The 230,686-nt window shown below is 29.5% G+C and carries 218 protein-coding genes, 6 tRNA genes and 2 pseudogenes (2 of these 226 running past the window's edge); 118 read left to right on the plus strand and 108 right to left on the minus strand.

Features of this window, described 5'->3' with window-relative positions; all coding sequences use genetic code 11:
* Positions 1–919 carry the 3' portion of an adenosylhomocysteinase gene (locus tag OTK55_RS00335; RefSeq protein ID WP_274869882.1) on the plus strand. The gene continues 335 nt to the left of window position 1, outside the view, so the window shows 919 of its 1,254 coding nt (coding positions 336–1,254); its start codon lies off the left edge, out of view; its stop codon occupies positions 917–919.
* 121 nt (positions 920–1,040) lie between these two features.
* Here the strand turns inward: OTK55_RS00335 and fen are convergent, their stop codons facing one another.
* From fen to OTK55_RS00355, 4 genes are all read right to left on the minus strand, one after another.
* Complete coding sequence (gene fen, locus OTK55_RS00340) at positions 1,041–2,027, minus strand: flap endonuclease-1 (RefSeq protein WP_274869883.1); 987 nt, start codon at positions 2,025–2,027, stop codon at positions 1,041–1,043.
* Positions 2,028–2,047: 20 nt separating this feature from the next.
* Positions 2,048–3,058: a glycosyltransferase family 2 protein gene (locus tag OTK55_RS00345; RefSeq protein WP_274869885.1), complete on the minus strand. Its 1,011-nt coding sequence runs from the start codon at positions 3,056–3,058 to the stop codon at positions 2,048–2,050.
* A 5-nt stretch (positions 3,059–3,063) separates the two neighbouring features.
* Entirely contained in the window at positions 3,064–4,038 is a 975-nt protein-coding gene (galE, locus tag OTK55_RS00350) for a UDP-glucose 4-epimerase GalE (protein WP_274869886.1), read from the minus strand.
* 82 nt (positions 4,039–4,120) lie between these two features.
* The gene (locus OTK55_RS00355; RefSeq protein ID WP_274869887.1) at positions 4,121–4,591 is read right to left on the minus strand and encodes a hypothetical protein; all 471 of its coding nucleotides are present in this window, start codon (positions 4,589–4,591) and stop codon (positions 4,121–4,123) included.
* 254 nt (positions 4,592–4,845) lie between these two features.
* On the opposite strand from OTK55_RS00355, the gene OTK55_RS00360 reads away from it, so the two are divergent.
* From OTK55_RS00360 to OTK55_RS00375, 4 genes are read left to right on the plus strand one after another with little or no spacing between them, the layout of a single operon-like run.
* Positions 4,846–6,009: a DNA double-strand break repair nuclease NurA gene (locus tag OTK55_RS00360; RefSeq protein ID WP_274869888.1), complete on the plus strand. Its 1,164-nt coding sequence runs from the start codon at positions 4,846–4,848 to the stop codon at positions 6,007–6,009.
* A gap of 25 nt (positions 6,010–6,034) precedes the next feature.
* On the plus strand, positions 6,035–7,549 hold the full coding sequence (locus OTK55_RS00365; protein ID WP_274869889.1) for a helicase HerA domain-containing protein: 1,515 nt from the start codon (positions 6,035–6,037) through the stop codon (positions 7,547–7,549).
* Positions 7,550–7,551: 2 nt separating this feature from the next.
* Complete coding sequence (locus OTK55_RS00370; protein ID WP_274869890.1) at positions 7,552–8,724, plus strand: metallophosphoesterase family protein; 1,173 nt, start codon at positions 7,552–7,554, stop codon at positions 8,722–8,724.
* A gap of 9 nt (positions 8,725–8,733) precedes the next feature.
* The gene (locus OTK55_RS00375) at positions 8,734–11,445 is read left to right on the plus strand and encodes an AAA family ATPase (RefSeq protein ID WP_274869891.1); all 2,712 of its coding nucleotides are present in this window, start codon (positions 8,734–8,736) and stop codon (positions 11,443–11,445) included.
* Between the two features lie 247 nt (positions 11,446–11,692).
* Here OTK55_RS00375 and serB read toward each other — a convergent pair whose 3' ends face one another.
* Together serB and OTK55_RS00385 are read right to left on the minus strand one after the other, a co-directional pair.
* Positions 11,693–13,327 carry a phosphoserine phosphatase SerB gene (serB, locus tag OTK55_RS00380; protein ID WP_274869892.1) on the minus strand — a complete coding sequence of 545 codons (1,635 nt, stop codon included), beginning with the start codon at positions 13,325–13,327 and terminating at the stop codon, positions 11,693–11,695.
* Positions 13,328–13,582: 255 nt separating this feature from the next.
* The gene (locus tag OTK55_RS00385) at positions 13,583–14,134 is read right to left on the minus strand and encodes a TATA-box-binding protein (protein ID WP_274869894.1); all 552 of its coding nucleotides are present in this window, start codon (positions 14,132–14,134) and stop codon (positions 13,583–13,585) included.
* Between the two features lie 311 nt (positions 14,135–14,445).
* Between OTK55_RS00385 and cyaB the strand changes: the two genes are divergently transcribed.
* The 3 genes from cyaB (at position 14,446) to hacA (ending at position 17,564) form a co-directional block, all read left to right on the plus strand.
* Positions 14,446–14,988: a class IV adenylate cyclase gene (gene cyaB / locus OTK55_RS00390; protein WP_274869895.1), complete on the plus strand. Its 543-nt coding sequence runs from the start codon at positions 14,446–14,448 to the stop codon at positions 14,986–14,988.
* 150 nt (positions 14,989–15,138) lie between these two features.
* Positions 15,139–16,308, plus strand: a complete 1,170-nt coding sequence (locus OTK55_RS00395; protein ID WP_274869896.1) for a homocitrate synthase family protein — start codon at positions 15,139–15,141, stop codon at positions 16,306–16,308.
* An 8-nt stretch (positions 16,309–16,316) separates the two neighbouring features.
* Positions 16,317–17,564: a homoaconitase large subunit gene (hacA, locus tag OTK55_RS00400; protein WP_274869897.1), complete on the plus strand. Its 1,248-nt coding sequence runs from the start codon at positions 16,317–16,319 to the stop codon at positions 17,562–17,564.
* 127 nt (positions 17,565–17,691) lie between these two features.
* Here hacA and galU read toward each other — a convergent pair whose 3' ends face one another.
* Positions 17,692–18,546 (minus strand): UTP--glucose-1-phosphate uridylyltransferase GalU, encoded by an 855-nt coding sequence (gene galU, locus OTK55_RS00405; protein WP_274869898.1) that lies wholly within the window; start codon positions 18,544–18,546, stop codon positions 17,692–17,694.
* Between the two features lie 11 nt (positions 18,547–18,557).
* Positions 18,558–19,625, minus strand: coding sequence for a glucose-1-phosphate thymidylyltransferase (locus OTK55_RS00410; RefSeq protein ID WP_274869899.1), 1,068 nt, complete (start codon positions 19,623–19,625; stop codon positions 18,558–18,560).
* Between the two features lie 252 nt (positions 19,626–19,877).
* Here OTK55_RS00410 and OTK55_RS00415 point away from each other — a divergent pair, with 252 nt between their 5' ends.
* Entirely contained in the window at positions 19,878–22,400 is a 2,523-nt protein-coding gene (locus OTK55_RS00415) for an Ig-like domain repeat protein (protein ID WP_274869900.1), read from the plus strand.
* A gap of 167 nt (positions 22,401–22,567) precedes the next feature.
* On the opposite strand, the gene OTK55_RS00420 is transcribed toward OTK55_RS00415, so the two are convergent.
* A complete protein-coding gene (locus tag OTK55_RS00420; protein ID WP_274869902.1) occupies positions 22,568–25,642 on the minus strand; it encodes an autotransporter outer membrane beta-barrel domain-containing protein in 3,075 nt (1,024 codons plus the stop codon).
* Here OTK55_RS00420 and OTK55_RS00425 point away from each other — a divergent pair.
* From OTK55_RS00425 to OTK55_RS00455, 7 genes are all read left to right on the plus strand, one after another.
* On the plus strand, positions 25,623–25,838 hold the full coding sequence (locus OTK55_RS00425) for a hypothetical protein (protein WP_274869903.1): 216 nt from the start codon (positions 25,623–25,625) through the stop codon (positions 25,836–25,838). The genes OTK55_RS00420 and OTK55_RS00425 overlap by 20 nt on opposite strands.
* A 584-nt stretch (positions 25,839–26,422) precedes the next feature.
* Positions 26,423–27,124 (plus strand): DUF2162 domain-containing protein, encoded by a 702-nt coding sequence (locus OTK55_RS00430; RefSeq protein WP_274869904.1) that lies wholly within the window; start codon positions 26,423–26,425, stop codon positions 27,122–27,124.
* A gap of 28 nt (positions 27,125–27,152) precedes the next feature.
* Complete coding sequence (locus OTK55_RS00435; protein ID WP_274869905.1) at positions 27,153–27,797, plus strand: MotA/TolQ/ExbB proton channel family protein; 645 nt, start codon at positions 27,153–27,155, stop codon at positions 27,795–27,797.
* Entirely contained in the window at positions 27,797–28,147 is a 351-nt protein-coding gene (locus OTK55_RS00440; RefSeq protein ID WP_274869907.1) for a DUF2149 domain-containing protein, read from the plus strand. The genes OTK55_RS00435 and OTK55_RS00440 overlap by 1 nt, the downstream gene beginning before the upstream one ends.
* Positions 28,148–28,420: 273 nt before the next feature.
* On the plus strand, positions 28,421–33,991 hold the full coding sequence (locus tag OTK55_RS00445) for a beta strand repeat-containing protein (protein WP_274869908.1): 5,571 nt from the start codon (positions 28,421–28,423) through the stop codon (positions 33,989–33,991).
* 309 nt (positions 33,992–34,300) lie between these two features.
* On the plus strand, positions 34,301–36,853 hold the full coding sequence (locus OTK55_RS00450; RefSeq protein ID WP_274869909.1) for a beta strand repeat-containing protein: 2,553 nt from the start codon (positions 34,301–34,303) through the stop codon (positions 36,851–36,853).
* A 237-nt stretch (positions 36,854–37,090) separates the two neighbouring features.
* Positions 37,091–42,598, plus strand: a complete 5,508-nt coding sequence (locus tag OTK55_RS00455) for a cobaltochelatase subunit CobN (RefSeq protein ID WP_274869911.1) — start codon at positions 37,091–37,093, stop codon at positions 42,596–42,598.
* 165 nt (positions 42,599–42,763) lie between these two features.
* On the opposite strand, the gene rfbB is transcribed toward OTK55_RS00455, so the two are convergent.
* Positions 42,764–43,705 (minus strand): dTDP-glucose 4,6-dehydratase, encoded by a 942-nt coding sequence (gene rfbB, locus OTK55_RS00460; protein ID WP_274871723.1) that lies wholly within the window; start codon positions 43,703–43,705, stop codon positions 42,764–42,766.
* 170 nt (positions 43,706–43,875) lie between these two features.
* Here rfbB and rfbD point away from each other — a divergent pair, with 170 nt between their 5' ends.
* Entirely contained in the window at positions 43,876–44,736 is an 861-nt protein-coding gene (rfbD, locus tag OTK55_RS00465) for a dTDP-4-dehydrorhamnose reductase (RefSeq protein ID WP_274869912.1), read from the plus strand.
* A 155-nt stretch (positions 44,737–44,891) separates the two neighbouring features.
* Positions 44,892–44,975: transfer RNA gene (locus tag OTK55_RS00470), tRNA-Leu, on the plus strand.
* A gap of 52 nt (positions 44,976–45,027) precedes the next feature.
* Here the strand turns inward: OTK55_RS00470 and OTK55_RS00475 are convergent.
* Positions 45,028–45,438, minus strand: coding sequence for a DUF371 domain-containing protein (locus tag OTK55_RS00475; RefSeq protein ID WP_274869913.1), 411 nt, complete (start codon positions 45,436–45,438; stop codon positions 45,028–45,030).
* Between the two features lie 101 nt (positions 45,439–45,539).
* Between OTK55_RS00475 and OTK55_RS00480 the strand changes: the two genes are divergently transcribed.
* Complete coding sequence (locus OTK55_RS00480) at positions 45,540–45,983, plus strand: GIY-YIG nuclease family protein (RefSeq protein WP_274869914.1); 444 nt, start codon at positions 45,540–45,542, stop codon at positions 45,981–45,983.
* On the opposite strand, the gene cfbC is transcribed toward OTK55_RS00480, so the two are convergent.
* From cfbC to purF, 3 genes are read right to left on the minus strand one after another with little or no spacing between them, the layout of a single operon-like run.
* Entirely contained in the window at positions 45,976–46,767 is a 792-nt protein-coding gene (gene cfbC / locus OTK55_RS00485; protein WP_274869915.1) for a Ni-sirohydrochlorin a,c-diamide reductive cyclase ATP-dependent reductase subunit, read from the minus strand. The genes OTK55_RS00480 and cfbC overlap by 8 nt on opposite strands.
* A 1-nt stretch (position 46,768) precedes the next feature.
* A complete protein-coding gene (locus OTK55_RS00490; protein ID WP_274869916.1) occupies positions 46,769–47,983 on the minus strand; it encodes a peptidase U32 family protein in 1,215 nt (404 codons plus the stop codon).
* 55 nt (positions 47,984–48,038) lie between these two features.
* Positions 48,039–49,436, minus strand: a complete 1,398-nt coding sequence (gene purF / locus OTK55_RS00495) for an amidophosphoribosyltransferase (RefSeq protein ID WP_274869918.1) — start codon at positions 49,434–49,436, stop codon at positions 48,039–48,041.
* A 185-nt stretch (positions 49,437–49,621) separates the two neighbouring features.
* On the opposite strand from purF, the gene OTK55_RS00500 reads away from it, so the two are divergent.
* The gene (locus tag OTK55_RS00500) at positions 49,622–50,491 is read left to right on the plus strand and encodes a damage-control phosphatase ARMT1 family protein (protein ID WP_274869919.1); all 870 of its coding nucleotides are present in this window, start codon (positions 49,622–49,624) and stop codon (positions 50,489–50,491) included.
* Here OTK55_RS00500 and OTK55_RS00505 read toward each other — a convergent pair.
* Positions 50,488–51,252, minus strand: coding sequence for a TrmB family transcriptional regulator (locus OTK55_RS00505; protein ID WP_274869920.1), 765 nt, complete (start codon positions 51,250–51,252; stop codon positions 50,488–50,490). The two genes, OTK55_RS00500 and OTK55_RS00505, sit on opposite strands and share 4 nt — an antisense overlap.
* A gap of 123 nt (positions 51,253–51,375) precedes the next feature.
* Here OTK55_RS00505 and hcp point away from each other — a divergent pair, with 123 nt between their 5' ends.
* Positions 51,376–52,674: a hydroxylamine reductase gene (gene hcp, locus OTK55_RS00510; protein ID WP_274869921.1), complete on the plus strand. Its 1,299-nt coding sequence runs from the start codon at positions 51,376–51,378 to the stop codon at positions 52,672–52,674.
* A gap of 156 nt (positions 52,675–52,830) precedes the next feature.
* Here hcp and OTK55_RS00515 read toward each other — a convergent pair whose 3' ends face one another.
* The 8 genes from OTK55_RS00515 to OTK55_RS00550 form a co-directional block, all read right to left on the minus strand.
* Positions 52,831–53,790 carry a hypothetical protein gene (locus OTK55_RS00515; RefSeq protein ID WP_274869922.1) on the minus strand — a complete coding sequence of 320 codons (960 nt, stop codon included), beginning with the start codon at positions 53,788–53,790 and terminating at the stop codon, positions 52,831–52,833.
* 269 nt (positions 53,791–54,059) lie between these two features.
* Positions 54,060–56,144, minus strand: a complete 2,085-nt coding sequence (locus OTK55_RS00520; RefSeq protein ID WP_274869923.1) for a beta strand repeat-containing protein — start codon at positions 56,142–56,144, stop codon at positions 54,060–54,062.
* 508 nt (positions 56,145–56,652) lie between these two features.
* Complete coding sequence (locus OTK55_RS00525) at positions 56,653–57,759, minus strand: archaeosine biosynthesis radical SAM protein RaSEA (protein WP_274869925.1); 1,107 nt, start codon at positions 57,757–57,759, stop codon at positions 56,653–56,655.
* 22 nt (positions 57,760–57,781) lie between these two features.
* Positions 57,782–58,750, minus strand: a complete 969-nt coding sequence (locus OTK55_RS00530; protein ID WP_274869927.1) for a 5,10-methylenetetrahydromethanopterin reductase — start codon at positions 58,748–58,750, stop codon at positions 57,782–57,784.
* A gap of 422 nt (positions 58,751–59,172) precedes the next feature.
* Complete coding sequence (locus OTK55_RS00535) at positions 59,173–59,526, minus strand: dehydroquinate synthase/iron-containing alcohol dehydrogenase family protein (RefSeq protein WP_326520461.1); 354 nt, start codon at positions 59,524–59,526, stop codon at positions 59,173–59,175.
* A complete protein-coding gene (locus tag OTK55_RS08635; protein WP_274869929.1) occupies positions 59,490–59,702 on the minus strand; it encodes an iron-containing alcohol dehydrogenase in 213 nt (70 codons plus the stop codon). The genes OTK55_RS00535 and OTK55_RS08635 overlap by 37 nt, the downstream gene beginning before the upstream one ends.
* A gap of 1 nt (position 59,703) precedes the next feature.
* Positions 59,704–60,366, minus strand: a complete 663-nt coding sequence (locus tag OTK55_RS00545; RefSeq protein WP_274869931.1) for an iron-containing alcohol dehydrogenase — start codon at positions 60,364–60,366, stop codon at positions 59,704–59,706.
* Between the two features lie 223 nt (positions 60,367–60,589).
* Entirely contained in the window at positions 60,590–63,481 is a 2,892-nt protein-coding gene (locus OTK55_RS00550) for a pseudomurein-binding repeat-containing protein (protein ID WP_274869932.1), read from the minus strand.
* 385 nt (positions 63,482–63,866) lie between these two features.
* Between OTK55_RS00550 and OTK55_RS00555 the strand changes: the two genes are divergently transcribed.
* Together OTK55_RS00555 and OTK55_RS00560 are read left to right on the plus strand one after the other, a co-directional pair.
* A tRNA-Gln gene (locus OTK55_RS00555) sits at positions 63,867–63,938 on the plus strand.
* 113 nt (positions 63,939–64,051) lie between these two features.
* Complete coding sequence (locus tag OTK55_RS00560; protein WP_274869934.1) at positions 64,052–64,207, plus strand: hypothetical protein; 156 nt, start codon at positions 64,052–64,054, stop codon at positions 64,205–64,207.
* 43 nt (positions 64,208–64,250) lie between these two features.
* Here the strand turns inward: OTK55_RS00560 and OTK55_RS00565 are convergent, their stop codons facing one another.
* From OTK55_RS00565 to OTK55_RS00615, 11 genes are all read right to left on the minus strand, one after another.
* Complete coding sequence (locus OTK55_RS00565) at positions 64,251–65,177, minus strand: ATP-grasp domain-containing protein (protein ID WP_274869936.1); 927 nt, start codon at positions 65,175–65,177, stop codon at positions 64,251–64,253.
* Positions 65,178–65,503: 326 nt separating this feature from the next.
* A complete protein-coding gene (locus OTK55_RS00570; RefSeq protein WP_274869938.1) occupies positions 65,504–66,148 on the minus strand; it encodes a V-type ATP synthase subunit D in 645 nt (214 codons plus the stop codon).
* Positions 66,149–66,202: 54 nt separating this feature from the next.
* Entirely contained in the window at positions 66,203–67,612 is a 1,410-nt protein-coding gene (locus OTK55_RS00575) for an ATP synthase subunit B (RefSeq protein ID WP_274869940.1), read from the minus strand.
* Positions 67,609–69,366: an ATP synthase subunit A gene (locus tag OTK55_RS00580; RefSeq protein WP_274869942.1), complete on the minus strand. Its 1,758-nt coding sequence runs from the start codon at positions 69,364–69,366 to the stop codon at positions 67,609–67,611. Before OTK55_RS00580 ends, OTK55_RS00575 begins: the two co-directional genes overlap by 4 nt.
* On the minus strand, positions 69,363–69,683 hold the full coding sequence (locus OTK55_RS00585) for a V-type ATP synthase subunit F (protein ID WP_274869943.1): 321 nt from the start codon (positions 69,681–69,683) through the stop codon (positions 69,363–69,365). The genes OTK55_RS00580 and OTK55_RS00585 overlap by 4 nt, the downstream gene beginning before the upstream one ends.
* A complete protein-coding gene (locus tag OTK55_RS00590) occupies positions 69,680–70,834 on the minus strand; it encodes a V-type ATP synthase subunit C (RefSeq protein WP_274869944.1) in 1,155 nt (384 codons plus the stop codon). Before OTK55_RS00590 ends, OTK55_RS00585 begins: the two co-directional genes overlap by 4 nt.
* A 15-nt stretch (positions 70,835–70,849) precedes the next feature.
* Complete coding sequence (locus tag OTK55_RS00595; RefSeq protein ID WP_274869945.1) at positions 70,850–71,473, minus strand: V-type proton ATPase subunit E; 624 nt, start codon at positions 71,471–71,473, stop codon at positions 70,850–70,852.
* A 54-nt stretch (positions 71,474–71,527) separates the two neighbouring features.
* Positions 71,528–72,016 (minus strand): V-type ATP synthase subunit K, encoded by a 489-nt coding sequence (locus OTK55_RS00600; protein WP_274869946.1) that lies wholly within the window; start codon positions 72,014–72,016, stop codon positions 71,528–71,530.
* A 74-nt stretch (positions 72,017–72,090) separates the two neighbouring features.
* Positions 72,091–74,088: a V-type ATP synthase subunit I gene (locus tag OTK55_RS00605; protein WP_274869947.1), complete on the minus strand. Its 1,998-nt coding sequence runs from the start codon at positions 74,086–74,088 to the stop codon at positions 72,091–72,093.
* A 10-nt stretch (positions 74,089–74,098) separates the two neighbouring features.
* A complete protein-coding gene (locus OTK55_RS00610) occupies positions 74,099–74,413 on the minus strand; it encodes a V-type ATP synthase subunit H (protein WP_274869948.1) in 315 nt (104 codons plus the stop codon).
* A 416-nt stretch (positions 74,414–74,829) separates the two neighbouring features.
* Complete coding sequence (locus tag OTK55_RS00615) at positions 74,830–76,134, minus strand: TiaS agmantine-binding domain-containing protein (RefSeq protein WP_407652406.1); 1,305 nt, start codon at positions 76,132–76,134, stop codon at positions 74,830–74,832.
* A 72-nt stretch (positions 76,135–76,206) separates the two neighbouring features.
* Here OTK55_RS00615 and OTK55_RS00620 point away from each other — a divergent pair, with 72 nt between their 5' ends.
* Positions 76,207–77,265, plus strand: a complete 1,059-nt coding sequence (locus tag OTK55_RS00620) for a transcriptional regulator (protein WP_274869949.1) — start codon at positions 76,207–76,209, stop codon at positions 77,263–77,265.
* On the opposite strand, the gene OTK55_RS00625 is transcribed toward OTK55_RS00620, so the two are convergent.
* Positions 77,260–77,997 (minus strand): aldo-keto reductase family protein, encoded by a 738-nt coding sequence (locus OTK55_RS00625; RefSeq protein ID WP_274869950.1) that lies wholly within the window; start codon positions 77,995–77,997, stop codon positions 77,260–77,262. The two genes, OTK55_RS00620 and OTK55_RS00625, sit on opposite strands and share 6 nt — an antisense overlap.
* Positions 77,998–78,237: 240 nt before the next feature.
* Here OTK55_RS00625 and serA point away from each other — a divergent pair, with 240 nt between their 5' ends.
* Positions 78,238–79,812: a phosphoglycerate dehydrogenase gene (serA, locus tag OTK55_RS00630; protein WP_274869951.1), complete on the plus strand. Its 1,575-nt coding sequence runs from the start codon at positions 78,238–78,240 to the stop codon at positions 79,810–79,812.
* A 392-nt stretch (positions 79,813–80,204) separates the two neighbouring features.
* On the opposite strand, the gene OTK55_RS00635 is transcribed toward serA, so the two are convergent.
* The 4 genes from OTK55_RS00635 to OTK55_RS00650 form a co-directional block, all read right to left on the minus strand.
* Positions 80,205–81,122 carry a Mov34/MPN/PAD-1 family protein gene (locus OTK55_RS00635; RefSeq protein WP_274869952.1) on the minus strand — a complete coding sequence of 306 codons (918 nt, stop codon included), beginning with the start codon at positions 81,120–81,122 and terminating at the stop codon, positions 80,205–80,207.
* 53 nt (positions 81,123–81,175) lie between these two features.
* Positions 81,176–81,889, minus strand: coding sequence for a tRNA(His) guanylyltransferase Thg1 family protein (locus tag OTK55_RS00640; protein ID WP_274869953.1), 714 nt, complete (start codon positions 81,887–81,889; stop codon positions 81,176–81,178).
* A 93-nt stretch (positions 81,890–81,982) separates the two neighbouring features.
* The gene (locus tag OTK55_RS00645) at positions 81,983–82,753 is read right to left on the minus strand and encodes an aspartate dehydrogenase (RefSeq protein WP_274869954.1); all 771 of its coding nucleotides are present in this window, start codon (positions 82,751–82,753) and stop codon (positions 81,983–81,985) included.
* 14 nt (positions 82,754–82,767) lie between these two features.
* A complete protein-coding gene (locus OTK55_RS00650) occupies positions 82,768–83,154 on the minus strand; it encodes a PRC-barrel domain-containing protein (RefSeq protein ID WP_274869955.1) in 387 nt (128 codons plus the stop codon).
* A 303-nt stretch (positions 83,155–83,457) separates the two neighbouring features.
* Between OTK55_RS00650 and OTK55_RS00655 the strand changes: the two genes are divergently transcribed.
* Positions 83,458–84,183: a tRNA-binding protein gene (locus OTK55_RS00655; RefSeq protein WP_274869956.1), complete on the plus strand. Its 726-nt coding sequence runs from the start codon at positions 83,458–83,460 to the stop codon at positions 84,181–84,183.
* An 11-nt stretch (positions 84,184–84,194) separates the two neighbouring features.
* On the opposite strand, the gene OTK55_RS00660 is transcribed toward OTK55_RS00655, so the two are convergent.
* The 3 genes from OTK55_RS00660 to OTK55_RS00670 all read right to left on the minus strand — a co-directional run bounded on the left by OTK55_RS00660 (position 84,195) and on the right by OTK55_RS00670 (position 86,405).
* On the minus strand, positions 84,195–84,389 hold the full coding sequence (locus tag OTK55_RS00660; protein ID WP_274869957.1) for a class III signal peptide-containing protein: 195 nt from the start codon (positions 84,387–84,389) through the stop codon (positions 84,195–84,197).
* Positions 84,389–85,318, minus strand: a complete 930-nt coding sequence (locus OTK55_RS00665; RefSeq protein ID WP_274869958.1) for a type II secretion system F family protein — start codon at positions 85,316–85,318, stop codon at positions 84,389–84,391. Before OTK55_RS00665 ends, OTK55_RS00660 begins: the two co-directional genes overlap by 1 nt.
* Before the next feature lie 85 nt (positions 85,319–85,403).
* The gene (locus tag OTK55_RS00670; protein WP_274869959.1) at positions 85,404–86,405 is read right to left on the minus strand and encodes a M24 family metallopeptidase; all 1,002 of its coding nucleotides are present in this window, start codon (positions 86,403–86,405) and stop codon (positions 85,404–85,406) included.
* A gap of 155 nt (positions 86,406–86,560) precedes the next feature.
* Here OTK55_RS00670 and OTK55_RS00675 point away from each other — a divergent pair, with 155 nt between their 5' ends.
* From OTK55_RS00675 to OTK55_RS00705, 7 genes are all read left to right on the plus strand, one after another.
* Positions 86,561–87,193, plus strand: coding sequence for a zinc metalloprotease (locus tag OTK55_RS00675; protein WP_274869960.1), 633 nt, complete (start codon positions 86,561–86,563; stop codon positions 87,191–87,193).
* Between the two features lie 149 nt (positions 87,194–87,342).
* Complete coding sequence (locus OTK55_RS00680; protein ID WP_274869961.1) at positions 87,343–88,533, plus strand: YcaO-related McrA-glycine thioamidation protein; 1,191 nt, start codon at positions 87,343–87,345, stop codon at positions 88,531–88,533.
* Between the two features lie 13 nt (positions 88,534–88,546).
* Positions 88,547–88,885 (plus strand): peptidyl-tRNA hydrolase Pth2, encoded by a 339-nt coding sequence (gene pth2, locus OTK55_RS00685; protein WP_274869962.1) that lies wholly within the window; start codon positions 88,547–88,549, stop codon positions 88,883–88,885.
* A 13-nt stretch (positions 88,886–88,898) separates the two neighbouring features.
* Complete coding sequence (locus OTK55_RS00690; RefSeq protein WP_274869963.1) at positions 88,899–89,558, plus strand: amino acid kinase family protein; 660 nt, start codon at positions 88,899–88,901, stop codon at positions 89,556–89,558.
* Positions 89,559–89,723, plus strand: coding sequence for a zinc finger domain-containing protein (locus OTK55_RS00695; RefSeq protein ID WP_069592406.1), 165 nt, complete (start codon positions 89,559–89,561; stop codon positions 89,721–89,723).
* A 35-nt stretch (positions 89,724–89,758) separates the two neighbouring features.
* Positions 89,759–90,025 (plus strand): elongation factor 1-beta, encoded by a 267-nt coding sequence (locus OTK55_RS00700; RefSeq protein WP_274869964.1) that lies wholly within the window; start codon positions 89,759–89,761, stop codon positions 90,023–90,025.
* Between the two features lie 151 nt (positions 90,026–90,176).
* On the plus strand, positions 90,177–91,418 hold the full coding sequence (locus tag OTK55_RS00705) for a tripartite tricarboxylate transporter permease (protein WP_274869967.1): 1,242 nt from the start codon (positions 90,177–90,179) through the stop codon (positions 91,416–91,418).
* Here the strand turns inward: OTK55_RS00705 and OTK55_RS00710 are convergent.
* The gene (locus OTK55_RS00710) at positions 91,415–92,350 is read right to left on the minus strand and encodes a 50S ribosomal protein L11 methyltransferase (RefSeq protein ID WP_274869968.1); all 936 of its coding nucleotides are present in this window, start codon (positions 92,348–92,350) and stop codon (positions 91,415–91,417) included. The genes OTK55_RS00705 and OTK55_RS00710 overlap by 4 nt on opposite strands.
* 86 nt (positions 92,351–92,436) lie before the next feature.
* Between OTK55_RS00710 and OTK55_RS00715 the strand changes: the two genes are divergently transcribed.
* From OTK55_RS00715 to OTK55_RS00730, 4 genes are all read left to right on the plus strand, one after another.
* A complete protein-coding gene (locus tag OTK55_RS00715) occupies positions 92,437–93,777 on the plus strand; it encodes a CpaF family protein (RefSeq protein ID WP_274869969.1) in 1,341 nt (446 codons plus the stop codon).
* A 36-nt stretch (positions 93,778–93,813) separates the two neighbouring features.
* On the plus strand, positions 93,814–94,668 hold the full coding sequence (locus OTK55_RS00720) for a type II secretion system F family protein (protein WP_274869970.1): 855 nt from the start codon (positions 93,814–93,816) through the stop codon (positions 94,666–94,668).
* A gap of 71 nt (positions 94,669–94,739) precedes the next feature.
* The gene (locus OTK55_RS00725) at positions 94,740–95,624 is read left to right on the plus strand and encodes a 3'-5' exoribonuclease YhaM family protein (RefSeq protein ID WP_274869972.1); all 885 of its coding nucleotides are present in this window, start codon (positions 94,740–94,742) and stop codon (positions 95,622–95,624) included.
* Positions 95,625–95,805: 181 nt separating this feature from the next.
* A complete protein-coding gene (locus tag OTK55_RS00730; protein ID WP_274869974.1) occupies positions 95,806–96,909 on the plus strand; it encodes an inositol-3-phosphate synthase in 1,104 nt (367 codons plus the stop codon).
* A gap of 181 nt (positions 96,910–97,090) precedes the next feature.
* Here OTK55_RS00730 and OTK55_RS00735 read toward each other — a convergent pair whose 3' ends face one another.
* The 3 genes from OTK55_RS00735 to OTK55_RS00745 are packed head-to-tail and all read right to left on the minus strand — an operon-like array spanning position 97,091 to position 98,970.
* Complete coding sequence (locus OTK55_RS00735; protein WP_274869975.1) at positions 97,091–97,618, minus strand: tRNA (cytidine(56)-2'-O)-methyltransferase; 528 nt, start codon at positions 97,616–97,618, stop codon at positions 97,091–97,093.
* A 33-nt stretch (positions 97,619–97,651) separates the two neighbouring features.
* The gene (gene cobS / locus OTK55_RS00740; RefSeq protein WP_274869976.1) at positions 97,652–98,446 is read right to left on the minus strand and encodes an adenosylcobinamide-GDP ribazoletransferase; all 795 of its coding nucleotides are present in this window, start codon (positions 98,444–98,446) and stop codon (positions 97,652–97,654) included.
* Entirely contained in the window at positions 98,446–98,970 is a 525-nt protein-coding gene (locus OTK55_RS00745) for a hypothetical protein (protein WP_274869978.1), read from the minus strand. The genes cobS and OTK55_RS00745 overlap by 1 nt, the downstream gene beginning before the upstream one ends.
* Before the next feature lie 210 nt (positions 98,971–99,180).
* On the opposite strand from OTK55_RS00745, the gene larC reads away from it, so the two are divergent.
* From larC to OTK55_RS00760, 3 genes are read left to right on the plus strand one after another with little or no spacing between them, the layout of a single operon-like run.
* Entirely contained in the window at positions 99,181–100,401 is a 1,221-nt protein-coding gene (gene larC / locus OTK55_RS00750) for a nickel pincer cofactor biosynthesis protein LarC (protein WP_274869979.1), read from the plus strand.
* 2 nt (positions 100,402–100,403) lie between these two features.
* Positions 100,404–101,084, plus strand: a complete 681-nt coding sequence (gene queC, locus OTK55_RS00755) for a 7-cyano-7-deazaguanine synthase QueC (RefSeq protein WP_274869980.1) — start codon at positions 100,404–100,406, stop codon at positions 101,082–101,084.
* Between the two features lie 9 nt (positions 101,085–101,093).
* Positions 101,094–101,654 (plus strand): DUF2284 domain-containing protein, encoded by a 561-nt coding sequence (locus OTK55_RS00760; protein WP_274869981.1) that lies wholly within the window; start codon positions 101,094–101,096, stop codon positions 101,652–101,654.
* Positions 101,655–101,720: 66 nt separating this feature from the next.
* Here the strand turns inward: OTK55_RS00760 and OTK55_RS00765 are convergent, their stop codons facing one another.
* The 4 genes from OTK55_RS00765 to OTK55_RS00780 all read right to left on the minus strand — a co-directional run bounded on the left by OTK55_RS00765 (position 101,721) and on the right by OTK55_RS00780 (position 104,842).
* Entirely contained in the window at positions 101,721–102,053 is a 333-nt protein-coding gene (locus OTK55_RS00765; protein WP_274869982.1) for a putative quinol monooxygenase, read from the minus strand.
* A 177-nt stretch (positions 102,054–102,230) separates the two neighbouring features.
* Positions 102,231–103,937, minus strand: coding sequence for a sodium-extruding oxaloacetate decarboxylase subunit alpha (gene oadA / locus OTK55_RS00770; RefSeq protein ID WP_274869983.1), 1,707 nt, complete (start codon positions 103,935–103,937; stop codon positions 102,231–102,233).
* 272 nt (positions 103,938–104,209) lie between these two features.
* Complete coding sequence (locus tag OTK55_RS00775) at positions 104,210–104,395, minus strand: 50S ribosomal protein L37e (RefSeq protein WP_274869985.1); 186 nt, start codon at positions 104,393–104,395, stop codon at positions 104,210–104,212.
* Positions 104,396–104,596: 201 nt separating this feature from the next.
* Positions 104,597–104,842 carry an LSm family protein gene (locus tag OTK55_RS00780; protein WP_274869987.1) on the minus strand — a complete coding sequence of 82 codons (246 nt, stop codon included), beginning with the start codon at positions 104,840–104,842 and terminating at the stop codon, positions 104,597–104,599.
* A gap of 288 nt (positions 104,843–105,130) precedes the next feature.
* On the opposite strand from OTK55_RS00780, the gene OTK55_RS00785 reads away from it, so the two are divergent.
* Together OTK55_RS00785 and arfB are read left to right on the plus strand one after the other, a co-directional pair.
* A complete protein-coding gene (locus OTK55_RS00785; RefSeq protein WP_274869989.1) occupies positions 105,131–105,610 on the plus strand; it encodes an RNA-binding protein in 480 nt (159 codons plus the stop codon).
* 12 nt (positions 105,611–105,622) lie between these two features.
* Positions 105,623–106,324 (plus strand): 2-amino-5-formylamino-6-ribosylaminopyrimidin-4(3H)-one 5'-monophosphate deformylase, encoded by a 702-nt coding sequence (arfB, locus tag OTK55_RS00790; RefSeq protein ID WP_274869991.1) that lies wholly within the window; start codon positions 105,623–105,625, stop codon positions 106,322–106,324.
* On the opposite strand, the gene OTK55_RS00795 is transcribed toward arfB, so the two are convergent.
* Positions 106,325–108,829 (minus strand): DUF5814 domain-containing protein, encoded by a 2,505-nt coding sequence (locus OTK55_RS00795; protein ID WP_274869992.1) that lies wholly within the window; start codon positions 108,827–108,829, stop codon positions 106,325–106,327.
* A gap of 193 nt (positions 108,830–109,022) precedes the next feature.
* Here OTK55_RS00795 and OTK55_RS00800 point away from each other — a divergent pair, with 193 nt between their 5' ends.
* The 7 genes from OTK55_RS00800 to OTK55_RS00830 all read left to right on the plus strand — a co-directional run bounded on the left by OTK55_RS00800 (position 109,023) and on the right by OTK55_RS00830 (position 114,428).
* On the plus strand, positions 109,023–109,649 hold the full coding sequence (locus OTK55_RS00800; protein ID WP_274869993.1) for a cobalt-precorrin-8 methylmutase: 627 nt from the start codon (positions 109,023–109,025) through the stop codon (positions 109,647–109,649).
* Positions 109,650–109,662: 13 nt separating this feature from the next.
* Positions 109,663–110,928, plus strand: coding sequence for a glutamate-1-semialdehyde 2,1-aminomutase (gene hemL, locus OTK55_RS00805; protein WP_274869994.1), 1,266 nt, complete (start codon positions 109,663–109,665; stop codon positions 110,926–110,928).
* A gap of 116 nt (positions 110,929–111,044) precedes the next feature.
* Complete coding sequence (mtxX, locus tag OTK55_RS00810; RefSeq protein WP_274869995.1) at positions 111,045–111,743, plus strand: methanogenesis marker protein Mmp4/MtxX; 699 nt, start codon at positions 111,045–111,047, stop codon at positions 111,741–111,743.
* Positions 111,744–111,807: 64 nt separating this feature from the next.
* A complete protein-coding gene (gene uppS, locus OTK55_RS00815) occupies positions 111,808–112,575 on the plus strand; it encodes a polyprenyl diphosphate synthase (RefSeq protein ID WP_274869996.1) in 768 nt (255 codons plus the stop codon).
* Between the two features lie 25 nt (positions 112,576–112,600).
* Entirely contained in the window at positions 112,601–113,359 is a 759-nt protein-coding gene (locus tag OTK55_RS00820; protein WP_274869997.1) for a TatD family hydrolase, read from the plus strand.
* Between the two features lie 26 nt (positions 113,360–113,385).
* Positions 113,386–113,775, plus strand: coding sequence for a hypothetical protein (locus tag OTK55_RS00825; RefSeq protein ID WP_274869999.1), 390 nt, complete (start codon positions 113,386–113,388; stop codon positions 113,773–113,775).
* 5 nt (positions 113,776–113,780) lie between these two features.
* The gene (locus OTK55_RS00830) at positions 113,781–114,428 is read left to right on the plus strand and encodes a 2,5-diamino-6-(ribosylamino)-4(3H)-pyrimidinone 5'-phosphate reductase (protein ID WP_274870001.1); all 648 of its coding nucleotides are present in this window, start codon (positions 113,781–113,783) and stop codon (positions 114,426–114,428) included.
* A gap of 28 nt (positions 114,429–114,456) precedes the next feature.
* Here the strand turns inward: OTK55_RS00830 and OTK55_RS00835 are convergent, their stop codons facing one another.
* Positions 114,457–115,125 carry a histidinol phosphate phosphatase domain-containing protein gene (locus OTK55_RS00835; RefSeq protein WP_274870002.1) on the minus strand — a complete coding sequence of 223 codons (669 nt, stop codon included), beginning with the start codon at positions 115,123–115,125 and terminating at the stop codon, positions 114,457–114,459.
* Between the two features lie 98 nt (positions 115,126–115,223).
* On the opposite strand from OTK55_RS00835, the gene OTK55_RS00840 reads away from it, so the two are divergent.
* A complete protein-coding gene (locus tag OTK55_RS00840; protein WP_274870003.1) occupies positions 115,224–116,117 on the plus strand; it encodes a pantoate kinase in 894 nt (297 codons plus the stop codon).
* 31 nt (positions 116,118–116,148) lie between these two features.
* Here the strand turns inward: OTK55_RS00840 and OTK55_RS00845 are convergent, their stop codons facing one another.
* The 8 genes from OTK55_RS00845 to purC form a co-directional block, all read right to left on the minus strand.
* Positions 116,149–116,940 carry a DUF7839 domain-containing protein gene (locus OTK55_RS00845; RefSeq protein ID WP_274870004.1) on the minus strand — a complete coding sequence of 264 codons (792 nt, stop codon included), beginning with the start codon at positions 116,938–116,940 and terminating at the stop codon, positions 116,149–116,151.
* 185 nt (positions 116,941–117,125) lie between these two features.
* A complete protein-coding gene (recJ, locus tag OTK55_RS00850; RefSeq protein ID WP_274870005.1) occupies positions 117,126–118,547 on the minus strand; it encodes a single-stranded-DNA-specific exonuclease RecJ in 1,422 nt (473 codons plus the stop codon).
* 54 nt (positions 118,548–118,601) lie between these two features.
* The gene (locus tag OTK55_RS00855) at positions 118,602–118,886 is read right to left on the minus strand and encodes a signal recognition particle subunit SRP19/SEC65 family protein (RefSeq protein WP_274870006.1); all 285 of its coding nucleotides are present in this window, start codon (positions 118,884–118,886) and stop codon (positions 118,602–118,604) included.
* Between the two features lie 12 nt (positions 118,887–118,898).
* On the minus strand, positions 118,899–119,681 hold the full coding sequence (locus OTK55_RS00860) for a uroporphyrinogen-III synthase (RefSeq protein WP_274870008.1): 783 nt from the start codon (positions 119,679–119,681) through the stop codon (positions 118,899–118,901).
* On the minus strand, positions 119,681–120,406 hold the full coding sequence (gene cobA / locus OTK55_RS00865) for a uroporphyrinogen-III C-methyltransferase (RefSeq protein ID WP_274870010.1): 726 nt from the start codon (positions 120,404–120,406) through the stop codon (positions 119,681–119,683). The genes OTK55_RS00860 and cobA overlap by 1 nt, the downstream gene beginning before the upstream one ends.
* Positions 120,407–120,564: 158 nt before the next feature.
* Positions 120,565–121,230 carry a phosphoribosylformylglycinamidine synthase subunit PurQ gene (gene purQ, locus OTK55_RS00870; protein WP_274870011.1) on the minus strand — a complete coding sequence of 222 codons (666 nt, stop codon included), beginning with the start codon at positions 121,228–121,230 and terminating at the stop codon, positions 120,565–120,567.
* A 2-nt stretch (positions 121,231–121,232) separates the two neighbouring features.
* Positions 121,233–121,481, minus strand: a complete 249-nt coding sequence (gene purS / locus OTK55_RS00875) for a phosphoribosylformylglycinamidine synthase subunit PurS (RefSeq protein ID WP_274870013.1) — start codon at positions 121,479–121,481, stop codon at positions 121,233–121,235.
* A gap of 40 nt (positions 121,482–121,521) precedes the next feature.
* A complete protein-coding gene (gene purC, locus OTK55_RS00880) occupies positions 121,522–122,274 on the minus strand; it encodes a phosphoribosylaminoimidazolesuccinocarboxamide synthase (RefSeq protein ID WP_274870014.1) in 753 nt (250 codons plus the stop codon).
* A 190-nt stretch (positions 122,275–122,464) separates the two neighbouring features.
* Here purC and glmS point away from each other — a divergent pair, with 190 nt between their 5' ends.
* From glmS to OTK55_RS00895, 3 genes and pseudogenes are all read left to right on the plus strand, one after another.
* The gene (glmS, locus tag OTK55_RS00885) at positions 122,465–124,237 is read left to right on the plus strand and encodes a glutamine--fructose-6-phosphate transaminase (isomerizing) (RefSeq protein WP_274870015.1); all 1,773 of its coding nucleotides are present in this window, start codon (positions 122,465–122,467) and stop codon (positions 124,235–124,237) included.
* Between the two features lie 33 nt (positions 124,238–124,270).
* Positions 124,271–124,720 (plus strand): hypothetical protein, encoded by a 450-nt coding sequence (locus tag OTK55_RS00890; protein ID WP_274870017.1) that lies wholly within the window; start codon positions 124,271–124,273, stop codon positions 124,718–124,720.
* Between the two features lie 105 nt (positions 124,721–124,825).
* Positions 124,826–125,230 (plus strand): annotated as a pseudogene (locus OTK55_RS00895) (acyl-CoA thioesterase); the annotation flags it as partial.
* Between the two features lie 99 nt (positions 125,231–125,329).
* On the opposite strand, the gene OTK55_RS00900 reads toward OTK55_RS00895, so the two are convergent.
* The 4 genes from OTK55_RS00900 to rimI form a co-directional block, all read right to left on the minus strand.
* Complete coding sequence (locus OTK55_RS00900) at positions 125,330–126,472, minus strand: amidohydrolase family protein (RefSeq protein WP_274870019.1); 1,143 nt, start codon at positions 126,470–126,472, stop codon at positions 125,330–125,332.
* 94 nt (positions 126,473–126,566) lie between these two features.
* Positions 126,567–129,752, minus strand: coding sequence for a carbamoyl-phosphate synthase large subunit (gene carB, locus OTK55_RS00905; protein WP_274870020.1), 3,186 nt, complete (start codon positions 129,750–129,752; stop codon positions 126,567–126,569).
* A gap of 44 nt (positions 129,753–129,796) precedes the next feature.
* Positions 129,797–130,879: a glutamine-hydrolyzing carbamoyl-phosphate synthase small subunit gene (gene carA, locus OTK55_RS00910; protein WP_274870021.1), complete on the minus strand. Its 1,083-nt coding sequence runs from the start codon at positions 130,877–130,879 to the stop codon at positions 129,797–129,799.
* 422 nt (positions 130,880–131,301) lie between these two features.
* A complete protein-coding gene (rimI, locus tag OTK55_RS00915) occupies positions 131,302–131,739 on the minus strand; it encodes a ribosomal protein S18-alanine N-acetyltransferase (RefSeq protein WP_274870022.1) in 438 nt (145 codons plus the stop codon).
* Positions 131,740–131,816: 77 nt separating this feature from the next.
* Here rimI and OTK55_RS00920 point away from each other — a divergent pair, with 77 nt between their 5' ends.
* The 3 genes from OTK55_RS00920 to cobK all read left to right on the plus strand — a co-directional run bounded on the left by OTK55_RS00920 (position 131,817) and on the right by cobK (position 135,687).
* A complete protein-coding gene (locus OTK55_RS00920) occupies positions 131,817–132,221 on the plus strand; it encodes a UPF0146 family protein (RefSeq protein WP_274870023.1) in 405 nt (134 codons plus the stop codon).
* A gap of 12 nt (positions 132,222–132,233) precedes the next feature.
* Positions 132,234–134,750, plus strand: a complete 2,517-nt coding sequence (locus OTK55_RS00925; protein ID WP_274870024.1) for a calcium-translocating P-type ATPase, PMCA-type — start codon at positions 132,234–132,236, stop codon at positions 134,748–134,750.
* A 166-nt stretch (positions 134,751–134,916) separates the two neighbouring features.
* The gene (gene cobK, locus OTK55_RS00930; protein WP_274870025.1) at positions 134,917–135,687 is read left to right on the plus strand and encodes a precorrin-6A reductase; all 771 of its coding nucleotides are present in this window, start codon (positions 134,917–134,919) and stop codon (positions 135,685–135,687) included.
* Positions 135,688–135,870: 183 nt separating this feature from the next.
* Here the strand turns inward: cobK and OTK55_RS00935 are convergent, their stop codons facing one another.
* Positions 135,871–137,097, minus strand: a complete 1,227-nt coding sequence (locus tag OTK55_RS00935; protein WP_274870026.1) for a proteasome-activating nucleotidase — start codon at positions 137,095–137,097, stop codon at positions 135,871–135,873.
* A 316-nt stretch (positions 137,098–137,413) separates the two neighbouring features.
* On the opposite strand from OTK55_RS00935, the gene OTK55_RS00940 reads away from it, so the two are divergent.
* The gene (locus tag OTK55_RS00940; RefSeq protein WP_274870027.1) at positions 137,414–137,911 is read left to right on the plus strand and encodes a multiprotein bridging factor aMBF1; all 498 of its coding nucleotides are present in this window, start codon (positions 137,414–137,416) and stop codon (positions 137,909–137,911) included.
* Between the two features lie 45 nt (positions 137,912–137,956).
* On the opposite strand, the gene OTK55_RS00945 is transcribed toward OTK55_RS00940, so the two are convergent.
* The 11 genes from OTK55_RS00945 to nikR all read right to left on the minus strand — a co-directional run bounded on the left by OTK55_RS00945 (position 137,957) and on the right by nikR (position 149,275).
* Positions 137,957–138,328, minus strand: a complete 372-nt coding sequence (locus OTK55_RS00945; protein WP_274870029.1) for a DUF356 domain-containing protein — start codon at positions 138,326–138,328, stop codon at positions 137,957–137,959.
* Positions 138,329–138,412: 84 nt separating this feature from the next.
* On the minus strand, positions 138,413–139,627 hold the full coding sequence (locus OTK55_RS00950) for a hypothetical protein (RefSeq protein WP_274871727.1): 1,215 nt from the start codon (positions 139,625–139,627) through the stop codon (positions 138,413–138,415).
* A gap of 62 nt (positions 139,628–139,689) precedes the next feature.
* The gene (locus OTK55_RS00955) at positions 139,690–140,205 is read right to left on the minus strand and encodes a hypothetical protein (RefSeq protein ID WP_274870030.1); all 516 of its coding nucleotides are present in this window, start codon (positions 140,203–140,205) and stop codon (positions 139,690–139,692) included.
* 232 nt (positions 140,206–140,437) lie between these two features.
* Positions 140,438–141,979, minus strand: coding sequence for a Mur ligase family protein (locus OTK55_RS00960; RefSeq protein ID WP_274870031.1), 1,542 nt, complete (start codon positions 141,977–141,979; stop codon positions 140,438–140,440).
* A complete protein-coding gene (locus OTK55_RS00965; RefSeq protein ID WP_274870033.1) occupies positions 141,966–143,402 on the minus strand; it encodes a Mur ligase family protein in 1,437 nt (478 codons plus the stop codon). The genes OTK55_RS00960 and OTK55_RS00965 overlap by 14 nt, the downstream gene beginning before the upstream one ends.
* Before the next feature lie 170 nt (positions 143,403–143,572).
* Positions 143,573–145,039: a Mur ligase family protein gene (locus tag OTK55_RS00970; RefSeq protein WP_274870035.1), complete on the minus strand. Its 1,467-nt coding sequence runs from the start codon at positions 145,037–145,039 to the stop codon at positions 143,573–143,575.
* A gap of 20 nt (positions 145,040–145,059) precedes the next feature.
* Positions 145,060–146,142, minus strand: coding sequence for a glycosyltransferase family 4 protein (locus tag OTK55_RS00975; protein ID WP_274870036.1), 1,083 nt, complete (start codon positions 146,140–146,142; stop codon positions 145,060–145,062).
* A gap of 135 nt (positions 146,143–146,277) precedes the next feature.
* Entirely contained in the window at positions 146,278–147,432 is a 1,155-nt protein-coding gene (locus OTK55_RS00980) for an ATP-grasp domain-containing protein (protein ID WP_274870038.1), read from the minus strand.
* 13 nt (positions 147,433–147,445) lie between these two features.
* The gene (hycI, locus tag OTK55_RS00985) at positions 147,446–147,949 is read right to left on the minus strand and encodes a hydrogenase maturation peptidase HycI (RefSeq protein ID WP_326520462.1); all 504 of its coding nucleotides are present in this window, start codon (positions 147,947–147,949) and stop codon (positions 147,446–147,448) included.
* Positions 147,915–148,676 carry a 50S ribosomal protein L11 methyltransferase gene (locus OTK55_RS00990; RefSeq protein WP_274870040.1) on the minus strand — a complete coding sequence of 254 codons (762 nt, stop codon included), beginning with the start codon at positions 148,674–148,676 and terminating at the stop codon, positions 147,915–147,917. The genes hycI and OTK55_RS00990 overlap by 35 nt, the downstream gene beginning before the upstream one ends.
* A gap of 173 nt (positions 148,677–148,849) precedes the next feature.
* The gene (gene nikR / locus OTK55_RS00995) at positions 148,850–149,275 is read right to left on the minus strand and encodes a nickel-responsive transcriptional regulator NikR (RefSeq protein WP_274870042.1); all 426 of its coding nucleotides are present in this window, start codon (positions 149,273–149,275) and stop codon (positions 148,850–148,852) included.
* A 246-nt stretch (positions 149,276–149,521) separates the two neighbouring features.
* Between nikR and OTK55_RS01000 the strand changes: the two genes are divergently transcribed.
* The 7 genes from OTK55_RS01000 (at position 149,522) to OTK55_RS01030 (ending at position 153,572) form a co-directional block, all read left to right on the plus strand.
* Positions 149,522–149,920: a CBS domain-containing protein gene (locus tag OTK55_RS01000; protein WP_274870044.1), complete on the plus strand. Its 399-nt coding sequence runs from the start codon at positions 149,522–149,524 to the stop codon at positions 149,918–149,920.
* A 144-nt stretch (positions 149,921–150,064) separates the two neighbouring features.
* Positions 150,065–150,138 (plus strand) — tRNA-Gly (locus OTK55_RS01005).
* A 9-nt stretch (positions 150,139–150,147) separates the two neighbouring features.
* Positions 150,148–150,221, plus strand: a tRNA-Gly gene (locus OTK55_RS01010).
* Between the two features lie 59 nt (positions 150,222–150,280).
* Positions 150,281–150,354 (plus strand) — tRNA-Gly (locus OTK55_RS01015).
* Between the two features lie 109 nt (positions 150,355–150,463).
* Positions 150,464–151,240: a potassium channel family protein gene (locus OTK55_RS01020; RefSeq protein WP_274870045.1), complete on the plus strand. Its 777-nt coding sequence runs from the start codon at positions 150,464–150,466 to the stop codon at positions 151,238–151,240.
* A 30-nt stretch (positions 151,241–151,270) separates the two neighbouring features.
* Positions 151,271–152,392 (plus strand): VWA domain-containing protein, encoded by a 1,122-nt coding sequence (locus OTK55_RS01025; protein ID WP_274870046.1) that lies wholly within the window; start codon positions 151,271–151,273, stop codon positions 152,390–152,392.
* Positions 152,393–152,450: 58 nt separating this feature from the next.
* Positions 152,451–153,572 (plus strand): VWA domain-containing protein, encoded by a 1,122-nt coding sequence (locus OTK55_RS01030; protein ID WP_274870047.1) that lies wholly within the window; start codon positions 152,451–152,453, stop codon positions 153,570–153,572.
* Between the two features lie 46 nt (positions 153,573–153,618).
* Here the strand turns inward: OTK55_RS01030 and cobQ are convergent, their stop codons facing one another.
* Complete coding sequence (gene cobQ, locus OTK55_RS01035; RefSeq protein WP_274870049.1) at positions 153,619–155,130, minus strand: cobyric acid synthase CobQ; 1,512 nt, start codon at positions 155,128–155,130, stop codon at positions 153,619–153,621.
* A gap of 404 nt (positions 155,131–155,534) precedes the next feature.
* On the opposite strand from cobQ, the gene lonB reads away from it, so the two are divergent.
* Positions 155,535–157,544 (plus strand): ATP-dependent protease LonB, encoded by a 2,010-nt coding sequence (lonB, locus tag OTK55_RS01040; RefSeq protein WP_407652432.1) that lies wholly within the window; start codon positions 155,535–155,537, stop codon positions 157,542–157,544.
* Positions 157,545–157,859: 315 nt separating this feature from the next.
* Complete coding sequence (locus OTK55_RS01045; RefSeq protein ID WP_274870050.1) at positions 157,860–159,578, plus strand: DEAD/DEAH box helicase; 1,719 nt, start codon at positions 157,860–157,862, stop codon at positions 159,576–159,578.
* A 50-nt stretch (positions 159,579–159,628) separates the two neighbouring features.
* Here the strand turns inward: OTK55_RS01045 and OTK55_RS01050 are convergent, their stop codons facing one another.
* Positions 159,629–160,504, minus strand: a complete 876-nt coding sequence (locus OTK55_RS01050) for a ribose-phosphate diphosphokinase (protein ID WP_274870052.1) — start codon at positions 160,502–160,504, stop codon at positions 159,629–159,631.
* Positions 160,505–160,969: 465 nt separating this feature from the next.
* On the opposite strand from OTK55_RS01050, the gene hypA reads away from it, so the two are divergent.
* The 3 genes from hypA (at position 160,970) to OTK55_RS01065 (ending at position 163,147) form a co-directional block, all read left to right on the plus strand.
* Positions 160,970–161,353: a hydrogenase maturation nickel metallochaperone HypA gene (gene hypA, locus OTK55_RS01055; RefSeq protein ID WP_274870054.1), complete on the plus strand. Its 384-nt coding sequence runs from the start codon at positions 160,970–160,972 to the stop codon at positions 161,351–161,353.
* Positions 161,346–162,014, plus strand: a complete 669-nt coding sequence (gene hypB / locus OTK55_RS01060) for a hydrogenase nickel incorporation protein HypB (protein ID WP_274870055.1) — start codon at positions 161,346–161,348, stop codon at positions 162,012–162,014. Before hypA ends, hypB begins: the two co-directional genes overlap by 8 nt.
* 95 nt (positions 162,015–162,109) lie before the next feature.
* A complete protein-coding gene (locus OTK55_RS01065; RefSeq protein ID WP_274870056.1) occupies positions 162,110–163,147 on the plus strand; it encodes a DUF354 domain-containing protein in 1,038 nt (345 codons plus the stop codon).
* A 21-nt stretch (positions 163,148–163,168) separates the two neighbouring features.
* On the opposite strand, the gene OTK55_RS01070 is transcribed toward OTK55_RS01065, so the two are convergent.
* Positions 163,169–163,242 (minus strand) — tRNA-Ala (locus tag OTK55_RS01070).
* Between the two features lie 90 nt (positions 163,243–163,332).
* Between OTK55_RS01070 and OTK55_RS01075 the strand changes: the two genes are divergently transcribed.
* From OTK55_RS01075 to OTK55_RS01110, 8 genes are all read left to right on the plus strand, one after another.
* Positions 163,333–163,845: a nitroreductase family protein gene (locus OTK55_RS01075; protein WP_274870057.1), complete on the plus strand. Its 513-nt coding sequence runs from the start codon at positions 163,333–163,335 to the stop codon at positions 163,843–163,845.
* A gap of 212 nt (positions 163,846–164,057) precedes the next feature.
* Entirely contained in the window at positions 164,058–165,140 is a 1,083-nt protein-coding gene (locus OTK55_RS01080; protein WP_274870058.1) for a hypothetical protein, read from the plus strand.
* A gap of 71 nt (positions 165,141–165,211) precedes the next feature.
* On the plus strand, positions 165,212–166,003 hold the full coding sequence (locus OTK55_RS01085; protein WP_274870059.1) for a nitroreductase family protein: 792 nt from the start codon (positions 165,212–165,214) through the stop codon (positions 166,001–166,003).
* A 107-nt stretch (positions 166,004–166,110) separates the two neighbouring features.
* Complete coding sequence (locus tag OTK55_RS01090; protein ID WP_274870061.1) at positions 166,111–167,085, plus strand: methionine synthase; 975 nt, start codon at positions 166,111–166,113, stop codon at positions 167,083–167,085.
* Between the two features lie 4 nt (positions 167,086–167,089).
* Positions 167,090–167,719, plus strand: a complete 630-nt coding sequence (locus OTK55_RS01095; RefSeq protein WP_274870062.1) for a thymidylate synthase — start codon at positions 167,090–167,092, stop codon at positions 167,717–167,719.
* A 129-nt stretch (positions 167,720–167,848) separates the two neighbouring features.
* On the plus strand, positions 167,849–168,832 hold the full coding sequence (gene mch / locus OTK55_RS01100; RefSeq protein WP_274870063.1) for a methenyltetrahydromethanopterin cyclohydrolase: 984 nt from the start codon (positions 167,849–167,851) through the stop codon (positions 168,830–168,832).
* A 25-nt stretch (positions 168,833–168,857) separates the two neighbouring features.
* Positions 168,858–169,322 (plus strand): riboflavin synthase, encoded by a 465-nt coding sequence (gene ribC / locus OTK55_RS01105; protein WP_274870064.1) that lies wholly within the window; start codon positions 168,858–168,860, stop codon positions 169,320–169,322.
* A 417-nt stretch (positions 169,323–169,739) separates the two neighbouring features.
* A complete protein-coding gene (locus OTK55_RS01110; RefSeq protein ID WP_274870066.1) occupies positions 169,740–170,084 on the plus strand; it encodes a hypothetical protein in 345 nt (114 codons plus the stop codon).
* 40 nt (positions 170,085–170,124) lie between these two features.
* Here OTK55_RS01110 and OTK55_RS01115 read toward each other — a convergent pair whose 3' ends face one another.
* Positions 170,125–170,442: a transcription factor S gene (locus tag OTK55_RS01115; protein ID WP_274870068.1), complete on the minus strand. Its 318-nt coding sequence runs from the start codon at positions 170,440–170,442 to the stop codon at positions 170,125–170,127.
* A 360-nt stretch (positions 170,443–170,802) separates the two neighbouring features.
* Between OTK55_RS01115 and OTK55_RS01120 the strand changes: the two genes are divergently transcribed.
* From OTK55_RS01120 to OTK55_RS01205, 18 genes and pseudogenes are all read left to right on the plus strand, one after another.
* Entirely contained in the window at positions 170,803–171,348 is a 546-nt protein-coding gene (locus tag OTK55_RS01120) for a 50S ribosomal protein L15e (protein WP_274870069.1), read from the plus strand.
* The gene (locus OTK55_RS01125; protein WP_274870070.1) at positions 171,349–171,777 is read left to right on the plus strand and encodes an RNA-binding domain-containing protein; all 429 of its coding nucleotides are present in this window, start codon (positions 171,349–171,351) and stop codon (positions 171,775–171,777) included. It begins immediately after the preceding gene.
* Positions 171,778–171,824: 47 nt separating this feature from the next.
* Entirely contained in the window at positions 171,825–172,520 is a 696-nt protein-coding gene (gene rnp3 / locus OTK55_RS01130) for a ribonuclease P protein component 3 (RefSeq protein ID WP_274870072.1), read from the plus strand.
* A 26-nt stretch (positions 172,521–172,546) separates the two neighbouring features.
* On the plus strand, positions 172,547–172,912 hold the full coding sequence (locus OTK55_RS01135) for an Rpp14/Pop5 family protein (RefSeq protein WP_274870074.1): 366 nt from the start codon (positions 172,547–172,549) through the stop codon (positions 172,910–172,912).
* Between the two features lie 155 nt (positions 172,913–173,067).
* A complete protein-coding gene (gene purB, locus OTK55_RS01140; protein ID WP_274870075.1) occupies positions 173,068–174,423 on the plus strand; it encodes an adenylosuccinate lyase in 1,356 nt (451 codons plus the stop codon).
* 256 nt (positions 174,424–174,679) lie between these two features.
* A pseudogene (gene psmA / locus OTK55_RS01145) lies at positions 174,680–175,432 on the plus strand (archaeal proteasome endopeptidase complex subunit alpha); the annotation flags it as partial.
* A gap of 369 nt (positions 175,433–175,801) precedes the next feature.
* Complete coding sequence (locus tag OTK55_RS01150; protein ID WP_274870078.1) at positions 175,802–176,497, plus strand: ribosome assembly factor SBDS; 696 nt, start codon at positions 175,802–175,804, stop codon at positions 176,495–176,497.
* Between the two features lie 25 nt (positions 176,498–176,522).
* Positions 176,523–177,188 (plus strand): exosome complex protein Rrp4, encoded by a 666-nt coding sequence (locus OTK55_RS01155; RefSeq protein WP_274870080.1) that lies wholly within the window; start codon positions 176,523–176,525, stop codon positions 177,186–177,188.
* 13 nt (positions 177,189–177,201) lie between these two features.
* Entirely contained in the window at positions 177,202–177,927 is a 726-nt protein-coding gene (gene rrp41 / locus OTK55_RS01160; RefSeq protein ID WP_274870081.1) for an exosome complex exonuclease Rrp41, read from the plus strand.
* Complete coding sequence (gene rrp42 / locus OTK55_RS01165) at positions 177,899–178,702, plus strand: exosome complex protein Rrp42 (RefSeq protein ID WP_274870083.1); 804 nt, start codon at positions 177,899–177,901, stop codon at positions 178,700–178,702. Before rrp41 ends, rrp42 begins: the two co-directional genes overlap by 29 nt.
* 304 nt (positions 178,703–179,006) lie before the next feature.
* The gene (gene rpl37A / locus OTK55_RS01170) at positions 179,007–179,276 is read left to right on the plus strand and encodes a 50S ribosomal protein L37Ae (RefSeq protein ID WP_274870085.1); all 270 of its coding nucleotides are present in this window, start codon (positions 179,007–179,009) and stop codon (positions 179,274–179,276) included.
* Positions 179,277–179,278: 2 nt separating this feature from the next.
* The gene (locus OTK55_RS01175) at positions 179,279–179,410 is read left to right on the plus strand and encodes a DNA-directed RNA polymerase subunit P (protein WP_274870086.1); all 132 of its coding nucleotides are present in this window, start codon (positions 179,279–179,281) and stop codon (positions 179,408–179,410) included.
* 145 nt (positions 179,411–179,555) lie between these two features.
* Complete coding sequence (locus OTK55_RS01180) at positions 179,556–180,080, plus strand: hypothetical protein (RefSeq protein ID WP_274870087.1); 525 nt, start codon at positions 179,556–179,558, stop codon at positions 180,078–180,080.
* Between the two features lie 25 nt (positions 180,081–180,105).
* Positions 180,106–180,366 (plus strand): KEOPS complex subunit Pcc1, encoded by a 261-nt coding sequence (locus OTK55_RS01185; RefSeq protein ID WP_274870088.1) that lies wholly within the window; start codon positions 180,106–180,108, stop codon positions 180,364–180,366.
* A 106-nt stretch (positions 180,367–180,472) separates the two neighbouring features.
* A complete protein-coding gene (locus tag OTK55_RS01190) occupies positions 180,473–180,817 on the plus strand; it encodes a prefoldin subunit beta (RefSeq protein ID WP_274870090.1) in 345 nt (114 codons plus the stop codon).
* A gap of 162 nt (positions 180,818–180,979) precedes the next feature.
* A complete protein-coding gene (locus OTK55_RS01195) occupies positions 180,980–181,252 on the plus strand; it encodes a DUF3194 domain-containing protein (protein ID WP_274870091.1) in 273 nt (90 codons plus the stop codon).
* 12 nt (positions 181,253–181,264) lie between these two features.
* On the plus strand, positions 181,265–181,948 hold the full coding sequence (locus OTK55_RS01200; protein ID WP_274870092.1) for a HisA/HisF-related TIM barrel protein: 684 nt from the start codon (positions 181,265–181,267) through the stop codon (positions 181,946–181,948).
* Between the two features lie 16 nt (positions 181,949–181,964).
* Positions 181,965–182,864, plus strand: coding sequence for a PfkB family carbohydrate kinase (locus OTK55_RS01205; RefSeq protein ID WP_274870093.1), 900 nt, complete (start codon positions 181,965–181,967; stop codon positions 182,862–182,864).
* On the opposite strand, the gene OTK55_RS01210 is transcribed toward OTK55_RS01205, so the two are convergent.
* The 12 genes from OTK55_RS01210 to ftsZ form a co-directional block, all read right to left on the minus strand.
* The gene (locus tag OTK55_RS01210) at positions 182,856–183,032 is read right to left on the minus strand and encodes a hypothetical protein (protein ID WP_274870095.1); all 177 of its coding nucleotides are present in this window, start codon (positions 183,030–183,032) and stop codon (positions 182,856–182,858) included. The genes OTK55_RS01205 and OTK55_RS01210 overlap by 9 nt on opposite strands.
* Before the next feature lie 95 nt (positions 183,033–183,127).
* Positions 183,128–183,808 carry a TIGR02253 family HAD-type hydrolase gene (locus OTK55_RS01215; protein ID WP_274870096.1) on the minus strand — a complete coding sequence of 227 codons (681 nt, stop codon included), beginning with the start codon at positions 183,806–183,808 and terminating at the stop codon, positions 183,128–183,130.
* A gap of 75 nt (positions 183,809–183,883) precedes the next feature.
* Positions 183,884–185,131, minus strand: coding sequence for a methanogenesis marker 16 metalloprotein (locus OTK55_RS01220; protein ID WP_274870097.1), 1,248 nt, complete (start codon positions 185,129–185,131; stop codon positions 183,884–183,886).
* A gap of 229 nt (positions 185,132–185,360) precedes the next feature.
* Positions 185,361–188,072, minus strand: coding sequence for an alanine--tRNA ligase (gene alaS, locus OTK55_RS01225; RefSeq protein ID WP_274870099.1), 2,712 nt, complete (start codon positions 188,070–188,072; stop codon positions 185,361–185,363).
* 250 nt (positions 188,073–188,322) lie between these two features.
* A complete protein-coding gene (gene rpl12p / locus OTK55_RS01230; protein ID WP_274870101.1) occupies positions 188,323–188,631 on the minus strand; it encodes a 50S ribosomal protein P1 in 309 nt (102 codons plus the stop codon).
* 139 nt (positions 188,632–188,770) lie between these two features.
* Positions 188,771–189,772: a 50S ribosomal protein L10 gene (locus OTK55_RS01235; protein WP_274870102.1), complete on the minus strand. Its 1,002-nt coding sequence runs from the start codon at positions 189,770–189,772 to the stop codon at positions 188,771–188,773.
* On the minus strand, positions 189,773–190,411 hold the full coding sequence (locus OTK55_RS01240; protein WP_274870103.1) for a 50S ribosomal protein L1: 639 nt from the start codon (positions 190,409–190,411) through the stop codon (positions 189,773–189,775).
* A gap of 164 nt (positions 190,412–190,575) precedes the next feature.
* Positions 190,576–191,058 carry a 50S ribosomal protein L11 gene (locus tag OTK55_RS01245; RefSeq protein ID WP_274870104.1) on the minus strand — a complete coding sequence of 161 codons (483 nt, stop codon included), beginning with the start codon at positions 191,056–191,058 and terminating at the stop codon, positions 190,576–190,578.
* Positions 191,058–191,501 (minus strand): transcription elongation factor Spt5, encoded by a 444-nt coding sequence (locus OTK55_RS01250; protein WP_274870105.1) that lies wholly within the window; start codon positions 191,499–191,501, stop codon positions 191,058–191,060. Before OTK55_RS01250 ends, OTK55_RS01245 begins: the two co-directional genes overlap by 1 nt.
* A 124-nt stretch (positions 191,502–191,625) precedes the next feature.
* On the minus strand, positions 191,626–191,811 hold the full coding sequence (locus OTK55_RS01255; RefSeq protein WP_274870106.1) for a protein translocase SEC61 complex subunit gamma: 186 nt from the start codon (positions 191,809–191,811) through the stop codon (positions 191,626–191,628).
* Positions 191,812–192,099: 288 nt separating this feature from the next.
* On the minus strand, positions 192,100–192,426 hold the full coding sequence (locus OTK55_RS01260) for a TIGR04076 family protein (RefSeq protein WP_274870108.1): 327 nt from the start codon (positions 192,424–192,426) through the stop codon (positions 192,100–192,102).
* Positions 192,427–192,566: 140 nt separating this feature from the next.
* Positions 192,567–193,718, minus strand: a complete 1,152-nt coding sequence (gene ftsZ, locus OTK55_RS01265) for a cell division protein FtsZ (protein ID WP_274870109.1) — start codon at positions 193,716–193,718, stop codon at positions 192,567–192,569.
* Between the two features lie 485 nt (positions 193,719–194,203).
* Here ftsZ and comA point away from each other — a divergent pair, with 485 nt between their 5' ends.
* The 6 genes from comA (at position 194,204) to larE (ending at position 198,949) form a co-directional block, all read left to right on the plus strand.
* Entirely contained in the window at positions 194,204–194,968 is a 765-nt protein-coding gene (gene comA / locus OTK55_RS01270; RefSeq protein WP_274870110.1) for a phosphosulfolactate synthase, read from the plus strand.
* Positions 194,969–195,045: 77 nt separating this feature from the next.
* Positions 195,046–195,879 (plus strand): coenzyme F420-0:L-glutamate ligase, encoded by an 834-nt coding sequence (locus tag OTK55_RS01275; protein ID WP_274870111.1) that lies wholly within the window; start codon positions 195,046–195,048, stop codon positions 195,877–195,879.
* A 278-nt stretch (positions 195,880–196,157) separates the two neighbouring features.
* Positions 196,158–196,697 (plus strand): transcription factor E, encoded by a 540-nt coding sequence (gene tfe / locus OTK55_RS01280; RefSeq protein WP_274870112.1) that lies wholly within the window; start codon positions 196,158–196,160, stop codon positions 196,695–196,697.
* An 80-nt stretch (positions 196,698–196,777) separates the two neighbouring features.
* Positions 196,778–197,275, plus strand: a complete 498-nt coding sequence (locus tag OTK55_RS01285; protein WP_274870113.1) for a TIGR00295 family protein — start codon at positions 196,778–196,780, stop codon at positions 197,273–197,275.
* 2 nt (positions 197,276–197,277) lie between these two features.
* Positions 197,278–197,931, plus strand: a complete 654-nt coding sequence (locus tag OTK55_RS01290; protein ID WP_274870115.1) for a TfuA-related McrA-glycine thioamidation protein — start codon at positions 197,278–197,280, stop codon at positions 197,929–197,931.
* A 1-nt stretch (position 197,932) separates the two neighbouring features.
* Positions 197,933–198,949 carry an ATP-dependent sacrificial sulfur transferase LarE gene (gene larE, locus OTK55_RS01295; RefSeq protein WP_274870116.1) on the plus strand — a complete coding sequence of 339 codons (1,017 nt, stop codon included), beginning with the start codon at positions 197,933–197,935 and terminating at the stop codon, positions 198,947–198,949.
* 111 nt (positions 198,950–199,060) lie between these two features.
* On the opposite strand, the gene OTK55_RS01300 is transcribed toward larE, so the two are convergent.
* From OTK55_RS01300 to hypE, 4 genes are all read right to left on the minus strand, one after another.
* Positions 199,061–199,897, minus strand: a complete 837-nt coding sequence (locus tag OTK55_RS01300; protein ID WP_274870117.1) for a CBS domain-containing protein — start codon at positions 199,895–199,897, stop codon at positions 199,061–199,063.
* A gap of 179 nt (positions 199,898–200,076) precedes the next feature.
* Positions 200,077–201,354, minus strand: coding sequence for a serine--tRNA ligase (serS, locus tag OTK55_RS01305; protein ID WP_274870118.1), 1,278 nt, complete (start codon positions 201,352–201,354; stop codon positions 200,077–200,079).
* Between the two features lie 50 nt (positions 201,355–201,404).
* Positions 201,405–201,821 (minus strand): RDD family protein, encoded by a 417-nt coding sequence (locus tag OTK55_RS01310; RefSeq protein ID WP_274870119.1) that lies wholly within the window; start codon positions 201,819–201,821, stop codon positions 201,405–201,407.
* Between the two features lie 8 nt (positions 201,822–201,829).
* The gene (hypE, locus tag OTK55_RS01315; protein WP_274870120.1) at positions 201,830–202,858 is read right to left on the minus strand and encodes a hydrogenase expression/formation protein HypE; all 1,029 of its coding nucleotides are present in this window, start codon (positions 202,856–202,858) and stop codon (positions 201,830–201,832) included.
* Between the two features lie 493 nt (positions 202,859–203,351).
* Here hypE and OTK55_RS01320 point away from each other — a divergent pair, with 493 nt between their 5' ends.
* A complete protein-coding gene (locus tag OTK55_RS01320; protein WP_274870121.1) occupies positions 203,352–203,732 on the plus strand; it encodes a 30S ribosomal protein S8e in 381 nt (126 codons plus the stop codon).
* Positions 203,729–204,379, plus strand: coding sequence for a DNA polymerase domain-containing protein (locus tag OTK55_RS01325; protein ID WP_274870123.1), 651 nt, complete (start codon positions 203,729–203,731; stop codon positions 204,377–204,379). Before OTK55_RS01320 ends, OTK55_RS01325 begins: the two co-directional genes overlap by 4 nt.
* Before the next feature lie 67 nt (positions 204,380–204,446).
* On the opposite strand, the gene OTK55_RS01330 is transcribed toward OTK55_RS01325, so the two are convergent.
* The 4 genes from OTK55_RS01330 to hypD all read right to left on the minus strand — a co-directional run bounded on the left by OTK55_RS01330 (position 204,447) and on the right by hypD (position 209,907).
* Positions 204,447–206,108, minus strand: coding sequence for an ABC1 kinase family protein (locus OTK55_RS01330; protein ID WP_274870125.1), 1,662 nt, complete (start codon positions 206,106–206,108; stop codon positions 204,447–204,449).
* A 97-nt stretch (positions 206,109–206,205) separates the two neighbouring features.
* Positions 206,206–207,249, minus strand: a complete 1,044-nt coding sequence (locus OTK55_RS01335) for a zinc ribbon domain-containing protein (protein WP_274870126.1) — start codon at positions 207,247–207,249, stop codon at positions 206,206–206,208.
* A 283-nt stretch (positions 207,250–207,532) separates the two neighbouring features.
* Positions 207,533–208,843, minus strand: coding sequence for a TldD/PmbA family protein (locus OTK55_RS01340; RefSeq protein ID WP_274870127.1), 1,311 nt, complete (start codon positions 208,841–208,843; stop codon positions 207,533–207,535).
* Between the two features lie 14 nt (positions 208,844–208,857).
* Positions 208,858–209,907: a hydrogenase formation protein HypD gene (gene hypD / locus OTK55_RS01345; RefSeq protein WP_274870128.1), complete on the minus strand. Its 1,050-nt coding sequence runs from the start codon at positions 209,905–209,907 to the stop codon at positions 208,858–208,860.
* A 228-nt stretch (positions 209,908–210,135) separates the two neighbouring features.
* Between hypD and OTK55_RS01350 the strand changes: the two genes are divergently transcribed.
* The 3 genes from OTK55_RS01350 to OTK55_RS01360 all read left to right on the plus strand — a co-directional run bounded on the left by OTK55_RS01350 (position 210,136) and on the right by OTK55_RS01360 (position 213,599).
* Positions 210,136–211,362: a Mur ligase family protein gene (locus OTK55_RS01350; RefSeq protein ID WP_274870129.1), complete on the plus strand. Its 1,227-nt coding sequence runs from the start codon at positions 210,136–210,138 to the stop codon at positions 211,360–211,362.
* Between the two features lie 236 nt (positions 211,363–211,598).
* Positions 211,599–212,825: a hypothetical protein gene (locus OTK55_RS01355; protein ID WP_274870130.1), complete on the plus strand. Its 1,227-nt coding sequence runs from the start codon at positions 211,599–211,601 to the stop codon at positions 212,823–212,825.
* A 111-nt stretch (positions 212,826–212,936) separates the two neighbouring features.
* On the plus strand, positions 212,937–213,599 hold the full coding sequence (locus tag OTK55_RS01360) for a nucleotidyltransferase family protein (protein WP_274870132.1): 663 nt from the start codon (positions 212,937–212,939) through the stop codon (positions 213,597–213,599).
* A 21-nt stretch (positions 213,600–213,620) separates the two neighbouring features.
* Here the strand turns inward: OTK55_RS01360 and OTK55_RS01365 are convergent, their stop codons facing one another.
* The 4 genes from OTK55_RS01365 to OTK55_RS01380 form a co-directional block, all read right to left on the minus strand.
* Complete coding sequence (locus tag OTK55_RS01365; protein WP_274870134.1) at positions 213,621–214,238, minus strand: DUF169 domain-containing protein; 618 nt, start codon at positions 214,236–214,238, stop codon at positions 213,621–213,623.
* Positions 214,239–214,435: 197 nt separating this feature from the next.
* Positions 214,436–215,167, minus strand: coding sequence for a phosphoglycerol geranylgeranyltransferase (locus OTK55_RS01370; protein WP_274870136.1), 732 nt, complete (start codon positions 215,165–215,167; stop codon positions 214,436–214,438).
* Positions 215,168–215,368: 201 nt separating this feature from the next.
* Positions 215,369–215,515, minus strand: a complete 147-nt coding sequence (locus tag OTK55_RS01375; RefSeq protein ID WP_274870138.1) for a 50S ribosomal protein L40e — start codon at positions 215,513–215,515, stop codon at positions 215,369–215,371.
* A 2-nt stretch (positions 215,516–215,517) separates the two neighbouring features.
* Complete coding sequence (locus OTK55_RS01380; RefSeq protein WP_274870140.1) at positions 215,518–216,033, minus strand: DUF367 family protein; 516 nt, start codon at positions 216,031–216,033, stop codon at positions 215,518–215,520.
* Between the two features lie 362 nt (positions 216,034–216,395).
* Between OTK55_RS01380 and OTK55_RS01385 the strand changes: the two genes are divergently transcribed.
* The 9 genes from OTK55_RS01385 to glmU all read left to right on the plus strand — a co-directional run bounded on the left by OTK55_RS01385 (position 216,396) and on the right by glmU (position 226,393).
* Entirely contained in the window at positions 216,396–217,064 is a 669-nt protein-coding gene (locus tag OTK55_RS01385) for a DUF116 domain-containing protein (RefSeq protein ID WP_274870141.1), read from the plus strand.
* Positions 217,065–217,223: 159 nt separating this feature from the next.
* Positions 217,224–217,571, plus strand: a complete 348-nt coding sequence (locus OTK55_RS01390) for a NifB/NifX family molybdenum-iron cluster-binding protein (protein WP_274870142.1) — start codon at positions 217,224–217,226, stop codon at positions 217,569–217,571.
* Positions 217,572–217,984: 413 nt separating this feature from the next.
* Positions 217,985–218,851 carry a hypothetical protein gene (locus OTK55_RS01395; protein WP_274870143.1) on the plus strand — a complete coding sequence of 289 codons (867 nt, stop codon included), beginning with the start codon at positions 217,985–217,987 and terminating at the stop codon, positions 218,849–218,851.
* Positions 218,852–219,351: 500 nt separating this feature from the next.
* Positions 219,352–220,401 (plus strand): acyltransferase, encoded by a 1,050-nt coding sequence (locus tag OTK55_RS01400; RefSeq protein WP_274870144.1) that lies wholly within the window; start codon positions 219,352–219,354, stop codon positions 220,399–220,401.
* 446 nt (positions 220,402–220,847) lie between these two features.
* Positions 220,848–221,420: a 30S ribosomal protein S3ae gene (locus OTK55_RS01405; RefSeq protein ID WP_274870145.1), complete on the plus strand. Its 573-nt coding sequence runs from the start codon at positions 220,848–220,850 to the stop codon at positions 221,418–221,420.
* 119 nt (positions 221,421–221,539) lie between these two features.
* A complete protein-coding gene (locus OTK55_RS01410) occupies positions 221,540–222,214 on the plus strand; it encodes a TIGR00297 family protein (protein WP_274870146.1) in 675 nt (224 codons plus the stop codon).
* 5 nt (positions 222,215–222,219) lie between these two features.
* Positions 222,220–223,449, plus strand: coding sequence for a 2,3-bisphosphoglycerate-independent phosphoglycerate mutase (locus OTK55_RS01415; protein ID WP_274870148.1), 1,230 nt, complete (start codon positions 222,220–222,222; stop codon positions 223,447–223,449).
* A gap of 154 nt (positions 223,450–223,603) precedes the next feature.
* Positions 223,604–224,962 carry a phosphoglucosamine mutase gene (gene glmM / locus OTK55_RS01420; RefSeq protein WP_274870149.1) on the plus strand — a complete coding sequence of 453 codons (1,359 nt, stop codon included), beginning with the start codon at positions 223,604–223,606 and terminating at the stop codon, positions 224,960–224,962.
* A 129-nt stretch (positions 224,963–225,091) separates the two neighbouring features.
* Positions 225,092–226,393: a bifunctional sugar-1-phosphate nucleotidylyltransferase/acetyltransferase gene (glmU, locus tag OTK55_RS01425; RefSeq protein WP_274870150.1), complete on the plus strand. Its 1,302-nt coding sequence runs from the start codon at positions 225,092–225,094 to the stop codon at positions 226,391–226,393.
* A gap of 55 nt (positions 226,394–226,448) precedes the next feature.
* Here glmU and OTK55_RS01430 read toward each other — a convergent pair whose 3' ends face one another.
* From OTK55_RS01430 to OTK55_RS01445, 4 genes are read right to left on the minus strand one after another with little or no spacing between them, the layout of a single operon-like run.
* Positions 226,449–227,048 (minus strand): hypothetical protein, encoded by a 600-nt coding sequence (locus OTK55_RS01430; protein ID WP_274870152.1) that lies wholly within the window; start codon positions 227,046–227,048, stop codon positions 226,449–226,451.
* Between the two features lie 6 nt (positions 227,049–227,054).
* The gene (locus OTK55_RS01435; RefSeq protein ID WP_274870154.1) at positions 227,055–227,648 is read right to left on the minus strand and encodes a hypothetical protein; all 594 of its coding nucleotides are present in this window, start codon (positions 227,646–227,648) and stop codon (positions 227,055–227,057) included.
* Positions 227,632–227,913, minus strand: a complete 282-nt coding sequence (locus OTK55_RS01440; protein ID WP_274870156.1) for a hypothetical protein — start codon at positions 227,911–227,913, stop codon at positions 227,632–227,634. The genes OTK55_RS01435 and OTK55_RS01440 overlap by 17 nt, the downstream gene beginning before the upstream one ends.
* Entirely contained in the window at positions 227,897–228,247 is a 351-nt protein-coding gene (locus tag OTK55_RS01445; RefSeq protein ID WP_274870158.1) for a hypothetical protein, read from the minus strand. Before OTK55_RS01445 ends, OTK55_RS01440 begins: the two co-directional genes overlap by 17 nt.
* A 317-nt stretch (positions 228,248–228,564) precedes the next feature.
* On the opposite strand from OTK55_RS01445, the gene frhA reads away from it, so the two are divergent.
* From frhA to frhG, 3 genes are all read left to right on the plus strand, one after another.
* The gene (gene frhA, locus OTK55_RS01450; protein ID WP_274870159.1) at positions 228,565–229,785 is read left to right on the plus strand and encodes a coenzyme F420 hydrogenase subunit alpha; all 1,221 of its coding nucleotides are present in this window, start codon (positions 228,565–228,567) and stop codon (positions 229,783–229,785) included.
* 14 nt (positions 229,786–229,799) lie between these two features.
* Positions 229,800–230,270 carry a coenzyme F420-reducing hydrogenase, FrhD protein gene (gene frhD / locus OTK55_RS01455; RefSeq protein ID WP_274870160.1) on the plus strand — a complete coding sequence of 157 codons (471 nt, stop codon included), beginning with the start codon at positions 229,800–229,802 and terminating at the stop codon, positions 230,268–230,270.
* A gap of 79 nt (positions 230,271–230,349) precedes the next feature.
* Positions 230,350–230,686, plus strand: the start of a protein-coding gene (frhG, locus tag OTK55_RS01460) for a coenzyme F420 hydrogenase subunit gamma (protein WP_274871730.1). It continues 419 nt past the right edge of the window; 337 of the gene's 756 nt are visible here — the first part of the coding sequence; the start codon lies at positions 230,350–230,352; the stop codon falls past the right edge of the window.

Genomic DNA, 230,686 nt, shown 5'->3' on the forward strand with positions numbered 1-230,686 from the left:
TGTATTAGACTACGAACCAGACATAGTAATTGATGATGGAGCAGATCTAATATTTATGATTCATAAAGAAAGACCAGAACTACTTAAAAAACTCCGAGGAGGATGTGAAGAAACAACAACAGGTATTCATAGATTAAAAGCAATGCACAAAGACAAAGCACTTAAAATACCAGTAATGGCTGTAAATGATTCATACATGAAATATCTATTTGATAACAGATATGGTACTGGACAATCCACTTTTGACTCAATAATGGGTTCAACAAACTCTGTAATCGCAGGACAAACTGTAGTAGTCTGTGGGTACGGATGGTGTGGAAGAGGTATTGCTATGAGAGCAGATGGTCTTGGAGCAAATGTCATTGTAACAGAAGTAGATCCAATAAGAGCACTAGAAGCAAAAATGGATGGTTACCGAGTAATGACTGTACAAAAAGCATTAGAAGAAGCAGATATTGCAATAACAGCAACAGGTAACAAAGATATTATCTCTGGAGATGACTTTAAACATGTTAAAGATGGATGTATGTTAGCAAACTCTGGACACTTCAATGTAGAAATTAATGAAAATGATTTATTAGCACAAGCTGTTAGTCATGAATCCTTAAAACCAGATATTGAAAGTTATGAAATGCCTGACGGACGTAGTATTTATTTATTAGCTGGTGGAAGACTTGTAAACCTAGCAGGACAATATGGACAAGGACATCCTGCTGAAATTATGGATTTAAGTTTTGCAATGCAAGCATTATCAGCAAAAAGATTACTTAATGAAGACATGGAACCTGGAGTATACAAAACTAGAGATGAAACTGATATAGAAATTGCTAAACTTAAACTTAAAACTATGGGTGTTGAAATAGACCAACTAAGTGATGATCAGAAAGTTTACATGAACAGTTGGGATGTAGGAACATAAATCTACCTAATATATAGAACACTTAATCTCCCAAAAAATCTTTTTTTTTAAATCCTATTTTTTAAATTAATACAAATAATTATAATGAAAAAAAGTAGTTTAGTTAGAAAATATATCCTTTCTAGAACCAACTTTCTAAGCTTGTTTGTGCTGTTTTTAGTTGTAGTTTTTGTATTGCATTGTTTGTTCTATGTTCATCAAAATCATGTTCCCCACATAGATAATCCAGTAATTTTTCTTTTTTAGGTCTTCTGAACTTTAGATCATAATCTGTTACTACATCAGGGTTTAAGAATATTTCACGTATTTCATTAGGGTCTACTTCCATTGTTTCATCTAATGCTTCTAATGATTTTTCTAATGTTCCATATTTATGAATTAGTTTGATTCCTTTTTTTGCTCCTATTCCATATACTCCCTTGTTGAAGTCTGTTCCTACTAACATTGCTACGTCGACTAGTTGTTCTCTTGTTAAATCTAAGTCTTTTAATGTTTTTTCTAATGATATTATTTCCAGATTCTTAGATTGACTTCTTGATAATTTGAAGTTTTTTAACATTCTTGTTGCTCCAAATTGTAGACAATCATAATCTTGTGATACTACTGCCCATGCATCCCCTTTTGACACCATGTATGATGCTTGTGCTTCTCCTTCTGTTTTTGATTGTACGTATGGTACTCCCATTAATTTTAGTAATTTCTTTGATGATTCTATTATTTCATGGTTTAGTTCTGCAGTTCTTGCAGCATATTTTCTTGCTTTTTCATTATCGCCTGATTGTTTTGCTTCTAGGTATTTCTGTTTTGATTCTTTTTTGATACTGATTCTTTTTTCCTGTGTTTTCTTTTTGAGTTCCGGTGCTTTTCCATCAAAAACGTATACTGGTTTTATTTCTTTTTCTATTAATGAGGATGTTTGGAACATTATTCCATTTAGGTGTGATGTTATATTTCCATTCATATCTTTTAGTGGTGTTCCATCTCCTTGTCTCATACCTGATAAAAATTTATAAATTACATTTGATGCATCAACTGTTAATATTTTTCCTTTGAGGTCGTTCATTTCTATTGGTTCTGGATCTGTGATATCTTTAAATTTTACTCCCATACTTTCATCCCATATTATCTTTAATCATATAATATTTGTTTTGGTTTTTTATTGTCAAATTTAGATGTTAAACCATCATAATATGCATTTGTAAAGAATTTTATTCTTCTGTATTTATGGTCATCAAAAACAATGATTCCTATTAGGGTCATTATATAGTTTTTTATTATTGTTGTATATAGTGATAGTTTATTTGTTGAATATTTTCGTCCTATCCATATTAAATTTCTTTGCATATAGTAGTTTATCCATAATTTATCGTAGGGCCTGCGGTTTGCTGTAACGCCTAGTACTGTTTTTTTGTATGTTCCTTGCACACTTCCTTCTGCATGTTTAATTATGCTTTTATTTATTAGTTTAATCTTTCCAGTTGTTCTTAACCGAATACAGTATTCTAGGTCATCTGTATGTATGAAGAATTCTTTTTTGGGATAACCTATTTTTTTTATTGCATCTTTCTTAACTAATAATCCTACAAATGATGCCATGTCTATGTCTTTTACCGGTACTTTTGTATCCTCTGAAGTTATATGTTCCTGTATAGGCAGTCCCTGATTGAAATTAAAATATCCTCTGTGATGATATAGGATATTATTATTCAAATCTACTTTTAAGCTTGCTAATGCAACAGTATCCTCTAAGTCATAGTAAGGTTCTAAATTTTCTAGGCATGCTGGTGTTGGAAATGCATCATCATCCATTATCCATACCCAGTCATAATTATCCTCATATGCTTGTTTTACTCCGTAGTAGAATCCTCCTGCTCCCCCAATATTTTCAGGTAGATGAATGTATTTGATGGTTATTTGTTCATATTCCGTTGATGATGTCCATATATTATTTTCTAGTTGCGGTGTTGTTTTTAGATAGTTATGTTTTATTAATAGTTCAGGAGTGTTATCTGTTGAATTATTATCTACTATGTATATTGCCTGTGGTTTTAGTGTTTGATTTACTAGTGATTCTATGCATTTTATGAGCAAATCCTTTCTATTATATGTTACTACTACTGTACATACAGTGTTTTCCATTTTCTTTATTCCTTATTTAGTTTTTGATGCCAATTCCATGCTGTTTCTACTATTTGATCTATGTCCGTGTATTGAGGATTCCATCCTAATACTTCTTTTGCCTTTTTTGAGCTTCCTATTAATATTGCAGGATCCCCTTCTCTTCTTTCTGATGCAGTTACTTTGAAATCTTTTCCTGTTACTCTTTTTACTGATTCTATTACTTCTCTTACTGAGAATCCCTGGCCGTTTCCTAGGTTAAATTGGTTGCTTTTGTTGTTTTGTTCTAAGTATTTTAGTGATAGTATATGAGCATCTGCCAGGTCAGTTACATGTATGTAATCTCTTATACATGTTCCATCAGGTGTATCATAATCTGTTCCAAAGATTTTTATATCTTCTCTTTTTCCCATCGCTGCATCCAGTATTAATGGTATTAAATGTGTTTCTGGATTATGCCATTCTCCTATTTCACCAGATTTATCTGCTCCAGATGCATTGAAGTATCTTAATATTACTGATTTTAATCCATATGCTTTATCATAATCTTTTAATATTCTTTCTACCATTAGTTTTGTCCATCCATATGGATTTATTGGATTTTGTGGATGGTCTTCCACTAGTGGTATTTTTTGTGGTACTCCGTAAGTAGCACATGTTGATGAGAAGATAAATTTCTTAACATCATGTTTTAACATGACATGTATTAAGTTCATTGTGTTTAATACATTGTTATGATAGTATTTCTCGGGATTTCTCACTGATTCCCCCACATCTATAAATGATGAGAAATGCATTACAGCTGTAATATCATATTTATTAAATACCTCATCTACATCATCAATATTATTTAAATCACAATTACAAAATGTACCCCATTTAATTGATTCTTCATGTCCATAACTTAGGTTATCTAAGATTACTGTCTCATATCCTTCTTCGTTTAAAGCTTTATTTACATGTGAACCTATGTAACCGGCTCCACCAACAATTAATATCAAAATATCACCAAGAAAAAAATTTTAATTAATCAAATAAATATTATAAAAAAATTATAAAGAATATTCTACGCATAAATTAAGCTTAAATAGTGTAATACTCACCATCAGCTCTTTTCACACGTTTTAATAATTGTTTATTTTCCAGAGCTACTGTAATATTATATGTTCTCTTAGTTGACAATCCTAATTCACCATACAGCAATGCTCCCTCTAAAATATATCTAGGTGCATATCCATCATATTGAGAAATGACATCCTGAATAATAACATAAGCTTCCTCTTCAGTTTTATTCAGCATATAAGTCTTCAAAGCAGATTTATCTTCAACAATTTTAACTTCAACGTCAAGGTCATTATATGTGACCATCTTAGTATCCTGGTCAACAAATATAAAATTCTTCTTTTGAAGTGAATTTAATAAATCAACAACTTTGGTTTCAGATAAATCTAAAACATCCCTAATAGTATCATATGAAAGGCTTTCAGGATATTTATCAAGATTATTTTTAATAAACATCAATATACGATTCTCTTGTTTAGTAATAATTTGCAATTAATACACCTAACTATATTATAAATAGTAATTACTTATTAGTTATCTAATTTATAATTAATAATTTTATTCAAAAAAGAAAAAAAATAATCTTCAATAAAATAAACTAGTCTCCCTCTTTACTATAATAAAAAATATAAATCAATAAAATAAACAAAATACGAAATAAAATAATTAAATATATATCTTAAAAAAATGAGAAATAGAATCATGATAAATTATAAATATAAAAAGGAATAGGGGGTAATAGAAACATGTTAGAGCCATTATATGAGAAAACAATACAAAAAAAGAAATCAATCAAGAAATACTTTGATAATATTCAAGATAATATTGACATAGAAAAAGTAAAAAAATCATACCACGAACAGGAATTTACCAAAGAAAATCAGGATAAAATATTTGCCGCTATAGACGGAAGTTTTAATAAAACAAAATTCATGGCATGCTTCATATATGCTATAGAAAGTCAAACCATAATCTCAATACCTGATGAAGGAATAAAGAAAGAATCGCCATCAGGAGATATCGACATGGTTTCCACAATCAGAAGCAGAACAATAGATAGCATCCTATCCCAGCACATGAACATTCTCGAGCTAAAAAGTACAATAGACACCCTACAGAAATATCCTGAAATAGATTATATGTTAATGGATGGATCTATACGTGGAACACTAATGAATTACTCCACTAACTTTGAGTTACCCTCTCTTGTAACAAGATATCTCAACTCAAAAATTAAAGAAATCGTGCCAATATTAGAAAAAGGTAGTTTTCCAATAGAAGTAACGACAAATACATTAACAGAGGAAATATTATATGAAGTACGGCTATCATTAGAAAAGAATAATCCTGAAATAGATATAAATGAAATACGCTCTGAAGTACTACGATACTTTGAAGGACTAGAACAATTAACATGTATAAACTATCTTTTAGAACATTACAAAGAAAAAATAATATGTATCTCTAAAACAAGCAGTACAAAGGACTTTTTTAATGAAAACATACCTGATGCAGCAGTACTTGAATACACATGTGAAAATCCGGGATACACTTATTTAGATCATAAAGAAGACAACAGACTAGTACGATATGATTCAGAAAATGAAATTATACGAAGAACAAACTATCCAATATATCCTGAACTAAGTGACAATACATTTACAATATTCTTCACACGTTTAGATAAACGAGCAAATGTTTTAAAAATAGAAATACCTAATAAAATAGATAAGAATGATACAGAGAAAATAGAAGAAATATTGAATGATTTACACAGTACATGTATAAATGGATATCCCTACATTCTTAAAAAGGCACATGATGAAGTAATAATTAAAAATACTGACATGAACAATATCATAAATAAACTAGAAGTATTTGAAAAAACAGGACGAGACATGCTAAAATAATATATTAATATAAAAAAGTGATAATATGGTAGAAACAATAGGAAGATGCTTAGGCGAAACAAGTCCAATGAAGGTAGACTTTGTATCTAAGAAAACACCAACAGTAGGCGAATATGTATACCTAAAATATAACAATCAAATAGTACTGGGAATGATTGACTCATTATTTAGGGGAAGTACAACTCTGAGTAATGATATATTAAATCCTGAGACAATAGAAAAAATATTAAAAATAGAAGGAAACATTGACCACTACGTTAGAGGTTCAGTAACAATACTTGGTGACAAAGATAAATTACAGATTCCTAAAACACCGGCACCACCAGGTACAGAAGTAATAAAAGCAGATGTTGAACTACTAAAAGAGGTATTTGGAAGATCAAATGGTATAAGAATAGGTTCCATATTAACAGAACCAGAAGTCCCTGTAATGTTAGATGTTAATAAAATGGTATCACGTCATCTTGCAATACTTGCTATGACTGGTTCAGGAAAATCAAATACAACATCCATAATCATAGACCAATTACTAGCAATAGGTGGTACAATGGTTGTATTTGATATGCACTCTGAATATGGAAATGCAAAATTCCCTAATGGAGAAATAAAAGAAATAGCACCACAATTAAATCCAAGAGACCTTGACTTCAATGAATTCAAAGAACTAGCAGTTATAAACGATAATGCAGTAAATCAAGAACGTTATCTAAGAGATGCATATGAATATGCTGATGATTTAACAACTGAGGGAGAATCAACTAATTTCATTGAAACTATGGAAAGTAAGTTAAATAGTATAGAATTAGAACTTGAAAATGAAGGTACTCAAAGTGAAAAAAACACTGTTAAACAAGTACTGTACAAATTAAATGACCTTAAACGAAAATACAAAAAAATACTAAATTCAACAGATGTAGCAGATATTGTAAGCATATTAGAACCCGGAAAAGCTAACATCATAAGATTAGGTTCCATTGATGAAAGAGCTACAGACATAATAGTAAAACACGTGCTAAGCAAAATACTATACAGAAGAAAAAATGCAATAAATAATCCTAACGCAGAAACACTAGATTTCCCCGTATTCTGTATAATAGAAGAAGCACACATGCTAGCATCATCAAGGAGAGGCACCAGATCCAAATCAGTTATTGGAAAAATAGCAAGAGAAGGACGTAAATTCGGAGTAGGATTGTGTTTAGTAAGCCAAAGTCCTAAATCACTAGACAGTGAAATATTATCACAAGTCAACAATATGATAATCCTAAGACTCATAGAACCAGGTGACCAAAGACACGTACAAGAAAGCAGTGAAAGCCTAAGCGAAGACCTCCTAAACCAACTGCCAGCACTAAATATTGGAGAAGCAGTAGTACTAGGACAAATGACCAAACTACCAACCATGGTTAAAGTAGATGAATTCAAAGGTAAAACTGTCGGTAACGACCTAAATATTACAGATCTTTGGATGAAAAGTAAAAGAGAAAGAGAAGAAAGTATTAAAAAAGGAATAAATGACATAGACGAATTAGGAATATAAACATGACAACAAAAATTGCACATTTAGCAGATACACATCTAGGCTACAGACAATATGGCCTACTAGAAAGAGAGGAAGATTTCTATGATGCATTCAATAAAATAATAGATGATATTATAGAAAAAGATGTAGACTACGTAATTCATGCAGGTGACCTATTCGAAACACCAAAACCACCTATAAAAGCATTACTTGTAGCACAGGAAGGATTTGAAAAATTAAGAGCACATAACATACAAGTATATGTAATAGCAGGAAACCATGACATCATGCAAAGACGTAAAACATCCCTCCCCCAAGAATTATATAAAAATGAAAATTTTCATATATTAACAAGCAAAGCAAATAACTACATACTAGACAATAACATCTTTCTTGGAGGATTACCATATATTTCTAAAAATAATGAAAACGCTGTGAAAGAACTACTAAAAGAAATAACCGAGAAATCAAGAAATTATCCCTGGAAGATACTTATGCTACATGGATCAGTACGTAAATACTTCGATTTTGAACCAGAATTCGAATTAGATACTATACCCGAAGGATATGATTACTACGCTATGGGTCATCTACACAAGAGAATAGATGATAAATTCAAAGAAGGAACACTAGTATATCCGGGGTCAACAGAAATACGAACCAAAGATGAACTAGATAATTATCATAAAAAAGGTAAGGGTTATACATTAATAACAATTGATGACACAATGAAACATGAATTTATCAACATGGAACTGGAACGAAAATTTATCGTGAGAAATATTCAATATCCTAAGCTAGATGAAGAGCTAGAAAGTATACAAAAAGAAATAACAACCATATTAGAAAAAACAACAAAAAAACCTGTGGTAGACCTTAAAATCTATCATGGAAACTTTGATAGGTCAGACGTAGTGGATAAAATATACGCTGCATTAGAGGATATAACATTAACAATAAGAATTAGCTATGAATCCCTGGAAAATAGTGTTAAATTAAATGAAAATATTGAAGATAATTTATTAACACCAGAAAATGCTATAAAAGATAGATTAACAGAAGAATTTAACAATGAAGCAATATCAACATTAGGACTTGAACTATATAAAAACTTATCAACACAAAATATTGAAAAAGCACAGGATATTGCAGAAGAATACTATGAAAAAAACTATCATGAAAATAACAATTAGGAGAATATTATGATAATAAACAATATACGATTAGAAAACTTCAGATCCCACAAAAATACTGAAATAGATTTTAATCAAGGAATTTCATTAATACTCGGAGAAAATGGTGCAGGAAAATCAAGTATTCTCGAAGCTATTAGCTACACATTATTCAAAGATACAAATAGTAAAATAGATGATTTAATACGTAAACCTCAAGATGATAATGACGTAATAGACAAAATGCTAGTTACTATAGAATTTAGACACAATGGTATAAACTACCAAATTAAACGAGGAAAAAGAAAAAGCTCATCTATTGCTGAACTCAGATACGAAGAAAATAATAAATTCGTATTGAAATGTAAGGGAGATCGTAACGTAACAAAAGACATAGAAAACATTCTAGAAATGGATTCTAAATCATTCTTAAATGCAATATACATAAGACAAGGTGAAATAACAGATTTAATAGAAAAAACAGCATCTGAAAGAAAAGAATTTATCACCAAACTATTAAACATTGATGCACTAGAAAAAGCATGGGATGAAATAAAAAAAATAATAAGCATATATGAGGAACAAAAAAACATTAACGAAGGGAAATTATCAAGATATGATGAAATAACAAAATATAGGGAAGAATTAGCACTAAATATCAAAGAAAACCAAGCACAAATTGCAAAAAATAAAAATCAAAAAGAAATACTAGGAAAAAAATTAGAGGAACTTGAAATTCAAGTTAAAGAAATAGAAGATACTAAAAATAAATACGAAAAATTAAACAACAATCTAACTGAAAAAACTAATTCAATCACTCAATTAAATCGAATTAAAGATAATTATGAACAAGATTTAGAAAATATAATAGAATCCGAAAAAGAAATACAAAAATTGGAAAAAGAAATAAAACCATTACCTCAATTAAAAGAGTTAAAAGATCTAAAACAAGACATAGTTTCCTATGAAAAAGATTTAGAACAAATCAGACAAAATATAACAAAAATAAAAGAAAATCAACAGACAATCCAGAACACCCAAGAAGATTACAACAAATACCACCAATTAGAAGAAGAAAAAGAAACAATCACTAACCAATTAGAAGAATTAAGAAACAAAGATAATGAAAACACTACTATAACAAGTAAAATAGAAAGTAAAGAGGAAGAGAAAGCAAGATTAACGAATGAAATAGGCAATACATCAAATTATGCATATTCCTTATTTAATGAACGTTCAACTGATCCTGAGGAAATACAAGAAAAAACTAGAAATGAAAAAACAAAAACAGATAATTCAATAGATATCATCGACAGAAGCATTACTAAAAATAAGGAACAATTAAGTTCATTCCAAACATCCCTTAGAAATACGAGAAAATCACTTGAAGAACTAGAAAAAACAGAGGATAAATGTCCTATCTGTCAGTCAGATATACCTCATGAAAAACACATGGAACTATCACAAAAATATAATGATGACATAGTATCATATGAACTAAGAATTGAAGAACTGGAAGAAGCAAATAAAAATCAGGAAGAGAAATTATTAGAATTAAAAGAATATGAAAAACAATTAGATAAAATCAACATTCCCTTATTAAAAGACCAATACGAAAACTTCAAAAAGATAGATAAAGAGATAAAAGAATTAAAAACACAGATACCATTCATTGAAAAAATAAAAAATGAATTAACAATAAAAAATAGGGAATTGGAAGAAACTAAATCACAAATTAACTCTTTAAAAGAAGATTATGAAAAACATCAATTTGCACTTAATCTAGTTAACAAATTACCATCTTTAGATGAAGAAACAAGAAAACAAGAAGAAATTGAGAGTCAACATAAAAATTTAATAAATAAATCACGCCAAATCATGACAATGGTACATGCAGGTGATGATTTAAATAGAAGAATCCAATATTTAGAAAAACAAGAAAACATGTGTAATCAATTAAGGGGTAAAGTTCAGGACAAAGACAATAAGATTAAACAAAAAGAAGAAATCACCAAGCAAATTAATAATGAAAACTATAACCTTAATAATATTAAACAGGAATTATCAGATTTATCATTCAGTCAAGAAAAATATGATTTAATAAATAACAAATATAGATCATGTGATGAAAATATCAAAGAATATACTCAAATAATAATACAGGAATCAACATCATTAACAAAAGACCAAGAACAAGAAAAAAAATACTCTGAAGAACTAGAAGAATTAGATAAAATAAAAAAAGAACAAGAATATCTTACAGATTATATAAAACTATTAAATGAAATACGGGACACATACAGTAAAGATGGAGTTCAAAGAGATTTAAGAAGTGCTGTAAGACCTCAAATTGAAAAGAATACCATGGACATCTTCGCAGAATTTGGATTTAACTACTCTGAAATAAACTTGGATGAAGATTATAATATGACCGTGAAAACTAAAAATGAAATATTAGACTTAAATATGCTTAGTGGTGGAGAAAAAATCGTAATGGCATTAGCCTTAAGATTAGGTATTGCAAAGGTCATATCACAAAATAAAACAGAACTATTAATACTTGACGAACCTACAATACATCTTGATGCTGAAAGAAGAAGCGATTTAATTGAAATTATCCGTAGTATTAACATTGTACCCCAAATGCTAGTTGTTACTCATGATGATGAAATGGAAGCATTATCTAATAACATTATCAAAATTAGCAAAATAGATGGAATATCTAATTGTGAAATAAATTAAAAATATATTATTTACTATTTTTTTATCTTTTTTTTGATTATTTAAAGTGGTTTTATAAAATTAGTTGATTTTTAAAATAAACCTTAAAAAAAATTTTTATTTAGGGTTATTATGTTATTCATAAAAAAAATTAATTAATTAGTATAATATTACACCAATGAATCCCTTATTCAATGGTAACCCCTTTACATATTACACTAATATCTTATACTTTAATCTACTAAAAAAGGAGATTAAGAGAAACAATTTACATTATATTGTATTTTTGAAGTAATAAGAATTCATCAGTGGTTAATTTTTTACCGTCTTTGAATTTTTGGAATATTTCTTCTGCTTCTTCTTTTTCTCTTAGATTGTTCTCTGATTTATCCTCAGATTTTCTTCCTCTGGATTTGGATTTTGCTTGATCCATGTATTTGTTTACTTTTCTGATTTCATTGAGTTTTGCTTTTACTTCTTCGTGTTTAGCTGTTGCTGCATTTCTTGAGTTTATGAAGTCTTGGTGTTTACCATCAGCTTTCTCTCTAATTCCATCAATTTTGTTAAAGTATTCAATCATTTCTTCGTGAACTGCTTGTGCTTTATCAGATAATTCTACTACTTGTTGGTGGTAATGTTCTGATTTTTCTTTTAAGTCAGCTGCAGTTTTCTCGTCTTCTTCATCACTTTGGATTTGTTTGAGTTCTTTTGTTAGGTCAGATACTCTTTTTACGAGTTCGTTTTCTTTTCTGATATCTAATACTTTTGTTTGTATTGTTTTATCAATTTTGTTTATTTCTGCTTGGATGTTTGCTTTTTCTTTTTTGCTTGAATTCCATCCTATTTTTTTGAGCTCTTCATTGCATTGGTTTCTTAGAACTTTGTTTTCATGTACTTGTTTGTTTATTTCGTCTCTGGTATTTCTTTTATCTAATGCTATTTTTAGAGTGTCTTTGAGTTCTTGGTTTAGTTCATCTCTTTCTTTTCTGTATTCTTTTGTTTGTTCATTCATGTGATCTCTTGTGTTTTTGAGTTCAGTGAGTTCTGATTCTAGTGTTCTTTTACATTGTAATAATTGTTGGAAGTTTAGTTTTGAGTAGTCGATTGTTTCTTTTTCTTCAGCTGCCTCTTCTGTTTCATCAGATTCTGTTTCATTAACTTCGTCTGATTCTTCTACTTCTTCCTTGTTTTCTTCTGTTGTTTTGTTTTCTTCAGTAGTAAGCTCTTCTGGTTGTTCTGTTGTTTCCTCTACTACTTCTTCTTTAGTAATTTTTTCTTCATCTGCCATTATATCCAGTACCTTCCTTAGGTCTTTTTCGTTAATTAAATAATCAGCGTTTTCTTTTAAGATTGGTTTTGCATTGAAGGCTATTCCCACCTTCACATTTTTTATCATTTCAAGATCGTTTGCACCATCACCTATGGCTACACATTCATCTAGTGTGATGTTTAAATCGTCTACTAGTTGTCTTAAAACATCAATTTTATTTTGTGTTATTAGTGGTCCTGAAACTTCTCCATTAAGTTTTCCATCCTCGACTCCGAGTGTATTATAAAATGCATAATCAGCATTGATTTTTTCTTTTATTTTTAGAGCTATTACATCAAAGCTTCCTGTGATAATTGCTATTTTATATCCCTGTTTTTTTAGTTCTGTTGCAGTTTCTACAGCACCTTTGTTTAGGGGTACTTTTTCCATTACCTCATCAATCTCATCAATGCTTATACCTTTTAGTTTTTTTACTCTTTCCCTTATGGATGTTTCAAAAGGAATTTTTCCTTGCATTGCTTGTAGTGTTATGTCACTTATTTCGTCTTCAATACCTTTTAGTTTTGCTATTTCATCTATTGTCTCTGTATCTATTAAGACATTATCTAGATCAAATACTACCAATTTAATCAAAAAATCACCGATTTTTAATATAAATTAAATAAGAATGATTACATTAAAGGGCATAAAATTATTAATATCCTTATTTTTCTTAGAATTTAATTTAAAATTATATTCATAGTTATTTATATTTATTCTAATAATTTTATTTTTCCCTTTTTTTATCAGCCTCATTTTCTTCTGTTATTTATTATGGAGTTTATTTTGGTGGTTATTTATTTTAGAAGATAAGTAAATTATCTTTTAAATTTAGATTTTTCTCAGAATCTATTCTTCTATTAGGTATAATTCTGTTAAACGTTCTTTGGTTTTTTGTACACCTAATAATGCTTGGTCTGCTGTTTTTGCACCAGTGCATACAACTTTTCCAGAACCAAATAATAATAATACTACTTTAGGATCAGAAAGACGATATACTAAACCAGGGAATTGTTCTGGTTCATATTCAGTATTTTCTAAATCTAAAGCTACTGCTTCTAGGTTTAATACTTTTCCTAGGTTTGCTGATGCTACAATATTCTGGATTTTTATTTCAAAATCTTCAGGTATTTCTGTATCTAATTCTCTTATTTTATCTACAGTTATGTGGATTGCTTTTTTTGAGTCTTCTATACATTTTGCACCAGTGCAAACTAGTTTACCAGATCCAAAGATTAAAGCAGCAGTTTTAGGATTCTTAAGTTTGAATACCAATCCAGGGAATTGTTCTAAATTGTATTCAACATTCTCTAAAGCTGGTGCAATTCTAGGTAATTCTAATGATTTCCCTAATGTTGCTGATGCTACAATGTTTTCTACTTTAATTTCTACATCTGCCATTATTTCTCCTCCATTTTTAGTATATATTTTAGTATTATTCTATATTAAAGAAGGATTACTCTTTTATAAATAGTTAAAATTAAAAGTTATATAATATTTATAAAAATTATTTCTTAGAAATTATTAATTCTATTAATAAGGGGTTTAAGAAACTATATAATCACTCTTTTTTTCTATTTTATCATGTTTAAAAAAAATAATACTAAAATCACATATTATGTATTTATATATGTACTTTTTTACTTTATAAATATAACTATTAAAAAGTATAATAAATAATTTTATAGAATAAATATATTATTAGTGATAAGATGATAGAAGTTGAGATGAAAGCTAAAATTAATGATAAAGTAAAAACTCTAGAAAAAATTAAAGAAATAGGCGGAACTTATTCTCATACCGAAAAACAGCATGATATCTATTTTAATGCTCCAGACAAGAATTTTAAAGAAACTGATGAAGCCCTACGTATTAGAGAAATTCCAGAAGATGATGATTTTAAACGTATATTAACATATAAAGGTCCTAAAATTGATCCTAAAAGTAAAACAAGAAAAGAGATAGAAGTTGAAATAGCTGATACAGATAATATGGTGGATATTCTTGTTAATTTAGGATATAAGCCTGCAGCAATTGTTAATAAAGTACGTAGAATATTTATTTATAATGAGTATACTGTTACATTAGATAAACTAGATAAATTAGGATATTATATGGAGATTGAATATGTAGCTAAAGAGGGTAGTGATATAGAAGAGATTAGAAATAATATATATAACGTCTTTGAAAAGTTAGGAATAACGTCAGGCTTTGAAAGAACTTCCTATCTTGGCTTACTCGAACAATTAGAATAAATACTATTAATAGAAAAAACAAATATAAAACATATAACTTGGTTAAATAAAATATTAATTAATTTTTTTTGATAGGAATATAACAATTATTATTTTTTTTACAATCACTCCAAAAAAAATCTAAATTGCATAAGAGGAGGCAATTATTACATGGATAGATTTGTAAGTATATATAATGATAAAGTGGAGTACGATTTACCCGACAATATAAATATATATGATACAACACTTAGAGATGGAGAACAAACACCAGGCGTTTTCTTCTCAATTGATGAAAAAATAGAAATAGCACATAAACTAGATGAATTGGGAATACCTCAAATTGAAGCTGGTTTTCCAAGAGTATCTGAAAATGAAAAAGAAGCAGTTAAGAGAATAGCAAACGAGGGACTTGATGCAAGCATTATTTGTCTAACAAGAACAAAAAAGGAAGATATAAATGCTGCATTAGATGCGGATGTAGATGGAATAATAACATTCATGGGATTATCTGATTTACATTTAAAAGTTAAGATGAAAAAATCCCGGGAAGAAGTTAATCAGATATGTATGAATGCTGTAGATTATGCAAAAGATCATGGATTATATGTAGCTTTCTCTGCTGAAGATGCAACAAGAACAGAATTACCTAAATTAATAGACATATATAAACAAGCAGAAGAACACCATGCAGATAGAATACATATTGCAGACACGACAGGTTCTATAAATCCATTTGCAATGCGATATCTAGTAAAAAATATTAGAGAAGCAATCGATATTGAGATAGCATTACACTGTCATAATGACTTTGGAATGGCCGTAGCAAACTCCATTGCCGGATTAATGGAAGGTGCAACATCAATATCCACCACAGTAAATGGTATAGGTGAAAGAGCAGGTAATGCATCTCTTGAAGAACTAATAATGAACTTAAAACTTTTATACAACAAGGATTTAGGATTTAATACAGAAGTAATTCATGAACTATCACAGCTTGTATCTAAATATAGTGAAATACCTATACCTGACAGTAAGGCTATTGTAGGAAATAATGTATTTAGACATGAATCTGGAATACATGTTGATGCAATCCTACAGGATCCACTTAGCTATGAACCATACCTTCCAGAAATGATAGGAACTAAAAGACAAATTGTTTTAGGAAAACACTCTGGTAAAGCAGCAGTAGCTGAGAAACTTAATACTTTGAATATTGAAGTAGATAACGGAAAATTATTAGAAATAGTAAACCTTGTAAAACAGGAACGAGAAAAAGGTGAAGATATAACTAATGATAAATTTGATGAAATATTATTAAAAGCAAATATTCAAAGATGAGGATTAATATGAACATAACCGAAAAGATATTAGCACAACATTCAGGAAACGATGAAGTTACTCCTGGAGATACAATAAATTGTAACATTGATGTAGCAATGAGTCATGATGGTACTAGTCCACCAACAATCAAGGTATTTGAAAAAATAGCTGATAAAGTATGGGATCCTGAGAAGATAGTACTTGTATTTGACCATAATGTACCAGCAAACACCATAGGATCTGCTGAATTCCAGGAAGTAGTACGAGAATTTGGTAAAAAACAGGGCATACCTAACATGTATATACAAGGTGAAGGTATATGTCACCAGGTACTTCCAGAAATGGGACATGTAAAACCTTCTACAGTAATGGTGGGTGCTGACTCACACACATGTACATATGGTGCCTTTGGAGCTTTTTCCACAGGACTTGGAGCAACAGACCTAGCAATGGTATATGCAACAGGAAAAACCTGGTTTAAAGTACCAGAATCCTATAAAATAAATGTAAATGGTACATTACAAGAAAACGTGTACTCAAAGGATTTAATACTAAGAATAATAAAAGAAATTGGTTCTTATGGTGCTACATATAAAAGTCTAGAATTCCATGGAGATACCATAGATAATATGTCAGTTGATGGAAGATTAACAATGACAAACATGGTAATAGAATGTGGTGCTAAAAATGGAATCATGATACCTAACAAGCAAACAAAGGAATACCTTGCTCAAAGGGGTATAACCGATTATAAAATCACAACCCCCGATAAAGACGCACAATATGAAAAAGAGTATGACTTTGAAGTGGATGATTTACAACCACAAATTGCATGTCCGCATAATGTTGATAATGTAGAAGATATAGACAAAGTAGAAGGTACTCATATTGATCAAGCAGTACTAGGTTCATGTACCAATGGCCGATATGAAGACCTTGCACAGGCAGCTGACGTTCTTAAAGGACATAAAGTTCACGGAGACGTACAACTACTAGTATTCCCAGCATCACGTAAAATATATCAACAAGCCATTGAAACAGGTATTATTCAAACACTTCTAGAATCAAATGCAATAATATGTAACCCTGGATGTGGACCATGTCTTGGTGCTCACATGGGTGTAATGTATGATGACATGACCTGTATATCTACCACTAACAGGAACTTCCTTGGTAGAATGGGTAGTGCTAAATCATATGTATATCTATCAAATCCAGCAGTAGTTGCAGCTTCATCAATTACTGGTGAAATCACAGACCCTAAAAACTTATAAATAGTTTTTTTATTACTTTTTTTAAAATTTTTTTTATTGAAAATTAGTTCTTAATATTATATTAAATCATTAGTAAACTCCTTAAAAAAGAGAAAATGAATGGAAGTTTATTGATGTATTTTTAATCTTATTGATATTCCTTGATTTTTTGTTTCATATGATTAATGATATCTTCACGTACATCATCATGAGTTAATGCCATGTCAATGGAACTTTTTAGCCATTCAATAGTGTTACCAATATCATATATTGTTCCCTCGAATGTTGTAGCGTATACATTCTCCTGATTATTAATTGCATCAGTTAACTGTATTTCTCCACCAACACCAGCATCAATTTCATCTAATTGATCAAATATATCTGGAGTTAATATGTATCTACCAGTTATACCAAGATTTGAAGGTGCATCTTCAAGTTTTGGTTTTTCCACCAGATTATCTACCTTATAAATATTATTCTCTATACAACTTCCATCTACAATACCGTATCTTTCAATTTTATGTTCAGGTAGTTCTTCAATTGCTATTGTAGATCCACCATATTTATTATATACGTTTAACAATTGTTTAATACAAGGTGTTTGTGAGTATGTAATTGTATCTCCAAGAAGTACTGCGAATGGTTCATCACCTATATGTTTTTTTGCACATGAAACAGCGTCCCCTAAACCTTTTTGTCTTTTTTGTCTTACATAATATATATCTGCCATGTCTGTAATTGATTGTACTTCTTCTAGGTATTGATATTTTCCTTTTTCATTTAAATGATATTCTAATTCAAAAGACCTGTCAAAGTGGTCTTCTATTGAACGTTTACCTTTACCTGTAATTATTAGTATATCATCTATACCTGAATTTACTGCTTCTTCTACCACGTACTGTATTGTTGGTTTATTAAATACAGGTAACATTTCTTTTGGTTGTGCTTTTGTAGCTGGTAAAAATCTTGTACCTAAACCTGCTGCTGGTATTACTGCTTTCATATTTTCTTTCCTCATAAATTAATTATTGAATTTTCACCTATTACAAAACTACGTCCTTTTGGATAGGTTGTTTTATCTGAAATTATTTTTGAATTTTGTCCTAGAAGACTTTCAGTTATTCTCTTATCTGATTGTATTATTGAGTTTCCAATAATGATTGATGAATCTATCTCTGATTCTATTAGTTTTGTATTATCACCTATAGATGTATATGGGCCAACATAACCTTTTATTTCACAGTTTTTTCCTATGATTGCAGGTCCTTTTATTACAGAACCAGATTTTATTATTGTATCTTCACCAATGATTACTCTTCCTTTGATTTTTACATCATCTTCTATTGTTCCTTTGATATCTGTTTGTATTGATTCTAGAATTAACTGGTTAGCATCAAGTACATCTTCTGGTTTTCCTGTGTCTTTCCACCATCCTTCAACTACGAAGGAATCAACATCATAGCCTTCATCGATTAGTTTCTGGATAGCGTCAGTAATTTCTAACTCATTTCTCCAAGAAGGTTTAATTTTATCTATAGCATCAAATATCTCGTTTTTGAATAAGTATATTCCGACTAATGCTAAGTTACTCTTCGGATGCTCTGGTTTTTCAACTAAATTAATTATTTCACCATTATCATTTAGTTCTGCTACACCAAATTGTCTTGGATCAGGAACTTCCTGTAATAATAATCTTGATGCAAATTTTGATTCATCAAATCCTTTTACAAATTCCTCAATTCCTGATTTTAGTATATTATCACCTAGATACATGACAAAAGAATCCCCATCAACAAAGTCTTTAGCTGTTGCTGCTGCATGAGCTAGTCCTTTTGGTTCTCCCTGCATGATATATGTGATTTTTACTCCAAATTTAGACCCATCACCTAAGGCATCTTTTATTTTATTAGGCATGTTGGTTCCTAGGATTATTCCAATATCAGTTATTCCAGCATCTCTTAAATCTTCTATTGCATAATAAATTACTGGCTTATTTGCTATTGGAATTAATTGTTTTGGACCTGTATGTGTTAATGGTCTTAGTCTAGTTCCATGTCCACCAGATAAAATAACTCCCTTCATTTCTAATATCTCCTAATATTCTTAAAAAAATTCTTTTGAGAATTTATTTAGTTATATAAGATATATTTTAATTCAATATTATTATATCTTTTAAAATCTCCATTTTAAGAGAATAATTTTTAATTTCTATATAAATAAGTTAACTATTTAAATATTTTTATATAAAATAAAATAAACTATAATAATTCTTATATTATAAATTATATTATCAATAAAACAAAAGGAGGTAAAAATATCAAAACAAGAAAAACATTGTTATTCTTAATTCTATTAACAACTGTTTTATTATCCATAACATCAATATCTGCAGAGAATACTAATGATACTAATACACTACAAGATAATAATCATCATATACAACCAGTCACACAGCAAAGTAATACTACACAAATTCAAAACACGAAATATGTCCAAAATAATACTAAAAACCTGAAAAAAGAAGAAAGTAACGATATTTATATTGATTCATCATCCACTAATCAAGTTGAAGATGGTACAATTGATAATCCATATAAAACAATAACAGAAACAATAATAACAAATAACAGTAAATTACATGTTAACACGGGCACATATTATTTAAAATCAATGAATATCACAAAAAACACAACAATAATTGGTCAAAATAGAAATAGTACTATATTCATAGCAAATGATACTAGTAGTATATTCACCATATCAGATAATAATCAATTAACCCTTATTAATATAACACTGAAAGATTATGAATCCAGCACTCAGGCAGCAATCACTAATAATGGAAATTTAACTGTTAGAGATTCATGTTTCCTAAATAATACTGGTTTAGAAAGAACATCTAAAGGCGGAAGCATATATAATACTGGCATATTATATGTAGAAAACACGGACTTTTCAAGTAATACCGCTTCATGGGGAGCTTCAATATACAATAATCGTGGAAGAACTACAATTAGAAACTCAAATTTCACGAAAGATAATACGTATAATGTTGGAGGATCTGTGTATAGCATACGTGGAAATCTCTTAATACTAAATTCAAATTTCAAAAACAATTCAGCTGTAAGTGGTGGAGCAGTTTATAATGCATTTGGAAATGTGACAATTAACAACACGTTATTCTTAAAAAACCAGGCTGCATCCTTTTATGGTGGTGCCTTATATAGTACAGGTATTGTAAGAATAACAAACAGCCAATTCCTATATAATCATGGTACATATAATGGTGGAGCAATCACGAACACTAATAATTTCACTGCAATAAATTGTACATTTGAATCAAATAGTGCTGGAGAAAGTGGTGGAGCTATAGAAAATATTGCATGGACTGCTACTGAAAATGGAAATTTAACCTTGATTAACTGTAATTTTACAGAAAATAGTGCAACTGTTAATGGTGGAGCAATAGCTAATCTTAACACAACACCTGTTGAAGGAAATTATGGTACTATCACTGCTAGAAACTCAGTGTTTAGATTAAATACTGCTGGAGAAAAAGGTGGAGCTATATGGAATGAACAATATATTAATTTAGAATACAATGCATTTATAGGTAATGAAGCTGAAACTAATAACACAATATATAGTAATAGTTCATTAATTAAATCAATAGAAAATAATTGGTGGGGTAACAATAATCCAAAATGGGATAAAATAGGAGTAATCCCTGATCATTGGGTTGTTATGACATTTACTAATACCACACCACTAATTGAAAAATTAGATACAACATTATTAGTAACAATTAATTCATTAAATAACGGTGATAAATTAAGTTCAAACATTCCTATAAGAGAAGTTGTATATATTGCTAATAACACAGTTTTTACAGAGAATTTTCAGAATATTAATAATCAAACAATAAATACATGTAAACCAGAATATGAGAATATTAGTGTATTAATTGATGATCAATTATTAACATTGACGCCATTGGAAGCTAATATAACATATATTCTATTAGATAATAATCAGACAATACAGTTTAATATAAATCTACCTAACAATATTAATGGTAAAGCTTCTATTAAAATTAATGGTAAAACCATAATTAATAAAGTAAAAGTAGTTAATGGTAAAGCATCAGTAAAATATGCTATACCTACATCATGGGGCAATAAAAATTATACTGCAACAATTGTATTAAATACAATTAATGATAAGAAATTATCCAAGAATATTACAATAACTATTCCTAAACGTAGTGTAACAGCTAAAATTACCATAAAAAATACCACTGCTATTAGAACAGGAGACACAATTCAAATGATAGCTGATGTAACCTGTGGAAATAAAAAGGTAACTAACGGAAAAGTTTCCTTTAAAATTAATGGTAAAACTATTGCATCTAATGTTAGAATAGTTAATGGTAAAGCTATAATAAATTATACTATTCCTCAAAATTTCAATCCTAAACAATATAATGTCAGCATTGTTTATGGTGGAGATAATAACAAATATTCATGTAATAACAAGACTATTATGACAATTTCAAAACAAAATGCACATGTAACTCCTAACAGTACATTGTATTTAATGAGTGATAGTGGTGTCAGCATCACTATGGGTGTTCTTGATTCACATAATAACTATGTTTCACAGGGAAAAATATGTTATAAGATTAATGGTAAAACTATAAAAACTAATATTACTTTAACTGATGGTGTATTTACATTTGAATATGTAACACCTGCTGTAAAAAGTGGTCAGACATTAAAACAAACATTAACAATTAGAATGGGAGCAAATAAAAAATATAATGCGATGACTATTCGTATTCCTATTGTAATTAGTTAGGTATTGTTAAAGTAGTTAATAAAAAACCTTTCTTTTTTTATTCTTTTTTAAAAAAAATATTTCTATTTTTAATTAAAATAAGTTATCTCTTTTTGTGAAAAATAAGTATTTTAGGATATATGTCTTAATAAAAAAAAGTATTAGAATATAATATTATTTTTTATATTCTAATGTGAAAATTTGGTAGTCGCAAATTTAGATGGTTTGGTAACTCCTCTTAATTCTTTACTCCATGTAGGTTTCTTTGATCCCCAGTAATTATTTTGAATACTGTTTCTAGAACCTGATATAGCTGTAATACTATTACCTACACCAGTAGCATTATTTGATATGAAGTTTGTTCTTGAAATGGTTATTTTATTCATGTTTGCTATTGCTCCACCACCAATATATTTACCTGTTACTTTATTTGATGTGAAGTCACAGTTTGTTATAGTGGCATTAGAGCTTGTGTATATTGCTCCACCAATAGATGTATTTTTTGAAGTCACTGTGTTTTTATTGAATTTACATTTAAGTACTGTTAAGTTACCAGTTTCAAAGTATATAGCTCCACCGAAGGATGTTTTTTGTGTTGCGGTAAGTGTATTTGAATTAAATATACAATTTACAAATTTTGAATATGCATAGTATTCTTCTATAGCACCACCTATAACTGATTTAGATTTTGCTAGGTTAGATGTGAAGTTTGTATTATATATATCAGATGCTGCATATTGTATGTACATTGCACCTGCACCTGCAACTGTGTTTCCATATGCCTTGTTTGATTGGAACTTAGTTTTGTTGATATATAAACCAGCACCTAAACTATTTATTGCTCCACCTATTCCAATATTAGTACCACTCACATAATTATTTAGGAATGTAGATGATGTAATTACAATATCACCATAGGCAGCTTTTATTGCTCCACCTAATACCATTTTACCAGTGGCTCTATTGTTGTTAAAGGATGCTGAATTAATTACTAAATCTCCATCCTGCATATATATAGCTCCACCACCAGTTGAATTAGTACCTTTAGCTGTATTGCCTGTGAACCATGCTCTATTAATATTTGTTGTGTTGTTTATTAAACGTAAAGCTCCACCTTCACCATTACTATTTGATACTGCATTATTTGTAAATGTTACACCAGTCAGGTTTAGAATACCTAATGAATATATTGCTCCACCAGAATATGCTCCAGTAGCTGTGTTATTTATAAACTTTACACCTGTAATATTTAATTTACCATATGAGACTATTGCACCAGCACTTCTATTTGCTGATGATTTACCATTCTTAATAGTTAAACTTTTTATTGTAATATGTGTATTGTTTGTAGTTACTGTAAATATAGGACCCTTGCCATTACCTGTTATAAATGTCTTAGTTCCACTTCCAATAATCTTAATAGTTTTATTTAAGTATATATTGGAAGCTGAATAGGTACCATTAGTTAAGATAACAGAACCATATGTGCTTACATGTCCTACTGCATAGGATACTGTTCTGAATGGATGATATTTATCACCTATGTTAGAGTCACTGCCCTTAGGACTGACAAATACCGTGCTTAAACTTGAAACAGTAAGGTTATTTATTGTGTAAGCTGATGAGTAGTATTGGTTAGCCTGAAGTTTTGCTAGATATTTTAATGTTAAACCGTTGTACTTATTTGGTGGCCTGTAGGATATACTGGCTACACCCTTTTTAACTGTTGCTTTACCAATAGTAGTACCGTTTAATGTAAATGTTACAGTACCATTCTCTGCATGATGATTTGTTTCATCAAGTATTGTTACTGTAATTTTAGCAGTTTTACCTATAGTTACATATACTGCATCGGAGACCATTCTAGCATTTAATCTTGTTACATTCATATAATTCAAATTATAACTGGAATAATATGCATTACTTCCAAGGTATGTTGCATTAAGTCTGTATGCTCCTTGTTTCATGATTCCAACATAGTATGTTAAGTTTGCTGCACCATTTTTAACAGCTACTTTTCCAACATCTTTTCCATTTAATGTAAATCGTACATATCCACCATTTACATTTAATTGATTTTTATCTTTTACACTAGCAGAAAGAACTACCTTTTTACCAATTTTTGCATCAACGTATCTTGCAGTTGTTACTGTACCAATCTTATTGATGGTTAATTTACCATTATTCTGAGAGTCAGCATATTTCCAGTATCCCTGATAAATACAGGTTATATTATATATTTTTGCACTGTTTACTTTAGGTACATATGTATATAATGCATGTCCTATAGACACATTTTTTCTAACTGTGGTAACTCCATTGATTTTGAATAATACAACTCCTTTTAATACATTATTACCATTTTCATCAATGACTGTTGCTGTTATTGTTACTGTATCATTTATTTTAGCGGATATCTTTGGAACTTCTACTCTTGTAGATAATTGTGTTAATTTTAATGTAGCATTAGTTCTTGTTGAATTAACAGTACTTGTTTCTCGAAGTACTGCCTGAACACTATATTCTTGATCATCAAATTGATATGGTATTACATAATGATATACGGCATATCCTGTTTCGTTAGTTGTGATATTACCAATCGTGTTTTGATTAATTTTATATACAACTAATGCATTACTTACTGGTCTTCCTAGTTCATCAATTACCCTTGAAGTGAATGTTGTATTAGAACCTGCTTTAGAAGTTATATTTTCTGTAGTTAAATTAGCATTTAACTTGAGAATGGTTAATCTTGATCTTACTGTACTATTTGAATACTTATAGTTACCAGCATATATCACTTGTAACCTATACACTCCTGGCAGTCTTGTAGCATTGGCGTTAAAATTATATATTGCTGTTCCATTTACTATTTCTACAGTGGCAAGTTTTGTTTTATTTAATCTAAATTCAACTACACCTTTAACATCTGGTGCCATGTGTGCTACTATTTGTGTTTGTGATAAGTATTTTACTGTTATATTATCTACAGTTATCTGTGGGTCTACATTAGTTTCTTCACTTGTTAATGCAATGAGTGTACTTACATTTACTGGTTTATATTTAGAATCACCAGAATAAGATAATGTTAAATTATATGTTGGATCATTATAATATTCAGGTACCTCGTAAGTGTAAGTTAGTAATGTTGAGTTAATTGTTATATTATTAGATATTATTTCATTATTTATCTTAAATACAACTGTTCCTGTAGCATCTGATGGAACTATAGCTACAAATGTAGTGTTAGTACCAGGTTCCATAGGATTATCACTTAAACGAATGTCTGGGTCAATTCTTGTTTCATTTGATGAATCATTTGTTTTAATAGATTTACTCTCTAAATTACTTGCATTTCTAGAATCATATATACTTGATTTACTTTTAAGAATGTCTTTACTAGTATTCTGCTTGTTTGATACATGTGCTATCTTGTTATCATTTGAAGTGATGTTATAATTATTATTAACTTCACTAATTCCAATATTTGAATTTATATTATTATCATTTGAAGATTCGATATTTGTAGTATTAGTACTACTTGAATCAGCTGCAGATATTGCAGTTATAGATATTAATATGAATAATATTGTTAGGGAAGTTAAAATAATATGACTTCTCTTAATAGAAATACTTTAACCTCCTTTTTAGTTATATAGAAGAATATTAAAACATTTAATGAAACTCAAGTAAGTTCTGATAATTATTCTTCATATTACATAATATAATTTAAGAATTATATATTTATATTCATTTTATATTGATTAATTTAAAAATATAAAAATTAAAAGCAGAACTAAGAAAATAGTAAATTAATATCCCGTATTTTTAAAATTAAAATATATTTGAATCGATTATTCAATAATACACGAATAAATAAAATTTATATTAATTTCATTAAAATAATAAGAATAATATTAATATTAAAAAACAAATAAATATAACTTTATGAAAATTAAAAAAAATACTATCATAAAATGAATATATTCTATGATATATTTTACATCTTTTTTTATTAACAATGAAAAAGGAGGGAAATATAAATGCTAGAACAATTCTGGCAATATGGAATATTAGCAGCAGTTCTAATATTTGGTTTGAAAATAGGATTAGCTCTAGGATTTTCAGGTATTAAAAAAAGAAATGTATACTTAATATTAGTTGGGTACTTCGTAGGACTTGTAGTACTATCATACATAGTACAACCATACACCAAAGAACTATATAATTTTGTATATAATTATACCAGTTACATCTTCGCAGTAATTGCAGCAGTAATTCTTATAACTGGATTTAAAACTGTATATGACTGGAAAGTAACAGGTAAAGACGTTGGAAGCAGTACATGTATGGCAGTAGTTGCGCCATGTCCATGTTGTTTTGGTGCAATATTAACTTCAATATTACTAGTATCTCCAATGGCTGGTGTATCATCAGTATCTCTAGGATTATTGTCCTCAGTTGCATTAGTAGCTGTGATGGGAATAACCTATGCATTGTCAACTAAAATTGTGAAAAAAATTAATAAACCATATCCTATTGTATTAGGAAATTTCATGATTTTTATTGGTTTATACTTCTGTCTATGCTTATTAATACTACCTAATATTTCATCATTAACATCAGGATCAGCAGTACAAATTCAATCATTAACTGATATAGGTTATATGCTAATTGCAGTGATTGGATTAGTAATACTCGGCATTATATATACTAAAAGAAAAAGCGATTTAATAGAATTCTAATAATAACTAAGAAAATAGGAGGAATTACATGGCCAGTACTATACCTGGAGGAGATATTCTAACAGGAATATTGAATGTTGTCGCACAAAGTCTGTTACTTCCAGTATTAGTCTTACTTATAATATTTATAATATTTGCAATAATAGAATTAGGAGCTATAATTGCAGAATATACTGGACGTAAGAAAATAACTGCAGAAGAAAGAAGTAATATAATTAAAGACATAGCAAAGTGTAATACACAAGAAGAGATATGCGACACTATTAATAAAACAAGACTAATCAAAAAAGATAAAAAAATGTTATGTGAAATAGCATCTCTTGATAAAGAACAATATAATAAAGAAACCCGAGAAGTGTTAGCAAGAAATCTTATTGAAGACCAAGAATTCAAAATAATGAAAACATTAGAAAAAGATGAAATAGTTGCTAAAGTAGGTTCAGGTTGTGGATTACTAGGTACTATTATACCTATGGGTCCAGGACTAGCAGCTCTAGGTGCTGGAGATATGATGACATTAACAACTAACTTAACAACAGCATTTAACACAACTACTGCAGGATTAGCTGCAGGTACATTATGTTTCGTTATTGCAAGAATTCGTAGAAGATGGTACGAAGAGGATTTAACAGCATTATATGATATCGGAGAAGCTATTCTTGAGGTGATGTAATGTCATTAAGAAGAGGAAAACTACGCTCTGGTGAAGATTTAGATCCTATGTCATCAGCAGTAAACATGACTGATATCATGTTAGTATTAGCAGTGGGTTTTCTAATATTTGCTGTGATGTCTACAGGAGCTCAAAATATGAACCAAGCAATGTCTCAACAACAGTCCATGCAACAGCAACAACAATCAATGCAACAACAGCAGGCTCAAACTACAGAATTAGATAATAATCAAACACAACAATTAAATGAAACACCTGAAAATGTAACTAAATCTGGTTCAGGATACCAGGAAATGGGAAAAGTTTATCAAGATCCTAGTACTGGTAAAATGGTTATGGTGAGTTCATAAAAAGTAGGATAAATCCTATCACCACCTTTTTTTATTTTATGAGAACTAATTTTTATACTTTAGAATCATATACTATTTTTTTTAAATTGCCTATCCTACTTTTTAATCATAATTATTTATTTTAATTAATTTTGACTATTATATTATATTAAATTTAATTTTAATATTTATATAGAAAAATTAATTAATTCGTTTAAAAGAAATATAATATTATCATAAATAATCATTAATTTTATATTTATGACAATTATGAATAAAAAAAACGGTGAAAAAATGAAAACTATGAGTAAATTCTTGTTAGTTACACTGATTTTATTTATGGTTAGCTTAGGCTGTGTATCGGCGGCAGATGTTTCAGACAATGGAACAAGTCATACAATTCAAAAAGATACAAGTCAAAGCACAGATATACAAAGTATTAGTAATATTAATAACACTATTAGTAATACTCATAATATTAAAACAACCGTAAATAAAAAAGAGAATATAAAAACAAGTAATAATAAAACAACGAAAAAATCAACTAATAAAACGTTGAAAAAATCATCTTATACAATAACTAGCGATAATTACAACTTATACTTCAAATACAACAAAACACAAAACAAAACAAAAAGTACAAACTTAGTGCAGGCCGGTGACACAATAGACTTACAAGGTACATTCACAAACATGAATTTCAGTATAGATAAATCAAACATTACACTTACCAGTACAAACAAAAATGCTAAATTATACAACTGTACCGTAAACGTTGAAGGTTTAAACTCAACAGGTGCAGTAATCAAGAATTTAACAATTACTAACAACAACTACTATGGTAGTGGAATCTATGTTAACAAAACAAAGAACATTACAATCACAAATAACCATATACACGTATGGGGTCCATTTGCATTTGCATTAGCGGCAGATCAAATGAATAATAGTCGTGTTTATGACAATTACTTCCAGACATCATGTCGTGAAGATATGAATCGTACCCATACAGCAGCAGCATTTGGATTATGTTACTACAATAACATTGACAATAACACAGTTGTAAGTGACCAAGCAAACGGTATATATTTCAGTGTATATGGATCAGGACTATTCCAAGGAGGTTACTGTGATTATAATAACGTAACTGGAAACTATGTTACAGGTGGAGACACCTCTTGGAGTTATACTATTCAGATAATGGGTACTGAGAACACAATACGTAACAACTATGTGAAAGAAGGATATAGGGGAATATCTACTCAAGATTTCACAAATAATTACATTATAGGAAATGAAGTAAATGCTACAGCAGAAGGTATCTATGCATGTGAAGGAGCTATAGTTTCTAATAACATAGTTCATGTAAACACAACAACAGTAGGTATCACTATTGGTGGTGAAGGAGTAATCCTTAATAATAATACCATAACTTCAAATAGTGGATCATGTATTAGAATTATGGCAGGTAAAGCTATAATAACAAATAATAATCTATGGTCTACATCAGGAAACGGAATATACGCTAAAGGTGCATACAAAAATATCACAATTAGTAATAATAATATTACTAGTGGAAAAATAGGCATAGTATTCAAAAAACAATCAAGTAGTAAAAAAATAAATTATGTAAATGTTACAAACAACAGAATTCAATCATATGATGAATATGCTATAGACTTCTCAGAAGCAGGTGCAAGAAATGAAGAAGATGCACATGTATATGTAGCAGAGTCAAATGTATTAAATTGTACATCTGGACAAGGATTAGACTTAGCATACCTACCTCCATCATCAGGTACATCTGAAAACTTACCAGATTCAAATAAAACATATATAATTACAGAAGACAACTATTACACATACTTTACCGATGAATATACTGTTAATACCAACAAAGTATTAAAGAATGATACACTCATCCTACAAGGTACATTCACAAACAAAAACTTTACATTCCCAATAAAAGTACATGTAATAGGACAAAATTGTACAATATATAATGGTACAGTAACATTCACAGGCGATGCTCACGCATCCTCAATAACTAACGTAACAATTATTAACAACAGATATAATTCACCAATTATCAATGTACATGCTATTGAAGTAGTAGAAGTAAATAACTGTAATATCACAAACATTAACATCAATAACTATGATAAATGGGAAAGCTTTGGAATATTTTTATATTCATCAAGTGGTAACACTGTAACAAATAACACAATATTCACATCTGGTGATTACGTAAACTACGCAATATTTGTATATGCATCAGATCTTAACAATATAACAAATAATATAGTAAGACTAAACCAAAGTAATATACCTATAGAATATGATTCTGAAATCATGTTTGATGATAGAATCGGCGCTGTTCAAGAGGTATTACATAATTATGGAATTATTTTATTATATTCCTCATACAACACAATTAACAAAAACGATGTAAATGTAACATCACAATTTGATAAGTACCAATTCCCGGTGGACACTTGTAAAAACAGTGTTGTAGGTATAGATGTTTATTATGATAGTAATTATAACTTTATAACAAACAATAAAATAACAGTAAATAGTTATGGACCATATGAATATGGTATGGGAGTCTTAGGAGCACCATGGGGAAGTTCAATTAGTTCATTAAATGCAACTAATAACACATTTAGAAATAATAATGTAGCAGTTAATGGTGGATACTTTGCTACTGGATTTATAGCAGGATTAAATAGTGTTAACACAATAGTAGAAAACAATACATTCAACGTAAATGCATTACATAACTCCACAGTCCGAGGAGATTATGCTTATGGATTAACATTAGAACATTGTCTTAACACAACATTCATAAATAACAAAATGAATGCAAGTGCAGCATCATTATACACTATTGAATTATTTGATACTGACAATAACAAAATAATCAATAATACATTCTATGGAGAAGCAACAAATCCATACGGAGTTGCTGGATATGAATCATCATTTAATAGAATTATCGGTAATAATATTACTATGAGAGGTGCTGATTATGGAAATACATCCAGTGCATTACACAGTGATGCGATTCCTTTCGGTAAAAATGGAATAATGTTTATGACAAGAAGTTTCAGTAACACAGTAATTAATAACACAATAGATAATAATGCAAGTCCATATGCAGTGAACTTAACCTCAGATACTGTTAATAACACAATAACTGAAAATTCAATAAGGTCATCACAATATATTGGAGATAATGCAGTATTAAATGATCATAAATCAAACAAAATATCTCATAATTTCCTATACTTCACAAATATCACAGTAACACATGTAAAAGGCACAGTAGGCCATCCAGTTACTTTCACAGCAAACGTTAATTCAACAACTGATGATTTAAAAAATTTAACAGTTGTATTTAGAATAGGTACTACTATAATAGGTTCATCAAATGTAACAAATGGTGTAGCAACTATTAGATTTAATGATACAAATCTATTAAAACCTACAATATACACAATAATTGCATCAGTATCAGGAACAAATTTCCAAAATGCAACTAATACAAATTCATTAAATTTAAACAAGACTAAAACAAGCAGTATAGTTAATGTAAATAATGTAACAGGATTACCTGGATCAACAGTTACAATCAATGCAGAAATAAAAGATAATTATGACGCTCAATTAACTGGAAATGCTACATTTATATTAGATGGAAAAACATTAGGAACTACTAATGTAACTTTAGGAAAAGCATCATACACATATAGAATACCAGCAAATGCAGAAAGTAAGGCATATAATATAACCGTTGTATACAGCGGAAATGATGATTACTTTGCATCTAATGGTACTGCTAAATTATATGTTCAAACTAAAACTGTAGCAACTGTAAGCAGTGTAACTGGAATAATTGGTAATCAGGTAACAATTACATCTAGATTTACTGCAAATGGAAAAGCAATAACTTCTGGAACTGTTACAATATATGTTAACAATTCACTAGTCGGAACTGCAAAAGTATCCAATGGAATAGCAACATATAAATACACAATACCATCAACATTAGTTGCAGGAAAATATCCGTTAAATGTAACATTTGATGGAACTAATCTCTTAACAAAATCCACAGCACATAATAACATCACAGTAAACAAGGCAGCAAGTACAATAAGTTATACAGCAACCCATGTCAGAGTTGGCGAACCAACAACATTAAACATAATAATATCCGATAAAGCAAAAACATTCAATGGAAATAGCGGTAGAGTAACTTTAATGATAAATGGTAAAGACCTAAAATATACAAATGGAACAGTAATCAGTGCAACTGTAAACAAAAATGGAACAGCAAGATTCAAATTTACAGCTCCAAGCACATTACTAGGAAAAAACAATATAACAATAAAATATTATGGTAATAACCAGCTAAATAGCAGTACCTCCACATACAAAAATGGTCTTGTAATCTATACCGGACAAGTATATTATGTAGCAACTAATGGTACAAGCAAAAATGATGGAAGAACACCAGAAACACCATGGAACTACACATACGCATTTGACACGATAAAAAATAGCAAATACAACAATTCAACACTTTACATCTTAAACGGAGTATACAAAATTAATAAAACTGTTACATTTAACACCAATGTAAATCTTAAAATAATAGGCTACGACAATGTAGTATTTGATGGAAACAATAAGAAAATTAGCAGCTTTAACATACAAAATGGATTAATATCCCTAGAAGATATAACATTCACAGGATTTAAAAACACACCTATCATAAACAGAGCACCAAACACAACAATAAATGGAAACACATTCATAAACAATAAAGGAAGTAATGGTGGAGCAATAAGCAACTATAATGCAAACAATGCTTTAATAACAGACAATGTATTCCAAAACAACACAGCTTCATATGGAGGAGCAATATACAACAGAGGAAACAACACAATAATAACAAATAACCAATTCACTAAAAACAATGCAACTATTTCCTCAGGAGCAATATACAACCTAGGAGTAAACACCAAAGTAACAAACAACCAATTCACAAATAACACAGCTAAAACTCTTGGTGGAGCAATAAATAACTGGGATACTAAAAACACAGTAATAACAGGTAATAAATTCAACGGTAACAAAGCTAACTATGGTGGATCAATATACTACAGAGGATCAACATTAAAACTCAATAAAAACAACATGACAAATAACACTGCACTAGTAAGTGGTGGAGCAGTATTTGTAATAGGTCAAAATAATAATATAACAAACAACAATTTCACACAAAACAAAGCAAAAACTGGAGCAGTAATAAATAATTTAGGAACAAACATAAACATAAAATCAAACATTATGCAATATAACACTGCAACTTCATTAGGTGGAGCAATCAGTAACTGGAATGCAAAATATATAATAATAACAGGTAACAGAATACACCACAACCAAGCACAATATGGTGCAATATATCTTAGAGGAACAAATATAACAGTACAATCCAATAACATATACAACAATAAAGCAACATCAAGTGGAGGAGCAATCTACAACATAGGAACCAACAATACTATAACCGAAAACACTATCAAGAATAACGATGCAAAAAGTTATGGTGGAGCAATAAACAACTATAACGCAGTAAACACGAAAATAACCAATAACAATCTAACAAGTAACAATGCAAGCTATGGTGGTGCAATATACACCCGTGCAACAAACACTACAATCACAGGTAACAAAATAACAAGTAATACTGCAAACAGTGGAGGAGCAATCTTCGACATGAAACATGCTACAACAACAATAAATCATAACACAATAAAAAATAATCCAACAAAGAATGGACATGAAGAAGTATACTAGGAAAAAATAAAAGAGTGGAAGTGTTAACTATAAAAAAATTAAATATACACTTTCACCCTAATTTTTTTTATGAAATTACCAGTCCTTTTTTTCCTAATTTTCAAAAAATACTAATTTTTCACATTATTACTCCCAAAAAATCTATTAAAGTTTATTATTAGCTCTAATTCTAATTTTATAATGAAAAATTATATTATTCATAAAGTTTATATAATCAACCATATAATCAATTAATATTAAACTTAATTAAAATTATATTGTTTAATTTTTAAAGTATGATTATATAATTAAAAATAGAAGGGGTGAATAATGAATAATAAGAAAGTGTTTTTACTAATAGCAACATTAATCCTATTATTTATAGGAATAAGTGCAGTATCAGCAGCTAACAGTACAGACCAATCCGTAACAACAACTGCCCAAGATACTAATACTATTACTACCAGCACGCAGGACATACAAACAATTGAAAATAATAACGTTGATTATGCAGTAAAATCCCAACCAACTACCTCTAAGAAAATAAATACAACTTCTGCTATAAAACATGATTCAAAAAAATCATTGAAAACAGCAGAAAATATCACAGTAACCGACGGAAATTATAACCGTTATTTCAGTGGAGACTCAGGTACAAAAAATACAATAACAGCAAATAGTACTATTATACTAACAGGTTCATTTTACAACAAAACATTCTATCTTGATAAACAAGGATTAGTTCTTACAGGTTCTGATGCAACAATTAACAATGGTCAAGTATTCCTTACTGAGGATGCAATAAATTCAACAGTAACTAATTTAAAAATTGTTACAACAGGTTATCAGGATGCTATTCATAATGAAGCAATTGGCGCTAAAATTACCCATAACACCATAAACATAACTAACAATGATGACAACGGCGATTCAGACGTTGATTATGTGACACAAGGAATATATAATAACGTTGACAATGTAACTATTTCAAACAATAATGTGACTGTAAGAGGTCATGCAATGGATATTGATTGGGTAAATGGTGATCGTGCAGGCTTAGCTAATACATTCGGTATCTTTAATTGGGGAGGTAATAATGTTCTAATAGAGAATAATATTGCTGACGTTGGAAAAGCTGACGAATGTGATGGAACATATTACGGTACTATAGATGGTATTGAAATCAAAAACGGTGATAATATAACCATCAATAATAACACAGTAACCATAAGTGGAGCAAGATTTGTATATGCAATAAATGCATTAGATACTATAAGTAACATCAACATCACCAATAACAAACTACACATGACTGGTGACAGATACGTTGATGGAGTACAAATTGGTAATTATGCTACAAATTGTACAATCACAGGAAACAATGTTACAGGACATTGTTATAATACAACCATTTACACAGCAGATAATGAAGCTTTAGCATTTGGTATAATCACATCTACCATGGGTGGTGTAGGTCCAACAATAAATATGAACGTAAGCGATAATAATATTAAATTAAATGCTCCAATCGTATACAGTATGGAAATATATCAAACACAAAACTCTACTATAAGTAATAATAATATTACTGGTGTCGGTAATTATACGATGGGTATTGAACTTGCACACTCTACCAATGCTACAATCACAGGCAACTACGTGAACACTACAGGAAACAGTAATATACCAATTAATGAAATTGTTGAAGAAGTAAGACCTGGAAATACTGGAATTCAAATTCAACAAAACTCAGATAATGCAAAAATCATTAATAACACAGTCTACACAATAGATGTGGGTAATAATTCCAAAGCAGTGTCAATTAATGGAACTAATAATGTAGCTATACTAAATAATACATTATTATCCAATGATGTTACTGGTGATGAAGCTGTAACGATTACAGGAAATTTAACCAATATTACTATATCAGACAATATTAAACCAGTACTCAAAAACGATGCTATAATAAATGTAGTCGTTCCTACAAATCCACAAACAAATACTAATATAACACTTGTAGCAACAGCAACTGATGCTAAAACATCAGTCCCACTGAATGGTACAGTAGTCTTTAAGTTTAATGGTGTAACTTTAAAAGATAATAATAGTAATCCTATAAAAATTAAAATGACTAATGGTGTAGCTACTTTAAATTACACATTAAGTGGTTTTGGTGGTAAAACATATAGGGTAACAGCAGTATATGGTAACGATTCATATAATAGAATAGAATATACTACTAATATGACTATACAAAAAGTTAATGTTTCTTTCATACAAAAAGAAATAACAGCATATGCTGGTCAAAATATATTACTTAATGAAACTATTCTTGACCAAAACGGTAACCAGTTAAAAGGTACTACAAAAGCAGCTGTGAAAGTAAATGGAAAAACTATTGCTCATATGAATATTGTTAATGGTCTTCTACTTACAAATATTACTTTACCATCAGGATTACGTGCAGGTGATAATAATTTCACTATAGTACTAGGAGATAATAATAGATATTATAGTATGACTACTACATCTAAATTAGTTATTCTTAAAGAGGACCCAGTTATTTCTATTGAAAAGTTAACTGCTAAATCTGGAGAATTCATAACTCTTGTAGCACATATCACTACAAGTGTAACAAAATTGCCAGTTGCTAATGGAAAATATGTATTTAAAGTTAATGGTGGAACTATAAGTAATGTTGATCCAGAAACAATGACAGAAACTACTGTTCAGTCAATTACTAATGGAACTGCTATGCTAAGTACATATGTAAATATCTTCTGGGATGATGGTCTATATAATGTAACAGTTGTATACTCTGGTAATAATCACGTTAATTCCGGTAAATATACTGCACCAGTCTTAACAATAAAAACCTAAAACGTTTTTTAACTTTTTTATTTTTTTTTTCTTTAAATTACTCATTTTATAATTAAATTCAAAATATTTAAACTTTAATAGAAAAATTAAGACTAATTTACTTGAATTTTTATTAATAATACATAAATATATTAAATAAACTGAACTAAAATAGTATTAGTGTATTCTTATTCATTTATACTTGAATAGTTAAGATAAATAAAAATTGTTGAATACACTAAAAAGGAGTTATATGTGATGAAAAATAAGATCTTTTCATTATGTATGATACTTTTTGTACTCTTAATTTGTACTACAGTAACTGCAAGTAATCCAGAAGATGTTAATAGTACAACAGCAACACCAACAATGAATGAGATAACTACAATTAATACAGAATCAACAATATCTGAACTAACAAGTGAAACACATGTTAATGAAGTATCATTAACAACAACAAAAACCAATAAGAAAATAGATACTACTACAACATCGAAGAAAAAATCAACAGATACAACAAGTAAAACAACGAAAAAAGATACAGCAACTATAACATCAAAAGAGGAACATGCAATATCAGAAATAAAAACTGTAGCCTCTGAGAAATCATCGTTTAAAACAGGCCCAAAATATATCAAACAAGCAAAAACTTATAGTTTGAATGGAAAAGTTACCTGTGTATATAATAAAACCTCAATGACTTACGTCGGAGAGGAAAAAGACGCTATTGGAGTAGGAGGAGCAGTTATTACTGTATACAATGAAAATACAAGTAAAATAGTTACAAAAACGAAATCCGATTCATCTGGTAATTATGTAATAACAGGATTAACTCCAAATTACTACATAGTCAAATTCGAATATGGAACATATAAAACAGGTGAAGAAGAAGTTCACATCATAAATACTACTGAAAGTTTAAATTATACTTTCATACCCGATATAGCAATTATATCATACTCAGGAAGCTCGAGCGATGGACAATATAATAAATTCGAAGCCTTGAGAAAACTATCAGATAGAGTATATTTCCTTGAAGGTTATAATTTAAATAGTTCATATGATGTATCTGCTGAATGGATGTTAAGCCATACTAACTTTATACTAGTAGATATGTATGCTTTAGGAGAAGGATTCGGAGTAAATACGAACCTCATCAAAGAATCACCAGCATCACAAAATAATAAGGTTGCATATACCTTTGGTATATATGGTTCATTAGTTAACCAGTTAGGCTGGGGATTCCTAGGTAACAGTCCATACTCCATTGAAAACACATATATTGGTTCATACTGGCAAGCAGAACCTATTAAAGATGAAACTGTCATTAAAACCAATATGAAAAACATGTTAAACTATATATTCTACCTACTAGGAGAAAGTAAAGTAAATCCAACCCTAAATGGAAATACCCCCATATTAGCTGGACCACAATGGGGTATTTATTATCCTGGATACAAAATGTCTATACCAATTCCAACCAGTAAACAAATAAATCAATGGATACAAATGGACCATGGATATAATGATGATGGATCCGGAAGTTTAAACTGGATGACAAACTACTACAATCCATGGATTCTAGAACATCAAAATCCAGTAGACATATTACACAACTTTGAACAATGGTACAATAAACACGTTAAATACAAAGGACCTTTCATTGCAATTATAAGCTACTACCAAACAACACCAGAAGTAGAAGCTCTAATAAAAGAATATGAAAGAAATGGTAGAGCAGCATTTTGTCTATATCAATATGCAACAACAAGTCCAACCATGACAGAATTACTAGACATTGCAGTAACCAATAAAAGCGGTTTATCCCGTGGAATTAGTGCTGCTAGTTCCTTATATTCATGGTCCACATCATATTCACAAATGTCAACAAACATAACTGTAGAAACTTATAAACACACAAACATAACCATTCTAAATGCTTTAAGTGGTATTAGTAAATATAGTTATGAAAGTGAATATGGACCACAATCTGAATGGACATATAAAGTAACAGTTCCTCAGTTTGAAGGAGTTATTGGTGCACTGCCAATTTCTTACGTTGAAGATAATGGAACAACTGTAATTATCAAGGAAGGTGTGAAAAAGCACGTTCAACTAGTACTTAAATGGGCACAACTTAAAGAGAAAAAGAATTATGATAAAAAAATAGCTATAATTCTATATGACTACCCACCAGGTAGAGCAAACATAGGTGCATCATATCTTGATGTATATACCAGTGTACATGATTTACTAGTTAAAATGGCTGATGAAGGTTATAATATTGGAATGAAAAAAAGTGAAATTCCAACTACTGAAGAATTAACTACACTACTCATTGACATAGGTAACAAAGGAAACTGGGCAAAAGGTCTCCTTAATACATATGTTAAAGACCATTATGCAAACCTAACTAAAAATCATCAGTTGATAAGTAAAAGTGATTTCCAAAAAATGTATGATGAATTACCAGAAAATCTTCAAAAACAATTAGTTGCATGTTGGGGAACAGGATTAGGTAATGGTTCAATGATATACAACAACAGTTACCTAGTTATACCTGGTATTTACTTTGGTAATATCTTTATAAGCATACAACCAGCAAGAGGATGGGATTCCGTAACCGATTATCATAGTGATGCATTAGCACCACCACAACAATATGTTGCATTCTATAAATATTTATATAAATATTATAAAGGAAAAACAGGTAATAGTGTAGATGCAATGATAAGTATGGGTACACACGGAACCCTTGAATGGTTACCAGGGCGTACATTAGGATTACAAGCATCAGACTGGCCATTCCAGTTAATTGAGGCTCCAATCATATATCCTTATATTGTATCAAACCCTGGAGAAGGTATGACTGCAAAAGAAAGAAGTTTTGCACAAGTAATTACACATATGACACCAGTAACAACAGCTTCAAAACTATATGATGAATATGCAGACTTAAGTGATGCTATATCAAATTATGATAGTAACAAAAAAACTGGTGATTTAAGTAACGTTGAATATTATAAAGAATTAATATTAAACCTTACATCCACTGGTGGTTTTAAATCACCTGACTTCTTAAGAATGAGTGAAAACATCACACTATACAATGAAGTAAAGGAAATTGGTGACCAAGAAATAATGAGTATATGTAAAAGTGCAATACTTAACCTATCCCAAAGTCTTAATAAATCAATGAACGGTTACTATAATTATACCTTAAAAGGTAACATGACCTTTGATGAATACTTAGAAAAAATGTATAATTACACAACTAGTGATGAAGCTTTCGAAGACTGGCTATCCACAATACATCAAACTATAGAGAGTTTAAGTGGAGATACTATAAACTATGGTGTACATACATTGGGATATGTCTGGAACGATACTGAAATGGTTCAAGGAATAACTAGCATTGCATCATCACGAACAAGTATACTGCAAGATATTATGAATATTTACTATAATATCGATGGAAATTATTATGATAAAATAAAATCCGTTGATTTTACAGAACAACAGGCAGCTATTACTTCAACACTTGAAAGTATTGTAATGAGATTAGTTGATAATGCAACTGTTGAAAATGCTAAATTAATGGCTAGAGAACAAAACCAAAACGAAAACAGTAGTTTCTATAATGATCTCTTACAAATAGTAACTTTCATAAATGAAGTTCGTGATAACAAAGAATGGGCATCTATTATGAACGCTCTTAGTGGTGGATATGTAGAACCAGGATTATCTGGAGACCCAGCATTATCTGATGTATTACCTACAGGTAGATCAATGTATTCTAGTGATACTACAAAAATGCCTAGTAGAGCTGCATGGTCTACTGCTGTTAAATCAGTAGATCAAATACTAACACAATACATGCAGGACCTCGGAGAAGATACATACCCAGAATTAGTTGGGGAAGTAATATGGGGTACTGAAGTACTTCGTACAGAAGGAATTAGTCTAGCTCAATATCTATATTTACTAGGAGTTAAACCAACATGGGATCAAAGCGGAAAAGTAAATGGTACTGAGGTAATACCACTTCAAAACCTTACTATAACAATTGATGGTAAAATATATCAACGTCCAAGAATTGATATCTTTGCTACTATTGTATCCAATAACCCATACTGGTTAAGCTTATTATACAATGCAGTAAACCAAGTGAATAATCTAAATGAAAGTATTGAAGACAATTATGTTAAAAAACATTATGCCCAATTTAATTCCACATATAGATTATTTGGTCTTAATGGAGCTAAATTAGAAGGTACTGGTGTATCAGATTTACTTAACAACATTGCATCATGGCAAAATTCAACTGAAGGTGTAGCTTACGAACAAGCAAGTGTATACGAATCAAGATTATGTAATGCATGGACAGTGAATTCTGAGGGAAAAATAGTAGTAATTCCAGGACAAAGAGACCTCTTTGCATATCTATTATCCAAAGTTAACCTGATAATGCAAGATATGGACAGTACATGGAGATACATAGATTCAGACGATTACACAGACTGGTTTGGAGGACTCCTGAATGCAGCTAATGTACATGGAGCAATTCCAAACACTATGTTGATAGATATACGTAACAGAAACAATATAATTTCAAGCACAATTTCCAAAGAAGTCAGTAAAGAAGTAATGACAACAATCACAAATCCACAATGGTTACAAGCAATGACTTCCTCCGTTGGTGGATGGAACCAACTATCACAAAACTTTGAAAACTTAATAAAAACAATATTCACAACACAAGGATATGAGGAAGATAAAAACGGAAAAGCAATCCATAGAACAACAAGTGGAAACTCAACAGGTGCAATTAGCCAAGAATTATTCACAAAAAGCATGAAAGTTATAGTTTACAGTGAATACTTAATAGGTGATGCTAACTATAAATCATATCCCCTTCAATCAATGCTAGGTTGGGGTATGACATTAGCTATGAACAACTATTGGAAAACAACTGATAACAAATTACTAAAAGATCTTATCCAAAAATACGTTGATAATGTAAATAAATGGGGAGTAGCATGTTGTCACCACACATGTGGTAATGTAAATCTCCATGAATGGATACTGAAACGAGGATCTGCATTAGGTGTTAAAGGTTTAGAAAGATATTCACAACAATACTACTCAGCAACAAATACTGGAACTGTACTAGGTACCGGTGATTCTGGAACTGGTGCAGGATCAGGTAGTGGAACCGGTAGTGATACTGGCGGTGAAAACGGTGGAACCAATGTTGGAGGAGACAGCTTCAAAGGATATGGTGACGCTGGAGTATCTTCAGGATCAGGAGCTTACGCCGGAGCTGCAAGTTATGCTGGTTCAAGCAATGGTAATGCAGCAAGTCAAATGAGTGGATCTAGTACTGGATCAGATTCAGGAAATAGTGGAAACAATAATGGACAAAATTCTGGAAATGGAACTGATAATGGTTCAGGAAATAGTCAAGGTTCATCTAATTCCGGTTCAAGCTCTGGAAGTGGAAATAGTACTGAATCAGGTAGTTCTGATGTAGGTCAAGGAGCTAACGGAGGATCCGTATCCTCAGCTAGTTCAGCATCAAGTAGTTCAGCATCAAGTAGTGGAGCTACAAGTGCTACTGCTGCAGTTTATGCTGTATCCTCAAAAAGTGGAGGACAAGCAGCATCTTCACAAGCTGAAATATCTCTAGGATACATTTTAGCAATTGTTTTAATTGCAGTATTCTTCTTTACCGGATTTACAAGAAAATCAGCGCGTCAAGAGTAATGTATCATATATAATAAAATTATATAATAACAAAAAAACCCCCTTTCTTTCTTTTATTTTTTTATAAAAAATAGATTCTAATTTTAGTAGAAAAAGAAATTTCATTTTATTAATTTAAGAAAAATAGCTTTTTTAACAATTTAAAAAAAAAAATTAAATTATAGATTATAATGTTTGTACATGTTTATATAATCTATCAGAATTGTTTTTATACCAATTAACTGTTTTTTCCATTGCATCTTCAAATGTCCATTTAGGTTCCCATCCTAATTTTTTAGTTTTTGATGCATCTAAGGAGTATCTTCTATCATGACCTAAACGGTCATCTACATGTTTTATTAGGCTTTCAGGTTTTCCTAGTTTTTCTAGTATCATTTTTGTGATTTCTAGATTATTTCTTTCATTTCCTCCACCTATATTATATACTTCTCCAATTTTTCCTTTATGTAGCACTGTATCTATACCTGCACAGTTATCCTCTACATATATCCAATCACGAACATTTTTTCCATCCCCATATACGGGTAGCTGTTCATTATGAATTGCTTTTAATATGAATAATGGTATTAATTTTTCAGGGAATTGACGTGGTCCAAAGTTATTACTACTTCTTGTTATCATTACCGGTATTCCATACGTTTTATAGTATGCATTTACTAGTAAATCTCCTCCAGCTTTACTTGCTGAGTATGGGCTTGATGGGTCTATGTTGTCTGTTTCTTTGAATGAACCTTCTAATATACTACCATATACTTCATCGGTTGATATTTGTATATATTTCTCTACATCATATTTTCTTACTAGTTCTAGTAGGTTCTGTGTACCTAATACATCTGATTTTACAAAGGATGCTGGGTCCGTGATTGATTTGTCTACATGAGTTTCTGCTGCAAAATTTACAACATAATTTGCATCTTTCATTGCCTTTGATGCATCTGTTTGGCTGGCTATATCTCCTTTAATGAAGTTTACATCTAATCCTTTTAGATTCTCCATATCTCCAGCATATGTTAACTTGTCTAACACTGTTATTTCATAGTCTTCATATTTATCTGCTATGTAGTGAACAAAATTTGAACCTATAAATCCTGCTCCACCTGTTATCATTATTTTCAAAGTAGTCACCCTTACCTGTTTAAGAAATTACTTTTTTTTGTAATTCTTTATTATTATTTAAATCTTTATAAATTAGTCTATTAATAATTTTGGAAGTGGGATTTTTTCCTTGATTGATTTAATCCTAAATATTTTATAGTTTGATTTAGTAATAGTTTATTATGAAATTCTTTATAACCGGCGGCAGTGGTTTATTGGGTGAAAGACTATCTGCTATAGCAAATGATAATTATGATATAACGTTATCACATAATTCTAATCCTACAGGTAATACTATTAAATGTGATATAACAAATGAACAAGAAGTTGAGAAAGTAATATTAAATAATAGCCCAGATGTTATTATTCATTGTGCGGCCATGACTAATGTTGATTTATGTGAAGATGAGATAGATAAAGCATATGATATTAATGGAAATGGAACTGGAAATATTGCCCGTGCAGGTGAAAAAGTTGGAGCAAAGGTAATATATGTGTCCACAGACTTTGTATTTGATGGAAAAAAAGGAAATTATAGTGAAGATGACGAGGTTAATCCTCTTGGATATTATGCTAAATCAAAGTATGACGGAGAAGTACAGCTTAAGAAATATTCTACAAATTGGGCTATTGCAAGAGTAAGTGTCTTATATGGATGGCATAAACGACAAAACTTCACAACATGGGTTATTAACCAACTAAGACAGGACAATGATATAAATATTGTAACTGATCAAATTAATTCTCCTACATTTGCAGATAATGCTGCCGAGGCAATATATGAAATAGCTTTACAAGATAAAAATGGAATATATCATACAGCAGGAAATGATGAGATTAGTAGATATGATTTTACAATGAAGATTGCAGAGGAATTTGACTTAAATAAGGAATTAATTCATCCAACTAATAGTACTGAATTTGTACAAAAAGCACCTAGACCTATGAATTCATCATTAAATGTACATAAGGTTGAAAAAGAATTAGGTATGAGAATGGAAACTTGTTCCGAATCATTACATAGAATGGCAGAAAATGAGTAATTAACTGCTATTCATTATTTATTTTTTATTTAATTTTCCCTTTGAAAAACAAAAAATTTATATATTAAGATTTAAATAAATAGTAGTAGCTTTTATAAGGTTGAATATATTTTAAAAACCATCCGAAATTAAAGTGAAAAAAACTTTTTTTATATGCGGGGGTGGTCGAGCGGTCAAAGGCGATAGGTTGAGGGCCTATTGAGGTAGTCTCTTCGCGGGTTCGATTCCCGTCTCCCGCACTTAATAATATTAATTCTAATTTTAAATAAAAAAAAATAGTATTTTAGATATTTAGATTCTAATAGTAACTTTTAAATCAGAACCTTTTTTTAAATCATCAATTAAAGTTCTATTTAAATCAATTGCTGCTTTATCAGCATGAATCATTAAAGTACGATTACATGTGAATGAACTTTTTCTACAAACCATATCCGATGGATGACTTAATGTTAAATTAGATGAACCATAACCAGTTATAATATCTGATCCATTATCAGTTTCTAGTAACAATTCTATTTTAGAATCATCAGTCATCAATGCATTTCTTATTTCTTCTGGAAAATCTTTCATTGTAATATTTGAATTTATACCAATAATACAGTCCCCTCTTGGCGTAAGATAATCATCTGTTGTAATTTCAAAGGTAGATTTATGTAATGATCTAACATTCTCATGTCCCTTAGCAAAAAAAGTATATTCCACTATTATTCCTCCTATAAAAAAAATAATTAAACTATTTCTTATATACTATTATATCAATTCATACAAATTAAATTATATTAAGAATAACACGATGATATACTATGACTGAATTGCCAGATAAAGGAAATTATTGTTTAATTATAGAAGTAAAAAAAGATATTAACATAAAAATTGGTGCTAAGGGCTATATTAATTTTAATAAGGGATATTATGTTTATGTTGGCTCAGCTTTAGGAACTCTTTCAAAGAGAATTGAACGTCATTTATCTGATGATAAGAAAAAACACTGGCATGTTGATTATTTATTACTCAACAAAAATACCAAAATAAACCAAGTAATATACACTTATTGTACTACAAAAATAGAATGTGATATATCACATCATATAAATAAAGATAGTTCAGATAATATTGAAAGTTTCGGATGTTCTGATTGTAATTGTGAATCACATTTATATTATTTCAACAATTATGACGATGCATTAAAAAGTAGTATTGAATCATATGAAAAAATAGGGTATAAACCATATAAATGGTTTAATTAACATAAGAATAGAAGAATTTTTCAAACTCCTCAGGTTCCATAGGTGTAGGAGTAGCATAATTATCATTATTCATGATTGAATCCATCAAATCATGATAGATTTTAGACATGTCAGAATCTGGAAATGTCTCTACAACAGTACTTGCCTTAAATTCACTAGTTTGCACTAAATCACTACGTGGAATAATACCAATAACATTACTAGAGATTAAAGATGCAAATTCAGTTACTATTTCCACTTCATTTTTAACATTACGACAATTACAAATAATACCTCCTAATTTACCATTTAAGCTTTCAATACCCTTAGCTATGTTATTAGCAGCATATAAAGACATGTATTCGCCACTAGTTACTATATATACTTCATCAGCATATTCTTCACGTAATGGTACACTAAATCCTCCACATACAACATCACCTAGAACATCATATATTACAAGTTGAGGATCATCATCAAAAGCCCCTAACTTATCTAGTAGTTTCATTGCAACTATAACGCCTCTACCTGCACATCCAACTCCTGGCTCTGGTCCGCCTGATTCTACACATAATGTATTATTATAACCTTCATAGACAACATCTTCCAGTGTTGGCCGAGTATTCCCACGTATTGTATCTAATATTGTTGGTATACGTTTACCAACTAATGTTCTAGTAGTATCTGCCTTAGGATCACATCCTATAACAAAAGTAGAATCATCATAGCTAGCAGCAATATTAGCTACTGTAGTTGATTTTCCTATACCACCCTTACCATAAATAGCAATTTTCTTTAATGTCATCTTAATTACCTCTTATTGGTTCTTTTTTATATACATGATCATTTTCACGTACTACTTGTTCTAATTTTACACCTACTACTTCCCTAGAAACCTTTGTAACATTTTTCCCATCAACTTGCATAGATTTAACTTCTTCAGTAATACTACCTGTCTTATTTCCTTGTATAATTATTGTATCACCTATTTTTAAATCAGCCCATAATTTTATCTCTGCAACGCCGATCTTTTTGTAGAAATTTGTTACTTGTCCTATGTCTATCTTCCTATATGTTGCTTTATTATCATAACTGGTTTCCTTTGGAACTCTGTAATAAAATCCTGTGTCAAATCCCCTGTTAAATACTGAGCCTAATTCTTTTTTCCAACCTTGAACTAGTTGAAGATTTTCATCCCATTTTCCAGATTCATATAATGTTATTGCGTCATGATAACATTTTGTAACCATTGCAACATAATCTGGTGCTCTTGCTCTTCCTTCTAGTTTAAATGCATCTATTTTCGCATCCATTAAATCTGGAATATGTTCTATCATACATATATCTTTGGGACTTAATAATCGTGATTTTTCTATTGAATTATCTTCAGGCTGTGTTAATACTAGTTTTTTTGATTCAGTTGATTGTATTGTCCATTCTTGTCTACATGGTTGTAAGCATTCACCGCAGTTAGCATTCCTGTTATAGAAATAGGAACTTAGAAAACATCTGCCTGATATTGCTACGCACATAGCACCATGAACAAATGTCTCTATTTCTATCGGAGATTTGTTTTTAATTTCCTTAATCTGTTCTAATGATAACTCTCTGGATAATACTGCACGTGTAACTCCTAAATCTCTATATAATTTCAGTGCCTCAGAATTAGTGATATTAGCTTGAACACTTAAATGCAATGGTATTGATGATTTATTAGCAATATTAATCATACCCATGTCAGAGATTATTAATGCATCAACATCATACTGTTCTAATGCATCTAACTGCTTTTTATACTTCATTAACTGTTTATCTGTTACAATAGTGTTAGTACATACATATAACTTTTTATTATTATCATGACACTGTTTTACAATATCTTTTATATCATCAAGTTCAATATTAGCAACATTTGCTCTCATATTATAATCAGTTATTCCAACATAAACAGCATCCGCACCATTATTTATAGCTGCACTAACAGAGCGTTTATCCCTTGCAGGTGCTAATAATTCAACCATAGTAATAAACACCTCAATAAATATAATTAATAAAAAAAAATAGTTTTTGAAGACATTATTCTTTGTCTTCTAATTCTGGTGGTATAACTGTAGGATAATCACCAGTTATACATCCTAAACATAAATCCTCAGCAGGTGTTCCAATAGATTCTACAAGACCCTCAATACTAATATATCCAATAGAATCAACACCAATTATGTCACGTATTTCCTCATTAGTTCTATCAACGGCTAATAACTCCTCTTTTGTAGCCATTGCAATTCCATAATAACATGGGGAAATAATTTCAGGACATCCTACAAGTAAATGTACTTCTTTAGCACCTGCTTCCCTTATCATTTTTATAATTGTAGTTGAAGTGGTTCCTCTTACAACACTATCATCTATAACAATTACACGTTTATCTTTAAGAACAGATTCAATAGTATTCATTTTAAGTTTTACTGCAAGATCCCTATCTTTTTGAGTAGGCATGATAAATGTTCTACCTACATATCTATTTTTAATTAATCCCTCAGCATAAGGAATTCCTGTCGCACGAGAATAACCTAATGTTGCAGGTATAGCTGAATCTGGTACAGCAATTACAACATCTGCATCTATAGGGTATTCCTCAGCTAATTTTTTTCCAACATTTAATCTTACATCATAGACCTTTTTATCAAATATAATACTATCTGGTCTTGCAAAGTATAAGTATTCAAACATACAGTTTGCTGTATGCTCTTCACGTGGTAGGTAGTAACTGGTCATTTCACCATTATCAATAGCTAATATTTCTCCAGGTTCAATAGAACGAACATAATCTATATCTAATGAATCAAATGCAACAGACTCAGAAGCAACTACTATGAAATCATCATTAGTTCCCAGAGCTAATGGTTTCATACCTAATGGGTCACGTACTGCATACAATACACCATTAATTAATATTACTAATGAGTATGACCCTATTAATCTACTGCATGCTGATTTTATAGACCGTATTACGTCATGATCTTTATTATATTCATCTATGATAAGATGACAGATTACTTCAGAATCCGTGGTTGATTTGAATTCATGATTTGATGCTTTTAATTCTTCACGTAGAATTTCTGAGTTTACTATATCTCCATTATGTCCCATTGATATAATAATATCCTCTTTATGTTCTACAAATGGTGAGCAATTCTCATAAGATGAATCACCAGTAGTTGAATAACGTACATGTCCTATTCCAACATTACCATTCAATATATCTAGTAAGTCATTATTAAATACATCAGATACTAATCCCATTCCAACATGAGTATTAATTCTTCCATCCTTCAAAACACTTATCCCAGCAGATTCTTGACCTCTGTGTTGAAGTGTGTATAATCCAGAATAAATCCATGATGCTACATCTAAAGATTCATCATATGAATAAACTCCTACAATACCACATTTATCTTGCAAATCATTTTGCACTTTTACGTCTCCCCATTTTTTACATTATAATAAAATCGATTAAATAATAGTTAAGTATACTATTAGTTTTCATTTTTACAATACTTATAATTTTAGATATAACCATACGTAGTATAAAGATATTACTTAAAGATTAAAGTTCAAATATAGTTATAGAATGAAATTTAGGTAAGAGGAAAAAATAAATGAAAATAAATTATGAATGTGCTCCTTGTATGCTAAGACAAACAAAGGAAGCAATAGAACAAGCTGTAGATAATGATGAAGAACGTATGGATGTCACATTAACTGTACTATCATACTTAAATAAGAATTTTAAGAAAAATACAAAATCAAATAAATTAGGAACCGATTTACATCATTTAATTATGGATGAAACAGGAAATCATGATCCTTACAAATTACTAAGAGAACAAGGAAATAAAGTAGCAGAGAAATTAATTCCTACAGTTGAAGCTATGATTAATGAAAATCCTACCTTAGAAAGATACGCTAAAGCAGCAGTTGTTGGTAATATTATTGACTTTGGTGCACTTGATAAATCAACAGATATGGAAGAATTAATAAAAAAACAATTGAAAAAGAAATTTGAGATTAATGATATAGATAAATTAAAAAAAGCATTAGCTAATGCCGATACACTCTTATATCTTGCAGATAATGGTGGAGAAATAGTATTTGACAAATTACTGATTAAAAAAATAAAAGAAGATTATGATGTTAATATAATTCTAGCATTAAAAGAAAGTCCTATACTAAATGATGCCCTATTACAAGATGCTAAAAACTTAGAATTAGACAAATACACTAAACTAATTACAACAGGTGCTGCCTCTGTTGGAGTAGTTGAAGATTACATATCCGATGAATTAAAAGAATTATTAGATAATGTTGACTTTGTAATTAGTAAAGGAATGGGAAACTTTGAAGGATTAACAGAAATGAATATTAAAAGTCCAGTATTCTTCTTATTAAATACTAAATGTAATGTTATCTCTGATGAAATAGGAGTTCCTCTAGGTAGTAATATTTTAATGAAAAAAGAACTTAATTAATCAAATTCCTTCTTCCAATGTTTATTAAATGCTAATATAAAATTTGAAATAATTATAGGATTAGTATTTAATAAACCGACCATATTCTTATTTGATACTGATTTACCTGAATTTTCAGTGAAGACCATTAACATCTCTTTATAATCCCTAATAATTAATTGAATTGCAGGTAAATTCATATATTTAACATCTACAGGAAGATTATTTAATATACTTTTAACGTCTATTTCCTGATTATCAACTGTGCATTTTGGTACTGCTAATATTTTCACTGTGACATTCTTAGCTACTACTTTTTTTAAAAGTTTTTTAATATTTTCTACCTGTTCAGGTAATATAAATCCAATTCGAATATATAATGTATTTGTTGACTTATCTAACAGCATATCTTGTTTTTGAATGATTTTATTTTGATTATCCAATGTGGTTACTGGTGTATAATTACTAGGTATTTTACTATCATATAAACTGGTTATTCGTTCCTGTATTTCATCTAAATCCCTTAATAATTTTGTTTTATATTTTGTAAATGCATCTTCTGGTGGAATTATTCTGTAATGTAATGGTCTGCCACTTATTACTTCTATAAATCCTTTTTCACTTAAACTTTCCAGTACCATGTATATCTTTGAACGTGGAACCTCTGATTGTTTACTTATTTGGTCTGCCTTTGCATATATCAGTGATACCATTGCAAGATATGCCTTAGATTCATATTCTGTTAATCCCATCTGTTTTAATATACGTAACGTGTCATCCATTGTCCTCACTCATTAAATAATGCTTTACACTTAGTTCATAAAATAGTTTTCTATTCACTCACAAAGTTACAAAATATTATATAAAGTAGAATATATTAAATATTAACAATTAGGTGATTAATTATGAATGATAAAATGTTTTGTTATCAATGTTCCCAAACCGCAAAAGGTGAAGGATGTACAATAAGAGGAGTATGTGGAAAAACTGAAACACTAGCAAGATTACAAGATAATCTAATATTTATAATGAAAGGAATAGCTGCTTACGCATACCAAATGAGAGAATTTGGAGTTACAGATGATGAAATTGATGCTTTCCTAGAAAAAGGATTATACACCACTCTAACAAATGTAAACTTCGATATACAAAGTTGCATAGATTTAGCGATTGAGGGTGGACAAATTAACATTAAAGCAATGAGTGGACTAAAAAAAGCACATATCGACAACTATGGCGAACCAGAACCTGCAGTAGTTGAAAAAGGTGCAAGTAAAGGACATGGAATATTAGTTACAGGACATGACCTTAAAGTACTAGAAGAATTACTAAAACAAACTGAAGGTAAAGGAATAAACGTTTACACACACAGTGAAATGTTAATAGCACATGGTTACCCAGAACTAAGAAAATATGAACATCTTAAAGGACAATTAGGTGGACCATGGTTTGATCAAAAAGAAATATTCTCTAAATACAACATACCAGTAATTGTAACAACAAACTGTGGATTAGAACCTGAAGAAGCATATGCAGATAGAATTTACACAACAGGAATAGCACAATTACCAAATGCACCACACATCGATGATTATGATTTCTCAGATGTAATTAAACAAGCATTAGAATTACCAGAACTTGAAGAAGAAAAGAAAACAACTTACACCACCGGATTCGGTAAATCAACAGTTCTTTCCCTTGCAGATAAAATAAAAGAAAATGTATTAAATGGTAATATTAAACAATTCTTCGTAATGGGAGGTTGTGATGTACCATATAAACCAGAAATGGAATATTACAGAGAATTTGTACAAAAATTACCTAAAGAAACAATTATATTAGGTGTAGGATGCGGAAAATACAGATTTAATGATATTGATCTCGGTGATATTGATGGCATACCAAGATTCATTGACCTTGGACAATGTAATGATTCAATAGTTGGAGCTGAAATATTATTAGCATTAACTGAAGTATTTGATATGGAATTAAACGACTTACCAGTAACATTCGTATTAAGTTGGATGGAACAAAAAGCAGTTGCAATATTATGGAGTTTATTATCATTAGGATTAACAAACATACACATTGGTCCTATACTCCCTGCTTGGATAGACGAAACAATATTAAATGTATTAGTTGATAACTTCGACCTAAAATTAATTTCCACACCAGAAGAAGATATTAAAGAAATATTAGGATAAACGAATTATCCTAATCTACCCCCTTCACTTTTTTTAAAATAAAATAGCTCATATTCTTTTATTATTAGTTAATTGATTAAAAATATTATATAATAAATTAGAAAAAAACAGTTTAAAAAAAAAAGAATAAGTAATAATTACTTTTAAAGTAATTATTTAAATAATGTTAATTTTTGAGGTTGTACTTCTACAATCAGTATAAGCTTCACGGTCACCTGTTACTATTGTTATATTATTTATTTTACTTTTAGTAGTTATATTAATATTACTTAAATCAATACTACCATTGTTAATATAATAATATATAACATTACCCTCTGAATCTCTTACTGTGTTACCATTAATTTTTACACAAATCTTATTTGTTCCAACTACTAGGTTATTATTGTAATCAGTTATGTTTGCTTTAATAGACAGTGTTTTTGTTGAATTATTCATTGTAACATTTGCAAAATTTATATTGATTTTAGATTTAAGAACATTATATGTAGTATTAGCATTATTTGATGGATTAAATGCTTTGTTTATATATGTAGCTGTTACATTATATGTTCTAAGTGTTAAATTTCCATTACCTACAACAGCAGATGTACCTCTTGGTACGTGATATGTGTATGTGGCTGTACCATTATTAACTGGTACAAGTAATGTACTATTATCAGTATCATTAATTGTTATACCATTGAGTTTAAATATCACATATCCGTCATTTATTATTGTTGTATTTTTACAATCAGTACTTGTATCTGTTACTTTTACTGTATAATTAATATCAGTATCCTGATTAACTTGATTAGGATTAACAGTTACAGTTACTGTTGCATTTCGTAATGCTACACTTGCATTAGCTACATTAGATCTATTTTGAATATACCTATAAGTTCCACTGTATGATGCTGTAACATTAACAGCACCTCTTAAATATAACTCTGCAGGTATTGTATAAACTACACTACCATTAACAACTTTAAATTTAAGTGGGCTGGCCTCACTATTAAATTTTCCATCAGTTCTTAATGTTTTACCATTTATCTTAAATACAAGATTTCCACCAGTTATTGCTCTATTATTATTATCTGTAATATGTGCAATTAAAGTGATTTCTTCACCGACCACACTATTTATTGGTTCTACTGTAATAATAGTACTTCGTATAGAATAAACAGTTACATTGCCTATTTGATTTTGATAATGTTTACTTAAAGATGTATATACTAGTTTTAGATGTGTTATATAGTCGAAATCAGTAGTATCAAGTGTTATGTTGCTTGTACCATTTATAACATCAAAAGTATCAATTAGGGTATCATTGATGTATACTGTGACTGTACCATTTCTTATAGTATCATTGTATATTTCTCTAAGATTAAGTGTGACATTGAATTTTAATCATTGTTATGTGCTGTTACATTAACTGGTACTATTAATGTATCATTTAATAAGTTGTCTATGTAGATATTATCTGATACATATGTGTTTTCTGTATTGTTACTATATAATAGCATGTCTTTTACATTATCTGTATTATTTACAAATAAGTTATTTGTAATGTTAGCTGTGTTATAGTTTTCAATAACAAATCTTGTGTCATTTAATACATAATTATCAGTTATTGTATTGTTATTTAGTACAAGTATCTTATTATTCAATATTAATCCTGCATTTTCTGAGCTAATATTTGATATGGCATTACCATTTAATAAGGCATTTCCCCTATTATATAATAAACCACTATTAGTTCTTGCTACAGAATTTTTTATAGTGTTATTATTTAATACTACTACTCCAACATTATATATGACTCCACCATAATTAGCTGTTGTATTTTGTATATTGTTTCCATTTAATGTAACATTATGTATACTGTTTGTATATACTAAACCACCTAGTACTGCTGTACTGTTGTATATGTTATTATTTGTTAATGTTACAGTAGCATTGTGTGTATTGAATATTGATCCAGCATTGGATGCTGTTTGATTTACAATCGTATTATTATCTATATATACTGTACTGTTTCCAGCTGCACAGACCAATGATCCTAGTGTAGCGTTACTATTTAATATAATATTATTTGTTAAATTGATAGTTGCAAGATGATCATTATATACTACGCCACCATAATTAGCAGCAGTATTATTTATAATAGTGTTATTTTCTATTAAAGCGGTTATGTTACTATAATAACCATAATTGTATATTAAACCACCCATATTTGTAGCAATGTTATTAAATATTGTATTATTGATTACTTCCATACGTCCATGGTTAGCTAATACGCCCCCAGTGGGTGCTGTATTATTATTAATTGTATTATATCTTAAAACAACTGTTCCGCCATTATTTAGGAATCCTGCAATATATTCTGCTCTGTTATTTTGAATTGTATTATTTTCTACTAATGAATAACCATCATTTACAATCACACCACCATCGAAAGATGCAATATTACTATCAAATAAATTATTACAAATAATACTATTACCTTTACTTTCAATTACAACTCCAGAAGGTCCATAGTTATTTAGGAATTTATTATTGGTTACATTAGTAAATCCTAAAGTATAGATTACTCCCCCATCATATGCATGATTAGACTGGAATATATTCTTAATTAATGTAATATTTCCATTTTTAGTATTATATATACAACCACCTTGTGATACTCCACTATTATTTATAAAAATGTTATTTATTAGTGTGGCATTTCCAAAGTTATATAATACTCCTCCAGATATGGCTGTGTTATTTATAATTGTTGTATTGATAATTGTTAATATTCCTGTATTATTTATAGCACTTATTCTTCTAATATTACCATTATCAGATAGTGTACTATCAGATATTGTTAAAGTACCTTGATTTTTTATAATTACCTTATTAGTAGTAATATCCTTAATTGTTAAATTATTTAGAGTTATGTTACCTGTATGGATATTAAGAAATGTATAATTTGTTCCTGTGAATGTTCTGTTGTTTCCTTCTATTATTAGATTTTTTGTTGAAGTATTGTTCCAATTTATTGTTTTAGTAATATTATAAATACTATCTCCAGATAAGTTGATTGTCATCTCATCATCAGTATAATTACTGTTAGTCATTGTATCATATAATTCGTCATAGTTGTTTACTGTGAGATTTATGCTTTTCTTTAGGTTTTTTGAAGTTTTATTTGAATTGATTGTTTTAGTATTGCTTGATGTTAATTGTTTATTATTATTTAAAACTTTTTGATTGTTAGAATTATTCATTTTATTTATTTGGTTATCATTTATATCCATATTATGTTCATAATTTGAAGTTGATAACTGATTAATACTATCTCCTTCAACAGAAGACGTTGTAGATTCAATAATATTTGAATCATCTAGACTATTTGTAGAGTTATCACTAGCTGCTCCTACAACGCCTAAACTTAATGTTACTATAATAATAAATAATGATAAACAAATACCCACATATTTATTCATAATTATCTAACTCAGTTAGTAATTTTTTTTCATATATCTAACATATCCTTATATGAAAATTATAAAGTATTAATAATTAGTTTTTATAATAATCAATACCAATAATAATATTGATGAGGATTATATTTATAATAACCTATAATTTTTTATTCAATGTAAAAAAATATGAAAAATAAATAATAACACCCATTTAATAAAATATTTATAAAAATAACCGTGATATCCTTGAAATTACTTAGTATATTATCAATTGAAATATAAAATATACAATATTTAATAATATTTAGAAATAATTATATTTTAAAAAAATAAGGAATAAAGTTTTTGACAATATCTTATAAAAAAATATAAGACATTAAATAATTTTATTTTAAAAAATAAGGAATAAAGTTTTTGATAATACCTTATAAAAGAATATAAGACATTAAATAATTATAAAAAAAATAATTCGTTGAAATAGAATGAATGAAATTAAAAAAAAAGAGAGGAGAAATATTTTTTAAACTAATCATGTCTTTGGATTAGTTGTAGTGTTTAACACATCTTCAAATTCAAGATCAGCTTCCCATTTTGATTTACATTCACATGTGAATTCTTCTAATTCTTTCGGAATTTCTTGTTTTAAATTAGATTCAATGATTAATTCTTTAAGTTTTGAATTACATTTTTTACAATTAAATGGTCCTCTTCTAGTACCAAATCCTGCAGTATCCATTATCATTGGTATATCCACATTTTTTCGAACTTGTTTTATTATTTCAATTGTACTCCAAATCCACGGTGGATTATAAGAACCTCTTTTCCATAGATAATCCATTAATGTACCTGCATGTACTGTAGCCGGACAATATGCTAATCTCTTTACACCTACTTCTTTTGCATATTTAGCTGAATCTATTGATTCTTGAATAGCTTTTTTTTCAGGAAGTAATATTGGTTTAACCAGTAGATATGCTTTTGCTCTAATATCATATTCCTTAATATTATTGATTATGTTAACAGATTTTTCAAATGATTCATTTGTTATACCCTTATTTATTTTATTTAGACGAGTATCCTCATTAAGAGTCTCAACACCTATACCAATTTCAAATATTTTATCAGGAATAATAGAACCTAGTCGTTTAAGTGAATCTTCATCAATGTATTCTGGTTTTGATTCTACAATAACCTCTTTAATATTATCATACTTGTTGAATTCATTGAAGATATGTTCTTGTACTTTTTCATCTACTTCATTAGTATTAAGAAAACTTCCTGAAACAAATAATTTTACAGCAACATTCTCATGTGAGGATATATCTGTTTTTTCAAGTTGTTTTTTCCATTCATTGTCAAATATTTCTATTAACTCGTTATCATCTATTTCACATAATGGTGAGTCTGCAATGTAACTACACATGGTACATCCACCACTTTTAGTAGCCCATTCACATCCGCTTGTAGGTAATACTATGAATATAGTATAACCAACACAATCATATAATCTATCTTTATTAGCCCAGCTTGCAGCATAGGCCTGTAATGGTTTTTTATCTTTTTTACGATCTCTTTTATTCTTAATGTTTTCTATAGAATGTTCGCGTATTTGTTTATTAATTGTTTGTACTTTCATATTATCCATCTTTTATTATTTTCTAGTTGAATGAATTTACAATGTCTTCTAATAATCTTAGAGATTTTACTCTATCCTTACCTATAGGTGAACCTACAACAAATTCATTAACACCAATATTTTCTAATATTTCTATTTTCTCAGATATTTGCTTTGGATTTCCACATACCGCAAAAGCATTAACCATGTCATTATCTATTAATGCAGTTGCTGTTTTAAAATCATATTTTGCAAGGCATTCTCTAATTTTCCCGGCTATATCCTGAGATATATTATGACGTTCCAAAACAACTTTTGGAGCTCCGGCTAAAATATAAGCTACCACAATTCTTGCATGATTATATGCTTTATCAATATCTTCATCTATACTACAGGCAGTATATGCTGCATAATTGAATTGGTTTGGTTTCACTGATGATTTCTCTAAACCTTTATTTATCAAAGGTATAGCAACCTCAAAATCCTTTGGATTAGATGCATTAATAAGTGTTCCATCAGCAACTTCACCAGAGGATTCTAACATTTTAGGTCCCTGAGCAGCCATATATATAGGAATTGAAGTTTGTACCTTTGAAGTACCACTTAAACAAGCCCCTTGTTCTATTTTATCACCACTTAATAAAGTTCTAATAGTATTAACCGCATTTTTAACTGTATTAACCGGTTTCTTCCATCTTAAATTAAGAGTTTCCATAGTGGCTTTATCACCAGGTCCTACACCTACAACAGCCCTACCATCAGAAATTTCATCTAATGTTGTTGTAGCTGCTGCTATTGTAACTGGATTACGTACATATGGATTAGAAACACCTGACCCCATCTTTATAGTACTTGTTTCATGAGCTGCTATTGCTAATACCTCAAATACATCCTTGTTATTATAATGATCAGTTATCCATACATTTTCAAAATTAATATCTTCAGCCACTCTTATTAATTCTAAAATATCATTAATTGGCTCATTAGGTAGCAGTTCTAAACTAAACTTCACAATATTCCTCCCTATAATTGTTTCCCTTAGTTATTATGAAAAAAGAATAAAAGTAAGTCAATCTCTTCATAATATAATATAAAAAAATATTTATCTATTATTATTTATTATATTTAAACTAATTTCTATATTTTATCATTTTGTTAAGATTCTATAAAATTAAATATTTCTATGTAAAGAATATTCTATATTTGATTTTCAATTTAGATACTTATCAACAAAAAAAATTAAGTAAGTTAACCAAGAAAAAGAGTATTATCATATTATCAGTTCGTACTAAAAAAAATTGTAAAATAAGTAATTAGTCCATATACCATTAATTAAGAATTAGGATTATGAATCATGTACTGTATAACATATAAAAGAATATAATAGAATTAATGTTAATTAATCCTATCTACTATTACTTTTATACAATTAATCTATTCAAATGATTCTTCATAGATTTTTACAACATCATCTACAGTAAACTTATAATGGTCTACTCCAAATAACATACCCATACTATCAAATGCTGTATGAGCCATTTTTTCAAATTCATCAGGACTTACATCATAATCAGACATTTTTATCTTATCTACTTTAATATCTTTATGGAATTGGTCTAATGCAGTTATAAAATCCATAGGGTCCTCAGAGTCTTCAATACCCATAACTTTTGCTAATTTGATAAATCTGTCATCACAAACATGTTTCTTGATTAAAAATGTAAAGTAAGCTTTACTTAGTAAAATTAAACCTAAACCATGTGGGAGATATGATGATATGCTGATAATGCATGTTCAAGAGAGTGTAAACTACTTGTATTTCCTACACTCATAACTAAACCTGATAAATAGCTTCCAAATGCTACTTTTTCTCTAGCTTCAATATCATTACCATTATTTACTGCTTTAGGTAAATATTCATGAATATTACGAATAGCTTCTAAAGCATACATATCAGAATACATGTTAACAATACCATTGATATACTTCAAGACTATGAGATATAGCATCAAATCCTTGGAATGCAGTGTATTTTTCTGGAACAGATACCATTAATTCAGGGTCTATGATTGAAAGTATTGGGAATAAATCTTCTCCAAAAATTGCTGTTTTTTCTTTAGTTTCATTGTTACTTATTACTGCACCCATATCTGCTTCAGATCCTGTTCCAGCAGTAGTAGGTATAGCTATTAAAGGTAATGCTTTATTTTCTGGAGTTTTTTTACCTCCTGTACCAAACTGAACATAATCCCATAATTTTCCAGGGTTGTTAGTAGCTAATGCAATTGCCTTAGAAGCATCCATTGCACTTCCACCACCAATGGCAATAATGATATCACAATTTTCTTCTTTTGCAATATCTGCACCTTTATCAACTGTTGTATTCAATGGATTTGGTTCAATCTCATCAAATAATACATATTCCATGCTTTTTTTATCTAAATTTCCAATTAATTTATCTAAATAACCATTTCTTTTCACTGATTTTCCATTGGTTGTAACGATTAATGCCTTTTTAGCATCAGGTAAAAATTCATAAAGATTATTTAATTTTCCACTACCAAATTCAATATGAGTAGATACTGTATCGAAAAAATTATTACTAGTTTTTAAAAATTTGTTTGACATAATTTATTCTCCTAGTTTAATAGAATCTTATCTTTATAAAATAAATATTAAAAAAAATTCAAGACTTTATATTATACTAATATATTTAAATATTTAAATATTTCTAATTATAATAAGTATAGTAAGAATAAACATAACAAGTTATTTTAAAAAAAAGAATCTTGTTTTCTAATTAATTAAATAAAAAAAAAGAATGTTATTATAAAAAAATAAAAAAAATAAATTAAAATGGTAGTTGAATATATTCATGAATTGTTCCACAGCTATTCCAATTTACAATATGTCCAAAGGTATTACTTGAAGATGTAGCATCACAATATACCCATTTATTATTAACATACGCTTTTACCCATACATGACCTACTACAAGTCCACTTCTAAATGTACATGTAGCATGACAGTATATAGCAGGAATATTTGCTGTACGTAACATAGCAATTAATAAATGTGACATGTCAACACAATTACCATATCCACGAGTTAAAGTACCAACCGCTCCATATCTAGTATTATAATATCCACTATAGTGAGTATTATCATTAACATAGTCAAATATTGCTACAGCTTGATTATATGTTCCAGATACTCCTTTAGTAGCTGCTGCAACAGCTTTTTTTATTGCTGAATTATTAACTTCACAATTAGTAGTTTTTTGAAGATATTTTGAATAACCAGCAGGTACTATATTAGTATTTGAACTTGAGTTATTTGTATTAAGACTATCTACGTCAATTACTGTTCCATAGTTAGAATATTCTCCATAATTATATATGTATGCAACTGCTCTTGTATAGAAATAAAAAGCATCATCAAAACTCATACTAGTACCATTAACTGTTATAGAATTAGGAGATCTTCCATTAATGATATAACACTTAACAATACTTCTAGCTAATCTACTGTAATCATCTTTTGTTATTTGAGTACCATTAGCACCACTAGATGTCTTAGATACATTATTAACTTTGAAATTACCTGCATAGTAAGAACTATTTGTACCATATACATTACATAATAGATATAAGAAATCTGTTGTTGTTACACTAGTTCCATCAATGTTAACAAAGTTAGGTAATCTACCATATTTCTCGATGAAATCTTTTGTATCATTAGCCTTTCTTAATATCTGTTCGTAGGTAAATTTCGTTAAATTATCTTGTACTCTTAACTTAGATGTAGCATTAGAACCATATAATGAAGAGCTACCCTCATAAATAACAGATAGGTCATGTGTTCTAAGACCTAATTTTCCACCATATGCAAATGTGGCAACACCATCATTTACAGATACAGTTTTAATAGTTGTACCGTCAATTTTAAATGTAACTTTTCCACTATCTGCAAGGGTACCGTTTGAACTAGTTACCTTTACATTAATAGTTAAGTTTCTGTATTTAACGAAATATATGTTATCTAAAGTAATTTTTGAACTTGACTTATTAACAGTTGAGTTCTTATCAGAATCATTTGAATTGAAATTATTTGTTGATATACTATTTACTTTAATCACGGTTCCATAATTGGAATATTCTCCATAATTATATATGTATGCAACTGCTCTTGTATAGAAATAAACTGCATCGTCAAAATTCATACTAGTACCATTAACTGTTATAGAATTAGGAGATCTTCCATTAATGATATAACACTTAACAATACTTCTAGCTAATCTACTATAATCACTTTTTGTTATTTGAGTACCATTAGCACCATTAGATGTCTTAGATAAATTATTATATTTGAAATTACCTGCATAGTAAGAATCATTTGTACCATATACATTACATAATAGATATAAGAAATCTGTTGTTGTTACACTAGTTCCATCAATGTTAACAAAGTTAGGTAATCTACCATATTTCTCGATGAAATCTTTTGTATCATTAGCCTTTCTTAATATCTGTTCGTAGGTAAATTTCGTTAAATTATCTTGTACTCTTAACTTAGATGTTGCATTAGAACTATATAATGAAGAACTACCTCCATAAATAACTGATAAATTACGTGTACCAAGAGCTAATCTTCCACCATATGCGAATTTAGCAACACCATTACTTACAGATACAGTTTTAATAGTTTTGCCATCAATTTTAAATGTAACTTTTCCACTATTTGCAAGGGTACCATTTGAACTAGTTACCTTTACATTAATAGTTAAATTTCGGTATTTAACAAAATATATGTTATCTAAAGTAATTTTTGAACTTGACTTTTTAACAGTTAATTTACTAGTTGCATTACCCGAATTTGTAAAACTTGATCCTCCAACTATAACTTGTATAGTATATGTTTGTATTTTTGAAGGAGCTATATAACTTATTTTAGCTACTCCTTTAGATACATTTGTAGAACCAATTGTTACACCATTTACTTTAAATGTAACTTTATTACCATCAACTGCATGACCATAAACATCTACAGCCTTAGCAGTTATTGTAACTTTATCCTTAGGTACAACAGTATAAGAGTCCATTGAAACTTTAATATTACTTTTTTCAATCTTTAAGTTAGAAGTTGCATTACCAGCTAAGCTAGTGTCTGTTTCTCCAACTTTAATCATCAAGGGATATGTTTTAGCACTGTACTTTGGAATTGTATATTTTAATGAAGCTACCCCATTAGTTATATTAGTATGACCAATAGTTACACTATTTAATTTATAAACTGCTGTAACATTATTTAAAGGTTTTCCATTAGTTAATCGTACAGTAGCATTAAGTGTGATTGTTTGATATGGGTGTGCTACATAAGAACCCATTTTAATTGTAATTTTTGATTTACTAGTGCTTGATTTAAGGTTTTTTGTTGTTGTCTTATTATTTGAAAGAGTATTGGTTTGTATGTTACTAGAAGTCTTGTTAATCACTTGATTATCCTTGGTATTTTCCCTTAGATCTGCTTCATTGCTTATATTATCATTCGTGGTTGATTTAATACTTGATTTTTCAGAAGTAACCTGACTAGAAGTATCACTTGTAGTGGTTGTTCCTATAGTAGCTTGACTTGATACGTCTTGAACATGAGTTCCTAAATCAGTTGTTGATACTGATGAATTTGATGTATCTGCTGCAGATACTGCAGTTAAACTAATAATCACAGCTACTAAAAAAATCAAAATCAAATTCCGCTTAATCTTACCGCCTCCTATAATAAACCAAAATATGAATTATTAATTCGGTTAAGTAAGTCATATATTTTATATATAATTTAATAAAATTATATAACTTAATATTCTGATTTTTGTTAGATATTTAATTTTTTTCATTTTTGAAAAAAAAAATCATAAGCTCTGAATATAAGAATCTATTATAAATCCTTATCAATACTTTTATTTTAGAAAGTATTTAAAAGTATAGGATAAACTATATATACTAAGAAAAATAAAAATAAAAATTTACATTCCTTATATGAGTACTATACACTAATAGGAATACATAAAACCAAAAAGTATATAAATAACTTCAAATAGATATTTGTATGTACTTGAAGTACAGCACGTTAGTCCCGTAGGGTAGTGGCAATCCTCCTGGTCTTTGGAACCGGGGACAGCGGTTCGACTCCGCTCGGGACTACTATTTATTAAAAAACTATTTTTATAATAATTATTTTAAATTCTAATTTTAATAAAATAGAGAATATTTTAATATAACAATAATCAATATAAAAAATAGGAGTGTATTGTTATATGCCTTATGAAAACACATTAAAAGAATACTTAGATGAAGATCCAGAAAGAAAAGTAAAATTATTCAAAATGTATACACATGTCTTGATAATATCTACATTTCTTATAGCATTCGGAGTATTTATGTTTATACTCATTGAATTCGGAATAATCTAACTACCCTTTTCTTAATAACTTTTTTATAACAAAAGAGTATTATCTATTTTTTTGAATTATACACTAATTTTTGAACCTGCTCTGATCTACTCATAGCATTTTCTAAAATTCTATCTGAAGTAATAATAGTAGCAAGAGGCTCACCCTTCTTAAACATGTAATCCTGCTTTGAAATATCATGTACAAAAGGAATATTAGATAAATCATAATAACCCTTATTTAAACAATAAGGTATCAACTTAACAGAAAACTGTTGAACACTAGGTATATCTACATGAACATCATTACAGGAATTAATATGAGCTTCTGCCAGATTCATCTTAAAACTACGCTCTACTAATTCAAATGTACCCTGAATTCTAGGATTAACCTCAATAACATATACATTATTATTATTCAAAATAAAATCCACTCCATTAGACCCAACTAATTTACACATCATAGAAATCTTAGCAGAAATATTAACAATTTTATCAGAAGGTTTAATATATGGAGTTACATTACCGCAATACTTAAAATCAGCACCACCTAACCTCTTAGAACCAATAATCTGATCAGAAGTAGTAATCATCTCAATATCATGGTTAGGATAAGATAAAAAGGAACTGCTCACTGAATCGCCGTTTATAAATTCCTGAAGTATAAAATCACCATCAATAGATAAATTCTCATTATACCATGTTATACCCATACCGCCAGAACCATAAACCGGTTTTACAATAAATTGTTTATCAGGGAAATTAGCTACAATCTCCCCAGCTTCCTCAATATCTGTTAACTTATATGTATCAGGTAAAAGAAAATTCTTATGTAATAATTTGAATAATTTATATTTATTATTAATAAAATCAGTGTCAACATTACCTATTATCTTATTTCTAGGAAAACGAGATACATCAACATCACTATTACATATAATATAATCAACTTCATTAACATACTCTAATGCTAAATCTTCTAGAATCTTCAAATCATAAATAAAAGTTCCCTCTGGAACAAGTAATTTATCAACATATTCATATTGATCAATAACATCAAAGAAACTAGTAGCATATACTGTATAACCTAATGCTTTTAATGATTTTGATAATGAACGGGTATTAGACCCTACAACTAATATTTTACTAATAAAAATACAACCTATAAAATTTAGAATTTAATATTAAAATAATTTATGTTAATAATAAAATAAGTACTTAATCAATGTAAAAATAGAATAAAATTTTTTTATAAATGATGATTAAAATGAAAAGGATGTGAAAAAAAGATAAATCATGGATAAAATCCATGACCAACTTATTCCTCTGTATCCATATTTTTCTTAATAACTTTAAGTTGAGCGAAGCTTTCCCTTTCCATTTCCTCTAATCTCATTTCAATAAATTTGATTGTGTTATTAATACGAGGAATAATTACATGCTCTAAAGCATTTACTCTTCTTTTAGTTGCTTCTACTTCTTGTGCTAACATAAAGATTGTTTTTTCAATCTCACCAAGTTCAATGATAATCTTAATGGATTCTTCAAATTCCTTAGCTGCGATATCTAAGTTAGCTGAGGTTCCAGCAAAACCATAACCTCTGCTAATTAAATCATTATGTGTTGCATGACTTTTTACAACAGGGACAGAAACACCCATAATACTTCTAGAACTTATATCGAGTTCTATAGATTCTCTTACAGATAAAGCTGCTCGTTTAACTGCCATATCTCCCATGTCTATTTGAGCTTTGTTTAGTTCTGAGTAAGCTATTGCTAATTTTTTTTCAACTTCATCTCTAGAACCTTGAACACGATCTAGAATTTCGAAAAACTCCTTAATAAGAGCATCTCTTTTTTCTTTAAGAAGACTATGACCTTTTGAAGACAGTTTAGCTCTGTCTTTTAGATTAAGAAGTTCACTACGTGTTGGATTAATTCCATCCAATTTTTCATCTGCCATTATTTAGCCTCCTTCACTAATATATCTACCAGGAAATGATAAGAATAAATGAAATTATTCTTCATCAGTTTCTTCTTGTTCAGGTAAATATTTTTCAACGTGTTCATCTTTAACACGTTTAAGCTCAGATTTAGGTAAGATGGATAATAATTTCCAACCTAAGTCAAGGGTTTCTTCAATTCCTCTGTCTTCGTCTTTACTTTGTCTAATAAATTTATCTTCAAATTCATCAGCAAATTTTAGGAATTTTCTGTCACGGTCTGTGAGAGCTTCTTCCCCTACTACTGCGGTTAAGTCACGTAAGTCACGACCTTCTGCGTAAGCAGCATATAACTGGTCTGAAACTCCACTGTGATCTTCACGTGTACGGCCGTCACCGATACCTCCACTCATTAATCTTGATAATGAAGGTAATACATCTACAGGTGGGTAAATACCTGTTCTGTCTAAGTCACGACTTAGTACAACCTGTCCCTCTGTAATATATCCTGTTAAGTCAGGAATAGGGTGAGTAATATCATCCTGTGGCATTACAAGAATAGGCATCTGTGTAATTGAACCGTCTTTACCTTTTATACGTCCTGCACGTTCGTACATACCTGCTAAGTCAGTGTACATGTAACCTGGGTAACCTCTACGTCCAGGTACTTCGTTACGTGCTGATGAAATTTCCCTTAATGCTTCACAATAGTTGGTAATATCAGTTAAAATTACTAATACGTGCATACCTTTTTCAAATGCAAGGTATTCAGCTGTTGTTAAAGCCATTTTAGGTGTCATGATTCTTTCGATAGCAGGGTCATCTGCTAAGTTCATGAATACTGTTACTCTTTCTAGAGCTCCAGTTTGTTCGAATTCGTTCATGAAGAAGTTTGCTTCTTCGTGAGTAATACCCATAGCACCAAATATTACAGCGAATTCACTGTCTTCTGCAATTACTTTTGCTTGTCTTGCAATTTGTGCTGCGAGTTCGTTGTGTGGTAATCCAGAACCTGAGAAGATAGGTAATTTCTGACCACGTACAAGTGTGTTCATTCCGTCAATTGTGGATATACCTGTTTGAATGAATTCTGCAGGGAATTCTCTAGCGGATGGGTTCATTGGAGAACCGTTTACATCTAATTCTACATCAGGTATGATGTCTGGTCCACCGTCAATTGGTGTACCTATTCCGTTAAAGATTCTTCCTAACATATCAGTTGATAAACCGATTTTTGCAGTTTCACCTGTGAATCTAACTTTTGTTGATTCTGTGTTTAGGTTACTGGTACCTTCAAATACTTGAACAACTGCAATATCATTTTCTACTTCAAGAACTTGTCCAGTTCTTTTTTCTCCAGCAGGTGTTTCGATTTCAACGATTTCGTTGTATGCTGCACCTTCAACACCTTGAACAACCATTAAAGGTCCTGAAACTTCTGATACTGTAGTATATTCTCTTGTTTTAATATCTACATCATTCATTGTCCAGCCTCATTACATTCTTTAGTTATACGACTTCTAATATCTTCTGCTTTAGCATCAAATTCGTCTTCAGGTACATATTTCATTCTGTCTAAATCTACTCTTACTTCTAAGTTTGTGAGTTTATTTACATCTGCACCGTCTGCTAATGCTGCTTGAGCACTTGTGTTGTATAGTAAAATGGTTTTTAGCATACCATATTGTTTTGTTGGTGAACAGTATGTATCTGTATCATCAAATGCGTTTTGTTGAAGGAAGTCTTCTCTTAACATACGTGCTGATTCTAATGTTATTTGGTCTTTTTGAGGTAATGCATCAGGACCTACTAATTGTACAATTTCGTTAAGTTCTGATTCTTTCTGTAATATACCCATTGCAGTGTTTCTTAATTCTCTCCAATCTGAACCAATTTCATTATTCCACCAGCTAGTTACACTGTCCACATATAATGAGTAACTGTTTAACCAGTTGATAGATGGGAAGTGACGTCTGTCTGCTAATGATGCATCTAATGCCCAAAATACTTTTGCTATACGTAATGTGTTCTGGGTTACAGGTTCGGATAAGTCTCCACCAGGAGGTGATACTGCTCCAACTACTGTTACAGATGCTTCTGCTTTGTGTGAACCGATTGTGGTTACTCTTCCTGCACGTTCATAGAACTGTGCTAATCTGGATGCTAGGTATGCTGGGTATCCTTCTTCACCAGGCATCTCTTCGAGACGTCCGGAAAGTTCTCTCATAGCTTCTGCCCATCTTGAGGTACTGTCTGCCATAAGTGCTACATCGTATCCCATATCTCTGAAGTATTCAGCAATTGTAATACCTGTGTATACACATGCTTCCCTAGCTGCTACAGGCATGTTTGATGTGTTTGCAATTAGAACTGTTCTGTCCATTAAGGGGTTTCCTGATTTAGGGTCTTCTAATTCAGGGAATTCGGTAAGTACTTCGGTCATTTCGTTACCACGTTCTCCACATCCGATATATACTACTATATCAGCATCTGCCCATTTAGCTAATTGTTGCTGTGTTACAGTTTTTCCTGAACCGAATGGTCCTGGCATAGCTGATGTTCCTCCTTTAGCTAAACAGAAGAAGGTATCTTGTGCTCTTTGTCCTGTTATTAGAGGTACATCTGGATCTAATTTGTTTGTGTATGGTCTTCCTACACGAACTGGCCAAATTTGCATCATTTGAACTTTTTCAATACCTTTATCAGTTTCAATTTCTGCAATATCATCTACAATTGTGTATTTTCCTTGACTTACAATTGATTTGATTTTACCTGATATTTTAGGTGGTATCATAATTTTATGTTCAATAGCTGATGTTTCATCAACTGTACCTATGATGTCTCCACCATTTACTTCGTCGCCTACACTTGCGGTAGGTTTGAATTCCCATTCTTTTGTCTTGTCTAATGCTGGTACGTCAATACCTCTAGGAATAAAGTCTCCTGATAATGCTTTAATTTCATCTAATGGTCTTTGAATTCCATCGTAAATTGATTTAAGTATACCTGGACCTAATTCTACTGAGAGTGGACCACCAGTACTTTCAATTTTTTCTCCTGGTTTAATACCAGCAGTTTCTTCATAAACTTGAACTGTTGCTGTGTCGCCATGAAGTTCAATAATTTCACCTATGAGTCCGATATCACCTACACGAACCATTTCGTGTACTTGGGTACCTCGCATACCGTCAGCGACAATAACCGGACCTGCAATTTTAATTATATTTCCTGTGATCATTTTACCATCTCAACCCCAATAACTCTTTTAATAAGCTCATTCATTGGATCAGTTTCTCTTTTATGTGAACCTGACTTATCGGGTACTTCAATTATCATTGGTAATGCTTTAGAACCGCTATATTTTGTAATATCGTCTCTTAATTCATCCCCAATTTTTTCAGTTGTGATAATGATTGGATATTCATCATCAACTAATTGTTTTAATGTAGTTTTTGCTTCATCTTTGTTATGTACAGGGAAACCGCTCTTGATTCCACCTAACATAAAACCAGTTACTGTATCTGGATCTGCCATTATTGCTATTTCATTTCTCATAATAACATCTCCTTAATCTCGGAACCTGGTAATACTGGTCCTCTTTTACTTCTTGCGATAATTTTTAGATTTTTAATTTCGGTTTCTTTTTTGTTCATGAAACCAATTATTGGACCTACACCAAATGGTTTTTTTCTAAAGATATTATTAGCCATGTCTCTTTCATATGAATCTAGTGCTTCATCAAATACTGTGATAGATTGTGTACTGTTATATTCTGGTATGTGGTCTGTTATTATTGAACCATATTCAGAACTTTCAATACTACTTAGTAATGAATTCATATCTTCAGATTCCATGAATTCTTTAAGTTTCCATTCACGTAATTGGTATCCGCTGTTTATTACATATGGATTAATTTGATCATATGTTAGACCATCTGCTTTTGCTCTTAATATTATTTTAATATTAGAGATATCTATTTTTGTTCCTACGTAACTGTGTAGCATTCTAGTGTTATCGTCAGCTTGACTTGCTGATTTAGCTAGTAATCTTTCGTAGTAATAATTATCTAATGCTGATTCTAATGTTAATAATGTTTTATTTTCATTATATGCTGGTAACGCATCTTCTAATAGTTTAGCATATGGTGTTCCTTCAAGAGCTACTATTATATCTTGAACAGAATCTGCTTCAATTAGTTTATCTTGATCATCTTTTAATACACCATAAGGTACTAATAATTCACGTGTTTCTTCATCGTTTAGTTTTGCTTCTTTTGCGATTAAAACACTTTTGATATTTTTAATATCCCATTGATCTAACATTAAATCAAATGTTGGTTTTAAATCTTTAGGAGCAATTCTAGCTAATAAATCATAGGATTCTGCTAAGTTTGCATCTAAAGCTTGTTCAATTGGATACTTGTCTATGAATTTTGCATAATCTTTTTGTCCTCTTAAGTAATTTTTTACTTCGTCGAGACTTTCGGAATCTGCTAATTCTGTTATTTGTTTATCATTTAGAATTTTACCTATTTTTGCTCTTACCCTAGCATTTGGATAAGTGTATGGATAATATTCCATTAATGGTCTGAATGTTATTACTACTATTACTGCTCCTATTACAGCTAGTACCACAACTAATAATGCAATGAATGACTCAGGAGAGAATCCGAAAGATGAAATTAATCCTGTAATGCTTTCTTCCATTTAATTCTCCTCCTTCTATCTAAATAGTTTTTTAGCAACCTCTGATCTTAGAGTTTTTCTGTATCGAAGCATACGTGCTTCTATGGTATTTTTAACTTCAACATCACCGTCAACAGTTTTTACAACTGCTCCACCAATAATGTCTATTGGTTCACCGATAATGAATGTTGTTTTATTACCAGTTTCTTTTTCAACATATTCTGATACTTCATCAATCATAGATTCTACATTTTCAACATCATCTGCTCTTACGAGTATTTCGAGTTGAGTTCCACCTACTTGAATAGAAGCATCTTTAATCATTGCTTTTAATGATTCCACATACTCTGCGGAATTCTCAGATGCTTGTTTTTCTACTTTTTCTGATGCAATTCTGAAAGCTTTTTCAATTAATTCTTCACGAGCTTCTAATTCTTTCCTTCTTGCATTAACTTTAGCTTCTGAAATAATTTGTTGATATTTCATTTCAGCTTGTTTTTCTGCAGCGTCAAGAATTGCTTGCTTTTCGTTTTGAGCTTGTACTTCACCATCTGCAAGTATTTTTTCACTTTCAGTTGTAGCTTTGGAGATTATTTCATCAGATTTTGCTTGTGCATCTGCTTTTATATTTGATATTATTTTATCTGCTCCAACGCTCATCTATGTTCCTCCAAAAAATATTTATCAAAGGCTAATAGCCTTTCTATTTTTAATCTATGCTCCGAGTATTCCACCGAATACTAATAATAAGATAGCGATAAGGAAACCGTAGATAGCCTGAGTTTCAGGAATAGCTGTAAATACTAAACCTTGTGCGAACATACTTGGTTCTTCTACTACTGCACCTACAGATGCGGAAGATGCGATACCTTGACCCATACCTGAACCAAGACCACCGAAACCAACTGCTGCTCCTGCACCAATTGCTACTAATCCTGAAGTTACTCCTAATGGAGATCCTCCCATAATTCCTGAGAATACTAATAATAAGATAGCGATAAGGAAACCGTAAATAGCCTGAGTTTCAGGAATAGCTGTAAATACTAAACCTTGTGCAAACATACTTGAATCTTCTGCTACTGCACCTACAGATGCGGAAGATGCGATACCTTGACCGATACCTGAACCTAATGCTGCAAATCCTACTGCTACTCCTGCACCAATTGCAGCTAAGGCTGAACCTAATGCTAATTCTGCTGCCATGATATTTTCCTCCAATTTAATGAATTGATTTTTTTTTATATATGATTTTTTTTTAATGTAAATAATATACTAATTTATTTTTTAACTTTAGTATATGTTCTTTCTGCCTTAAATGGCTTAAATTCTTCACTTTCTCCAGCATAGAAGTTACCGAAGAACTCTACAAAGTGTAAACGTAAAGCGTGTATGAATGAACCTAATGATTGGAATGCAATGTTGAATAAGTGTACTCCTATGAATACAAGTATACCAATTATAATACCTACGTATGGTACCATAGTAGCTAATAATTGACCTAATAAGTTTGCTGTCATACCAATACCACCAGTGGATAAACATAATGCTAATAATCTTGAGTATGATAATACATCACCAAGATATCCAAATATGTCCATAGCACCCATTGGTCCTGAACCGTATATTAATAATCCTAATCCGATTATGAATATAACTGCGAATGGTATTAGACCTGCAACTAGATATGCTACAATTGATAATTCAATAACAATCCAAGATAATTGTCCACCACATAATTCTTTAATATTATGTCTTTTGTAATTGTCAATAATACCAAAGATAAATGCTATGTTAAGGTGTATTAAACCTATTAAAATTGCTAATACTAAGATATGTTCTGGATGTGCAAATGCATTTATATCTGGAATTACGGTAGGTAATGGTGCATTTGCATCACCTAATATAAATCTAGGTATAAAGTCTCCCATGAAACCACCAGTTATTAGACCTAGCAATATAGTCCATAAACCCATTTGAGTAAGAATTACTGAAAAGGATTTAAATGTTTTACTTGTTTTACCTATACCTCTGTATAATAAGAATCCCACAATTGCTATTACTATTCCATATGCTGCATCGGTTAAACAGAAACCGAAGAAGAATGGGAAGAATAATGCCATGATTATAGTAGGATCTATATCTTTGTAGTTTGGTGTTGCGTACATTTTAATTAAAAGTTCATATGGTTTTGCGAAACCAGGGTTTCGTAGTTTTACTGGAACTTTGTTTTCATCGATTTCCTCATCTGTAGGATCATCTACTTCAATGATACTGTTACCATCAGTGATTTCATCGATTATGGATAAAGTTTCTTCTACATCGTCTTTGACTACCCATGCTTTGAACATTTTTGTACTTTTTGTTTCACCAAAGTGTGTGTAGATTTCAGTTCTTTCTTTTTCAAGTTCTAATTGTTCATTTATTACTAGTAAATTTTCTTTAGAACGTTGACCGACTTCTCTGATATCTTTTAAACATTGTTTTCTTTCGTCTTTACAATCATCTAGTTTACTTTTTGATGCTTCTATGATTTCATCAGATTTACCACTTAATCCGGTAACATCTAATTTTTCAAATTCTAAGCGTCTTAGTACACCAGATATGTCTTCTTCAAATTCAGTTGCACATACTATTATTAATGGTGTGTATGTTACTTCAGAGTCTGAATTTGTTGAACCTTCAAATATGTCTACTCTCTCGGTTACTTCTTCAATTTGTGATTTAGCTTCAGATAAATGTTCTGATGGTAATTTACCAGATATTATTCTTGTATGTTTTGTATCTTGTAAATATGCGAAATCTATGTCAAAGCTACTTAATTGAGTTGCAACGTTTAAAGAGTCTTTATATTTTGATTCTTCAGTACCAATTTCGTTTATTCTTGATTCAATTGGACTGAGAACTGCATCAACTTTATTTATATATTCTTCAGCCTTATCTGCTAATTCATCAGAAGGTATGGATTCTACTTCTTTTGATATTATTTTTTTAGGGCTGAAAAATCCTTTAATAACATCAGCTGCACTTTTTGATTGCTCTGCAGATTTTAATGTATCTAATATACTGTTGCATTTCATTGATAATGATGCAATTCTGCTAGCAACTGGGTCTTGTTTTGATACATCTAAACCAGTGTATTCTTCATTATCCTGGATATCTTCAGAAATATCATCAATTTGGATAACTCCTCTTTCGTGAAGAACATCTATTACAGGTTTAGTGTATTGATTTAAAGTTACTATGCTTAATTTTTGCATTCTTGCTGGCCTAAACATAGTAATACCCCTACAATACAGTTTCAATTATTATTTCTGCTGCGTCATCAACATTGTTTTCGGATCCTCTGAGGGATTCTTTAATGTCAGATTCTGATTGGTTTGTTATGATAACAGCTTCTTTACCAGCTTCTTCTTCTTTAGCTAATATAATGTGTTTAGCTTCATCTTGAGCTTCTAATTTAGCTGCTTCAATACTTGAATCTACTTTTACGCGAGCATCTTGGATCATTTCAGTTGATTTTTTATTTGCTTCTTCTATCATACTATCAGCTTCAGACTCAGCTTGTCTGATTGAACCAATAGCTTCAGAAATATTTGCCATTCGTAAATCACCCTTTATATGACCTGTTTTTTCAGTTCATTATACTCTAAAAAATGTGTATTAAAAGTTATTTTGCTAAATAAAGAGTATAAATATTGTATTAATAAATTTAATATAAAATTCTTTTAACTAACCAAGTATCACCCCAATATAGACATGAGAACATGAAATTAAACTATGCTTAAATGTTTTTCAAGCATGAAAATTTTAATCAGTTCATAAAAATATATCTTATAAAGATATATATTTGTATTCATTAGTTATATAATTTTATAAAAATACAAGAGGTTTAATTATATTCCATATAAAATAAGCTGAATATATGATGATAATAATAATGTTTTTTATTAATATATTAACATGAAAGTAATAATAATTAAATTAAAAAGAAAAAAAGTTATTGAATAGAAATCTTTTTAACTATTCTTTAATAATTGGTCAGCACCCGTAGTAATTCTGATTATTGGTTTTGCAAGATGACGTCTGGCTTCAGTAGGCACTTCATAAAATCCTGTTTCAATATCCCGTGGAATTAATTCTTTTAATTTATTTCCATTTCTTAATCGTTTTCCACATTTAGGACATTTGTATCCTTTGTTTTTTCCTGCTGACTTCATACGCTTACCACAGCTACATACTGGATTTGAGTATTTGTATTGTGGTGCTATTTTGTTAAGTTTAAATTTTTCAATGTTAAGTGTGTGATTATCATTCAATCCGCCATATATTGTTAGTTCATCTCCTACACGAAGTTTTCTGACAATATCTCTGAATGATTTTGTAGGTTCAAAAGCCGCACATTCTAGTGTATCTGTATCATCTGATACATAGAAGAATACGTGCCCTCCCTCTATATCATGTGGTTTTTCAGTAACATGACAATCAAAACAATAACATCCTGTATTTACCATGTCTTTTATCTTTACATCGTATTGTATGTGCATATCTGTATGTTGATTTGTTCTAAATATACAGTAACCCTGAATTGGTTCATGTGATATTACTATATTATGAGCTTTTTCCACAATTTCTGGAGTGTTACCTCTAATACCATATAATACAGGACAAGGAGTATGAGGTTCAATTGCCGCATAGTTTCCTTCTATGTCTATATTATCAAATGTATCTGGATATGTTTGCTCATTCATCTTAAAGATACTTTCATCATCCAGTTGTCTTTTTGTACCGAAGTTTTCAGGCATTCTATATGCTAAACATTCGAATGTCTGGTCTGTTAGCTTTATACCTATTGCAGCCAGTGATCCTATAATACCCCTACCTTTTTTGAATTTATGAACCTCTGCACCTATATGTCTTGCGAAATTTTCAGCATATTCTATGGTGTATATAGAGTATATTGCATTTATTGCATATTCTCTCATTTCATCAGTTACTTCACCCTCATAAAATACCACGCCGGGATTAGTATTAATACCATCAAACATGGCATACTTCTCAGTATACTCTAATACTATTTTCTTAACCTGGTCAACTTTTTGTCTGGAATCTAGTTCAAGAATAAAAGATAATGCACCATTACCTCTTGTTTTATAACGGGCAAAAGGATTTAATCGTATTAATCTTGGATAATCAATTGGCTTAATTCCTAGTTCTTCTAATTTTTCAATAATTAAATATGTTAAGTAAGTGGTACACATTCCATCCGCAGAATCTGTGTCGTCAATTCCAATATGTAATTTAATAATTTCTTCTGAATTCAATGTATTTTCCTCATAATAAATAATTCTCTATATTATAATATTATTATAAGAAAAAATATATATTATATTATTATGACAACAGATAATTCAAAAATCACACGTGAAAACATACTTCATGATGTAAAAATTCTACTATCTACATATGGATTTAAAACATCCGATATATATGATAGAAGTTGTTTCGATATCCTGTCAAGAAAAGATGATATATTAATTATATTAAAGATACTTGTAAATATTGACAGTTTAACTGCAACACAAGCTGAAGAATTATCTAAAATTGCAGGAACCTTTCTGGCTAGTCCTATAATAATAGGATACAAATCAAAACATAACTATCTAGAAGAGGATGTTGTATATGAAAGACATGAATTACCAGTAATATCTCCTCAAACATTATGTAATATTATAGTAAACAATATTCATCCAGAAGTATTTGCAAAAAGAGGAGGATATTATGTTAAAATCAATGGAAATCTACTCAAAGAACTACGTGAACAAAATCATTTATCCTTAAAAGAATTAGCAGATATTAGTCATGTATCACGTGAAACAATATATAAATATGAACAAGGAAACTCACAAACATATCCTGAAACTGCAATAATGCTGGAAAAGGTATTTAATAGTCCTATTACAATGTCAATAAACTTATTAGAAGCAGATAATATCAAAAATACTTTGGATAAAAGAATATCTGAACCAAAGGAACTAATCAATTTAGGATATGATATAAAATCATCAAATAAAACACCATTTGATGCTATATCAGAGAGACAAAACGAAACACAAGAAATAATCAAACTAAAAGAAAAACTAGAAAACAAGATAGACGAAGTAGAAAAACTAAGAAATGAACTAAACAAGAAAATAAACAACAATATCCTAATTACAAACCTAGAACGAAATAGAAACGAAAAAACACTGAACAAGATAGCAAACAAAACAGAAGACATCGCAAACATCACAGACCACGACGCAATATTCGTACTAGAACATGAAAAAGATAAAGATTACATCAAAAAAATACCTGCAATATATACATGGGAACTCAATGATATGGACAATATAGAAGACCTAATTAAATTAATAAAAGAAAGAAAAGAAGAAGCAGAAACAGAAGAATCATGATTTAACACTATTAATCACATTCAATGTTTCTTCTGCCTCACTAACCTTAGCTAATCCAACACAAACAGCATCAAGATAATCAATATTCTTAATAAAATCATAAGCCTCATTAGGCTTTAAAATACCCGTAGCTAAAGTACGATTAGCAATAATTTTCTTATCCAATCTTCCCATTATATCCTTAATCTTATTTTTATTATCCTTATTAAGAAAATTACAATCCATCATATAACCATAAAAATTTAATGGAAACATGATAACATCAAAATCATCAAGAAAACTAGATTCTTCAATGATAGGTAAATGTTTAAATGGAATCCTTGTTTCAATAGCAGGAACATAACCCCTACTTCTAATATCACATAAATACTTAGAAACTAAATCAAAATCCTCATCTTCAATACATTTATCAACAAAAAAACCATCCAACAGGACCATAGTAGTATTATACTTTTCAAACAAAGCCATGTCTGAATCATAATCATCTGTATTAGTCATACCAATAACAGACCAATCATTACCCCTAGAAAGTGAGAGATCCAATGCTTTTTCCACATCATCAGAAGACTTTAATAAGAACTCATTAACCCCCAACTCATAAGCCTTATCCATAATCTCTGCAATATTATCAGGTTGATCTTTAAAATCTAACTCATACAATCTAGTTCTATGACCAAATTGAGGAGCAAAAGTAAAAGGAGAACTACCTAAAATTACTTCATTAAATGTCATGATTCAAAACCTCTAATTATTAATTTAATATAATATTACTATAATTAATATAATATAAAAAAACTTCTAGCATGATATATTTATAATAAAAACAACATAGATATTATAAGAGTATTAAACCACATTTATTATAAATTAATGAAAAATAAATCACAGGTTTGAACTACTAACTATTATTAAGATTATAAATGGAAAATCTATCCATTATCAATACAACTAAATAAATATAGGAGAACAAACATGCCAAAAGTATTAGTAGCTGATAAAATTAATGAAAAAGGTGTAGAAGTATTAGAAGGATCTGCTGAAATTGTTAACAATCCTAAAATAACACCAGAAGAACTTCTAGAAACAATAGACCAATACGATGCAATAATCGTAAGAAGTAGAACAAAAATGACAAAAGAAGTCATTGAAAACGCAAAAAACCTAAAAATAATTGCAAGAGCAGGAGTAGGTGTAGATAATATAGATTTAGATGCTGCTACAGATAATGGTATTCTAGTAGTAAACGCACCACAATCAACATCAATAACAGTAGCAGAACATGCAATGGGTTTAATGTTAGCTTTAAGCAGAAAAATAGCAATAGCAGATGCATCTGTTAAAGCAGGAAAATGGGAAAAGAGTAAATTCATGGGAATGGAACTAAGAAACAAAACCCTAGGTGTAATAGGTATGGGAAGAATCGGAAGCCAAGTAGTTAAACGATCAAAAGCTTTCGAAATGGATGTAATAGTATACGACCCATACATAAGCGAAGACGCAGCAAAAGAGTTAGGTGTAGAAATTGTATCCCTAGACGAACTCATAACTAAAGCTGATGTAATGACAATACACGTACCATTAACACCAGAAACCAAAGGACTAATAAGCAAAGAACAATTAGCAAAAATGAAAGACCATGCAATTCTCCTAAACTGTGCTAGAGGCGGAATCATCAATGAAAAAGATTTATACGAAGCACTAAAAGAAAGACCAGACTTGAAAGCAGGATTAGATGTATACGAGAATGAACCATTAGAAAACAGTCCACTAACAACACTAGACAACGTTGTATTAACACCACATATAGCAGCATCAACAAAAGAAGCACAACGTGATGCAGCTATCATCGTAGCTAAACAAGTGAAAGAAGTATTAAATGGTCAAACACCAAGTAATGTATTAAACATGCCCTTAGTTGATTCAGAAACATTTCAACAATTAAAACCATACTTTGAACTAACCAAAAAATTAGGACAAATATTAGTTCAAACAACAACATCAAACATATCAGAATTAAATATAGTATACAGTGGAAAAATAACTGGAAGATCCAAAGAACCATTAACCAGAGAATTACTAAAAGAATTCCTAAATCCAATACTCACCGAACCGGTGAACTCTGTAAATGCTAAATCAGTAGCAAAACAAAGAGGCATTAAATTAACAGAAGGCGAAACAGACGACAGTGGAAACTACGATGCAACAATAAAAATCAACGTAAAATATGATGATAAAGAAATGACCATTGAAGGTACCGTTGAAAACGATGAAGTTAAAGTTATATCAATAGATGACTACGATGTAAACCTTAACCTAGAAGGATTAATGGGAATCATCAAATACGTAGATTTACCAGGCACCATAGGAAAAATAGGAAAAGTTCTTGGAGATTACAAAATAAACATTGCTGAAATGAAAGTTGGAAGAAAATCCGAAGGTGGCGAAGCAGTAATGGTTATTAAAGTAGACCAAGAAATAACTGATGAAGTAATTTCAGAATTAGAATCCACTAAAGATATTGATTCTGTAAAATCAGTAAAATTATAAATTGTAATAAATTAAATTATTACAACATCTTCTTTACCTCTTTTTTTTAGAAATTAATAGCTTTATAGAATAGCTATTTTTATAAAAGTGTATGTTCCAATCACATATATTACAAATTCACTATTGAATTGAATATTCCAGAGTTAATATTTAACAATACACGATTAAACAATCCTGCACAAAATGGAACAATACTAGCATGAAAAAAACTATAATAATTTTATAATAATTTAATGGATTAAAAAAAAAAGTTTCATCAGCATCATTTACACTATTTTTTTTATTTTGATTTGATGAAAGATTACTTTTTTAGAATTAATGATTTTGATATGAAAAACAGATAATAGTCTTAAGTAATAAAAAAAATTAGGAATTTTTAGAAGAATACCCTTCTAATTATCTAAGTCATCACGTAAACGCTTATTCTCTTTTTTGATTTTAGCAATATCTGATTCCATTTCTTTAATTTCACGGTCAATTTCCTCTGAAGATTTAGAATCAGATAGTTCCTCATTGTCTAATACAATATTAGGGTTATCATTAGATTTAATAACATTTAAAATTATTTCATCAATTGAATCTCCTGGAGTTTGATCTGTACGAATATCAACTTCTATCTGGTCTCCCGGTTCGTATTCTGGAGGTAATGGTAACTGTTGATTAATTATTTGACCATTTGATTCTAGCTGTAATGAAATCATTGCCGGTTCATCAGGTACTACTTCTGCATCTGCAGATTCTGTGTAATCTTCATTAGTAGAATCATTATCTATGTCTTCCTCGTCTTCCTGATTTTCTAATTCTTTAAGTTCAGAGATTAGTTCATCATCAAAGAATTCACCATCGAGTTCATCCCAGTCTTTGATTTCAACTTCATCACCTAAATCTTTAATAACATAGGACATAGGTATACCTCCTGCATCATATGCTCTGATGGTTGCTTGTGAATATGGTCTGCATATAATCATATGGAAAAGTCCATTTTTTCCAAAGAATGATAAATCAGCATTTGATGGCTGTGCACTTGGCCCTGGATGACTATGTACCGAACCTACAGCATCAGTTGTTAATGGTTTCATAAATACTTGCATTACTGCACTAGTGTCTGATGCTTCAAATGGCAAGAATATTAATCCTGTAATTTTAAGTATTTCATCTTCTGTTTTTCCTGATAGTAATGCTACAAACTCCTTTGGATCTGCATTAATAGCTATTTTTATTATTTCATCAATTACTCTCTGATCTATTTGTACTTCCTTAATGTTTTTATCATTGCCCAATAGTTTAGATAAAGTATTATTAATATTCATAATTAGCCTCTCTTTATATAATTTCTTGAAATAATTATATGAATATTTTGTATTTATTTTATTAAAGATATATTCATATTAATTTTTATCTTATTTCTTGTTGAAATTGTCTTTTTGTTTAGTTTTGGATTATATCCTTCAATTTCTTCTTTTGTCTTATAAATAGCTACTCCTCTTTTATGCCATGTGGGTACATGAGCAATATTGATACCATGTTCAAATAATAAATCATGTATTTCTGATTTATTCAGTTTATATAGTAATTTTGCAGTTTCTTCATTTGAATGCTCTTTATTTAGTAATGCCTGTGCATAACTATTTAGACAGTTTCTCCATGCTTCATCTTGTCTCCATTTAAAATAATCTTTCACATGAGTTGCTGTGGATATTATTCTTGAATCAAAAGATACTGGTTTTAATTCTGTTACATCGATATCGAATAGATTATTATTCAAATATAAATGTTTCATAAAGGAGCCTGTTGTATATGATGAAAATACAGAGTCTATCTTTTCTATTCTACCCTTAAATGGTATTTCATCTAAGAGTATGTTTATTTCATCAGAAAAAGTGTAAATATATTTCGGACTAAATTCTGACATTAAATCTTTTGATACTTCAATAAAAAGGTCTCGTAATCTACTATCAAAAGGCTTATTTAATTTCAGATTTTTAGTATAATTTGAAAAAGAACGTCCATCAAGACGTATAATAGTTGGTATATCATTCACTAATTTTATTTGAGAAAATTGTTCATATTCTTTCAAAAGATATCACCACTAATAAATAGAAAATTATAATATAATAAAATAAAAAAAAAGGATGCTAAGATAAAAATCTTAACATTAGATGAAAAAAATCTATGAACCAATTTGAATGGTATTAGATAATTTGTTTAGTAAACTTGCAGCAGAGAATGCTGCTAACATACTGGTTTTTGGATTATCAGGACTGCTTACATTAGATGTTGTTGTTACTAACTCACCAAAAGTTCCTTTCACGTGAATTTCATGTGTATTATTTTTAACTTTTGAATCTGCAATTATCGTAACATCAGCATCTACACCTGAAGCTAAACTTAATGTAGATGATACATTAATGTTTTTTGGAAATTTATTAACTGCATCTGATGCTTTACCTTCAAATAATATTTTTTCATCACAATCTTCTAACTCAATATCTAAAGAAACTGGTGGTTTACGTGTTACTAAAGATACTGATTCAATATCTCCCATTGTTGCAGCTTTAACTGCATCTATTCCTGTAATAGCACCTGTTGGTAAATAAATTGTAGCATTATTTTCTTTAGCTAATTTTTCTAATTTATCTTTAAAATCAAAGTCCATCAAAGCTCCAACACTCATTATGATAACATCAGTTCCACCTTCGAGAACCTCTGGAATTGATGCTCTAACAGCTGCCTGTGATGCTGATTCTAAAATTAAATCAGATTTTTCAATTAATTCAGATATAGATTCTACTGCTTCCCCATCAACTTTTTTTGCTAATCTTATTGCACTATCTTTATCTAAGTCATAAAAATAAGATATTGTAACATTTAATTTTCCTTTTAATTGGAAATTTGTTAATGTATTAGCAATAGATCCGCAACCTATAACACCTATATTCATTAATAATACTCCATTTAATTAGCTTTAGGTACTTCTTTTTTATAGGTTTGTTTTCTGTTATTATTTGCTTTATCCATACGTTGTTGTGCAGCTTGGTATTGTAATAACTTATTTTGATCAACAATTATTATATCACCTACTGCTGTTACTATTTCATATGGAATATCAATTATTCCTTCAGTTCTTACTGTTGAGAACTCTTCTTCTTCTGGTACAAGTCTCATAGAGTTTCTTATAACATCCCTTAATCCAGCGTTTCTGTTGTCTTCTGTTAATGCTTTTGTTTTGAAGAAGGATATTCTTCCTTTTTTAATATTTAATACTACTTCGTTTACTTTTCCTATGTATTTTCCTTCGGTATTGTAAATGTTTAAATTATAAAACGTGGATAAATTTACCATAATATCACCAAATATGTCTTTTATTGAATTTGAAATGAGATATGAATTAATATGAGTTATATTGGTTTAATATCCCTTATTGAAATTAATATATTAATAATTTCTTATCTATTTAATATATGTTTACTATAATATATAAAAATAACCTTATCCATAAATTAATTAATTAAGAAAGGATTTTTAATAGATAATTTAATTAAATTGAACTCCTTATCGATAATCCATATAATTAAGAAAAATAAAGTACAAACTAATAATATAATATAAATTATTAACGAAATATTTTTTTGATTAGGAGATAATATGTGGGATACAAGTAAAGATTACAGATTAAAAGTTGCAGAAAAAGCCATAGAACAATTTATTAGAGTAGTAGAGGGATCTAATCTAAGAGGTTCATGGAATAAAAAACAAGTAAGAATGATTGCTAAAAATATGAATCCTGACATTCAAACATTGTATTATTCTTATGTGACTCCACAGGAATTAGCAAAAGCACCTCAGATAGATAATCTTTTAAATAGTGTAGATGAAATAATAGAAAACTTAGGGGGAGAAGATTATTCTAGAAAATTCTTATCTGAGGTAAAAGGTGACGAACGAGAAAAATTAGAATTATCCTTATCTAAAATCAAATTCTTTATTTACACTATTCGTGAATTACCTGCTAGATTAAATCTTGGAGAAATCGATGACCCTGTCATTGGTGTTGACATAAAAGTAGGAGAACTAGTTAGTGTAAGTAAACATCCTAAAACTGATACATTAATGGTTTGTAATGTTAATTTAGGTAGCAGAGCTATAACTGTTATTACAAATGATTTATCTGTTAAAGATAATGACCGTGTGGGCGTAGCATTATTACCTCCTAGTGCATTTATGGGTATTAGTAGTGAAGGAATGTTTTTAGGTGCTGGTGAAGGTATATTGAAGAATGTTGAAGGTGAATTAGGTAGTTTACCACAACATATTGATGTAGCAGCATTAAATGAAACAAGAAATCTTGTAGATCAATTTATTAAAGAATAATCACCCACTTCCTACTTTTTTACATAATCATTTATTTTATCAATTTTATTAATTAAATCATTAACTTCATTATTGTTTAATTCATCGGATAATGAAACTAAATAGTTTTGATAGATATTCATTGCTAATAAGATTATCATTATCATACCCGCGAATAATAGAATTAATTCAGTTGATGTTTGTCCTGATTGTTCTTGATATAACATTATATTCCACCAATTCCTAATATATTTTTAAATATTAACTGAGATATGTAATAAACTGCTAATGATGAAGGTATTATTAATAATAAATATTTTACACCTTTTTTCATGTCTGAATACATGATTATTCCTAGTAATATGCTTACTAGAATTGAATGTATTAACATGTATCCTATACTAGCTGTTGGTATTACTGTTGTTAATGGATTATTTCTTCCAATTTGTTCTAGAAATTCAGAGTACAATCTTATCATACCTAACGCAAAGGGTGTTGCTATTATGGATGATATTAATAAGAACATGACTGACATCATAACACTAGCTCTACGTTGTTTTTTTAGCATGATTTTATCATTTAAATCTGCAGCTATAGATTCAAGAATATTTGCTAGATTCCCACCAGTTTCTTTACTTTTTATTATTATCTGAAAGGTATATTTCAAGTTATCAATATTGTTTCTTTCTCCAATAGATAATAATGCATCATTAAATGGTTTTCCAAACTTTGTTTCTACTAGTGCTCTTTTTATTTCATTATTTAAAGGTCCTTTATTAGTTATAGATAGCTCATTTAATGCTGTTTCTAGTCCTAATCCTACCTTTAATAAGGAGGATAATTGATATAAGTAATCTGGTAGTTCTTCTTCTATTTTTGTTATTCTTTGTTCATTCTTATAGATAACATAATTAATTATAAAAATAGAAGGCACTAATGAAAAAATTAAACTAAATTTTGTTATGTTAAATATTAATGAGATTATGTATGTTACAAAGAAGATACCTATTGTCATTATTATTATCATGGAGATTAAATCTTCTATTTTCACATACCAATCAATTTGTAATAATGCACTTTGCATTTTGTTTAATTTTTCTGGTTTGATTGTTGTTTTTATAAAGTCACTTAAATAAGTTATTAATTTTTCATACATAATTGATTATTATAAGTATTACTTATTTTAATAATAGTATTAATAACTATATGTTTACAAAAAAAAGATGGAAAAAAATAGGATTTTATAATGAAAAGTCTAACTTCTTATCTAAACTAGTTAAAACTTCACTATTCTTTTTAACAAGAACGTCATCCTCAATACGTACACCTAACTCACCAGGAATATAAATACCCGGCTCAGCTGTGACAATCATATTCTCTTCTAGAACACCATTAGAATTATAGGATAAATTAGGATTTTCATGAATATCTAATCCAAAACCATGACCAGTACTGTGAATGAAATAATCACCATAACCATACTCTGTTATAACATCACGTGCAGCCTTATCCACATCAGCAAATTTAACTCCAGGAGCAATAGTATTAATTGCTGCTTTTTGAGCTTCTAATACAATATTCCATATTTCTTCCTGACGTTCTGAGTCAATGAATGTACGTGTTATGTCTGAACAGTAATGATCATATCTAGCTCCCCAATCAACAACTATAGGTGTTTCTACCCTATTCATAGAAGTTAATGAATGTGGTGAACTAGAACGAGTACCGGATGCTACAATAGTATCAAATGCAGGTTTAGTAGAACCATTAATAGTCATGTCAAATTCTAATGATGCTGCAGCATATTTTTCGGTACTGGTGAAATCTATTTCTTTAATACCATTTTCTGCTATACCTATTGAATTTCTAATTTTTGTTATTTCTTCTTTGGTTTTAGTTTGTCTTTTATCCTCAAAAACAGTTGATGGAGTTAATGAATTTAAATCATCTGTTAAGAACTTTAATAAACCAAAATCAAGTGACTCTTCAACAGCAATATTACCTTTTAATAAATCTTTAACTTCTCCTAATCTAACAATATCTCTTGTTTCAATTGTTGATTGTTCTTCTGCATCCTCTTTATCTATACTGTTAACATATAATACTGGTTCTTCATCAATGATAAGATATGCGAAACTGGATGGGTAAAAATCAGAAATATATTTAATGTTTTCTGGTTTATATACGAACATTGAGTCTATGTTTTCATCTTTTAACTGGTTTAATATTTCTTCATTTTTCAATTATAATCCTCCAATAATTTCTATTATATTAAAAATATTCTTATGTTATACTAAACTATATAATAATATAATTTCAGAAGTTAAAACTTTTTTATATAATAAAGAAAATAACAACTTACTATAATTGAAATATAAAAATAAAAAATAGGGATAATATGGTAACCTTTTCAAAAACAGAAATTAGAGATTTGATAATATCCATTTCAGTAATCACTATACTATTTGCATATATGTTTAACGGCACAAATGGAACTATAGGAATGTTCCTCCTGTTAATACCTATTTCACTAATTACTGTAGGATTAAGTTTCATATTACACGAGCTAGGACATAAAGTTGTAGCACAAAAATATGGATTTTATGCAGAATTCAGAAGATGGGATGCCGGACTAATACTAGCTATTATAACAAGCTTATTTGGATTCATATTCCTTGCTCCTGGAGCAGTATACATAGGTTCCTATACTGGTATGATAACAGAAAAAGAAAATGGAGTAATATCTATTGCAGGACCCTTAGTTAATCTTGGATTAGCACTAATCTTTCTCTTGTTAGGATTCAGTATACACCCATGGCTAACATCTGCCAACATGGATATAATAGCATATCTATTAATTACATGTACAATAGGATTTAACATTAACAGCTTCCTAGCATTATTTAACTTACTTCCAATACCTATGTTAGATGGATCAAAAGTACTTAAATGGAACATGCCTATTTGGTTAGTTACAATAATTTTATCAGGTATACTAACCTACTTATCATATACTATATCATTTATTTAAACCTACCTCTTTTTAATCCTTTTATTTTTACTTTTTAGAAATAAAACATGATACTAAAAAAGTAATAATAGAATTAAATACAAATCTATTATTAAATCTAAAAGAAATAACCATATTAAAATAAAATAAAAATTTTTAATCTGATTAACATGTTAAATGAATCACCTATCACATATAAAAAATCAACACATCGTACAATAAGTCCTGAGGAAACTTTAAAAAATATCTCAAAAATTACAAAAGAAATTGGTTTAACAAGAACTTCTAATATAACACACCTTGACAGACTAAATATACCAGTATTTACATCTATTAGACCACTAGCACAGGAAGGAGCAGTTAGTGTTTATGCAGGAAAGGGACCAAATGAAATACATGCTAAAGTATCATCAATAATGGAAGCTGTTGAAAGATACTCTGCAGAATTACAGGGAAATGAGAATACAATTATTAAAAAATATAATCCTGATGATTGTATAAATCCTGAATCATTAATTCTACCTAAAAATTCGTATAATGATGAAGAAATAGAATGGGTTAAAGGATACTCTATAAAAAAGGATGATGAGATATTCATACCAGCAAATGCTGTCTTCCACCCCTATAATACTCCTGATGTACATCATATATTTCTATCAAATACTAACGGACTTGCCTCTGGTAATAAACTAGAAGAAGCAATATTCCATGGAATGATGGAAGTAGTTGAAAGAGATTCATGGAGTTTATTTGAAGCATTTAGAGATAATCGTGCAGAAATAAACTGTGAAAATACAGATAACGATTATATAACAGAATTATTAGATAAATTTGAATCTGCAAATGTTTCAATTAAATTATTAGATTTAACTAGTGAAAATAAAATTCCAACTGTTGGAGCAGTATCTGAGGATTTATCATTAAAAGATCCTGCACTATTAACATTAGGTGTTGGTACACATCTTGACCCTAATATCGCAGTGATTAGAGCAATTACAGAAGTTGCTCAAAGTAGAGCTACTCAAATTCATGGTACTCGTGAAGACACTACCCGTGCTAATTTACTACGTGATACTGGATATGAAAGGATGAAACGTTTGAATAAACACTGGTTTAGAGATTCAAAAGAAACTATCGATATCATGGATATGCCTAATCTATCTAAAAATTCATTTAAGGATGATATTAATGTAACACTTGATTTATTAGATAAATCAGGAGTAGATGACGCATATTATGTTAATTTAACAAGAGATATTAATATCCCTGTTGTACGTGTTATTATTCCCGGATTAGAATTATTTAGTGTTGATAGCTCACGAATTGGTGAAAGACTACGTCCAAAAGATAGGATATACTAAATGGAGGTTAAATATGAAACAAGTTATTGTAATGAGAACTGATTTAAAGATGGGGAAAGGTAAGATTGCTGCCCAGGCATGTCATGCTTGTTTAGCATGTTACAAAAAGGCTGATAAAGATAGGTTAAGAAAATGGGAAGCAACTGGACAGAAGAAAGTTGTTCTCAAAATACCTTCCGAGAAGGAATTACTTGAACTTCATACTATGGTTAAACAAACTGACCTTCCATGTTCTCTTATAACTGATGCTGGTCATACACAGATAGAACCTTCAACTAGAACATGTCTTGGAATTGGACCTGGTAGTGATGAAGAGATAGATAAATTAACAGGTCATTTGAAATTATTGTGATGAGGTCATGTAATTGGTAACTGTTGTTAAAATTGGAGGCAGTTTGTTTCCAGAATATGTTAATACATTATGTGATTATCTTTCTAAATCCAAGGAAAAACTTGTCCTGGTTAATGGTGGTGGTGAATTAGCAAATAAGCTAAGAGAATATGATGAAAAATATAATTATTCTAGTGATGCTAATCATTGGACTGCAATCAAATGCATGGATATAATAGGAAATTTAATTGCAGATAAAAATAATCAAATTGTATTAATTAATAAATTAGAAGATATTTCCAAAGTTCATAAAGAGGGTAAGATACCTTTATTATTAACTTATGATTTAATGAAGAATGAAGATCCATTAGAACATAGTTGGAATGTTACTAGTGATTCAATTGCTTGTTGGGTTGCAAGTAAGATAAATGCCAAACTATTAATATTATCAAATGTAGATGGTATATATAATGGTAACATTTTCTCAAATAACAAAAAACTTATTAAAAATATAAGTGCAAACGAACTATTATTTTTTGAAGAAACTTCTGTAGATAAATGTCTACCAAAATTACTAATTAAATATCATTTAGACTGTTATATAATTAATGGCAAGTACCCTGACAGGGTGCTATCTCATTTAAACAGAGATTATATAAAGAACAATATTTATACATATATAGGAGGTAAATAAATGGCAGAAAAAATGATTTGTACTTCATGTAAACAAGAAATCTCACCAATTGATGAGTATGTTAAATTCCACTGCCCAGAATGTGATGCAGTGATTTACAGATGTCCTAAATGCAGAACTTTCGGACACGAATACACATGTGAATGTGGATTTAAAGGACCATAAATTAAGAAATTATTTATTTAACGGAGAAAATAAGAATGTCTGATGTAGTAGCTATATTAAAAGTAATGCCTGAAAGTCCTGATGTAGACTTAGATGCATTAAAAGAATCAGTAAAAAGCGTTTTAAACGACGGTGAATTTGAAAGAGTAGAAGAAGAACCAATAGGATTCGGTCTTGTTGCATTAAATGTAACTATTGTTGTTGATGATGGTGAAGGTGGAACTGAACCTGCAGAACAAGCAATAGCTGATCTTGATGAAGTTCAATCTGTTGAAGTTACTGATGTTAGAAGATTAATGTAAATATCCTAGGATATTTACCACAAACATCTATTTTTTTAATAAGAAAAGAAATACTATTTTTTATAAAATTTTAAAATTAAATAAATTCAAAAAACATTTGTTTCAGATAATATTAAGTAATACTTTTAAAAAAATTATTATTAAAAATATTATGATTGAAATAATAATAACACTAATTCTAGGAGTATTCCTAGGTACTATTACAGGAATTATTCCTGGATTACATGTAAATACTGTTGGTATAATAATATTCTCAATATCAACAACATTATTAAAATACACAACCGCCTTATGTTTATGCACTTTTTTTGTATCTCTAGCTATATGTCATGCAATGATGGAATTTTTACCATCTTTATTAATAGGAGTACCTAATGAGGATACAATACTAAGTATACAGCCAGCACATAGGCTTCTATTAAAAGGAGAATCAAGAAAAGTTATAAGATTAGTTAGTTTTGGAGGTTATAGTTCCATAATTATATTAATACTCATCATGCCTATATTATTTGTAATACTACCACCAATTTATTATGGCTTAAAAAATTATATAGGTTATTTACTTATTATAGTGATGAGTATTATGATATATAAAAGTAATAAAAACAATATAACCCGAATGATGAGTCTCTTAATATTTCTTATTTCGGGAATACTTGGTATAATTATACTATCAAGTTATCTGGGTAGTAATATGGGCTTATTATGTATGCTTTCAGGATTATTTAGTATCAGTACTCTTCTATATAGTGTAAATAATGAATCATCAATACCACCACAAAATAATGATAAAAGTATAGTTGTTAATTCAGACTTTAAAAAATCTGTTTTTGCTGGAAGCATTTCAGGTTGTATTCTAGGACTTCTTCCAGGACTTGGACCAGCTCAGGGTACACTTATTGCTCAAACACTATTATTTAAGAAAAATATAACACCAGAAGACTTTCTGATAACAAATAGTGGAATAAATATTTCGGACACATTATTTTCATTAATGGCTATTTATCTGATAAACAATCCCCGTAGTGCAATCAGTGTATATGTTAATGATTTAATACAGAATATTACATTAAACCATGTGTTATTCTTTATATTTGTAAGCTTAATGAGTGCTTCTTTATCATGTATTCTAGCAATAAGGATTGGAGATAGATTGATTGATAATATTTCAAAATTTAATTATAGAAAGTTGAATATTGTGATTATAGTTTTAATAACTGGTATTATCTTAATTTACTGCATTGTTAATCATGGGTGCTTATGGTATATTTTCCTATGTTATATTACTAGTATTGCACTTGGAATTTTAGTTAATGTCCTTGATTTAAGTAAAAGTAATTTAATGGGGGTTCTTATAGTTCCATCTATTTTAATGTACTTAGGTATTCTCTAAATTATTATTACTTTATCACAGACTTTCTCTAATATTTTTTTATATTCCTCTGTATCTACTCCTGGAAATGCATCTATAAAACCTATATCATATTGTTCTAGATTGTCTACTAATTCAAAGATATCTTTATTTGTAATTTCATATTTATCCTCGGATATTTCATTGATTTCTAAATTTGTCTTAGTAGCTATTATTGCTGGTTTGTATATATCATTGAATAGTACTTTTTTTGCATTTTTCATTAGAGTATATATTCCTAGTGTGCCCGGCCCACATGTAGCATCGATTACTGTAGGATTTTCATATTCATCTAATACTCTATCTACATCTATTATTTTTGGTGACTCTATTTTTGGATATTCAATATGTATCTTAGATTGTTGTTTATATATGCAAACATCACCATATTCTGTTGGCTGAATATCACATCTAATATCACAGCCAGCTAATAATTCATATTGATGTATGCTTGTTGTCTCATTTAATTGACCTACTGTGTTATTAATATCACCTTTCATAACTGCTTTTACTTCTGGTACCTCTTCATGTATTAGTTGTGCTACATTTTCATCAATTTTAGGAATTAGTATAACAAGAGTATTTTCCGAGAGATATGGTGAATTCTGTAGAGGTATAGCTGGTGTTATTAGAGGAGAACCTACCTTTCTTATAGAGCTAGATGCTGATACAATATTATTATTAATCATTATTTTTAGAATATGAGCCATTACTGTATCAATATGACGTTTACCACATGTCGGACATTTATTGTAATTAGAATCTATTTTATCTAATTTTATTTGTCTTCTAAGAGGTATTGATTTTTTTATTTTGCTTCTTGTACAATTGGAACATGGCTTATATAGTTGATTAATATTATCCAGTACTTCTTTTTTTGTTTGAATACAATTTTTTTCACAATTACATTTCATAGTTTATATTTATGTATTTGTTATACATGAATATAAAAAAAGTAATACTATTTATTAAATAATTAATAAAAATAGTATTAATAATTATGAAAAATGAAAAAACATACTTACCCCTATATAAATCAGAAAAATTACCAGAACTAACCAACGACGAACAAACAGAATATCAAAAAATAAAAGAAAGAATAATACAGTACAACATAAATGAAGAGAGAACAAACCTCAAAAAAGAAGAGATAAAACAGTTACTTAACACAAACACAAATAACCAGAAAATAGTAAATAAAATACTCAACGACCTACAAGGATACGGTGAAATAGATAAGTTACTATCAGATGACAATCTTGAAGAGATAATGATAATAGGTAATGATAAGCCAATATACGTATATCATAGAAAACATGGGATGATGATAACAGATATACAACTTAAAGATAGAGAAATAAGACAAATCATAGAAAAAATAGCCAATAATGTACAAAGAAAAATAGACAAACAAACACCGATATTAGATGCCAGACTTCCAGATGGTAGCCGAGTGAATGCTACAATACCACCAGTAAGTGCAGATGGACCAACACTCACCATAAGAAAATTTAAAAAAGATCCATACACAGTAATTGATTTAATAAAATCAAATACAATGTCATCACAATTAGCATCATTTTTATGGATAGTAATAGAAGGATTGAATGTCCGTCCCTCCAATATTATAATAGCAGGAGGTACAGGATCTGGAAAAACCACAACATTAAACACGTTAACAACATTCATACCACCTTATGAACGTATAATAACAATTGAAGACACATTAGAAATGCAAATACCACATGATCATATTATTAGAACAGAAACAAGGCCACCAAACATAGAAAATAAAGGTGAAATAACAATGAATCTATTATTAAAGAATTCATTAAGACAACGACCTGATAGAATAATTGTTGGTGAAGTAAGATCAAGTGAAGCAATAACACTATTTAGCGCACTTAATACAGGACACTCAGGTATGGGTACATTACATGCTAATTCAACCAATGAAACAATAACAAGACTGACTAATCCACCAATGAATGTACCAAACATCATGATAAACTCTATTAATTTTATAATAATGCAGAATAGAATATATAATGCTCATATTGGTACAACAAGACGCATCACAGAGGTAGCAGAAGTTGTTGGAATGGAAATGGGTCATGTTCAGTTAAATAAAATATTTCAATACGATGCAGCTAATGACACAATAACATATACTGCTATAAATTGCAATGCTATAAATAAGATAGCTCAATTGAAGGGAATTAAATACACTGATGTTATGCATGAAATGGATAATAGAAAGAAATATTTAGAAAAAATTAGTAAAAAAAATAATCTAAATATACATGAAGTCCAAACATACATTGATAAATATTACAACTAAAAAGAATATTAAAAATAACTAATTTAAAAAAAGAAGATGCTAACACAAATACTTATTAAAATAGGGTCAACTACAATATTATTAAAAAGAAAATTGTATGAAAAAATTGGAGACAATGATAAAACAGAAACTACCGAATACCAAGACTTAGAAAAAGAAATCAACAAGAAACTATTAGAAAATGAAAATAGTACCACACCTAAACTAAAAGATAAAAAATTACTAATCATAATACCCATAATAATAACCTTTCTCATTAACATACAATTAGGAACACTGACTATATTAATTGTAATATTAATCATAGCAACAAAAAAAGAAATACCTAAAATTAAAAAAAATAAGAAACAAAATAATATCTCAAAAATACTGCCATTTGCATTAAGACAACTATCCACAGAACTTCAAGCAGGAATAGGCTTATTCGATGCTTTAAATACAATAGCAAATAGTAATTATGGTGAATTATCAAAGGAATTTAAAATAACATTAAATGACATACAATATGGAACCAATTATATAGAAGCATTCAATAAATTATCTCAGAGAGTTGACACAGAAATTATGAACAAAGTAATAAGTCAAATTATCAGAACTTTGACAAACGGAGGAAACCTTGCAAATACACTGAATATAATAGCAAATGAGAATTCTAAAACTATGAAGATTAAATATAAAGAATACTCAGAGAAATTAAACTCAGTAATGTTATTATACATGTTTATTGCAGTGTTAATACCTGTAATTATATTTATCATGATAATTGCAGCAACTACAGTTATGGGATCAATAATAAAACCAGAATTACTCCTAATATTATACTTATTATTTTTTCCAATGATAATCACGTTTATGATAATAATCATAAAAAATATGGAACCAACATTATAAAGAAAGTCTTAAGAAAATGATATAAAATAAAAATAAGATAATACTAATTAAAACAAGGGAAGGAGAAGAAATTGACAAAAAAAGAAGAAGATTTTATAGGGAACTTCAAAGGAAATCGTGAAATAATAAGCCAATTTCTTGTAAAAACTAAAGAAATAAAGAGAACAAAAAATAATAAACCATACCTTGAATTAACTCTACAAGACAAAACAGGTCAAATTAAAGGAAGAATGTTCACAAAACAAACATATAAAGAGTTTGATAACATAGAAGTTAATAGTGTATGGAATATTGTTGGAAAAATTCAAGAGTTCCCGGTAGGATCTGGAAAATACAACATACTAATAAAAAAATTACATGTTTCAAAAAAGTATGAAAAAGATGAATTTATACGAAAAATAGAACACTATGATAGTCATGTGAAATATCTGAGAAATGCTATTAAAGGCGTTGAAAATCCTCATCTTAAAAAAATATTAACAACAATATTTGAAGATCCAGAATTTAAACATAAATTTTTCACTGCTCCTGCAGCCAAAATACATCACCATAATTATACTGGTGGATTACTAGTTCATACTAATGAAGTAATTGAAATCTGTGAAACAATATCTAACATATATGAAGGTATTAATCATGATTTATTAATAACAGGAGCGATATTACATGATATTGGTAAAATAAAGACGTATGACTATGATACAGAGGACATTGAAATAAATTATGAGGGAAGAATGTTAGATCATATTTTTATTGGAGCTAACATGTTAGAGACAGTAGTAGAAAAGATAGATACTCCTAAAACACTTCGAATACAATTGATCCATATGATTTTAAGTCATCATGGAAAAACAGAATTAGGATGGGGTTCCACAGTAGATCCTAAAATACCAGAAGCTATAGCTCTACATCATGCCGATGACATAAGTGCTAAAATCACAGATTCATTAGAATAAATAAAAGCATGTTAAATTAGGAAAAATTAATCTATAAATTTATTATTAATTAAATCAAGATAGTATAATATGAATTATTATTTTTATTATTATTTTATGAAGGAATATTAACATTCACTAGTATGATATAATAATTTAATTATTTTTTATTAGACTTCATAATGATATATAAGGTGTAACGATGGATAAAATAAAAATAGCAATTGTTGGAATAGGAAATTGTGCTAGTTCTTTAATACAAGGAATTTACTATTACGCAGATAAAACAAAGGAAGATGTTGATGGATTAATGCATTGGGAAATCGATGGATATAAACCATCAGACATAGAAGTAGTAGCAGCAATAGACATTGATAAAAGAAAAGTAGGCAAAGACGTTAGTGAAGCAATATACGCCAAACCAAATTGTACAAAAATATTCTACCCAAATATGGAAAACATGAACGTAAAGGTTTCAATGGGTAAAGTATTAGATGGTGTAGCACCACATATGAAAAACTATAAAGATGATTCTACATTCATAATATCTGATGAACCGGAACAATCAAAAGAGGAAATTGTAGAATTATTAAAAGAAAGTGGTGCAGAAATGTTAGTAAATTATTTACCAGTAGGTTCAGAAAAAGCTGGAAAATTCTATGCTGACTGTGCATTAGATGCAGGAATAGCCTTTATTAATTGTGTACCAATATTCATAGTAAGTGACCCTGAATATGAAGCAAAATTCAGAGAAAAAGGAATACCATGTATTGGTGATGATATTAAAGCACAAATTGGTGCAACTATCACACACAGAACATTAGCTAGTCTTTTTAAAGATAGAGGGGTGAAACTTGATAGAACATATCAATTAAACACCGGTGGTAACACTGACTTCCTAAATATGTTAAATCATGATAGATTAGCATCTAAAAGAGAATCTAAAACAGAAGCTGTACAATCTGTACTAGCACACAGATTAGATGATGATGACATACACATTGGTCCTAGTGATTACGTACCATGGCAAAAAGATAACAAATTATGTTTCTTACGTATGGAAGGTAGAACCTTTGGAGATGTACCTATGAACATCGAATTACGTTTAAGTGTTGAAGACAGCCCAAATAGTGCCGGATGTGTAATTGATGCTGTAAGATGCTGTAAATTAGCATTAAAACGTGGAATTAGTGGTGCTTTAACCTCAGTATCCTCATATATAATGAAACATCCACCTGTACAATATACAGATGATGTGGCTCATGATAAAGTTGAAGCATTCATTAATGGTGATTTAGAAAGATAACTTTAAATCACAAAAACTCTTTTTTTATTAAAAATTAGTAAATATAACTCAAATAATAAACTCTTTTTCAATACATATATGAATTAACACTCTTTTTTTCTGTAAAATATGATTTTAGATTAAAAATAGATTCTATCTAAGACTCAATATTCTTAGAATAAATTAAAAAGAAAAAATAAGATTATTCTTTCTTAATAACTTCTTTATGATCATTATTAGGTACAATTTGCATTTTACCATCATCATATGTGGTTTTTAATTCTTCACCATTCATAAGATAATGTAAACATATAGCTAATGCTGCTACCTCTGAATGAGGCTGATTGGTTACACTTAAATTCCAATCAGCAGCTTCATATACCTCTGTTGGTACTCGTGAACCACCAACAATAATTAATTTATCTCTTCCATCATCACGTATAGTTGGAACAACATCCTCTACATGTTTTCCATACATTGTTAAATGTATTACCTCATAGCCATCTTTTAAATGCTGTTTAATTACGGGCATGAATGCCTTATGATATTCTACTTGGAAGTCACCACCCCAATTTTCCACAACTTTCTCTACTGATTCAATAATATGCTTATCATGTTCCCCACTTAATATTACTTTATCAGCTCCAAATGCCCTAGCTGTTAAGCAAACATGTGTTGTGATTCTAGTATCTCTTCCAAGTCTATGATCTAATCTTAAAACAGTTATCATTTATTTAATCCTCACATTATTTTATCAAAAAATTTATAATAACATTACATTAAGTATTATGAATATTAATGATACAACTCTTCCATATTCATTAGATGCACCTAATATATCCCCTGTAACACATCCAAAACGTTTTTCAGCAAGGTATGATAAGTATAGTCCACAAATTACAGAGACAAATACTGCCAGTACACCTGCTGCATCTAATAATAAATAACCTATTATTAATGAAATTATAATGTTAACTACTAATACTTTGTAATCCATTCCTTTTTTAATTTCTTTTCCAATACCTTTACTATCACTAGTACCGAAAACCATTGAAGTTACCATGCTTAATTTTGCACATAATTCCATTAGTATTATTGCAGGTATTAAATATATTGATTGTACTGATGCTATTGCTGCAATTGTTGTTATTGCTACAATGAAAAAGCTTGCTATTCCACCAGTTCCAACCATTGAATCACGCATAACATTTAAACGCTTCTCTGGGTCTCCATGAACCATTAATCCATCACCCATATCCATTACACCATCAACATGATTAAATCCTGTAAACCATATTAAGAAACAATATATTAATGTTGCTGTTAATATATTTGAGAAAGATAACACATTATTTAATATAAATGATACTATAGCTCCAATTACACCAATACCTAACCCGATATATGGCCATAATATTACACTACCAGCCATTTCTTTAATGGTAATATATCTATTAATTGGGATTCTTGTTGAAAATGAAATTAATCCCAGGATACCATTGAGTGATGGTGATACTTTCGCATGTTTGCTAAAATTCTGTTTTTTTGTCTTGGTCATTATACTCCTCCTTTATTATCCATATTTAAGTTATCAAACGATTTTTCTAAGGCTTCATTAACTAATTCTTTAACCTCATAAAATAAAGAAATATCAAATGATATGTTAACATCTGCCTCAGATCTACATGCAATAAATATTATATTATAGAAATTTCCAACCTTATTATCTAGTTTATCCTTGTTAATTGCATTAGCCATCCAGGAAGTTGATGCTATTGATTCTACTACTGTACGATATAAATTAATCATAGTCAGATTATCTAATTTAACATCTAAAATTAGGCTAATATTTGTAAAGTACTTTTTCTCTAGATATTCAACTGTACTTATAACCAATATTCCATCTTTTTCAATTTTAAAACGTTTTAGTGATGGATTATTATAGTAATGGTTGTCAAATTTAGTGGCATATTTAAAGTCATAACCTTTTCTATTAGCAAGTACATATAATGGTTCTTCGCTTTCAATTACAAGACCATTATATTTCTCGTAAGCTATAACTCCATTCATTTCTAGTTCCATTATTAACTCACCATTAATTAGAAAATATATTATAAAATTTTTAATAATTTATATTATATTGGTAATTAAATAAAAAGTATTATAGAATATAATTTTACAAATACAAGTTTACTTAATTAATAGGAATAATAATCATATAAAAATGAAAAAATAATATTGATGTATTTAAAAACATGAATATGATAACAAGAATATAAGGAGAATTAAAGAATGGTATTGATTATAGACCCTCAAACATCTGGTGTTGCAGGAAACATGTTTATTGGAGCATTCATAGATTTAGGAGCAGATTCTGAAAAAATAAAAGAAGTAATAAACACATATGCTAAAGAATTCGGTGAAGTAACAGTAAACATTACAAAAAAACCTAAATCAGGAATTATGAGTACATACGCAGATATCCAAACAACAGACAATTCACCAAGACATTACACAGACATCATAAATAAAATAGATGAAATAACAGAAAAAAAATATCCAAACAATACAATAATAACAAAAACAGTTACACTAGCAAAAAAAATATTTAAAACAATAGCCTTAGCTGAATCAAAAGTACATAATCATCCCTTAAGTGAATTACACTTTCATGAAGTAGGATGTGCAGATGCAGTAGCAGATATAATAGGATCATCTTATGCATATCACCTACTAGGATTAGACAAAGAAACAATATATTCACTGCCCGTTGCAACAGGAGCAGGAACTGTCAATACACAACATGGAATACTACCAGTACCAGCACCAGCAGTACTAGAAATCCTATCAGAAACACCAACAATTGGAGGACTAGCAGAAACAGAATTAGCAACACCTACAGGATCAGCAATACTAGTAAATATTACAGATGAATACATATCTTCATATCCTTTAGTAACAAACAAGAAAATAGGTTACGGAGCAGGAAAAAAAGAACTAAAAGTATTGAATGCTTTAAGATTAGTTCATGCTAAAACAATTACAGAAAAAAATACTATAACTGTATTAGAAACTAATTTAGATACGTTAACTGGAGAAGAATTAGGTAGTTTATTCGAAAAACTATTAAATGAAGGAGCTAGTGACGTTACAATAATACCTACTATCATGAAAAAGAATAGGCCCGGACAAATATTAAAAGTTATTACAAAAAATAGTAATGTTGAACATTTAATACAAGTAATCATGAAAGAAACAGGAACACTAGGAATTCGTATTATTCCAACATTACATAGAGGAGTAGCAAATAGAGAAATTGTAACAAAAAATATACAAATAAATAATAGTGAAGAAACCGTTCATTTTAAAATTGGATATATGAATGACGAAATTATTAAATGTACCCCTGAATATGAAGATATAAAGAAATTATCTGATAAAACATCAATTCCCGTTAAAGATTTAATGAATTTAGCAAAAGCAGAATATATAAGATTATCTGGAAGTGAATAAATATGACCAAAAAAGGAATAACCGTTCTTTCTGGAGGACTTGATTCAACAGTAGCAACATCAATATATGCAGAAGAATATGATTTAACCGCATTAACATTTAACTATGGTCAACAAAGCTTTGACCAGGAAGTTAAACATGCAAAATTATTATGTGAAAAGTTAGGCATGCACCATGCTGTTATTGATTTACCATGGTTAGAACATATAAGTACCTCTAGTTTAACAAGTGATGAAAAAATACCTGAACCTAGTGATGATGACTTAGATGATTATGATGCAGCACTTGAAACGGCAAAATCAGTATGGGTTCCAGCACGTAATACTGTTTTCTGTAGTATAGCATTAGCTTATGCTGAAAGTATTCATGCAGAGATAATAATTGTAGGATGGGATTACGAAGAAGCCGTGACCTTCCCAGATAATTCTAAAGATTATCTTGACGCTTTTAATAAGACAATAAAATATGGTTCCTTTGATAACATTGAAATAAAAGCACCATTAATTGATATGAATAAAGAAGATATAGTTTCTAAAGGTCAGGAAGTTAATGCACCAATGGAATTAAGTTATTCCTGTTATACTGGTAATGAGAAACATTGTGGAGTTTGTGAATCCTGTAAAAGAAGAAGACGTGCATTTATTAAAGTTAATATTGATGATCCAACAGAATACGAGAAGTAAGTGTATATTATGAAGGATATTAAATATAATGTTGAGCGTTTTTATAAAACATTAACGACCGATGAATTTTATGAAAGATTCTCTAACTTTGAAGTAGTACAAGGGTATTGTAAGGAGTGTCCTCGTTATGACACTAATTACTCTTGTTCACCTCTTGGCATAGATATTAAAGAATTTATCACTAGTTATGATTATATTGATATTATAGTAACACAAGTCCAATATGATGAGATAGTCTATAATGCTGATTATAGTAAAGATGAATTGAATGATGTAATTAATAAAACATTTTTTAAGGAAAGAAAGAAGGTGGTTGATAAATTATTAGATTCTGAAAAAAAATACACTAAAGCAGAAAGTTTAACTGGCCCATGTAATCACTGTACACCTAAATGTAAAGAAGTCTACAGTGAATGTAAACATCCTGAAATAAGAAGATATTCCCTAGCATCCTTAGGTATTGATAGTAAAAAGATACTGAAAGATTTATTTGATATTGATTTAATCTTGATTAATGGTAAATTACCTAAATATATGAATAATATATCCTCAATTTTATATACAAAATAAGTTTATAATGATTTAATAAAAATAATAAGAAGTAATATTTAATTTAGTAAAAGTTTTTTGATTAAATTATTTATCAAGAAACTTCTGATCTTTTTTAGGAATTCCTGTATCATCAGATACATAGCGTTCAGCTGTAACAGTTAAATCATATTTATCTCTAAGTTTAAGAATAGTACCCATAGTTTCTGATGAGTGATGTTTATCAAGTGCACTTTGATTTTTCCAACTATCAATTAGAAGAACCGTTTCAGGATTATTAATTGATGTAAAATATTCATAACGAAGATTTCCTGAATTAGAACGTATTTTATCCACAGTACCAGAGGATATCATTTCTTTTGCAAATTTTACTGCATTTTCACCACTACCAGTATAATAAAGATTCATTGTTATACTCATAATTAGCCTCCGATTTTCTAAAAAGATTTATTTCATTAATGTACCTTTGTTATATAGCTTTTTGAATAGAAAAGGTCTAATTAAAAAAAGCACTATATGTAATATAAGTTTATAATTATTTTAATAAAAAAAATAGTGTTGTATAAATAAAAAAGAATAAAAAATTGAAAGATGTATTTATTCAATAACCATTAATACATCATCTTTTTCAACTATGTCTCCCTCATCTATTAATATATCAGTTACTTTTCCTGATTTATCTGCTTTTACATCATTTTCCATTTTCATAGCTTCAAGAACTGCAACTGTATCTCCAGCTTCTACATTATCTCCAACTTTTACTTTAAGTTTTACAATCATACCCTGCATTGCAGATCTTAAACCGTCTTTGATAGATGTTTTTATTTGTTTAGATGATGGTTCCATTTCCATGTATCCTGTAGGTAATATTTTAACATTGAATGTTTCACCATCTACTTCTACATCATAAGAGTTAGGTATACTTGATGCAGCATATTCTCTTTTAGGTTCTGGTATTTCTTCTTCTACAGCTTCACCTTTGAGGAATTTTTCTCCAACTGTAGGATATAATGCATAGGTTAAAACATCTTCTTCTTTAGTGTATAAGTCTTCGTCTTTAAGTTTTTGTCTGATGCAGTCTAGTTCTGGTTTTAATAAATCAGCTGGTCTGCAAGTAATTGGTTCTTCATCACCATTAGCTTTTTTATAGACTTCCTGATTTATTTCTGCAGGTGGCCTACCATAGAATCCTTTAAGGTAATCTTTTACTTCTTTGGTAATGTTTTTATATCTTTCACCTGTTAGAACGTTCATTACTGATTGTACACCTACTATTTGACTAGTTGGAGTTACGAGTGGTGGATATCCAAGGTCTTTTCTTACGAGTGGTATTTCTTTAAGTACATCAGGATATCTGTCTATAGCACTTTGTTGTTTTAATTGTGATACTAGGTTAGATAACATTCCACCTGGAACTTGATATCGTAATACGTCAGTATCTACTTTTGATGCTAATGGATCAAATAATGCAGCGTATTTGTCTGTTAAATCTGCAAAGTATTCTTTGATTTTTGTTAGTAAATCTAAATCAATACCTGTATCGTACTTAGTTCCTCTTAATGCTGCTACTACACTTTCGGTAGGTGGCTGTGCGGTTCCTCCTGCAAATGGTGATATAGCTGTATCTACTATGTCTACTCCTGCTTCAATTGCTGCTTCATAACTCATTAAAGTCATTCCACTAGTACAGTGACTGTGTAAGTTAATTTCTAAGTCCACTTCATCTTTTAATGCTGTTACTAACTCTTTAGCAACTACTGGAGTTATTAATCCTGCCATATCTTTTATAGTTATAGCATCACAATCCATTGCAGCTAATTCTTTTGCAAATTCAACGTATTTATCAATTGTATGTACTGGACTTATAGTATAACTTATTGTTCCTTGAACATAAGCTCCCTGTTCTTTTGCTGTTTTAATAGACATTTCCATGTTTCTAGAATCATTTAATGCATCAAATATTCTGAAAACATCTACTCCATTTTCATAGGATTTCTCCACAAATTCTTTTACAACATCATCAGGATAATGTTTGTATCCAACAAGATTTTGTCCCCTTAATAACATCTGAATAGGAGTTTTGGTTACGTGTTCTTTGATAGTTCTTAGTCTTTCCCATGGATCTTCATTTAAGAACCGTATACATGTATCAAAAGTTGCTCCACCCCATGCTTCTAAAGAGAAATAGCCCACGTTATCAAGATCTTCTAATATAGGAACCATATCAGAGGTTCTCATTCTTGTAGCTATTAGCGATTGGTGAGCATCACGTAACACAGTTTCTATAATTTTAACTTTTGCCATTTATGACACCTGCCTTTGTTATATAATTGTTATGATCATGTAATATTATTGTGTAAATTTTTATTATAATATTATTAAGTTAATGTATTAATTAATGAGTAAAATGAAATTATATAAAATTCCACTAATCTAACTTCTATTGTTAATATATGTTTAAACTAATATACCTATTTTACTATAGATTTACCAAAAGAAATTAAATTAAAATAAAAAATATCAAAAAATAGTTTATATTATAAAGATAATATGAAAAAAATAGATTCATAATCAATCTATTTTAATCTTTTACCAGTTACTGGTTTTTTATTTTGCCAACTGTATCTTCTTAGTCTTTTAGATCTACCGAAACCACATGAAGCACAGTATTTTTTAGTTGGATTGTATGCGTTTTTACCACATCTGCGACATCTGATATGGTTATTTTTATTACGCTTACCAAATGATGGCGTTCCTTTCATGCTAATGTCCCCTCCGAATAAATTTTTTTTTAAAATAAATGTAATAAACCTTTTAAAAAAGGTAAAAAAGAGAGAATAGAACTAAAATTCTATTCCATTCAGATATACGATCGCTATATCTCCATATTTAATATTTGTAAAATTTTATAATAAGGACGATTAATATTAATAGATTTAAACTACTAAGGTGTCCTTTACTAATTATTCTGGTGATATGTAGACAATGTTATCTCCACGAACTAGGACAACGCCTAATCTGCGAACTGATTCACCGTCTTTTAGTTCTTCTGCATCGTTGATTACTAAATTCATGTGCATGTCAAAGCTTTGTAATGCGCCTCTGAATTCTTTTCCACCTTTAAGTTTTATAAGAACTTGAGAATTTAAAGCTTTTCCTAATGCATCTAAAGGTCTAGATGTGTTATTATTATTTTTTTGATCGTTCACTATTAATCACCTTATCAATAATATATGTTTTTATTTGTTTAGAATTATATTTAAATGTATTGTATTGTGATACAAAAAATCAAACAAATAATTATCCATAAATAATTATATATTATAATATTACTATATGTTAAAACTTTCTTTAATATTTATACTAAATAAGACATGTGTATATATAAATAAAATAATTATATAGTTAAAATTGAAGAAAATAATTATTTTTAATATTAAAGTAGTGTAAATAAATAAGATTAAAAACAATTGAAAAATAATTAGAAAGGTGAAAAATTGAAAATTAAAAAAAGAAATTTCCTTAAAAATAAGAAAATCAAAGAGATAAAAAAAGAATTAGGTAATTATGATAACATAATACCAAAAAAATCAAATGTAGAACTAATTCAAGTAGAAGATTTACCTGACGTACTTCTAGTAGATGGCGAACCATTACTTATGCAGACAGAGGATAGAATTATACCAACACTAAAAGCAGCATTAAAAATGGATATCACAGAAAAATATGCTACAGTTGACATGGGTGCAATAAATTTTGTTATTAAAGGTGCAGATATAATGTCACCCGGCATAGTTGATGCTGATAAAACAATAGAACCTGGAGAAACAATTATTGTAATAGAAGAAGGTCATAAAAAACCGTTAGCTATTGGTATTAGTCTAATAAGTGGAGAAGAGATGATTGAAAACGATAAAGGTAAAGCAATAAAAAACCTACATTATGTAGGAGATCCAATATGGGAACTTGAAATATAGAGGAAACAATATATGAACCATGATAACTTCAAATTAAAGTATTCTTCAGGAAATATATTATCAGAAAATATACATGAAATTGGAATAATTGCTCTCGGGTCACACTTAGAAAATCATGGCTCTGCACTACCAATAGATACTGATTCCAAAATAGCAGCTAATGTAGCAGTTAATGTTGCAACAAAGACAGGTGCTATGTTTTTAGGAATATTCTATGCTGCAACTGAATATGATTATGTTAAACATGGTATACACTTAAAAAAAGATGACTTAATATACAAACAAATAATACCTCAACTAATAAATATTCGAAAACAGCTGGGAATAAAAAAAGTAATTATTGTAAATGGACATGGTGGAAATAATCAAATAATAGATGATATACCGACAATATCCGGGAAGACAGCCCTGGAAATAGTATTCAATAATTCAATAATTGAACATGAAGGGCCTCATGCATGTACTGGTGAATTATCCATGGGTAAAGTTCTAGGAATTACTGATGAAGATTCTATAACTGAACATGGAGATTTCAATAAAAACCCTGAAGTAGGTATGGTCGGCCTAAAACTAGCAAGAGAAACCGAACCTATAATAGATGAAGAAGCAAAAACAATAGAAAAAGAAGGATTTGAAGTTAATGAAGAATTTGGAAGAAAACTATTAATTAACGCTGAAAAAAGTATAATAGAAGATATTAAAAAACTATTATAATTATTTACCTAATTCTATCTTTTTAATTAGTTTTTTACATCTATTACTTGTTTTTTTATTATTAAATGCTAGACTTATTCTTGAAATTGATTCTAATGTCCTTATTATTTGGTCTAGCCAACTGAATATATCCCCAGGATATATATGTATATCATAATTTGTCATGAAGAATTTACTTATTCTATTTGGACTCCAACCATGAATTCTCTGTCGTATTATTTTATCAGATATATTATTTTCAAAACATTTACAGAATGGTCTTTCCTCACAGGTACATGATAAGAAATCAACTTGTAATGTTATAAGTTTATCAGCATATTGTGGGTCTAATTTAGAGATTACATCACCTGATGTTATAATATCTCTTGTTGAATCTGCAAAAAGTCTTGAACTAACATTTGTTTTTAATGCAGAAGATAATCTGTTTATCAACCTATTACTTAAATATGCACTATCGAATGGTTCTATATTTTCTGCTGTTAGTAATGGATCCTGTTTTAAATGTTTTTTAATGTATTCTGCTTTATATATTTTTAGAAATGATATTGAAACTGCTCGTCCATACTTTGTTGGTATATATATGAATCGTTCGCCTTTTTTTGGTTTAATGAGTTTTTTATCATATAATAGATTCATAACTTCTTCAAAGAGAACATGGGATTCTATTTTATTATATCTTTTCTTTATTTTTCGAATATCTGCATTTTTAATTGCTGATATATCAGCTAATACTTCTTCATATGCATCATCTTCCTCGAATTCCACTGTTATACTGTCCACATCACTATCTAATAGTTCTATAGCTTTTTGTTCTTCTGATTCATTGTCAAATTCTTTTCCTAACTCCGGTAGTAAATATACTTTTCCAATATCGTGGAATGTCGGTCTTCCTGCACGTCCTAACATCTGTGAAAATTCATTATTTGTTAGCCATTTATTTCCCATACGTAATGTTTCAAATAATACTTGGGAAGCTGGGAAATCCACACCTGCCGCTAGTGCTGCTGTTGTAACTACTGTTGATATTTCCTGATTTGCAAATCCTTTTTCTATCTTTACTTTCTTGGAATAAGATAATCCTGCATGATAAGCTGCTGTTGTTATACCTTTTTTCTCAATTTGCTGTGCTATCTGATGTGTTTTACGTCTTGAATTTGTAAACACAATTGTTTGACCACGATAACCCTTAGATGATTTAGATTCAAATTCTTTCTTAGATAGTTTTCCGAGCAAGTCCTTTTTCTCAAATTCACTCTTTGTGAAGATTAAATGTCTTTCAAGAGGTACTGGTCTCTCCTTATATTCAACTAATTTCATGTTGAAATCATTAGCAATCTGTTTAGAATTTTTCACAGTTGCTGAAAGTCCAATTAATTGAGCTTTAGGAAAGATTGTCATTAATCTGCGAACTAATCCGTTGAGTCTTGGTCCTCTTTCTTCTTCATCAAGCATGTGAATTTCATCAATTACAACCGTGCCCATATTAGATAACTGGCCATAGTTTCCGGACCTTAATAGGAAATCTAATCCTTCATAAGTAGCTACAATAATATCTGCTTTTTTAACAGATTTATTAGCAATTCTTAATTCACCTTTAGCTTTCACACGATTAGATCCTACTTTTATAGCTACTTTCATACCTAATGGTTCATATTGTTTTTTAAAATCCCTGTATTTCTGGTTAGCTAGTGCGACTAGTGGTGTTAAATATATTAATTTCTTATGCTTCATTGCTTTAGGTATACCTGCAAGTTCACCAACTAATGTTTTTCCTGATGCTGTAGCTGACACAACTAGTAAATTTTTATCTTCCAGTAATCCTGCTTTAAGTGCTAATATTTGTACTGGGAGTAATCGTTTAACTTTTTTTGATAAAAGTCTTTTGAATGATTTAGGTATCTTCAAGTCATTTACAGTTATTTTTGGATATTTTGTTTTTTTAACCTTAATTTTATCATATAATGTTAAATCATCGTGTTTTATAGGATTAAATTTAGGGTCAAATACTTGTAAAACTTTTTCTAAATTATGTGTCTTATTTAATAATTTTTTAAAACTTGGATATGATGCTTTATCATATCCTTTTAATTCCATAACCCTTTTTACTTCCTTTTCAGCACATTTTTTACAGATATATTCTCCATACAATTTATATGATTCTGATTTTTTTAGTATTGTAATATAACCCTCAAATGTGCAATGTCTACATATGTCAATGTATTTGTATGGAATATTAAGGGAATTTAACATGGACTCAATTTCTTCATCCTTTGTAGCAAGAAAAACATTTTGTTTTCTTAGTGTTCGTATTACATCTTTTGGTGATTTTAATGTCTCTATATTATTTTGTTGTATAATGAAACGTTGAGGTCTTATTTTACCATCAACTTCATGAAGTTTAAAATAACTATAAAATAAGGGTTCTCTCTGTGTGTTTAATGCTCCCTTTGCTGATCCTATAGGATATAATTCAACTATTTTCTTGTTACGTCTTAATATTATCATATTATCAAAAAATAAATTTTTATAAGAAATATTCAAAAATCGTTATATAAATTTCTAAGGTAGTTTAGTTCTTGTATTATTTTTTTATTTAGTATATTATATTCTTATATTATTTAATACATATCTTATAATATAATAATGAAATTATATACAATTCAAAAAGAATTTATAAATATTAAATGGATGTGAAAACATGTACAATATGGGAGCATCAACTAAACCAGGGTATGATATTGCTAATAAGAGTAGAGAAATTATTAAATCTTTAATTGATGATGATACTAAATATTTATCATATGAAGAACGTGACATAGTAGAAAGAGTAGTACATTCAACAGCAGATCCTGAATATGCTAAACTAGTAAAAATATCACCAACATTTGTAGAAACAGCACTACAATGTTTTGATAATAAGGAAGACATATTAACTGATATTAATATGGTAAAATCAGGAATTACACGTTATGAAGGTAATGTATTATGTTATATCCGTGATGAAAAAGCTAGAAAATTAGCTAAAAAAGAAGAAATAACACGATCTGCAGCAGCAATGAGAGTTGCAGCTGAAAATGGATTTAAAGGAGTAGTTGCTATAGGAAATGCCCCAACAGCATTATTCGAAGTAATGAAATTAGTAGAAGAAGGACAAATGGATGCTAAAGCAGTTGTAGGAGTTCCAGTAGGATTTGTAGGCGCTGCTGATTCTAAAGAAGCATTATCTAAAACAGATATACCATACACTATTACAACAGGTCCAAAAGGTGGAACACCTATTGCTGTAGCTGTAGTAAACTCTTTATTAAATATAAGAAAAAACTAAAAAAGGAGATAGAATGAATCAACAAAAATCAAAAGAATTATACGAGGAAGCTGTAAATTACTTACCTGGAGGAGTAAATTCACCAGTACGTGCATATAAACCATATCCTTTTTTTGCCCAAAAAGCTAAGGGATCAAAAATATATGATGTTGATGGTAATGAATACATAGACTACTGTTTAGGATATGGTCCAATAGTATTTGGTCATGCTAATGACTATATTGTAGAACAATCAATTAACCAATTAAAACTTGGTACTGATTATGGTGTACCTTCTGAAAAAGAAATAGCTCTTGCAAAAGAAGTTATTAACAGAGTCCCTTGTGCTGAAATGGTAAGATTCACAAATTCAGGAACAGAAGCAACAATGAGTGCAATTAGATTAGCTCGTGGAGTCACAGGAAAAAATAAAATAATAAAATTTGAAGGAGCATACCATGGTGCTCACGATGCTGTACTAGTAAAATCTGGTTCAGGAGCAGCAGGTAAACCAGACTCACCCGGAATCCCAGAAGAAGCTACAAGAAACACGATACTTGCACCATTCAATGATGAAAATGCAATAACAAAAATCATAAATGAAAACAAAGATGAAATAGCATGTATAATTGCAGAGCCCGTTATGGGAAACATTGGATGTGTACCACCTAAAGAGGGTTACCTACAATTTTTAAGAGAAATAACAGAAGAAAATAATATTCTATTAATTATTGATGAAGTAATCACAGGATTCAGAATAAGTAAAGGTGGAGCACAGGAATATTATGATATTACACCAGACCTTGCAACATTTGGTAAAATTGTTGGTGGAGGATTCCCAATAGGAGCAATAGCAGGTAAAAAAGAATACATGGAACAATTCACACCTAGTGGAAACATATACCAGGCAGGTACATTTAGTGGAAATCCAATGTCAATAAATGGTGGACTTGCAGCATTTGACATATTAACAGATAAACGCTACAAAGAACTACATGACAAAGGAGATTACCTACGTAATGGTATTCAAGATATACTCAGTAACCTAAATCTAGATTATCAAATTAATGGTGTTGAATCAATGACACAGGTGTACTTCACAAATAATGAAGTATATGATTATGAAACAGCACAAAAATCAGACACAAAAGGATTTCTTAAATACTTCCATAATTTATTAGAAAATGGAGTATTCATAGCACCATCCCAGTATGAATGTACATTTATATCAACAGAGCATTCAAAAGAAGACCTTGATAAAACATTAGAAGCTATTGAAATATCTTTAAAAGAATTATAAATAAACATTAACCATCTTATCTTTCCTTTTTTTAACTAACAATTTTTACACTGAAAATTAAAACCTATTTAAAAATGAAAATACATATTAACTATATAAAAAAATAGGTTATGATTATGAAAATCGCAATAGGACTCGGAGAAAATAAGAATGTATTAGAAGCTATTAAACAATTTTCAGATGTGGATATTGAAATAGCTACATCCAATGAAGAATTAATTAAATACATTCATGATCCAGAAATCGATGGAGTAATTCGTGGATCATTACAATCAAACATTATTCAAGACATACGAAAAGAATATCCTCACATATTCCGTGCGTCTATACTGGAAATTAATGGACATAAATTCATGTTAACACCAGTCGGCATAGATGAATGTGACACTAAAAAAGCTAAAGAAATGATAATTAAAGAATGCTCCGAAGTCATAACTAGTACAGGACATACTCCTAAGATTGCTTTAATATCCGGTGGAAGAAAACAAGATAAAGGACGAAGCACAAAAATAGACAGAAGTATTGAAGAATGTGAACAAATTGTTGAAGAACTTAAAGAAGAATACAATATTAAACATTATTACATACTCATAGAAGAAGCAATAAAAGATCATGCAAATGTAATTATAGCTCCTGATGGTATTATAGGTAATATAATTTTTAGAAGTTTAGTATTAGTAGCTGGAATGAAGAGTTATGGAGCATTAACATTAAAACAGCCAAATTTATTTATAGATACTTCACGTTCACAAACAGTGCAAGGATATGTTAATTCAATACATCTAATTTCTAATATCATTAATTCTAGAAAATAAAAAAAGATATTAAACTTATTAAATATAGAAATAATAATATGAAAAATTAAAGAAGGATAAATTAATGATGTTACTACAACCATTATACTCAATATATGAATGGTATATTTCCCATAATCTAGATAAAAGTAAAATGCCAAAACACGTGGCAATAATCATGGATGGAAACAGAAGATACTCAAAAATACAGGGAAACATGCCAGTTATAGAAGGTCATAAACGGGGAGTTGACACCTTAGAAAATGTACTTGAATGGTGTATCGACCTTGATATTAAAATAGTAACAGTATATGCATTTTCAACAGAAAATTTCAATCGTAGTGACAAAGAAGTTTCTGATTTAATGGATTTATTCGTACAAAGTTTTCTAAGTATCAGTACTAATAAAAAAATTCATAAGAATAAAGTACGTCTTAAAGCTGTAGGAAAATTAGATTTATTCCCACAGAAAGTAAGAGATGCTATAGCTGATGCAGAAAAATCAACAGAAAATTATCATGATAGATTAATCAATATAGCAATGGGTTATGATGGAAGAGCAGAAATAGTAGATGCTTTCCGAAAGATAGCAAAAGAAGTAAAAGCTGGAAAAATAGAACCTGAAGATATTGATGAAGATATGATAAATAAAAACCTATATACTGCCGGACTTGAAGACCCTAATCTTATCATACGTACGAGTGGTGAAGAACGATTAAGTGGATTTCTATTATGGCAATCATCTTATTCAGAATTATACTTCACAGATAGTTTATGGCCAGAACTTAGAAAAGTAGACTTTTTAAGAGCAATACGTTCATACACTCAAAGACAAAGACGTTTTGGAAGATGAAAGAAAAAAAATAATAGGTGATTATATGATTGATTCACATTGTCATCTTAGTTTTTCAGATTTCGATGACACTAGAGATGAAATAATAGAGAATACTAAAAAAGAATTTAAATATATTATAGATTCAGGAGCAAGCATTGAAAGTAATGAAAGATCATTGAAAATAAGCTCAGAATACAATGATTTTATGAAAACAACAATGGGTTATCATCCAAAATACGCTGGAGTAGATGATAAAGAAACCATAAATAAAACATTAAATCAAATAATTGATAATCTTGATAACATCCAAGCTATTGGAGAAATAGGTCTTGATTTCTCTGAGAATTTACCTGAAAATGAAAATAAAAGACAACACACTGTTTTTGAAAAACTTTTAAATATAGCTACTGAATATGACATGCCAATTGTTTTACATGTACGTAATGCTGAGCAACATGCATTAGATATAGTAAAGAAATATACAGAAATTCCAAATGTTATATTCCACTGTTTCACAGGTACCAATGAAACAGCATTAGAGGCTGTGGATTATGGATACTACTTGTCTTTTGCTACAAATTCTTTGTTTTCAAAAAAACAGAAAAAAATAATGAAACAGGTTCCTCTGGAAAACATGTTAACAGAAACAGACAGTCCTTACTTATCACCAGTGAAAGGAGAACCTAATCAACCATTAAATATACGTAAAATAATAGAAAGAGTTTCAAGAGCTAAAAAAATTGATTTTGAAGATATTGAAAGAGCTACAGAGCGAAATGCTATGAATGTTTATAACTTATAACTTATAACTTAGAAGAGGGAATTAATATGGAAATGGATGATATGTTAAAAATTTATGTTGAGAAAAGACATCAATATGAGGATAAGATTCAGAAAAATTTATTAGAAATAGAAGAGTCTGTTAGTGGTATTGCTGAAGTTGGAGATTATTTTAGTATCAAAAATGATGATTTGTTAATAACAATAAAGTTAGTTGAAATTAATGGTGAAAAACATGTTGCAGTATCTACTGATTCTAATAAGGAAGAAATACCATTTAATGAACTTACATTAACTGAGCATCCTGATTTAATCTTATGGATTATTCAAAATGATGCTTTAATTAAAGAAGGATTCCAGGAAGTACTGATAAATGCTGTTAGAAATGGTGAAAATATTATTAACACATTAAAACAGTTAAAAGTTAACTATGAGTGATGAAGTTGAAACCATTTATTCACTTGAATTCTGCCATGACTGTTGATGGAAAAATTGCAACTGAAAAAAGTTCTATGAAGATATCTGGAAAAAATGATGCAATACGTGTACATCAATTACGTAAAAAATATGATGGTATAATGGTTGGAATAAATACTGTGATTGTTGACAATCCTAAACTAACAATTCATAAAATACCATCAAAAATAGAAGAGAATCCTGTAAGAATTATTATAGATAGTAATGCAAGAACACCCTTAAATTCTAAAGTACTAAATAATAATGCAAAAACAATTATTGTAGTTTCAAATAATGCACCTCAAGATAAAATAGAACAATTAGAGAAACATTGTGAAATAATAAAAACAGGCGATAAGAGAGTAGATTTAAAAGATGCAATGGAAAAACTATACAACAAAGGTATAAAAAGTATACTACTAGAAGGTGGTTCAACACTAAATTTTTCCATGTTTCAAGAACAATTAATTGATAAACTAACAATATGTATTGGCTCTGAGATTCTTGGTGGAAAAAAATCAAAAACATTAGTTGATGGTAGGGGATTTAAAAAAGACAATTGTGTTAACTTAAAACTGGAATCAATCAATAAAATAGATGAAGATGTACTACTTGAATACTCTGTAGTCTATTAAAAAAAAATAGTTAAGTGATGGATTAAATTTATAATCCATGCTTTTTAAGAATTTTTTCAGGATTATCCTGTAATATTTTAGGAATCTCTTCCTCAGGAATCTCGGCTCCTCTTGCAATTCTTTCAGCTAATTCATAAGTTACAAGGTCACCTGGAGCATGAGTATCACTATCTAGAACAAGATTTGCACCTAAGTCTAAACCTAATTTTGCTACGTGTCCATTACCTAGACAATGACCAGCACGTGAACTAATTTCTAATGAAACATCATTATCAATAGCTATTTGAACTTCTTCTGGAGTTATAAGACCTGGATGTCCTATAATATCAACAGATGGAGATTCAGCTGCCATCCTGTTAGTTCCCGGTTTAACAGGTTCAACTATTGTTTCTCCATGTACAACTACTATCTCAGCACCATACTCTCTTGCTTGATTAGCTAATTTATCTATCACTTCTATTGGTGTATGTGTAATTTCTACTCCGGGAATGGCTTTAATATCCCAATTATCTCTAATATCATTTACGGCATCAGCTATTTTTTCAGCAATTTGAATATTTGATGCATCCACATGGTCTGTGATTGCTATTACTTTATGTCCTAATACATCTGCTCTTCGAATTAATTCTGATGGTAATAATTCCCCATCACTGAATAGACTATGTGTATGTAAATCTATCCTCTTATTTTCAGACATTTTTTCATCCTTCCTATGAGTATATACTTAAATATTCTTATTAATTTAAATTATTTCTATAATCTTATTTATAGATGTGAAACGATATAAATAATTATATGATTAAAGAACTTAAAGTATTTGTACCTGCACATATTACTGGTTTTTTTGAAATAATAGGAAATAATAATCCAGCTTTAAAAGGATCAAAGGGTGCTGGTATTACATTAGATGAAGGTGTTGTTACAAGCACCAGTATTAGTGACGGAACTGGAAATATTAGTATTACAGTTAATGGAGAAATTGATGAATTAAATACTATTAGTCTAAAGACTGTAGAAATTATAAAAGAAAAGTATAATCTTGTATTAGATGATTATGATATAACTATTAATCATGAATTAAATTTACCTATTGGTGCTGGTTTTGGTACTAGTGCTAGTTTTGCTTTAGGTATTAGTTTTACTTTACCTGCATTGTTTAACATTAGTATTACATACAAGGAAGCTGGTGAGATAGCACATCTTGCTGAGATTTCCCAGTCAAGCGGTTTAGGTGATGTAATTTCAGAATTATATGGTGGATGTGTTATTCGATTAAAAGAAGGTTCCCCTCTAAATGGTGTTATTGATAAAATTTCAATAACTAGACCCATATATGTTATTACAAAAACTCTTGGAATACTTGAGACTAGTGAAATAATTGATAATCCTCTTCATCAAAAACGCATAAATGAAAATGGTAGTATTTTACTTAGACAGTTAATGAATAATCCTACTATGGATAACTTTATTAAATTATCAAGAGAATTTGCAATTAACACTCAATTAATAAATGAGGAATTACAAGAAATACTGGAAATATTTGATGATGAAACAATTGGTTCTTCAATGGCAATGTTAGGAAATACTGCCTTCGCCTTATCTTATACTCCAGATACATCGGTAGAAAAATGTAACATTACAAAAATTAATACAACTGGAGTACAATACATAGAAAAATTAGAAAATTAATTATTTAAATAAAAAAAAAGATTATTGAAGATTATAATTTTTTAACATCTTCAATACAATAGACTATACCCTTTTCTTCTAAACGAGATGTTATTCTGTTAGTCATTTTACCTACTGCAAATACTAATACACGTAAACCTTTTTCAGCAGCACTACAAGTTGCTTCTGCAGTAGCAAATTCAAAATCTGGATATACATTTAATTGGTTTGTGATTGCTCTTGCACTTGTTCCAAGTACTCCTATTCTATCAAAATCTTGTGCATATATTTCATTGATTTTATCCATGTCACAAGCTCTAGATCCACCTTCTGCTATTGGTGGTATTTTTACTATAACTACATCTTTAGGAACTAAATCTATCTCTCCTCCAAGATTTATAAGAGTTACATCTTCTCCTTCTAATGCATCACTAAATACTTCTGCATATGCTCCTGATTTATCCTCAGTATCTGCATATAATATTCCATCATCCATATTTAACCATACTTGTTCACCTTGATGTAAATCTTCTGCAGCTATTGCAGGCCATATTAATTTATAACCATTCATTACTGTTAATACCATGTCAGAATAAGATTTAAGATTAATAGCGTCTGTTTTTACTTTGTCAATACCATATTTTGTTATTTTGTATCTGAAATTAGAAGTACCTGTTTCTACATAGCCATCCTTAACTAATGATTTAATATTTTCGGATACTGCTTGAACAGTTATTCCTAATTCATCAGCTATATCTTTTTGTTTGAGGTGAGGTTCTTGCTGTGCAATTTTAGCTAGAATTTGGAATTTAGTAAATTCCCCTTTATTTTTAAATATTCTCATCGTGCTACCCCTTTAATGATTATCTTATAATACCAATCATTGTTTTTTTAATTCTTAATAATAATATATAAGAGTTACTTTATTTAAATTTTTATAATTATTGCATATCTTAAGAAAAAATATAAAATGTTTGGTAGTTATTAATATAATGTATTATATGTTGTTAAAATGGGTGGATGTATAACTTATAGTTTTACAGCATTATTTAGTAAATCTATAAATTGTCCTATGTTATCTTCTGGAATATATGCTCCACATGCAACACTATGTCCTCCACCTGATCCACCACATTTCTCAGATATTTTTCTAACAATGTTACCATAATGTATTCCATCATAGCCTAGAAGTTTAGAGCATCTTAATGAAACTTTATATCCCTCGTTTTCACCGTTAACATGAGTATATCCTACAATTGGTTTTTGCCAATCATAATTATTTAAAAGCATGCCTGCTATTGTTCCAACAACACTTGGCTTTATTCCATCACCATCAAAGTATTGAATATTATCTAATATTTCAACAGAACCCTCTTCTAATACTCTTGACATATTTTGTGCTAGATATCTTTTATGTTGTTTAACTAGTGATTGTAATTCATCCTCTATTAGATGCCTATTACCTTTTATTACTTCCATTCCTAGCTCATGACGATTATTTCTTCCACATGCATTAATAACTGTACTGTATTCACTAGCATCTTTAAAAGAAGTGTAATCCTGTTCAAATGTGAATTCATAGGATTCACCCGATATTAATTTAGGAAGATATTTGATATATCTATCGGGAACTTCTCTTGTCATCATCTTTAAGAGTTCACTAAACAATCGTGATTTTTCATCCATAGATAAATCACATAGATATCTTACTGTTCCAAGTTCATTTTTTACAGGAATATCTAAACCTTCAAGGAAATGAATACATTCATTACGATTATTTGTTAAAGGTAGATGAATATCTCCAAAGTAGGATAATGCTACAAATAGCGGTCGTGTATTACGCCCATACAATAATAAATCATTAATATAATCAACACAGCCTACTTCTGTACTATCATGTAATATCTCCTTATTTAATCCCCTTAGTTTACCAGTCATACTATTTTGCATGTCACCAACAGCACTAAGAATACCCATCCAACTTAAATCGTAGAAATGAAATGATTTAGCTAACAGATAGGATAGACCTCCACCAGAAATTGTGTATGACCCATCTAATCCATAATAATTAGGATTAATTTCAATCAAATCACCTTTTAATTGTGTGCCTAATCTTCTTATAGGTGGATGATGGTCTAAAACAATGACTGATTTATTAGAATTATTAGCTAGATTAGAAATATCTTGACCTGCACCTAAGTCAGATACAATAGTCAAATCAGTATCACTAGTAAGAGTATCTACTTGATTAATTTCAACGAAATTTACTTCATGGTCTATTTCTAGTTTATCTAATATTGATGAAAGTATACTTCCAGCTGTAATACCATCACAATCAGTATGTGTGTAAATAGTTACGTCCTCTGCACCTAAAATCTTATCTTTTGCTTTATTAAATAATAAATCCATTTGATTACGTGATTCTGTTATATTTCCATCTTCTAAGTTCATTTAACATCGCCTTATAAAAAATATATAAAAAAAAGAAAAGTTAATGGTGGTTAATTAATTATCATGATTACGTGACAATCTAATTTGAGTTGAAATTGCACGTAATAATTCGATTTTTGTTTTTTCGTCCTGTTCTACTACAACCCGGCCTGAGTTTTCCCACCAAGATCCAGGATAAGATTTACTGTGGTCCACTATGTGTTGAATTTTCAGTTTTCTTAAAGCTTGACTTATTTCTCGAATTTTCGGATTACTAACTGATTCATCTAGAGATAATTTACGGCCTTCGCCTCTAGTGTGCTCTGAGTTTAAATATACTGGCCAAATAATAGTTTTCATTAAATTCAACTCCTAATTAACTGCATCTATTATAGCATCAATCATGTTTTTCACAGTGTACCTTTGAGGTTCTACTGTATCTATATTATATTCCTTACATACTTTACCCGTGATTGGTCCTATTGATCCTACAATCACATTGTTTTTTAATGCATCGACAAGAATATTAAATTCATCAGGTTTTTCTGTTTTAACAACTTCAAATAAATTTTTTATTGTTAAAGGACTTGTGAATGTTACAATATCTATATCACTATTAATAATCATATTTGATAATTCTAATATTCCTGATGTGTCCCTTGGAATTCCTGATGTATATGCCTCCGCAATTAACACATCTGCACCATGAACCTCAAGACCTTCTGGTAATACTTTTCTAGCACTTAATGTTCTAGGTAATGCTATTTTTTTATTATTTAAATCTATTGATTCAAATGATTTAAGTAATCCTTCTGCCGTGAATTTTTCAGGTATTAAATCTGGATGATTATTATGTTTTTCTAATTCTTCCTCTGTTTTAACTCCTATAACCGCAATTTTACATGGAATACTTTTTTCTCCATATAATTTAAAGAATGAAGTTACACCTGCTGGTGAAGTAAAGATTATCCAGTCAAAATCATTTATATTATCTACAATGTAATGTAATTCATCAGATTCTACTAACTGTAATTCTAATGTTGGAATTATAATAGGTTGTCCACCCTTATCTTTTATAATATCTGCTAATGCATCTGCTCTTTCAATTGGACGTGTAATAACAACTTTTTTATTGTTTAGATTACGATCTGTCATTATTCCATTTTACTCCTTAATTCTTCACATTCTTTGTAAATATTTACTACATCTCCAATAATAATTAATGCAGGTGGTCTGATTTTCTTTTCTGTTATATCTGCTAGTGTTCCAGTTATTATTCTTTGGTCAGGTAATGTACCTTTTTCTATTGCACATACTGGTGTATCTGGAGATCTGTATTGTAGTATTTTAGGAACATATTTTTTAAGTAATCCAACTCCCATGAATACAACCAATGTATCTGCAGTGTAATCCCAATTTACTTGTTTTTCTGATTTTTCAGGATCTTCGTGACCTGTTACTAATGTTAAACTTGTTGCAACTGCTCTGTGTGTTAGTGGTAAACCTATTGATGTTGCTGCTCCTATAGCAGAGTTTATACCTGGTACAAATTCAACATCTATTCCTTCTTTTAGTAATGCTAATTCTTCTTCGCCACCACGACCAAATATGAATGGATCTCCACCTTTTAATCTTACTACATTATCATGTTTTTTTCCTTGTTCAATTAATAATTGATTTATTTCAGGTTGTTTTCGATAGTGTTCACCTGCTCTTTTACCCACATATATTAATTCAACATCGTCTGGAGCATATTCAAGTAAGGAATCATTTGCTAAATTATCATATAATATTACTTCTGCTTTTTTAAGAATTTTTATTGCTTTTAGTGTTATTAAATCAGGGTCTCCTGGTCCTGCACCTAACATGTATACTGTCATTAATATCTCCTCTATACTCGATTAATTAGTATTATTTATAATAATTCTATATATTAAATATGCATTATAAAATAATTGAGTTTTTATTAAAAAATATAAATTTTATTAATAAATTAAAAAAATAGTTGATAAAAAAAAGAATTATTAAAAAAAAGTATCTAGTCAAGAATACCTTTAAAGAATTTTAATCCGTCTTCTGAACGTAATAGTTTTTCAACAGCTCTTTCTGGATGAGGCATTACTGCAACAACATTTCCTTCATTATTACATACACCTGTTATATTATCTAATGAACCATTAGGATTTTCATCTTCAAAAGTTAGAACTATTTGATCATTATCATATAATTCTTCAAGGTTATCAGTATAATATCTTCCTTCTTTGTGAGCTATAGGTAGATTTACTAGTTCATCTTTTTTGTATAATTTTGTAAATGGTGTTCTTGTAGTATTAATTTTGAGTTTTTCATTTTTACATATGAATCTAGCATTTTCATTCTCAATAAAAACTCCAGGAACTAAATCAATTTCACCTAGAATTTGAGCACCATTACAAATACCTAAAACTGGTTTATTTTCTTTTGCAAATTCTTTTATAGCTGTAATTATTGGTGTTATACCTGCAATTGATCCAGCTCTAAGGTAATCACCATAAGAAAATCCACCAGGTATTATAACTACATCCATGTTTGATAAATCTTTTTTATTCCAATCTATGTAATGTGGCTTAGCACCTACTATATTAACTGCATATTCTATGTCTCTATCACAGTTAGTTCCAGGAAATCTAATAATACCTACATTAACATCAGTTACATCTGTCAATATTATTCCTCACTAATTGTTATTTCATAATCATGAATCACAGGATTACATAATAATTTTTGACACATTTCATCTACTTCTTTGTATGCTTCATCTTCATTGGTTGCATCAATTGTGAACTTAATTATGTCTATAGTTTGTGTATTACTTACTTCATAATTTAGTAATGCTAATGCTTTTTCAATAGTAGATGCTTCTGGGTTTAACATACCTTTCTTTAAACTTATTTTAACTTCCACATCAAAATTCATAATAAAATACTTCCTGACTAATTAGTTTTTTTAATTATTCTTAAATCTTTTCTACATTCCATTTATCTTTTTCTTCATCAGTTAACACTAAATTAACTACTTTATGGTATGCGTCAACAACACCTTCTTCTCCTTTTCTGAAGATATCTTTGTCAAAATTATCTAATGTTTCTGCATCCCATAATCTTGTTGTATCTGGGCTTATTTCATCACCTAATACTAGTTTTCCATCTTTGTCAAATCCAAATTCTATTTTAAAGTCAACTAATATTAATCCTTTATCTATTAAGAATTTAGATAATACTTTATTTATTACATGGGTAATTTCTCGTATTTTATCTAATTGTTCTTGTGTAGCTATTTCTAATGCGGTTATGATACTATCATTTAACATTGGATCATGATAAACATCATTTTTGTAGTCAAATTGCATTACTGGAGGTTCTAATTTTTGGTTTTTGTGAAATGGATATTTCCTAAGAAGACTTCCGGTAGCGATATTACGACAAATAACCTCTAATGGTATCATGTCAAGAGATTTTGAAAGCATTTGGTCAGGTTCTACTAATTTAATATATTGAGTAGCTACACCATGCTCTTCTAATACTTCAAATAGTTTTGCAGAAATTAAAGCATTATATGCTCCTTTTTTACTTAAAGTATCTTTTCTACCACCATCGAGTGCAGTAATATCATCTCTGAATTTAATGATTACTTTATCATCTTCGCCATCTACTTTATATACATCTTTTGCCTTTCCTGTGTATAGTAATTCTTTTTTTATTTCAGTCATTTTTAATTCCACAATATTTTTTAAAATAGTCTAATAATCGTAAACAATTAGACCTGTTATTCTAATTGATATTATAATATATGTCAATGATAAGTATTATAATATATGAATTAAATAGTTTAATACATAAAGATAGAAAATAATATATAAATAATTTAGATTAACTTTAAGCTAATCAGGAGATTATAATATGTGTGGAATAGTAGGATGTGTATTAAATAAAAAAGCTGCTCCAACAATAATTGACTCAATAAAGAAATTGGAATATAGAGGCTATGATTCCGTAGGAATCGCAACAGTAACCGATAAAATAAACGTGAAAAAAGGTAGCGGAAAAATAGATGAAGTTGACTCAAAAATAAATCTTAAAGACATAGATGGAAACATAGGAATTGCTCATGTAAGATGGGCAACACATGGTAATCCCACAACAGAAAATGCACATCCACATTGTGATTGTAAAAATAAAATAAGTGTAGTACACAATGGTATAATAGAAAACTATAAAGAATTATATCAAGAACTTAAAAACGAGGGACATGTATTTAAATCAGAGACTGATACGGAGGTAATACCTCATTTAATAGAAAAATACATGGATGAAGGACAAGATTTGTTAACTGCAACACAATCAACAGTTAAACGTCTAATTGGTTCATATGCACTAGCAATAATATCTTCAGATGAACCTGATAAAATTATAGGAGCTAGAAATGAAAGTCCTCTAATAGCAGGAATATCTGAAAATGGTAACTACTTAGCTTCTGACGTACCAGCAATACTAAGTGAAACAAACCAAATAATCTACTTAGAAGACAAAGAAATTATACAAGTAGACAAAAATGGCATTAAAATCATGGATTTAGACCTAAATCCAATAGAAAAAGAAGTAACAACAATAACATGGGATCCTGAAATGGCTGAAAAAGGTGGATTTGACCATTTCATGATTAAAGAAATCTACGAAGAACCACAAATAATAAAAGACACCTTATCCGAAGAAAATAAAATTAAAGAAATTGTGAAGAGATTCAAAAACTTTAACAGAATATGCTTCGTAGCATGTGGAACCTCATATCATGCATCATTAATCGGAGAATATCTCATAGAATCAAAGATAGGTATACCAACAGAAGTAATATTAGCATCTGAATTTGAATACTTCAAGAAAACTCTTGATGACCACACACTAGTAATTTTCGTAACACAATCAGGAGAAACAGCAGACACTATAAAAGCACTTAAAATAGCAAAGAAAAAATCTGAAACATTAGCAATTGTTAATGTAGTGGGTAGTTCAATAACAAGAGAGGCAGACCATGTTATATACACAAGAGCAGGACCTGAAATAGGTGTAGCAGCTACAAAGACATACATTAGTCAATTAATATGTATATACTTATTAGTTGCATACTTAGATGAAAACCAGGAATTACTCGATAAGCTACATTCATTATCAGGTTTAACAGAAGAGTTACTAACAAAGGAAAAACAAATACAAACGATAGCTAAAAAATATAGTAAAGCAAAAGATTTCTTCTACATTGGAAGAGGATTTAATTATCCTACTGCATTAGAAGGAGCTTTAAAACTTAAAGAAATAACCTATATCCATGGTGAAGGTTATCCTGCAGGTGAATTAAAACATGGCCCATTAGCATTAATTGATGATAATATTCCAGTTGTAGGAATACTACCACCAGGTCCAAGTTATAATAAAACATATAATAACTTGCAAGAAATAAGAGCTCGTGGAGCAGATGTTATTATCCTTGGTGCAAATAATGATACTCAAATAAGTGATTTTGAAGATAAACTCTTATTTAATCCAATAATTGATGAAGAGTTAGCACCATTACTGTATATAATTGATTTACAATTACTAGCATATTATATAAGTATAGAAAAGAATATAGATCCTGATAAACCAAAAAATTTAGCTAAATCAGTGACAGTTGAATAAAAAATAGATAATATAAATAATATAGGTGATATTATGAATGATAGTACTAAAGGTGGATTCATTGTAGTATTATTAATTGCCATAATAGCATTTGGTTCTGGAGCAGTATTCGGAATGAATAATATTGGTGAAGATATGTGCAAACAGATATTACCAACTTCTATTAGTACATCACCTGACAATATAAACACTATAAATGAAGATTCATTTACTGTACAAAATATATCTTTACAGAAAGATGATAGTAATTATACTAATACCGTAGACCCTGTTAACACTACAGACAATATAAATAATACAAATAACATTACTAACAATACCAACACAGCTAATAATAAGACTACAAATACAACAAATAATACAACAGTTGCAAATAACACAGCCAATACCGACAATAACACTGTATCCGAGGAACTTGATTATAATACAAAAAACATGGAAACATTAGAAGGTATTACAAATAACTTTATTCAAGAATTATAATCTTATCCCCCCCACTTTTATACTTTTTTTCAGATAATAAATTTTTAGATAAAATTAATTAATTAAGAAAAATATTATAATAAGAAAATTATAGGAAGAATTTGAATGTTTACTACAACAATAACCCCACGTATAGGCGATACTGATGGATTAAGACATATAAATAACAATGTAGTACCGATATGGTTCGAAACTGCAAGAAATCCAATATTTAGAATATTTGTACCAAATTTAGAATTAACATATAAGAAATGGAATTTAATTTTAGCTCATACTGAAACTAATTACATTAAACAAATATATTTTGGATATGACGTTGAAATCAGAACATATGTTTCAAGAATAGGTAATAGTTCATTTACAATAATACAAGAAGTATGGCAAAATGGACAGTTAAGATGCAGTGGTCTTGCTACAATGGTACATTTTAACTTTATAAAACAAAAAAGTGAAAGAATACCTGATGATGTTCGTAAAGAATTAGAAAAACATTTAATAACAGAAAAAGAACTCAAAATAAAAAATGATAAAGAAATGAAAGAAAATAAAAAACATATAGAAGAATTTGATTATATTGAATCAGATATGTAACTCATCTTCTCCTTCTTCTTACATTTGATTACCCATAATAAAACTAATTATATCATCCGGTGATGATCTATTTACTATAGATAAATAGGGATCCTCTGATTTTTGTTTTATTACTAAAATATCTGAAATATTACCTTCTTGAATACTTATATCCTTACCTAATATTTTAAAACCGTTTATTGTAGCCATTTTAAGAATATCATGTGCTGTTATTTTATTTTTATATGATCCACGTACTGCTTTTAGTGTATATTCCATTTCTCTGAACATGTCTGGCTTATTAAACATGACATTATCAGTTCCTAATGCTACGTCTATCTGTTGTTCTGCATATGCTGATATTGGCGGTACTCCTACTGATAACATACCGTTAGACCTAGGACAAGATATAATAAAGGGACTTGATGAAGATAATAAATCTAAATCCTGCATTATAGGATAAGTTACATGTACTAGATTTGTGTAACCTGCACGTAATGCTCGTTCTACTTCTGTTTGATTTGTTAATTGAACTGATTGTTCCTGTAATTCATAGTATTCTGCTACATGAACCATTGCTATTTTATCCTCTGCATTACATACTTCAGCTATTTGAAGCATTATCTCAGGGTCAACATCTTGCACACCACTTAATCCTATTCCATCACAATGCTGTATTAATTCTCTTGTTATTAATCTTGCTTCTTCTGGTGTTGTGTTTGGGTCATAGTATTTATCACTTCGTCCTAATATACATGCATTTATTGGAAGGTCATATATTGCTTTTTTTAGTAATTCAATACCTTTTAATCCACCTTCTCTGAAATCTATAAATGTTGAAGTTCCTGAATATAACATTTCTTTTGCTGCTTCATGCATTGATTCAATTATCTCTTGATCAGATGCTTGATTTAATTTTTGATGTTTAAGTCCATTTGGTGGTTCAACTAATTCTTTTATAGATAAACCATCTCCTACATCCTTTGCTATAGAGTCTCCTATATGAGTATGTGCATTTATAAAGGCAGGTGTAACAATACAGCCTGTAGCATCAATTATTTCACCTTCTTCATAATAACGTGATAATTTAATAATACGTCCTTCATCATTTATTACAACATTAGTGTGAACAGGATCTAAGTTAAATCCTGTGAGTACTAAACCATTTTTAATAGTCATCATAAAAATCATCTCGAGAAAAATTTGTTAAAAAAAATGAAAATTTAATAAAAAAAATAATAAAAAGAGTATGGATGTTAATTTAATTCAATTAATGTTATAACTCACCATATTCATTAAGTGATTTTACATTAAGGTCTCCAGAACCTGCTTCTTCAATTGCTTTAAGAACTGCATTTGCACCAGCAATAGTGGTTACGTATGGAATTCCTAACTCAATAGCTAATCTTCTTATAATATATCCATCATCAGCTGATTGTTTACCTGATGGTGTGTTAACTACAAATGCTACTTCACCATTAAACATTGCATCACGTATATTTGGTGAACCTTGACTAACTTTTCGTATAATGTCAATATCAACATCAGGTGCTGCATTAGCTGTACCTCTTGTTGCTATTAAATCAAATCCTAATTCTTTTGCTTTTTTAGCTATTGGTGCTATTTTTGGTTTATCTGAATCACGTACACTTAAGAAGAATTTACCTTCTGTTGGTAATTTCATATTAGCTGCTAGTTGTGCTTTATAATATGCTAATCCAAAGTTTTTATCAATACCCATACTTTCTCCAGTTGATTTCATTTCCGGTCCTAACACTGTGTCTGCATCAGGTATTTTTAAGAATGGGAATACTGATTCTTTTACTGATACGTGTTTTATATCAGAATAATTTACTAAATCAAAGTCAGTTAATTTAGCTCCTAACATTAGTTTGGATGCTATTTTAGCTATTGGTATACCAATAGATTTACTTACAAATGGTACTGTACGACTAGCTCTTGGATTTGCTTCAATTATGTATAATTTTGGTTCAGGATCCATTTTTATAGCATATTGTATGTTAATTAAACCAATTACTCCTAGTTTTAATGCTAGTTTTGTAGTATAGTCTTCTACTTGTTCAATTATTTTTTCTGGTATTGTTTGTGGTGGAATTACACATGCTGAATCACCTGAGTGTATACCTGCCTCTTCTATGTGTTCCATTATTCCACATACATATACATTTTCTCCATCTGCTAGTGCATCTACATCTAATTCTATTGAATCTTCTAGGAATTTATCTATAAGTATAGGATGTTCTTTTGATACTTTTACAGCTTCTTTCATATAATCTTCTAGTTCATCATCATCATATACTATTTCCATTGCACGTCCACCAAGTACGTATGATGGTCTTACTAGTACAGGGAATCCTATTGAATGAGCTGCTTCTCTTGCATCATCTAATGAGTTTGCTATTCCATAGTCTGCTTGTGGTATTTTCAATTCATTTAAAACTTCTGTGAATTGTTCCCTATCTTCTACCATATCTATACTTTCGAATGGTGTTCCTATTATATTATATCCTGCTTTACTAATAGCTTCTGCAAGGTTTATTGAGGTTTGTCCACCAAACTGTACTATTACTCCATCAGGTTGTTCTTGATTTAAAACTGCTAGTACATCCTCTTTTGTTAATGGTTCAAAGTATAGTCTGTCTGATATATCATAATCAGTACTTACTGTTTCGGGGTTGTTGTTTATAAGTATTGTTTCAACATTTTCATCTTTTAATGCTAATGCTGCATGTACACAACAGTAATCAAATTCTATACCTTGTCCTATTCTTATTGGCCCTGCACCTAGTACTACTATTTTCTTTTTATCATCTTTTATTATTTCTGGTGCTGAATCATATGTTCCATAGTAGTATGGTGTTTTAGCTTCAAACTCAGCTGCACATGTATCTACCATCTTATATTCAGGTTGTAGATTAAGTTCAAGTCGTGCATTTGTTACACTATCTTCATCTAAACCAATTAATTCACCAATTCTCTTATCACTGAATCCATATTGTTTGATTTCTCTGAATAATTTTGTATTATATAATACACTGCTTCCCTGCATTTCAATTCTTTCTTCCATGTCAACAATGTTCTTTATTTTATGTATGAAGAATGGACTAATATTTGTAATCTTTGCTAATTCATCTATTGATCTTCCATCTTTTAATGCTGAATATAATTGGAATATTCTTTGATCAGTAGCATGTTCTAAGTCATAATCTGTATATTCTGTGTACTCAAATGCTTCTTGATCTATATCTAATGAACGTATAGCTTTCTGTAATGCTTCCTCGATTGTTCTACCTATTGCCATTACTTCTCCTGTAGACTGCATTTGTACTCCTAATTCTCCAGTATTACCTTTGAATTTATCAAATGGCCATCTAGGTATTTTTGCTATTACATAGTCTATTGCTGGTTCAAATGAGGCTGGTGTTTCCTTAGTTATGTCATTACTTATTTCATCTAAGGTCATACCTAAAGCTATTTTTGAGGATACTTTAGCTATTGAATATCCTGTAGCTTTTGATGCTAATGCACTACTTCTACTTACCCTAGGATTTACCTCGATAACTTTGTACTCCTTTGTTATAGGATGTACTGCGAATTGTATGTTACATCCACCACATATTCCTAATGCTCTGATAATTTTTATTGATGCATCTCTTAATCTTTGATTATCCTCATCAGATAATGTTTGTGTTGGAGCTACAACTATACTTTCACCTGTATGAATACCCATAGGATCAATATTTTCCATGTTACATACTATGATACATGAATCATTTTTATCTCTCATTACCTCATACTCGAATTCTTCCCATCCAAGTACTGATTCATCAATTAATACTTGGTTGATAAAACTCATTTCTAATCCATGGTTTACAATTTCTTCGAATTCTTTCTTATTATGAGCTATTCCTCCACCAGTTCCACCAAGTGTAAATGCTGGTCTTACAATTGCAGGATATCCAATGTCTTCTACTGCTTTATATGCTTCTTCTAATGAATTTACAGCATGACATTTAGGTATAGGTTCATTTAGTTTTTCCATGAATTCAGCAAATAAATCACGGTCTTCTACATTATTAATTGTTTCTATTGGTGAACCTAATACACGTACTCCTTCAAGTGCACCCATCTTCTCCAAGTCTATTGCAATATTTAAACCAGTTTGTCCACCCATGGTTGGTAAAATTGCGTCAACTTGTTCTTTTTCAATTATTTTTGCTACTACTTCTGCTGTTAGTGGTTCTACATATACTCTATCAGCAGAATCAATATCTGTTTGTATTGTAGCTGGATTACTATTTACCAAGACTGTTTCAACGTTTTCTTCTCTTAATGATTTACATGCTTGTGATCCAGAATAATCGAATTCTGCAGCTTGTCCTATTTGTATAGGTCCTGATCCAATAATTAATACTTTTTTAATATCTTTATCCTTTGGCATATCGACTAACTCCTAAAAAAAATTTATAAAATTTAATAGTCCACCTAGTAATTCTTTATTGTTTCTACAAACTCTTCAAAGAATTGTTTTGAATCATGAGGTCCCGGTCCAGCTTCTGGATGGTATTGAATACATGATATTGGTAATTCTTTGTGTTTAATTGCTTCAGGTGTTCCATCATTTAAGTTTATTTGAGTTATTTCTAAATCAGTACCTTTGATTGATTCTTCATCAACTGTGAAGCTATGATTTTGTGATGTCATGTAAACTTGACCAGATTCTAAATCTTTAACTGGCTGATTTGATCCTCTATGTCCAAATTTCATCTTATAAATCTTAGCACCATATGTTAGAGCTATGATTTGTTGTCCAAGACAGATACCTGCTACTGGAAGTTTCTGTGCTACTTCCCTGATAGTGTCCTGTATATTATCTACATTTTCTGGATTTCCAGGTCCACTTGATACGAGTACACCATCCACGTCCAAGTCAAATATTTCCTGTGCACTTGTTGATGAAGGTACTAATGTTATTCCTACTCCTTGTTTTGCTAGATTTTTTAGAATATTTTTCTTTACACCACAGTCTATTACTGCTACATTGTATTCTTGTCTTTCTTTGATTATTTTAGGTTCTTTGACTGTGACCTTATCAACTAACTTCATATCTTCTATACGTGGTTGTTCTTCAACTATTTTCATTAATTCTTCATCACTAATATCTATATTAGCTACAGCTGCTTTCATTGAACCACGTTCTCTGATTTTTAGTGTTAATGCTCTTGTATCAATATTACTGATACCTGGTACATTAAATTCTTCTAAGAATTCAGATAATGTTTTTTCAGACTTTGGATGAAAAGGATCTTTACATACTTGTCTTACAATATACGCTTCTACTTTAATATCATCTGATTGATACCAATCAGAGGATACTCCATAATTTCCTTCTAAGGGATAAGTTGACATTAATATTTGTCCCTTGAATGAGGGATCAGTTAATGATTCAACATATCCTGTCATTGCAGTTGAAAATACAATTTCTCCGGATTTAACGGTTTCAGCACCAAAACCTTCTCCTTTTAATATTGTACCATCTTCTAATGCTAATTTTGCAGTTTTTACCACTTTAAAACCCCAATTTTATGATTATGATATTTTTTTATATTAATTATGATTTACACTAATTTTAGTTAATATCATAAATTTCATTTTATTGCTTTAGTGAATTGATAAATGAACATGAAAATACTTAAAAAATATAATTATTTACCCCAAAAAATAATTCTTTAAAATAGAAAAGTTTTCTATTAACAGATAATATTTTATATTAAAATTCATGACATATGTAAAGTCATTTTTCTAAAATAATATGTTATTACACTCTTATTTTTATAATAAAAATATATCCTATGTTAATAGTTCCGTTAAAAGAAAATATCTTATTTTTAATTATTAATTTTCAAAAAATCTTTACATGCCCATTCCTAATATTAATATATATGATTTAATAGTAAAAAAAAGTAACGGTAAAAATAGTGGAAACATGATTAAGTTTCATGTTTAGAATATTCCATAATTATTGCTGCTTCTCCATCATTATAATAATTATCTTCTTCATCTACCTGTACAAATCCTCTTCTACAATAGAATTTCCTTGCACGAATATTAGATTTACGAACTTCTAATCTGATTTTGAAAATATTATTCCTATGGAATATGTATATAGCTTTTTCAAGTAATAAAGACCCTACATGCATATCCTGATATTTAGAATCCACTCCTATTGCAATGATATGACCAAATCCTTCTTTAATCCAGAAAATAACATAGCCTATAACCATGCCACTAATTTCTGCAACTAAAAATCCACAGCCAACATTATACAATTGAACTAATACATCAATAGGATATGGATCATCAAACACGTCAAATTCAATTCGAACTACATCGTCTAAATCGGATAATATAAAGTCACGTATAATCATTAAATAATCACTCGAAAATACTTTCCTTAATTATAATATATATGTTTATTAATTAATTAAAGTCATATTATATTTATATGATGAAACTATGGGAAAACTTTACAGAATATATTATAAATAATTACAGTGATAGTAATAAAATTATTGAAGTTGGAGTAGGTAAGATATTACAGCCTAGCCAAATATTAAAAGAACAATTAAAAGATACCGAAATAAAACTAGTAGACATTAATCCCTGTAATGATACAGTAATTTACGATGATATAACAAAACCGACTGATGAAATCTATGAAGATGCTGACTTAATCTATTCTATAAGACCGCCCGAAGAGTTACAATATGATTTATTCAAGTTATCAGAGAAATATGGTGCTGATTTATTAATAAAACCATTATTTACAGAAGAAGTAAATTACAAACTTCAAAACAAATTAAAACTTGTTAATTACAAAAAAATAGCATTTTATGTTATGAAAAAATGAGTGGTAAAAACAATGGAATGGGAAAAATTAACTATACCTGAAGTTATTACTGAATTAAACACTACACAGGATGGATTATCGAGTAGTGATGCAGAAGAAAGACTAGAAAAACATGGAAAGAATGTACTTAAAGAAAAAAAGAAAGAAAGTGAATTAAAAAAATTTCTATTACAATTCACAGAACCATTGATGATACTATTAATCTTAGCAGGAATAGTTTCAGCATTGATAAATGATTTTCTGGATTCAGCTGTAATATTCTTTGTAGTAATATTAAATGCAGTTTTAGGATATAGACAGGAAAGAAAAGCTCAGAATGCCATGGAAAAACTAAAATCCATGACTACAATGACAACTGTCGTACTGAGAGATAATCAGAAACAAGAGATTAATGTTGAAGATATTACAGTAGGTGATGCTGTAATACTTGAAGAGGGAGATAATGTACCTGCAGATGTAAGATTAATTGAAACATATGATCTTAAGGTTGATGAATCATTATTAACTGGAGAATCATTAGCAGTTACTAAAACAGCCACAGATGAAAATGATAATCATGAAAACATTGTTTACATGAACACTGGAATAACTCGTGGAAGAGCTAAAGGACTTGTAATAGCAACAGGTATGAATACAGAGATTGGTAAAATAGCTTCCATGATTCAGGAAGAAGAAGGAAGTGAAACTCCCCTAGAAATTAAAATTGATAAATTAGGAAAGACATTAGGATTATTCTCAATAATAATTTGTATTCTTATATTTATACTTCAATTATTCCATGGATTTGACATAGCAACTACATTCATGACTGGAGTATCTTTAGCAGTTGCTGCTATACCTGAAGGATTACCTGCAGTGTTAACATTAACACTAGCTCTTGGTATGCAGAAAATGGCTAAAAATAATGTTATTATTAGAAAATTATTAGCTGTTGAAACACTTGGGTCATGTTCTGTTATTTGTACTGATAAGACAGGTACATTAACTCAGAATAAACTAACAGTAACTGATTCCTATATTACAGATAAAAATAAGGCCATTCTAGTCTCAGGGTTATGTAACAATGCTAAGGTTAATAAAAGTAAAGATGTTAAGATTGGTGATTCTACTGATATATCAATACTAGAATTTGCTCTTGATAATGGTTTTGATGATGATATTTCATATGAGCGTATTGATGAAATTCCTTTAGATAGTAATCGTAAGAGAATGACCACTATAAATAAAATAGGTGGTGAGGAATTTGTACTGATTAAGGGAGCACCTGAAATTCTTATAGATAAATGTAAATTTATTGAAGAAAATGGTGAAATTAGTAAATTATCATCAGAACAGGTTCAGCATATCAAAGATAAAATAACAGAATATACAGATAATGCTCTTAGAGTAATATTATTAGCATATAAGAATATTGATAATTATGAGAATTACGCTATTAATAGTCTGGAAGAAGACCTTATATTTGTAGGTCTTGTAGGTATGATGGATCCACCAAGAAAAAACGTGGAAAATTCAATAAAAATTTGTGCTAAAGCAGGAATCAATGTTAAAATGATAACAGGTGACCATAAAAATACTGCAGTAGCAGTAGCTAAAATGGTTGGAATTAATCATCCAGATAAAGTATTAACAGGTGACGAAATTAATAAAATGTCTGATGATGAATTCAGGGACGTTGTTAAAGATGTGAATGTTTTTGCAAGAGTATTTCCAGAACAAAAAGTTAAAATTGTTAAAGCATTGAAGAGTATCGGTGAAATTGTTTCAATGACTGGTGATGGAGTTAATGATGCACCAGCACTTACAAGTGCAAATATAGGTGTTGCAATGGGTTCTGGTACTGATGTTGCTAAAGAATCTAGTGATATGATTTTACAGGATGATGATTTCTCTACCATCACTTATGCTGTTAAAGAAGGTCGTACAATTTATTCAAATATTAAGAGATTCCTCAAATATCAATTATCAACCAATATTGCAGCAATAATTACTATATTAATTTCATCAATAATGTCATTAACATTACCATTTAATGCTGTGGAACTTTTATGGATAAATATAATAATGGATGGACCACCAGCACAGTCATTAGGTGTAGAGCCATCAGATGAAGACATTATGAATGTTCCACCTAGTGATGAAAACATTGTATCAAAAAATAATTTAATACATATTATCCTAGTAGGATTAGTAATGGCTGCTGGTACACTTGGATTATATTTATATGAGCTTTCAATAGGTACAGAACAAAGACTAGCAGGTACAATAGCATTCACAGTATTTGTAATATATCAATTAGTAAACGTATTTAACTGCAGATCTAACAGTAAAGAAACAAATAGAACATTAATTATATCTATTATAATATCATTCCTATTACAGTTATGTGTGATTTACATTCCAGTGCTACAAGAGATATTTAGAACAACAAGTATTCCTTTAATATCATGGATTCCAATTATTATCGTAGCACTCACAATATTAGTAGCTGAAAGAATAATTAGATTATTTGAAAATGAGATAATCTAATACTCACATCCTCTTTTTTTATATAAAATTTATTTTAATTTTGTGAAGCATAAATTAACATAACAAGTATTAGTTATTATTTAAAAAAATAATCATAACAAAAATGATTTTAAAAAATACAATAATTAATGAAATAATTAATTTAAATATATTGGAGGCATGCTAAATGAGATATATTGTAATGTCTGGTACATCTGATTCAAGTAAAGTTATAAATTTTCTAAGTGAAGATGAAAATAATTATATCCTCGCCACAACAGTTACTGATTATGGATCAAAAATAGCAAAATCTGCAGGAGCAACTGAAGTTATATCAAAAGCATTACGAAAAGAAGATTTTATTAACGTAATAAAAGAAAAAAATATAGACACACTCATTGATGCTACTCACCCTTTTGCAGCAGTAGCAACTGAAACCGCTATTGAAAGTGCTGAAGAAACAGGAATAAACTATATTAGATATGAAAGAGCATCAACAATTCTACCAGAGTCTGATTTAATAAAAAAAGTTTCAACATTCCCTGAAGGAGCTTTAAAAGCAAAAGAATTATTAGGTGATAATGAAAAACTTATGCATCTAGCAGGAGTTATGACCTTACCAGAAATAGTCAAAGAAGTAGACCCAAAACAAATAATTGTAAGAGTACTTCCAAACACGTTCAGTATTTCAAAAACCCAGAAAACAGGTATTCCTGCAAGTAATATAGTTGCTATGCAAGGAACATTTTCCAAAGAATTTAACATGAGTTTAATGAAAGAATTCAATGTTAAAGCTGTAATTACTAAAGAAAGTGGTGAAAGTGGTGGTTCTGAGGAAAAAATTAATGCTGCAATAGAATTAGGACTTCCTGTAATACTAGTTACAAGACCTGTAGTTGAACAAATAAAGAACCATACAGTGGTTAGATCAATTGATGAATTAAAAGAAGTTATTTAACTATTTTAATTTAATTATTCTTTTTTTAAAAATTAGTAATTTTCTTTCATTATTTTAAGGGTGGTTAAATAAAGTTAGCCTCAGATCGCCCATCATTCATCATCATATCAGAGCTCATAGGGTTCATCATAGGCTATTTTTTTAAGTTAAAAAGAAAAGATTAAAGAGTATTATATAACATGATTAGTTATACATTACTCCTGCTTCTTTAGATAACTCATTTCTGTTTTTATTTTTGTTCATCACTTTATCTAATGCATCTTCAAAGTTTTTAGATGATACACTGTGATGATTTTCTCTTATTGCGAACATACCTGCTTCTGTACATATTGATTTAAGGTCTGCTCCTGATGCCGTTTTTGCTTCAGTTGCAATTTTATTAAGATCAACATCAGAATCTAAGGACATGTTTTTGGTGTGTATTTTAAGAATTTCAAGTTTTCCTTCTTCATCAGGAACTGGAACTTCTATAATACGATCAAATCTTCCAGGTCTTACTAATGCTGGGTCTAATATATCAGGCCTATTAGTTGCTGCAATTATACCAACATTTCCACGGGATTCAAATCCATCCATTTCTGCTAGTAATTGCATGAGTGTTCTTTGAACTTCACGATCTCCACTTGTAGATCCTTGTAATCTTTTAGCTGCTATAGCATCAATTTCATCTATAAATATTATGGCTGGTGCTTTTTCTTTAGCTAATTCAAATACTCCTCTTACTAGACGTGATCCTTCTCCTATGTATTTTTTTACAAATTCAGATGCTACAATTTTTATGAAAGTTGCATTTGTTTCATGTGCGACTGCTTTTGCTAGGAGAGTTTTTCCTGTACCTGGTGGACCATAGAATAATACACCTTTAGGTGGTGTAATACCAACTTCTTTGAATATTTCTGGATTTTTTAATGGTAGTTCTACTGTTTCAACAGTTTCACGTATTTGTTTTTTTAATCCACCAATGTCATCATAGCTTATATTTGGTTTTTCATCTATTTCCATTCCAGATACTAATGGATCTTTTTCGGAAGTTATAATATCAACTATGCTGAATGTTTGTTGATTTAGTGCTACTCGTGATCCAATTTCTACTTTATCACTGTCTTTATCAGAGTATCTTAGTAAAAATGATGGTCCTGTGCTACTTTTTACTACTACTTGGTTGTTATCTAGTATTTCAGAGACAGTTGCTAGTACTAATGGTGGTGTTCTGAAACGATTTATTTCATTTTTTAATGATTTAACTTCACGGTCTAATCTGAGATTCTCGTTTTCTAGTAATACTTTGTCTTTTTCTAATTTTCTTACTTCCCATGTTAGATTACGTTCGATTGCCTCATGTTTATCTAATATGTTTGTTATTTCACGGTCTTCTTCTTCAACTGTGTTTAAAGGTGATGATTCTTCCATAATTATACCTCCTATTAGGTATCATTAATTTTATTATTTTTTTTCTACATTGATTTTGTTTTATTTTATTTTTCTTTAATCAATATAATTATATATTTATGTTTTTAAATCTTTTTTCTACTACTACAGTATATTTTTTTAAACTTTCTTATTATTATACTATTGGATTTATGGATAAATAATATTCTAATAATATTACAGTAAAATCAAAAAAGTAATAATAAAAGGGTTATACTAGTTTAAATACTAGAAAAAACTATAACTATTATAATTAAGAAAAAAATATTTATATAAAAATTAGATTCAAGTGAATAAAATGAATTGTGAAATATGTGGAACAGAAATTAAAGGACAACCTTATAAAACAAAAATAGACAATTCCGTAATGATTACATGTAAAGAATGTTCAAAATATGGTAAAGTTCAACACCAACCACAAAAACAGAGAAATAATAGAAACAAAAAACATAATAATAATCATTATAGAAGTCGACGCCCACAGAAATCCTATAATAAAAGATCAGAAGATGAATTTGAGTTAGTAGATAATTATCAAAAAATAATTAGACAAGCAAGAGAGAAAAAAAATCTTACACAGAAAAAACTCGGAGAAAAAATATATGAACGAGAATCTGTTATTGCTCATATTGAAACAGGAAAAATGGTTCCTACACCTCAACTAGCTCGTAAAATAGAAAAAATACTTAATATTAAAATTATAGAAAAAATAGAATCTGATGAAAGAGAATATCAGGATGTTAGACGCTTCCATGAAGCTACCATTGGAGATATTGCTCGTATAAAAAGAAATTAAAATGAATAAGAGGATTACCTCTTACATTTTATATAATTATACTTTTTATTTATCTTGTTTTTTAGACTTATTTTTAGCAGAATAATATCCATCAAATACTTTTGCATTATAATACTCATTATTTAATGTTTTGTATTCGGGATACTCTTCACTAATAACAATTACATGAACCGGTGGATGTATTTTTCTTAAGTTCATTATACTTACTGTTGTATCCTCTTCTACTTTAACAAGAACTGCTACTTTAATGTCATTGCGAGGTTCTTGTTTAATTACTCTTTTAGTGACATCGTGAATTTTATCTAAAGAAATACTCTTTGGTTTTCCAACTATTGTTAAATTTGCATGTCTTTCTAAATCTGCTAAGCCATTTAATGCTTTTTTTCTATTCATTGCTCTTATTAATATTAATGCCATTATAATCTCCTAGAAAAAATTTTATACCCTAATAAAAACTGAAAAAAATTATTTTAATATCCAAAAAAGAAAATGGTAGAAGACTTATCGTCTTCTGAAGAATGATTTGATTAATGTACTACGGAATAAAGCTAATAATATTAATAAAATACCAATTAAGCTTTCAATATTACCTAACACGTCAAATACATTTGAATCTATAGGTAAGTTCCATACAGGAGCACTTCTACCATTTGGTGCAGGAGTATAATATACACCTACAGCTTTAATGTTCTCCCTTACATTTATATCAGAGGAATCAACATATTCCACTCCAACAATACTACCACTATCAATTGCTTTGTTAATTGATTGAGCTATTTTAACTGGATCATATCCATTTTTTTCAACAGAAGCATCTACAACACTAGTTGTTGCTTCAGATATTCCTTTTTCATCTGATCCATATGTTGATACTGATGGATTATCATCGGATACTGTTATTGTATTTCCTAATGCTTGGTAAGCATATACTGTTGTTAGTGGACTTCCATCTACTGGAGATACTTGATAGTTATCTGCTTCAGGATAACCTACACTCCATCCAGAACTACTAACTTTACTGTATGGTTTTTCCATTTCATAACCTGTATCATTTAATTGATCAGGAGTAAACATGTCTCCGGTTGTAACACCTGATACGAGGTTAATTGCACCTCCACCATGGTCTTCTCCAGAATCTCTAGCAACTTCACCAAATGCTTCGGATACAATTTTTGTTGCAGGATAACCATCACGAATCATTTTACCTATATTCATAGCAGTTTGTAATCTTACTGTTTCTGCTGTTCCTGATTTAGGGTTTCCTTCAGAGTTACGAAGGTGTATTATTGCGCCTTTTGTACCTGCTGGTACTGTTGCAACTCCTCCACTAGCTGCTTGAACTTTAATAGTACTATTGTTATCTACCGTAACAACATATACATCAAAGTCTCCACCTACAGCAATACCTTCAGTAGGATTTACAGCCATTAAACGAATACCCTGATAATTTTGTGCGACACTTACCACTTGAGCAGGTGTTCCATTTTTTTGTAGCTGAGTTAATGCATTGATAATTGCAGCTACACGAACATCAGATGTACCTTCTCCTCCTGATAGCAATGCCATTTTATGTTCTTGTGAAAAGATAAAAGTTGACTGGAACATGTTAGCAGCAAATGATTGACTTCCTGCAGCACATCCATTAGGATCTTTACCTGTTGGGTCGGTTATTACTGCAACGTTCATTGTTGCTGAGGCAGTTGTCGAAAATACCATTACAATGATTAGGAATAAGGCTAATTTTGATAATGTAGATCTATTTACCATAGTATCACCCATCATCCTGTCTCAGAAGTTCCTTGATAATCTAAGGAACTGCCTGTTCCATTTGTACCGTTTGTTCCATTTGTACCATTTGTACTATTTGTTGTTCCATTGGTTTGTAATATTGAAAAGTCTTCTACTACTGTAACAACAACATTTCCTGTAGTTGAATCAACTTGAACATCTACCGAACTTATAGGAGCTATTGAAGTACCTGGTATTGTCGATTTTTTAACCATTTGCTCTGCATTGTTAATAGCATCACTAAGAAGTAATTGTCTTTGTGACGTAATCAAAGTACTTCCATTAATATAACTTCCATCTCTAAATCCTGCAGCTTCTACATTGGATTTGATAGTTGATGTAGGTATTATATCATTTCCTTTGACCATTATACCTGCAATTGGAACTCCATCATCAGTAGAATTAGATGATGCGAATGCTACATAACTCATTGCACGTCCAGACAAAATTAATATAAATGCCAAGATTAAAATGATTAAAGTATCTCTCCTAACTTTTATAAACAAAATTTCACCTCTAATTTTCGAGAATTCTATATATCTATGATATTTAACTAGAAAGCTCGAAAGTACAATCATAATAAAATATATACATTATATAATAATAAAGTAAATTTTTATATTGAATTAATCTATTATATATTTTTGATTTTATACTATTTAATAATAACAACAATTAAAAAAGTGTTTTTAAATGGGTGGTGATAGTTAAAAATAATAATAAAGGAAAATTTATTGTTTATTCCCTTATCAATTCATTTTTATATTTGAATGCTGCTTCTCCTGTACATACCACTAGATTAACATCAATTTCTAATGCTTTATTAAAGCCTGCTAATACTTGTTCTATTGTTGCTCCAAGAGTACCTTCTTTATCTCCCTTAGGCATAGTATCAGGTAAAACTATTTTATCCGTGTATAATCCTTTTTGTAATGCTTTTTTAGCACATATGTATGAGTTATGTGATGCTGGTACAATATAATCAGCATATTCCGCTGCACATTTTAGTATTTCTTTATCTCCAGCCATTCCTGATTCTGAGGATGTTGTTATAACATTTACTAGAGTACTATATGAATTTTTTAATTCTTTTAATACTGTTGTTATACCTGCAGGGTTATGTGCATAATCTACCATGATTTGCTTACCATCAATAGTACCTATTTTTTCCATACGTCCTTTAACACCTTTAAACGAGTATACTGCTTCGGCTATTACATTATAGGATATGTTAAGTATTTCATGTGCTACAATTATAGAACCTACTGCATTATAGATGTTATGTATTCCGTTGATACTTAGTTTAAATACGTGTTCTTCGTTGTTTGGAGTGATTAATGTGAATTTATTATGTTGGTCGTTTATGTTTGTTGCTATGTAATCTGGTTTTTTGTATTCTATTCCACAATCACACTTATATGTTCCTACTCCAGCTATAAATTCCTCTACCTTAATTTCCTTTCCACAGAAACATTTTTTTGTAGATGTACGTACTGGTTCAGTATCTACTCCAAATGATATTATATTTCCATGATAATTTAATTCTTTTAATAATCCTTGTATTGTAGGGTCATCATTATTGATTATTAATGTTTTTTGGTCTAAAAGTTCTACAAGTTCACCTTTTACTCTTGCATAATCTATGAAATTAGAATTTTCAGACAGATGGTCTGGTGTTATGTTAGTTATTACTCCAACATCTGGTTTACATTCTTTTGCTAAATTATATAAACTTCCTTTATATCCAAAGGTTCCTGTTTCAAGGATATTAACATCACCCTTTAATCTTGCTTGTAGGGAAGGTATATCCGCAGTATTTCCCTGTAATCCCTCCAGGTTATGTTCACAAGGTTTTAAATTAGCAGAATATGCTATATGTTTTAATAAGGTTGTTGTGGTTGTTTTACCATTTGTTCCGGTTATACAAATTACAGGATGTACTGGCTCAAACATGTCACGTATATCTTGAACTGTTAGTATTGGAATATTATATTTTTTTACTTTCTGATATAGCATTGATTTTGATTCGATTAATGCTGTTGGTAAAATCATGTAATCAGATTCTGTGAAGAATGATTCTGGTATTTTTCCATAGTATATTTTCATGTCAGGATAATCTTTTAATGAACTTTTAAAACGACAGTCTTCTTCATTAACCATGTCATTTGCTTGAACTTTGTATCCATGATCCATTAATATTCTAGCTATAATATTACCATTTATTCCACATACACCAACTACACTAAAAAGTGAATCTTTATCAATATCAGTTATTTCCATAACGTTTACTTCCTTCTTTTAATCCTTTTAACATTCTTGTTTTTACTTGCTCATATGAATTTGATGCACCGGGACCTAGGTGAACTATTATATCTCCTGGTTTAGCATATTTCATTGCTAACTCTGCTGCTTCATCTATAGTGCATACTGCTAGTTTTATCACATCATCATTTTCTATTGCACTGAGTAGTTCTATTGCTCCATTCATATTGAGAGTATCAGTTATTTCAACATAACCTGTTGCTATTACCATGTTAGCGTAATCACCTATTACTCTGCCGCTTTCTGATTTGTCTCGTATTGTTGTTGAATCTACAGAATTATATAATATTATAAGATATTCATCTTTTATGGCTTCTAATGCTTGTCTTACACTTTGATCACCATAAGATGCATCATAATATGCATCAACACCGTTGAATTTACCAAGGTACTCCATACGTCCACCTACTCCAGTAAATTCATTAATTCCCTTTTTAACATCATCTATTGATAATCCATAAGTCATACTTGCTGCTATTGCTGCTGTAAGATTTTCATAATTATAATATGCTATTGTATCAATATCAATAGTGGTTTCTAGTTCTTCACCATTCTTATTTATTTTAATATGATATTTATCGTCATCATAGAATCCATCATAAATTGGAACATATTTATCTGTATGAGATGGTTCATCATTTTCAAAGTTAAAATAGATTGTATCTTCACGTTTATATGTTAATAAGTCACCACATTGAGAGTTAGCTACTAACAATTGACTTGCTGGTACAATACATGCTTTACGATCAACATATTTCTGCATTGAACCTCCGAATTCGCATAAGTGTTCTGGTCGTAGATTAGTTAAAACTCCAATTTTTAGATCAAGTTCACCCATAATACCTAATGTCCCATGAGGTAATTCTAGTATAGCAATATCTGCTCCCTTATATTCCCCTCTAACAATATCATCAACTATAGCCTCACTAACTAGGTTCCATTTCATAGATGAACACTGATATACTTTATATCCTGCAGCTTTAAAGATATGTGTTAACATGTCTGTTGTAGTTGTTTTACCAAATGACCCTGTAATACCAATTTTATCCATGTCAAGAATATCATTAACAATATCACTAATTATCTTTCTAGTAACTATAATTTTGGATTGATTATCAACTTCTTTACGGATAGGTGCTGATTCAGGTATTGTCGGTGCTAAAAATACAGCTTCATAATCTGATATATCTTGTTCTTTATCACCTAGGTTAAGTGTAACTCCTTCTTTATCTAATATGTCAAGCATTTCCTTTCTTCTATTAGTAAACTCATCGTATGTTTTTGAATCACTGATTGTTACATCAACCCCTATATGATTCAGTAATCTAGCTACTGGTCTTCCAGCATTACCTGCTCCTATTACTAAGCATGACTTAAACATTGATATTGCAACTCCTGTAATTTAATAATAAATAATTTTTTTTTAAAAACGTGATATACATAATAATTTCATAAATTTAGTTTAATACATGAAATAAATTATCATTAATTAAAATATGTATCTTTATAAGATAAATAATTTTAATCTAAAAAAAGTAAAAAATAGAAAAATTATTCAATTATATTGTTTTTTCTTAATAAATCGCTAGCAGGGTCCATTCCCTGTGCACCTAACAATAATATAACATCATCATCTGATGCTTGGTTAATTGTATTTATTAATGCTTCTTCTAGGGATTCTATAAGTGTATATTGAATATTATCTTTATCTAAGGTATCTAAGAAAATTTTTAGTTCAGAATCAAGAACTGTATTTAAATGATTCACTACATCAACACTACATGTTAGTACAAGAGTATAATTATCTCTATCTCCAAGTACTTCCGATAATGCCTCTGCTATTTCACGGTTAATATCCTCCCCTCTGGAACCTCTAATTGCATCAACAACAAATAAATTGTTACCGAGTTTAGCTCCATTTTCAATCGTTAATTTAATTCCTGAAGGATTATGAGCAAAGTCATCGATTATTACTGGTGAATCTTTTAATCTAATAAAACGTCTTGCTAAAGGTTTATAATTTCTTAAGGATCCTATAACGTCTTCCCTTTTAATATCTTCTAATGAGGTTACAACTGCTAATGCAGCCATAATATCCTGTATAAAGTGTGCTGATGTGAATGGTAACTCTTTTTCTTCTACATATAACTCGTCTTTACAGTATATCCCAACACCTTCCTTATATGAGATATCAAGTAAATTATCAGGGTTATAATTTCCGAAAAATAATACTTTACTATTAGTATCCTCTACTATCTTACTCATTTTACGAATATTCTTATCCTCATAGTTAAGAACTAGTAATCCTTTATTCATATCTCTAATAGTTCTTGCTGCACCGGATATTTCATACAATAAATTTTCAAATGAACCTGCTAAATTAATATGATCCATTGATGCATTTGTTATTATTACTGCCCATGGCTGTAATGCACTCATCATCTGATAACAATGGTCTTCCATTATTCTATCATCCCATCCTTGAACTTCTGATACTTCTAAGGCAATTGCCTCAACTTCACCTTTAGTCTCATAAAATTCAGCTAATTCTGATGCCACACGTGGATCAATAAGTGTATTACCCTCTGATTCTGCATCAGTATTAGTATATGTGTTATAACCTAAATCTGAAAAAATAGTATAAAGAAGATGAGTGGTTGTTGATTTACCATTTGTTCCAGTAATTGCTATTTTTAGAGCATCACCTGCAAATTCCTTAACACTTTCATTTAATGCTAGTGCTGTTGCATATTCTATATGACTAGTTACAATTAATGTAAAATCTAATTTTTCAGCTACTTCTATAGCATTATCATGAGGATTCTGTGTTATTAAACAAGAAACTCCCTTATTTTTTGCAATTTCAATACCTTTATCATTAATTTTATGTCTGATAACTATATCATTCAAACTTGCTTTATTTAAAAAAGTAAATTTACCAGATAAAATAATATCTGGACCATATAATACTCCATCAATTTTATCTGCTAATTCTGATGCTTTAATACTATAATTCATACATTATTCCCCGAATCAATCTAAATTATACCAAATATGAATAATGCTACAATTGAAGCTACTACTGTAAGACCCCAATATAGTAATACTATCTTTTGTTCAGACATTCCGTGATAATTTAATGTGTGATGTAATGGTTCAACTGGTAATGTAATAACATGTGCCCTATGTAATAAACTTATTATAACAGATACAATAGGTACAGCTAATGCAATAATGGAAAATATTAAAGAATTTCCAAGTAAAGCAGCCACCATATATCCTGTTCCTAGAGCATATGAACCTGTATCGCCCATGAATATTTTTGCAGGATAATGATTTAATACTAAGAAACCAACAGAAGCACCTGCAATAACAATAAATGGTAATGAAGCAACTGAGCCTGTAGCAATATTAGCATACAGTGCGGAAGCTACAGATGCTATAGCAATAATACCTGCTGCTAAACCATCCATTCCATCAATTAAATTAATTGAATTTATAGAACCAATTATTGCACATATTGCTAATGGAATCATTAAATAACCAATTTCAAACCCACTAATATTAGTTGGTAATACTCCTGGTAAAATAATAAAACAAGCAACTACAAACTGAGTTAGAATTTTTTCTTTTTCAGTTGTTTCACTCTTAATAGGTATTTCATCTATTACTGTGAGTTTATGTTCTTGTTCTACTATTTTATTATAATCTTTTTTAGCTTTAGGTGATGCTATTCTAGCTTCTTCACCTGGTTCTAATGTTAATAATCCTATGTGAACTGGTTCAGTTCCATCATTACGGACAACTTTCTGATATTCTTTTACCTTGAAACCAAGTAAATCATCAAACATTCCGAATAAACCTGCAACTACCATCATGAACACAGTTATAAGCAAATAACTGGAAGAATGCCAATCAAATAAAAATAATGCCATTAAAAGTACACCTAAGATGATTCCAAAACCACCCATTGTAGGTGTTCCACTTTTCTGTCTGTGTTCAGATATAATTGGATTATCTCTTATGTCTGCTACTAATAATTCCCTTCTAACAACTGACGTGAAAATTGCAGTTGCAATGATTGTTATTAGAAAAATTAGTATATCTACTTGTCCAATCACATTTTAACCCCCTAAAGTTAAAAATTGAATTTTAATAATTAATATTTATTTTCATTAACATTAAAATAAGTAACTATTAAAAAAAGTAAAAATAAAAGATATTAAAAAAAATAAAAAAAGTAAATTAAATAATATTCAATCAAAATGAATATTATTCTGATTAGCGTAATTATTTACAAGTTCATAAGTCAAATCGTTCAGATTACCTCTGTTTTCTGCTCGAATTGTAACTCTTTGGTAATGTTTTGGACCATGAACAATATAAGAATTATCACCATCAAATTTTTTTGTAGCGGGTATTTTTTTATCAGCAGGAAAATCTCCGACAGGTAATTCTGCAGAACAATAGTTTTTCATGGAATTTTTAACATTTTTAGCAGACCAGTTGCCTTTTGCCATGTCAATTAGTTGACATAATGGATAAATATTAGTGGTAGCTGCTGTCATATATCTTGTTCCACTAGGTCTTGTATTTAATTCTATGATATAATCATTGTTAGAAGTGTTATCATGTAATATGTCAATGTCCATTGTTCCTTCTACACCGACTAAATCTGCTATTTTCTGAGCTAATACCTGTAATTCTTTGTTATGTTCTGCATTATCTATATCTTGAATATTTAAAGGAGCTTGTTTAATTTTCTTTAGAGGATGTGTACCTTTTAATGTTGTATCTCCTTTATATACTGGACATAAAGCTACTGATTCATTATTCCAACGTAGCACTTCTATTGAAACTTCAAATCCTTCTATGAATTCTTCGGTGAAAATATTATTTTTTGATGATACAAATTCTTCAATATCCTCTCTATTAAGAGCTATTTTTACACCGGTTCCACCTTGTCCTTCTGGTGTTTTTAATACTATAGGTAATTCCTCTTCAATACTGCTAATATTATAAGGTTCGTTTAGATGCTTAAATTTTGGTGTTTTTATATTATTTTCCTGTAATAATTGTTTAGTGGAATATTTATCAGCAGCTAATGTTGCAGTATATTGAGAAGCGGCTATTACTGGAATATCATTTTCTTTTTCTAGGACATCTTTCATTTTACCTACTTCTGGTAGTGGAGGGTCAATCCCTATTAATGGAATTACTGCATCTACATCCTCTTTTATTGCTACTTCCATTGGTTTATCCATTCCTCTTGGTACAATATATTTTTTATCTGCTAAATCAAGGTTGTCTGCATGTTCATTAGACTCTGTAACAATAGATGTTATACCCTCTTGTTTTAGATACCATGAAACGTCATCAAATAATCTTGACCCTATAAATAATATTTTCATTAAAAAAAACTCCTTAAACAATTTCTACTAATAAATCTGTAAGCTCTTCAATACTTTCTTTTACTTCATCTGAAATCACGTTAACTAAAGTCATGTCTTTTGGTTGTATTCCAATAGTGAAAAAAGTACTTCCCACTGTTTCTTCGATAAAATTTATTATAAAGGATATGGGCATAGTGTGAGTTGATAAATTAAATGTATCAATTTGCTCCTTCTCTATTTTAATTATTGATCCCGGTGTTGTATCAAATTCTACAGCATCTATAATTATTATATGTGATGGTTTTAGTTTTCTTATTTCTATCGTATGATTTTCAGGAGCTGTTCCTGCATTTAAGAGATAAATATTGTCTGTATTTTTATCAGTTACTTTTGTTAGTTTATCATACAATATATCTAATGTTAATGGTCCTAATCCATCATCACCTCTTAATGTATTACCTATACCTAGTATTAATAAGTTATCATAATCTTTTAGAAAATTACTTAAGTCTTCTGATGTTTGCTTGGATATTATTTAATCCACCCCCCATTACATAATTAATATTAATAATAATTTTTTCACCAGCTGTTACATCTATTTCATCTACTGGTATTAGTAGTGGTGGATTTAACATTGGTGTTGGTTCTAGTATTATATCATCAGTTATTATTGTATATGTTGTTAATTTAATTGCATTAATTTTACCACTATTAGTTGTGGTTATCTTAATATTCTTTTCTACATTTTCATTTATTAATTCTGAGAAATTAACTCGCTGATATTTTAATTCATCAGATAATGATTCGTATTTTGGAAGATTATCTTCATAATAGGTTATATGATTAATATTTGTTGATATTAACTGTACTGTTGTATATACTGCTTTAGGTATGAATATTGTTGAATCAGTGATATATTTATGAGCATTATTAATTACAGGTACTTGTTCTTCATCAATTAATGCAGTATCTAACATTTCACAAATTATTACATCAGGTTTCTCTGTAAATACATACTGTGTTGCATCCGTTTCTATTAATTTAATGTTTTTATTTTCTGAGAAATTTTCTTTTGTATGTTTTAATATGAATGGATTTTGTTCTATTGCAAATACTTTTATAGCATTATTTGATGCAAATTGCGCTAATATACCTGATCCCGTTCCTAAATCATAAACTACTCCATGTGATAATCTATTGATAGCTTTTTTAAATGATTCTACTCTCTTATTATCATTAATTAAATCATCATAATATGTCATTATATAATAATTTGTTATTCATCATAATAAGATTATATTAAGTACTCTGTGTTAGAAAAAAAGCTAAGATAATGTTTTAATTAAAAAAATAGTATCAGTATACTTGGATATTGAGATATAATTGAGAACTAAAATGATTGTGGGTATATTGTGTGGGTATAAAAATAATTATTTTAATTCTCGTCGCTAACTTTTTCTAATTCACCAGATCCTGCACTGGTTAATTTTACGTGTTCAACTCCTTTTAATCTCATAAGTTTTTCAGTTAAATCACGTATATATATTACGTCACCTTTTACTATAATAACTTCTAAGCAATATTTATCATTCATATGTATATGTAAACTTGCACTAATTTGCTGACGGTATTCATGTTGAATATCTGTCATAGCTTCCATTACTCCAACGTAATGATGATCATAGATTACGGTGATTACTCCTACACGTTCACCCTCCATTTGATTCATCCATTGGTATCGAAGTATATAATCTTTTAATGCATCACGTATACCTTTAGAACGGGATTGATATCCTCTATCTCTTAGAACTTCATCAAATTCACTAAGAAGTTTATTTGGTAACGACATACTTATTCGCATAATTATCTCTCCAAAGTATTCCATTGAATAATACGAATTCTAACATTATTGTTTGATTATATAAATATTAACAAAGTAAACCTTTTTTTAATAATAAAGAAAAAAATATTAAGTTTACGAAGTCAATATTATATATAATAATATAAGTATTATTCTCTTTTAATAATTTATGATAATAATATATCATTGAATTCTTAAATAGTTTAATTACTTTAAATATAATTTGAATTAGAGGTTTGGTAATTTATGCTAGTAAGAGAAATAATGAATAATAATATTTACTCAATAGATTCCACAGAATCAGTAAGAGAAGCATTAAGAGTAATGTACTCATTAGGGATACAAAGATTATTTATATTTGATAAAAAGGAAAATCCTATAGGAATTATATCATATAAAGATATTTTATTATTATTAGGTTCCGATGAAACCATGATTGATGTTGATACTGTTAAAATATATGATATAATGACTGAAAATGTCAATACAATTGATGCTGGTGCAACTATTTCTGATGCAGCTAATTTAATGTTACGTGCAGATATATCTGGATTACTAGTAACAGAAAATAGTGAAAATGTAGGTGTTATTACTAAAACAGATATTTGTAGAATAGTAGCAATATCAGACGTCACCCCCAAATAACTATATAATCAAAGGCTCTGTAGAAAAATAAGAGATATTTCTACAAAGCCTACTTGGATAAACATGAAAAACAAAACATTTATATATAACATAAGATAAAAATTTGTAATAGTTGTTAGTGATTATCACTAATAATATTAAGTTGCAGCGATAGTCCAGGCTGGCTAAGACTCTACCCTGCCACGGTAGTGACCCGGGTTCAAATCCCGGTCGTTGCACTTTAAGATGCGGTTGTAGTCTAGTCTGGCTAGGACTTGGGCCTTCCAAGCCTACGACCCGGGTTCAAATCCCGGCAGCCGCACTACCTTTTTAACAAAACTAATTTTAAAATATTAAATTATAAAAAAATTATTATTATATGCGGTTGTAGTCTAGTCTGGCTAGGACTTGGGCCTTCCAAGCCTACGACCCGGGTTCAAATCCCGGCAGCCGCACTACAATTAATTCTAATTTATCAAAAATCTAATTCTGAAAAACTTTAATATTATTAAAAAATTATACTATTAACTATAGTTTTAATTAAATAATATGAGCTGATTTACATTGAATGGTATAATACTTGGCGCAGGTCGAATTGGTTATAATTTAGCAAAATCAATGGTAGATACTCATGATATTATTCTAATTGATAAAGACAAAGATACTTGTAACCGGGTTAATGATTTACTAGAATGTTATGTTATACATGGAACCGGTACTAATACAAGAATACTTGAAGAAGCCGATATAAACAAAGCAGATTTTTTTGTAGCTACTACTAGTAATGATGAAGTAAATCTTCTATCATCAGTATATGCTAAAGAAAATGGAGTCGAGATAATTGTTGCACGATTAAATGATATTGATCATACTGAAATTTTTCGAAAATTAGGTATTAGATTTGTTAACCCTGAAACAAGTGCAATGAGATATATAGCTAGAAATATTGTAAGACCTACTGCTCAATCATTAGTATCTATTGGAAAAGGAAATGCAGAAATAATGGAGTTAAAAGTAAAAAATTCAGACATCATTTTTATGCCAATTAAGGAGATTGAAAATAATACTAACAAATTCATTATAGTAACAATATACATAAACGATGAAGCTATAATTCCTACTCCTGATACAGAGCTAGGTTATGATGATAGTATAGCAGTATTAGTAAAATCAGAGTATTTAGAAGAAGTTCGTCAATATTTCACAGTGGATAATGCTAATATGAATGATATTGAAGATATTGATGATATATCTAACATTGATGAAATTGAAGACATAGATGATGTCGATGACATAGATGATATGGATGATATGGAAATTAATGAATATAATAATTTTTAACAGGAAAAATAATTCAAGGGGCAATTAATTATGTCTGTATCTAAAATTATTACATTATCTAATTTTTTAAGAAAAGAGGGTATGCTAGTTAGTATACGTAGTACTATAACTGCTAGTAGAATATGGGAAGAATATCATGAACTAGCAGATTATGATGAATTAAAACTAGCTATTAAATGTATTTATGTGAAAAATAAGGAAGATTCATATAAATTTGATAATATTTATGACCAATTATTTAAGAAAGTACGTCCAGAAAAAAAGAAGAACAATGAATCACAGCATATTAAAAATAATGAAATTAGTTCTTCAGAAATGCCCTCCTCCAATAATCAATTAGTTCCAGAACAAGAATCTGTAGAAAATAAGGCGCTGATTAAGGATAGAAAGAAGCAGAAAGTTGTAAATGACAAGCTTACTAATGATAGTATTGCTAGTCTTGATGAATATGATAAACGTGTCTTTGATATATGTCAAAGATTAAGTAAAAAAATAGCTAATCAAAGATCTAAACGTAAAAAAAGACATACTTCTCATAATATTAACATGCCTGCTACTATCAGATATAATTTAAAAAATGGTGGACATCTAGTTACTTTAATTCATCAAAAGCCACCTATGAGAAAAACTAAACAGATTTTTTTAAGTGATATCAGTGGTTCTTGTGAATGGATAAGTACATGGTTTTTTGCTATTTTATATGGTTGTTATAAATCATTTGATAAAATTACAGTATATGATTTTGATAATAAAATTGTTGATGTTACTCCTACTCTTGGCTCTGAGTTTAAGAATGCTCATGAGATTAACTTTGCACATCAAAAGTTAGGTGTTCGTCCCTTTGGTCAGTCAGATATGACAAATTCTTTTAAGGAATTTCTAGACCAGGCCGAGTTAAATAAGCATACTGATGTTATTTTATTAACTGATTGCCGCGACTGGAATGGTAAACGGGAAAATGGTGTTTTAGAAAGTGCAGAGGTTTTACACCAGATTGTTATTAAATCTAGGAAGGTAATTATTTTAAATCCTGAGAAGAAGATTAGGTGGAATACTCCTACTAGTTGTGTCAGTGAATATGAAAAGGCTGGTGCTGTTGTTTATGAGGCTGGTACTTTAAATCAATTTGCTGATGTTATTAGTCAACTATAAATAAGAAAAAACAAGTATTATATTAATACATATAAATGTATTCATATAGGAGATTTTAATGGTCAATGAAAAAATTTTAACTTTATCATACTTTTTACGAGAAAGTGGTATGAATGTCAGTATACGTAGTACTATCCTAGCATCAGATATATGGAATCAATTTTACGGTCAATTTGATTCTGATGAATTGAAGTATGCTCTTAAATGTGTGTATGTTAAAAGTAAAGATGATCTTGCTAGATATGAACGTGCATATAATTACGTTTTTGTATATAATAAGAAAATCGAGAGCAATAATCATGACCAAGATCATATAGACATAAAATCTAAGAAAAACCATGATGATTCTAGTAGTGAGAAGAATAAAAAACCTGTTAAAGATACTACACGGGAAACTATTATTCGTAGAAGATTGAAAATGAAAGAGAATGTTGATGAGTCTATACTTGATGATGAATTTATTTCTCTTGACAATATTGATTACAGAGTATTTGATGTATGTCATGATTTTAGTAAGAAGGTGGCTAATCGTAGGTCTATAAGAAAGAAACGACATAAGACTAAAGGAGTTCATATTCCTCATACTATTCGTAAAAATCTTAAGAATGGTGGTCATCTTATAAACTTAGTTCACCAGCATCCTCCAATGCATAAATCCAGACATGTATTTCTATGTGACATTAGTGGTTCCTGTGAATGGGCAGCCACATGGTTTTTTTCATTATTAACTGGTTGTTATAGGACTTTTGATAAGATGTCCTTATATGATTTTGATAATAGGATTATTGATGTTACACATGCTCTTAAGTCAGATTATAAGAATTCCTATCAGGTGAATGTAGGTCTTCAATCTCTGGGTTTAAGACCAAGAGGTCATTCTGATATGACTAAGGCTTTTAATGAGTTTCTTAAGGATGCTAATTTAAATAAGCATACTGATGTTATTTTATTAACTGACTGCCGTGACTGGACTGGTAAACGTAAGAATGGTGTTTTAGAGAGTGCTACTGTACTGCATAGAATTGTTATTAAATCTAGAAAGGTAATTATTTTAAATCCTGAGAAGAAGATTAGATGGAATACTCCTACTAGCTGTGTTAAAGATTATCAGGAAGCTGGAGCTACTGTTTATCAGACTAGTACTTTAAGAGAATTTTCTGATGTTATTGAAAAAATATAAAAAATAGTGTTGGGGTTTATTATATGATTTATTTGATTATTTTTTTTTAAATTCCTAATAAATTGTATATGAATGACATGTCAACATTATTTGCGAATAAGTCACCTAGTTGATTGTAGTTTACTCTTTTTGATTCCTTAAATTCATCCTTTGATGTGATACCTAATGGCTCTAATCCTTTATTTATTCTTAGCTGGTCTGTGAAGTTTCGTCTAAATTCAAAGTTATGGAATATACCATGGAAGTAAGTTCCGCATATATTGTTTTTTATAGCTCCATCAAATTGACCTGTTTTATCATTACCGTTTCCTTTTTCTACTTTTATGAATGGTTTTGCATCGTTTAGTATTGTTATTCCTTCGTGTAGTTCATATCCGTTTACTACTGTTCCTTTTTTGAATCCTAGTGAACTATCGTTTATTATTGTTCCTCTACTTTGTTCTACTACTTTATTTATTTGTCCGAATTCTGTTTTTATATCTAGTAATCCCAATCCATCAACTGACCCATATTTTGATTCTGAGCAGTTTTTATCTATGATTTTCTTGGATAGCATTTGATATCCACCACATATTCCGAAGACTGGTATTTCTTTTGATACTTCTTCTATGTAGTCGAATGCTCCTGATTTTTTTAGTTCTACTATGTCATTTACTGTGTTTCTTGTTCCTGGTATGATTAGAGCATCTAAGTTGTCGAATTTATCGTAGATATCTACTAGTTTTATTCCTATATCTTGTTCGTAGTCCAGTGGGTCTATGTCTGTGAAGTTGGATATTCTTGGAAGTCTTAGTGTTCCTATGTTTATTTTCTCATTTTCACTGAAGTGGTGTGTTGATAGTGATGCTGAGTCTTCTTCTGGTAGATTTAGTGTTTCATCATATGGTATTATCCCTATTATTGGTATATTGGTCAGTTCTTCTACTTTTTTTATTCCGGAGTCTAGTACTTCTGCGTTTCCTCTGAATTTATTGATAATTACTGCTTTGATTCTTTTTCTGTCTTCCTCAGGTATTAAGAAGTATGTTCCTACAATTGATGCAAATACTCCTCCCTGATCTATGTCTGCTACTAGTATTACGTCTGCATCTGTCATTCTTGCTATGAGCATGTTTGCCAGGTCTTTATCATACATATTTATTTCTGCTGGTGAACCTGCTCCTTCTATTATGGTTATATCATAGTCCTCTTTTAGGTATTCTAATGATTCTTTTATTGCTTTGATTGCTGGTTGTCTGAAATTGTTTTGGTATTCATCAAATTGCATGTTTCCTGCGGGTTTTCCTTGGACTATTACTTGTGATGTGAAGTCTTCTTTTGGTTTTAGAAGTATTGGGTTCATATTACAGTTTGGTTCTATATCTGCTGCTTCTGCTTGCATTACCTGTGCTATGGACATTTCGTCATTATCTATTGTAGTATAAGAGTTTAAAGACATATTTTGTGATTTGAAAGGTGTTACTCTGTAACCTTTTCGTGATAGTAGATTACATAACGCGGCCACAGTTAGGGTTTTACCTGCATTTGATGATGTTCCTTGAAACATTAGGTATTTCATTCTTCTATTCCTCATTTATTTTTTGTTTAGTGATACTATTTTTGTAATGTTGTTTGATTTAATACTATGGTAAATTTTAAAATTTATTAATTATTCTGTAACTTTTTTTTGATAATGTTAAATTTTTTAGTGTCATTGTCTTTAAAAAAAAAGGTACATTTTAAATACCTTAGGTTACTTAAATATATATGAATAATTTAAATAATAGAACATAATATTATAGTATAGAAGAAAAAATAATTCTAACAAAAATAATATAAAAAAAAATCTAAAAAATCATATGAAAAAAATTAATTCCGAAGGAGGATTAATTATTGACGGATACAAATAATGACGAAATATACGAAGAGGAATCAAGCATTAATAATGATGATTTAAAACAAGATGCTATTACAGATAACAAAATAGAAACAGATACAGATACATCTAAAACAGAAGAAAATGCTGAAACAACAGAAGAATCAAGAAAAGAAGAAATCAAAGAATCAAACTACGATTTAAGTGACCACATAGTATCTGATATCGATCCCTCAAAATACAAAGATACAGAAGACATAGAAATCCCACCAAAATTAATAGATCAAATCATAGGACAAGAAGAAGCAGTAGAAACAATCAAAAAAGCAGCAAAACAGAGAAGAAATGTACTATTAATTGGTGAACCTGGTATAGGAAAATCAATGTTAGCAAAAGCAATGGCAGAACTATTACCACCAGAAGACTTACAAGATATACTAATATATCCTAACGTTGAAAATCCTAACAATCCACTAGTAGGAGTAATGCCTGCAGGTCAAGGAAAAAAAATAGTGGAAAATGCTAAAAAACAATTCAAAGGTCAGGAAGAAAGAAAAAATATCCTGACAATAGCAATCATAGCACTAATCATGGCTATAGGATTTGTAACAAATCAATTCCTAACAGCAATTATTGCAGTTGGTATAGTATTCTTTGCATTATATCAGATAAAACCAAAAAGTCAACAATTAGTACCAAAATTACTAGTTAACAATGAAAGCAAAAAAGTTGCACCATTCATTGATGCAACAGGAGCACATGCAGGAGCATTACTAGGTGATGTAAGACACGACCCATACCAATCTGGAGGACTAGGAACACCAGCTCACGAAAGAGTAGAAAGTGGAATGATACACAGAGCAAACAAAGGTGTATTATACATAGACGAAATTGGTACAATGAGTATGAAAACACAACAAGAACTACTAACAGCACTACAGGAACATAAATATCAAATCACCGGACAAAGTGATACCAGTAGTGGTGCAATGGTAAGAACAAATGCTGTTCCATGTGACTTTGTATTAGTAGCATCAGGTAACCTCGAAGTACTCGATGACATGCACATAGCATTAAGATCAAGAATAAGAGGATACGGTTATGAAATATTCATGAAAGACAGCATGAAAGATACACCAGAAAACCGTGAAAAACTCGTACAATTCGTAGCACAAGAAGTTAAAAATGATGGCAGAATACCCCATTTCTCAAAAGAAGCAGTAGCTGAAATAATCAAAGAAGCACAACGTAGAGCAGGTAAAAAAGATGCATTAACACTTAAACTAAGAGATCTTGGTGGTCTAGTAAGAGCAGCAGGTGACGTTGCAGTAGAACAAGGAGCAAATGAAGTAACAGTAGACCATGTATTCGAAGCTAAAAAACAATCCAGAACACTAGAACAACAAATAGCTGACAGATACATAACACAAAGAAAACAATACAGTGTATTCTCCAATCAGGGTGCAAAAATTGGTTGTATCAATGGTTTAGCAGTAATTGGAAACTCCAGTGGTATAGTATTACCTATAGCAGCAGAAGCAGCACCATCTCAAAGTAAAGAAGAAGGTAAAATTATTGCAGCAGGTAAACTTGGAGATATTGCAAAAGAAGCAGTGCAAAACGTTGGAGCTATCATTAAGAAAAGTATTGGTAAAGACATATCCAACTATGATATACACATACAATTTGTACAATCCTATGATGGAGTTGAAGGAGACAGTGCAAGTGTATCCATGGCTACAGCAATCATATCAGCAATAGAAAACATACCAATTGACCAAACATTAGCATTAACTGGTTCATTAAGTGTTCGTGGAACCGTACTTCCTATTGGTGGAGTAACCTACAAAATTGAAGCTGCTGCTGAATCTGGAATGAAAAAAGTTCTTATACCAGCATCTAATGTTGATGATGTATTAATTGATAAAAAATACATGGAACAAATTGAAATTATCCCTGTAAAAACATTGACAGATGTTCTAGAAGAAGCACTTGTAGGACCTAGAAAAGATGAATTTATCAAACAACTAAAAGAGAACCGTCTTGACAAAATCAAAGATATGATTCCAAACACAAATGATATTATAAGTTCTAAACCATCAAAATCCAATAACTAGAAGTTTATACTTCTATTCTATTTTTATTTTTTTATTAATGTATTAATCCTATTTTTAGATAACACTAAATAGTAATAATTAAAGATTTATGATTAGAGGAAAATTATTCTTTTTTCAATTAAAGTAAGATTAGCATTAAGAGGATTATTTATATCAAAAGTATTAATAAATAAGGAAATATATTAAAATTAACTGATTTATGACAATGAAAAATAATACGCCAGTATTATTTAGTTTAAATATCACTTCTAATAATGATGAAAAAAGAATGATAAAACGGAAAATTATTATTTAATATAAGGAGAGAACCCAATTATGGATAAATTAAAATTCAAAGATTTAAATATATCTCCAGAGATACAGAAAGCTGTTAAAGACATGGGATTTGAAGAAGCATCACCTATACAATCATTAGCGATACCTAAAATATTAGATCATAAAGATGTTACAGGTCAAGCACAAACAGGTACTGGTAAAACAGCTGCATTTGGAATACCATTATTAGAGAATATTGAAAGTGAAAATAACAATTTACAGGCAATAATACTTTGTCCTACAAGAGAGTTAGCAATACAAGTTGCTGAGGAATTAAAGAAATTATCTAAATATCTGCCATCAATAAATGTATTACCTATTTATGGTGGACAGCCTATTGACAGACAGATAAAAGCATTAAGAAAAGGTGTTCAGATTATTATTGGTACTCCTGGAAGAGTAATGGATCATATTGACAGGGGTACTCTTGACTTAAGTACAATTAAAACTGTTATTCTTGATGAAGCAGATGAAATGTTAGACATGGGATTTAGAGAAGATATAGAATATATTTTAGAAGATATTCCATATGAAAGGCAGTTCCTGTTATTTTCTGCTACACTTCCAGAGGAAATCCTTCAACTAGCAAAGAGATATCAGAATAATCCTGAAATAGTTAAAGTTACACAGCATGAACTAACAACTCCTGATGTTGAACAGAAATACTTTGAAGTTAAAGAGGATATGAAACTAGAATTATTATCCAGATTACTCGATTTATATGACTTTGACTTAGCATTAGTATTCTGTAATACTAAAAGAAAGGTTGATAAACTTGTAAGTCACCTTCAAATAAGAGGTTATCTAGCTGATGGATTACATGGTGATTTAACTCAAAATCAGCGTGACCGTGTAATGGACAAGTTTAAGAAGGGAAATATTGAAATTCTTGTTGCTACTGATGTAGCTGCACGTGGAATTGATGTTAATGGTGTTGAAGCAGTATTTAACTATGATATTCCTACAGATAATGAGTATTATGTTCATCGTATAGGTCGTACTGGACGTGCTGGTAAAACAGGTAAGGCTTATAGTTTTGTATCTGGACGTGAAATATATCAATTAAGAGATATTCAGAGATATGCTAAAACTAAGATTGAACAAGCACCAATACCATCACTTACAGATGTAGCTGAAGTTAAGAAAGATAATTTCATTGATGACTTAAAAAAGAGAATTAACACAGAGGACATATCTAAAGAGGTTCATATCATTGAAAGACTTGTAGAGGAGGATTATAATTCAATTGATATTGCAGCCACACTACTTAAAGGTATAATGGATGAGAATAAATACAAGGAAGAGGAATTTGGTGATACTGGTGCTCATGAAGGTTTTGTAAGATTCTTTATGAGTGTTGGTAGAAAACAAGATATTACTGTGAATGTTATTATTAATTCTATTCATGAGAAAACCGGACTCAATAATCGTCAAATAGGTAATATTGATATCTTTGATAATTTCTCATTTGTTGAAATTCCTGTTGAAAATTCATCTGATTTCTATAGATTCATGGGTGACACTCATATTGAAAATAAACGAGTTCACATTGAACCAGCAAGACCTAGAGAAAAATCTAAGAAAAGAAACTCTGATAAGAAACGTTTTAACAGGCATAATAAAAAAAGTAACAAATTTAATCCTCATCATAAAAACAATCGTAGGAATAACCATGATAAGGAAAGAAGTTCTCCTAAAAACTATAAAGATAAAGATTAATACTATTTAATCTATTATCTAATTACTATTTTTTTAAAAAAAAAGAAATGTTATAATGATTTTAAATGATTAGCTATTGTTTTAGCCACGCTTATATGTGCAACTTCACTTTTTAGTGTATTTGTTCCTGTTACAGAATTTGCTCCAGCTGCATTTATTTTTAGTATTGCATCGTTAACTAGTACTGGATGTACACAAACAACATCTACTGCTTTTGCACCTTGTCTTTTTAATATATCTATTGCATTTACAATAGTTCCCCCAGTACTTATTATATCATCTACAATTATAACACTACGGTTATCTACTGTGATACTTTTAGTTTTTGTTTTTACTTTTTCTGGTGATAATCTAACTTTTTCTAAATAATCATAATCCGTATTTAGTATTCTTGCTATTTCCTTTGCAAAGTTTTCTGCGCCCTTATCTGGTGCTAGTATTACTGGTTTTTTATCTGAATAATTTTCTCTGATATATGCTGCTATTGCAGGCATTGCTGATAGATTATCTACTGGTATATCATATAAATCACATATGCTTTGTTCGTGTAGGTTTATAGAGATTACCCGTTTTACGCCCATTGTCTGTATTAATTTTGCAATTGCTTTAGCTGAGATACATTCTACTTCTTTGAATCTGCGTTCTTGTCTGCTGTATCCTAGGTATGGTGATACTAGTGTTATATCTGTTACATTCATATCTCCAAGAATATCGAGTATGAAAAATAGTTCCATCATGTTTTCATCTTGAGGATATCCAGTTGATTGAATTACTATCACTGGTTCGTCTTCTGGTATTTCATCTTTTATTCTAAAGTATCTTTCTCCATCAGGAAATTTTCTTGTTTCAACAGAACATAGTTTATCATCCAGTTCTCTTGCTACTTCTGCAGCTAGAGCTTGAGATGCTGATCCTCCAATAATCACTTAATATTACTCTCCTTAAAAATCTAATATAATAAGTACTATTCATAATTGTATTTAATTCTAGAATTATTTATTTTCCTAGAAAAAAATGCGTTATCATAATCTAATTAATACTTATGAATTTCATTTATAAAATAGTATCTTATTTTTATTAGTCTGTTAAGTGATGACTGATAGTTCGGATAAACAAAAAGTTTATATTAATTACCAATATATTAGTATATGTTGATATATTGATTTTAATAATTGACAAAAAATCGACAACAAGGAGTAAGTATACTTTTATTATTTTATTATTACAGATAATTGAGAAACCATCATGAAAAAATAAAGTAATTTTATAATATTATACTTACAAATATAAATAGTGATAAATAAATTCAATTTTAAAAAAATAATTATATAAAAAATATTTAAGTAATACTGATTTAAGTAATACTAAAAGATAATCGGAGTTAGCATATAATGCATGAATTATCTATGGCAAATAGTATGGTAGAAGCAATACTCGATACTGCAAAGAAAAATGATGCAATCAGTGTAACAGAAGCAGTACTGGAAGTTGGAGAACTAACCATGCTAAACCCAGAACAACTAAGATTCATGATGGATGTACTAATAAAAGATACCATCATGGAAGATGCAGACATAATCATTAACATGATTCCTATTGAAATAGAATGTGAAAAATGTGGTTTCAAGGGTATAAGTGAAACAGATGAAAATATGGATCATTTAATGGCTGTAGCTACATGTCCAAAATGTGACAGTACAAGAGTACATGTTATCCAAGGACAAGAATGTAATATTAAAACAATAAAAATAGAAAGAGAAGATGAAAATGCATAACGTAGCAAGCATAGAAGTAGAACAAGATATTATTCAAGCAAATGACCAAATAGCATTTGATAACAGAAAAAAATTTGATGAAAAAGGAGTATTTACCGTAGACCTTGTAGGAGCAGTAGGTTCAGGTAAAACAGCATTAATCGAAAAATTAATCGATGAAATGGATGATGACATCGGAGTAATTGCTGGAGACATTCTAAGTAAATTTGATGCAAAAAGAATTGAAGCAAAAAAAGTACCAGTAAAAGGATTAAACACTGGAAAAGAATGTCACCTAGACGCACATCTAGTCGAACACTCACTAGAAGACGTACCACTCGATGATATTTCCGTATTATTCATCGAAAATGTAGGAAACCTCATCTGTCCAGCAGACTTCAAAATAGGTGCACACGTAAGAACAGTTATTATCAGTGTAACCGAAGGAGATGACACAGCAGAGAAACATCCAATGATTTTCAAAAATGCTGATATGGCTATAGTTAATAAAATAGACATAGCTGATGCAGTTGGAGCAGATGCTGATAAAATGGTTAACGATATAAAAACAATCAATCCAGACATCCCAGTAATTAAATGTAGTATAAAAACTGGTGAAGGTATTGATGAAGTTATAAAAACCTACAAAGACTTCCAAAGCAAAAGACTCAATGCAAACTAAATTAAACTATTTAAAACATTCAAATAAGTAAATAAATTAAATTTACTTATTCTACTTTTTTTATAATAACAAAAACTTTATGAGGAGCAACAACAATGAAAATATGGATTGATATTGTGAACACGCCCCACGTACGATTTTTTAATGGAATTATTAAAAAATTAAAAGCAGATGGGCATGACGTTCTAATAACTGCAAGAGATTACTCTAATATACATGATTTATTAGATATTTTTGGATTAGAATATACTTCTATCGGTAATCATGGTGTTACACTCGAAGAAAAGTTATTATCAAGTACAAAACGTGCATATGAACTATCAAAATTCATATCAAAACAGGACATTGATGTTGCTATCACTAAACATTCAATTGAATTACCTAGAGTCGCTTTTGGACTAGGTATACCCAACATATTTATTCTTGATAATGAGCATGCTGTAGCAGCAAATAAATTAACATTACCACTGACAAACAAACTAATTATACCCGAAATATTTGATGTATGGAATACTATTAAATTTGGAATGGATCCCAACAATATTGTCCGATATAATGGTACCTGTGAAGTTACACACCTAGAGGACTTCAAATATAATGAGAATATACTTGAAGATTTAGGAATAAAACTTACTAAAGAACATGTTATATTAATGAGACCTGAACCCTCATTAGCATCATATTTAGATACAGATTGTACAAAGTCCGTGCTAACACCTATCATTAATGAGTTAAAAGATATTGCAGATATACTTGTAATCCCACGGTTTAAAGCACAGAGTGATATATTTAAGAACATACCTAATGTTCAAGTTATAAAAACACCTGTTGATACTTTTAGTCTAATGAAGAGAGTAGATCTTGTTATTGGTGCTGGTGGTACAATGAATAGAGAAGCAGCTCTTTTAGGAACCCCTGTTATATCATGTTATCCTGGAAAACAATTATCAGTAGATACATATTATATTGAAAAAGGTCTGATGAAAAGATCAACAGATTTAAATGAAATTATCGCATTATCTAAGGAGTTATTAGAAAATAAACATGTGGATAGACACGTTGAAACTGATAATCTTATAGATCTAATTGTTAATGAAATATATAAAACATACTCTGAAAACAAGAATAATTAATTTAATACATTATTATTAAAATGGACTAGTCGGGAGTTGAACCCGAGGCCTTCGCCATGCCGAGGCGACGCTCTACCAAGCTGAGCTACTAGCCCTAGAATAAGATAGTTATATTATTATTTTTCATAATATATATTTCTTATCATAATTTAATAATTAATGATAAAAGTAAGAAGTGATATGAAATGGCAGACTTAGAAGAAATTATTAAAACACGTAGAAGTATACGAAAATATGCTGATAAAGAAGTAGAAGACGAAAAGATTGAAAAAATATTAAAAGCTGGAATGCAGGCACCAGGCAGCAGATTAGGTGCAGAACCATGGGAATTTATTGTTGTTAAAAACAGAGAAACCATTGATAAATTAGGTGAAATCAAACCACGTGCTAAAGATGCACAGGCAGTGATTGTATTAGTAGCAAATATTGATTTATCATTCTATAAAGATGCATGGCAACAGGATATGAGTGCAGCTGCAGAAAACATGTTACTTGAAGCATGTAATCTTGGATTAGGTGGTCTCTGGAATGGAGTTGCTCCATGGCAGGATATTATGAATCCTATAGCAGAAATATTTGATTTACCTGAAAATGTAAGACCATTCTGCTTAATTACTTTAGGTTATCCTGGTGAAGGACAGGAAAATAAATTTATGGATAAATTCCATGAAGAAAGAATTCATTATGAAAAATACTAATAATAAATAAATATTCTTTTTATTATTCTCTTTATTTAATATCCGATTTTATCATACTGTTTTTTGAAAATTATTAATGATGTTTTCTTGACTTATTTTAACATAATTATTAATAAAATAAAATATTAATATAATTATAGTAATTAATTGAATTATACATTCAACAAACAATTAAATTCAGATAGGAATTTATTTGGAGGATAGATGATTATATGGCATTAATAGCTACTAATCACCTAATGTTAATTTTAGAAGTTGCTATTCTTATACATATAGGAGTTCTTTTAATATTAAACTTCTTACCATTAAGTTTCAGCTTAATATTTCTATTATCTTTAATATTAGGTGTAGGAATAACTCTATTATTCGGTGTGGATGCTATTTGTCTTCTACTACCAATGTTGAGTCATCATGAATTTACCCACCCATATGGTCCTATAGCTATACTGGTTGTGGTAACGTCGTGGGCGATTCTTCCAATGTTGCGAGATCAAAATATTAAAACATCTAATATTAGATTATTAATTATTTTAATAACTGCTGGTATTACTATATTTGGAGCAATAGTTCACAGAGACTTCTTACTCATGTGGGTTCTTGGATTAGTTATCGGATTTTTCATTCTTAGTAAAACATTTAGAAGGGAAAATTCCATATTAAGTGCTCGAAGAATTCTGTTGATTATTGTGGCATTGTTTGTAGTTTTCGGAGCTATGGAAGGATTATCTCAATTATTACATATGGAAATTATAAGTCCATTAGCAAGAATTGATCGTATGAATACAAATCAATTTGCTAGTCTTCAATTAGTTATTGATAACACAAATGTACTTGGACATAATGCAAATGCAACCTACTGGGGAAATGCAAGTACAGGAAATAGTGATGGATATATATCATTACCATTAACCTTTATCACATACTTCGGTTTACCATTCCCGTTATTCTACGGTATCCTTGTAACTAGAAAAGATGTTATAGATTACTTCTTACCTGGAATATTTGGTGTAGGATTTGATTTTGGTTATCTAGCATTAGCATTAATCATTATTTGGATTTTAATTGTAATAATTGTAGGACTTAAAGTATTAGATAAATATAGAGTTCAACGAGAACGTGGAAATAAAAAATATTTAGGAAGAGAAGCATTACTGATAGGATCACTATCAGCATTTATTGCTCAAACCGTTTTAGGATTCTTTGTTATCACAAGAACAATCAATGGATCGGCACTGGTAACATATCTCTTCTTAAGTGCAATGGTTATGGCACATATTGTGACAACCAAAAGATAATAACCCCCATTCCATATTTTTTTTACTTTTTTTATGATGAAAAGAATAATATTTAATAAGGAGTTAATTTTATGAAACTAAATATTAATACTGATAAATGTATAGGCTGTGGATTATGTGAATCAGTTTGTATAAGGGACAATATTGAAGTTAATCCAACAGTAAAAGAAATAGGTGGAGATTGTTTTAATTGTGGACACTGTATGGCTATTTGTCCAACCGGTGCAATATCCTTAAAAATATATGAAGATCAAGAGGACCGTGTTGAAAAATATGATGCAACAAAAATACCTATATCTTCAGAAGATTACTTACAGTTTCTTAAACAACGTAGGAGTATACGATGGTTCACTAATAAAAAAATAGATAAAGAAACATTCAACACACTCTTTGAAGCTGCATATTATAGTCCTAGTGGAATGAATAAACAAGACGTTGAATTTGTTGTACTTGATGAAAAATTAGATGAGTTCATGCAATTAGTATATGATATAATTAAAGTAGAAGAAAATGAATTTTATCGGATAAAACAACTAGGAGAATATCTAAAAGATAATACATCACATAAATATCATCCACTTCTATGGACAGGACATCAATTAATATTAGCATTTTCAACTGATATTACAAGTGCTGTAATAGCATCTACAAGAGTCGAATTAATGGCATATACTATGGGATTAGGTGGATTTTATTCTTTATTCATACTTAAAGCTGACCAGATAGATCATGATAGACTCATGGAATTCTTCCCAGAAATCGATAAAAATAAACATATGAACTCAACATTTGTTATTGGTTATCCTAAAAAGAAATTCAAAAGAACAATACCACATAAGAAAATAAAAATAACATATGCCTAACCCCCTTTTCTCTTTTTTATCACTCATTTTTTGATTACTTAAGTACTATTAATTACAATTTACAAATATTAAATATAATATAAAATTAACAACCAGGACTCGATAATATGAATATCATTACAACAGTGGTTGGTAGTTATCCAACTAATACATTCCAAGCTGAAAGCATTAATGATAAAATCACACAATCTCTTGGACTATATGACCCTTACAAACAAGCTATAATAGACTCTGTAAAATCATTGGCTAAATCTAACATAGATGTTATATGTGATGGTCAGGTAAGAGGAGATATGGTGAAAATATTTGCTAGTAAAATAAATGGATTTAAAATAGAGGATAATACTGTTTATATTAATGGAAAAATTACGCCAGCAGCTCATCCTATCTCAGTAAAAGACCTACAGCTAGCATACAAAACAGCAAAATCTATAAACCCCTCATACCAATTACATGCTTCACTAGATGCAATCTTTGAACATGAAGAAAAGGGTATAAAAGGAGTATTAACTGGCCCTACAACATTAATTCATTCATCAATGATTTCTAAATTTTACACTGAGAAAGAATATGCTATATATGACATGGCCAAGGCATTATGTGTTGAAGCACAAGCTTTAGAAAAAGCAGGAGCATGTGCAATACAAATAGATGAACCATTTATATCAACAGGTGCAGAAGATATCAACATTTCAAAAAAAGCTGTTGAAATAATTAGTGAATCTGTTGATATTCCAGTCATGTTACATGTATGTGGTGACTTAAAAGATGTTTTAAAAGAATTATTAACATTTAAGGTAGATGGACTTGACTTTGAATTCTCAGGAATGCCACAAAACATCGACATTCTCAGAAAAACTTGGCATAATTCCAAAAAACTAATAGGAATAGGCTGTGTAAACACCAAATTAGACGAAATAGACGATGAAGATAAAGTCCAAAATACAGTGAAACAAGTAGTGGACATCATTAAAGAAGATAACATTATAATAGATCCTGATTGTGGTATGCGTATGCTACCAAAAGACATAGCGGAAGGAAAATTAAAACTATTAGATAATATTAAAGAAAGGGGTGTGTAGATTAATGGCAAAATTTATTAGAACAAATTCAATAGCAAAAGCATGGCTTACATGTGTAAAAAAGATAATGCAAGAAGGACATGAAGTTACAGATGAACGTGGAAGCTTAACAAGAGAACTACAAAACATAGTAATAGAAATTACAGACCCTGATGATAATACTATTCCAGAATGCTCACCATGGCATGATGATAGATTAGAAACTTATAAAAAAGAATTATTAGACCCTAATAATGACCAAGGATTTGTATACACCTATGGAAATAGGTTAAGACAATATTTTGGTATTGACCAACTAGACACATGTATTGAAAAACTAAACAACTGCCGTGAATCTCGCCGTGCAATAGCAATAACCATAGACCCTATACAAGATAATAAAGTAGATGAAATACCATGTTTACAGGAAATAGCATTCCTAATTAGAAATGATGAATTATATATGACTGACTTCTTCAGAAGTAATGATTGTGGAGGAGCTACATTTCCTAATCTCTTCGGAATAAGAGAAGTAGGATACTATGTAGCAGAAAACACCAATACTAAATTAGTTAACATGGTACATCATGCAATGAGTCTTCATATCTATGAACATGATTGGGATAAATGCAGAGAGATATTAAAAAAGTACTAAAAATAAAAAAGATTCTTATAAATTAAAAATATATTAAAAATAAGTAATAAAACTACTATGTAAAGAATAATAGACAATAATAAAGTATTATGGATATTATTTAACTAATGTTTAATGGAGAAATAAAATATGAGTGAAAGTATGAACATATCAGCAAAAAAAATTGCAGATAAAATGGTTCAAGATTCTGAAAAATTAAAACTAATACCCTCAACATTATCTAATGGAACTGTTGTAATTGATTGTGGTGTTAATGCAAAAGGTAGTATTAAAGGTGGAGAATTATTTACAAAAGTTTGTCTCGGTGGAATATGTGATGTAGGTATATCTATTCCAGGAGACCTTAGTGACATAATGGCAATGCCTGCTGTAAAAGTAAAAACTGATTTTCCAGCATTAACAACATTAGGTTCACAAAAAGCTGGATGGAAAATAGATGTGGATGGTTACTATGCAATAGGTTCCGGTCCAGGACAAGCACACAAATTTAAAGATGCTAAAATATATGAAATAACAAATTACAAAGAAGAATCTGACATAGCTGTAATAACTTTAGAAGCAGATAAATTACCTGACGAAAAAGTAGCACAGTACATTGCAGATGAATGTGGAGTAAAAACAGAAAATTTAACAATTCTTGTAGCACCAACATCATCTCTAGTAGGTTCAATACAAATATCTGGTAGAACTTTAGAAACTGGATTATTTAAAATGCAGGAAATGATGAACTTTGATGTTACAAAAGTTACATATGCTGCAGGTATCACACCTATTACCCCAGTAGATCCAGATAGTCTTAAAGCAATGGGTAAAACTAATGATGCAATAATATTTGGTGGTCGAGCATACTTCTATATTGAACCTGATGAAGGAGAAGACCTTGAAGAATTAGCAGCTAACCTTCCATCATCAGCATCAGATAAATATGGTCAAAGTTTCCTAGAATTATTTAAAGAAGCAGGTAAAGATTTCTATAAAATGCCTAAAGACATCTTTGCTCCAGCACAAATCATTGTCAATGATATGGTAACAGGTAAAATGTATCATACAGGTTACATTGACCTAGACAGACTTAAAAAATCATTTGAAGTAAAAGAAATTATTAATAAATAAATAAGTTAGGGAGTGTTGTTAATTAATGACAAAAAGAATAGGAATATGTAGCACTACATTTGCTAGATTTGATATGGCAAGTGCTGCAGTACAAAGAATTAAAGAACAGGTTGCTGGAGTTAAATTCATAGAACGATATGTTCCAGGAGTTAAAGATTTACCAGTTACTGCAAAAAAACTCATCGAAGAAGATGAGTGTGATATTGTCATGGCATTTGGTATGCCTGGTGGTGAAAAAATAGATAAATTATGTGCACATGAAGCTAGTACTGGTTTAATACAGGCACAATTAATGACCAATACTCATATTCTTGAAGTATTTGTGCATGAAGATGAAGGAAAGGATGAAAAAGATCTTAAACAATTAGCATATAACCGTGCAACCCAGCATGCAGATAACCTTGTTAAAATGTTATTTAAACCTGAAGCTATGAAGAGAGAAGCAGGTACAGGAATTCGCGAAGGTCGAGAAAATAAAGGACCATTATAATCTATTAATTAACAACATTACTCTCATATACATTCTTTTTTAAATTTTTTTTTCAATTATAATTATTTTAATTTATATGAAAGAAACCAATAGACTTCTTTTTATAAACATTATCCAGTTACATGTTAATTTTATAACTAATTTTTTTCAGATATTTTTTTAGTGAATTAACCTGTGAAAAATAGAATAATTTAATAATTAACAATTTGAAATTAGTATTCTATTTGGAAAATATTTTGAAATAAAAAATATATAATTTTAATAAAATTACTAGTACAAAGTTTACATAATTCTTTTATAAGTAAATTATATAAAATAGTAATAAAATTAATTATTATTATAAATTGTATAGTAAATGTAATGACTAACTACCAAAAAATATAGTATATAGTAATTATAAATAAAAAATACGGTATTATGATAAGTGATGAATCTGGGCTAAGATTACGACTTTCAACAATTGACTGTAACACATCAACTAAATACTACCAACTAACTAGAAAAATTAATGACCGTCAAAAAGAAAAAATAAAACAATTCTTCAAATACTATACACCAGATAAATTTGATGATTTAAGTAAAGTTGCCGGTAAGACTAGAGGTTGGATGTGTAAAAGTGAGGATTTGGAAGAAATCGAAAAAATTTTAGCTATTACAGAAACACATGAAAAACAAAATAAAATAATGGAATCAATGAAAAGAAAAACTAGTGATAAAATACCAAACCTTTATGATAACTTGGAATTAAGTTTTTCAAAATAATATTGAACATTACAATAATCTTTTTTTATAATCTTTTTTTTTAATTAGACCTTCTCCATGTATTTCCACATTTAGTACAACGATAAAATCTCGTCTCTGCTTCATCTGAGTGATGCATCTGAACCATCCACCATTCTAATTCCCGATTACCACAACGATAACATAACCCTTTTGTGGTAGGTAATGTATTAACTTTATCTCCTGTTACTACAATATCTTGTTTGTCAGACACGTCTTGTTCTATAACATAGTCTTTTTTCTCGTCTTTAGTTAGTTTTTTTTCATAACCACATTCATAACAGTGAAGTATACCATGTTTTGGAAGTAAAACTTTTCCACAATTTGGACAAAATTCCATTTTTATATCGCTACCTATACTTTTCTGTATAATATATATTTACAAACTATTATATAATACTAAAAAGAAATATTGTATAGTATAAAGATTATATAATAATGTGCTATTAGTATAGTCTAATTTTAATACATTTTATTATATGAAAATTAGGGATTAATATTCCAAATTTAATGAATATAATAACTTAAACTAATTTATATTAGTTTTTTTATATTTTAGGAGAATATTAATAAGAAAACAGTGATAATACTGTTTCAATGGATAATTGTTTTACTATTATTCTTATATACTCCTTCAATATACAAAACATAAAAACTTAAATTGGATGTGGCTTAACAGCTGAACAATGAGGTAGATATAATGTATAAGTATATGAAAGAAGCATGGAAAAACCCAAAAGACTCATACGTTAACGAACTTATGAGAGAAAGATTACCAAAATGGAGAAGACAACCTGTTATTATAAGAATTGACAAACCTACAAGAATCGACAAAGCACGACAATTAGGTTACAAAGCAAAAACAGGTTACGTTATTGCAAGAATTAGAGTAAGAAGAGGATCAAGAAGAAAATCACGATTCAAAAACGGTAGAGATCCTAAAAGAATGGGTGTTAACAAAATCTCAGGAGAAAAATCCATTCAAAGAATGGCTGAGGAACGTGTTGCACGTAAATACCCTAACTTAGAAGTACTTAACTCCTATTGGGTTTGGGAAGATGGTAAAGCAAAATACTATGAAGTAATCCTTGTAGACCCTCAATGCCCAACAATCCAACATGATAACAAAATCAATTGGATTTGCAGTAAAAAACACACAAACCGTGCTTTCAGAGGTTTAACTGGCGCAGGTAAAAGAGGAAGAGGATTATACAAAAAAGGTAAAGGTGCTGAAAAGGTTAGATAAATGATCCATAATATAACTTATAGAACATTTGTTTATGGAACCGAGGATGAAGAAAAGGTAATTGATGCTATTAGTTACCTTTTTTCTAATCCTTTACCTGAAAAAACTATTACTGAAGATCATTTCGGTAATGATATTGTTATTTTATCAGATAAGATAACTAAAAAAAGATTAAACAGAGACTTCATAGAATTTCTTAATGAAAATTTATCATCAGATGATAAAGAAATTATTAAAAATGAATTAAGTCGTCGTATGGATGAAAAAGGAAACTTATTCCTACGCTTTGATAAACAAGAGGCTTTAGATGAAAATCTTAAGTTGACTTACTCAGGCGATGCCATACATGTTAGAATAAAAATTGCTAGTTATCCCGTAAGTAAAGATAATGCAATTGAAGTTGCTCATAAAATCTTTAACTTCTTATAACTTCAATATTTTTCTATTTGAAATAACTATTTTCCAAGGTAACTTATATGACTATTTTTTATGATTTTAATATTGCACCAAATATGGAAATAATTAAGACATTAGAAGATTTTAAATTTAGTGGTGCATGTATATTTTATGATTCTAAAGATTATAACAAGAAAACCGTTGATAAATTTAATGAATTGAATAAATCTACAAATATTAAATTGTATCATGGAATATGTATTAATGAGAATAATCCTCAACTTATTCACAAGACTGTTCAACGTTTTTATAGAAAGGTAGATCTTATCATGGCAAATGGTGGAGATACTAAGATTAATCGTTCTATATGTGAAATGCCTCAGATTGATATTATTAATCATCCATACAATAATAAGAGAAATAGTGGAATAAATCATATTCTTGCTAAAATGCTTGTTAAGAATAATATTACTGTTAATATTAATTTATCAGATATTCTTCATAATCATGGATATTATAAGTCAAGAATATTAAATCAAATTAATCAATTACTATTATTACAGAGAAAGTATAATTTCAGAGTTATTCTTAGTAGTGGTAGTAGGTCATTTTATGATGTACGTTCACCAAAAGCTATGTTAATATTAAGTCAACTTATGGACATGGATACTGATTATAGTATAAAAACTATTTCTGATAATCCTATGAAAATAATTGAAAATATAGGCATACATAAAGATAGTATTATTGAAGGCGTTCAAATAATTAAAGATTAAAGTAAGTATTGTAGGTTTTTGTTATCATGATGAAATTAAAAATATTACCACCAACATTAAGAGAAAAAAAGAGATACATAGCATTCAATTTATATAGCGAATGTAAAATAAAAAAAGATGAAATAATCACATTCCTATGGAATAACCTAATAAATACATATGGTGAAATTGAATCAAGTAAAATCAACCTATGGCTAATTAATATTAAACAAATCAAAAATCCTAAAAGATTCCAATATAAATGTATCATAAAATGTAGAAGAGGCTATGAAAAAGAAATGATACTGGTCCTAAATACAATAACAAGATACAAACATAGCCGTGTTGTAATCCATACACTAGGTACTTCAGGAACAATTAAAACATTAGATAATAAATATGACCTCCTCTAAAATAATTAATTCTTTTTTTAAAAAATATTTCAAGACCACTAATATAAAAATAATAAAAATCATAAATAAAGTATAGAAGACTATTCTAGAAAATTATGAATATCTACAATAGGGATATTTAAATAAATTTAATAAAAAGATAATAACTGATTATTATGGCAATACATCCAATAGAATTCCGATATGGTACACCTGAAATGAAAGCTATATGGGAACAGGAATCAAAATTACAAAATATGTTGAAAGTAGAAGCAGCACTAGCAAAGGCAGAAGCAGAAATAGATTTAATACCTAAAGATGCTGCAGAAGAAATTAATAAAAAAGCTACAACAGAATATGTTAAGCAAAAAAGAGTAGATGAAATAGAACAAGCTACGCACCATGACATCGCAGCTTTAATGAAAGCATTAGAAGAAGTATGTGATAATGGTGCAGGAGAATATGTTCACTATGGTGCTACAAGTAATGACATTATTGATTCATCACAATCACTACAATTAAAAGATTCAATAGAAATTATAAGAGAAAAAGTAGTTAAACTCATAAAACTTCTAATAGATCTTGCAGAAGAACACAAAAATACCGTTACAATCGGACGTACCCACGGTCAACATGCACTACCAACAACATATGGTATGAAATTTGCAATATACATAGATGAACTTACACGTCAATTAGACAGATTAGATTTAACAAAAGAACACTTATGCGTAGGAATGATGACAGGAGCAGTAGGAACAACAGCAGCTCTTGGAGAAGTAGGTTACGATATACACATGAGAGTATCTGAAATATTAGGATTAAACCCAGTACACATATCCAACCAAGTTGTTCAAAGAGATAATCATGCAGAATATGTAATGACATTAGCAAACATATGTAGTACATTAGAAAAAATGGCATTAGAAGTACGTAATCTACAAAGAACAGAAATTATGGAAGTTGGAGAAAAATTCGACCCTAAAAAACAAGTAGGTAGTAGTACCATGCCACACAAAAGAAATCCTATTACTGGTGAAAGAATCTGTGGTATTTCAAGAGTTGTAAGATCATACGTAAATGCAGCTCTACAAAACAACCCATTATGGCATGAAAGAGACTTAACAAACTCCTCCTGTGAACGTATTATACTTCCAGAATCAGCAATATTAACAGATTACATATTAAATCTTTCAATAAAACTATTCGGAAAATTAGAATTCCACGAAGATAATATTGAACGTAACCTAAACCTAAGTAATGGTCTTATTATGGCTGAAAGATTTATGTCTAAATTAACACAAAAAGGTATGGGTAGACAAAGTGCATACAGTCTTGTAAGATCCTGTGCAATGGAAGCATATGCTGAAGATAAAGGATTACGTGAAATACTATCAAGTCAAGAAGAGATACTTAAATATTTAACACAAGAAGAAATTGATGAGACAATGGATCCTCACACATATCTTGGAAGTAGTAGTAAATTTGTAGACAATGTTATTACAAATGCTAAAAACATTATAAACGAATAAGATTTTAAGTTAATCTTATTATTTTCTTTTCTTTTAAAAATAAAGAGTTCATAACTATTTTAAATTATTTTAACCACCAAAAAACTATATTTTAAAACTATATTTATATAAGATTATGTGAAAAATATATTAATAACAAATAGTAATAATAAGTAATTGTAAATATAGATATGTAAATACAATAAAAAAAATACATAAAAAACATTAAAATAATAATAACATTTTTTCAAAATAAAACAAAAGTGAGGTAGAAAATATGCAACAATTTTCAGGAGCAGGCTATGATAGAGCATTAACAGTATTCAGCCCAGATGGACGTTTATTCCAGATTGAGTACGCAAGAGAAGCAGTAAAAAGAGGAACAACATCAATTGGTATAGTATCTAAAGATGGTGTAGTACTTGCAGTAGATAAAAAAATAAAAAGTAAATTAGTAGTACCATCATCCATAGAAAAAATATTCAAAATAGATGACCATATTGCTACCGCATCAAGTGGACTTGTAGCAGATGCAAGAAGATTAATTGACATTGCAAGAAATCAAGCACAAGTAAACAAATTACAATACCACGAACCAATAACAGTCACAGGATTAGCAAAATACCTCGGTGACCTTGAACAGATGTACACCCAAAGTGGTGGAGTAAGACCTTTCGGTATCTCCTTAATTATCGGTGGAGTATCTGACGACGAATGCAGAATCTATGAAACAGACCCAAGTGGAGCATTAGTAGAATATAAAGCTACAGCTATAGGACTTGGACGTGACAAAGCATTAGAATTATTTGAAGACAAATACGAAGATGATATTTCATTAGAAGATGCAATTGACTTAGCAATTGAAGGAATATACGTAGCAACAGATGGAAAAATAGCTGATGACAGCGTAGAAATTTCAGTAATTGATAAAAGTACAGCTCAATACAGAAAATTAGAGAGCGACGATATCGATACATATGTTCAAAAAGTACTTGATCGTAAAGAACAAGAAAAAATAGAAGCTGAAGAAAAAGCTAAAAAAGAAGCAGAGGAAAAAGAAGCTAAAAAAGCTGAAGCTAAAGCTAAAAAAGAAGCTGAAAGAAAAGCAAAAGAAGAAGCTAAAAAAGCCGAAGAAGAATCTGCTGATGAGAATGAAGATGAAGAATAACTTCATCCTTCTCATACTAACCCATTTTATTAACCACCCCATAACATGTCTAATTTTTAATAAAATCTAACTTATCTCTTGTAATCAATAATTATTTGCTAAATTTATTATAATAATAACAAAGATATTAATATATAGTTGTTGAAAAAATAGAATACAAATTTAAATAAAGATTAAAATCCGAATTTATTTTAACATCTTACAATAAAAAAAATAAGACAAGGTGAAACTATGGTTAATGTAGACGATGCAGTAATTGCACGTTTAGAAAGTTATGGAGAACGCTTTGAAATATTAGTCGATCCAGAACTTGCAGCAGATTATAAACGCGGAGAAGACATAGATTTAGAAGAAATATTAGCAGTAGAAGACATATATAAAGATGCACATAAAGCAGATAAAGCATCTGAAGAAGCAATGAAGAAAGCATTTGAAAGTACTGATCCACTAGTTGTAGCTGATAAAATTATCCATAAAGGAACAATTCAGATAACAGCAAACCAAAGACGTAAAATGCAAGAAGAAAAAACAAAACAAGTAATCAATCAAATAGCCAGAGAAGCAATAAATCCACAGACCAAACTTCCACATCCACCAAAACGTATAGCTAAAGCAATGGAAGAAGCAAAAGTACATATTGATCCAATGAAAACAGTAGAAGAACAAATACAACCAACAGTAAAAGCTATTTTAACAAAGATACCTATAAGAATAGAAAAAGTACAGGTAGCTGTTAAAATACCAGGAACATATGCTGGTAAAAGTTATTCAACTATCACACAATATGGTAAATTAATGAAAGAAGAATGGGAAAGTGATGGTAGTTGGATTGGTATAGTAGAAATACCTGGTGGATTACAAGATGAATTCTATACTGCACTAAGTGGTTTAACTCATGGAGAAGTTGAAACAAAACTACTCAAATAAACATTCTTAAAATGAAGAGTATACTATGTTATTTGTAGAAAACAAAGAAGTAGTACTTCCAGGAAGTTTATTAACAGATAATGATAGTTATAAACTAGGCAGAGGTACTTTCAAAGAAAAAGGTAAAATTTACTCAGATATTACGGGTCTTGTTTACATTAATAGTGATACTATTAGTGTTATACCCTTCAAATATACCTACAAACCACAATATGGTGATTTAATAATTGGTCGTGTAACTAGCTCATCCTACTCATCATGGTCTATAAATATTAACAGTACATATCATGGATATTTATCAACATCTGAGTTGTATGATAAAAATGAACAGAATATTAATAATATTATAAATGTTAATGATATGCTATTATTAAGGGTAGCAAATGTTGATGAAATAAACAGAGTAAAATTAACATTAAGAGCTCGTGGACTAGGTAAATTTAATCAGGGAATAATTGTTAGAGTAAAACAACCCACAGTACATTTTCTAAGTGAAGAAAATGCATTCATTACAACTATGATACAAGAATATACATATACTGATATGATTGTAGCAAAAAATGGATTAATTTGGATAAATGGTTTGAAAGAAAATGTTGAAATGATTTTAAAAATAATAGAAAAGATTGAAGAACAACCATTTAAACATAATCTTATTAAAAACGTGCAAAATATGATTATAAATCCATAAATAGAGGGATAAAGTGACAAGTCAATATATAAGAAAAGATGGACGATCATATAATGCTTTTAGAAATATAAAGATGGAAACTGGCGTACTTAATAATACTGATGGTTCTGCATACATTGAATGTGGTCATAATAAAATACTAGTAGGAGTATATGGACCTAGAGAATTACATTCTAAAAAACATTCAAAACCTGATGGTGCAGTTCTAAGATGTAGATATAATATGGCTCCATTCTCAGTTAAAGAAAGAAAAAGACCTGGACCTGATCGTAGGTCTACTGAAATATCAAAATTAATATCAGAGGCAATTACACCAAGCATATTCCTCGAAAAATATCCGAGAGCATCTATAGATATTTCAATAGAAGTTTTGGAAGCAGAGGGTGGTACTAGATGTCTTGGAATAATTGGTGCAAGTTTAGCATTAGCTGATGCTGAGATACCAATGAAAGATCTTATTAGTTCATGTGCAGTTGGTAAAGTTGATGGTCATATTGTATTAGATTTATCTGAAGATGAAGACCAGAATGGAGAGGCAGATATGCCTGTTGCAATTATGCCAAGAACTGGTGAGATTACATTCCTACAAATGGATGGCCATTTAACTAGTGAGGAATTTGAAGAAGCATTACAATTAGCTTATGATGGTTGTTACTTCATTAATAAGTTACAACAACAAACATTATATAACAAATATGGTGGTGACACTAATGGTAAATATAATCTCGGAGATTTCTAAGGAGAAAATATTTGATTTGTTAAATAAAGGTAAAAGAGTAGATCATAGATCTTTTACAGAGTATAGGGATATTCATATTAAAACAAATTATATTGGAAAATCTGAAGGATCTGCAAAGGTTTCTATTGGTAAAACTACTGTGGTTGCCGGTGTTAAAGCTCAAATTACCACTCCCTTTAATAACACACCAGACCAGGGAATTCTTATAACTAACACAGAATTACTTCCTATTGCTAATCGTAATTTTGAGTATGGTCCTCCTAACAAGTTTGCTGTAGAAATATCACGTGTTGTAGATAGAACTATTCGTGAATCACCACTTGTTGATTTAAAAAAGTTATGCATCGTTGAAGGTAGTAAAGTATGGAAATTACACATTGATATTTACATTGTTGACTTTGATGGTAATATTATGGATGCTGCATGTCTTGGTGCTGTAGCTGCATTATTAACAACAAAGATACCTACAGCAACTAGTGTCAACGGTGAAATTACTCTTGATGAAGATAATCTTACAACACTACCTATAAGTAATAAGAGTATTTTATGTACTGTTGTTAAGATTAATAATCAGTTAATTGTTGATGCTACATATGCTGAGGAAAATCTGATGGATGCTGGTATTTCCATTGGTTTTAGAGAAGATGGAAGTATCTGTGCAATACAGAAAAGTGGTTTAAATATCTTAACCGTAGATGAAGTCCTTAGGTCTAAAAAGATTGCTGAGATTAGGTCACGGGAATTATTTTCTGTAATCAATAAGATAAAATCATAAACTTTATATTAGATAAGTTTTAAAAATATTATATAGTTATATTATAAGGATAATAGATTTTAGGTGTCTATTACTTTAATTCCGAAATAATATTATTTTTAAAGCTAATTATTAGAAGTACAGTTAATTCGCTGTCGCTTTTAGTTAAAGAATGAAAAGATTATGAGAAAAATTAAAATAACATTTTATAGGTTTTTGTTATTTAATTAAAGCTCAAATAAGTTGTTATCATCGGTAAATATTTAGAGTATTAAGAAAGATGATATAATATTTTTTTAATATTGACTTAACGGAAGGTGAAAAAATGGTTAAAAAAAGTAAAGTAGGATCTACTGGTCGTTTTGGTGCTAGATATGGTAGAAAAGCAAAAAGAACCGTAAAAGATGTCGAAGACAAAATGCACAAAAAACATATTTGTCCTAGATGTGACAGACCAGGTGTAAAAAGAACTCATGCTGGTATCTGGAAATGTAGTAAATGTGGAAATGTATTTACTGGTGGAGCATACGTTCCTACAACACCAATGGGAAGAGTTGCAAAACGTAACATAAAACGTATCGTTGGAGGAGAATAAGCATGTACAAATGCATTAAATGTGGACAAACAGTTGATATTAAAAAATATTCAGAAGCTAAATGTCCTAAATGCAGATACAGAATTTTATTTAAAGAAGTTCCTGTAGTAAAACGTACAATTAAAGCTAGATAAATAACTATTTTTTTAATAAAGGAAGATGAATCATCCTCCTTTTATCAATTTTTAAATAACATGAAAAATACTGTTTTTCTTTAAGATTAATCAAATTTTATACTTATAAATAGAATACAAAAAGATTAATAATGAGATAATTAACATGATACTAACTACCAATTCTAATTTAGTTATTACAACTAGTAGAAAGCCATCACAGCTTACTAGACGATTTGCACAATTTTTAAAACATTACTTTAACTCTACATACATTAATAGAGGAAAAACCAGTTTTAATAAAGTAGTTAACCAGGCAAGAAATGAAGATTATTCCAAATTACTTGTTATAACTGAAACAAAAGGTAATCCCAGTGCTATAAATATATATGATCTTGAAAGTGACATGAATAATCCATTATATAGTATTTATATAAATGTATCAATACCTCAGGAAAAAAATACTATTAACGTAAATAAAGAGGAAATTACTTTTATCAATAAATCTCAAGCATTAAATGAGTTAAATGAATTCTTCACACCATTAAATCCTACAGATAAAATCAAACAAAACTGTATTATCATAGAGGATAATGATGAGAAAAATAATATTGCATCCATCAAATTCATAGATAAAAAAGGATTAGATGTGAAATATAAAATATATGTTACAGGATATAAAATATTCTAAGAAAAAATAATATTTAGTGATTGAATTGGAAGAAAAGAATATACTAGACAATGTTGAAACTGTATTTACAGTTGAATTCGACACAGAAAGAGATGCTGAAATCATATATAATTCTATTAAGCCAGAAATATCTTTCTCTAGAAATGATAGATCAAAAACTATTATGCATCTTGATAATAATTCAATTATCATAACTATTAAATCAAAGGATGTTGTTAGTCTACGAGCATCTATTAACTCATACGTTCGTTGGATTAATCTATCCACAAAAATATTAAAAATATAAAAAGTAGAATAAAGATATATTATATTATTATAATTTATTAAATAAGAATATATATTATATGTTATTTATTCTAATATAAAAAAAAAAAAACATTAGGTGATTATAAATGGATATACCAGAAAATGTACAAGAACAATTAAATCAATTCCAACAAGTACAACAACAAGCTCAATCTATTGCTATACAAAAACAAAATTTAACATTACAACTCAATGAATCTAAAAAAGCTTTAGATGAATTATCAAAAACTGATGATGATGCTGAAGTATATAAAACAGCTGGTCCTCTACTTATCAAAACAACAAAAGCTGAATCTGAAGCAGATTTAAAAGATAAAATAGAAATGTACGAAATCAGACAAAAAACAATTGACAAACAAGAAAAACGTATAACTAGTAAACTTGAAGAGTTACAATCAAGCCTTCAAACAGCTATGAATCAAATGCAATAAATAGAAGATTAAAAAATTCTTCTATAGAATAATACCCTTTTTTTAAAAAATAATCCTTTGATAAGAAAAAATTTATTATAAAAAAAACTTTTTTTGAAGGATATAATTTTATTTTTATTTTACTATTTTTTGATTATATACTTTTACAGGAGATTATTAGATATGAAAAAACTAACTGATGAAGAAGTAGACGAAATAATCAATTTAGCATACACTACTTCTGCAAACTATATATTAAATTACATGAATAAAAAAGACTTTGAAGATATTGATATTACTATTAATTTAGATACTGGTAATGATAGTTTTGATATTGATATAGATATTAACTTAGATACTGATGCACCACTACCGAATAATTTAGCTGAGAATGCCATTGATGCTAGTATCCATGCGGTTGATGAATACATTGAAAAAAGAAATTCTAATTTATAAGTCTTGATTATTATGATTATTCCTGTGATGGATATTATGAATAATGACTGTGTTAGTGGTAAATCAGGTAACAGGTCTAGTTATACTCATCTCAACAGTGTTTATGGTGATACACCCATAGATATTGCTAAGAATCTTAGAAAAGCAGGTGCTAAAGCATTATATATTGCTGATCTTGATAAGATTGAAAATATGGGGGATAACCTTGAATTAATATCCAGTATAAATAAGATTATTCCTGTTTTATTAGATAGTGGTATATCTGATATTAAGGATATTAGAAATGATGAAAATAAATGTACTTACCCTATATTAGCTACTGAAACTATGGACACTATCGAAGAGACTTATGAAATATTTAAGAACTATGATAGTAATCAATTAGTTTTTAGTATAGATATTAAAAATAACCAGGTTCTATTAAAAAATAATAACATTGAACTTAAGGATATAATTGAATTAATTAATAAAGTAAAACCAAAATATACTATAATACTAAACATATCCCAAGTAGGTACAAAAAAACAGTCCGACACTCAACTAACAGAAAAAATAATAAAACTAACTCCACATACCACACACTTTATAGCTGGTGGATTAACAAACAAAACTATTCATGAATACAAAATGAAGAATATCAATAATTTTCTTGTGGGCACAATACTACATGAGGGAAATTTAGAAAGTAAACTATGACAAGGTGTTCTAAACTATGAAAAAAAAGATACTTACTATAGGTCCTGTTACAAAAGATAAAATCATTACACCACACCATGAATATAACCATATTGGTGGTGCATCATACTACCAGATATGTACATTACATCAATTAAACACATCAACAACTGCAATAATATCCATAGGTGAAAACGATGCAAAAATGATTGATGAATTTCCAGATAAAAAACAAGTAAAAACAATAACATACCCCCAAACAATGGAATACACAAACATTTACAAAGAAAACATGACAAGAACACAGCTAGCAACACTACCACCAAACACGATAACACCCCAAAAAATAGAAAACACCAATATTAATCTAAAAAATTATGGCTACGCAATTCTGTCACCCTTATGCCCCTATGATATTCCACCAGAAACAATAAAATATCTCAAAGAACATGACATAGAAACAATATTATCAGCACAGGGATATCTAAGATCAACAGATTCTCATAATAATGTTATAAGTACAACATGGAAAAATAAGGAAGAATACCTAAAATACACAGATACACTCACATTGGATAACCATGAAATGAAAAAAGCATTTAATCTAGAATCAATAAGTGATGATGAAGTATACAATATAATATCAGAAAATAATTTAAAAACAATAATTATAACAAAAGCAGAACAAGGCTCAGACATATACACAAATAATACTAAAATACACATTCCCGCCATAAAAACTGATAAAAATATTGATCCTACAGGATTAGGCGACACATACATAGCATCATACATATCTAAAAAACAGGATACTGATTCAATATACACTGCAGGCTTATTTGCAGCAATAACAACGAAATATAAAATAGAGACTCGCGGCCCAATAAATGTAAATAAAAAAATAATAGAAAAAGAATTAGAAGAAAGATTAAATTAAAGTAGTCAGTATAGCAAACGGCACAATTACTGCTAAACAGAATAAAATCACACCAACAACTGTAAATAACCTTTTATGATCTAAAACACCTGTTCCTATAAAGTATAATCCTACAATAGCTAAAACTGTTGGAATAATTTCTGAATATAAAATTACTGACTGTACCACTTTATTAACCTCCTCTAATTACTGTTAAATCCCTTATAAAAGTACAAACTATTTATATTTTATGTTATAAGAATTATATACAAGTTACGGATATCTTATAATATTTTCATTAAATCAATTAATGAATTTAATTCAGTTACACTATAATTTGATTCATCAAGAATTTTCTTTTGTTCAGGTGTTAGTTTAGAGTTAATTATCATACTCTGTATACCTGCTTTACATGCACCAAGAATATCCACTTCAAAATTATTACCTATCATCAATGAAGTACCTGCTGTAACATTCAATCTATCCATTGCTATTTTAAATATTTCAGGGTCTGGTTTTTCTACACCTGCAGCCTCTGATGTTACAACATCGTCAAAGAATGGATATACTCCAAGACGTACTAATTTTTCCCACTGTTTATTTTCTTTACCATTAGTGATTAATCCAACTTTATAACCCTTACTTTTCAAGTATAATAATATGGAAAATGATTCTGGTTCTAATTTTAACATTGCAAACTTGGTGTTGTGATATGTGATTATACCATTCACAATAATTAACGGATCTTCATCCCCATTAATCTCTTTTGTTAAAATATTAAAGTGTTTATCATAGTTAGAACCTTTTTCTTTAACAATCTCCATTAGACAATCGTATCCTTCATCTTCGGTACATTTAAGTCCATTATGTACCATGGACTTTACTGCAGCTCTACGTGCAATTGCAGCAAAACCTGAAGTATCGTATAGTGTATCGTCCATGTCAAAAAATACTGCTTTAATCATATGTAATATATTTTTATTTCAATTTATTTATATGTAAAGAAAGTTTTATGAAAAAAAGATAAAGGAAAGAGAAATTTATAATTTGAAAGAACCATCTAAAATGTCTTTCTTAAGTTCTTCTGATATGTCCATACCACGTTTTTTATCGGATTGACGACAAGTTACTGGTATTGTTTTCTCTTTACCATCAGCTTCAAATGTTACACTACCCATATTTATGCTTGGAACACCTCTAGGACATACTGTAGCACAATAACCACAGCCATAACATAAGTCAGGGTCTATTGTTTTATCTTTCTTATATGCATGTACTGGGCAGTATATTTCTGGAAGACATGGAATACAGTTAAAACAACTGTCTGGGTCAACTGTTGGTCTAAGATCTGCACCATCCCACATGGTATAATCAACAGTATCTATTGGTAAATGTCTACCATGAATATCAGCTAATGGCAATGGAATATCTTTATTTAATACCTTTAAGTTTTCTAATATTTCTTCATTAAGTACTGGTATTGGTATTGCTACTGAATCAAATACTTCTGGACCTAGACCTGTTTTAAAACCACCAACATAATATGAATTCATATCCTTAATATTAGCTGTTAGTAATAAGTTAGGTTTTTCAGGATTACTTCTTGTACCATTATCAATAATCACTCCCTCCGCACCATTTAATAATATTTTTGTACCTGGTGTGATTACTTTCTGTTCTGGGTCATTCTGTAATGGGTTTATATCCCCACATCCAGAGAAGGAATAGGAATTATATGGTCCTTCCATTGGTGAAACATTGAAGATTGATTTTTGTGCCTTGGCTTGTGGATTTGTGAAAGAATTATAGTTTTTAAATGCCATTCTTGTTCCAATCATACGTGCTGTATTCATTTCATCAAGGGTTACTTCTTTAGTAAATTCATTACCTTCTAAGTCAATAACTTTTACTTCTACAGCTTTACCATTGATAAGATCCTTAATAAGAAATCCGCCACCATAATCCTCAATGGTCTGACTATGATTTGTTCCATATAATATTACATCAACAGAGCCTAGTAATTCATTAGGACATGGTCCTGGATATGCTGGTATTCCATTAATGTATACTTCTTTTGCTTTAGTAAATGCTCCCGGTTCAGTAATTTGCATGTGGAATAGTGCTGCTGTACCAGACATAACACCACTAGTACCACATGTTACAACATCCACATCATCCACTGTAACTTCTTCACCATCACGTAGTTTTGTTTTTAATTCTTCTGCTGTAAGGACTACTGCATCTCCAGAATCTAATTTTTTCTGGATATCCTCTATTGTTTTTGCCATATTAACACTCCTTATGTTCTGTTATTAAATTAGCATACTGTTATCTTATAAAAAAAATAATAATTAAATTAATTTGTATCAATCCTGCTAAAATCCTATTTTTAACAGTGAAAATATGATATGTTACTTTAATAAATTGATATCATCATGTTATCTTATATTAAACATTCTTAAAAAAATTATAGGAAAAAAAGTAGTGTTGGAAACGATTATTGAAATAGAATTTCTCTTAGTTCCAACTTTTTATTTGATTTTTAATCTCATTAAAAGCTTCATCTTGTTTATCAAGATTGGTCATTTTAGCACCTTGTGCTAGTGTAGGTTTTCCTCCACCTCTACCTCCAAGGAATTTACCAATATCCATGATAACATCGCCCATTTTCATACCGTTATCTAGTATTTTTTCATTAGATGAAGCTACAATATTACCCTCATTATTTAGTAATATAGCTAAATCGGCTATTTTATCTTTTTCAACTAAGTTAATTGCTATTTCTCTTAGTTGTCCTGGGTTAACTGATAGTACCTGTGTTATTACATTGTAACCATTAATATCTTCTACCTCATCTTTTAATGAGGATATTTTTGCTTCAGCTAGTTGTTTTTCTAGTGATTTAATGGTTTTTTGTTGTTCTTTCCATTCATTGAAGAATCTGTCACAAGTTTTTGGTAGTTGTTCTGGGTCGACTCCGAATACATCACTACTTTCTCTTATTATATCATCGTCTTCTTGTATTTTCTTAATACCTGAATCTGATACAGCATATTCTAGTCTTTCAACACCATCCTGTACTCTTTCAGTTCTTAGTAATTTAATTACTCCAACATCACCAGTTTTCTCACAATGAGTACCTGCACAGGCTTCTACGTCTACTCCTGGTATTTCTACTACTCTTATATTTTTACCTGGAACTATACCTCCCTGGTATAATCTGAAGCCATATTTACGTTCTGCATCTGTTCTGTCATACCATTGTATATTAACAGGAATGTTTGATTGTACTCTTTGATTTGCAAGTTTTTCTATTTCCTGTAATTCTTCGTGGCTTATACGTTTATAGTGTGATAAGTCGATTCTTGATTTATCCACACCTTTTTGTGCTCCTGCCTGCCAGATATGTTTTCCTAATACTTTTCTTGCGGAGGATATTACTAGGTGTGTTGCTGTATGGTTTCTTGTTAAAAGGTCTCTGCGTAGTGCATCGATTTCTCCAGTGATTTCTTCACCAGTTATTCCATCTAATTTTGATACATCGTCATCTGCTACTTGATGTAATACTACGTCATTAACTTTCTCTGCGTAGATTATGTTTAGTTCTGTTCCATCAGCTCTTGTTATTGTTCCTTCATCAGATGGTTGTCCTCCACCTTCTGGGTAGTATATTGTTTGGTCTAGAACTATTTTATTTGAATCTACTACTCCTAGTACTTTTGCTTGGAATGTTCTCTGTTTAAGGTCATCGTAGAATGATAGTTTTGTTGGTGGGTAATCTAGTTCTACTTGTTCTTTTTCTTCTTCCTCTTCTTCTTCGTGTGCTGCTGCTATTTGTGTATAGAAATTATCAGGTATGTTAGCTTCAAAGGCATTTTCTTTGGATATTTCTTCTACTGTTTCTGGTGGTATACCATGTGAATCATAGAATTGTATTAGCATGTCTGTTGGGAAGGATGTTTTATTTTGTTTTTTGAGAGTTTTGATAGATCTTTTTACTAGATTTCTTCCCTTTTGGAGTGTTGTGTTGTATCTTTCTTCTTCTAAATCTGTAATGTTAATTATGTGTTCTTTGTTATCTTTGATTTCAGGGTATGTTTTTGATAAGTAGTCTACTTGCATTTTCATTATGTCTGATAATGATTCATTTAAGCCTAATTCTTTCATGTATTTTACTGTACGTCTTAATACTAGTCTTGCTAGGTATCCTTCTTTTACATTTGATGGTATGATTCCATCTGCTAACATGAAACTTAAGCATCTTGTGTGATCTGCGACTATGTATATTGCTTCCATTGGTGCTGTTGCTTTTTTAAGTACATCTGAGTCTAAAGATAATTTATTTGCTACTTTTTTACGTAGTAATTTTAAATCTGATATATCCTCAATATCCATCATACCAGCAATTCGTGCATTTTCTGATAAGATTTCTTTATCTAATTCTACTCCACTAATATCAGTTAGTTGGTCAATCATAGGTCCAAAAGTTGCATCATATGCTGTTGGTGTTCCTTGGCTTACCCATGCAATTCTTTCTAGACCATAACCCGTATCTACAATTTTTAATGGAATTTCTTTAAGACCCTCTTTTGTTGTAGCATATTGAATGAAAACTAATGTTGCAAGTTCTACACCATATGCACATATTTCAAATGAAGGTCCTTCATTTCCTCCACCTTTCCACCATGATTCAATATAAGTAATTTCTTCAGGATTTATTCCGATACTTACAAGGAATTCATGACAATATCTTAGAGTCTCATCTTTCCAGTATACTGGATTATCTTCAGTATTAAATGCGTGGTGAGCACCCATAGTGAAACATGTCATATGTCTTCCAGTTCTTCCTACATTATCTACATCATTTAATCTAATTGATGGTTGTGCTATTGTAAGTGGATTTGCTGGAGGTTTAACCATACCACTAGTTACCCATGGCTGGAAGTCGTAAATTGTTGCTCCTACAAGAAATACATCATTTCTCCATCTTTTTGCTAAAACAGGATACCTGTTTATTGGAGTATGACCATGATCTTTAAAGAAACCTTTAAATTTCTTTTGTATTCCCATTAAATCATATTGTTTATCTGTCACTGGATTTCCAATAAATTCATATTCATCACATGGAGCGTCTCCACATGTTGCTCTTTCACGAATAGACCAGAAAGTATTTCCACATTTTTGACAGACTTGTTTCTTATATCCTAATTGTTCAAGTTCATAAGTCATAAAATACTCACTTAGTTAATTTATTTAAAAATATTATTCTTCAATAATAAACATTACAAAAATAATAAGGTAATTTTAATTATTCAGTATATAAAACTTTATGTTTTTTATTATATAAAAAAGTAGTACATTCAGGATATGAAAAACATTTAAAAAAAAAAAGATATCTAGAAAAATAGAATTTTAATTAATTTAGAATAAGAAAATATTGTTATAATAAAAAAAAGATTAAAAGAAAAGGATAATGCACTTATCCGAAAAGTGCACCTAATCCAGCTGCAGCTGCTGCTTCAGCTTCTTCTTCGTCATCTTCTTCTTCAGCAGGAGCTTCTTCTTCTGCTTCTTCTTCAGAAGGTGCTGCAGCTGCTGCTGCAGGAGCTGCTACTGCTGCTGTAGCGATTGCTTCTTCAATATCTACATCTTCTAATGATGCGATTAAAGCTTTTACTCTAGCATCGTCTACTTCTACTCCAGCTGCGGATAATACAGCTGTAACGTTTTCTTCATTAATGTCTTTTTCTGCTGCGTTTAATAATAATGCTGCGTATACGTATTCCATGTTAATACACCTTTGTTATTTTTTCTATATTTTATATTGTAATTAATACAATTTTTCATATTTTAATCTTTTTTTATAAGTTAATCCCAAATTGCTTTTGAGATTAGTGATTTTCCGTTATTTACTAGTAGCCTTCCAATTATCCGAAGAGAGCGCCAAGACCTACTGCTGCAGCTTCTTCTGCAGCTTCTTCCTCTTCTTCAGGTTCTTCTTCAGGTTCTTCTGTATTATCTTCTGCAGGGGTTGTAGCTGCTGCTGCTTGTGAACTTAATTTTTCACTAAGTTCGTCATCTAATGCATCAGCTGATAATTTACCTGCTAGAGCTAACATTTGTAAGTAAGCTTTAGATAATATTTTATCAGTTGTTTCAGAAGTTAATATATTAGCATTTAATGCTAAGTTTAATGCGTCTCTTGCTGCTTTCTGTACTATTACAGGAGCAGATTCGCTGTTGTATATACCTGCAAATACTGCTAAGTTAATAGCATTTTGATGTGCTGTTTGAATTGTTTGAATAGTTTCCTCTTCATCAATTTCAAGAACATCTGCAGTATATATTGTATCTCCTTCACAAACTGCTAGTAGATCTATTCCCACTTCCATTGGATGAATTTCGAGTTTTGTTAAGATATCTGCAACGTCTTTTGAAATTTCGTCTCCTTCTTCAACAACAACTGCGTCATCGGTTACAACAATTTTTCCTTTATCTATTTTTGCAGGAATTCCTGCTTGTTGTAATTCACCAAGAATTGGACCTGGTGGGAAAGATGTATCTCCTGCTGGAACTACGATATCAGCTGGAGCAATACTTCCAGCTTTTGCTGGAGCTTCCGTTTTACTATCTTCTAAGATTTTAAATAGTTTGAAAGGATTTGTTTCTGTGAAGACCATTGCTGGTTGACCATCAATGTAATCTACTAGACCTTTTAAGTTTTCGTTGTCAGCGTTTTCTAAAGCAAGTTTAATGAAATTTTTACGTGACATTTTTATAACTGCTTTACCGTATAAAGATTTTCTCATTGTTTGTAATTGAGGTGCTGGGATATCAGCTAAGTTTACAATACCAATGATTTCATGATCTTTTGTTAAGTCTTCTAACTCTGCAACTTTTTCTTTCTTCCAATCTGCAACATGATGCATCTAAATCACCCTCGTTACAGGTCCCATTGTAGTTTTTAAATACATTGCTCTAATCTGTTTAGAACCATTTTCTAAGTTACGATCAAGAACATCCATTATAGCATCGATATTTTCAGCAATTTCTTGCTCAGACATATTTTCTGATCCTACAATAGATTGTATTATAGGTTGGTCTTTCACTCTTATTTTTATTGTACTTCTTAATCTACCTAATATGACATTTGGATCAGCACTTGCTGGAATTGGTTTAGGCATTTTTTTCCTTGGTCCTAATACAGGTCCTAGGAATCTACCAACTGTTGGCATTAAATCTGTTTGTGCTACAAAGAAATCATAGGAGTTAGCCATTTTTTTAGCTTGAGGTCTGTTTTTACCTAATTCTTCTAATTTTTCTTTGTTGATAACAAGATCTGCGCCTGCTTGTTCTGCTTGGTATGCTAATTCACCTTCAGCAATGAATGCGATTTTAACATCTTTTCCACGTCCATTAGGGAGAAGCACTTCTTCATCTATACGGTTTTCCGGTTTATTTATGTCTAAATCGTTGATGGTTATGACCACATCTATAGACTGTGTGAAGTTTCTCGGTTTAGCTTCTTCTTTAACCTTCTTCACTGCTTCTTCAATTGCTTGTGTCATCTAATTTCCTCCAAAGAACTGGATTTAATTAATTCAAATCAAGTTCAACGTGTAAAATAATATGTACAATGTACATTGTATAAAATTTTTATATTAAAAGCCTAATCGTATTGATTAATATAATATGATAGTTACTTTATGAAATTTGATTATTTGGAAAGTATTTATTGTTCAAATACTTCGTCATAATCTCCATTATCGATATCTTTTTGGGTTTCACGTCCATCTTTTCCTTCAACGTTAATTCCCATACTTACACATGTACCGACTACTTCTTTTGTTGCGTGTTTGTAATCGTTTGCAAGTAAATCATCGAATTTCATTCTAGCAACTTTAAATGCTTGTTCAACTGTGAAATCAGCTGCTACTTCTGTACCTGGCTCATGTGAACCACTTGCAATACCTAATTCATCAAGAATTAGAGCTGTTGTAGGTGGTGTACCTATGGATATTTCGAATTCTTTTGTATCCATATCAGCAGTTATTTTTACAGGTACTTTCATACCATTGAAATCAGCGGTTTTATTGTTGATTTCTTCAACAACTTGCATCATATTAATACCTAATGGACCTATAGCTGGACCTAATGGTGGTCCTGGTGTGGCTTTTCCACCTTCCACTAGGATTTCAATAGTTTGACTAGCCACTATTCAGCCTCCCTTTGTATTAATCTGATTTGGTCACCCTTTACTGTGACAGGTATTGGAACTGCTGCTTCGATTAATTCCAATACTACATCTTCTTTAGCTTCATCAATTCTTACCACTTTAGCTTTTTCGCCTTTGAATGGTCCTGAAGTTAATTCAACAATGCTACCTTTTGAAACATTAGCCATTGCGGGTTCAGGATTTAAGAATGCTTTAAGCTCATCGAAATCCACGTCACCTTCGACTAAACCTCTCAAATTAGGAACTTTTAGTGCAGGATGCCTCATATCTAATGCCTTATCTGATTCAACAAAAATGTAACCTTGCATGGATTCTGGAGATAATATCGCAGAAATCCCTGTGTCTTCATGTTTAACACTTTGTGCTAATAAAGCGGCTACTGTTTTTTCTTGTCCTATAAGTACTCTCATTGCGTAAAACATATTTTCACTTTTCAATCATTGTTTTAAAAGATATTATTTCTTTTATTCATTATTACTCTTAAATATTATAAAAAATAATATTTTGATTTTAATTTATTATTCTCTTTAGTTTCTAAAAAACAATCTATGAATAGAATAATACTTGTGATAATAATGAAATCACGAATCCTATCAAACCTATAACAATAATTCCTAAACCGGTAACTTTTGCTACGGTTTTGTATTCTTCGTTATCTGGCTTTTTGGAAACTCGTAAAACTCTTTCACATTGTTTTAAAAAACCACGTATTGATTCTTTGTTTATATTCATATTACTACCTGCATTTAAAATTCTAAAAATGAGAAAATTTAAAACCTAAGATAGGGATCATATATAATTTATTAATCTCACTATTAATAAAGCTTTTTATTATAGGGTTATGATACTTTTTTTAAGTAATTGTTCTTATCCTTTTTTAGCATCATATATCATCATTTTATTAACCCATGAATTTTTTAATAAATATACAGGTAGTTCTGATTTAATTAATGTATATTTGAAAGTTATGTTTAAAATTAATAATAAAAAAAATATTATAGGTTAAATACATTATTTTGTTTATGGTTTAGATTCAATATCTGTTTTTTCTAATTTGAAAATTACTGGTCTTAAACCATCATTACAACAGACAATTGCAACACCAGGCTCTTTTATCCAATCATTATAATAAAATAGGCCTTCACCGGCTCCATGTGCAAGTGCAAATACATACTGATATATTGCCTTCCATGCTTCATCACAGAATCCGTCAGGCTTAGCGTAATCTGCATAGAAAACATCGCCTTCATTTAGCATAGGACATGTTGTGAAATTGTCAATTCCATATTCTTCAGCTAAATCTTCTTGTAATGTTGTTTTTAAAACAGTTATTTTGACTATATTCATGTAAATCCCCGTTAATTTTGGATATAATTTTGTTTATAGAATAGAATAAATATATTTTTTCTCTAAATATAGTATATTAATAATAAAAAATAGGAATTAAAAAAAAAAGTTAAATGTGATTTATTTAGATAATTACTTATCTAAAATACATCATCAATAAATCCTTCTAAGTCAGTGTCAGGTGTTGATGTTTCTTCTCCACGAGCTTTTTCTTTGTATGAATCATCTGTACCCATAATAGATGGAGAACTTACACCTGCAACAACAATTGTAGTTCTGACTGTACTTGCAAGATCATCTTGTATTTGTGTACCCCAAATGATGTTTGCTTCAGGGTCAAGTTCATCTGCTACAATTTGTACTATTTTTTCAGCTTCATTTAATGTTAAATCACTGCTACCTGTTATGTTAACAAGAGCACTTTTAGCATTAGATATGTCTAAGTCAAGTAATGGGCTGTTAAGAGCTTCATTTACTGATTCTATTGCTCTATCACCAGTATCGGATTCACCCATACCAATCATTGCCATTCCACTGTCTTCCATTACACTTTTAATATCTGCAAAGTCTAAACTTACTAATCCTGGTTTTGTAATTAATTCAGTTATGCCTTTTACAGCCCTACCTAATAATTCATCAGAAACCATGAATGCTTTGTTGATTGGTAAACTTGGTGCTACTTCTAAGAGTTTATCGTTAGGAATTACAAGTACTGTGTCTGCTGCTTCTTGAAGTTTTTCAAGCCCTATTTCTGCATTTTCTCTTCTTTTAATCCCTTCTGCACTGAATGGCATTGTTACTACAGCAATTGTTAATGCACCTGTTTTTTGTGCAATTTTACTAATTACTGGTGCTGATCCTGTTCCTGTTCCTCCTCCGAGTCCACAGGTTACAAATACCATGTCTGCACCATCTATTTTACTTTTTATTTGTTCTTCACTTTCTTCAGCACTAGCTTCTCCAACTGATGGAATTCCACCTGCACCTAATCCACCACAGGTTTCTTTTCCAATTAATATTTTGTCATTTGATTTACAGAAAAATAAATCTTGTGCATCTGTGTTTACGGATATTGTTTCAGCACCTTCAATACCAATTTCACCTAGACGTGAGATTGTATTATTTCCTGCTCCACCAGCACCTATAACATATATTTTTGCTCTGCTTTGATTTATAATGTCTACTAATTCTTGGTTAATATCATCTACACTAGAATTGTTGACATTAGGTCTTTCTGTTGTAGTATTAGCTTTTGAATCATTTTTTAAGCTATCATTTATTAGAGATTTCACTTAACACCCTCACTATTATGTTGTGTTGATAACAGTTATCTTATATAATTTATATTTATTATCTTATATTTATTAATCGAATTATTATAAATTACATGTCTTTAGGATAATAGTATAAAAAACTATGTTTAGTTTATTATGTAATTTCTGATATTTTTATGAATTATGAATACTTGAGTGGGTATTATATACGTAACCAAGATATTTTTATAACATAATTTCCAATATAATCGACAAATATTAAATTTAAGATAGTTTTGTTTAAAATAACAAACTTTATATTATTATATTTGTATGTTTTACAAAATATATAAACTTTAAAACCATGAAACTATATTGTTACTAATTATTTTTTATAAAAGTATTTATTTTAAATTTTTATAATACTTCCACATAAATTTATAATAATTAATAAATTTTATAAATAATATAATTATATTAAGACAATATAATTCTCTTAAGTAATTATAATAGAAGAAGATAATATGAAAGCGTTTGAATTTTTAGATGAAATAGGAACTGTTAATACACATACTATGGTTTTAGATAAAGGATTAGGATATGCATATGTTGAAGATGCATTGAAGATTACTGGTGAATACTTTGATTTACTAAAATATGGTTGGGGTACATCTATATTATACGATACTGAAATAATCAAAGCTAAAAATGAATTATATCATTCATATGACATAAAAACATACACTGGTGGAACACTCTTTGAACTTGCAAATAAACAAAATAAACTTGGCGAATACTTCGAAGAGTTAGATAACTTAGGATTTGACGCTGTTGAAGTTTCTGACGGATCCACAGTAATTGACCCAGATATCAGAGAAAATGCAATTAAACAAGCCAAAGAAAATGGTTTCTACACTCTCTCCGAGATTGGTAAAAAGAATCCTGAAAAAGACCATGCATACACTACAGAACAACGTATTGAATTAATCAATAAAGACATATCTAATGGATCAGACATGGTTATTATTGAAGGAAGAGAAAGTGGAAAGAATATTGGAATCTATGATGAAAAAGGTAATGTTAAAACTGATGAAATGACTCAAATTCATGAAAACACACCTAATGAAAAAGTATTATGGGAAGCTCCACAGAAAAACCAACAAGTTGAATTAATATTAAAACTTGGTAATAATGTAAATCTTGGAAATATTAATTCAAATGAAATAATTTCCCTAGAAACACTACGTCGTGGACTAAGAGGAGACACACTAGGAAAAATACAGAAGTAACATTATTAATAGTATAACCACTTAACCTCCCTTTACTTCTTATCTTTTTATTAATTTTATTTTTCGAGTTAGAAATTATGAACTACAAAACAATACCTATAAAAACAGAATATATTCAGCCTGGTGAAGGTTACGATAAATTAGTTAAAAACATAGCTTCATCTTGTCAGGATAATGATTATATTATTATTAGTGAAACACCTATTTCTACAGCTGAAGGTAATTTACTTAATGAAACTGAGTATAAACCAGGTATTTTAGCTTATTTACTAACAGAATTATGGAGTAAATATTTATGGGGTTATATTCTATGTCCTCTTCTAGGTTACAAACAAAGAACAATAAAGAATCTTAGAAGAATGCCCTCTGAAGCCCGTAATCATAAACAATTAATATTAGAAGAGTATGGACTAAAATATGCACTTCAACCTACTGCAGAGGCTGGTGTTGATTTAAGTAATGTTCCTGGCCAATATGTTTCACCATTACCAGTTAATCCATCAGCAAGTGCCCGTACTATTAAGAATGAAGTTAAACAAATAGCAGGTAAAGATGTTCATATAATAATAATTGATACAGATGCAACATACACATTTCATGATAAAAAATTCACTACATTACCCCAATCTATTAATAGTATACATAATGGTACTGGAGTGTTTGGATATATTTTAAGAAGATTCTCAGAAAAGTTAGGTCCGACAATTCTTGCTTCAACAATTGATTGTGATACCGATAAACTAATAAAACTTGGTAATATCGCAGAAAAATGTCAAGTTGATAATAGTGAAAACTTCTTTGAAACAATATATAATATGAAGTCTGTTTTTAACACAGATTATGATAATATCACTATAAACATGCTAAATACAGTTACCCATATTCCATGCGTCATAATACGATTTGAATAACTATTTATAATAAGAAATAACATAATAATATATTAGTAATCTATGAACATTTGCAATAATGTTGAAATGATAATTACATAAACTCGATGAGAATACGAAAAATATTATTTTATTAAAAGTTGAATCATGAAGTGAAATAATACACTTTTTTATTACAGAGAACTTATCATAGACTAATAAGATATGACAAATATTTGATATAATTATTATAACCATTTTATTATATTAACGATTTCATGCAATGTTTATTGCTAGATAAATAAAAGAGAGAGAAGAGAATGGCAAAGAAAAAGATTGAATATAAATTTGATTATGATTCTAAATTCTTGAATGAACACAACGTCAAAAAATTAGCATATGAACTAAGCCATGACGCTGATAACAGTGAAAAGATATTAGACTGTTTATTTACTGCTGAAGCTACTGATGAACAAATAGCTGAAGCTACAGGTATTAAACTAAATGTTGTTAGAAGAATATTATACAAGTTCTTTGATGCTGGTATGGCAAATTATACAAGGAAAAAAGACCCAGAAACACAATGGTTCACATATTATTGGAGATTTGATTCTAGAAAAGCTGCACAACTACTAGAAAAAGAATATAATCAGCATAACAAGGAAATTAAAGATTCATTAGATTATGAAGAGAATAACATGTTCTTTGTATGTCCAAATGGTTGCAGATACCCATTTGATGAGGCTGCTGAATACCAATTTGTATGTCCAAGATGTAATGAAAAATTAGAATACAAAGACAATACGGACATAATTAATGATCTTAAAAAATTAGAATCATCATATACTATAAATGAATAACTAAACACCCCAAAAAAACTTTTTTTTATTTAACTATTTTTAAAATATTATTATCATATAACTAATGGAGCTAAATTAATATGTCAAAAGTAGACAAGTTAATAAAAAACGTTTATAAAGAATTAGAATGTTCTGAATACATTATTGATCATTCCAATACTGTATATAAAAGAACAAAAGATATTACAAAATATTATAATAATGTTGACAAAGATTTGATTAAAGCTGGTGCTAAACTTCATGACGTCGGCAGAACTGTAACTAATGGTATAAAACATGCATATATTGGGGCAGACCTGCTAAGAGACCTGGACGTTGATGAAAAAATATGTAAAATTACTGAGCGTCATATTGGTGCTGGTATAAGTGCCAAAGAAGCAAAAGATTTAGGATTACCTGATAGAAAATATATTCCTAAAACTTTAGAAGAGAAAATTGTTGCACATGCTGATAATTTAGTTCATGGAGTTAAATTTGTTGATATAGACTTTGTGATTAAGAAATGGACAAAAAAAGGAATGTCACAGGAGTCTATAGATAGACTTATAAAATTAGATAATGAACTTATGAATAGATGATTATGATGAATATTGTAATATATACTGGACTATCAATATCATTTAATGAAGCTAAATCTATACTTGATGCTGATTATCGTCCACCAGTTAAAAGAGGAGATATTTACAGGTTACTGGAAGAAAATGATGATATTGATGTTATAGGTATAATTGATGGTGTATTTCATCAAAGTCCTGCTGTGGCTCATAAAGAGATATTAAAAGCTCTTAAGGAAGACATTACTGTTGTTGGTGGAGCTAGTATGGGTGCTCTTAGAGCATGTGAATTATATCCTTTTGGAATGATTGGTGTTGGTAATATCTTTAATGATTATAAAACGGGTGTTATTGATTCTGATGATGATGTTGCTGTTGCTCTTAATCCTGATACTTTAGAACAAATGTCTGAATCATGGATCAATATTAAATATAACTTGGATTTAGCTAAGGAATCTAGGATTATTACTGGTGATGATGAGAAAGAATTATTATCTATTGCTAAAGATACTTATTATCCTAAACGTTCTTTTGAATATACTTTTAAAAAATCTAGTTTATCCCCTGAAAAAATAACACCGTTAACTAATTATATTAATACAAATAAATTTGATATTAAACACGATGACGCTAAAAAAGTTATAGAATACATTAAAAAAATAAACGAAAAAAATGAGTAATATGAAAACAGAACAAAAAATAAAAAAACTAGAAGATTATTTAAAGAATAAAAAATGTGTACTAGCATTTAGTGCAGGATCAGACAGTACACTCCTAGCATATATCCTATCAAAGGTAAGTCCAAACTCACTACTAGCAACAATAGACAACAATATGATGCCAAGAGAATTTATAGGATATACTGAGAAAAAAGCAGAAAAACTAGGATTAAATCACAAAGTAATCAAAATAAACTTCCTAGAAGACCCTGAATTCATATCAAACAATCCTGAAAGATGCTATAACTGTAGAAAAATAATGTACAAGAACATACAAGATTTACCAGAATTCAATGAATATGATTATTTCCTAGAAGGAACAAATTTAACAGATTTATTAGAAGATAGACCAGGTATACTCGTACGAAAACAATATAATATGACAAGTCCATTAATAGAATGCGAAATAACAAAAGATGATGTATACGAAATGATTGACTACTTAAATCTTGAATATTCTAACAATACAACATGCTTAGCAACAAGAATAAAAACAAATGAAAATGTTAATCAAGAAAAACTAGACCTGGTTTATGAAGCAGAAGAACTAGTAAAAAAATATATAAAACAAGAAAATATAAGAGTCAGATTTGATAATTACACTGCTACAATATCTGTGGATAACCCTCTAGACATACTTGAACCAGCACTATTAAAAACATTAAGAGACAAGCTACAAAACATGGGATTTAAAAAAGTATGTCTTGATATAACAGGATATTCTAAAACAAATCTCACATTTAAAATTGACGAGGATAACACCTATTATTACATATTACCATATACAATAAATTTAGAAAAAACCTATGATAATATAAAAGAAGACCCTAACATAAATAAAAACACTAGTAAAAATGAAACAAAAATACAGTATGGTGACGTTACAATAAATAAAAATGGAAAAGTCAATATATCACCATCAGATAACGTTACTAGTAAATTTAATAAAGTATTGACTAAAATTGAACGAGACCTATAGAATATAATTTACCAAAAGTATATTCTCCCCATCTCATTTTTTTTAAAAAACAAGAAAACAATTTAATAAAAAGATAAAAACTTAATAAAAAAAAGAAAAGATTTAATGATTCTATTCAATCATAGCATGCATTAAATCACTAGCCCTTATAAGACCTATTGGCTCATCAGCCATATTTAAAACTGGTACTTGTTCTATATTATTCTGTCTTAAAATATTAGCACATTCTTTAACAGATGTTTTACGTGTAACTGAAATTAATTTATCATTAATAACATCTTTAACCAATTTATCAGAGAATTGTAATTTATTTTTAAGTATATACATTACACTCTGACTATTCCATGTCCACTTATCTCCCTCAGTACTTACAGAACTATTATGAACAGTTTGTTCTTCTACAACTTCACTTTCATTAATAAAGTCTGTTTCTGTTAAAATTCCTGAAGCTTTACTTTCATCAGTTAATGCAATTACAGATTTAAAATTAAAGAAACTTGTGATAGAGTAAGCTACAGGTAAGGGTGTTTTCTCCCATACTGTTGGTACATTACGTACCATGTATTTTTCTATAGGTTCCGTGTTATTAATTTTCCATAATGCTTTATTAGTAATATCTGCGGAAGTAACTATTCCTATGATTTTATTATCCTCAGTGATAGGTACTCTACGAATATTATTATTAATCATTTTACGAACTACTGAAGTTACATCCTCTGATGGTGCTGCTGTTATTGGATTTCTTGACATGACCATTGCAACTTGATCTTCATCCGGATTTTTAATAAGGTCAGATCTTGTTATTACCCCTGCTAATTCACCAGTCTGTTTTTTAACTATTGGTACTCCTGATAATTTTTGTTCTCTTAAAATTTCATATATGCTACTAATAGTTCCAGGTATTGTTCCGAACTGAACATCCTCTGTCATTATTTCACTTATTTTCATGATAATCACCTTTTTTTCTGTAGTTAATATTGAATAGATAATTACAGTACGTATATTATTGTAAATATTAAATATTTTATTAGTTTATATTATATGATTACATTTTAAAATAGTTATTTGATATAAAAGAAGTAGAATTTATTTAGAATAATAAAAAATATTTAAAAGGAGAGGAATATTTAATTTCTTGATTTTATTACTGTTTGACCATTCATGTATGGTACTAATACATCAGGTACTTTTATACTACCATCTTCTTGTTGATAATTTTCTAATATACAACAAATTGTTCTTTCAGTAGCAATAGCTGTACTATTTAATGTATGTAATATCTGTGCATCACCAGCACCAGCTTTACCTACTCTTGTGTTAATTTTTCTTGCCTGATAATCCTTACAATTTGTACATGATACTAGTTCACGATAGGTAGCAGAACCTGGGAACCATGCTTCTAAGTCATATTTTATTGCTGCATTATCATTTAATGCAGAGGATACTATTGCAACTATTTGGTATGGTAATCCAAGCTTTTGGTATATACCTTCGGTTACTTCTAATAGTTTTTGATGTTCTTTTTCGGATTCTTCAGGTGTTGAGTAGATAAATTGTTCAACTTTTTCAAATTGATGAACTCTGAAAATACCTAATGTATCTTTTCCATGTGAACCTGCTTCTTTTCTAAAACATGTAGATAAAGCACAGTATTTTAATGGTAAATCCTCAGATGGAATTATCTCATTTCTATGTAGTGCTGCTAATGTTTGTTCTGCTGTAGCAATTAAATACAAATCCTCATTTTCTACTTTGTACAATGTTTCTTCAAATTCACCTAATTCTGATGTTTCCTCAGCTACCTCACTTTTTATGAAAAATGGTGTTTGTAGAGGTGTGTATCCCTTATTTGTTAATTCGTTTAAAGCAAATTGTATTAATGCTAAATTGAGGAAGAGTATATCTTGTTTTAGATAATAAAATCTGGAACCAGAAACTTCACCAGCTATTTTAGTATCTGCACCATCAATTGCTTCAATTAAGTCTACATGATTTAATGGCTTGAAATCAAATGATGGAAGTTCTCCAACTTTTCTTATAATTTCATTGTCATCTTCAGTATCAGAGATAGGAACTTTGTCATCAATAATGTTTCCTACTTTATATCTGTATTCATCACGTGTTTTCTCATATTCTTCAATCTTTGGTTCTAATTCTTTAATATCTGCAGCTACTTGTTTAGATTTACTTATAACTTCCTGAATATTTCCTTCTTTTTTTGCTTGTTTAAATGATTTAGATAACTTGTTTTTTTCAGATCTTAAATCATTTAACCTTTTTAATCCATCTCTCCATAGGTTATCATATTCTATAACTTTTTCTACGTTAACTGTATCTCTAAATCGCTTCTTCTCAGATTCAATAATTTTATCTGGTTCTTCTCTGAATAGTTTTATATCTAACAAGATTTGCTCTCCTTCATAATTAAATAATAGTTTTTTTTTTAGTTTACTTCTTATTCTACTACTTCTAATTCTTTATCAGAATAGACGTCTGTACCTGCTATCTTATCAAATAACCTTGATGGGTAATTTAATATTTTTCCAATTAGGATATCAAAGATAATTGGCACCCAAAATAATTTAGTTAAATTTCTTACAAATGCTTTTTTATAACTCATATATCCTTCACTATCTGAAACATATAAATGAGCTATCTTCTTACCTATAGTCTTATTTGTTTTAGCTTCAAATATTGTGAAGTATATCATAGTTACTAATACTAAAACTATGTATGGATATGCTGCTAAAGCTATAGAAACATTTAGCAGAGATAATATTATGTATAATATATTATCTACTAGTGCTGTTAGTAATGTTACTACTATAGCATCAATAATAAAAGCCTCTGTTCTTAATATAAAATGTTCCATAATATCACTTAACATACTCTTGGTACTGGGTCAGCTATTGGTGGTTCTACTAGTCTTTCTCCTCCAATGACTGTCTCCATGATAACGTGTTTACCTTCTGTAACTTCTCCTATAATTTGTGCATCTTTACCATATTTTGTTTTTTGTATTGCTTGTAATACATCTTCGGCTGTGTCAGCTTTTACACCCATTACTATTTTACCTTCGTTTGCTACTTCAAATGGGTCAATACCTAACATTTCAGATACTGCATTTACTTCTGGTTTAATAGGTATTTTTTCTTCGTCTAATCTCATACCTACTGAAGCTTTATTAGCCATTTCATTTAAAGCATTAGCTATTCCACCACGTGTAGGGTCTTTCATAGCTGTTATTGTTCCAACTTTTTTAGCTGCTTCAACCATACTCCATACTGGTGCTACATCTGATTTAAGCTCTGTATCATATCCAAATCCTTCCCGTTTAGACATGATAGCCATTCCATGATCTCCAACACTACCAGTGATTATTACTTTATCTCCTACTTCTAGACCAGAATCAGTTACAACTTCATCTTTTCTACCAATTCCTATTCCTGCAGTAGTTATGATAATATTATCTAGTTTATCACTGTCAATTACTTTTGTATCTCCTGTAATTATTGCAGCTCCTACTTCTTCACATGTAGCATTCATGGATTTTATGATTTTCTCTAAATCTGATTGTTCGAATCCTTCACTTATAACCATAGCATTATTTAATGATACTGGTTTAACTCCCATTACTGAAACATCATTTAATGTACCTGCAGCTGATATTCTTCCTATATCTCCTCCTGGGAAAAATATTGGGTCTACTGTATGACTGTCTATTGTTGTTACAACTACATGCTCGTCATCAATTGGTATGGTCGCACTATCGTCTAATGCTTCTAGACCAATACCCCCGTTTACACTAGTTTTTGAAATATTACCTAAAATAATATCAGATATCATATCTTGCATTACTTCTCCACCAGCTCCATGAACCATGTTTATCTTATCGTCATTGTATGCCATTATTAACTCCTTCTCATTAGTATTAAAAAAAAATATTATTATTTATTATATAATTTGTTAATTTTTTTATTTTATTATATTATATATTTATCACTGCAATATTTAATAAAATTATAGCAGAAATGTTAAAAAAGAGAAGTTATTTTATTTTGAATAAAAAATGATATTATTTACTTGATAAATAAATATAAATATAATTGAAATAATATATTATAATATTATTGTAAAAATAGTATAGTATAATAATACTAGTATTATCTTAAAAAAATAATAGAACAGGAAACAATTCTATTTATAAAGACATGATTATTTATTAATCATGAAAATAAGGATAATAATAATTCATAAGTAATGAATTATCTATAAATACAAATTTTTTTACTATCATTAATACGTTTAAGTTAAATGATCATTATAGAGGATTGCTTAATTTATAAGATAATATACTTAATAAATAAAAGTATAAATCTAAATTAAATTTGAGGTGAAATATATGGCAATATGGCAAGGAAGCTCCCTAAGAAGACCATCAGGAGCAAGATCAAGAAGAAACAAAAACAAAAGAAATGCTGAATTCGGAAGAAGTGCAGCAAACACAAGAATTGGAGACGAAGTTAAAAAAGAAATAGTAGCAAGAGGAAACTGTACAAAAACAAGAGCTACTGTTGCAAACAGAATCAATGTTATTGATCCTAAAGATAACTCCAGTAAAAATGTTGAAATACTAACTGTACTTGAAAATAGTGCTAACAGCCACTTTGTAAGAAGAAACATCATCACAAAAGGTGCAATAGTTGAAACAGAACTTGGTAAAGTAAGAATCACATCAAGACCAGGTCAAAAAGGAATAGTTAACGGTGTATTAATCGAATGAGTATTCCAACAAAAATCGAAGAGCAGGTTACGGAGCTACTGAGCTCCATAAACCAAAACCTTCCATCAGACATGGAACTTGAATTGGAAGGCTATTATGACAGAGGCTTTTTCGTAACTAAAAAACGGTATGCTGTCATTAACGATGGCGTTATTACTGTTAAAGGCTTAGAATTAGTTCGTAGAGACTGGGCGCCGGTTGCTAAGAAAACACAAGAGAATGTATTAGAAGCTATACTCAAAGATGCTTCACCTAAAAAAGCAAAAAAGATAGTGAAAAATATCATTGATAAATTAAACAAAGGTGAAGTTGAAAACGAAGATCTTGTGATACATACTAAATTAACTAAAAAACCAGAAAATTATAAACAAATAGCTCCTCATGTAATAGCTGCAGAAAAACTACGTTTACATGGACAGAAAGTTACAAGTGGTTCAATAATTAGGTATATTATTACAAAAGGCAAAGGACCTATCAGTAAACGTGCTGAACCTGTAGAATACATTGAAGATAAAGAGTATGACCCTGAGTATTACATTCAAAATCAGGTTTTACCAGCAACATTACGTATTCTTGAAGCTATAGGTTATTCTGAAGAACAGATAATGAATAATGAAAAACAAACAAGTTTAGATAGCTTCTTTTAAATTATAAAATACTAACCTTTTTTTTATCAGAAATTTTCTATTTTTAATATTTGAATTACATCTAGTTTTAGTAATTTCCACGTCTAATAATCATTATTATTAATACTATTCCCAGCATTGCACTGAATACAAATCCTACAAATCCTAAAAATGGATAACCCATTATTAAGATACCTTTATTTGTTTGCATAATCAATGATGAACCAACAAGTAATGCTGCTGTTATTATTGCTAATACTAATTCATTCACCATCCTGGATAACATGGTCATTAATTTTTCTAATTCAGCGTATTCTAAGGATAATTTTAATTTTCCATCTTCTAATACATTTAATAGATTTAATAATGAATTAGGTATTTTTTTTGTTAAATTTTGTGTGTCGATGTAATATTCTAATGTTTTCCTAGACAAATTTTCCGGTTTAAGATTATCTATTAGCATCCTCTTTGCATATGGTTTTAATATTTCCGTTGTGTTAAAACCTGGATCTAATGATCTGCCTACATCATCAACCATTGTTATTGTTCTTATTACCATCATCATATCTCTTGGTAATACTAAGTTATATTTACGTAGGATATGACTTTGTGCCAAGTCTTTTAATACTCCAGTAATATCATTAAACTGTACACCATAATATTTATCTAATATTTGTATAATTTCATTTTCAATATCCTTTAGATATTTTCTATCCTTGATTATGTCCATGTAATATAATTGTTTGGTTAGTAATTTTGCATCTCCATCTGAGACTAGTATAAATAATTTAGCTAAATCATCTCGTAAATCCCTATCTAAATGACCCATCATGCCGAAATCTACAAATGCTACAGTATCCTTATTTAATACGAATATGTTTCCGGGATGAGGGTCTGCATGATAAAATCCATAAACTAGAATTTGTTTAATAAAAGAATCAGCACCCCTTAATGCTATTTTTTCATTATTATATGTGCCTTTTGGTGCTTCTAATACTTTATTGAGACTAACACCGTCAAGGTATTCCATTACCAATACTTTATCAGTACAGTATTCAAGATAGATTTTAGGTACATATACTTCATCATTCTTTAATAACTCTTTAAGATGCACTGCATTCATTGCTTCAAACTTATAATCTAATTCTTTTCTTATATCTTTCTCGAATACTTCAACCATTCCTGGAAGATTATATGATTTGGTAATTGCTAAATTACTGTTAAGAGTATTTGCTATTAGTTTCATTATTCTAATATCACTATTTACAGTGTTCTGAATATTAGGATGTTGAACTTTTATAGCAACTTGCTTATTATTCAAGTATGCTGTATGTACTTGACCAATACTTGCTGATGCTATTGGTTTTTCACTAAATTCATCAAAAATATCCTCTAATGGTTTTGAAAACTCAGATTCTATACTTTCTTTGACTTTTTCAAAATCATCTACGGGAGCTGATTCTTGTAAATTAGATAATTCATCAGCTAACTCAAAACCAATTAACTCTGGATATGTACTTAATGTTTGACCTAATTTTATGAATGTTGTTCCTAAATCTTGTAAAACTAGTCTAATACGAGTATTCATATCTATAGGTGTATCCTGAGGAGGAAAGAATTTCTCTACAGGCAGATATTTGATGTCTTTATCAGTTAAATGCTGAGCAATACCTTCAAATCCATATTTTGCAAGAACTTTTATAATTTCATTCATTCTTGAAAGATCTTGTTTACTATCCCAGAGTTTCATACTTTATCTTTATTAAGTTGAATATTTATAAAAATTTCTTAAATTAATATCATAATTAAAAATTTAAAAAAAAATAGAAGGAGATTAAGTACTGAAATTAAATTCCCATATATTGTATTAAAACCATTGCAATAACAGCTGCAATGATTAAAATTAAGATTACAATTAATATTGTAACTACCTTACTGGATAAACTGTTTACGTTATCATCTAAATCTAAATCAAAATCGTCTTCGTCAAAGTTTTTATTGAATTTTGATTCTATGGATTCTTTCTGTTCTTTTGGTTTTTCATCTTTTTTAGTTGATTTTTCTTTTATAGATTGTTTAATAGAACCAGCATCTTTTGTTTCTAGTTCTTTTTTATCAGGAAGTTTATCATCATCTGATTCTAATAATGCTTCTAAATCATCGTATTTATGTTCTTTAGGTTTTTCCTTAGATTCCTCTTTAGATTCTTTCTCAGGTTCTTTTTTAGGCTCTTCTTTAGGCTCCTCTTTAGGTTCCTCTTTAGGTTCTTCTTTAGGTTCCTCTTTAGGTTTTTCTTTAGGTTCCTCTTTAGGTTCCTCTTTAGGTTTTTCTTCCTCTTCAACGATAGGTGTTTCTATGATTTCATCTTCAAAGATATCAGATACTACATCTCCATCATCAAATACTATATCATCTAAAACTACTTCTTCATCAACGTCTGAAACTACTTCTTCTACATCATCATTGGTTTCTAGAAGTTTTTCAAGATCATCATCTGATTGTACTTGAGTTTCTTGTTTTGAATCAGATTCCTCAGATTTTGGAGTATCTTCTTCTTTTTCGGGTTCTATTACTGGTTCTTTAATTGGTGTTTCTTCTGTATTTGATTCAGCAACTTCTTCCACTGGTGCTACTTCTTCAAAGTCATCAAATTCATCAAGTATCAATGTATCATCAATTGGTGCTTCTTCCCAGATAACGTTATCATCATCAGATTCTTCAACATTTAAATCTAGAAGTTCATCAAATTCATCTTTAACTTTTTTTGGTGTTTCTTTAACTGTTTTTGTCTGTGTATTTTCTGCTTCGTCTTGTTTTTCTACAGGAGTTCCACATTTAAAACAAAAATTATCATTTTCACTAAGTTCTGTTCCACATTTTCTACAAAACATTTTTTATTTGCTCCCTTAATTTTGTCATTTAAAAATTATATGATTTTTTAGTGAAGGAATAAATCATTTTCAATTATAAAAGGTAAATTTCTCTATTATTATCCTATGAGATATAACTTTTTTTTATTAATAATAAGGTTTATGTTTTATATTATATAAAATCTAATATTCATTGATTTTAATATTTAAAATAGTTACTTAAAACAAAAATAGGAATAAATGAGATTGTATCAGTTTATTAAAAAAAAGAATAAAGGTTAGGTATATTTTTTCTGATTAATATCTATCCGATTATTCTTAAATTATCTGCTAATATTCTAGGAGTTATACATGAGCCTAGTTGACGTGTTTCACCTTCAACAGCAACAGCATTTTTCATTATGTCAAATATATTTCCTGAAATCATTGCCTTCTTAATAGGATTGTCTATTGAACCATCTTTTATTTCAAATGCATTTAGTGCTTCTACTGAAAAATCACCTGTAATTGGGTTTGTAGTGTGTGCTCCCATTACACTATCTACAATAACTCCTCTTTGTATGTCTTCTAATGGTGTTGATTCTTTAAAGTCTAGTTTAAGATTTGTAAATCCTACTGATGGAACAGAGCTGTATCCTGAACGTGCGGCATTTGCTGTGGTTGTAACATCATCTTCATCTTTTCTTGCATGATATGTATCATAGATAAAGTTTTCTAGTATTCCATCTTGAATTAGTATTGTTTTTTCTGTTGGTGTTCCTTCATCATCAAATAGTGAGGAGTGTAATGCTTCTGGAATTGTTCCATCATCAATTAATGTGAAATTTTCGGAAGCTACTTGTTCTCCTAAACTATTTGAGAATTTTGATCGTCCTCTTTGTTTATTTTCACTATTTAATGCTGAGAAGAATGTATTTAATAATGATACTGCTGCAGTATGATTTAATACTACTGGTGTATCCCTTGTTTCTGTTGGTTTTGCATTTCTTGAATCTAGTGCTAGTTGAGTTGCTTTATTTGCTACCATTTCTAAGTCAAGATTCTTATTATGACTTACATCATAATAGTATGCGCTAGATACTACATCATTATCTTCTACATTTACAGATATTGATGCACCACAGGATGTTGTTTCTTCAGATACATCTACGCCATTAGAATTTATTATCCTTACTTCACTTCTTCCTACACCATATCCCCCAGCTGTTGGATTACATCCTTTTTCTTGTGTTAATTCTATTAGAGTCTTGGAATAATCTATCGCTTCTTCTAAATCTATATTTTCTAATTTTTTATCATATAATCCTTCTACCTTAGGATAATTATTAGTGCATTCAATTATTCCTAAATTTTCATCCCTATTGTTTATTTTTATATTATTTATTGCTTGATTTATTGTTTCATCTATTCTGTTTAGGTTAGTTGTTGATGCAAATCCTTGTTTTTGGTCTTTAATTACTCTGATACCTAATCCAATTATATTTTCTTCTTTTGCATGATTTATTTTATCATTTAATATATCTACATCAGTAGATTCTTCTCGTTCCATGTATACTTCTACATGGTCTACTTTATCTGATAATTTTTTTAGTATACTCTCTGGTAATTGATCCATGTTATCAACTCTAATTAGTCATCCATTTTAGAATATCTGTATGCTATATTACAAGTTCCTTCTTTACTTACCATACATGCCCCTATAGGGTGTAATGGGTTGCATTCCCCACGGAATAATTTACAATCCTCTGGTCTTGCCATACCTCTGAGAATTGGTCCACAAATACATCCTTTTGGTACATTTTCTGAATCTGGAAGATCCATATCATATTTTACCCTTGCATTATGGTCATCAAATTCCTTTTTAAGGTCGTATACTGAGTTTGGTATTACTGGGAATCCTCTCCATTCTTTAGAAGTTAATCTAAATACTTGATCCATTGCTTCTTGTGCTTTTATATTTCCTTCTTCTCTTACAGCACGTTTATATTCATTTTGAATTCTTGGAGTACCTTCTTTTTTCTGTTTTAATATTAAATATATAGCATATAATATGTCAAGTGGATTAAATCCTGCTACTGCCTGTGGTATTCCATATTTTTCAGATAAGAATTCTAATGGTTTAGTACCTATTACTGTACATACGTGTCCTGGTTCTATTAGACCATCTAGTTTAACCTCGTCATGTACTAGGAAATCTAGTGTTGGTGGTATTAATCTGTGACATGATAATACTGAAAAGTTTTCTGGAGGATTACTTAGTAATTCATTTGCTGTTGTTGGTGCAGTTGTTTCAAATCCTGCTGCCATGAATACTACATCATTATCTATTTCTTTTGCTAATTCCACAGCATTACCAATACCATATACTATTCTTACATCTCCACCTTCTGATTTTACATCAGCTAAAGATTTTTCAGTACCCGGTACTCTTAGCATATCTCCAAATATGGTTACAGTGACTCCTTGTTCTGCTAATGCTACACATTCATCTATTTCCTGAGCAGGAACTACACATACTGGACATCCAGGTCCTGCTACGATTTGAACTTCAGGAGGTAACATTGAACGTATACCATTGTACATTATTGTATGTTCATGTGATCCACATACGTGCATAATCTTCATTGGTTGTTTTACTTCATCAATTTTTTTTATTATATCTCTTGTCAAATTTTTCATGTTATAACTCCTCATTCCCTTATTGTGAAAAAATTATTAAACTTAATCTAAAATTAATTTATTTTATTATTTACTAATGAATAATATTATAAAAATTAAAATATTTAAAATATTATATATTAAGAGGCATATTAAAGAATAAATAAATAAGTGTAATATAAGTTTATCTTAACATAGTACCAAATAGTATTAAATACATAATATACTAAAAAAATAAGAGGTGAAATAATGCTAGTAAGTGTTGTGGGATTAGGAGTTGAAGGACAAAAAGCAACAATATCACTATTAAAGAGAGGATATTCTGTTTATTCATCAGATATAAATAAAAATATTGATTTAAAACTCTTAAAAGAAACTCCATTAACTAATACAGATAAACTAGATTTAGAAATTGGTAGTCATAATCTTGATAAGATATATAAAGCAGATGCTGTTTCAGTAAGTCCTAGCCTATTTAATAAAGAAATATGTAAAAATGTGATTGACAGAGGCATATTCATCTCAGATATTTTAACAAAACATAAAGATATTAAAACAATAGCAGTTACTGGAACAAATGGAAAGACAACAACAAGCCACATGATATACCATATACTTAAAAATCAGGGCTATAAAGTAGTCATTGGTGGTAATGGTGGTGGCGGTTTTTCAGGATATAATGATTTACTATTAGAAGCTAATGAAAATGAATATGATTACATGGTTATAGAGGTATGTGATATGACATTAGCCTTCTGTAATTACGTGTTTGATATAGATATGGTTGTTGTAACGAATATTGGCTGTGACCATATGAATGTACATGGTACTATTGAACATTACACAGAGGAAGTAGGTGAATTTATAAAAAATAAACCTGCAATACTAAATTGGAATGATGAAAACCTTATGAAGATTAAAGGTGAAAGCAGTGACCCCCTCTTCTTTGATACATACAATCATCCATTAAATTTATTTGGTAAATTCAACCTACAAAATGCTGAAGCTGCGAGAGTTGCCTGTAATAAGTTAGGTATTGATAATAAAAAAATTATTGATGCTCTAGAATCATTTGAATCTGTGGAAGGCCGTACTATTAAAATTAAATATAAAAGTAATGAAATTGTATCTGGAAAAACAGATAATGTTGATGCTTTAAAAGCAGTTCTTGAAGAAGAACGCTTTGATATTCTAATCATTGGTACTCCTAGAAAGAATGAAAGTTGTAGATATCAGATACTTGATTATATTAAAGATTATTCACCAGATACATTAATTATATTCCCAGGACTTGAAGATACTACTTATGAATATGGACAGTACTTAAATAATCTAGGATATACTCATGATGTTCTAGTGATTAAAAAAATTAAAGATATTATTAAATACATAGAAAGTAAAAAAGAAACTAAAATATTCATTGGTGGAAACGGACAAGAGAAAATTACTGAAATTACTAACTTGTTAAAGAATTAAACACCTACTCTTCCTTCTTATTTTTATTCAAAATCATACCGTTCATATCAAAGAGTAATATTATGAATAGAACGGAAAATAATATTATTAATTGAAATAAAAGAAAAATAATATTAATAATAACCGATAAAATAGAAGTATATAATCTTATAGATATAAATAATATTATAAAACTATTTTCTTTAAAGAGATTACTTTAATTTATACTTAAAATTTAAGGGAGGTTAATCAATAACATGGTAAAATTATCTAATCCATATTTACTTATCGGAATACTATTACTTACTGTCATAGCATCAGGATTATTATGTAATATTGTAACTGCTGATGTGAATGATACAAGTAGTATTATGTTTGAAAATGGAACTACTGTTGTTTCAGGGGATCTTCTGATTAATAGGGAAACCATGAGAAAAGAACCTTTAACTGCATTTCCAAATAACATATTAAGACCACTGAAAAATAGAGACTTTACAACAGTGTATATATCTTTAATAACCGGATCAGCACCTAAGGATGTTATAAAAAACAATTCATATATTACAGCTGATGGCCATATTTCTAGTAAACTAGAAGGTCCAGGTACAGTAATCATGGATTCAAACGGTAAAATATCTGTTCAACCAGCTAAATCAATGGTATGGGGATATAAATTACCATATACTGTTGCTGTTAAAGATGGAGACTCCATTAGATTAGTAGAAAACAACACAACCGTAAAAACTGTGAAAGGTAGTGAAATTAATAAGGACAATGTTCCATCATACTTTGTAAATACAACAGCAATGAGATCATGGTTCAATAGTTCTAAAGATGGAGATAACATTACTGTAGATTACTATCTAGGTAACTTTAATGATAAACGTGCACCAGTTTACGGTAGAGAAAATATAATCAAAGATTTCGGTAATTCCACCTTTGCTTATATGAGAAATTATACCTCTGGAGCTCCAGTTCTTGTATATGAACACAATGCTTCTGAAGTAGAAGTAAGTAACGGTCACAGTACTGTAGAATATTTATCAGGATACCCTACAGAAATTAGAGCATCTAATGCAAAAGAATTTGCAGATGGTTGGAATAATACAATTGTCCCACCACATAGCTCAGCACACGGAAAAGAAAATGTTACATTTACTGCTATAGCTGAGTCTGAAGCAGCATCTGGAAGTGCAACTCACGGAGTATGTCCTCCAGGAAGATCACTCAGACAAGCAATAATGGCATTAGGAAACCCACTACCAGTAGGTATGTCTACAGGTGACGAAGCTATATTATATGAATACAGACCAACAATTGACGTATCTGTTTCAAACAATGGTGACTATCCTATTAAAATAGTAATGTGGACCGAAGGTTCAAGTGGAGATACTCAAATATACACTAAAATCTACGAACTCAGAGACAACGCTACCTATGTAAATAGCACTAATAGTACTAACAGTACAAATAGTTCTGAGTAAAAAAAAGAATAATACACCTAACCTCCCAATTTTTTTTACTTTTTCTAAATTATTCTAAAAAAATAAATTTATAATATCATCATGAAAAAATAACTTATTAGAGATGATAATATGGATGCCATAATAACCGCAGCTGGTAAAAATTCTAGAATGATTGATGATTTTAAACAAAGGAATAAAAAACCCATACACAAATTAAAATTAGAAATTAATAATAAACCTATTCTCATACATACAATTGAAAAAGTAGTTAATGCAGATATAAACAATGTCACTATTGCATTAGGACACCATAAAGATGAAATATATTCATTACTCAAAGAGTATGACTTACTTGATACTGTGAATATAAAAATTAATGAAGATGTTAATGTTGGATTATCTAAAACTATTGAAAATTGTATTAAAGATAATTTAGGTGAATATTATTTATTTACTGCTGCAGACCAGCCAACAATATCCACTGAAACTATTAACAACATGATAAACACTTTCAAAAATGCACCTAATCCTAAAAATACTATTAGTGTATTGGCTAGAAGAAAAATTGGTAAATTAGATAGTGCTGAGGGACTAGGTATGCCCTTCTGTTGTTACGGTAACTTATTATACAAATATTTAGCTAATGAAGATGGAAATCTTAATCCAATATTACGTAAAATGATTAAAAATAATGTCGAATTTTATGGTACTCCTTCCAGAAATGAGCTTGAATTAAAAAATATTAATCATTATGCTGAATATGAATATATTAAAGAAAAATTAGAAAAATAAAAAAAAAAATGGAATTAGTATTTAAATCTCATTCATTGCATTTACATAATCACTTATTGCCTTTGCATCATCTAGGGTTAATCCTATTACTAATTCATCAGGTTCTAATTTACCATCATTTCTTGAACCCATACATCCAAATGATATATTTGGTCTGTTATTATGGGATGGTATTATTACTGCTTCAGAACATAATGCTTGTGTTCCTGCAAAATCTGCATTTATACGATTACCTGTTGCTTTACGATATGTGGTTGTAAATTCATATGCTTGCATTACATTACAGTATAATACTATAGCATCGACATCGAAAGGTGCATCTTCTAATGGTGCATATCCTACTGCTTCTTTATCTGGCTCTGAATGTTCTACTTTTAATTTAACATCTTGTAAACCTAATACAGCAGCACCTACATTACAAGCCATTTCATCTAAAGTTGAGTAAAATGATCTTCCTTCTGTAGCTACTATGTTAATCATTCTACAATGTCTTACTTTATCATCAAATTTTGGTAAGATTTCTGCTGCTTCATCCTTTGATTGGAATAACTTTATTGCTACTGGATTTTTTTTTATACCTAATGAAAGTTTAAGATTCTGTGATAATTCTTTATAATCTTCTGGGGTTATTGAACTCATCTCTTTATCTCCTTATTACTTATGTAATTTATTATATTTTCTAAGTATATATTAAGTATTTACATAATTAAAGAAATATAACATAGTTAATTCAGATTAAGTACTATTCCAAGAATTAAATAAAAATAAGAAGGATAATTTGGATAAAAAAAAAGAAAAAGTAAATCTTAAAGATTCACTTAACAAAAAATACATAGTTAGTGTATAGCATCTGTTAACTCTTTGATTTTCTTATAAGCATCATCGGTTTCTTCAACAACAGTACCTGTGATAATAATATCTGCACCTGCATCCCTTACTTCACGTGCATCTTCTACTGTTCTTATTCCACCACCGACAATAACCATTAAATTAGTTGCCTTTTTCACTTTCATTATAAAATCAAGAGGTATATGTGAATCTGCACCAGACCCAGCTTCAAGGTAAATAACCCTCATCCCCAGAAATTCAGCTGCTAATGCATAAGCTACTGCTAAGTCTGATTTGTTACGTGGTACTGGTTTAGCATCACCTACCCATCCAACAGTTCCTCCAGGTTCTATTATAAGATATCCCATAGGTATTGTTTCAATACCCATTTTTTTAACTGCTGGTGCTGAGAGTGCTTGAGCTCCAGTGAGCCAGTAAGGATTTGTTGAATTTAATAAACTCATAAATAATAATGCATCAGCATATTTACTTACTCCACTAATATTTCCAGGGAATAAAATTATTGGCAAATCAATATTTTCTTTTAATGATTTTACTGTTAAGTTTAATTCTTCTTGATCAGTTATTGACCCACCAACTAATATAGCATCAGTATTTGCTTCTTTAGCTTGTTTTGCAATTTCTACTGCTTCTTCAGGAGTTTGTTCGTCCGGATCAATTAAAGTTATATGTAACTTATGGTCTTCTAAAGTTTCATTTAAATATTTTTCAACATTCATAACATTTACCTACACTAATCTTTTAATAATGATTGTTACTATTACTTATCATTTTTATAGGATTTATTAATTTAGTATAGTTTTTTTAAAATGAGTTATTATTAATTAGTTAAGTTTAGAAATTATTATTTCATAAAAAAAAGTAGTTAAGTCATTAAAAATTAAAAAAAATAAAAGTACCTTAAGTATAGTACTATATGTCTATCCTCTTGGTTCTTTTGCTTTGTATCTTAAACCTGTGTATCCACATTTTCTGCATGATTTTGCTGTAGCAGGGTTTCTAGCATTACATTTTAAACAGATTTTTATGTTAAACATTCTGTTTTCTGCTTCTTCAAATTTTGCCATTATTATTCTCCTCCTAGAAATTCATTTTGTACTTTGACAATTTCAGTACCATTTTTTGCCTCACTATAGGCTTCTAATAAATTCTCATTAAGTGTGATGAAATGAGGTCCCCATTTAAATGAATTCATTAAATCACGAGCTTCATCTTTATAACCTACAATGTATAAAGTAGCACTTAATGCTTCAGCAGTTGATAGTATACATGGTTTTCCATAGTTAACAGGATTTGCTGCTACTAAAAATGGAAGTAACCTATGATTCTTCTTAGATTTAAAATTAAATGATGATTTCTTTAATTTTTTCCAAGAGCAATCTAATGCTGATAATCCATACTTTGTAATTTTATCCCTATCTTCTCGAGATACTGCTTTATTAGCCTCCGCATCTAAAACTATTGCATTATATGGTATTTTACGCATGTTATGTGTGATTGATACCTTATTTTGCTTTTCTAATTTTATTGAAGTGCACCTTTTTGGATCGCACTCTCGTGAATGATAAATTACAATTCTTGTCATGTTAAACTTAAATAATTTTTTTAATTCAAATGAATAATTCTTATAATGAAATATTATTCCATCATAAAGTAATCAGAATAATAGATTATTATTAGAATAGTATATCTTATTTATTTATCTTACATAATAAAAACATTTCTATTTTTTAGTGAAATTTATTAAGTATATATTTAGAAAGATTTATTGAAAAATATATCTAGATAACATGAATTATATATAAATATAATTATAAACCTAATAACCAAAAATGATTTAAATATATTTAAATTAAAATAATACATTACTTTACTAAATTAAGTATAGATATGAAAAAATTATATAACACTAAGAATTACTTTAAATTTTAAAACAAGGGATAAAACATGGATTTGAATTTATTTACTCTGATTGGAGAAATAGTTGTTATTTGTATTCTTGTAGTTCTTGTATTAATGATTATTACAAGTGTTTTAGGACTTATTCTTTTAAAGAACAAGAAATTAGTATTTCCAAGAATACTCTTATTTACACTTAATATTACATATCCATCATTGAAGAGTATTCTTAAATTACTTCAATTTGATGATTTAGCAATTGATAGAATTAGTATTGATTTACGTAACCGATTAAATAAAGATAAGTTTAAAGAATTAAATAGTGAAGATGTAATTGTTGTCTTACCGCATTGCCTTCGATCTACAGATTGTCCTGCTAAACTTGGAACATCCGGACTTGAATGTTTAAAATGTGGTAAATGTCCTATAGGTATATTCAAGGAAATATGTGATAAGAAGAATATAGGAGTGTACATTGTACCCGGTTCTACATTCATGAAGAATATTATAAGAAAACGAGAATTCAAAGGAGTTATCGGTGTGGCATGTCCAGTAGATCTTAATAATGCCATGACCACATTAGAAAACTATGTAACACAGGGAGTTTATTTATTAAATGATGGTTGCATCAACACTCTAGTTGATGTTGATGAAGTTATTGATTTAATAAACGTGACGAAACCCGTTACTACATACACTAAAGAAGATTTCATGTAAACGTACTTATGAAATCATTTCTATTTTTTGGTCTATTAAGAATAAAAAAATATGTTAAAATTTATTCAATTATTATACACTCACAGGAATAATACTTTAATATTAATTAAATAGAAATTATAGATATTAATAATAGAATTAATCATAGGAATCACTAAAATGGAAAAAATTGCAATAGCTGTTAGAGAAAATGGTAAAAAAGTTGAACATTTCGGCAAATGTGAATATTTTATTATATACAAATATGATGAAAAAACCCATGATATAGAATATAATAACGTCATTTACTCCTCAAAAAGTCATGATACTGATAGTGAAGAATGGGAGAAATCAGCTGATTCTATTGATGGTGTTAACATAGTTATTTGTGAAAAAATTGGATTAAAAGCTAAAGCTGAAGTCGAAAGAAGGGGTATTAAAGTTATAGAAAGTGAAGGCTTTATAGAGGATATTTTAGATGATTTTATAAATAAAGAAATTAAAAAAGATAAAGTTATTTTACCATAACTTATAACCCAATATACCCTCCTAAAATACTCTTATTTTTTATAAATTTTAACTAATATTAATAAATCAATATATTATTAGTTATATCTAATTATTACACTGTATTCGTTGAAATTAAGATTTATTTCAAGTGTAAAGTTCTTTTTTATTATTGAAACTCTGAAAATTTAATTAAATACAGGATTAACGGATTTTTTCATTTAAAAAATTTTAATATAACCTACATATTTTCTATAGATTCATTAAAATTAAAAATGATAGACTGGAATTTAAACGAATTTTAATAAAAGATAAGCAAATATTAACTATGATAATAATAAAAATAAAGAACAAGATTAAAAAGAGATTTTAAATAAAATTTAATGGATTTTCCATAAATTATATTTTAATAGGAAAAGGGAGAGTTAATATTTATGGAGCTAAATGATAACTGGTATACGTTATATGAGGCATTGTATGGTACTAACTTTAACAGGTTAATGACAGTTGGTACACCTACAGAGGGATATGAAAATTATCCATTATCAACAATCGATGATATACGTGAACTCATTGAAGAGTATTACCCTAAAAATGAATTTTACATATCATTATATGATTTTAATTCTAAAGACCCTGTTATTTCATGGGATAGGTTAGATAATGCTAAATATGAAAAATATGCAAAAAAAGATTGTATTTTATTTAGATTTAAACAAAATACAGATATTATAAGAGAAGAAATTGTTGACTTAACCGAAATAGAACAATTCATGTTCATAAGACGTTCAATAAACTTAGGAAATAACAAATCAATGATTAAAGACATGAAAAATGTATCTGAAAGTATTGAAAAACTATTTAACATAAAACCATTAGCAATATTTAATGGTTACTCTGAAGGTTATTTATACATATTTACCGATGAATTAAAACTAAAAAATCCAACAATTACCTTTTATTACTTCTATAAATTCATAGAAAACTATGCAGATACTGTAACACTAAAATACTTAAATATAGATCCATTTTCACAAATTGTCACAATGCCTGGAAGTGAAAATAATTATTCTAGGTTATATGCAAAACCATTTGATATAACAGCTAGTTATCCAGCCATAATCAAAAATAGTGAAAATAATATCTTAGAATCAATTGATTTAGGTAAAAATCAGGATACTCATGCATTAGAATCATTATTAAAAACTGTTGATGATGAAATAAGTAAAAGAAAATCAGAGGGAAATACAAATGCATGGAATTATGATTTAGATAAATTATTTAATGAAAGACGTGAATAATTCTGAGTATATTCTAAACTTTCCCTTCATTGATTTTTTAAATACTAATTCTAATATTATAAAATAAACTTCTATTTAATTATTCTAATTTTGTTTAAACATACTACTTATTCTTGTTAATTAAATTTAACTATTTATTTTTAGTTACTAATTAAATTGATTTAAAATCCTACGAAAAAAATACATATTAAATAGAATTTAACAAAATAATTTTAACTTAAAATGAATATAAGACAAGAGTATCTATAATTAAATATTTTACAGTTATATAAAGTTAAAAATAGAGTTAAAAAGACGAATTTACATTAATTATTAAAATAAATTAAGAATAAGTATCTATTTTACAAAATAAGAATAAAAAACGAATTTAATTTATTTGATTTCAATAAACTCAATTACTATTTATTTAAATAATTATTTATAACACCAATTACAAAATAATATTAATTATACTTATTATACTAGTTATTTTAAGATTTAAATAAAATAAATTGGTGAAAATGAAAAGAATTTTGTATATTGATTATTTAAAAACTCTTGCTATTTTTGGTGTCATTGCAATACATCTAAGTTCGAAATATATAACACACTATACTCTAAATTCTAGTTTATGGTTTAGTGGACTGTTTGTTGAATCAATGTTCCGATTTAGTATAATTTTATTTGTCATGGCTTCAGGTATTCTACTTATAAAAAAAAATCAGACAATAGACGATATTCCACGACGTTTAAAAAGAATAGGTATACCATTTATAGGATGGTTTCTGATATACTTTATTATTAAAATGTCCATGAAGTATTCATTAACTTATATTATTTCAAATATTTTTAATCTATTAATTATATCAATTCTTGACCCTACTATACTAACTGTAGAATTTTGGTTCATCTATATGCTTATTGGATTATATCTTGCTTCACCAATAATATGCTCATGGATTAGAAATGCAGAAATACGTGAAATTGAGTATTTTTTAGTAATTTGGCTTATAACAATATTTATAAAAATGTTACCTTATAATGATAATATTATTATATATATGAATATGTTCTTTGGATACGTAGGATATTTTATTCTAGGATACTACTTAATTAATAAAGATTCAGAATTACTAAAAAGTCGTAAATTTGGTGCTGTATTATATATCATAGGCACTCTTATGACATTTATGGGAGTTATAGCTGCAAGTAATTTTATAGGAGAACTTGAATTAACATTCATGCCTCTTGGTGATCTTACTATTAATGCTTGTCTTCAAGCAGTGGGTATGTTCTTAATTATAAAAAATACTGATTTTAGTATTATATGGGGAAAATATAGTGATAAGATTAATAGAAAAATTACATTAATTAGTAATTTAACACTGGGAATCTATCTTACAAATGTATTACTTATTAATGCTTTAGATAAAATAGGAATTTATGACATTAGTATTAGTCCCTTTATCAATATTCCAATACTTACTGTAATTGTAGTATTTATGTTAATGATTATTCTTCTAATTATGTATAGAATACCCTATGTTAATAAATTAACAGGAATAGCATAAACCTCCCCCATTTCTATTTTATTAAAAAATTTATTATTCGGATTATTTTTTAAAATTATTTTCAGTAACTTTATATTATATAAAAAATATAATATTAAAATAAGATATAGACTAGGTCTATGGTGATTTATAATCTAACAAATAAGAGATTATTATAAAAGAATATGACCTTAATGGTTATGCGTATCTAAATTCTTTTATAAAAAACAACGATTTTTGTTTTATTTACCATATGAGACCTGACGGAATATTTCAAATTAATAGATTTAAAATTTTTATTTAACACGGCAATGGGTAATTAAATTTACTAAAATAATAACCACCACAAATAACAGGTTACAAATCATTATTTTAACATTTTTCAATCATATTATATGATAAAATGCTGTAAAATAATTAAAAAAACTAAGAAATAATTTACATAAAAATATAGGAGAAAAGATATAATGGCAAAAGCAAGAAGACGAGTACGTGATACATGGAAAGAAAAAATTTGGTATGAAATATTAGCACCACAAGAATTTGATGAAGCAAGTCTTGGAACAAGCCCTGCAAGAGAACCAGAAATGCTTGTAGGTCGTAAAATTGAAACATCTATGCGTGAAATTACAGGTGACTTCAGTAGACAATACGTAAAATTATTCTTTGAAGTAGACCACGTAAGTGGAGAAGTAGCTCACACAATATTTACAGGACACAAAGTAACAACAGATTACGTACGTAGTATGATTAGAAGAGGAACCAGTCGTATCGACTCAATAACTGATGCAACTACAAAAGACGGTAAAAAAATCAATGTACACATGTTAGCAATAACTGTAAAAAGAGCAAAAGCTTCACAACAAAAACTCATCAGAGAAACTATGAGAAACATGGTTTTAGAAAGTGCAGCTGAGAAAAATCTTGATGAACTTGTAAAAGAAATAATATCAGGTAAATTTGCTTCTAACATTTACCATGAAGCTAAAAAAATATACCCACTTAAAAAAGTAGAAACCATCAAAACAAGAGTATTCTAGATAAGTATTCTTTAATTTTAAATTATTTAAATAGGGAATTTATTACTAACCACCCATTCTTATTTTTTTTTAATAATTAAACAAAATATATTATATTAATAAAATACAAAAATTATACTATGATACAATTAATATTTTTAATAATTTGTGTAATTCTTGGAATCTTAGTATATTTAAGTGGAGCACTTGATTTACTAGGCTCATCTTTTGTTACAATTATTGGAATATTTATTGTAATAGCCAGAGGATTCAACTGGTTAACAATACTTTTGCTATTTCTTATTTTAGGTTCAGCTTTTACAAGCTTCAAAAAGGATTATAAAAAACGTATTGGCTTAGTACATGAACAACGAACTATTAAAAATGTTATTTCAAACGGTATTGTTCCTGTAGTAATGGCAATATTTGGTAATTATGCTGGATTTATTGGAGCAATTTCCACAGCTACTGCTGACACATTAGCTAGTGAAATTGGAGTATTAAGTGAACCTATACTAATAACAAGCCAAGAACATGTTCAACCTGGAACTGATGGTGGAATTTCTGTTCTTGGAACAGTAGCAGGATTAATTGGAGCTTTAATAATAGGAGTTTCAGCCTATTTACTAAATGTATCTCCAGACATTACCCACAGTATTTGCATAGCAGCAATATCCGGAATGATTGGATGCTTTGCAGATAGTCTTCTTGGTGCAACATTAGAACGTAACGGGCTTTTTAACAATGAACATGTTAACTTAACTGCAACAATAATTGGAGCACTGGTTGGTATCATTATAACAATTGGAGTATGAATAATATGAAAGGAATTATTTTTGTAATAGATGGAATGGGTGATCGCCCTGTAAAAGAATTAGGTGATAAAACACCACTAGAAAATGCAAGAACTCCAGCTATGGATAAAATGGTTGAAGAAGGTATAACTGGAATAATGGACACTATCCGTCCGGGAGTACGTCCTGGTAGTGACACAGCTCACTTAACTTTACTAGGATATGACCCTTATGAAGTATATACTGGTAGAGGACCATTTGAAGCAGCAGGTGTAGATTTAGACGTTCAACCTGGTGACATAGCATTCAGATGTAACTTTGCAACAGCAGATGAAGACCTTACAATTACTGACAGAAGAGCTGGTAGAATAAGTAGTGGTACTGATAAAATAGCTGATACAATCAATCAAATGAAAATTGATGACAATGTACAAATAATATTCAAAGAATCAGACGCTCATCGTGCTGTACTTGTATTAAGAGGAAAAGGATTATCCGATCAGATTACTGATGCAGATCCTAAACATGAAGGTAACAAACCTAAAACAGTAAAACCATTAGATGATAGTGAAGAAGCAAAATACACTGCAGATGTTGTAAATCAATTTGTTAATAAATCCTACGAAATGTTAAAAGAACATCCTGTAAACCTTGAAAGAATTAAAGAAGGAAAACATCCTGCAAACATAGTACTACCAAGAGGTGTAGGAGCTGTACCAAGCGTACCATCTTTCGAAGACAAATACAACCTCAAAGGAGCATGTGTAGCAGAAACTGGTCTTATTAAAGGTATAGGTAAAATTGTTGGAATGGATGTAATTAATATACCCGGAGCAACTGGTGGAATAAATACAGATATAGACAGCGTACATAAACACATAATAGACACAGTTAAAGATGATAAATATGACTTTGTTTTAATTAATGTTGACGGAGCTGATGAAGCAGGACACGATGGAGACATCATCGGTAAAAGAGACTTCATAGAAAAAGTAGATAACATCATGAAAGACCTTAAAGAAATTGATGATATTGTATTATTTGTTACTGCAGACCACTCCACACCAGTAAGTGTTATGGATCATACAGGAGACCCAGTACCAGTATTCATAAAAGCACCAGGATTACGTGTTGATGATATTAAAGAATACGGTGAAAGAGCTGCAGCTAAAGGAGGATTATGTCGTATCAGAGGATCAGATGTAATGTACATAATAAGAGATCTTATGAATGTAACAAAAAAATTCGGAGCATAAAAATAAGAACAACTCTTAAAAACATTACTTCTTTTCATCTTTTCTTTTTTAACATACCTAATTACAATAAAATAAATAACATTACTATTTTTCTAAAAAACTAACCAAAACACATATAATCAAAAAAAAAATTCTGAAAGGGAGATATTATATTATGAGTGATATACCACGATTATTTGGAACATCAGGAATTAGAGGAGAATATCAGAAAAAAATCACACTAGAACTAGCAATGGATGTTGCTAGAGCATTAGCTAAATATATTGGTGGAAAAGGCAAAACAGTTGTAATTGGTCATGATACTAGAACCACAGGTAAAATCATAGAACATGTTATGATTGCCGGATTACTACAATCAGGATGCAATGTATTAAAATTAGGAATGGTTCCTACACCAACAGTGGGCTATGCTACACTAAAAAAACAGGCAGATGCTGGAATTATGATAACAGCATCCCATAATCCATCACAATACAATGGAATAAAACTATGGAATGCAGATGGATTAGCATATAAACAAAATCAAGAAAGAGAAATAGAAAAATTAGTCTACGAAAAAGATTTTAACATAGTTGGATGGGATGAAATTGGAGAAGAATATGATATATCATCATTTAAAGATGAATATGTTGATGATATAATAAAAGTTTCAGAAATTGACCCTAATAAACCACTGAAAGTAGTTGTAGATTGTGCAAGTGGAGCTGGATCATATTTATCTCCAAAAGCATTAAGACAGGCAGGTATGAACGTAATTACATTAAATGCACAACCTGATGGATTTTTCCCTGGACGTAATCCTGAGCCTAATAGTGATAACTTACAAGAATTAATGAAAACTGTGAAAGTATTAGGTGCAGATGTTGGTTTAGCTCATGATGGTGATGCTGACAGAATGATTGCGGTAGATGAAAAAGGTAATCTATCTGATTTTGATAAGCTTCTAACAATCATTGCAAAAGAATTTGGAGGAACAATTGTCACAACTGTTGATGCATCAGCTTGTCTAGATACTGAAATAGAGAAAATGGGTGGAAAAGTTCTCAGAACACCTGTAGGAGACGTTCACGTTGCAGAATCTATTAATGAAAATAATGGAACCTTTGGTGGAGAACCATCAGGTACATGGTTACATCCAGACTTCTGTATGTGTCCCGACGGACTTCTATCTGGACTAAGAATCGTTAGAGCTATACAAAAAAATGGTAAATTATCAGAACAATTAGATGCTATAGAAAATTATCCAACAATACGTGAAAAAATAACCTGTGATAACAATAAAAAAGCTAGTGTAATGGAAAAAGTTGAATCAGATTTCAAAAATGAATTTGATGACATTCAAGAAATACTTACAATAGATGGCGTTCGTATCAAATTTGAAGATGGTAGCTGGGTTTTAATAAGACCATCAGGAACAGAACCATACATTCGTATAACCACTGAAGGAAAAACACAGGCACATCTTAAAGATATTGAGACAAAATCACAGAACTTCCTTAATAAGCTAATATAATACGGAAACATCAACCCCTCTTTTTATCCTTTTTTCTTTTTTTAAATAATTCAAATAATAAAATATTAAAATTTATTATAAAATGAATACTAATATAATAATAATATAATAAAGAAAGGGTGAATATTAATGAAAGCTATAATATTAACAGCAGGTGAAGGAACAAGAATGCGTCCTTTGACAACAACACGACCAAAAACTATGCTAATTACAGGTGGAAAACCATTAATACAATATAATATTGAGTCACTAAGAGATGCAGGAATTAAAGATATAACCCTTGTTGTAGGATATAAAAAAGAAGTTATAGAAGAATACTTTAGTGACGGAAGTAAATTCGGTGTAAACATTAACTATGCTGTCCAGGAAGGCCAATTAGGTACAGCACATGCAATAGGAAGTGCTGAAAAATATATCGATGAAAGTTTCATAGTTCTAAATGGAGATATTATTGTAAGCTATGATCTTATAAGAAATTTAATTGAAAAATATGCTACAAGAACAAGTAATAATGTTAAATCAGTGCTCACATTAATTGAAGTTGATAATCCTTCTAATTATGGTGTTGTTTCAACAATAAATGATAAAATAGTTGAAATTGTTGAAAAACCTGCACCTGGCGAGGCTCCAAGTAATCTTGCAAATGCTGGAATTTATTTATTTAGTACAGAAATATTCGATGCTATAAGAAAAACTAAACTATCCGAACGTGGAGAATACGAGATAACAGATTCACTTAAAATAGAATTAGAAAATGGATGGGAAATACTTGGATTAATATCTCATGAACCTTGGATGGATGTTGGAAGACCATGGGAGTTATTAAAGAGTAATCAAGACTTCCTTGAAAAAATGGAAGATGATATTGAAGGAGAAATCGAAGAAAACGTTACTATTCATGGTCCACTACACCTTGGTAAAGGCAGTATTATTAGATCAGGATGTTATATTCAAGGTCCAGTATTCATAGGAGAAAACTGCGATGTAGGCCCTAACACATATCTCAGACCATATGCTTGCTTATGTAATGACGTAGATGTTGGTAATGCTGTTGAAATTAAAAATAGTATTATTATGGATGGAACCAATGTTAATCATTTATCATATGTTGGAGATTCTGTTATTGGTGTAAACTGTAATCTTGGTGCTGGAACTAATCTTGCTAACCTACGATTTGATGATCAACATGTACGCGTTACTGTTAAAGGTAAACGTGTGGATTCTGGTCTTAGAAAATTAGGCGCTATCTTTGGTGATGGTGTAAAAACTGGTATTAATACCAGTGTTAATCCTGGTGTAAAAATAGGTAATGGTTCATTTATTAACGCAGGATGTGTTCTCTATAGAGATATTGACTCTTATTCATTAGTATCCACAAAAACTAATTTGATTGTTAAAGAAATTAAACATAAAAAAGAAGATGAAAAATAAATCAAGAAAAAACTTTTTTAATCTTCCCTCTTTTTATTCTTTTTTTAAAAAAATATTATTTTGTAGAATTATACTCAGTTATTATTGTTGTTGTCGTGTTCCCTGTTCTTGTTGTAGTTATATTCTTATTAAGACATTCTGCAGGATTTATATTAATATATTGCACATATCCACCACTACCACTTGTATTTTCATCAACATCTAAATATGTGGATAAATCATTTTCGTTAATTGTATTTAATATCACTGTCCCATACATTGAAAATATTACTGCTATTATTGCTAATACTAGTAGAAATGTTGTTGCTGCATAGTCTCCTTTTGTATCATTTTCCAAGTAATTCTGTGGTCCTGTGAATGTCGTTATTGTGAATGGATATAGTAATTTACATCCTTTTTTTGATAATAATGATATGAATATTGATGAGGTGAATCCTATTGCTAATGAAATCATTATTATTGGATAAACTATTGTAAAAGCTATTATGGGTATGTATATTATTAAACTGTTTCTATAATTTTCTGGTAGTATTATGCTTATTTGTGAGCCAATCACTGTAAATAATAATCCATGGTAGAAATGGGGTAGTTTTAGAATATATGATATTATACAGTATAATATTATTGATGTTAATAATTCATTTATGTTACTCATGCTTATCTACCTTGTTATGTAGTAGAACGTTCTGTACATTAATAGTGTAAACCATAATGCATTAACAAGATAATGTAAAATACTTAATTGTACTCTGATGAATGTTATGAATACTAATAAAGACAATAATAAAAGAAGAGAATACGTGATATTCACACTTTGATATCTATTATCATTAAATCCATTTTTATCTATGATTATAAAATGGTTTAGAAATTCAGGTTCTATGACTTCTTCATCTTCTCGGATATTTGCTATTATTTGGATTGATTGTATTTGAGATAGTTCTTTATAGTAGGATAATTCTCTTTTGGATAATTGCTCGAAGTGATCAAGGTATATGTGTGTTTGTGTATCTTTTGATTTTTCTGTAATCTCTTCTAGTAATTTGCTTATTGTCTTATTTTTTGTTTCTGATTTTTTGTCAATTGTTCTCAGTATTTGTTCAATAGCTGTTTTTCCCTTTTTTGGTGATATGATATAGATTGCCTTAATTGTTTTATCTCGTTTTTTATAGCATTCATATAATTCTCTCTTATAAAGTAGCACATTATTATGTTTTTTAAGTTGTTCTGTTATTTTATCATTGGCCTTGTTCATTTAATATTTCCAATTCATATCTCTTCATACTGTATTCTTTTGTTTTTTCAACACCCACATATTTTAGAGAAATAATGTCACCAATATTAGTAGCCTCCATTATAGAATCTAATTGTACCTTTCCCCACACACAATAAGTCACATCTCCATCCTGAATCTTATATAACCTAGTGTTATATTTTCCAACATCAGATAATTTATCAACAAGTACTCCTTCAATCATTTCACCTTTCTCAGGATTCCAATATTCAGTCTTTTCTTCCATGTGTCTCCCTTCTTTCAATATAATATACTTTCATAGTATGTCCATTATTTGTTGTCTTACATCCATTATATGTTATTCTAATATAATCTTCAACTTCTATTTCAGACATCAATTCATCTAATTGAGTTTTACCCCAAATTTTTATTTCTTTATCATTTTTATCTAATAAAATATATAAATTCTGGTCATATTTCCCGACAGATTCAATTCTATTAATTAATTTTCCCTCCACCACATCTCCTAATTCTGGATTCCATACATTTCCTGTTATAGGCTTCCATTCATCAGAATCATTTTCACTTGGAAAAAATTTAATATTAGACCACCTCCACATATCTTATCCAGAATATACTCAGTTTCATAGATATTAATATGTAAGAACGTTAAAAACTGCTTAAACGCTATACTAAAAAATTAAGCATTTAAAAGACAATAACATGTTAAAAAGGAATTAAATATAGAACAGATGTTTCCAAAAAAGAGTCAACACAAATAAACTGTAAACAACTAAAATTTCCAGAAATAAATTAGGTATCCCTGTAAAAATAACCAAATAAATATAATTTTACAAAAAATAAAATAACTAAGAAAAAACAATATATTATTATAAGATTATGTTTTTTAAATCTGAAAGAAAATAGGTGATTAATTTTGAGTGAAACGATAGTAATATCTCCAACTAGTCGTCAGGAAGGACATGCTGAATTATCAATGGAAGTTGATGATGAAGGAATAGTAACAACAGGACGTTATTTTAGTATTACGCCTGTAAGAGGAATAGAAAAAATAATTATAGGAAAAAGACCTGAAACAGCACCAGTAATAGCACAGAGAATTTGTGGTGTTTGTCCAGTTACACATACACTTGCATCTGTAGAAGCTATTGATGATTCATTAAAAATAGAAGTTCCAAAAGCTGCAAGAATCTTAAGAGAAATAGCACTTAATGCTCATATCATAAACAGTCATGCAATACATCATTTTCTAGTAGCACCAGATTTTGTACCAGATGATCAATATGACACAGTAGTTAAAAATGTTTCAGAAATAAGAAAAAATGTACAATTTGTTGAAGACACAGTAGCTGGTGAAGGAATTCATCCATCAGATATAAGAATTGGTGGAATGGCACATAATATTACAAAAAACGCTAAGAATAAGATAAAAACCAGAATGGAAGGACTTATGAGTCTATTAGAGGAACATGTTGAAACAATGATTGGTCTTGTTCAAGATAAAGATTTCCCAGAAAAACTAGGAACACACAATCAACCAGTATTTGCATCAGACGATACATACGGTTCCAAAAATGGAATATTATATAATGAAATTGAAGAAATATTACCAACATCATGGTATGATTTACCAGAAATAGGTAAAAGAGCATGCTCACAAATCCCATTATATCAAGGAAATGTTGTTGAAACAGGACCAAGAGCAAGAGCAAACAAATATCGTAAATTCAAAGAAGTAGGAGTTAAAGCTCAGCACATTGCACGTGCACAAGAAATGATAAATTCCGCACAGAAAATTATTGAACTAGTGGATAAACTTGACACATCAGCACAGGTAATGGCAAAATATGACCTTAATGGAACAGACCGTCTTGGTATCGGTGTAATTGAAGGACCTAGAGGAACAAATATCCACACAGCTAAAGTATCACCTGAAGGATATATTAGTGATTACAATGCAATAGTACCTACAACATGGAATATTCCAACAATGGGTATTGCAACAGAAGGATTCCATTATAAATATGGCCCACATGTAATAAGAGCTTATGACCCATGTTTATCCTGTGCTACACACATGGTAATTGTGGATGATGAATCAAAAGAAGTAATAAAAGAAGATACTATCCAAATATAATTGAAGGGGATTTGATGTCATATAATCATGAAAATCTCATCGTTGGATGTGGAAACATTCTGTTTGGAGACGATGGCTTTGGTCCAGAGGTTATTAAATACATGAAAGATAATGAAATAGAAATACCGGGAGATACTTGTCTCGTGGATGGGGCAACTAGTGCTCCTCATTATATATTCTCATTACCTGAAGATGAATGGAAAAATATTATAATCATAGATATAGCCTCTATGGATAAGAAACCTGGAACAGTAGATGTACTCGAATTAAACCAGGTGAAGGAACAGGACAGATACATGGATGTTCATGGTATCTCTGCTACAATGCCATTACATGATTTAGAAGAAAAAATAAATATTAAAATAGTAGCTTGTCAGCCAGAAAATGTTCCAACAGAAATGGAAATCGGATTAACAGAAACACTTACACAGAGCATACCAAAAACTGTTGAAGCTACTCTTAATGTTTTAAATGATATGTTATGATAAAAAATAGACTAAAATAAAGGAAATTAAATTAAATTGAGTGAAGGTGAAACTCTTGTTTGAAAAAATTAAAGAAAAAATTGTCAAAGACGAGGATGATGTTAATAATACACCAGATTTATCTCAAGATAAATTAAAAATAGGTTACATCCACTTATCTGGTTGTACTGGTGATTTAATGTCATTTACAGAAAATTATGATGACCTTGCAGATTTACTCCATGCTGTAGACATAGTATATGGACAAACACTCGTTGATAAATGGGAAATGCCTGAGATGGACTTAGTTCTTGTTGAAGGATCCGTATGTCTGGAAGACGAACATTCCCTAAAAGAATTACAGGAAGCTAGAAGTAAATCTAAACTACTTGTAGCTTTAGGTTCCTGTGCATCTACTGGTGGATTCACAGTATATG

Source organism: Candidatus Methanosphaera massiliense (assembly GCF_028890305.1).
GTDB lineage: Archaea > Methanobacteriota > Methanobacteria > Methanobacteriales > Methanobacteriaceae > Methanosphaera > Methanosphaera massiliense.

Bases quoted from the DNA above. Each gene is read 5' to 3' on its own strand.
- OTK55_RS01075 (WP_274870057.1), top strand. From the start codon at position 163,333: ATGGCAGACTTAGAAGAAATTATTAAAACACGTAGAAGTATACGAAAA.
- OTK55_RS00940 (WP_274870027.1), top strand. From the start codon at position 137,414: ATGAATTGTGAAATATGTGGAACAGAAATTAAAGGACAACCTTATAAA.
- OTK55_RS00650 (WP_274869955.1), bottom strand. From the start codon at position 83,154: ATGGTAAATTTATCCACGTTTTATAATTTAAACATTTACAATACCGAA.
- OTK55_RS00860 (WP_274870008.1), bottom strand. From the start codon at position 119,681: ATGACAGATCGTAATCTAAACAATAAAAAAGTTGTTATTACACGTCCA.
- OTK55_RS00395 (WP_274869896.1), top strand. From the start codon at position 15,139: ATGGATAGATTTGTAAGTATATATAATGATAAAGTGGAGTACGATTTA.
- purB (WP_274870075.1), top strand. From the start codon at position 173,068: ATGGCAATACATCCAATAGAATTCCGATATGGTACACCTGAAATGAAA.
- OTK55_RS01415 (WP_274870148.1), top strand. From the start codon at position 222,220: ATGAAAGGAATTATTTTTGTAATAGATGGAATGGGTGATCGCCCTGTA.
- pth2 (WP_274869962.1), top strand. From the start codon at position 88,547: ATGAAACAAGTTATTGTAATGAGAACTGATTTAAAGATGGGGAAAGGT.
- OTK55_RS01025 (WP_274870046.1), top strand. From the start codon at position 151,271: ATGTCTGTATCTAAAATTATTACATTATCTAATTTTTTAAGAAAAGAG.
- OTK55_RS01175 (WP_274870086.1), top strand. From the start codon at position 179,279: ATGTACAAATGCATTAAATGTGGACAAACAGTTGATATTAAAAAATAT.
- OTK55_RS00775 (WP_274869985.1), bottom strand. From the start codon at position 104,395: ATGAAAGGAACGCCATCATTTGGTAAGCGTAATAAAAATAACCATATC.
- cobQ (WP_274870049.1), bottom strand. From the start codon at position 155,130: ATGAAATACCTAATGTTTCAAGGAACATCATCAAATGCAGGTAAAACC.
- OTK55_RS01365 (WP_274870134.1), bottom strand. From the start codon at position 214,238: ATGAGTTCAATAACCCCAGAAGATTATAAAGAATTATCACAGAATCTT.
- OTK55_RS00595 (WP_274869945.1), bottom strand. From the start codon at position 71,473: ATGAGCGTTGGAGCAGATAAAATAATATCAAATATAAAAGCAGATGCA.
- ribC (WP_274870064.1), top strand. From the start codon at position 168,858: ATGACAAAAAGAATAGGAATATGTAGCACTACATTTGCTAGATTTGAT.
- OTK55_RS01340 (WP_274870127.1), bottom strand. From the start codon at position 208,843: ATGGATCAATTACCAGAGAGTATACTAAAAAAATTATCAGATAAAGTA.
- OTK55_RS01330 (WP_274870125.1), bottom strand. From the start codon at position 206,108: ATGAAACTCTGGGATAGTAAACAAGATCTTTCAAGAATGAATGAAATT.
- OTK55_RS00585 (WP_274869943.1), bottom strand. From the start codon at position 69,683: ATGAGAAATGAAATAGCAATAATGGCAGATCCAGATACAGTAACTGGT.
- hypE (WP_274870120.1), bottom strand. From the start codon at position 202,858: ATGGCATACAATGACGATAAGATAAACATGGTTCATGGAGCTGGTGGA.
- OTK55_RS01395 (WP_274870143.1), top strand. From the start codon at position 217,985: ATGGAGCTAAATGATAACTGGTATACGTTATATGAGGCATTGTATGGT.
- OTK55_RS01080 (WP_274870058.1), top strand. From the start codon at position 164,058: ATGGCATTAATAGCTACTAATCACCTAATGTTAATTTTAGAAGTTGCT.
- rpl12p (WP_274870101.1), bottom strand. From the start codon at position 188,631: ATGGAATACGTATACGCAGCATTATTATTAAACGCAGCAGAAAAAGAC.
- OTK55_RS00600 (WP_274869946.1), bottom strand. From the start codon at position 72,016: ATGGCAGCAGAATTAGCATTAGGTTCAGCCTTAGCTGCAATTGGTGCA.
- OTK55_RS01110 (WP_274870066.1), top strand. From the start codon at position 169,740: ATGATAAGTGATGAATCTGGGCTAAGATTACGACTTTCAACAATTGAC.
- OTK55_RS00935 (WP_274870026.1), bottom strand. From the start codon at position 137,097: ATGGAAGAATCATCACCTTTAAACACAGTTGAAGAAGAAGACCGTGAA.
- OTK55_RS00360 (WP_274869888.1), top strand. From the start codon at position 4,846: ATGTTAGAGCCATTATATGAGAAAACAATACAAAAAAAGAAATCAATC.
- rrp42 (WP_274870083.1), top strand. From the start codon at position 177,899: ATGGTAAATATAATCTCGGAGATTTCTAAGGAGAAAATATTTGATTTG.
- OTK55_RS00450 (WP_274869909.1), top strand. From the start codon at position 34,301: ATGAATAATAAGAAAGTGTTTTTACTAATAGCAACATTAATCCTATTA.
- OTK55_RS00950 (WP_274871727.1), bottom strand. From the start codon at position 139,627: ATGGTATTTTCGACAACTGCCTCAGCAACAATGAACGTTGCAGTAATA.
- OTK55_RS00925 (WP_274870024.1), top strand. From the start codon at position 132,234: ATGGAATGGGAAAAATTAACTATACCTGAAGTTATTACTGAATTAAAC.
- OTK55_RS00385 (WP_274869894.1), bottom strand. From the start codon at position 14,134: ATGGCAGATGTAGAAATTAAAGTAGAAAACATTGTAGCATCAGCAACA.
- rfbD (WP_274869912.1), top strand. From the start codon at position 43,876: ATGAAATTCTTTATAACCGGCGGCAGTGGTTTATTGGGTGAAAGACTA.
- oadA (WP_274869983.1), bottom strand. From the start codon at position 103,937: ATGGCAAAAGTTAAAATTATAGAAACTGTGTTACGTGATGCTCACCAA.
- OTK55_RS01195 (WP_274870091.1), top strand. From the start codon at position 180,980: ATGAAAAAACTAACTGATGAAGAAGTAGACGAAATAATCAATTTAGCA.
- OTK55_RS00700 (WP_274869964.1), top strand. From the start codon at position 89,759: ATGTCTGATGTAGTAGCTATATTAAAAGTAATGCCTGAAAGTCCTGAT.
- OTK55_RS01320 (WP_274870121.1), top strand. From the start codon at position 203,352: ATGGCAATATGGCAAGGAAGCTCCCTAAGAAGACCATCAGGAGCAAGA.
- OTK55_RS01250 (WP_274870105.1), bottom strand. From the start codon at position 191,501: ATGTTTTACGCAATGAGAGTACTTATAGGACAAGAAAAAACAGTAGCC.
- OTK55_RS00765 (WP_274869982.1), bottom strand. From the start codon at position 102,053: ATGAGTATAACAATGAATCTTTATTATACTGGTAGTGGTGAAAATGCA.
- OTK55_RS00845 (WP_274870004.1), bottom strand. From the start codon at position 116,940: ATGAGAATATTTAAAAATAAAGGGGAATTTACTAAATTCCAAATTCTA.
- OTK55_RS01260 (WP_274870108.1), bottom strand. From the start codon at position 192,426: ATGAATATAGTCAAAATAACTGTTTTAAAAACAACATTACAAGAAGAT.
- OTK55_RS00795 (WP_274869992.1), bottom strand. From the start codon at position 108,829: ATGATAATATTAAGACGTAACAAGAAAATAGTTGAATTATATCCTATA.
- glmU (WP_274870150.1), top strand. From the start codon at position 225,092: ATGAAAGCTATAATATTAACAGCAGGTGAAGGAACAAGAATGCGTCCT.
- OTK55_RS00545 (WP_274869931.1), bottom strand. From the start codon at position 60,366: ATGTCAAACAAATTTTTAAAAACTAGTAATAATTTTTTCGATACAGTA.
- queC (WP_274869980.1), top strand. From the start codon at position 100,404: ATGACCAAAAAAGGAATAACCGTTCTTTCTGGAGGACTTGATTCAACA.
- galU (WP_274869898.1), bottom strand. From the start codon at position 18,546: ATGAAAGCAGTAATACCAGCAGCAGGTTTAGGTACAAGATTTTTACCA.
- OTK55_RS01200 (WP_274870092.1), top strand. From the start codon at position 181,265: ATGATTATTCCTGTGATGGATATTATGAATAATGACTGTGTTAGTGGT.
- OTK55_RS01000 (WP_274870044.1), top strand. From the start codon at position 149,522: ATGCTAGTAAGAGAAATAATGAATAATAATATTTACTCAATAGATTCC.
- OTK55_RS01445 (WP_274870158.1), bottom strand. From the start codon at position 228,247: ATGTGGAGGTGGTCTAATATTAAATTTTTTCCAAGTGAAAATGATTCT.
- OTK55_RS00760 (WP_274869981.1), top strand. From the start codon at position 101,094: ATGAAGGATATTAAATATAATGTTGAGCGTTTTTATAAAACATTAACG.
- OTK55_RS00990 (WP_274870040.1), bottom strand. From the start codon at position 148,676: ATGACATATTATGATGATTTAATTAATGATAATAAGAGAGTAGAATCA.
- OTK55_RS01085 (WP_274870059.1), top strand. From the start codon at position 165,212: ATGAAACTAAATATTAATACTGATAAATGTATAGGCTGTGGATTATGT.
- OTK55_RS00645 (WP_274869954.1), bottom strand. From the start codon at position 82,753: ATGAATATAGGTGTTATAGGTTGCGGATCTATTGCTAATACATTAACA.
- OTK55_RS01115 (WP_274870068.1), bottom strand. From the start codon at position 170,442: ATGGAATTTTGTCCAAATTGTGGAAAAGTTTTACTTCCAAAACATGGT.
- OTK55_RS00855 (WP_274870006.1), bottom strand. From the start codon at position 118,886: ATGAAAACTATTATTTGGCCAGTATATTTAAACTCAGAGCACACTAGA.
- OTK55_RS01430 (WP_274870152.1), bottom strand. From the start codon at position 227,048: ATGAGTAACATAAATGAATTATTAACATCAATAATATTATACTGTATA.
- OTK55_RS00945 (WP_274870029.1), bottom strand. From the start codon at position 138,328: ATGGCATTAATATTAATAAGAGCAATGAATAGAAAAAAAGCATTAAAT.
- OTK55_RS01220 (WP_274870097.1), bottom strand. From the start codon at position 185,131: ATGGCAAAAACAATAGAGGATATCCAGAAAAAATTAGATTCTGGAGAT.
- mtxX (WP_274869995.1), top strand. From the start codon at position 111,045: ATGAAAATCGCAATAGGACTCGGAGAAAATAAGAATGTATTAGAAGCT.
- cfbC (WP_274869915.1), bottom strand. From the start codon at position 46,767: ATGACATTAAAGAAAATTGCTATTTATGGTAAGGGTGGTATAGGAAAA.
- OTK55_RS00655 (WP_274869956.1), top strand. From the start codon at position 83,458: ATGTGGGATACAAGTAAAGATTACAGATTAAAAGTTGCAGAAAAAGCC.
- OTK55_RS00525 (WP_274869925.1), bottom strand. From the start codon at position 57,759: ATGAAAGTACAAACAATTAATAAACAAATACGCGAACATTCTATAGAA.
- frhD (WP_274870160.1), top strand. From the start codon at position 229,800: ATGTCATATAATCATGAAAATCTCATCGTTGGATGTGGAAACATTCTG.
- OTK55_RS00680 (WP_274869961.1), top strand. From the start codon at position 87,343: ATGTTAAATGAATCACCTATCACATATAAAAAATCAACACATCGTACA.
- glmS (WP_274870015.1), top strand. From the start codon at position 122,465: ATGTGTGGAATAGTAGGATGTGTATTAAATAAAAAAGCTGCTCCAACA.
- OTK55_RS00435 (WP_274869905.1), top strand. From the start codon at position 27,153: ATGGCCAGTACTATACCTGGAGGAGATATTCTAACAGGAATATTGAAT.
- OTK55_RS01095 (WP_274870062.1), top strand. From the start codon at position 167,090: ATGGCAAAATTTATTAGAACAAATTCAATAGCAAAAGCATGGCTTACA.
- OTK55_RS01155 (WP_274870080.1), top strand. From the start codon at position 176,523: ATGTTATTTGTAGAAAACAAAGAAGTAGTACTTCCAGGAAGTTTATTA.
- OTK55_RS00375 (WP_274869891.1), top strand. From the start codon at position 8,734: ATGATAATAAACAATATACGATTAGAAAACTTCAGATCCCACAAAAAT.
- OTK55_RS00560 (WP_274869934.1), top strand. From the start codon at position 64,052: ATGCCTTATGAAAACACATTAAAAGAATACTTAGATGAAGATCCAGAA.
- arfB (WP_274869991.1), top strand. From the start codon at position 105,623: ATGAACCATGATAACTTCAAATTAAAGTATTCTTCAGGAAATATATTA.
- OTK55_RS00825 (WP_274869999.1), top strand. From the start codon at position 113,386: ATGGAAATGGATGATATGTTAAAAATTTATGTTGAGAAAAGACATCAA.
- OTK55_RS08635 (WP_274869929.1), bottom strand. From the start codon at position 59,702: ATGTATTCTGATATGTATGCTTTAGAAGCTATTCGTAATATTCATGAA.
- glmM (WP_274870149.1), top strand. From the start codon at position 223,604: ATGAGTGATATACCACGATTATTTGGAACATCAGGAATTAGAGGAGAA.
- OTK55_RS01065 (WP_274870056.1), top strand. From the start codon at position 162,110: ATGAAAATATGGATTGATATTGTGAACACGCCCCACGTACGATTTTTT.
- OTK55_RS00575 (WP_274869940.1), bottom strand. From the start codon at position 67,612: ATGAATGATGTAGATATTAAAACAAGAGAATATACTACAGTATCAGAA.
- cobA (WP_274870010.1), bottom strand. From the start codon at position 120,406: ATGACAGTATACATGTTAGGTGCAGGACCAGGAGACCCTGATTTAATA.
- OTK55_RS00730 (WP_274869974.1), top strand. From the start codon at position 95,806: ATGGATAAAATAAAAATAGCAATTGTTGGAATAGGAAATTGTGCTAGT.
- hypB (WP_274870055.1), top strand. From the start codon at position 161,346: ATGCATAACGTAGCAAGCATAGAAGTAGAACAAGATATTATTCAAGCA.
- OTK55_RS00445 (WP_274869908.1), top strand. From the start codon at position 28,421: ATGAAAACTATGAGTAAATTCTTGTTAGTTACACTGATTTTATTTATG.
- OTK55_RS01360 (WP_274870132.1), top strand. From the start codon at position 212,937: ATGGATGCCATAATAACCGCAGCTGGTAAAAATTCTAGAATGATTGAT.
- larE (WP_274870116.1), top strand. From the start codon at position 197,933: ATGAAAACAGAACAAAAAATAAAAAAACTAGAAGATTATTTAAAGAAT.
- OTK55_RS01385 (WP_274870141.1), top strand. From the start codon at position 216,396: ATGGATTTGAATTTATTTACTCTGATTGGAGAAATAGTTGTTATTTGT.
- OTK55_RS00890 (WP_274870017.1), top strand. From the start codon at position 124,271: ATGAATGATAGTACTAAAGGTGGATTCATTGTAGTATTATTAATTGCC.
- OTK55_RS00665 (WP_274869958.1), bottom strand. From the start codon at position 85,318: ATGTATGAAAAATTAATAACTTATTTAAGTGACTTTATAAAAACAACA.
- OTK55_RS01240 (WP_274870103.1), bottom strand. From the start codon at position 190,411: ATGACACAAGCAATTGAAGAAGCAGTGAAGAAGGTTAAAGAAGAAGCT.
- fen (WP_274869883.1), bottom strand. From the start codon at position 2,027: ATGGGAGTAAAATTTAAAGATATCACAGATCCAGAACCAATAGAAATG.
- OTK55_RS00695 (WP_069592406.1), top strand. From the start codon at position 89,559: ATGGCAGAAAAAATGATTTGTACTTCATGTAAACAAGAAATCTCACCA.
- OTK55_RS01275 (WP_274870111.1), top strand. From the start codon at position 195,046: ATGAACTACAAAACAATACCTATAAAAACAGAATATATTCAGCCTGGT.
- OTK55_RS01090 (WP_274870061.1), top strand. From the start codon at position 166,111: ATGAATATCATTACAACAGTGGTTGGTAGTTATCCAACTAATACATTC.
- OTK55_RS01255 (WP_274870106.1), bottom strand. From the start codon at position 191,811: ATGAATATAAACAAAGAATCAATACGTGGTTTTTTAAAACAATGTGAA.
- rnp3 (WP_274870072.1), top strand. From the start codon at position 171,825: ATGACTATTTTTTATGATTTTAATATTGCACCAAATATGGAAATAATT.
- OTK55_RS00720 (WP_274869970.1), top strand. From the start codon at position 93,814: ATGCTAACACAAATACTTATTAAAATAGGGTCAACTACAATATTATTA.
- OTK55_RS01045 (WP_274870050.1), top strand. From the start codon at position 157,860: ATGGATAAATTAAAATTCAAAGATTTAAATATATCTCCAGAGATACAG.
- OTK55_RS00735 (WP_274869975.1), bottom strand. From the start codon at position 97,618: ATGATAACTGTTTTAAGATTAGATCATAGACTTGGAAGAGATACTAGA.
- OTK55_RS01285 (WP_274870113.1), top strand. From the start codon at position 196,778: ATGTCAAAAGTAGACAAGTTAATAAAAAACGTTTATAAAGAATTAGAA.
- OTK55_RS00715 (WP_274869969.1), top strand. From the start codon at position 92,437: ATGAAAAATGAAAAAACATACTTACCCCTATATAAATCAGAAAAATTA.
- OTK55_RS00490 (WP_274869916.1), bottom strand. From the start codon at position 47,983: ATGGTTGAATTATTAGCACCTGCAAGGGATAAACGCTCTGTTAGTGCA.
- OTK55_RS00675 (WP_274869960.1), top strand. From the start codon at position 86,561: ATGGTAACCTTTTCAAAAACAGAAATTAGAGATTTGATAATATCCATT.
- purC (WP_274870014.1), bottom strand. From the start codon at position 122,274: ATGACTGAAATAAAAAAAGAATTACTATACACAGGAAAGGCAAAAGAT.
- OTK55_RS00520 (WP_274869923.1), bottom strand. From the start codon at position 56,144: ATGAATAAATATGTGGGTATTTGTTTATCATTATTTATTATTATAGTA.
- OTK55_RS00800 (WP_274869993.1), top strand. From the start codon at position 109,023: ATGTACAATATGGGAGCATCAACTAAACCAGGGTATGATATTGCTAAT.
- OTK55_RS01290 (WP_274870115.1), top strand. From the start codon at position 197,278: ATGATGAATATTGTAATATATACTGGACTATCAATATCATTTAATGAA.
- OTK55_RS01190 (WP_274870090.1), top strand. From the start codon at position 180,473: ATGGATATACCAGAAAATGTACAAGAACAATTAAATCAATTCCAACAA.
- OTK55_RS00370 (WP_274869890.1), top strand. From the start codon at position 7,552: ATGACAACAAAAATTGCACATTTAGCAGATACACATCTAGGCTACAGA.
- OTK55_RS00620 (WP_274869949.1), top strand. From the start codon at position 76,207: ATGACAACAGATAATTCAAAAATCACACGTGAAAACATACTTCATGAT.
- OTK55_RS00710 (WP_274869968.1), bottom strand. From the start codon at position 92,350: ATGAAATGTAATTGTGAAAAAAATTGTATTCAAACAAAAAAAGAAGTA.
- OTK55_RS00365 (WP_274869889.1), top strand. From the start codon at position 6,035: ATGGTAGAAACAATAGGAAGATGCTTAGGCGAAACAAGTCCAATGAAG.
- OTK55_RS01120 (WP_274870069.1), top strand. From the start codon at position 170,803: ATGTATAAGTATATGAAAGAAGCATGGAAAAACCCAAAAGACTCATAC.
- serA (WP_274869951.1), top strand. From the start codon at position 78,238: ATGCCAAAAGTATTAGTAGCTGATAAAATTAATGAAAAAGGTGTAGAA.
- OTK55_RS01180 (WP_274870087.1), top strand. From the start codon at position 179,556: ATGATACTAACTACCAATTCTAATTTAGTTATTACAACTAGTAGAAAG.
- OTK55_RS00635 (WP_274869952.1), bottom strand. From the start codon at position 81,122: ATGAATATTAATAATACTTTATCTAAACTATTGGGCAATGATAAAAAC.
- uppS (WP_274869996.1), top strand. From the start codon at position 111,808: ATGATGTTACTACAACCATTATACTCAATATATGAATGGTATATTTCC.
- cyaB (WP_274869895.1), top strand. From the start codon at position 14,446: ATGATAGAAGTTGAGATGAAAGCTAAAATTAATGATAAAGTAAAAACT.
- alaS (WP_274870099.1), bottom strand. From the start codon at position 188,072: ATGACTTATGAACTTGAACAATTAGGATATAAGAAACAAGTCTGTCAA.
- OTK55_RS00570 (WP_274869938.1), bottom strand. From the start codon at position 66,148: ATGGCAGATGAAAAATTGGATGGAATTAATCCAACACGTAGTGAACTT.
- OTK55_RS01205 (WP_274870093.1), top strand. From the start codon at position 181,965: ATGAAAAAAAAGATACTTACTATAGGTCCTGTTACAAAAGATAAAATC.
- OTK55_RS00440 (WP_274869907.1), top strand. From the start codon at position 27,797: ATGTCATTAAGAAGAGGAAAACTACGCTCTGGTGAAGATTTAGATCCT.
- OTK55_RS00610 (WP_274869948.1), bottom strand. From the start codon at position 74,413: ATGGCAAATATTTCTGAAGCTATTGGTTCAATCAGACAAGCTGAGTCT.
- OTK55_RS00980 (WP_274870038.1), bottom strand. From the start codon at position 147,432: ATGAAAATATTATTTATAGGGTCAAGATTATTTGATGACGTTTCATGG.
- OTK55_RS00745 (WP_274869978.1), bottom strand. From the start codon at position 98,970: ATGGAACTAGAAATGAATGGAGTTATAGCTTACGAGAAATATAATGGT.
- OTK55_RS00705 (WP_274869967.1), top strand. From the start codon at position 90,177: ATGATTGAAATAATAATAACACTAATTCTAGGAGTATTCCTAGGTACT.
- OTK55_RS01410 (WP_274870146.1), top strand. From the start codon at position 221,540: ATGATACAATTAATATTTTTAATAATTTGTGTAATTCTTGGAATCTTA.
- OTK55_RS00820 (WP_274869997.1), top strand. From the start codon at position 112,601: ATGATTGATTCACATTGTCATCTTAGTTTTTCAGATTTCGATGACACT.
- OTK55_RS01400 (WP_274870144.1), top strand. From the start codon at position 219,352: ATGAAAAGAATTTTGTATATTGATTATTTAAAAACTCTTGCTATTTTT.
- cobS (WP_274869976.1), bottom strand. From the start codon at position 98,446: ATGACCAAGACAAAAAAACAGAATTTTAGCAAACATGCGAAAGTATCA.
- OTK55_RS01325 (WP_274870123.1), top strand. From the start codon at position 203,729: ATGAGTATTCCAACAAAAATCGAAGAGCAGGTTACGGAGCTACTGAGC.
- OTK55_RS01030 (WP_274870047.1), top strand. From the start codon at position 152,451: ATGGTCAATGAAAAAATTTTAACTTTATCATACTTTTTACGAGAAAGT.
- OTK55_RS00965 (WP_274870033.1), bottom strand. From the start codon at position 143,402: ATGTTTAAGTCATGCTTAGTAATAGGAGCAGGTAATGCTGGAAGACCA.
- carB (WP_274870020.1), bottom strand. From the start codon at position 129,752: ATGCCAAAGGATAAAGATATTAAAAAAGTATTAATTATTGGATCAGGA.
- OTK55_RS00480 (WP_274869914.1), top strand. From the start codon at position 45,540: ATGACTGAATTGCCAGATAAAGGAAATTATTGTTTAATTATAGAAGTA.
- OTK55_RS00625 (WP_274869950.1), bottom strand. From the start codon at position 77,997: ATGACATTTAATGAAGTAATTTTAGGTAGTTCTCCTTTTACTTTTGCT.
- OTK55_RS00835 (WP_274870002.1), bottom strand. From the start codon at position 115,125: ATGTCTGAAAATAAGAGGATAGATTTACATACACATAGTCTATTCAGT.
- OTK55_RS01335 (WP_274870126.1), bottom strand. From the start codon at position 207,249: ATGTTTTGTAGAAAATGTGGAACAGAACTTAGTGAAAATGATAATTTT.
- rfbB (WP_274871723.1), bottom strand. From the start codon at position 43,705: ATGATAACAGGTGGAGCAGGATTTATAGGTTCAAATTTTGTTCACTAC.
- recJ (WP_274870005.1), bottom strand. From the start codon at position 118,547: ATGAACTTAGAAGATGGAAATATAACAGAATCACGTAATCAAATGGAT.
- OTK55_RS01125 (WP_274870070.1), top strand. From the start codon at position 171,349: ATGATCCATAATATAACTTATAGAACATTTGTTTATGGAACCGAGGAT.
- OTK55_RS00590 (WP_274869944.1), bottom strand. From the start codon at position 70,834: ATGGAAGAAAGCATTACAGGATTAATTTCATCTTTCGGATTCTCTCCT.
- OTK55_RS01375 (WP_274870138.1), bottom strand. From the start codon at position 215,515: ATGGCAAAATTTGAAGAAGCAGAAAACAGAATGTTTAACATAAAAATC.
- tfe (WP_274870112.1), top strand. From the start codon at position 196,158: ATGGCAAAGAAAAAGATTGAATATAAATTTGATTATGATTCTAAATTC.
- OTK55_RS01390 (WP_274870142.1), top strand. From the start codon at position 217,224: ATGGAAAAAATTGCAATAGCTGTTAGAGAAAATGGTAAAAAAGTTGAA.
- OTK55_RS01355 (WP_274870130.1), top strand. From the start codon at position 211,599: ATGGTAAAATTATCTAATCCATATTTACTTATCGGAATACTATTACTT.
- OTK55_RS01435 (WP_274870154.1), bottom strand. From the start codon at position 227,648: ATGAACAAGGCCAATGATAAAATAACAGAACAACTTAAAAAACATAAT.
- OTK55_RS01405 (WP_274870145.1), top strand. From the start codon at position 220,848: ATGGCAAAAGCAAGAAGACGAGTACGTGATACATGGAAAGAAAAAATT.
- hcp (WP_274869921.1), top strand. From the start codon at position 51,376: ATGAATGATAAAATGTTTTGTTATCAATGTTCCCAAACCGCAAAAGGT.
- rpl37A (WP_274870085.1), top strand. From the start codon at position 179,007: ATGGTTAAAAAAAGTAAAGTAGGATCTACTGGTCGTTTTGGTGCTAGA.
- OTK55_RS00420 (WP_274869902.1), bottom strand. From the start codon at position 25,642: ATGGAACCTGGTACTAACACTACATTTGTAGCTATAGTTCCATCAGAT.
- OTK55_RS01235 (WP_274870102.1), bottom strand. From the start codon at position 189,772: ATGCATCATGTTGCAGATTGGAAGAAAGAAAAAGTTGCAGAGTTAGAA.
- OTK55_RS01135 (WP_274870074.1), top strand. From the start codon at position 172,547: ATGATGAAATTAAAAATATTACCACCAACATTAAGAGAAAAAAAGAGA.
- hacA (WP_274869897.1), top strand. From the start codon at position 16,317: ATGAACATAACCGAAAAGATATTAGCACAACATTCAGGAAACGATGAA.
- rimI (WP_274870022.1), bottom strand. From the start codon at position 131,739: ATGATTATACGTGACTTTATATTATCCGATTTAGACGATGTAGTTCGA.
- OTK55_RS00920 (WP_274870023.1), top strand. From the start codon at position 131,817: ATGATGAAACTATGGGAAAACTTTACAGAATATATTATAAATAATTAC.
- mch (WP_274870063.1), top strand. From the start codon at position 167,849: ATGAGTGAAAGTATGAACATATCAGCAAAAAAAATTGCAGATAAAATG.
- OTK55_RS00840 (WP_274870003.1), top strand. From the start codon at position 115,224: ATGATTAAAGAACTTAAAGTATTTGTACCTGCACATATTACTGGTTTT.
- larC (WP_274869979.1), top strand. From the start codon at position 99,181: ATGGTATTGATTATAGACCCTCAAACATCTGGTGTTGCAGGAAACATG.
- nikR (WP_274870042.1), bottom strand. From the start codon at position 149,275: ATGCGAATAAGTATGTCGTTACCAAATAAACTTCTTAGTGAATTTGAT.
- OTK55_RS01310 (WP_274870119.1), bottom strand. From the start codon at position 201,821: ATGGAACATTTTATATTAAGAACAGAGGCTTTTATTATTGATGCTATA.
- OTK55_RS01350 (WP_274870129.1), top strand. From the start codon at position 210,136: ATGCTAGTAAGTGTTGTGGGATTAGGAGTTGAAGGACAAAAAGCAACA.
- OTK55_RS00505 (WP_274869920.1), bottom strand. From the start codon at position 51,252: ATGGATGACACGTTACGTATATTAAAACAGATGGGATTAACAGAATAT.
- OTK55_RS00580 (WP_274869942.1), bottom strand. From the start codon at position 69,366: ATGATCACAGGAAATATAATTAAAATTGCAGGTCCGGTTATTGTCGCT.
- OTK55_RS00960 (WP_274870031.1), bottom strand. From the start codon at position 141,979: ATGGAAATAACTGATATTGATAAAGATTCACTTTTTAGTGTAGTTGGT.
- OTK55_RS01300 (WP_274870117.1), bottom strand. From the start codon at position 199,897: ATGAAAATAAGTGAAATAATGACAGAGGATGTTCAGTTCGGAACAATA.
- OTK55_RS00900 (WP_274870019.1), bottom strand. From the start codon at position 126,472: ATGATGACTATTAAAAATGGTTTAGTACTCACAGGATTTAACTTAGAT.
- OTK55_RS01440 (WP_274870156.1), bottom strand. From the start codon at position 227,913: ATGGAAGAAAAGACTGAATATTGGAATCCTGAGAAAGGTGAAATGATT.
- OTK55_RS00410 (WP_274869899.1), bottom strand. From the start codon at position 19,625: ATGAAGGGAGTTATTTTATCTGGTGGACATGGAACTAGACTAAGACCA.
- hypA (WP_274870054.1), top strand. From the start codon at position 160,970: ATGCATGAATTATCTATGGCAAATAGTATGGTAGAAGCAATACTCGAT.
- OTK55_RS00660 (WP_274869957.1), bottom strand. From the start codon at position 84,389: ATGTTATATCAAGAACAATCAGGACAAACATCAACTGAATTAATTCTA.
- hemL (WP_274869994.1), top strand. From the start codon at position 109,663: ATGAATCAACAAAAATCAAAAGAATTATACGAGGAAGCTGTAAATTAC.
- OTK55_RS00500 (WP_274869919.1), top strand. From the start codon at position 49,622: ATGAAAATAAATTATGAATGTGCTCCTTGTATGCTAAGACAAACAAAG.
- OTK55_RS00345 (WP_274869885.1), bottom strand. From the start codon at position 3,058: ATGGAAAACACTGTATGTACAGTAGTAGTAACATATAATAGAAAGGAT.
- hypD (WP_274870128.1), bottom strand. From the start codon at position 209,907: ATGAAAAATTTGACAAGAGATATAATAAAAAAAATTGATGAAGTAAAA.
- OTK55_RS01215 (WP_274870096.1), bottom strand. From the start codon at position 183,808: ATGATTAAAGCAGTATTTTTTGACATGGACGATACACTATACGATACT.
- OTK55_RS00455 (WP_274869911.1), top strand. From the start codon at position 37,091: ATGAAAAATAAGATCTTTTCATTATGTATGATACTTTTTGTACTCTTA.
- OTK55_RS01380 (WP_274870140.1), bottom strand. From the start codon at position 216,033: ATGACAAGAATTGTAATTTATCATTCACGAGAGTGCGATCCAAAAAGG.
- OTK55_RS01370 (WP_274870136.1), bottom strand. From the start codon at position 215,167: ATGAATGTTGAAAAATATTTAAATGAAACTTTAGAAGACCATAAGTTA.
- OTK55_RS00605 (WP_274869947.1), bottom strand. From the start codon at position 74,088: ATGTTTAGGCCAGCAAGAATGCAAAAATTAAGCATAGTAACTTTAAAT.
- purS (WP_274870013.1), bottom strand. From the start codon at position 121,481: ATGAATTTTGATGTGGAAGTTAAAATAAGTTTAAAGAAAGGTATGTTA.
- OTK55_RS00430 (WP_274869904.1), top strand. From the start codon at position 26,423: ATGCTAGAACAATTCTGGCAATATGGAATATTAGCAGCAGTTCTAATA.
- cobK (WP_274870025.1), top strand. From the start codon at position 134,917: ATGAGATATATTGTAATGTCTGGTACATCTGATTCAAGTAAAGTTATA.
- OTK55_RS01150 (WP_274870078.1), top strand. From the start codon at position 175,802: ATGGTTAATGTAGACGATGCAGTAATTGCACGTTTAGAAAGTTATGGA.
- OTK55_RS00970 (WP_274870035.1), bottom strand. From the start codon at position 145,039: ATGAATTATAGTATTAAAGCATCAGAATTAGCAGATAAAATTGATGGA.
- comA (WP_274870110.1), top strand. From the start codon at position 194,204: ATGAAAGCGTTTGAATTTTTAGATGAAATAGGAACTGTTAATACACAT.